Source organism: Escherichia sp. MOD1-EC4550 (assembly GCF_963876935.1).
Lineage (GTDB): Bacteria > Pseudomonadota > Gammaproteobacteria > Enterobacterales > Enterobacteriaceae > Escherichia > Escherichia coli_F.
In genome coordinates, this window is sequence record NZ_CAWNSE010000012.1 from 517,639 (window position 1) to 748,324 (window position 230,686).

The window sequence follows — 230,686 nt, forward strand, 5'->3', positions numbered from 1 at the left end:
AACGCAGATTGCATAAGTAATAACGCACCCATCAGCGCCGTCATAAAACGCAGCATAGTATTCCCTCAATAAATCGCCTGAAGTGGTAGCAGAGATGCAGGCGTAGCGATCCCTGCCCTGTCCTGTTGCAACGGGCCAGTATTTCATAGATTAATTTCCTACCACTATTGTTGAATTCCGAATTTCATCCTGTATGACAAAAGAATGGCTGTAGGGTGGGAAAAAAACACAAAGTAAACAATAATTGACGAATATAGCGCCACGCTGTTCGCAACCTAACCAAACAGTCACTTTCGAGCAATTTTCCTTGAAAAAGAGGTTGACGCTGCAAGGCTCTATACGCATAATGCGCCCCGCAACGCCGATAAGGTATCGCGAAAAAAAGATGGCTACGTAGCTCAGTTGGTTAGAGCACATCACTCATAATGATGGGGTCACAGGTTCGAATCCCGTCGTAGCCACCATCTTTTTTGCGGGAGTGGCGAAATTGGTAGACGCACCAGATTTAGGTTCTGGCGCCGCAAGGTGTGCGAGTTCAAGTCTCGCCTCCCGCACCATTCACCAGAAAGCGTTGTACGGATGGGGTATCGCCAAGCGGTAAGGCACCGGTTTTTGATACCGGCATTCCCTGGTTCGAATCCAGGTACCCCAGCCATCTTCTTCGAGTAAGCGGTTCACCGCCCGGTTATTGGGGTATCGCCAAGCGGTAAGGCACCGGTTTTTGATACCGGCATTCCCTGGTTCGAATCCAGGTACCCCAGCCATCGAAGAAACAATCTGGCTACGTAGCTCAGTTGGTTAGAGCACATCACTCATAATGATGGGGTCACAGGTTCGAATCCCGTCGTAGCCACCAAATTCTGAATGTGTCGAATGCGTTCGGCAAATTCACAAACCAATTTGTTGGGGTATCGCCAAGCGGTAAGGCACCGGATTCTGATTCCGGCATTCCGAGGTTCGAATCCTCGTACCCCAGCCAATTTATTCAAGACGCTTACCTTGTAAGTGCACCCAGTTGGGGTATCGCCAAGCGGTAAGGCACCGGATTCTGATTCCGGCATTCCGAGGTTCGAATCCTCGTACCCCAGCCACATTAAAAAAGCTCGCTTCGGCGAGCTTTTTGCTTTTCTGCGTATATTCAATGTCGAATGCGATGTTGACACGTCTTATCCTTCAAAGTCGGATGCGACGCTGACGCGTCTTATCCGACCTACGGTTGGCATGCATTCGGCAATGTTGTAAGGCTACAACCCTAACGCATATTTCAGCGCCTGACGTTTCAACACGCCAGCACGCTCCGCCGCCATCAAACCAAGATTACGCACAAAACGCAGCGGCGGCAGATTATTGCTGAATCCGGCATAAAACAGATCCATACCGCTCTGCATAATGAAGTTATCCGCCATGCGCCGCATCTGGTAACGCTTGAGGATCGGATAACTGGCCCACGCTTCGCCGTAGCTGCGGGCATTCACCAGAACGTCAATCAGCGCATCAACATCGCGATAACCAAGATTCACCCCCTGCCCCGCCAGCGGATGGATGGTATGCGCAGCATCGCCTACCAGCGCCAGCCCCGGCTGCACATACTGCAACGCATGGCGGCGCGTCAGCGGAAACGCACCTGCGGCAAGCGGCGTTACATAACCCAGACGTGACGGGAAATGCTTCGCGATTTCCGCCTGGAGCTGCGCCATATTCATATTCTGCAACTGGCGAATACGCGCCGGTGAGTCGTACCACACCAGCGATGCCCAGTTATCAAACAGCGGCAGAAACGCGCGCGGCCCGGCCGGAGTGAACTGCTGCCAGGTGCTGTCGCCGGGATCATTCTCGCACTGTACGCTAATCAACATACACGACTGCGCATACTGCCAGGCATGAACGCCAATTCCCGCCATTTGCCGCACCTGCGAATTTGCACCGTCAGCACCAATCACCAGCTTCGCCTGGATCACTTCGCCCCCCTTCAGTTCCAGTTCCTGAAGATCATTATGGCGATGCAGAGCAATCAGTGAGCCTGGCACACGTAACGTTACTTTCGGATGCGCTTCCAGCGCCTGCCACAGCGCCTGTTGCAGGACAGTGTTTTCCACCATATAGCCAAGCAACGGCAGCTTCAATTCGGCTGCATCAAACACCACATGCGCCGTTTCCCACTCCCACGTTTCCAGTCTGCGATAAGGATGGCAACGCATGGCCTGTACCGCGTCCCAGACGCCTAAACCTTTAAGCAATGATACCGAAGCCGCACTAATCGCCGAGATCCGCACATCCGGCTGGCTGTCAGCGACAAACGGCGCAGGTTCTGCGTGCTCGATTACCGTTACCGAAAATCCGTGCTGTGCCAGTCCCAGCGCCAGTGCGCCGCCGACCATTCCTCCGCCGACAATGGCAATTTCCGTTGGTTGATTTGTCATGGTCAATCATCCTGTTAGCAATATGCTTTAAGTTTACAGGATTTTTACCCCCAAGGGCTGATAACGCTCATACTGGTCACAACGGCAGCAAAGCATTACACTATGCGCCCTGCATTCCTGGCTACTATTTCGCAAGAGCAAGTCGATGACCAAAAAACTCCATATTAAAACCTGGGGCTGTCAGATGAACGAGTACGATTCATCGAAGATGGCCGATCTGCTGGATGCCACCCACGGCTATCAACTGACCGACGTGGCGGAAGAAGCGGATGTGCTGCTGCTGAACACCTGCTCAATCCGCGAGAAGGCTCAGGAAAAAGTCTTCCATCAGTTGGGTCGCTGGAAACTGTTAAAAGAGAAGAATCCAGACCTGATTATCGGCGTCGGCGGCTGCGTGGCATCGCAAGAAGGCGAGCACATTCGCCAGCGCGCCCACTATGTTGATATTATTTTTGGGCCGCAAACGCTGCACCGTCTGCCGGAGATGATCAACTCCGTACGCGGCGACCGCAGCCCGGTTGTAGATATCAGCTTCCCGGAAATCGAGAAGTTTGACCGTCTGCCGGAACCGCGTGCCGAAGGACCAACCGCGTTTGTCTCCATCATGGAAGGCTGCAATAAATATTGCACCTACTGTGTGGTGCCTTACACCCGTGGTGAAGAGGTAAGCCGTCCTTCCGACGATATTCTGTTTGAGATTGCCCAGCTAGCGGCTCAGGGCGTGCGTGAAGTCAACCTGCTCGGTCAGAACGTGAACGCCTGGCGTGGTGAGAACTACGACGGCACCACCGGATCGTTTGCCGATCTGCTGCGTCTGGTTGCGGCGATCGACGGGATCGATCGTATTCGCTTTACCACCAGCCATCCGATCGAATTCACCGACGATATCATCGAAGTGTACCGCGACACGCCGGAGCTGGTGAGCTTCCTGCATCTGCCGGTTCAGAGCGGTTCCGATCGCATTCTAAACCTGATGGGACGTACCCACACGGCGCTGGAGTACAAAGCGATCATCCGTAAATTGCGTGCGGCGCGTCCTGATATCCAGATCAGTTCTGACTTCATTGTCGGCTTCCCGGGCGAAACCACCGAAGACTTCGAAAAAACGATGAAGCTGATTGCCGACGTCAATTTCGACATGAGCTACAGCTTTATCTTCTCTGCACGTCCGGGTACACCAGCCGCCGATATGGTTGATGATGTTCCGGAAGAAGAGAAGAAGCAGCGTCTGTATATTCTGCAAGAGCGCATTAATCAGCAAGCGATGGCATGGAGCCGCCGTATGCTCGGCACCACCCAGCGTATTCTGGTAGAAGGTACATCGCGTAAGAGCATCATGGAGCTTTCCGGTCGTACTGAAAATAACCGCGTGGTTAACTTCGAAGGCACGCCGGATATGATCGGTAAATTCGTCGATGTAGAAATTACCGACGTCTACCCGAACTCTCTGCGTGGTAAAGTGGTGCGAACTGAAGATGAAATGGGTCTGCGCGTGGCAGAAACACCGGAATCGGTGATTGCCCGTACCCGCAAAGAAAACGACCTGGGCGTGGGTTATTATCAGCCGTAATTCTCAGGCCCGCCGCTCCGGTGGGCCTTGTTTTTTCTCTCTTTATCCCCATCTTTATCGCAATGCTTGCGCCTTTTTCCTGTGGCGTGAATAATTTCCTTATAGGCCGGTGAATGTTCAGCTTCCGGCGGCATACAGATAAGAGGAACGGTTTGAACATAGACACTCGCGAAATCACTCTGGAGCCAGCAGACAACGCACGTCTGTTGAGCCTGTGCGGCCCGTTTGATGACAACATCAAACAACTCGAACGCCGTCTCGGCATCGAAATCAATCGCCGCGATAATCATTTTAAACTGACCGGCCGTCCGATTTGCGTCACCGCTGCGGCAGACATTCTGCGTAGCCTGTATGTCGATACTGCCCCGATGCGCGGTCAGATTCAGGATATCGAGCCGGAACAGATCCACCTGGCGATTAAAGAAGCACGCGTGCTGGAACAAAGTGCGGAGAGCGTGCCGGAGTATGGCAAAGCGGTCAATATCAAGACCAAACGCGGTGTAATTAAACCGCGCACGCCAAACCAGGCGCAGTACATCGCCAATATTCTCGACCATGATATTACCTTCGGCGTTGGCCCGGCGGGTACGGGTAAAACCTACCTGGCGGTAGCGGCGGCAGTTGATGCCCTGGAACGTCAGGAAATCCGCCGTATTCTGCTGACTCGTCCGGCGGTAGAAGCCGGTGAGAAGCTGGGCTTCCTGCCTGGCGATTTAAGTCAGAAAGTGGACCCGTATCTGCGCCCGCTGTATGACGCGCTGTTTGAAATGCTGGGCTTTGAAAAAGTCGAGAAGCTGATTGAGCGCAACGTTATTGAAGTCGCACCACTGGCCTATATGCGTGGTCGTACGCTGAACGACGCGTTTATCATTCTCGATGAAAGCCAGAACACCACCATCGAACAGATGAAGATGTTCCTGACTCGTATCGGTTTTAACTCAAAAGCGGTTATTACCGGCGATGTCACGCAGATCGACTTACCGCGTAATACTAAATCAGGTTTACGTCACGCTATCGAAGTGTTAGCCGATGTCGAAGAGATCAGCTTTAACTTCTTCCACAGCGAAGACGTGGTTCGTCACCCGGTGGTAGCGCGTATCGTTAACGCTTATGAAGCCTGGGAAGAAGCCGAACAAAAACGAAAAGCGGCGCTGGCAGCAGAACGCAAGCGCGAAGAACAGGAACAAAAATGAGTCAGGTGATCCTCGATTTACAACTGGCATGTGAAGATAATTCCGGGTTACCGGAAGAGAGCCAGTTTCAGACATGGCTGAATGCGGTGATCCCGCAGTTTCAGGAAGAATCGGAAGTGACGATTCGCGTGGTCGATACCGCCGAAAGCCACAGTCTCAATCTGACCTATCGCGGTAAGGATAAGCCGACCAACGTGCTCTCCTTCCCGTTTGAAGTACCGCCTGGCATGGAGATGTCGCTGCTGGGCGATCTGGTTATCTGCCGACAGGTGGTTGAGAAGGAAGCACAGGAGCAAGGCAAACCACTGGAAGCGCACTGGGCGCATATGGTGGTGCACGGCAGTCTGCATTTGTTAGGTTACGATCACATCGAAGACGACGAAGCAGAAGAAATGGAAGCCCTCGAAACAGAGATTATGCTTGCTCTAGGCTATGAGGATCCGTACATTGCCGAGAAAGAATAATTTGCCAGGCATTTGACTGGCAGACGTCCCCGCCGTTGGTGATTAACGACGGCGTTTTGATTAACTAACATGAGAACCCATACGACGCCATGAGCGACGACAATTCACACAGTAGTGACACGATAAGCAACAAGAAGGGATTTTTCTCCCTGTTACTCAGCCAACTTTTCCACGGTGAACCGAAAAACCGTGACGAACTGCTGGCGCTGATCCGTGATTCCGGGCAGAACGACCTTATCGACGAAGATACGCGCGATATGCTCGAAGGGGTGATGGACATCGCAGACCAACGCGTTCGCGACATCATGATCCCCCGCTCCCAGATGATTACCCTGAAACGCAACCAGACGCTGGACGAATGCCTTGATGTCATCATCGAGTCCGCCCACTCACGTTTCCCGGTGATTAGCGAAGACAAAGATCACATTGAAGGGATTCTGATGGCGAAAGACTTGCTGCCGTTTATGCGCAGCGATGCTGAAGCCTTCAGCATGGACAAAGTGTTACGTCAGGCGGTTGTCGTTCCTGAAAGTAAGCGCGTAGACCGGATGCTGAAAGAGTTTCGCTCTCAGCGTTACCACATGGCGATCGTCATTGACGAATTCGGTGGGGTTTCCGGTCTGGTGACCATTGAAGATATCCTGGAACTGATTGTTGGTGAGATTGAAGACGAGTATGACGAAGAAGATGATATCGACTTCCGTCAGCTGAGTCGTCATACCTGGACCGTGCGCGCACTGGCTTCCATCGAAGATTTCAACGAAGCCTTCGGCACCCACTTTAGCGATGAAGAGGTCGACACTATCGGTGGTCTGGTGATGCAAGCGTTTGGGCATCTTCCGGCACGTGGCGAAACCATCGACATCGACGGTTACCAGTTCAAAGTGGCGATGGCCGACAGTCGGCGTATTATTCAGGTTCATGTCAAAATCCCGGATGACTCACCCCAGCCAAAGCTGGATGAATAAAACCGAAACTGGATAGATAACTACATGGCTTTTGCCTCATTAATTGAACGCCAGCGCATTCGCCTGCTGCTGGCGTTATTATTCGGTGCCTGCGGAACGCTGGCCTTCTCTCCTTACGATGTCTGGCCTGCGGCGATTATTTCGCTGATGGGGCTTCAGGCGCTGACCTTTAACCGCCGTCCACTCCAGTCTGCCGCTATTGGCTTTTGCTGGGGATTTGGCCTGTTTGGCAGCGGTATTAACTGGGTCTATGTCAGCATCGCGACCTTTGGCGGAATGCCTGGCCCGGTTAACATCTTCCTGGTGGTGCTGCTGGCGGCGTATTTGTCGCTGTATACCGGACTGTTTGCTGGCGTACTGTCGCGTCTGTGGCCGAAAACCACCTGGCTGCGCGTGGCGATTGCCGCCCCTGCTCTCTGGCAAGTGACCGAGTTTCTGCGCGGTTGGGTGCTGACTGGCTTCCCGTGGTTGCAGTTCGGCTATAGCCAGATTGACGGTCCGTTAAAAGGACTGGCACCGATAATGGGCGTGGAAGCCATTAACTTCCTGCTGATGATGGTAAGCGGCCTGCTGGCACTGGCGTTGGTCAAACGCAACTGGCGTCCGCTGGTGGTGGCCGTCGTGCTGTTTGCCCTTCCCTTCCCGCTACGTTACATCCAGTGGTTTACCCCGCAACCGGAGAAAACCATTCAGGTTTCGATGGTTCAGGGCGACATTCCGCAATCGCTGAAGTGGGATGAAGGCCAGCTTCTCAATACGCTGAAGATTTACTACAACGCAACGGCACCGCTGATGGGCAAATCATCGCTGATTATCTGGCCGGAGTCGGCGATAACCGATCTGGAAATTAATCAGCAACCGTTCCTCAAAGCTCTGGACGGTGAGTTGCGCGATAAAGGTAGCTCGCTGGTAACCGGGATTGTCGACGCGCGTCTCAATAAGCAGAACCGCTACGATACCTACAACACCATCATCACGCTGGGTAAAGGTGCACCGTACAGCTATGAATCGACCGATCGCTATAACAAAAACCATTTGGTGCCGTTTGGCGAGTTTGTCCCGCTGGAGTCGATTCTGCGTCCGTTAGCACCGTTCTTTGATCTGCCGATGTCGTCGTTCAGCCGTGGACCATATATCCAACCACCGCTGTCGGTAAATGGTATTGAGCTTACTGCGGCTATTTGCTACGAGATCATTCTCGGCGAGCAAGTGCGCGATAACTTCCGCCCGGATACCGACTATCTGCTGACTATCTCCAACGATGCGTGGTTTGGTAAGTCTATTGGCCCATGGCAGCACTTTCAGATGGCGCGAATGCGTGCGCTGGAGCTGGCGCGCCCGCTGCTGCGTAGCACCAACAACGGCATTACGGCGGTGATTGGCCCGCAGGGTGAGATTCAGGCGATGATCCCGCAATTCACCCGCGAAGTGTTAACCACTAATGTGACGCCGACCACCGGACTCACACCGTACGCACGTACCGGCAACTGGCCGCTGTGGGTGCTGACGGCACTGTTTGGTTTTGCCGCTGTGTTGATGAGTCTGCGTCAACGACGTAAATAATCCCTTCTTATCGTGCCGGAATACATCCCGTATTTCGGCACGCTCGCCGGATGTGGTATCAGTGCGTTATCCGGATGACAAAATTCCCCTATCCAACTTTGGCACATCTATTGCTTTGTTATACAAGGCAAAGCTTGAACCCGCGTCAGTACAACCCGGTTGCACCACAGCAATCCACCGGTAGCACCAAAAGAGTGCATTTTAAGAATTTTGCTTCGGAATGGTGCGGCGCATCTCGCAAAAACAAACAATAAAACATCAATATCTTTACATTTAGCCAAACTAAATGTTACCTAACAAACACAACACTGCACAATAAAGTTGCAGATGATAACAACACAAACACTCACAACGGGTATCCATGCGTTCTTAACGCAGAAGATAAAGGAGTTGGATATGCAATTACGTAAACCTGCCACAGCAATCCTGGCCCTGGCGCTTTCCGCAGGCCTGGCACAGGCAGATGACGCCGCCCCGGCAGCGGGCAGTACGCTGGACAAAATCGCCAAAAACGGTGTGATTGTCGTCGGTCACCGTGAATCTTCAGTACCTTTCTCTTATTACGACAATCAGCAAAAAGTGGTGGGTTACTCGCAGGATTACTCCAACGCCATTGTTGAAGCAGTGAAAAAGAAACTCAACAAACCGGACTTGCAGGTGAAACTGATTCCGATCACCTCACAAAACCGTATTCCACTGCTGCAAAACGGCACTTTCGATTTTGAATGTGGTTCAACCACCAACAACGTCGAACGCCAAAAACAGGCGGCTTTCTCTGACACTATTTTCGTGGTCGGTACGCGCCTGCTGACCAAAAAGGGCGGCGATATCAAAGATTTTGCCGACCTGAAAGGCAAAGCCGTAGTCGTTACTTCCGGCACTACCTCTGAAGTTTTGCTCAACAAACTGAATGAAGAGCAAAAAATGAATATGCGCATCATCAGCGCCAAAGATCACGGTGACTCTTTCCGCACCCTGGAAAGCGGTCGTGCCGTTGCCTTTATGATGGATGACGCTCTGTTAGCCGGTGAGCGAGCGAAAGCGAAGAAACCAGACAACTGGGAAATCGTCGGCAAGCCGCAGTCTCAGGAAGCCTACGGTTGCATGTTGCGTAAAGACGATCCGCAGTTCAAAAAGCTGATGGATGACACTATCGCTCAGGTGCAGACCTCCGGTGAAGCGGAAAAATGGTTTGATAAGTGGTTCAAAAATCCAATTCCGCCGAAAAACCTGAACATGAATTTCGAACTGTCGGACGAAATGAAAGCACTGTTCAAAGAACCGAATGACAAGGCACTGAACTAATTACAAGAACCAGGGGCGGAAATTCCAGCCCTCTCGATTGTTACGTAGCACGGACAGACTATACGCCTGATGGTCGTTCCCCATCAGGCCTGAAAACCGCAATACGCTGGGTAACAATCTTCGAGGGTAGCAGTTAACGCTGCTACCCTCTTTTTTCTGGAGTAGATTTATGTCTATAGACTGGAACTGGGGTATTTTTTTACAACAAGCCCCGTTCGGCAACACCACCTATCTTGGTTGGATCTGGAGTGGTTTTCAGGTGACGATCGCTTTGTCGATCTGCGCCTGGATTATCGCTTTCCTCGTCGGTTCATTTTTCGGCATTTTACGTACCGTTCCAAACCGTTTTCTCTCCGGTCTGGGTACGTTGTATGTCGAACTGTTCCGCAACGTGCCGTTGATTGTGCAATTCTTTACCTGGTATCTGGTTATCCCTGAACTGTTGCCGGAAAAAATCGGCATGTGGTTTAAGGCAGAACTAGACCCCAATATTCAGTTTTTCCTCTCCTCCATGCTCTGTCTGGGACTGTTTACTGCAGCTCGTGTTTGCGAACAAGTACGCGCCGCGATTCAGTCGCTGCCGCGTGGGCAAAAAAATGCCGCGCTGGCGATGGGTCTGACGCTACCGCAGGCTTACCGCTACGTACTGTTGCCTAACGCTTATCGCGTTATCGTCCCGCCAATGACCTCTGAGATGATGAACCTGGTGAAAAACTCCGCCATCGCCTCGACTATCGGTCTGGTGGATATGGCGGCGCAGGCCGGTAAATTGCTCGATTACTCAGCCCACGCCTGGGAGTCATTTACCGCCATTACGCTGGCGTATGTGTTGATTAACGCTTTTATCATGCTGGTGATGACGCTGGTTGAACGTAAAGTTCGCCTGCCCGGCAACATGGGGGGCAAATAATGTACGAGTTTGACTGGAGTTCCATTGTTCCTTCCCTGCCATATCTGCTCGACGGGCTGGTGATCACCCTGAAAATCACCATCACGGCGGTGGTCATTGGTATTTTGTGGGGTACGATGCTGGCAGTGATGCGCTTGTCCAGCTTTGCGCCGATTGCCTGGTTTGCCAAAGCCTACGTTAACGTGTTCCGTTCGATCCCGTTAGTCATGGTTTTGCTATGGTTTTACCTGATTGTGCCGGGTTTTCTGCAAAACGTGCTGGGATTATCGCCAAAAAATGATATCCGTTTAATTTCGGCGATGGTGGCGTTTTCGATGTTTGAAGCGGCCTACTATTCAGAGATTATCCGTGCCGGTATTCAAAGTATTTCCCGTGGGCAGTCGAGCGCCGCGCTGGCGTTGGGGATGACTCACTGGCAGTCGATGAAACTGATTATTCTGCCGCAGGCGTTCCGCGCGATGGTGCCGCTGCTGCTCACTCAGGGCATCGTACTGTTCCAGGATACCTCGCTGGTGTATGTGTTATCTCTGGCCGATTTCTTCCGTACCGCCTCAACCATTGGTGAGCGTGATGGTACGCAGGTCGAGATGATCCTGTTTGCCGGATTTGTTTATTTCGTTATTAGCCTTAGCGCATCGTTGTTGGTCAGCTACTTGAAAAGAAGGACAGCATAATGATTACCCTGAAAAATGTTTCAAAATGGTATGGTCACTTTCAGGTGCTGACCGACTGCTCAACCGAAGTGAAAAAAGGCGAAGTGGTGGTGGTTTGCGGCCCGTCTGGTTCCGGCAAATCAACTCTGATTAAAACCGTCAACGGCCTCGAACCGGTGCAGCAAGGTGAAATTACCGTCGATGGTATCGTGGTTAACGATAAGAAAACCGATCTGGCAAAGCTGCGTTCCCGCGTCGGGATGGTGTTCCAGCATTTCGAGCTGTTCCCCCATTTGTCGATTATTGAAAACCTGACCCTGGCGCAGGTGAAAGTGCTTAAACGCGATAAAGCCCCCGCTCGTGAAAAAGCATTGAAATTGCTGGAGCGCGTCGGGCTTTCCGCACATGCCAATAAGTTTCCGGCGCAGCTTTCCGGCGGTCAGCAACAGCGTGTGGCGATCGCTCGCGCATTGTGCATGGATCCTATCGCGATGCTGTTCGACGAACCGACATCGGCGCTGGATCCGGAGATGATCAACGAAGTGCTGGACGTGATGGTGGAACTGGCGAACGAAGGAATGACCATGATGGTGGTGACCCACGAAATGGGCTTTGCCCGTAAAGTGGCGAATCGGGTGATCTTTATGGACGAGGGTAAAATTGTCGAAGACTCGCCGAAAGACGCTTTCTTCGATGATCCGAAATCGGACCGCGCAAAAGACTTCCTCGCGAAAATCCTGCATTAATCACTCTGGCGCGCATACCCAAGTGCGCGCCATCTCACGCTTTATCGTTTCGCTCCTCGTATCTGTTACATCCTGGCGGTACCCTTGTCGCAAAGAAGCACACAACAAGGAGCAACAATGGCACTGCCAATTCTGTTAGATTGCGACCCAGGTCATGACGACGCTATCGCAATAGTTCTTGCCCTCGCCTCACCAGAGCTTGATGTCAAAGCAATTACGTCTTCCGCCGGAAACCAGACACCAGAAAAAACCTTACGCAATGTTCTGCGTATGCTGACCTTGCTTAATCGCACCGATATTCCGGTAGCAGGCGGCGCGGTAAAACCATTAATGCGTGATTTGATTATCGCGGACAATGTGCACGGCGAAAGCGGTCTCGACGGCCCTGCATTACCGGAACCGACGTTCGCACCGCAAAACTGTACGGCGGTGGAGCTGATGGCGAAAACGCTGCGTGAAAGTGCGGAACCTGTCACGATTGTTTCTACCGGACCGCAAACTAACGTTGCCTTGCTGCTCAATAGCCATCCGGAATTGCATAGCAAAATCGCCCGAATCGTGATTATGGGCGGCGCAATGGGGCTTGGTAACTGGACGCCAGCGGCAGAATTTAATATTTACGTTGACCCGGAAGCGGCAGAAATTGTCTTCCAGTCAGGGATCCCGGTGGTGATGGCCGGTCTGGATGTTACCCACAAAGCACAAATCCACGTTGAGGACACCGAGCGTTTCCGCACCATTGGTAACCCGGTTTCAACCATTGTTGCCGAACTGCTGGATTTCTTCCTCGAATATCACAAAGACGAAAAATGGGGCTTTGTGGGCGCACCGCTGCATGACCCATGCACCATCGCCTGGCTGTTGAAACCAGAGTTGTTTACCACTGTTGAGCGCTGGGTTGGCGTGGAAACACAGGGGAAATATACTCAGGGCATGACGGTTGTTGATTATTATTATCTGACAGGCAATAAACCGAATGCCACTGTAATGGTCGATATTGATCGTCAGGGCTTTGTTGATTTACTGGCTGAGCGTCTGAAATTTTACGCTTAACACACCACATTGATTAAGATCACCACGCTTTCACAGGGTGGTCTTAATCTGTTTATCTCTTTTTCTTTCAAGATATAAATGCAATGGATAATGCAGAACTCGCCATTGGTATCGATCTCGGCACTACCAATAGTTTAATTGCCGTCTGGAAAGACGGTGCCGCGCAATTAATTCCAAATAAGTTCGGTGAATATTTAACACCATCCATAATTAGCATGGATGAAAATAATCATATTTTAGTCGGAAAACCCGCTGTATCACGGCGCACTTCGCATCCGGATAAAACGGCAGCGTTATTTAAACGTGCAATGGGCAGTAATACCAACTGGCGGTTAGGCAGCGACACATTTAACGCGCCAGAACTGTCCTCTTTGGTCTTACGTTCATTAAAAGAAGATGCCGAAGAATTTCTGCAACGTCCGATTAAAGATGTGGTGATCTCCGTTCCGGCTTATTTCAGCGATGAACAACGCAAGCATACCCGTTTAGCAGCGGAGTTAGCCGGGTTAAATGCGGTACGCTTAATTAATGAACCCACTGCAGCTGCGATGGCATATGGCCTGCATACGCAACAAAATACCCGCTCGCTGGTTTTTGATCTCGGTGGCGGCACGTTTGACGTCACGGTGCTCGAATACGCCACGCCGGTGATTGAAGTTCACGCCTCCGCTGGCGACAACTTTCTTGGCGGCGAAGATTTTACTCATATGCTGGTGGATGAAGTTTTAAAACGCGCCGCAGTGGCTAAAAACATGCTCAACGAAAGTGAGCTGGCAGCCCTGTACACCAGCGTGGAAGCGGCAAAATGCAGCAATCAATTACCGCTGCAAATTAGCTGGCAGTATCAGGAAGAAACGCGTGAGTGCGAATTTTACGAGAACGAACTGGAAGATTTGTGGTTGCCGCTGCTCAATCGCTTGCGAGTGCCGATTGAACAGGCGTTGCGCGATGCACGTCTGAAGCCAAGTCAAATCGACAGTCTGGTGCTGGTTGGCGGCGCATCACAAATGCCGCTGGTGCAGCGAATCGCCGTGCGTCTGTTTGGCAAATTACCGTATCAAAGTTACGACCCGAGTACTATTGTCGCGCTGGGCGCAGCGATCCAGGCCGCCTGCCGCTTACGCAGCGAAGACATTGAAGAAGTGATCCTCACCGATATTTGCCCCTACTCCTTAGGTGTTGAAGTTAACCGCCAGGGCGTTTCCGGCATTTTCTCACCGATTATTGAACGAAACACCACTGTACCGGTGTCGCGTGTAGAAACTTACTCGACCATGCACCCGGAACAGGATTCAATTACGGTTAACGTCTATCAGGGAGAAAACCACAAAGTTAAAAATAACATTCTGGTAGAATCCTTCGATGTGCCGTTGAAGAAAACCGGTGCTTATCAGTCGATTGATATTCGCTTTAGTTATGATATCAACGGGTTGCTTGAAGTTGACGTGCTTCTGGAAGACGGCAGCGTTAAGTCCAGAGTCATTAACCACAGCCCGGTAACGTTAAGTACCCAGCAAATTGAAGAGAGTCGGGCACGGTTATCCGCATTAAAAATTTATCCGCGCGATATGCTCATCAACCGTACCTTTAAAGCCAAACTGGAAGAGTTATGGGCGCGGGCGCTGGGTGACGAGCGAGAAGAGATTGGCCGGGTAATCACCGATTTTGATGCGGCGCTGCAATCAAACGATATGGCCCGCGTCGATGAAGTTCGTCGACGGGCGAGCGATTATTTGGCCATTGAGATCCCTTAAACACGGCTGCCGGATGCGGCGTAAACGCTGCATCCGGCATCGGCGCAAAAAACACATCCTCAGCTAAACAACATCGCGATTTTTCCGAGAGCATAACCTATCACCAGCACCGTTAAGCTGATTTTGATAATGCTGGTAATGCTCTGTGGTTTTTCATCCTCATCATTTTTTTCTTCGTGGTTTTCAGGTGTTGGCTCATCGACATCTTCATCCTCCGGCTCGAGTTTCACTTTCGTCAACAGCATCCGCGTGATAATGGCCTCTAATGGATGAGCATCTCCACCTTCCAGCCTTGTATTAAGACGGGCCAGCATCTCTTGTTTCGGGAACGCTTCCAGCACAACCTGTTCCGCTACCCGATACAAATCCAGTAACGGTGAATCTTGTTCTGTCTCGCTACCGACTCTCGATTTCCACCATGCCCATGCTTTGCGCTTGAAGAATAACGACTCAATAAACGATTGACCTAACGGCGATAATTTTCCGCTATGTAAAATTTCCGCCCATAACAGCCGCGTCCGGGCGCTCTCGCCAGGAACATATTTCAACGGTTGACCTTGCGCATCTATCATGCTTCGCTCTTCGATAACCATCACTAATAACGCGAAATAATCCGGGCAATGACGCTTGCTCCACTGCAACAACAAATTATCAGCTTGTGTAGATGGGTAACTCTCCCGGTATGCGCAGAGATCGGCAAGCAGGCTTTCCCCCTCGCCACAGTACAACCGTTGCGCACACTGGTAATAACGGGCATCTTCGCTTTCTGGATTTTCTGCTTGCCACTGTTGGGCAACAGGAATAAGTTCCGCCATACCTGTTTTCACCGAGCTGTACCAGCGCAACAGTTTGCGATGTAACTTGACATCATCAGGAATGAACCACGGACCTTCCATTGCCATAAACGCAGTGACATAGTCAGGATGGTAACGGCAGCAGCGTTCCAGCGCGAAGTAATACTCAACAGTCTGGTTCTGCAACGCGACGGGATATTCCAGAAGGCTAAGGAAATCGAAACAATCACCAGCCTGAATGGCCTCAAGAAAAGCCTCCCTTTCTTCCTCATCCATTCCTTCGCTGTCATTAAACGAATGCCAGTTCAAACGCTCTGCCAGCAAAGAAGCACAATTTAATGAAAGATATCGCGCTTCTATAGCGACTGCACACAGCGGCCAGCGTAATTGATCGACATCCTCCATGTTCCAGGTATTTAATTGCTGAATAAATTTCTGCCAGGCGGAGGGCTGAAAACGATCACTTTCAGAATCCAGTAATGCCCTGAATGCACGTAGTATTTCATGTTCAGCGGCGGCATCTTTTTCTTCATCATCTGCTTCCGCGACAGGATTTACCGCCAGTCGCAGCGCCTCTTCATAGGCCTGGCGTAATGCTTTAAACCCCTGCGGATCGGTTTCGGGATGACACAACGGTAAGCGAGCAAGATAAGCCTGGCGGATAATGTCTATTTGCGTCGTGCTTTCAATTTCGAGGATTTGCCAACATGTTTTCATAGGTCGCTCACATCCTTAAGCGTTACCGGGCATTCAGGCTGGACAATTAATGGCTGCCAGGGAAGCGTGGCATAGAAACGATCGCTTCCCGCTGCCAACTCCTCGAACATCCGACTCCCGGCGTTATCGTATTTGTACAGGGTTAGCGCCTCGCGTAGCGAAGCGTTGTCTTCACACTGGGAAGATTGCCAGTAGAGACGTCCTAATGAATAGGCGGCAAAATAGTGAATCCAGCTGTGATAATAATGGTGAGCTCGTACATAAACGCGCGATTGCAGCCATAAACTCTCTTCTTCCGTCAGCCAATTGTTGAGCACACCGACCCGCGATAAAAACCCCATCCGCACATAATCCCAGGCTTTGATTCCCCCTTCCCCACAACACATAGCGGTTTGGGCAACGAATTGGGTATAAATCAACCCTCTCTCCGAGCCGCCAGCAATTAATGTTTTCCACTCTTCAGGGGAAGAGCGATGCCATGTCAGATATAAGCCAGCTAAATCATTGGCATGACCATCATCGGTCATCTGATAAATAGTCTGAATTAAATCATCACGATTATTTATTCCCCAGGATGATGAGAGATCGAATTCTTTTATCCCAGTATACATTTTTGGCGAGTCATGCGCTGGCTTGCAACCCTGATTAAGTATTTCCATGGGTGCAGAAAGCGCAAAAAGAAGATATTGTTCTTCCTTATTCATTTGTTAATAATCCCTTAAGTGCATTAACTGACTACTTTTTTATTATCGATGAGTATAAACTTGACGTTTTCAAAATAAAAGAAAATAGAAGCATTCATGCATGAATAAAAAATTAATATATATATTCGCAATATTTATAGTTGCGGCAATTACCTGTATTAGCCAACCCAACAAAACGACCCTGCGCGATAAAGCTATGGCGAATTATGTCTTTGATTATTTAAGCTCACCGGGCAGTCTTCCGTTTACCACGGCAGCAACAGAGCTTTCCGCCATTCATGGTCACTCAACGTCGCAATATAGACTTGGCGAATTTTATCTTCATGGTAGCGATGGTAAGCCTCTGGATTATACAAAGGCGAGATACTGGTATGAGCAATCAGCGGAACAGGAAAATCCACGCGCGCAAAGTCAACTGGGATGGATCTACCTGAAAGGTTTGGGAGTCAATCCCGATACCCGTAAAGCAATTCTCTGGTATAAGGAAGCAGCTGAACAAGGGCATGTTCATGCACAATACACGTTGGGTTTGATCTACAGAAACGGCACGGGCATTAGCACCAACAATTATGAAGCTCGCAAATGGTTAGAACTGGCGGCAGAGCAACATTATAAAAATGCGGAAAGATTACTTGCAGAGCTTCCCGCACATTAACGTCGACTGTCACCCGAACAGATGGAGTATTTTCCCTATCAAACCGGCAAAGATAAAAATGTAGAAAATAATTTTGATGACGCCCAGGCAGCCCGGCCCACCATCGTCAACGGGCATTGGCTGCAGTTGCGGCTCCGGCTCGACGGTTTGCTTCTCGGTAAAATTTGCCGCCTGAATTAATAATCGACGAATCATTAATGCTTCCAGTGGACAACGATCTTCTGCATCAAGGCGGGCGACGATCGGCATTAATGATTCTTCTGTCGGTTGGCTGGCCTGAACTAATTGTTTAGCAATTAAATATAATGGCCATAAGGGATGTTCTGTATCACGCGTGAGTGAGATTCGCGGCTTACGCCCTTTGTGCAAAACCATCTCAACCAGAGAACGCCCCAGCGCAGAGAGTTTCTCATCGCTGAGTATTTCGTATAATTGAAAGCGCGTACGCGCACTGTCGCCAGGAACATAAAGTAACGGTTTCCCCTGATCGTTAACCAGTTCACGTGCTTCAATCATCATCACGACTAACGGGTAATAATCGACCCGATGCTGACGGCACCATTGCAACATTAAAGCATCCGCCTGGGTGGAGGGATACTCGCGCCAGTAGTCACAAAGTTCTGCCAGCAGGCTTTCGCCTTCTCCACAATAGACGCGTTGCGCGTATTCATAATAACGCGCATCTTCATTATCAGGTTCAGCTTCCCGCCACGACCGGGCGTAATCCAGAAGTTCGGGGATATCCAGACGGCTTGTGCTATACCAGCGGAGTAAATTTATGTGCAGTTTTACATCATCGGGGATAATCACTGCGCGATGTTGCGATAAATATAATGTCAGCCATTCTGGATGCGATGACCAAATCCGAGCGAACATTTGGTAAAAATCAATGGTGTCATTTTGTACGGCAACGGGCAGATGCAGAATGGTCTGGAAGTTAAAAACATTCCCCTTCGCAATGGCATATAAAAAGGATTCCAGTTCTTCTTCGTCTATTTCCCCGACGTTTTCCTCCTGCAACCACCGCAATCTTTCTGCTAATAACACCACGCACTCGAAGGATAAATGGGCAGTGTTCATGGCTATTGTGCACAGAGACCAGCGTAATTCATCAATATCTTCCATCGAGCAATAATTTAATTGCTGAATGAATCGCTGCCAGGCAGAGGGCAGAAAACGTTCGCTATCAGAGGCGGGTAACGCACGAAAGGCGAGCAGAATTTCATGTTCTGCAACTTCATGTTCTTCTGGTTGCCAAACAGATTTAGCAGGCGACTGCGCAATCCGTAGCGCGTCCTCATACGCCTGACGAAGTTGTTTAAAACCCTGCGGTTCGGTTTCTGGATGAAAGGACGGTAACAGCGCCAGATAAGCGCGGCGGATAATATCGACGTCAGTCGTTTCCTCTATTTCGAGAATCTTCCAGCAATTTTTCATAGATCGCTCATATCCTTAAGCGTTTCCGGGCATGCAGAATAGTAAGCCAATGGTTGCCAGGACAAGGTAGGGTAATACGCATCATCACTGGCAAATAATTGATAAAACATATCATTGCCGGAATCGTCGTATTCTTTACGCGCTAAAAATTCACGTAATAACTGAAGATTATCATCTTCGGGAGACTGCCAATATTGCCGACCAAAGGTATAACCGGCAAAGTATTGCTGCCAGTTACTATAATAACGTAGCGCCCGTAGATGAATGCGCGACTGGATCCATAGACTTTCTTCTTCGCTCAACCAGTTATTAAGTACGCCCATTCGGCTTAAAAAACCCATCCGGACATAATCCCAGGCTTTGATTCCCCCTTCGCCACAGCATTCGGCGGTGCTGGCGACAAATTGCGCATAAGCCTGACCTTGCTCATTTAGTTCAGCAAGATAATCACGCCATTCACATGGAGAATAACGAAACCAGCGGTGATAAAGCCCTGCCAACCGAGCGGCATGACCGTTATCGATCATTCGGTGAATTGTACGCAGCAGGTCATCACGGTCATCAATTCCCCATGAGGAAGAAAGGTCAAAAAAGCATGTACCTAAATACATTTTGGGGGATGAATGCGAAGGTAAACAGCATTCATTGCGTATTTCCATCGGAGTGGAAAGTGCAAACAATATTTTTTGCGACTCCATGTCCATATAATTTATCCTTAAACATTCATTTAATGAATGTAAACTACATTGCGAGACTCAGTTATTTATACTTTTCTGACGCAACATAATACGCATAAAATAAGGCTTACGCAAAAATGGAATACATAAAAATATAATATGTTTTATCTACAACCATAAGGAAATGATAATGATTTTTACGTCAAGTTGCTGCGATAATTTATCAATAGATGAGATTATCGAACGTGCTGAAAAAGGCGATTGCGAGGCTCAATATATTGTTGGGTTTTATTATAATCGCGATAGCGCAATTGACTCTCCGGACGACGAAAAGGCCTTTTACTGGCTGAAGCTGGCCGCTGAGCAAGGTCATTGTGAAGCACAATATTCCTTAGGGCAAAAGTATACCGAGGATAAAAGCCGGCATAAAGATAATGGGCAAGCCATCTTTTGGCTGAAAAAAGCTGCCCTACAAGGCCATACTTTCGCTTCCAACGCCCTTGGCTGGATACTGGATCGTGGAGAAGACCCCAACTATAAAGAAGCGGTTGTCTGGTATCAGATAGCCGCGGAGAGCGGAATATCTTATGCGCAAAATAATCTTGGGTGGATGTACAGAAATGGCAAAGGAGTCGCACAAGACTATGCGCTGGCATTTTTCTGGTACAAACAAGCTGCATTGCAAGGCCATAGTTACGCACAAGACAATCTGGCCGATCTTTATGAAGACGGTAAAGGTGTTGCCCAAAACAAAGCTCTTGCCGCATTCTGGTATTTGAAAAGCGCACAGCAAGGTAATCGGCACGCTCAATTTCAAATTGCGTGGGATTATAACGCTGGCGAAGGGGTTGACCAGGACTATAAGCAAGCAATGTACTGGTATCTGAAGGCTGCCGCTCAGGAAAGCGTCGGCGCTTACGTTAACATCGGCTATATGTATAAACACGGTCAAGGCGTTGAGAAGGATTATCAGGCCGCCTTTGAATGGTTTACGAAAGCCGCTGAATGCGATAATGCCACTGCCTGGTATAACCTTGCCATTATGTATCATTACGGAGAAGGAAGACCTGTCGATCTCCGACAGGCTCTCGATCTGTATCGTAAAGTTCAGTCATCCGGTACCAGGGATGTCAGTCAAAAAATCCGTGAGATTGAAGATTTACTGTAGAGATAAAAACAAGGGCCGGGGAATTTTATTCGGCCCATATTCTCTTTATTGCTGTTTGAAATCGGACCATTAAGGCTCGAACGGGCGTCTCTGGAACTGATCATGACCACATTTCGGGCATAGCGTCAGCACTTCCGGTGTGTAGATTGGGAGATGGAAGTGACATTTCTCGCAGACCAGATTCCCCAGACCTACGACTTCCCCGCTGTGATAAACCCCGTGATGATTGAGGTCCTGGAAAACTTCGCGCCATTCAAGCTGCGTTTTATCGGTGATGTCTGCCAGTTCCTGCCACAAGCTTTCTTTAATCACCCGCATAAAGACGCTGTCAGACTCTTCTTTCAGGCTCTCTTCATAGCTCATGGCGAACTCTTCCAGGTCACGTCTGACAGCTCGCGTCAGCTCATCGACCTCGGTTCGCGTTAACTCCCCTGTTTTTATTACGCGCTCGCGCGCCTGTTCCACCAGTGCGTCGATATCACGTTCGCCATTACGCAGGCGTTCGCTCAGTGACGCGACCAGTTCACGGTAATATTGAGCAACCTTGTTCATCGTTTCATCTCCCGGGTCGTTAACTGACTATAATAATAGACGTTCTTTGTTCCTTGCTTTGCTATTACGCCCACAAACTCTGTAAATTAATGTATGAATAATCCGGGCATCATTTCAACGTCGAGTGCGTGAAAGGCTGTTTTGACGCGGACGTTTGGGCTATGCTATGCGGATCTGAAAAACCACCTCAGCGCTACATTTGTAGCCGTATTGAAAACAGGACCACTGGCTGCCATGCAAGAGCAATACCGCCCGGAAGAGATAGAATCCAAAGTACAGCTTCACTGGGATGAGAAGCGCACATTTGAAGTAACAGAAGACGAGAGCAAAGAGAAGTATTACTGCCTGTCTATGCTTCCCTATCCTTCTGGTCGACTACACATGGGCCACGTACGTAACTACACCATCGGTGACGTGATCGCCCGTTACCAGCGCATGCTGGGTAAAAACGTTCTGCAGCCGATCGGCTGGGACGCGTTTGGTCTGCCTGCGGAAGGCGCAGCGGTGAAAAATAACACCGCGCCAGCACCGTGGACGTACGACAACATCGCGTACATGAAAAACCAGCTCAAAATGCTGGGCTTTGGTTATGACTGGAGCCGCGAGCTGGCAACCTGTACGCCGGAATACTACCGTTGGGAACAGAAATTCTTCACCGAGCTGTATAAAAAAGGCCTGGTATATAAGAAGACTTCTGCGGTCAACTGGTGCCCGAACGACCAGACCGTACTGGCGAACGAACAGGTTATCGACGGCTGCTGCTGGCGCTGCGATACCAAAGTTGAGCGTAAAGAGATCCCGCAGTGGTTTATCAAAATCACCGCTTACGCTGACGAGCTGCTCAACGATCTGGATAAACTGGATCACTGGCCAGACACCGTTAAAACCATGCAGCGTAACTGGATCGGTCGTTCCGAAGGCGTAGAAATCACTTTCAACGTTAACGACTATGACAACACGCTGACCGTTTACACTACCCGCCCGGACACCTTTATGGGTTGTACCTACCTGGCGGTAGCGGCAGGTCATCCGCTGGCACAGAAAGCGGCGGAAAATAATCCTGAACTGGCCGCCTTTATTGACGAATGCCGTAACACCAAAGTTGCCGAAGCTGAAATGGCGACGATGGAGAAAAAAGGCGTCGATACTGGCTTTAAAGCGGTTCACCCATTAACGGGCGAAGAAATTCCGGTTTGGGCAGCAAACTTCGTATTGATGGAATACGGCACCGGCGCAGTCATGGCGGTTCCGGGTCACGACCAGCGCGACTACGAGTTTGCCTCTAAATACGGCCTGAACATCAAGCCGGTTATCCTGGCAGCTGACGGCTCTGAGCCAGATCTTTCTCAGCAAGCCCTGACTGAAAAAGGCGTGCTGTTCAACTCTGGCGAGTTCAACGGTCTTGACCATGAAGCGGCCTTCAACGCCATCGCCGATAAACTGACTGCGATGGGTGTTGGCGAGCGTAAAGTGAACTATCGCCTGCGCGACTGGGGTGTTTCCCGTCAACGTTACTGGGGCGCGCCGATTCCGATGGTGACGCTGGAAGACGGTACTGTAATGCCGACCCCGGACGACCAACTGCCGGTGATCCTGCCGGAAGATGTGGTGATGGACGGCATTACCAGCCCAATCAAAGCTGATCCTGAGTGGGCGAAAACCACCGTTAACGGTATGCCAGCGCTGCGTGAAACCGACACTTTCGACACCTTTATGGAGTCCTCCTGGTACTATGCGCGCTACACTTGCCCTGAGTACAAAGAAGGTATGCTGGATTCCGAAGCGGCCAACTACTGGCTGCCGGTGGATATCTATATTGGTGGTATCGAACACGCCATTATGCACCTGCTCTACTTCCGCTTCTTCCACAAACTGATGCGTGATGCAGGCATGGTGAACTCTGACGAACCAGCAAAACAGTTGCTGTGTCAGGGTATGGTGCTGGCAGATGCCTTCTACTATGTTGGCGAAAACGGCGAGCGTAACTGGGTTTCCCCAGTTGATGCTATCGTTGAACGTGACGAGAAAGGCCGTATCGTGAAAGCGAAAGACGCGGCAGGCCATGAACTGGTTTATACCGGCATGAGCAAAATGTCCAAGTCGAAGAACAACGGTATCGACCCACAGGTGATGGTTGAACGTTACGGCGCGGACACCGTTCGTCTGTTTATGATGTTTGCTTCTCCGGCGGATATGACTCTCGAATGGCAGGAGTCTGGCGTGGAAGGGGCTAACCGCTTCCTGAAACGTGTCTGGAAACTGGTTTACGAGCACACTGCAAAAGGTGATGTTGCAGCACTGAATGTCGACGCGTTGACTGAAGATCAGAAAGCACTGCGTCGCGATGTTCATAAAACTATCGCTAAAGTGACCGATGATATCGGCCGTCGTCAGACCTTCAACACCGCGATTGCGGCAATTATGGAGCTGATGAACAAACTGGCGAAAGCACCGACCGATGGCGAGCAGGATCGCGCCCTGATGCAGGAAGCGCTGCTGGCGGTAGTCCGTATGCTTAACCCGTTCACCCCGCACATCTGCTTCACGCTGTGGCAGGAACTGAAAGGCGAAGGCGATATCGACAACGCGCCGTGGCCGGTTGCTGACGAAAAAGCGATGGTGGAAGACTCCACCCTGGTGGTGGTGCAGGTTAACGGTAAAGTCCGTGCCAAAATCACTGTTCCGGTGGACGCAACGGAAGAACAGGTTCGCGAACGTGCTGGCCAGGAACATCTGGTAGCAAAATATCTTGATGGCGTTACCGTGCGTAAAGTGATTTACGTACCGGGTAAACTCCTCAATCTGGTCGTTGGCTAAGCGCGGGAGGAAGCGTGCGATATCTGGCAACATTGTTGTTATCTCTGGCGGTGTTAATCACCGCCGGGTGTGGCTGGCATCTGCGTGACACCACGCAGGTTCCTTCCACTATGAAGGTCATGATCCTGGACTCAGGCGATCCGAACGGGCCATTAAGCCGTGCGGTGCGTAACCAGTTACGTCTGAATGGTGTCGAGTTGCTTGATAAAGAAACCACGCGTAAGGACGTTCCATCCCTGCGTTTGGGTAAAGTGAGCATCGCGAAAGATACCGCATCGGTATTCCGTAACGGTCAAACAGCAGAGTATCAGATGATCATGACGGTCAATGCGACCGTGTTGATCCCCGGCCGTGACATCTACCCGATTAGCGCCAAAGTCTTCCGTTCGTTCTTCGATAACCCGCAAATGGCGTTAGCGAAAGATAACGAACAAGACATGATCGTAAAAGAGATGTACGACCGTGCTGCCGAACAGCTGATTCGTAAGCTGCCAAGCATCCGTGCTGCGGATATTCGTTCCGACGAAGAACAGACGTCGACCACAACGGATACCCCGGCAACACCTGCACGCGTCTCCACCACGCTGGGTAACTGATGATTCGGTTGTACCCAGAACAACTCCGCGCGCAGCTCAATGAAGGGCTGCGCGCGGCGTATCTTTTACTTGGTAACGATCCTCTGTTACTGCAGGAAAGCCAGGACGCTATTCGTCAGGTCGCTGCGGCACACGGATTCGAAGAACACCACACTTTTTCCATTGATCCCAACACAGACTGGAATGCGATATTTTCGTTATGCCAGGCCATGAGTCTGTTTGCCAGTCGACAAACGCTTTTGCTGTTGTTACCAGAAAACGGACCGAATGCGGCGATCAATGAACAACTTCTCACACTCACCGGACTTCTGCATGACGATCTGCTGTTGATCGTCCGCGGTAATAAATTAAGCAAAGCGCAAGAAAATGCTGCCTGGTTTACTGCTCTTGCGAATCGCAGCGTGCAGGTGACCTGTCAGACACCGGAGCAGACTCAGCTTCCCCGCTGGGTTGCTGCGCGCGCAAAACAGCTCAACTTAGAACTGGATGACGCTGCAATTCAGGTGCTCTGCTACTGTTATGAAGGTAACCTGCTGGCGCTGGCCCAGGCACTGGAGCGTTTATCGCTGCTCTGGCCAGACGGCAAACTGACATTACCGCGCGTTGAACAGGCGGTGAATGATGCCGCGCATTTCACCCCTTTTCATTGGGTTGATGCTTTGTTGATGGGAAAAAGTAAGCGCGCGTTGCATATTCTTCAGCAACTGCGTCTGGAAGGCAGCGAACCGGTTATTTTGTTGCGCACATTACAACGTGAACTGTTGTTACTGGTTAACCTGAAACGCCAGTCTGCCCATACGCCACTGCGTGCGTTGTTTGATAAGCATCGGGTATGGCAGAACCGCCGGGGCATGATGAGTGAGGCGTTAAATCGCTTAAGCCAGCCGCAGTTACGTCAGGCCGTGCAACTCCTGACACGAACGGAACTCACCCTCAAACAAGATTACGGTCAGTCAGTGTGGGCAGAGCTGGAAGGGTTATCTCTTCTGTTGTGCCATAAACCCCTGGCGGACGTATTTATCGACGGTTGATATGAAATCTTTACAGGCTCTGTTTGGTGGCACCTTTGATCCGGTGCACTATGGTCATCTTAAGCCCGTGGAAACGCTGGCGAACTTGATTGGTCTGACGCGAGTCACAATCATCCCTAATAATGTTCCTCCGCATCGTCCCCAGCCGGAAGCGAACAGCGTACAGCGTAAACACATGCTTGAACTGGCGATTGCCGACAAGCCATTATTTACTCTTGATGAACGCGAGTTAAAGCGCAATGCCCCCTCTTACACTGCGCAAACACTGAAAGAGTGGCGGCATGAACAAGGGCCGGACGTGCCGCTGGCATTTATTATTGGCCAGGATTCACTGCTCACCTTTCCAACCTGGTACGAATACGAAACGATACTCGACAATGCACATTTGATCGTCTGTCGGCGTCCAGGTTACCCACTTGAAATGGCGCAACCGCAATACCAGCAATGGCTGGAAGATCATTTGACACATAACCCGGAAGATCTTCACCTTCAGCCTGCCGGTAAAATTTATCTGGCTGAAACGCCGTGGTTTAACATCTCTGCGACCATCATCCGCGAACGTTTGCAAAACGGTGAATCGTGTGAGGATTTATTGCCGGAACCGGTACTGACTTACATTAACCAACAAGGCTTGTATCGCTGATACCTGTCGTTACGGAGGGCATGATGCGACTGTGGTTAATTCGTCATGGCGAAACGCAAGCGAATATCGATGGTCTGTACAGCGGTCATGCGCCCACGCCCCTGACCGCACGCGGTATTGAGCAAGCGCAAAATCTGCATACGCTGCTACATGATGTTTCCTTTGACCTGGTTTTATGCAGTGAACTGGAACGGGCACAGCATACCACGCGACTGGTTCTTAGTGACCGCCAGCTCCCCGTTCATATCATCCCTGAACTCAATGAAATGTTTTTTGGCGACTGGGAGATGCGACATCATCGCGACCTCATGCAAGAAGATGCCGAAAACTATAGCGCGTGGTGCAATGACTGGCAGCATGCTATCCCCACGAACGGTGAAGGATTTCAGGCATTTTCGCAACGTGTGGAACGGTTTATCGCAAGGCTTAGTGAATTTCAGCACTATCAGAATATTTTAGTCGTCAGCCATCAGGGTGTACTGAGTCTGTTAATCGCTCGTTTAATTGGCATGCCTGCCGAGGCTATGTGGCATTTTCGCGTTGACCAAGGGTGTTGGAGCGCCATTGATATCAACCAAAAATTCGCGACGCTACGCGTCCTCAATAGCCGTGCCATCGGGGTCGAGAATACATGACTTTTCTGTTTTTTTACGGGTAAGCCGCAACGACCATTGACAGCCCCGGGCAGGCTGATATTCTCCGCAGCCAGACTTTTTTCGCCAGACACGACTTTGTAGAAATTGTTTTACAAAAATGGCGATGCAATCTGCGGCGCGGGGTGGGATGATAGCCCACTTTCGAAAGCCGATTCGGCGACAATTGTCCCGAAATCGCCTCTGGTTCAGGTATACTGACAGACCATTTTTATCTATTTGATTCACCCAGGGGGAAAACTTGCAGGGTAAAGCACTCCAGGATTTTGTTATCGACAAAATTGATGACCTCAAAGGTCAGGACATCATCGCCTTAGACGTTCAGGGCAAATCCAGCATCACCGACTGCATGATCATCTGTACGGGTACGTCCAGCCGTCATGTTATGTCCATTGCTGACCACGTTGTGCAGGAGTCTCGCGCAGCGGGCCTGTTACCGCTCGGCGTAGAAGGTGAAAACAGCGCCGACTGGATTGTCGTGGATTTGGGCGATGTGATTGTCCATGTCATGCAGGAAGAGAGCCGTCGCCTGTATGAACTGGAAAAACTCTGGAGTTAATGCGTGAAGCTGCAACTTGTCGCCGTGGGAACGAAAATGCCGGACTGGGTACAAACCGGTTTTACCGAGTACCTGCGTCGTTTTCCGAAAGATATGCCCTTCGAGCTGATTGAAATTCCGGCCGGAAAACGCGGCAAGAATGCGGACATCAAGCGCATACTCGACAAAGAGGGTGAGCAGATGTTGGCGGCCGCAGGCAAAAACCGCATTGTCACCCTCGATATTCCAGGCAAGCCCTGGGATACGCCGCAGTTAGCCGCTGAGCTGGAACGCTGGAAACTGGATGGTCGCGACGTCAGTCTACTGATTGGCGGGCCTGAAGGGTTGTCGCCTGCCTGTAAAGCGGCGGCGGAGCAGAGCTGGTCGCTGTCGGCGCTTACCCTTCCCCATCCGCTGGTTCGCGTGCTGGTCGCAGAGAGTCTGTACCGGGCGTGGAGCATCACCACCAACCATCCTTATCACCGTGAGTGATAAGGGAGCTTTGAGTAGAAAACGCAGCGGATGAAACTACAGAACTCTTTTCGCGACTATACGGCAGAGTCCGCGCTGTTTGTGCGCCGGGCGCTGGTCGCCTTTTTGGGGATTTTGCTGCTGACCGGCGTGCTTATCGCCAACCTGTATAATCTGCAAATTGTTCGCTTTACCGATTACCAGACCCGATCTAATGAAAACCGCATTAAGCTGGTGCCTATCGCGCCCAGCCGCGGCATTATCTACGACCGTAACGGTATCCCTCTGGCACTTAACCGCACTATCTACCAGATAGAGATGATGCCGGAGAAAGTCGATAACGTGCAGCAAACGCTGGACGCTTTGCGCAGCGTGGTTGATCTGACCGATGACGATATTGCTGCATTCCGAAAAGAGCGCGCACGTTCACACCGTTTCACCTCCATTCCGGTGAAAACTAACCTGACTGAAGTACAAGTGGCACGCTTTGCCGTCAATCAGTACCGTTTTCCGGGTGTCGAAGTTAAAGGCTATAAGCGTCGTTACTATCCTTACGGTTCGGCGTTGACCCACGTCATCGGCTATGTGTCGAAAATCAACGATAAAGACGTCGAACGCCTGAATAATGACGGCAAACTGGCCAACTATGCGGCAACGCATGATATCGGTAAGCTGGGCATTGAGCGTTACTATGAAGACGTGCTGCACGGTCAGACAGGTTATGAAGAGGTTGAAGTTAACAACCGTGGGCGTGTTATCCGCCAGTTAAAAGAAGTCCCACCGCAAGCCGGTCACGATATTTACCTGACGCTGGATCTCAAACTCCAGCAATATATTGAAACGCTGCTGGCGGGTAGCCGCGCAGCTGTGGTAGTCACCGATCCGCGTACAGGTGGGGTGCTGGCGCTGGTTTCCACGCCTAGTTATGACCCAAACCTGTTTGTTGACGGTATCTCCAGCAAAGATTATTCCGCCTTGCTGAACGACCCGAATACACCGCTGGTGAACCGCGCCACACAGGGGGTTTATCCTCCCGCGTCTACAGTTAAACCCTATGTGGCGGTTTCGGCATTGAGCGCCGGAGTGATCACGCGCAATACGACGCTGTTTGACCCAGGCTGGTGGCAACTGCCAGGTTCAGAAAAACGTTATCGTGACTGGAAAAAATGGGGCCACGGGCGTCTGAATGTCACAAGATCGCTGGAAGAATCTGCGGATACCTTCTTCTATCAGGTGGCCTACGATATGGGGATCGATCGCCTCTCCGAATGGATGGGTAAATTCGGTTATGGTCATTACACCGGTATCGACCTGGCGGAAGAACGTTCCGGCAACATGCCTACCCGTGAATGGAAACAGAAACGCTTTAAAAAACCGTGGTATCAGGGTGACACCATTCCGGTTGGTATCGGTCAGGGTTACTGGACAGCGACCCCAATCCAGATGAGTAAGGCACTGATGATCCTGATTAATGACGGTATCGTGAAGGTTCCGCATTTGCTGATGAGCACCGCTGAAGACGGCAAACAGGTGCCATGGGTACAACCGCATGAACCGCCCGTCGGCGATATTCATTCCGGTTACTGGGAGCTGGCAAAAGACGGTATGTACGGTGTTGCTAACCGCCCTAACGGTACGGCGCATAAATACTTTGCCAGCGCACCGTACAAAATTGCAGCAAAATCCGGTACGGCTCAGGTCTTCGGCCTGAAAGCGAACGAAACCTATAATGCGCACAAAATTGCCGAGCGTTTACGTGACCACAAACTGATGACCGCCTTTGCGCCATACAACAATCCGCAAGTGGCTGTCGCCATGATTCTGGAGAACGGCGGTGCGGGTCCGGCGGTTGGTACGCTGATGCGCCAGATCCTCGACCACATTATGTTGGGTGATAACAACACCGATCTGCCTGCGGAAAATCCAGCGGTTGCCGCAGCGGAGGACCATTAATCATGACGGATAATCCGAATAAAAAAACATTCTGGGATAAAGTCCATCTCGATCCCACAATGCTGCTGATCTTACTGGCATTGCTGGTTTACAGCGCCCTGGTTATCTGGAGCGCCAGCGGTCAGGATATTGGCATGATGGAGCGTAAAATAGGCCAAATCGCGATGGGCCTGGTCATCATGGTGGTGATGGCGCAAATTCCTCCACGCGTTTATGAAGGCTGGGCCCCCTATCTCTATATCATCTGTATTATTTTGCTGGTGGCGGTAGATGCTTTCGGTGCCATCTCTAAAGGTGCTCAACGCTGGCTGGACCTCGGTATTGTTCGTTTTCAGCCGTCGGAAATTGCCAAAATAGCCGTACCATTGATGGTTGCGCGCTTTATCAACCGCGACGTTTGCCCGCCATCGTTGAAGAACACCGGCATCGCACTGGTGCTGATATTTATGCCCACATTGCTGGTGGCTGCGCAGCCTGACCTGGGGACATCAATCCTCGTTGCGCTTTCCGGTCTGTTTGTACTGTTCCTCTCTGGCCTTAGCTGGCGTCTGATTGGCGTCGCAGTAGTGCTGGTAGCGGCGTTCATTCCAATTCTGTGGTTCTTCCTGATGCATGATTACCAGCGCCAACGCGTAATGATGCTCCTGGACCCGGAATCAGACCCACTCGGCGCGGGCTATCACATTATTCAGTCTAAAATTGCTATTGGCTCCGGCGGATTACGCGGCAAAGGCTGGCTGCATGGCACTCAGTCACAGCTTGAATTTCTACCCGAACGCCATACCGACTTTATCTTCGCGGTACTGGCGGAAGAGCTGGGATTAGTGGGCATTTTGATTCTGCTCGCTCTCTACATTCTGCTGATCATGCGCGGGCTGTGGATAGCCGCCAGAGCGCAAACCACCTTTGGTCGCGTCATGGCTGGCGGCTTAATGCTGATATTATTCGTTTATGTCTTCGTAAATATTGGTATGGTAAGCGGTATTCTGCCGGTTGTAGGGGTTCCGCTCCCACTGGTCAGTTATGGAGGATCGGCGCTAATTGTGCTGATGGCTGGGTTCGGGATTGTAATGTCAATCCACACCCACAGGAAAATGTTGTCGAAAAGCGTGTAAGAGGTGCGCAATGCGTAAGCAGTGGCTCGGGATCTGCATCGCGGCAGGAATGCTCGCGGCATGTACAAGCGATGATGGTCAGCAACAGACGGTAAGTGTACCGCAGCCTGCGGTATGTAACGGCCCCATAGTTGAAATTAGCGGGGCGGACCCGCGTTTCGAACCACTGAACGCGACGGCAAATCAGGATTACCAGCGCGATGGTAAAAGCTACAAAATCGTGCAGGATCCGTCTCGATTTAGCCAGGCGGGACTGGCGGCAATCTATGATGCCGAACCAGGCAGTAACCTGACGGCCTCTGGCGAAGCTTTCGATCCGACACAGCTGACGGCGGCCCATCCAACGCTTCCGATCCCCAGCTACGCCAGAATCACTAACCTGGCTAACGGGCGAATGATCGTGGTGCGCATTAATGATCGCGGTCCTTATGGCAACGACCGCGTTATTTCGCTTTCTCGCGCAGCAGCTGACCGTCTTAACACGTCAAACAACACCAAAGTTCGTATCGATCCGATTATTGTCGCCCAGGATGGTTCGCTTTCTGGTCCTGGTATGGCTTGTACCACAGTCGCCAAACAGACTTACGCCCTGCCTGCACCTCCCGATTTAAGCGGCGGCGCAGGAACAAGTTCAGTGTCTGGCCCGCAGGGTGACATTCTTCCGGTCAGTAATTCGACGCTAAAAAGCGAAGATCCGACTGGCGCGCCGGTAACCAGCAGCGGTTTCCTCGGCGCACCAACGACCTTAGCGCCTGGTGTTCTGGAAGGCAGCGAACCAACGCCTGCACCACAGCCCGTTGTTACAGCTCCCTCGACAACGCCTGCAACCTCGCCTGCAATGGTGACACCGCAAGCCGCCTCGCAAAGCGCTAGCGGCAACTTTATGGTGCAAGTTGGGGCAGTAAGCGATCAGGCGCGTGCGCAACAGTACCAACAGCAACTGGGACAGAAGTTCGGCGTCCCCGGTCGCGTAACTCAAAATGGCGCGGTCTGGCGGATCCAGCTTGGCCCATTCGCCAGCAAAGCCGAAGCCAGTACCTTGCAGCAACGTTTGCAAACCGAAGCCCAATTGCAGTCATTTATTACCACCGCGCAGTAGCGTAAAGCAGGCATCTGATGTGTCAATTTCTGTAAATGACGTTAACAAAGTCACGCGGAAAGTCAGATGCCTGCCGGTAGTGCATTTGCTATAGTAGGGCACTTTTTTTAATTCCATCACGGATGTCGTAGTTCAGACCATGAATACCATTTTTTCCGCTCGTATCATGAAGCGCCTGGCGCTCACCACGGCTCTTTGCACAGCCTTTATCTCTGCTGCACATGCCGATGACCTGAATATCAAAACTATGATCCCGGGTGTACCGCAGATCGATGCGGAGTCCTACATCCTGATTGACTATAACTCGGGCAAAGTGCTCGCCGAACAGAACGCAGATGTCCGCCGCGATCCTGCCAGTCTGACCAAAATGATGACCAGTTACGTTATCGGCCAGGCAATGAAAGCCGGTAAATTTAAAGAAACTGATTTAGTCACTATCGGCAACGACGCATGGGCCACCGGTAACCCGGTGTTTAAAGGTTCTTCGCTGATGTTCCTCAAACCGGGCATGCAGGTTCCGGTTTCTCAGCTGATCCGCGGTATTAACCTGCAATCGGGTAACGATGCTTGCGTCGCCATGGCCGATTTTGCCGCTGGTAGCCAGGACGCTTTTGTTGGCTTGATGAACAGCTACGTTAACGCACTGGGCCTGAAAAACACTCACTTCCAGACCGTGCACGGTCTCGACGCTGACGGTCAGTACAGCTCCGCGCGAGATATGGCGCTGATCGGCCAGGCGTTGATCCGTGACGTACCGAATGAATACTCGATCTATAAAGAAAAAGAATTTACGTTTAACGGTATTCGCCAGCTGAACCGTAACGGCCTGTTATGGGATAACAGCCTGAATGTCGACGGCATCAAAACCGGACACACTGACAAAGCAGGTTACAACCTTGTTGCTTCTGCGACTGAAGGCCAGATGCGCTTGATCTCTGCGGTGATGGGCGGACGTACTTTTAAAGGCCGTGAAGCCGAAAGTAAAAAACTGCTAACCTGGGGCTTCCGTTTCTTCGAAACCGTTAACCCACTGAAAGTAGGTAAAGAGTTCGCCTCTGAACCGGTTTGGTTTGGTGATTCTGATCGCGCTTCGTTAGGTGTTGATAAAGACGTGTACCTGACCATTCCGCGTGGCCGCATGAAAGATCTGAAAGCCAGCTATGTGCTGAACAGCAGTGAATTGCATGCGCCGCTGCAAAAGAATCAGGTCGTCGGTACTATCAACTTCCAGCTTGATGGCAAAACGATCGAACAACGCCCGCTGGTTGTGCTGCAAGAAATCCCGGAAGGCAACTTCTTCGGCAAAATCATTGATTACATTAAATTAATGTTCCATCACTGGTTTGGTTAAAAATCGAACACTTGAAAGTGTAATTTCCGTCCCCATATACTAAGCATCAGTAAAAAACTCCCGCCTTCTGGCGGGAGTTGCTATTTAATTACGTTACGCCGGAGCTGACATGAAAACCAAACTTAACGAACTGCTTGAATTCCCTACTCCTTTTACTTACAAAGTTATGGGGCAGGCGTTACCTGAGCTGGTTGATCAGGTGGTTGAAGTGGTACAGCGCCATGCGCCAGGTGACTACACCCCAACGGTAAAACCAAGCAGCAAAGGCAACTACCACTCGGTATCTATCACTATCAACGCCACTCATATTGAGCAGGTTGAAACACTGTATGAAGAACTGGGCAAAATCGATATTGTCCGCATGGTTCTGTAACTCGCGTATTCTTTACCCGGCCCCTGGTCGGGTAACTCCCCTCTCCTCGCTGTGATATACTTTTCCCCCACTTTTACTCATTCTCCACGGAGATGCCGTTTTGTATCAGGATAAAATTCTTGTCCGCCAGCTCGGTCTTCAGCCTTACGAGCCAATCTCCCAGGCTATGCATGAATTCACCGATACCCGCGATGAAAGTACTCTTGATGAAATCTGGCTGGTCGAGCACTATCCGGTATTCACCCAAGGGCAGGCAGGAAAAGCGGAGCACATTTTAATGCCGGGCGATATTCCGGTGATCCAAAGCGATCGCGGTGGGCAGGTGACTTATCACGGGCCGGGGCAACAGGTGATGTATGTGTTGCTTAACCTGAAACGCCGTAAACTCGGTGTGCGTGAACTGGTGACCTTGCTCGAGCAAACAGTGGTGAATACCCTGGCTGAACTGGGTATAGAAGCACATCCTCGGGCTGACGCGCCTGGTGTCTATGTCGGGGAAAAGAAAATTTGCTCACTTGGCTTACGTATTCGGCGCGGTTGTTCATTCCACGGTCTGGCATTAAACGTCAATATGGATCTTTCGCCATTTTTACGTATTAATCCTTGTGGGTATGCCGGAATGGAAATGGCTAAAATATCACAATGGAAACCCGAAGCGACAACTAATAATATTGCACCGCGTTTGCTAGAAAATATTTTAGTGCTACTAAACAATCCCGACTTCGAATATATTACCGCTTAATTACATACATCAATGGCCCAATTTACACTGGGTCATTACTCATAATACCTGCTAATGCTTTACTTCTCCTTCGCGTTTGTATATTTTCTTTATCACTTGCAGAAATGCGATGCAATGCTTCGCTCCGTAACTCACCCCATTGATTAACTTATTGAAATAGTTGACTATGGTGAGCAAAAGCGTTCCATTCAAATTAGATATAAGATTATTGTAATTTTTTTAAATATTATTTTTCCATGAATAAAATTGGAGTAAGTGCGTGGATAGTAATAATCAAATTGAACCCTGTTTAAGCAGAAAGTCGTCAGAAGGTAAACCACAAATATTTACAACCTTACGAAATATTGATCTTAACCTTCTGACTATTTTTGAAGCTGTGTATGTGCATAAAGGGATCGTTAATGCAGCGAAAGTGCTTAATCTGACACCCTCGGCAATCAGTCAGTCTATTCAGAAACTGCGCGTTATATTCCCTGACCCATTGTTTATTCGCAAAGGCCAGGGCGTCACTCCTACTGCATTTGCAATGCATTTGCATGAGTATATCAGTCAGGGCCTTGAATCCATTCTCGGCGCGCTGGATATCGAAGGAACCTATGATAAGCAACGAACGATAACTATCGCGACCACCCCCTCGGTCGGAGCCCTGGTCCTTCCTGTCATCTATCGGGCGATTAAATCTCACTATCCGCAGCTTTTACTGCGCAACCCCCCCATCAGCGACGCGGAAAACCAACTCAGTCAGTTTCAAACCGATCTCATCATCGATAACATGTTTTGCACCAATCGTACGGTGCAACATCATGTTCTGTTCACCGACAATATGGTGTTAATTTGCCGCGAGGGAAATCCGCTACTCTCTTTAGAAGATGACAGAGAGACTATTGGCAACGCTGCGCATATACTCCTGTTACCGGAAGGGCAAAATTTCAGCGGTCTGCGGCAGAGAGTTCAAGAGATGTTTCCGGACCGGCAAATCAGTTTCACCAGCTACAACATTTTGACAATCGCTGCACTGGTTGCCAACAGTGACATGTTAGCGATTATTCCCAGCCGTTTTTATAACCTGTTTAGCCGTTGCTGGCCGCTGGAAAAACTGCCTTTTCCGTCCTTAAATGAGGAGCAAATAGATTTCTCTATCCACTACAACAAATTCAGCCTGCGTGATCCCATCCTGCACGGGGTAATAGATGTTATCCGTAATGCATTTTGAAAAAGTATTGTTACAGCCAGATCACAGCGAAGAACGAAAAAATGGCACAATCCAACAACAATTTTACATTTTCGCGACCGCTTTGGCTGCTTTCAGGTCCGTTTCAATGATATACTGCCAGTCGTTAATTCAAAAATAGTTGATAATTACAACAATCTATTGAATTGAAACGCTTTCCTTCGTAATTCGCAACTGGAACACGCACGCTATGAGTAAACCCATTGTGATGGAACGCGGTGTTAAATACCGCGATGCCGATAAGATGGCCCTTATCCCGGTTAAAAACGTGGCAACAGAGCGCGAAGCCCTGCTGCGCAAGCCGGAATGGATGAAAATCAAGCTTCCAGCGGACTCTACACGTATCCAGGGCATCAAAGCCGCAATGCGCAAAAATGGCCTGCATTCTGTCTGCGAGGAAGCCTCCTGCCCTAACCTGGCGGAATGCTTCAACCACGGCACAGCAACGTTTATGATCCTCGGCGCTATTTGTACCCGCCGTTGTCCGTTCTGTGACGTTGCTCACGGTCGCCCGGTAGCTCCGGATGCCAATGAACCAGTGAAACTGGCACAGACCATTGCCGATATGGCGCTGCGTTATGTGGTTATCACCTCCGTTGACCGTGATGACCTGCGCGATGGCGGTGCCCAGCACTTTGCGGATTGCATTACTGCCATTCGGGAAAAAAGCCCGCAAATCAAAATTGAAACTCTGGTGCCGGATTTCCGCGGTCGTATGGATCGTGCTCTGGATATTCTGACCGCCACACCACCAGATGTGTTCAACCATAACCTGGAAAACGTACCGCGTATTTACCGTCAGGTACGGCCTGGTGCAGATTACAACTGGTCGCTGAAGCTGCTGGAACGCTTTAAAGAAGCGCATCCGGAAATCCCGACCAAGTCTGGTCTGATGGTGGGTCTGGGTGAAACCAATGAAGAAATTATTGAGGTAATGCGCGACCTGCGCCGTCATGGTGTGACGATGCTAACGCTGGGGCAATATTTGCAGCCAAGCCGCCATCACCTGCCGGTTCAACGTTACGTTAGCCCGGATGAGTTCGACGAAATGAAAGCCGAAGCGCTGGCGATGGGCTTTACCCATGCTGCATGCGGTCCGTTTGTCCGCTCGTCTTACCACGCCGATTTGCAGGCGAAAGGGATGGAAGTTAAGTAATCCTGTAATAATTACTTACATCTGTCTGATAAAAAACCCGCTTTTTGAAGCGGGTTTTTTGTATCGAACAAGATATTGAGGGAGCGTCCTGCTCGCCACGTCACTCTTTATGAGAGAGCTTTTCAGCCTGAAGATCAACGTCTGCGCCTTTTTTCGCCGCAGCATCGTCATCATTCATCGCCTTCTTGAACCCTTTAATGGCCGCTCCAAGGTCTCCGCCCAGCGTACGTAACTTCTTAGTCCCAAACAGCAGAACGACCAGCGCCGCAACTACCAGCAGTTTGGTAATACTAATCTCACCCATAGATACCTTCTTGACATATAACCGGCAACAGAACGCGCCTTAAAAACCAGAGAATATTAACGGTCATTCGACGCGCGCACACAATAGCAATCTGTAACAAGGTGAATCAAGCGCCGCGTAAAAAAACATCATAATAATTGCGGCGGCGCAAAGCGACGGTTGTTTAAGACGGGCAGTTGCGCGCGGACCTGACGCACACGTTCGGGCGTCACTTCCGCCATAATGAGTGCAGGCATTTCTGACGCTGCCGCAATGGTGACGCCAAAGGGATCTATAATCCGGCTTTGCCCGATATTTTTGTTCCCGCACTCCCCCGCCGCCACCATATAACAGGTGGTATCCAGCGCACGAGCGGCAAGCAACGTTGACCACTGATGCTCTTTGAGCGGCCCGCGAACCCAGGCGGCAGGAAGTACCAGGATTTCAGCTCCCTGTAATGCCTGTGCCAGCGCCAGCTCTGGAAAGCGTAAGTCATAACAGGTCATCAGACCGACCTTCATCCCTTCCACCTCCAGTAACGGAGCTATTTCATTACCAGCATCAACATGGCGTGATTCCTGAATGGCAAATGCATCATAGAGATGCAGTTTGGCATAACGGGCGACGATGTTTCCTGCCTGTAGCGCCACCAGCATATTCCATGCGCGCCCCGGCGTTGAAGGAACATGAATCGTCAGAATTGTCGTCATCATGTTACGTTTACTTTCTCGCCGTAAACGTCCGAGGAATTCGCCTTCCAGCAGCTGTGCTGATTTAACCGATAGATCTGCATCATGATCATCACGCGCCAACAATGCTTCCGGCAGGACAAACAGCGAAACGTCGTTTTCCGCCGCCTGCGCCATCAACGAGGCACAAATCTCAGCGTTCTTTTCCCACACAGATGTAACAGCAAACTGTCCTGCGGCAACCAGCATTGCCACCTCCTCCTGTCAGAGTCGTAAAATTCGCCAACGGCGATTATTCGGCGTTACACTTATCACTCATACAAATCAAATAGCAGGATTTTGCAGTGTTACAACTTCTTTTAGCAGTTTTTATTGGCGGTGGTACGGGAAGCGTGGCGAGATGGCTGTTAAGTATGCGATTTAACCCGCTGCATCAGGCGATTCCGTTGGGGACGCTGGCTGCAAACCTGATTGGGGCATTCATCATAGGAATGGGATTCGCCTGGTTTAGCAGGATGACGAACATTGATCCAGTGTGGAAAGTATTAATCACCACCGGATTTTGTGGCGGTCTAACAACCTTCTCAACATTTTCGGCAGAAGTGGTGTTTTTGTTACAAGAGGGCCGCTTTGGCTGGGCATTACTGAACGTTTTCGTCAACCTTCTGGGGTCTTTTGCCATGACCGCACTGGCTTTCTGGCTGTTTTCGGCCTCAACCGCACACTAAAGACCAAAAAAAACCCGCTGATTAAGCGGGTTTTGAATTCTTGCTGACGTATCTTACAGAGCGATTACGTTTGCAGCAGAAGGGCCTTTGGCACCGTTAGTGATTTCGAACTCTACGCGCTGACCTTCAGCAAGAGTTTTAAAACCATTAGTCTGGATTGCAGAGAAGTGTACGAACACGTCTTTGCTGCCGTCTTCCGGAGTAATGAAACCGAATCCTTTGGACTCATTAAACCACTTAACGTTACCTTTAATCTTAGACATCAAAATTACCTTTACATGAAAAATAGACACAAATGCTGTGTCGGTTACCAGTACACCAATTGTGGTACGCTTTGTCCAGTGCAACTTTACTAAAAAGTGATAAAAGTCGCGTTATTTTTGATGTTAATTATTTTACTCATTGATTTTAAAGAAGTTACTAAAATTTCATTTGTCTCAAAACTGAAAGCGCATCCAGGCAAAGTACACATTGCCATTGTTATAGGTACCCGGAATGTAGGTCATCTGAAAAGTCACTGGACCATAACCCACAGAGGCCAATGGCAGTAGAACCGGGAGAGGGATGTAATTCCAGTTATCGCGTGCCGTTACGCCAGCGGTGAATCCCAGTCCTAAATGAAAATTTTCATCCGCCAGCGGTCGCCAGGTACTTTCCCATCCGTATCCGGCAATCGGTTCCCATTTGTTCCACGAGTCCTTAAATGCCATGGCATACAGGCCATGCCAGTTTCCTTTTTCATCCCAACGCGACTGACCAAAACCGCCACCCCACGGTCGCTCGTTATAACGATCGGTTTTTTCTTTGTCGTAAGCGAAACGTGCATGCCAGGTGATGGCAGGAATATATAAATCATAATGTTCAGGCTGTTGCCAGGTTTGTGTAATATTTTCTCCAAACGTTGTCATCCACTCATCTGCGTTAGCTAAAACTTTACCAACGCTGATTAACTGAATAAAAACAAAGGAAAATATAGCGACATATTTACTCACGTTCATTTGTGACCATAAAACATTTATCAAAAATCTACTACTAGCATAGCAAAACTACAATTAACATAACCTTAATAGACCCAACATGAAGAATAATCTGAATAGCTGCTCTATTTATTTCCGCTTGTTCAAGATAAATATTTCCGTGCATCGATTTAAGATGATACTTCGTTTTCTGCGATGGGAATAGTCATAAAAGAAAAAGCAAGTTGTTTCTGATAACAAAATGCAACCAAGAAAAAATTAACTTATTTTTTAATAAGATACAAAAAACATCTTAATGAAGAATATATTATATATTGTCAACCCACGCCCATTGCAGATTGTTTTTTGAGCACACAACCGCAGCTAACACCATTGCAATTAACAAATTTGCATCAATCCACCATCAATTTACACACATTATTATGTGATAATTGCCAAACGCTAAATATGCGTTTTGTTATCTATGTATAAAAACAGCAACTTCAATGTCTTAATGGCAGTTTTTCTTGATTTTAATCAGCATTCACCGCCAATTTATTGGGCATATTTTTTCCTTAAGTTTTAGGAATTTTTTATTATTTACTTTGGGGCCTGGAGACAGGAAAAATTATGCTGACATTCATTGAACTCCTTATTGGGGTTGTGGTTATTGTGGGTGTAGCTCGCTACATCATTAAAGGGTATTCCGCCACTGGCGTGTTATTTGTCGGTGGCCTGTTATTGCTGATTATTAGTGCCATTATGGGGCACAAAGTGTTACCGTCCAGCCAGGCTTCAACAGGCTACAGCGCCACGGATATCGTTGAATACGTTAAAATATTGCTAATGAGCCGCGGCGGCGACCTCGGCATGATGATTATGATGCTGTGTGGCTTTGCCGCTTACATGACCCATATCGGCGCGAATGATATGGTGGTCAAGCTGGCGTCAAAACCATTGCAGTATATTAACTCCCCTTACCTGTTGATGATTGCCGCCTATTTTGTCGCCTGTCTGATGTCTCTGGCCGTCTCTTCCGCAACCGGTCTGGGTGTTTTGCTGATGGCAACCCTGTTTCCGGTGATGGTGAACGTTGGTATCAGCCGTGGTGCAGCTGCTGCTATTTGTGCCTCCCCGGCGGCGATTATTCTCGCACCGACTTCAGGGGATGTGGTGCTGGCGGCGCAGGCTTCCGAAATGTCGCTGATTGATTTCGCCTTCAAAACGACGCTGCCTATCTCAATTGCTGCAATTATCGGCATGGCGATCGCCCACTTCTTCTGGCAACGTTATCTGGATAAAAAAGAGCACATCTCTCATGAAATGTTAGATGTCAGCGAAATCACCACCACTGCTCCTGCGTTTTATGCCATTTTGCCGTTCACGCCGATCATCGGAGTGCTGATTTTTGACGGCAAATGGGGGCCGCAATTACACATCATCACTATTCTGGTGATTTGTATGCTGATTGCCTCCATTCTGGAGTTCATCCGCAGCTTTAATACCCAGAAAGTGTTCTCGGGCCTGGAAGTGGCTTATCGCGGGATGGCAGATGCGTTTGCTAACGTGGTGATGCTGCTGGTTGCCGCTGGGGTATTCGCTCAGGGGCTTAGCACCATCGGCTTTATTCAAAGTCTGATTTCTATCGCCACTTCGTTTGGTTCGGCGAGTATCATCCTGATGCTGGTATTGGTGATCCTGACAATGCTGGCGGCAGTCACGACCGGTTCAGGCAATGCGCCGTTTTATGCGTTTGTTGAGATGATCCCGAAACTGGCGCACTCTTCCGGCATTAACCCGGCGTATTTGACTATCCCAATGCTGCAGGCGTCAAACCTCGGTCGTACCCTGTCACCCGTTTCTGGCGTAGTCGTTGCGGTTGCCGGGATGGCGAAAATCTCACCATTTGAAGTCGTAAAACGCACCTCGGTGCCGGTGCTTGTTGGGCTGGTGATTGTTATCGTTGCTACAGAGCTGATGGTGCCAGGAACGGCAGCCGCGGTCACAGGCAAGTAAATAGTCATGCCGGAGGCAAGCTTCCTCCGGCTTTATCATGTCACCCACTGTGGTATATGCGTTGCGGTCTGCCAACTTTGCCGTGAACAATTTCAGCAATAATCAGATGGCGGCTGGCGCAATATTCAAGATAACGTCTGGCAGTGGTGCGGCTGATAGTCAGTGCCTGCGCCACCGTTTCTGCCGTATGTTGCACACCAGGCTCTTTAAACAGTTTTCGCACCGCGTTTAGCGTCAAGGGGTCAATGCCGGTCGGCAGTTCGTCTTTGGGTTCACCGCGAGCATAGGCATTAAACATCTCATCGATTTGCTTCTGGCTGGCGCTATCAATACTTTCCAGCATATGTTTACGCTGGCGGAAACGGGTTAGCGTTTGCCCCAGCCGTTCATAGGCAATTGGCTTAATGAGATAATCAAATACACCACAACGTACGGCTTCAGACACCGTTTCCATATCACTGGCTGCAGTGGTAAACACCACGTCACCGGGATAATGCGCCTGCACCAGTTCATGCAGTAAATTAATCCCTCTACCGTCAGGAAGATAGTTATCGAGCAAGATTAGCCCCGGCTTAAAACGCTCGATCATCATTCGGGCCTGCGCCAGGTTTCCCGCCAGTAATATCTGACTGAATCCGGGAATGTGACGAATATATTCCGCATGCATCTCTGCCAGCGGCGTTTCGTCCTCAACGATCAATAGGGTTAATGGAGCTGTCATTAGGTTTCACTTTCGGAATATAGATTGAAAATAAGGTACCGCAGGGATCATTATCTTCGAGAGTGATAACACCACCGCAGCGCGTTACGTAGCTGGCAATCAAGTACAACCCAATGCCATGTTCGCCGGGCTCGTCAGCACGCGTACTGACACCCTGCTCAAATATTTTGTCTCGTAGAGACTCTGGAACGCCGCAGCCCTGATCGGCGACTTCAATCACCACATCATCGCCTTCATCGCTGAGGAATAATTCAACGATCTTGTTTCCTTCATCGCTACGCAGGCTGGCTTCGAAGGCGTTATCAAGTAAATTGCCAACAATGGCTGCAAACTCGGTGCTGTCCAGTCCTGGCGGCAGTTGCGAAAGCTGACTTCCGGGGACGATGACCATTTTTAGCCCCAGTTCGCGGGCGCGCTGCACTTTACCAAAAAGCAGCCCCGCCACCTGGCGATCGGCAAACGCCTCGCGCAGGCTATCAATAAGCTGTTGCTGGGCCTGAGACTCCCCCTGCACCATCGCCAACACGCGATCATACTCTTTCATCTGCAACAGACCATTGAGCGTCGACATCCAATTGAGATGCTCGTGTCGCAATGTGCGCAGGCTCTCGACGTATTGTTTAATTTGCGTCAGTTGTGCATTGAGGGTGGATATTTCGTCTTTACTACGAAAGCTGATAATGGCCCCCAGCAAATCATCACCAGAACGAATAGCTTCCCGGTTGGCAATAACGCTCAGACCGTTAAAGTTCGCCACCACATCCTGACGTTTTTCATCAATCTGTTCGGTAAAGAAATCGGCGGGCCTGACCACTTCAGCAATGGGTTTACCCAACCATTGCCGTCCGGGGGAACTCAGCCCCAGCATCTTTCTTGCGTTACGATTGATGGCGGTAATGTAACCGTGCGGATCCACCGCAATCAGCCCTTCATAAACCGAACTAAACAGCGCCTCTTGCTGACGGACCACGCGTGCGATTTGCTTTGGCTCCATGCCCATCATTTGCCGACGGATATGCGCGGCCAGGAACCACGACAGCAACATCAGAATCCCTAACAGCACGACAAACACGCCAGCCATCGGTAATAAAAACTCAGCCCGCCAGCTATCGATTTTACTCACCAGGTAGCCAATCGACACCACGCCGATGACTTTTCCATCGTCATCAAAGATTGGCGTTTTGGCACGCATCGCCATGCCAATTGACCCTTTCCCGGTGATAAAGTAGCTCTCCCCTTTCTCCAGCGCGCCCGGTTTGGTGAATTGCATAGGATAACCAATTTTCTCCGGATTAGGATGGTAAAGACGAATCGAGTGCCGATCGCCAATCACCACATAATCGAAATCAGTATCTCTTTGTAATTTGTCTGCGATGGTCGCCAGCCTCTTGTAGTCACGCGTTTTCACTGCGCTGATGATACTGTCATTAGAAGCAATAATTTTTGCCTGATTCATTGCCATGTCGCGCACATGAAGCGTTAAATAGTCCTCAAAACTGGCCGTAAAATATTGCGCCAGGGCTGCAATGACAAATATTGAGAACACCAGAATCAGCAAAAAGATACGCAGCGGAAATGCCAGTCTTTGGAAAAATGCAAACTGTTTATTCTCGTTAAGCTGCAACATTGTTTTCCTTGCGGGTTGTCCCGAGCCTTTTTGACGGATGTAATTAAAATGTTGAATCAAAATACATAGATATTAAATATAATCGTGGCAAATTTTATTCATTAAATCAATTAAATCACTTAAACCTGCGGGTCATTTCGTAATTACATTAATTAAAAAACTTAAAACCATTAAATAAATAAAAAACCACTAACTCTATGTGAAATAAATCAAAATTTCACGCTGCAATACTCCTTAGGATGTATAGCGAAAGGAGAAAAAGATATACCTCGATCGCCCCCCTTTCTCCCAAGTGAAAATAAAAGGTTATCAGTTTGCAACATCGAACAACATTCGTTGCAAATCGATAACAACATGCACCTTCAGGATACTATTTATTATGTTCGGCAATGATATTTTCACCCGTGTAAAACGTTCAGAAAATAAAAAAATGGCGGAAATCGTCCAATTCCTGCATGAAAATGATTTGAGCGTTGACACCACAGTCGAAGCATTTATTACCGTAACCCGCGATGAAAAGCTTATCGCGTGCGGTGGAATTGCCGGAAATATTATTAAATGCGTTGCTATCAGTGAATCCGTTCGCGGTGAAGGACTGGCGCTGACATTAGCCACTGAATTGATAAACCTCGCCTATGAGCGGCACAGCACGCATCTGTTTATTTATACCAAAACCGAATACGAGGCGCTGTTCCGCCAGTGCGGTTTTTCCACGCTGACCAGTGTACCCGGCGTGATGGTGCTGATGGAAAACAGCGCCACGCGACTGAAACGCTATGCCGAATCGCTGAAAAAATTTCGTCATCCAGGGAACAAGATTGGCTGCATTGTGATGAACGCCAATCCCTTTACGAATGGTCACCGTTATCTGATTCAACAGGCTGCAGCACAGTGCGACTGGTTGCATCTGTTTTTAGTTAAAGAAGATTCTTCACGCTTTCCCTATGAAGACCGGCTGGATCTGGTGTTAAAAGGCACCGCCGATATTCCACGCCTGACTGTGCATCGCGGCTCCGAATACATCATCTCCCGCGCTACGTTCCCTTGCTACTTCATTAAAGAACAGAGCGTCATTAACCATTGTTACACCGAAATTGATCTGAAGATTTTCCGTCAGTACCTCGCTCCCGCGCTGGGTGTAACTCACCGCTTTGTCGGTACTGAACCCTTTTGTCGCGTTACCGCCCAGTACAACCAGGATATGCGCTACTGGCTGGAAACGCCGACTATCTCCGCACCGCCCATCGAACTGGTTGAAATTGAGCGGCTGCGTTACCAGGAGATGCCGATATCCGCTTCCCGGGTACGTCAACTGCTGGCGAAAAACGATCTCACGGCTATCGCGCCGCTGGTCCCTGCAGTCACGCTGCATTATTTGCAGAACCTGCTTGAGCACTCCCGCCAGGACGCGGCAGCTCGTCAAAAGACCCCCGCATGAGAAACAGGTGAAAAATGAAAATAAACCAGCCCGCCGTTGCAGGCACCCTTGAGTCTGGGGATGTGATGATACGCATCGCCCCACTCGATACGCAGGATATCGACCTGCAAATCAACAGCAGCGTTGAAAAACAGTTTGGTGATGCCATTCGCACCACCATTCTGGACGTTCTCGCCCGCTACAACGTGCGCGGCGTACAGCTGAATGTCGATGACAAAGGCGCACTGGACTGCATTTTACGTGCACGACTGGAAGCCCTGCTGGCACGCGCCAGCGGTATCCCGGCTCTGCCATGGGAGGATTGCCAATGATTTCCGCTTCGCTGCAACAACGTAAAACTCGCACCCGCCGCAGCATGTTGTTTGTGCCTGGTGCCAATGCCGCGATGGTCAGCAACTCATTCATCTACCCGGCTGATGCCCTGATGTTTGACCTCGAAGACTCCGTAGCATTGCGTGAAAAAGACACCGCCCGCCGCATGGTTTACCACGCGCTGCAACATCCGCTGTATCGCGATATTGAAACCATTGTGCGTGTAAACGCGCTGGATTCCGAATGGGGTGTCAACGACCTGGAAGCCGTCGTTCGCGGTGGTGCGGACGTTGTGCGTCTGCCGAAAACCGATACCGCTCAGGATGTTCTGGATATCGAAAAAGAGATCCTGCGTATCGAAAAAGCCTGTGGTCGTGAACCCGGCAGTACCGGCTTGCTGGCGGCGATTGAATCTCCGCTGGGCATTACCCGCGCAGTGGAAATCGCTCACGCTTCCGAGCGTTTGATCGGTATCGCCCTCGGTGCAGAAGACTATGTGCGCAACCTGCGTACAGAACGCTCCCCGGAAGGAACTGAACTGCTGTTCGCTCGCTGCTCCATTTTGCAGGCCGCGCGATCTGCGGGTATTCAGGCGTTCGATACCGTCTATTCTGACGCAAACAACGAAGCCGGATTCCTGCAAGAAGCCGCCCACATCAAACAGCTGGGCTTTGACGGCAAATCGCTGATCAACCCGCGTCAGATTGATCTGCTGCACAACCTCTACGCACCGACCCAGAAAGAAGTGGATCACGCCCGCCGCGTCGTAGAAGCCGCTGAAGCCGCCGCTCGCGAAGGCCTCGGCGTGGTTTCCCTGAACGGCAAGATGGTGGACGGTCCGGTTATCGATCGCGCCCGTCTGGTGCTCTCCCGCGCAGAACTTTCCGGCATCCGCGAAGAATAAGGCAATCAAAATGACGCAGAAAATTGAACAATCTCAACGACAAGAACGGGTAGCGGCCTGGAATCGTCGCGCTGAATGCGATCTTGCCGCTTTCCAGAACTCGCCAAAGCAAACCTACCAGGCTGAAAAAGCGCGCGATCGCAAACTGTGCGCCAACCTGGAAGAAGCGATTCGTCGCTCTGGTTTACAGGACGGCATGACGGTTTCCTTCCATCACGCTTTCCGTGGCGGTGACCTGACCGTCAATATGGTGATGGACGTCATCGCGAAGATGGGCTTTAAAAACCTGACTCTGGCCTCCAGCTCCCTGAGTGATTGCCATGCGCCGCTGGTAGAACACATTCGCCAGGGCGTGGTTACCCGCATTTATACCTCTGGCCTGCGCGGTCCACTGGCGGAAGAAATCTCCCGTGGTCTGCTGGCGGAACCGGTGCAAATCCACTCTCACGGCGGACGTGTGCATCTGGTACAGAGCGGCGAACTGAATATCGATGTGGCTTTCCTCGGCGTCCCGTCCTGTGATGAATTCGGTAATGCCAACGGCTACACCGGTAAAGCCTGCTGCGGCTCCCTCGGCTATGCAATGGTTGATGCCGACAACGCAAAACAGGTCGTGATGCTTACCGAAGAACTGCTGCCTTATCCGCATAATCCGGCAAGCATTGAGCAAGATCAGGTTGATCTGATCGTCAAAGTCGATCGCGTTGGCGATGCTGCAAAAATCGGCGCTGGTGCTACCCGTATGACCACTAACCCGCGCGAACTGCTTATTGCCCGTAGCGCTGCGGATGTGATTGTCAACTCAGGCTACTTTAAAGAAGGTTTCTCCATGCAGACCGGCACCGGCGGCGCATCGCTGGCGGTAACCCGTTTCCTGGAAGACAAAATGCGTAGCCGCGATATTCGCGCCGACTTCGCCCTTGGCGGTATTACCGCAACGATGGTTGATCTGCACGAAAAAGGTCTGATCCGCAAACTGCTGGATGTACAGAGCTTTGACAGCCACGCTGCACAATCGCTGGCCCGTAACCCCAATCACATCGAAATCAGCGCCAACCAGTACGCTAACTGGGGTTCAAAAGGTGCATCGGTTGATCGTCTCGACGTGGTGGTACTGAGCGCGCTGGAAATTGACACCCAGTTCAACGTTAACGTGCTGACCGGCTCTGACGGCGTACTGCGTGGCGCTTCCGGTGGTCACTGCGATACCGCGATTGCCTCTGCACTTTCCATCATCGTCGCACCGCTGGTACGCGGTCGTATTCCGACTCTGGTGGATAACGTGCTGACCTGCATCACCCCGGGCTCCAGTGTCGATATTCTGGTCACAGACCACGGTATCGCAGTTAACCCGGCACGTCCGGAACTGGCAGAACGTCTGCAGGAAGCGGGGATCAAAGTGGTTTCTATTGAGTGGCTGCGTGAACGTGCGCGTCTGCTGACCGGTGAACCACAGCCGATTGAATTCACCGACCGCGTCGTTGCCGTTGTGCGTTACCGCGATGGCTCGGTGATCGATGTTGTGCATCAGGTGAAGGAATAAGCCATGCACCTGCTTCCTGAACTCGCCAGCCACCATGCGGTGTCAATTCCCGAGCTGCTCGTCAGCCGGGATGAAAGGCAAGCACGGCAACACGTCTGGCTCAAGCGCCATCCTGTTCCACTGGTCTCCTTTACCGTGGTTGCGCCTGGGCCGATTAAAGACAGCGAGGTCACACGCCGAATTTTTAATCATGGCGTGACAGCCTTGCGTGCCTTAGCCGCAAAACAGGGCTGGCAAATTCAGGAGCAGGCTGCACTGGTTTCCGCCAGCGGGCCGGAGGGCATGTTGAGCATTGCCGCCCCGGCTCGCGACCTCAAGCTCGCCACCATTGAGCTTGAACATAGTCATCCTCTCGGGCGGTTATGGGATATCGATGTCCTGACACCCGAAGGCGAAATTCTCTCCCGCCGCGACTATTCACTGCCGCCTCGCCGCTGCCTGTTGTGCGAGCAAAGCGCAGCTGTTTGCGCGCGTGGAAAAACCCATCAACTGACCGATTTACTCAACCGCATGGAGGCGCTGCTGAACGATGTCGATGCCTGCAACGTCAACTAAAACCACAAAGCTTGCGACGTCATTAATCGATGAGTACGCCCTGCTGGGCTGGCGCGCCATGCTGACTGAAGTCAATCTGTCACCGAAACCAGGCCTCGTGGATCGGATTAACTGCGGGGCGCACAAAGATATGGCGCTGGAAGATTTTCACCGCAGCGCGCTGGCGATTCAGGGCTGGTTACCCCGTTTCATTGAATTTGGTGCCTGTAGTGCTGAAATGGCACCAGAAGCGGTACTCCACGGATTACGCCCAATTGGTATGGCTTGCGAAGGTGATATGTTCCGCGCCACTGCGGGCGTAAACACGCATAAAGGCAGCATTTTTTCTTTAGGGCTACTGTGTGCGGCAATTGGCCGTTTGCTTCAACTCAACCAGTCGGTAACGCCAATAACCATTTGTGCGACGGCGGCAAGTTTCTGCCGTGGCCTGACCGATCGCGAACTGCGTACCAATAATTCACAACTGACGGCAGGTCAACGGTTGTACCAGCAACTTGGCCTTACCGGCGCGCGCGGCGAAGCCGAAGCAGGTTACCCACTGGTGATCAACCACGCCCTGCCGCATTACCTCACTCTGCTGGATCAGGGGTTAGATCCTGAACTGGCATTGCTCGATACCTTACTCCTACTGATGGCGATCAACGGCGATACCAACGTTGCATCGCGCGGTGGCGAGGGAGGCCTGCGCTGGCTACAGCGCAAGGCGCAAACATTATTGCAAAAAGGGGGCATCCGAACCCCCGCCGATCTCGATTATCTCCGGCAGTTCGACAGGGAGTGTATCGAACGAAATCTCAGTCCAGGCGGCAGTGCCGACCTGCTGATCCTTACCTGGTTTTTAGCACAGATTTAATTATTTAAGCACTTGATAAATTTGGAAATATTAATTTTCGGAGAACCCGTATGTCTTTAGCAAAAGATAATATATGGAAACTATTGGCCCCACTGGTGGTGATGGGCGTCATGTTTCTTATCCCTGTCCCCGACGGTATGCCACCGCAGGCATGGCATTACTTCGCTGTGTTTGTGGCAATGATTGTCGGCATGATCCTCGAGCCAATTCCGGCAACAGCGATCAGTTTTATTGCGGTTACTATTTGCGTTATTGGCAGTAATTACCTTCTCTTTGATGCCAAAGAATTAGCTGACCCAGCGTTTAATGCGCAAAAACAGGCGCTGAAATGGGGTCTGGCTGGTTTTTCCAGCACCACGGTATGGCTGGTATTTGGCGCATTTATTTTTGCATTAGGGTATGAAGTTTCCGGGTTAGGTCGTCGCATTGCCCTTTTCCTGGTGAAATTCATGGGCAAACGCACGCTGACGTTAGGTTATGCGATAGTCATTATCGACATTCTGCTGGCACCGTTTACACCGTCCAACACCGCGCGTACCGGGGGTACGGTTTTTCCGGTCATTAAAAACCTGCCGCCGCTGTTTAAATCATTCCCGAACGATCCGTCCGCGCGTCGTATTGGCGGCTATTTGATGTGGATGATGGTCATTAGTACCAGTCTGAGTTCGTCCATGTTTGTCACCGGTGCGGCACCAAACGTGCTGGGTCTGGAGTTCGTCAGCAAAATTGCCGGCATCCAGATTAGCTGGTTGCAGTGGTTCCTCTGCTTCCTGCCGGTTGGCGTTATCTTACTTATCATTGCGCCGTGGCTTTCCTACGTGCTTTACAAACCGGAAATCACACACAGTGAAGAAGTAGCAACCTGGGCGGGTGATGAACTAAAAACCATGGGTGCGCTGACACGCAGAGAGTGGACGCTGATTGGCCTTGTATTGCTCAGCTTAGGTTTGTGGGTATTTGGCAGTGAAGTCATTAATGCTACTGCGGTAGGTCTGCTGGCAGTTTCGCTAATGCTGGCCCTGCACGTTGTGCCGTGGAAAGACATTACCCGCTATAACAGCGCATGGAACACGCTGGTCAACCTGGCAACTTTGGTTGTGATGGCTAATGGCCTGACTCGTTCTGGCTTTATTGACTGGTTCGCCGGTACCATGAGTACGCACCTGGAAGGATTCTCACCAAACGCAACGGTGATTGTACTGGTTCTGGTGTTCTACTTTGCGCACTACCTGTTTGCCAGCCTGTCTGCGCACACCGCAACCATGCTGCCGGTTATTCTGGCCGTCGGTAAAGGTATTCCGGGCGTACCAATGGAACAACTGTGTATCCTGCTGGTGCTGTCTATCGGTATCATGGGCTGTCTGACGCCGTATGCAACCGGTCCTGGGGTGATTATTTACGGCTGCGGCTATGTGAAATCAAAAGATTACTGGCGACTTGGTGCAATCTTCGGGGTGATTTACATCTCTATGTTGCTGTTGGTTGGCTGGCCGATTCTCGCCATGTGGAACTAATACGTTCGCCAAACGCTGAATAAATCATCACGCCCGCCAGGTAAGCCCACCTGGCGGGCTTTTTTATGATTTAATAGATAGTATTCAGTGTATGTATGAGTTCCACACCCATTATGAAAGCATTCTGGCGTAACGCCGCGTTGCTCGCGGTTTCTCTGCTTCCCTTCTCTTCTGCCAACGCCGTGGCGTTGCAGGCAAAACAGTATGGCGATTTTGATCGCTATGTCCTGGCCCTCTCCTGGCAAACCGGATTTTGCCAGAGTCAACACGATCGAAATCGTAACGAACGAGATGAATGTCGCCTGCAAACCGAAACGACCAACAAAGCTGATTTTCTGACCGTACATGGTCTATGGCCAGGATTGCCTAAATCGGTTGCTGCCCGTGGTGTTGATGAACGCCGCTGGATGCGCTTCGGTTGCGCTACTCGCCCAATCCCGAATCTGCCAGAAGCACGCGCCAGCCGGATGTGTTCATCGCCGGAAACTGGGTTATCACTGGAAACGGCAGCTAAACTAAATGAAGTCATGCCGGGAGCTGGCGGTCGTTCCTGCCTGGAACGTTACGAATATGCCAAACACGGCGTCTGCTTTGGTTTTGATCCGGACGCTTACTTCGGCACGATGGTACGTCTGAATCAAGAAATTAAAGAGAGCGAAACCGGAAAATTTCTTGCGGATAACTACGGTAAAACAGTGAGCCGCCGTGATTTTGATGCCGCCTTTGCCAAAAGCTGGGGAAAAGAGAACGTGAAAGCCGTTAAGCTAACGTGCCAGGGTAACCCTGCGTATTTGACTGAAATTCAGATTTCAATCAAAGCTGACGCCATCAACGCTCCGCTTTCTGCAAACTCATTCTTGCCGCAACCACACCCAGGCAACTGTGGCAAAACCTTTGTGATTGATAAAGCGGGTTATTAATCATCTGATGTACAAAACACGCTAATTCGTCTTCCATAAACCATGACGATTAAGATTTATACATAATGCGCTGCATTGAGGAATTCCCTGAATGTGATGCAAATCACTTCAAAGAGTGAGCAACAGTCAGTATCATCATGTGAGTTAAACCCTCGCCGCCTGACGGTGAGGGTTTTCTTTTGGGTATGTTTATCTGCGACACTCGCAGTACCGACGACATGGAGTAAAAATGTCCAGACCAACTATCATCATTAACGACCTGGATGCCGAACGCATCGATATTCTGCTGGAGCAACCTGCCTATGCTGGTTTGCCAATCGCCGACGCGTTAAACGCAGAGTTGGATCGCGCCCAAATGTGTTCGCCAGAAGAGATGCCACACGACGTGGTGACAATGAACAGCCGGGTTAAATTCCGCAATCTTAGCGATGGCGAAGTGCGTGTGCGCACGCTGGTGTATCCGGCTAAAATGACTGACAGCAATACTCAGCTTTCTGTTATGGCTCCGGTAGGTGCCGCACTGCTGGGGCTGCGCGTTGGCGATTCCATTCACTGGGAACTTCCGGGCGGCGTTGCAACCCACCTTGAAGTGCTGGAACTCGAATACCAGCCAGAAGCTGCTGGCGACTACCTGCTTTAATCCCATCTGCACAAGCGACAACTCGCTTTGCCCAGAGGATGCACTCGCATCCTCTTTCCGCTCAAATATCAACCAGATTTATCATTTTGCTCTTAAGCACAGCATTCTAATCTGAACTGGTTATTCATCTGCGGAACCCCATATGAGCGAAGCTCTCAGTATCACTGCGTTTTATATATTCATAGCAGCTATTATTGTTGCTGCAGTGCTATACCTTGAACAACGCTGGTAGTACCTGGTTTTATTTATTTTCCAGATCAATCGCAAATTCAGATCGAATCAGCCTCGCAAATCATAGATTCATAATCAATAATGTGCTGTTATGTATACATGCAAAAACAAGGAGAGAATGCTTATGTACAAAACAATCATCATGCCAGTGGATGTTTTCGAAATGGAATTGAGCGACAAAGCTGTTCGCCACGCTGAATTCCTCGCCCAGGATGACGGAGTTATTCATCTACTTCACGTACTACCGGGGTCAGCCAGCCTGAGCCTGCACCGTTTTGCCGCTGATGTACGTCGTTTTGAAGAGCATCTGCAACATGAAGCAGAAGAACGTTTGCAAACGATGGTCAGCCACTTCACCATCGATCCTTCCCGCATTAAACAACATGTCCGTTTTGGTAGCGTGCGGGATGAAGTCAATGAGTTGGCAGAAGAACTGGGGGCTGATGTTGTCGTTATCGGTTCGCGCAACCCATCGATTTCGACCCATCTGTTAGGTTCTAACGCCTCAAGCGTTATCCGCCACGCCAATCTGCCGGTGCTGGTCGTTCGCTAATAGATAAAAGTATTTATGTCGCCCTGCCCGGAGCCATCCCGGCGGGGCTTTTTATTGCAATAAAAAAGCCGCCAGGTTTGACCCCGGCGGCTAAGCAATTGCAGGTGAATCTTACTTCTTCTTATGCAGTTTTGGTGCGAATCAGGTAGTCAAAAGCACTCAGAGAGGCTTTGGCACCTTCGCCAGTGGCGATGATGATCTGCTTGTACGGAACCGTCGTACAGTCACCCGCTGCGAACACGCCTTTGACGTTGGTTTCGCATTTCGCATCAATGATAATCTCGCCCATGCGGTTACGTTCGACTGCACCTTCGAGCCAGTTGGTGTTCGGCAGCAGACCAATCTGCACGAAAATACCGGCCAGTTCGATGTTGTGAATATCGCCGCTGACACGATCTCGATATTCCAGACCTACGACTTTGCTACCGTCGCCTTTCACTTCCGTGGTTTGCGCATTCAGAATAATGTCGACGTTTTTCAGGCTGCGCAGTTTGTCCTGCAGAACCTGGTCGGCTTTCATTTCTGGCGCAAATTCCAGCAGCGTTACGTGCTCAACGATACCCGCCAGGTCGATTGCCGCTTCCACGCCGGAGTTACCGCCGCCGATAACCGCTACGCGTTTACCTTTAAACAGCGGGCCGTCGCAGTGCGGGCAGTAGGTCACGCCTTTGGTGCGATACTGATCTTCGCCCGGAACGTTCATGTTGCGCCATTTTGCACCGGTCGCCACGATAATGCTGCGTGCTTTCAGTACCGCGCCAGAAGCTGTTTCAATCTGATGCAGGCCACCTTCAACCGCTGCCGGGATCAGTTTGCTGGCGCTCTGGCTGTCGATCACATCAACGTCGTATTCATCAACGTGAACTTTCAGCGCCCCTGCCAGCTTCTGCCCTTCAGTCTTCGGTACAGAAATGTAGTTTTCGATATCAACGGTATCGAGGATCTGACCACCAAAACGTTCGCCCATCAGACCAGTACGAATACCTTTACGTGCAGAGTAAATTGCTGCCGCTGCACCCGCCGGGCCGGAACCGACGATTAATACGTCATAAGCATCACGCTTGTTCAGCTCTTCTGCCGCACGTTTTTCCGCGCCAGTATCGATTTTGGCGACGATTTCGGAAATAGTCATGCGGCCCTGACCAAACTCTTTCCCATTTACGAACACTGCCGGAACGCCCATCACGTTGCGATCGGTGATTTCGTTCTGGAAGGTGCCGCCGTCAATTGCCGTATGCTTAATACGCGGGTTCAGTACGCTCATCAGGTTCAGCGCCTGCACCACGTCCGGGCAGTTGTGGCAAGAGAGCGAGTAATAGGTTTCGAATTCAAAATCACCGTCAATATGGCGAATCTGCTCCAGCAGAGACTGCGCTTCTTTCGACGGATGACCACCGGTCCACAACAACGCCAGTACCAGCGAGGTGAACTCGTGGCCCAGCGGGGAACCTGCAAAACGTGGCCCCTGGTTGGAACCTGGGTTAGTGATCAGGAAAGACGGCTTACGCACCGGCAAGCTGTTATCTTCTTTAAAGGTGACTTTGTCTGACAGTTCTGCGATTTCAGCCAACAGTTCCTTGATTTCTGCCGATTTAGCGCTGTCATCCAGCGTGGCAATTAACTCAACAGGCTTGGTCAATTTCTCAAGGTAAGCCTTGAGTTGAGTTTTCATATTTGTGTCGAGCATGTTTATCTCCTGGGCTTTAAACATCATCATGCAAGCGGCCTCTGCGGCTACCTGGATGCAGCTTGCATCATGGTGCGGGGAAGAAAATCGGGTGCCGCAGCACCCGAAGAATTAGGTGAATTTCCGAAGTATTTCACGCCAGAGCAAGGCGGCTAGCCTGTGAATCCCCGGGAGCTTACACAAGTAAGTGACCGGGGTGAGCGGGCGACGCCAACGCCGCTATGGCGTGAAAGACGAAGGAAATTTAGATTTTACCAACCAGGTCCAGGGATGGAGCCAGAGTTGCTTCACCTTCTTTCCATTTAGCCGGGCAAACTTCACCTGGGTGAGAAGCCACGTACTGTGCTGCTTTGATTTTACGCAGCAGGTCAGACGCATCACGGCCAATGCCTTCAGCGGTAACTTCGATTGCCTGGATGATACCCTGCGGGTCAACAACGAAGGTTGCACGATCAGCCAGACCTTCATCTTCACGCATGTTGTCGAAGTTACGGGTCAGGGCGCCAGTCGGGTCGCCGATCATCGCATATTTGATTTTAGCGATAGTTTCAGAGCTGCTGTGCCATGCTTTGTGGGTGAAGTGAGTATCGGTAGATACTGCGTATACATCTACGCCCAGTTTCTGCAGTTCTTCGTAGTGGTCAGCAACGTCACCCAGTTCGGTCGGGCATACGAAAGTAAAGTCAGCCGGGTAGAAGAAGAAGACGCTCCAGCGGCCTTCGGTATCTTTTTCGGTGATTTCGATGAATTCGCCGTTTTTGAATGCCTGGTTTTTAAAAGGTTTAATTTTGGTGTTAATCAAGGACATCTATACTTCCTCCGTGTTTTCGATGAGATGTAAGGTAACCAATTTTTGCCGATTCGGCTAATGCGTTTCCATTATCAAATCGATAAGTTTTACCTTACAACCGTCGTAAGACAACTTTGTGAACTTTGCACCGCCAGTGGCGATAAAAAGTAAAATGGGCCCCCTTTCCAGGTGACCGTGTAATCTGAACTACCCTTTGGTATCTTCAGCGCCTGCCTGCAGGCTGTGGTGTTGCCCTTACAAATGCAACAACGACATGGATTACAACACCCTCATAAACAAAGGGCAATCACCTGATCTAAGCTCTTACCTATGACAGTGATAGGTTATGCCTTTTACTCCATTTTTGCACTGACTGAAAAGGACAAATTAATGTTAAAAAAGATACTTTTACTGGCTCTGCTTCCTACAATCGCCTTTGCAGAGGAACTTCCTGCTCCGGTAAAAGCGATTGAAAAACAGGGCATTAAGATCATCAAAACGTTCGATGCCCCCGGCGGAATGAAAGGTTATCTCGGCAAGTATCAGGATATGGGCGTCACCATCTACCTGACTCCAGATGGTAAGCACGCTATCTCTGGTTACATGTACAACGAGAAAGGTGAAAACCTGAGTAACATGCTTATCGAAAAAGAAATTTATGCGCCAGCCGGACGCGAAATGTGGCAACGGATGGAACAATCGCACTGGCTCCTCGACGGTAAAAAAGACGCGCCAGTCATAGTCTACGTTTTCGCCGATCCGTTCTGCCCATATTGTAAACAGTTCTGGCAGCAGGCGCGCCCGTGGGTTGATTCTGGCAAAGTACAGTTGAGAACATTGTTGGTTGGGGTTATCAAACCAGAAAGTCCGGCCACAGCCGCGGCAATTCTGGCCTCTAAAGATCCCGCAAAAACCTGGCAAAAATATGAAGCCTCTGGCGGCAAACTTAAGCTAAATGTGCCTACAAACGTAAGTACAGAGCAAATGAAAGTGTTAAGCGACAACGAGAAACTCATGGACGATCTGGGGGCAAATGTCACACCGGCTATCTATTACATGAGTAAGGAAAATACGCTGCAACAGGCCGTGGGGTTGCCCGATCAGAAAACGCTTAATATCATTATGGAAAATAAATAGAAGATAATTCATGGGTGGTTGAAATACATCCTTGCTTTTCAACCATTCTAAAAACGCATGAATTGCTTCTTCCCCTCCAGACAACTGTGTTACTTTAGAAAAACTTAATCCAGAGTTAAGTAATAAAACATAACAAATATAAATAAAACAGTAGAATCATTGATTACAAGAATGATTTATGGACAAGATAATATAACGGAGTATGTTATGGCTAATCTTTATGATTTAAAAAAATTCGACCTCAATTTACTGGTCATATTTGAGTGCATTTATCAACACCTCAGCATTAGCAAAGCAGCAGAATCATTATATATAACGCCATCTGCCGTTAGTCAGTCGTTACAACGTTTACGCGCGCAATTTAATGACCCGTTATTCATCCGCTCAGGGAAAGGTATCGCGCCGACTACAACAGGGTTAAATCTGCATCACCATCTTGAGAAAAATCTCCGAGGCCTTGAACAAACGATCAATATCGTTAATAAGTCTGAGCTGAAGAAAAATTTTATTATCTACGGTCCTCAGCTTATTTCTTGTAGTAATAACAACATGCTAATCCGCTGTCTAAGACAAGATACTTCAATCGATATAGAATGCCATGACATACTGCTTTCAGCTGAAAACGCTGAAGAATTGTTAGTTCAACGCAAAGCTGACCTGGCAATTACACTGCAACCAGTAATTAGCCGCTCTGTCATCTGCATGCCGGTACATACTATTCGCAATTCTCTTATATGTAGCAACAAACATCCTCGTATTACCGATACCAGTAACTATGAACAAATTATCGCCGAAGAATTCACCTTGTTGATATCTAAATCAGCAGGGATTGACGAAATTCAAATGGACATAGATGAACGTTTTATGAACCGTAAAGTTTCATTTCGCAGTTCTTCTTTGTTGACGATAATTAATAGTATTTCTGTTACTGACTTATTGGGCATTGTGCCCACCGAACTGTACGATTTACATCGTGATTTTTTGAAGTTACAAGAGATAAAACTGGAACGACCACTTCCTACGGTTAAACTGTATATTTCCTATAACAAGGCTTCGTTGAACAATCTTGTCTTCTCACGATTCATAGATCGTTTAAATGATAGCTTCTGATTTATTACCACGGATAAATGTTATATTACGCATCAATTGATTCATTGTGTGAATATAAAATAATGTGCTCTATCTTGCTTCGTTTACCCTATAATTAGCGGATTCATCTCACAAGTCACCCAGTAACGTTCAGAGAGCGTTTTCAGATGTCTATTTATAAAATCCCTCTTCCGCTGAATATTTTAGAAGCTGCACAGGAACGTATTACCTGGACACTTAACACCTTGCCCCGTGTTTGCGTTTCTTTTTCGGGGGGTAAAGATTCCGGATTAATGCTGCATCTTACCGCCGAACTTGCCAGAAAATTAGGAAAAAAAATCTGCGTTTTGTTTATCGACTGGGAAGCACAGTTCTCTTGTACCATCGACTATGTACAGTCGTTACGCGAGTTGTATACCGACGTTATTGAAGAGTTTTACTGGGTAGCACTCCCACTCAAGACGCAAAATTCCCTTTCACAATACCAACCAGAATGGCAGTGCTGGGAATCTGATGTCGAATGGGTGCGTCAGCCCCCGCAAGAAGCGATAACCGATCCTGACTTTTTCTCCTTTTACCAGCCAGGCATGACCTTCGAACAATTTGTACGTGAGTTTGCCGAATGGTTTTCACAAAAACGTCCGGCGGCGATGATGATCGGCATCCGTGCGGATGAGTCCTACAACCGTTTTGTCGCCATCGCCAGTTTAAGTAAACAACGTTTTGCCGATGATAAGCCCTGGACCACAGCCGCACCAGGCGGTCACAGCTGGTACATTTACCCCATCTACGACTGGAAAGTAGCTGATATCTGGACCTGGTATGCTAATCATAAATCCCTATGTAACCCATTGTATAATATCATGTATCAGGCAGGCGTTCCCCTGCGTCATATGCGAATTTGCGAACCTTTTGGCCCGGAGCAACGGCAAGGATTATGGCTCTATCACGTTATCGAACCGGATCGCTGGGCTGCTATGTGCGCACGAGTTAGCGGGGTAAAAAGTGGCGGCATTTACGCCGGACATGACAATCATTTTTATGGTCATCGGAAAATCCTCAAACCAGAGCATTTAGACTGGCAAGAGTATGCATTATTGCTGCTTGATAGCATGCCGGAGAAAACGGCTGAGCATTACCGCAACAAAATTGCCATTTACTTGCATTGGTATCAGAAAAAAGGTGTCGAGGTGCCACAGACCCAGCACGGGGACATTGGCGCGAAAGATATCCCCTCCTGGCGGCGAATTTGCAAGGTGTTACTGAATAACGATTACTGGTGTCGGGCATTATCATTTAGCCCAACCAAAGCGAAGAATTATCAGCGTTATAACGAACGGATAAAAGTAAAACGTCAGGAGTGGGGAATACTATGCAACAACAATTAACGCAGGATTTAACCCAATTTCTCGCCAGCTTGCCGGAAGACGATCGCATCAAAGCGATTAACGAAATCCGCCTGGCGATCCATCAGGTTAGCCCCTTTCGTGAAGAGCCAGTAGATTGTGTTCTGTGGGTTAAAAACAGCCAACTTATGCCAAATGATTACAACCCAAACAATGTGGCACCGCCCGAGAAAAAACTGTTACAAAAATCCATTGAGATAGATGGTTTTACCCAACCTATTGTGGTCACGCACACAGATAAAAATGCTCTGGAAATCGTGGATGGCTTTCACCGTCATGAAATTGGTAAAGGCTCTAACACGTTAAAAATGCGATTAAAAGGATATTTACCGGTCACCTGTCTGGAAGGAACACGTAACGAACGCATCGCCGCGACTATTCGTCATAACCGCGCTCGTGGACGCCACCAAATCACAGCCATGTCAGAAATCGTTCGTGAACTCAGCCAGTTAGGATGGGACGACAATAAAATCGGCAAAGAGCTGGGTATGGACAGCGACGAAGTGTTGCGCCTGAAACAAATTAACGGCCTGCAAGAGTTATTTGCTGACCGTCAATATTCCCGCGCCTGGACAGTAAAATAATTACAGCTGGCGCAGGCGTTCAGCTGCCGCCAGCAACGTCGATTCCTTCTTGGCAAAACAGAGACGAATGAGCTTATGGGGGAAGGGATCGGCGCAAAATACCGACAGCGGGATCGCCGCCACGCCATGCTCCCGCGTCAGCCTCTGGCAAAACTCAACGTCATCCAGCGAAGAAACCGCGCTGTAATCCACCAGCAAAAAGTAAGTGCCTTCGCACGGTAAAATCTCCAGCCGACTCTCACTTAAGGCGTTCACCAGAATATCGCGCTTCTGGCGATAAAAGTCCGGTAACGCAAGATAGTGTTCAGGTTCTGCTCGCAGCATATCGGCAAGGGCCAGCTGCGCCGGGGTATTCACCGAAAAAGTCAGATACTGATGCACTTTGCGGATCTCGGCGCTGATGGGCGCAGGCGCAACGCAATAGCCCACTTTCCAGCCGGTCATATGATAGGTCTTGCCAAACGATGACACCGCCACCGCCCGCTCACGCAGTTGCGGATGCGCCAGCACACTGGCATGGCCCTGCTGTGAAAAGTTGATATGCTCGTAAACTTCATCGCTAATGACAAAAATCTCGTGCCCGGCAATTGCCTGCCACAAAGCGGAAAAATCAGTCTGCTGCCAGACAGTAGCACTGGGGTTATGCGGGGTGTTAAGGATCACCAGTCGGGTGCGCTCGCTTAACAATGCGGCAAATTCCTGCCAGTCCACGCGAAAATGCGGTGGTTGCAGTGCAATACGTTTCACTATTCCACCCGCAAGCGTGATGGCGGGGGCGTAACTGTCATAGCTGGGATCAAAGCAAATCACTTCATCGCCATTGCGCACCAATGCAGTAATCGCTGCGTACAGCGCTTCCGTCGCCCCTGCTGTTACGGTGATATCGCTGTCGGCATCTGGTTGATAGCCATACAGCCGTTCCGTTTTCTGAACAATCGCCTCGCGTAATGCCTGCACGCCGGTCATGGGTGCGTATTGGTTTGCTCCGTGGGCAACGTGGTACGCCAGCCGTTCCTGCAAATAGCGCGGACCATCAAAATCAGGAAAGCCTTGTGACAGGTTAATCGCCTGGTGTTGCTGCGCCAGTGCGCTCATCTGGGTGAAAATAGTGGTGCCAAGTTGTGGAAGTTTGCTTTGTGGAATCAGAGGGTTATTTGTCATTTTTATTGTGCCTGACAAAGTTGCGTGTTGAAGCCACTATAACACGATGCTAGTATTTGGCAATCAAGACGTTTAGATGTCTAAATAAAACAATAAGGACAACACAACATGCCTCACAATCCTATCCGCGTCGTCGTTGGCCCTGCTAACTACTTTTCTCATCCCGGCAGTCTCAATCACCTGCATGATTTTTTCACTGATGAACAACTTTCTCGCGCAGTGTGGATCTACGGTGAACGTGCACTTGCCGCGGCGCAAACCAAACTTCCATCGGCGTTTGAACTGCCAGGAGCAAAGCATATTTTGTTTCGCGGTCATTGCAGTGAAAGCAATGTGCAACAACTGGCGGCTGAGTCCGGTGACGATCGCAGCGTGGTGATTGGCGTCGGCGGCGGCGCACTGCTCGACACCGCGAAAGCCCTCGCCCGCCGTCTCGGTCTGCCGTTTGTTGCCGTTCCAACGATTGCCGCTACCTGCGCTGCCTGGACACCACTCTCTGTCTGGTACAACGATGCCGGACAGGCGCTACATTATGAGATTTTTGACGACGCCAATTTTATGGTGCTGGTGGAACCGGAGATAATCCTCAATGCGCCGCAAGAATATCTGCTGGCAGGAATCGGTGACACGCTGGCGAAATGGTATGAAGCGGTGGTGCTGGCTCCTCAGCCAGAAACGCTGCCGCTAACCGTACGGCTGGGAATCAATAATGCGCAGGTCATTCGCGACGTCTTGTTAAACAGTAGCGAACAGGCGCTTGCCGATCAGCAAAATCAGCAGTTAACGCAATCATTTTGCGATGTGGTCGATGCGATTATCGCCGGAGGCGGAATGGTCGGTGGTCTGGGCGATCGTTTTACTCGCGTTGCAGCAGCCCATGCCGTACATAACGGTCTGACCGTTTTGCCACAAACCGAGAAATTTCTCCACGGCACCAAAGTCGCTTACGGTATTCTGGTACAAAGCGCCTTGCTGGGTCAGGATGATGTGCTGGCGCAATTAACCGGGGCGTATCAGCGTTTTCATCTGCCGACCACGCTGGCGGAGCTGGAAGTGGATATCAATAATCAGGTGGAGATCGACAAAATGATTGCCCACACCCTACGTCCGGCGGAATCCATTCATTATCTGCCAGTCACGCTGACACCAGATACCTTGCGTGCAGCGTTCGAAAAAGTGGAATCGTTTAAAGCCTGACGTACAAATTTAGCAGCAGCGCGCGCCACCTTTTCCACCGTAGCGCGCGTCCTGCCGCTCCCGGAAAAACTCCTCGTAGGTCATCGGCGTTTGATCGGGATGGTTAACCCGCATATGTTCGACATAGTTGTCGTAATCAGGCATACCAATCATCAGCTTCGCCGCCTGACCTAAATATTTTCCGGCTTTTGCCAGTGAATCAAACATCAATACCTCCGGTAATCAGATTGTTGAGAGAGTGCATTAATAGCTATTAACGCACTCGGTCAGTCCCTCGCCCCACCGGTCTGAGGGTTAGGGTGAGGGGGAACCCTCGGCACTATGCCAACATTCCCCCTCACACTGACTTTAGTGCGCGCCTTTCGCCTGCGCCACGATCTCCTCGACATTTTCCGGCATTGGCTCATACGGCGTTTCTTTCGCCGTTGGCTTCGGCTCTTTCAATGCTGCCAGTGCCGTCTTAATCGAGAACAGCGCCAGAACCACCACGACCACCATAAAGAAGATGGTTAACCCGGCATCCAGACGGTTGTTGAACACCAGTTGCGCCAGTTGTGACTCAGTATACTGCGACGGAATATTGCCGCTGTCGATCATTGCCTGGAACTTGTTAGCAATCGCCAGGAAACCGACTTTCGCATCCGGGCTAAACGTTTTCTGCCAGCCTGCGGTCAGGGTACAAATCAGCAGCCAGGCCGTTGGTACCAGCGCCACCCAGGCGTAACGTTGACGTTTCATCTTGAACAACACCACGGCACAGAGCATCAGCGCCATCCCTGCCAGCATCTGGTTGGCAATACCAAACAGCGGCCACAGAGTGTTAATACCGCCCAGCGGATCGACCACACCCTGATGCAGAAAGTAACCCCACGCCAGCACGCACAGCGCCGTTGCCAGCAGGTTAGCAGGCAGTGAATCGGTCCGTTTCAGGCCCGGAGAAACCACGCCCAGCAGATCCTGCAACATAAAGCGCGCAGCACGCGTACCCGCATCCACCGCCGTCAGAATAAACAGTGCTTCAAACAGAATGGCGAAGTGATACCAGAACGCCACATCCATCATGCCACCCAGCGCGCCGTGCAGAATGTAGGCCATCCCCACCGCCAGGGTCGGCGCACCGCCCGCACGGGAAATGATCGACTGTTCACCCACTTCGCTGGCAATCTGATTTAACGTATCTGGCGTAATGCTAAAGCCCCAGCTACTCACTACCTGCGCAGCAGATGCCACTACATCCGCCGTCCCCGCCGGAGCCAGCACCGCCATCGGGCTGTTCATCGCGAAGTACACGCCCGGATCGATGATACAGGCAGAAACCAGTGCCATAATCGCCACGAAGGATTCCATCAACATCCCGCCGTAGCCGATAAAGCACGCCTGACCTTCGTTCGCCAGCATCTTCGGTGTGGTGCCGGAAGAGATCAGCGCATGGAAGCCAGAAACTGCGCCACAGGCGATAGTAATAAACAGGAACGGGAACAGATTACCGGTCCATACCGGGCCAGTGCCATCTACAAACTTGGTCAGCGCAGGCATGGTCAGCGTCGGACGCATAATCAAAATGCCTACCGCCAGACCGACGATAGTCCCGATTTTCAGGAAGGTAGAGAGGTAGTCACGCGGAGCCAGCAGCAACCACACCGGCAGAACCGCCGCCACAAAACCGTAACCCACCAGCATCCAGGTCAGCTGCACGCCGGTAAAGTCAAAGTACGGTGCCAAGGTCGGGCTTTCTGCCACCCAGCCGCCAGAGATAATGGCGAAAATAAGGAATACCAGGCCAATCACCGACACTTCCCCAATGCGGCCCGGACGCAGATAGCGCAGGTAAATCCCCATGAACAGCGCCAGCGGAATGGTGAACGCAACGGTATACGTTCCCCACGGGCTATGAGTCAGGGCTTTCACCACGATCATCGCCAGTACTGCAAGGATAATGACCATGATCATAAAGCAGGCCACCAGCGCAATCACCCCGGCGGTTGGCCCCATCTCTTCTTTAACCAGCTCGCCCAGCGAGCGACCGTCACGGCGCGTGGAAACAAACAGCACCATGAAATCCTGCACCGCACCGGCGAGAACCACCCCGGCAAGTAGCCAGATCATCCCCGGCAGGTAGCCCATTTGCGCCGCCAGTACCGGCCCCACCAACGGGCCTGCTCCGGCAATAGCCGCAAAATGGTGACCGAACAGCACTTTCTTGTCCGTCGGCACATAGTCCAGCCCGTCGTTATGGCGCACCGCTGGCGTCATACGCGTCGGGTCAACCGCCAATACATTTTTGGCAATATAAAGACCATAAAAACGGTAAGCGATCAGATAGATACAGACCGACGCCACCACAATCCACAGCGCGTTGATCTGTTCCCCACGATTTAAAGCAATGTATCCCAGAGCAAATGCTCCCATTACAGAGAGCACTGTCCAGACGAGGTATTTCCCTGATTTGTTCATAGTTGTTATCCGTGTGCGTGTCCATAGAGATGTTACATTTTGTTTCTATAACATCTTTGTGCAATTTAACAACACGGCAACCATGTAAATCGGAGTTGAAACCAATATTTAACTTAGCAATGTTAACTTGATCACTTCGTTAACTGAGTTTTCCTGCAATTTCATTTAATTCTGTCGGGTTCATCCCAAAACCGCCGTACCCAGCCGACAAGTACAGCAACGCCGCCCCTGTTCATCGAAAACAACGATTTCCCAGCTCTGATTTTGCCGCCCAAGATGCAGCGGCTGGCAGATGCCGCGTACCTTTCCCTCAGACACCGGGCGATGATGTGTGGCGTTAAGCTCCGTGCCCACCACGCACTGTCCGTCGCGAGTCATCATAAATCCGGCCATCGATCCCAGGGTTTCCGCCAGCGCCGCCGACGCGCCGCCATGCAGCAGGCCAAACGGCTGATGAGTACGAGTATCAACCGGCATTTCGGCTTCCAGCACATCATCGCCCAGACGGGTATACACAATTCCAAGATGCGCCACCATTGTGTTATCGCTGGTGGCGTTCAGTTCGTCGAGCGTTAAATGGCGTTTCCAGATCATGCTTATGCCCCCAGTGTTGAGCCGCCATCTACCACAATATCCTGTAGGGTGATATGGCTTGCGAGGTCAGAGGCGAGGAACAAAATCGTGTTGGCGATCTCTTGTGGACGGGCGATTTTCCCCAGCGGAATACCGAGTTTAAACTGCTCGCCAAAGCCGCGAATACGCTGCTCTTCGGCGTCATCACTCACCCACAGCGTGCGTTGCATATCGGTGTCGGTGGACCCCGGGGAAACCACATTACAGCGCACACCGCTACCCGCCAGTTCCAGCCCGACGCTCAACGCCAGGCTTTTCAGCGCCGCTTTCGACGCACCGTAAGCACTCATACCAATACGCGGCGTGTGTGCAGCGTCGGACGCCACAGTAACAATCGCCCCGCCCCGCTGACGGCGAAACTGGTTCATGGTCTGCTGGAACAAGTTAAATGCGCCACCGACGTTGACCGCAAAAGTCTGCTGCCAGTCCTCCTTGCTGAGCTGATCGGTCGCGCCCATGCGCAAAATTCCCGCCGCATTGACCAGCACGTCCAGTCGCTCCGTTTGCGCTAACAGTCGCTGACACACTTGCGCCACCTGCGCAGCGTCGGCTACATCCATTACTTCGGTCGCAAAGGGATATTGCTCCAGAGTGAACGCTTGATCAAAACCTGTAACTTTCGCTCCGGCCTCAACAAATGCCAGCGCCGTGGCGTAGCCAATACCTTTCCCCGCGCCGGTTACCCAGACATTTTTGCCGCTGAAATCCATCATTTCACCTCGCGGGAGAGTAGCTTCCACCAGGCATCGATGGTCGGATTTTTCGCCAGCATGACAAAATCGATATCGCCATGCACTTTGCGCCAGCGCGCCGCCAGCGCCATCATGCGCACCGAATCCAGACCGTAATCAATTAGGTTGTCGTCATCGAACGGTTCATCGGACTCGTCCAGCAACGGCAGGATCACCTCTCGCAGCGCCGCTTTAGTTGAAGGGATCGGTGCAGGTAATAGTTCTTCGGTCATCACCACCCGGCCAGAGCGCCCGGCTACATATTTCAGCGACATCAAATGCTCGTCACGACTGAAATCGGCCAGCGCATCCGCCACCATAAACGGTTTAATATCGCGCATAAATGCGTCGGTTGCGGTGGTCATACAGCCAATGTGGGCGTACACCCCGGTAATAATCAGCTGGTTACGTCCACTCTCTTTGAGCATTTGCTCCAGCGGAGAACGATGAAACGCGCTGTAACGCCACTTCACCAGCACCGTGTCGTCGGCATCTGGCGTCAGGCGATCCACCACCTTTTGCTGTTCCGGCGAACGGGTCAGGCCCGGCCCCCACATATCATTCAACAGCGCCCGATCTTCATCGCTCTGCTCTTTCGGCTGGGCGGTGTAATAAACCGGGATATTGTGCTGTTTGCAGTAGTCGCGTAGTGCCGCAATATTCGCGATCACCTGCTCCATCATCGGGCAGTTCTCGCCCCAGAAGCTAACAAAATAGTCCTGCATATCATGGATTAACAACGCGGCACGTTGCGGCTCAAAGGCCCAGTTGACTTTATTGTGCGGAATATCGTGAGACTCCGGCAGTGCGTAAGCCTGTAATTTTGGAATAGCCATCGTGTTCTCTCCTTCAGGCTGATGCGCGTGACGCCAGCCACTGACGTAATTGTTTTTTATCGACTTTCCCGACCGCCGTCAGCGGAAGTGAATCTACACACTCCACGCGATCCGGTAATTTAAATTCGGCAATACCCTGTTCACGCAGGAAACGACGCACCTGTACCGCACGCAGTGGTTCTTTTACCACCAGATAAGCACAGCTTTTTTCGCCCATCAGCTCATCTTCCATACTCACCAGGGCGGCGTAGATCACCGCCGGATGGCGCAGCAACAGGTTTTCGATCTCTTCGGCAGCGATCTTCTCGCCGCCACGGTTGATCTGATCTTTCTCGCGCCCCTGCACGGTGATGTACCCCTCTGGATCAATAGAGATCAGATCGCCGGAACAGTAAAAACCGTTGGCATCAAAGGCGCTGGCATTGTGCTGTGGACTTTTGTAATAGCCGCGGAAGGTGTACGGCCCGCGCGTCATCAGGCGTCCAACTTCCCCTTGCGGCAGTGGATTTCCGTCAGCATCGGCAACCCACACTTCATCATCCGGACACATTGGATAGCCCTGGGTATGGATAATTTTTTCCGCGCTATCATCAAGACGGGTGTAGTTCACCAGCCCTTCCGCCATGCCGAATACCTGCTGTAACTGGCAGCCAATCTCTGCGGGAATACGCGCCGCAAGCGTGGCAGAAAGACGTGCGCCACCGACCTGTAACAGTTTCAGCGAGGCAAGCTGCGCCCGGCTTTCGCCTTCAGCCAGTGCCTGCAACCACAGGCTGACTGCTGGCGGCACCAGCGCGGTGACGTTCACCTGATGTTTTTCAATCAATGGGAAACAAAGCGTGGCGCTGGGGTCGGCAGCCAGAACGACCGTGCCGCCAGCGAGAAATACCCCCAACGATCCCGGCGAACTCATGGCGTAGTTATGAGCCGCCGGGATCGCGCACAGGTAGCGCGTCTGTTGCGTGAACTGACAAATCTCGACGCTACGACGCACGCTGTAGTAGTAGTCGTTATGAGTGCGCGGGATCAGTTTCGGTGTGCCGGTGGTGCCGCCGGAAAGCTGGAAATAGGCCACTTCATCAGCAGGAGATGGCGTGGCAGTAAAATCCTCAGCCGGATGGTTAATCGCATCCTGCAAGTTATGCTCACCGCTGTCGTTCAGCAGTTGCACCACGCGAATGGAAGAATGCTCTGCAACAAATGTGTTGAGGAAATCATCCCCGCTAAATAGCGCATGTTGGCGATCGGCAATCAGTAACACCGGTTTAATCTGGCTGGCGTATGCGTTCATTTCACTACGCTGATGACTGAACAGCGCCAGCACCGGTGCAACGCCCAGTTTTAACAGCGCAAAAAAGGTAATATACAATTCAGCGACGTTACCCAGTTGTACCAGTGCGGTTTCACCGGGTTTAATGCCCTGACGACGCAAGCTACAGGCGAGATTATCCGCCGCCTGATTCAGTTCCCGGTAACTCAACTGACGCTCGCCGTCGATGACCGCGATGCTGTCGCTTGCGGCATGACGGGTCAGAATGTCGGTCAGCGGCAAATCCTGCCAGTAGCCTTTTTCCCGATAGCGACGGGCAAACTCTTCCGGCCAGCGGGTGAATGGAATGCTCATCCTCGCTCCTTAATGCAATCCAAAAACGTTCAACATGGTAGAAAGTTTGACGCCCGTTTCGCGCCATTCACCCAACGGTGAGGACGCAGGCACAATCCCCGCTCCGGCAAACAGACGCACCTGATTTTCCCGCAGCTTCGCGCAGCGGATGGTCACCACCCACTCGCCGTTACCTTCGCTGTCACACCAACCGACAATGCCGCCAAACAGTTCGCGGTCGAACGGTTCCAGCTCAGCAATCACCTGGGTCGCGGCCTGATGCGGGAAACCGCTCAGCGCGGGGGTCGGATGCAGCAGACAGGCCAGAGTCAATGCGTTTTCTTGCGAATTCGCTTTGCCTTCAAAGGGTGTTGCGAGATGCCACAGCGTCGGCGTGGTGATCAATTGTGGGGAGGATGGAACGTGTAACTCACTACTGCGTTCGCGCAGTACCTCTTTCATCGCCTGAGTGACAAGTTCATGTTCATGGCGATCTTTTTCTGACGCCAGCAGACGATTACCCGCTTCGCGATCAAGCACGTCATCCGGCTGACGACGCGCGGAACCGGCTAACGGAATCGAGCTAAAACGCTCGCCGTCTTTACGCAGCAGCAGTTCCGGGCTGGCTCCCAGCAGGACGCCACCATCAGCTAACGGCACATGGAAGTTGTAACTAACCGGGTTTTGCGCAATCAACCGTTCCAGCAATACGCCACTATCAATGGCGGCGTCAGTGGTGATATCAATCAACCGTGACAACACCACTTTGTCGACTTGCGGCGTGGCGGTAAGTGCGGCGGCGCGGGCAACCATCTGTTCAAACGTAGTTTGTTCCGGAATTGCCTGACGTTCCACCACGTTCAGCGACTGGCTGCGGGTGAAACGGCGGGCTGAAGTCTGTTTTTCCTGCCGGGAGAACGACTGCCAGGATTCGGGAATATACAGCGACGAAGGCTGACGTGGATCGAAGGGAATCGCCCCAACCATCACCGGATTTTTAATGCCCTGCGCTTTGGCATCGGTAAACAGCGCGGCGAGTTTTTGCTGGAAGGGACTGTCGGGCGAATCCCCGTTCACAGCCGGTTCATCGAAGCGGGCGAAACATCCTGACGTCGTAAAACTGCGGTACGGCGACATAAAGAAAAAGCGATTGGGCGCAAGTGTTGCCATGGTCTGCTGTACTTCCTCAGCCAGTGACGTATCCATATCATCCTCCACAAAATGATAAAGGCTTTAATAATGATTATCATTTATATTTTCGGTCGCTAACCTAAAAGCAAACGAGCACTATGTCAACTCTTGAGGTAACGCAATCTGCAAGTCGGGGTTGCATCTGCTTGTGGTTACAATGAAAATGAGAAGCATTAACTTCATTAATAACAGGAAGCTGATTTGTGAGACTCGCCCCGCTCTACCGCAACGCCCTTCTTTTAACCGGACTTTTGCTTTCAGGAATATCCGCAGTTCAGGCTGCCGACTGGCCGCGTCAGATTACTGACAGTCGTGGTACTCATACCCTGGAAAGCCAGCCGCAGCGTATTGTTTCCACCAGCGTCACCCTGACCGGCTCACTGCTGGCGATTGATGCACCAGTGATCGCCAGCGGCGCGACCACGCCGAATAACCGCGTAGCGGATGACCAGGGTTTTTTACGCCAGTGGAGCAAGGTAGCGAAAGAACGCAAACTGCAACGTCTCTATATCGGCGAACCGAACGCCGAAGCAGTAGCGGCACAAATGCCAGATCTGATTTTAATTAGCGCGACCGGCGGCGATTCAGCGCTGGCGCTATACGATCAGCTTTCCACTATCGCACCAACGTTAATCATCAATTACGACGATAAAAGCTGGCAGTCGCTGTTAACGCAACTTGGCGAAATTACCGGGCATGAGAAACAAGCGGCAGAGCGGATTGCACAGTTTGATAAGCAACTGACGGCGGCGAAAGAGCAAATCAAATTACCGCCGCAGCCGGTCACTGCCATTGTCTATACCGCCGCCGCGCACAGTGCCAATCTCTGGACAGCTGAATCAGCACAAGGGCAGATGCTGGAACAACTCGGCTTTACGCTGGCCAGGTTACCCGCAGGCTTAAACGCCAGCCAAAGCCAGGGCAAACGCCATGACATCATTCAGCTTGGTGGGGAAAATCTGGCGGCAGGGTTAAATGGCGAGTCGCTATTCCTGTTCGCCGGTGATCAGAAAGACGCCGATGCGATTTATGCCAATCCACTGCTCGCGCACCTGCCTGCTGTACAAAACAAGCAGGTTTATGCGCTGGGAACCGAGACGTTCCGACTGGATTACTACAGCGCCATGCAAGTGCTGGATCGGCTTAAGGCGCTGTTCTAAGCATTAACTGTCAGACGCTGTCACCTGCGGCGGCGTCTGGCGAAAACGACGCAACTCTACCAGTACCAGCAACAACAACACGCCGATAATCAACAAACCAAAACCACTCGCGCTTGCGGAGGCCACCGGCGTCATCATCGCTCCCAGACCGCCCAACAGCGCTGCGCCTATAGCATCGCCCGTCACGTTTTGTGCCGTCCACAAACCGTTAATCCGCCCTAACATCGCTTCCGGGGTTTGCGTTTGCAGCATTGTGTATTGCAGCAACGAACTAACCGCGCTCAACCAGCCGAACAGCGCCAGACAAACCACGCCTAAAATCCACATCGGCATCAGGCCAAACAAACCAATGGCGAGGAACGATCCCAGCGTGGAGAGCAGCATCAATAACCCTGGTCGCGCGCTATGTGCCAGCTTCCCGCTGGTTAACGCGCCAATAGCTGCACCGAGCGGGATCGCCGCATAGAGAAAACCAATCTGTGCCGCCGACATCTGCCAGTTGTCAGCCAGCGCCGGATACAGTACCCGTACCGCGCTCGCCATCGTCAATAATCCCCCCAGCAACGCAATCCCTCCCACCAGCGGGCTGGCGAGCAGAAAACGAAATCCTGCCAGTAATGATTTCAACGGATGCTCACGCGGTTGCGGTGGCGGAGGTAGCGCCGGAAGGCTTAACAATGGCAGCAAGGTAATAAACGTGCCCGCCGCCGCCAGCCCGTAGTTCCAGGCCACACCGCCAGTCGCCAGCAATAAACCGCCAATCATAGGCGAAATCACCGACCCCAGACGCACGGTCAACATGGTGATAGCCCCGGCCTGCATTAAGTTTTCACGCCCTACCAGTGCAGGTGTCGCCGCCAGTAGCGCCGTAACGCCAAGCGATGCGAAAAAACCATCCCATAATCCGAGTAAATAGATTGCCAGCAAAGACGGCTCCGGCAGTAACGCGTTCAGGCACAGACCAATGAAGCCAATGCCACAGGTGCCACGCGCCAGCAAAATCACTTTTTTGCGCTCATAGCGATCCGCCAGCACACCGCCGACCATCAAGCCGACAAACATCGCCCCGCCGGTCAGCGTCACCGAAAGCCCCACCTGCCAGGTAGAATGCGTCATCATCTGGATCTGCACCGGCACCGCGACGCCGAGCAAACCCAGAGAAACAATAGAGATAAAACGAGCGAGGAATACTGCGCGAAACGCCGGGTGCGTTTTCAACAGGCTGAGGTTAAGCAGCCAGGATTGTTTATTCATTACAATGCCTTGCCATCAAATATTTTAAATACCTATTCTTAGGCTGCACATGCTAACATATCCAAATAAGATCGATAACGATAATTAATTTCATTATCATGGAAGTTCGTATGTCTGGTTCTGTTGCCGTGACACGCGCCATTGCCGTGCCCGGATTGCTGTTATTACTGATTATCGCGACGGCATTAAGCCTGCTCATTGGAGCAAAATCACTCCCCGCTTCCGTAGTGCTGGAGGCCCTCTCCGGCACCTGCCAGAGCGCCGACTGCACCATCGTGCTCGACGCGCGACTGCCGCGTACCCTTGCCGGTTTACTGGCAGGCGGCGCGCTTGGCCTTGCCGGGGCGTTAATGCAAACCCTCACCCGAAACCCACTTGCCGACCCCGGCTTGCTTGGCGTGAACGCCGGAGCCAGCTTTGCCATTGTGCTGGGCGCGGCGCTGTTTGGTTACTCATCCGCGCAGGAACAACTGGCGATGGCCTTCGCCGGTGCGCTGGTGGCCTCGTTGATTGTTGCCTTTACTGGCAGCCAGGGCGGTGGGCAGTTAAGTCCGGTGCGTTTAACTCTGGCGGGCGTGGCGCTGGCGGCAGTGCTGGAAGGGCTGACCAGCGGAATCGCCCTGCTTAATCCCGACGTCTACGATCAACTGCGTTTCTGGCAAGCCGGTTCGCTGGATATTCGTAATTTACACACCTTAAAAGTGGTGCTGATCCCTGTGGTGATCGCCGGAGCAACTGCGCTATTACTGAGCCGCGCACTGAACAGTTTAAGCCTCGGCAGTGACACCGCGACGGCGCTGGGCAGTCGCGTAGCACGCACGCAGTTGATTGGCCTACTGGCGATTACCGTGCTTTGTGGTAGTGCGACGGCGGTAGTTGGCCCGATTGCTTTTATTGGCCTGATGATGCCGCACATGGCACGTTGGTTGGTTGGAGCCGATCATCGCTGGTCGCTGCCCGTCACGCTGCTCGCCACACCTGCCCTGCTGCTGTTTGCCGATATTATCGGGCGGGTGATTGTTCCCGGCGAACTGCGCGTTTCTGTAGTCAGTGCCTTTATTGGCGCACCAGTGCTGATCTTCCTTGTACGACGTAAAACGCGAGGTGGCGCATGATTTACGTCTCTCGTCGATTAATTATCACCTGTCTGCTGTTGCTAATAGCTTGTGTGATGGCAAGCGTGTGGGGATTACGCAGCGGTGCCGTCACGCTGGAAACCTCTCAGGTATTTGCCGCGCTGATGGGTGACGCACCGCGCAGTATGACAATGGTGGTCACCGAATGGCGTTTACCGCGGGTACTAATGGCACTGTTGATTGGTGCGGCACTGGGCGTCAGCGGCGCGATTTTTCAGTCGTTGATGCGTAACCCACTCGGCAGCCCTGACGTAATGGGCTTTAACACCGGAGCGTGGAGCGGCGTGCTGGTGGCGATGGTGCTGTTTGGTCAGGACCTGACGGCTATCGCGCTGGCAGCAATGGCGGGCGGCATTATCACTTCGCTGCTGGTCTGGCTGCTTGCCTGGCGTAACGGTATCGACACCTTTCGGTTGATTATTATCGGCATCGGCGTTCGCGCCATGCTGGTGGCCTTTAATACCTGGCTGTTGCTGAAAGCGTCTTTAGAAACGGCGTTAACAGCGGGTTTGTGGAATGCAGGATCGCTCAATGGCCTGACGTGGGCAAAAACCTCGCCTTCCGCGCCCATCATCATATTGATGCTAATTGCCGCCGCCTTGCTGGTAAGGCGGATGCGCTTGTTGGAGATGGGCGATGACACCGCGTGTGCGTTAGGCGTCAGCGTCGAACGTTCGCGGCTATTAATGATGCTTGTGGCAGTAGTGCTTACCGCTGCGGCAACGGCGCTTGCCGGGCCGATTTCCTTTATTGCTTTAGTCGCACCACACATTGCCCGCCGTATCAGCGGCACCGCTCGCTGGGGTCTAACCCAGGCAGCGCTGTGCGGTGCGCTGTTACTGCTGGCAGCCGATCTCTGTGCTCAACAACTGTTTATGCCGTATCAACTTCCGGTTGGCGTCGTTACCGTCAGCCTCGGCGGTATTTACCTTATCGTCTTGTTAATTCAGGAGTCTCGCAAAAAATGACCGAATCAGTAGCCCGTTTGCGCGGCGAACAGTTAACCCTCGGATATGGCAAATATACCGTTGCGGAAAATCTGACTGTAGAAATTCCTGATGGTCACTTCACGGCAATTATCGGGCCAAATGGCTGCGGTAAATCCACGTTACTGCGTACCTTAAGCCGCCTGATGACGCCTGCTCACGGGCATGTCTGGCTGGATGGCGAGCACATTCAACATTACGCCAGTAAAGAGGTCGCACGCCGGATTGGTTTACTGGCGCAAAACGCCACCACGCCGGGAGATATCACCGTGCAGGAGTTAGTAGCGCGCGGGCGTTACCCGCATCAACCGCTGTTTACCCGCTGGCGTAAAGAAGATGAAGAAGCGGTAACGAAAGCGATGCAGGCCACAGGAATAACTCATCTGGCAAATCAAAGCGTTGATACCCTCTCCGGTGGGCAACGCCAGCGAGCATGGATAGCAATGGTGCTGGCCCAGGAAACGGCAATTATGCTACTCGACGAACCCACCACCTGGCTGGATATCAGTCATCAGATTGATTTGCTGGAATTGTTAAGCGAACTGAACCGCGAGAAAGGCTATACCCTGGCGGCGGTACTGCACGATCTTAATCAGGCCTGTCGGTACGCTAGCCATTTGATTGCATTACGTGAAGGGAAAATTGTCGCTCAAGGAGCACCAAAAGAGATAGTCACTGCTGAACTGATTGAGCATATTTATGGTTTGCGTTGCATGATCATTGACGATCCGGTAGCCGGAACTCCGCTTGTGGTGCCGCTCGGACGAACGGCACCTTCAACCGCGAAGATTTAAACTAAGTGGTCTGCCATCATGGCATCCTGTTTTCTGGATGCCATGGCATGGCGCAACAGCACGCTACCACAAGCCACCATACCGCCGATCAACGCAGAAAGGATCACGATAATCGCCTTACCCGGACCATCTTTTTTTACCGGTAATGACGGACGCAACTGATATTTAAACGGCGTAAAATTCACATCGTTGACATTTGTTTTTGTTAATTGCTCGACGAGATACTGACGATTACGTAATTCACCATTCAGCTCCGCAACGTCAGTGACCGCTTTTTCAATTTCCAGTTTACGTTCAATACCGTCTGCGCCGAGAGAAATAGAAAAGTCGGGGTCATCTTTAACTGCCTGACCATTGCTATAAACGGGCTTTTTAATTCCTGCCGCGTTGGCAATGTCGAGTGAATAATTGAGGCGCTGAATGTTTGCATCAAGTTGGTTTTTCGTTTTAATGCGATCCTGAGCCAGTTTTTCTTTTTCAAACTGGGTTTTGATTTCCAGTTTATTACGGACGTTTTCTAGCGACTCTTTCACCACCAACGCAGAGATATAATCGATATACCCGCTCAAAACGGTCTGCGCCTCTTCACTGGTTGGCGCGGTGAAACTTAGCGTCCAGGAGGCATACAGTGACGGTTCATCTTTTTTCTTACTGGCATTGTCATCAACCGCTTTCATTTTTTCGCTCAATGCGACGATAGCGCGATGCAAATCCAGTTCGTCGATTTTCGCCTCTTTTAATTGGTCCATCACATAAGGTGATGAGCGCAGGTACTCTTCCAGTAAGCTAACCGACTGAAACTTCTTGATAAACAGGTTAAATGCTTCTGTACGATCAATTTTGATATCCAGATCCAGCACACGAAGCTTAGTGAATGTTTTCTCAAGCGCCTGCCACTGAACAGGTTCTGGAGGCGTGACAACCGCCGCGCTGGTCCATTTTTGCGGCAGGATGAAAGAGATCAGTAAACCTGCGCAGGCAAACGCAAAAACGACCGCCATGACCGTTTTTTTTGCTCGCCATAAAACGCCGATTAGATTAAGTAAATCAATTTCATTATTACTGGGCGACGCCAGAGGATACTCGGGAAAATGAGCGTCACTTCCCTGTTTAATATTCATTGATGACATGGGGTATAACCTGAAAATGAGTCCAATAGGGGGAAATCTCCACGGCGCTCACTTTACCAGTTGGTGAGAATTATCCGAAGCTGAAGTTTGTAAATTCCTCTCACTGAATGCAACATTCACTCTATTTCAGAGAAATATCCGTTAAATTGATAAATTAAATAAATAATAAACCCATAATCATTTATTGTAATTATGGGTTTATAGATAATATAAATTTACTTATTTAGCGCTGCACGAATAATTGGCCCTATTTTTTCAAACGCCATCGGCGAGATAATATCCACATGTGCGCAATCCTGACGATAGATATCCAGCTCCGCAATCCATGGTGCCCAGGCCCGTTCGGGAGTCATCCCCTCCTGAAGCGTGCGTTCGGCAACAAACAGCGTCGCTTTTCCATCAAACGGAACACTATGGGCAGTGGTCAACAAGCGCACTGCATCAGCGTAGTTGCCTTCAATGGTGGTAAACAGCTCCGTTGAAGTATTTCCCTGCTGTGCCGCCAGGAAAGCTTCACGTTCGCGGTTAATCTCCGCCAACACTTCCGGGTCCAGACCATTAGCTTCTTTTTCCTGCCAGTTCTGCGTTTCTGGCGGCCAGGTATCCAGCAAGCCAAGAAATGCCACCTGTTCGCCACGCGCACGCAGCCGTGCCGCAATCCCCTGCGCCAGCGTACCGCCCAGCGAATACCCCAGCAGGTAATAAGGGCCGTGCGGTTGTTGTTCAAGTAACGTTGCCAGATGCGCTTCGCAGACTTCATCCAGGTTTGCCGCCGTCTGCATGGGGCCATGAGGGCGCGGAGACTGGATGCCAATAATCGACCATTGAGGATCGAGATAACGCGAGAGCACGCTAAACTGCCAGGCAAAACCAGATGCTGGATGGAAACAAAACAGCGTCGGGCCATTACCTTCACGCAACGGCAGGATGGTTTCAAATCCCATGCGCTGGGTGCTGTCTTCTTCACCATCAATAACCGTTGCCAGTTTGGCAACGGTTGACGCGACCATCACCTGCCCCGGCGTCACCTGACGGGCAAACTGTCGACTGAGTTGTGCTGCCAGTTTCATTGCCAGTAGCGAATGACCGCCAAGCGCGAAGAAATCAGCGTCAGCATCCTGCACGTCACAACCCAGCAATGACGAGAACGCCGCGGCGATCATCGTTTCACTGCCCACTTTCGGCGCACGCCCCGGCACTTGTGCCTTCAGTTCCGGCAACGGTAAGGCTTTGCGATCCAGCTTACCGTTGGCGCTAAGTGGTAACTGTGGCAGTTGCAGCAGAACCACGGGCACCATATGCGGAGGCAATTTTTCGCGCAGCTGCGCCTGCAATGCGCTGGTATCCAGCGGCAGGCCCGATTGCGACACCAGATAGCCCACCAGTTGACGCGCATCCCCCCCGGTGGCTGCCGCCTGATTAATCACACAAGCGTGGGTAACTGCTTGCTCGACATCCGGCAGCGCCTGCATCACACGATCGATTTCGCCCAGTTCAATCCGCTGACCACGAATTTTTAGCTGATCATCACTACGCCCAAGATACTCCACCGCGCCGTTATCCAGCCAGCGGGCAACATCTCCGGTACGGTACATGCGTTCACCTGGCGCGAAAGGATCGGCAATAAAGCGGCTGGCTGTCAGATCGGGTCGTCCAAGATACCCCTGCGCCAGTTGAATACCGGTGAGATAGAGATCGCCTGCCACACCCGGCGGCACCGGATGCATCATCGCATCGAGAATGCGCAGGCCCGTGTTCCACACCGGGTAGCCAATCGGAACACTGCTGCCGCGTACCGCTGCAAGTTCAGCACCAAAGGCTGGATACCAGCTCACATCCACCGCTGCTTCCGTCGGGCCATAAAGATTATGTAACGGCGCGCCGGTTAACTGCTGCCATTCGCGACATAAATCGGCTGGTAAGGCTTCTCCGCTACAGAAAACCTGTTTCAACGTCGCGCAACTCTGGCGAGCGGTTTCCGGCGTCAACGAAGCAACAAACGCCGCCAGCATCGACGGCACAAAATGCGTGGTCGTTACGCCATATTCAGCAAAGAATTGCTGCATAGCGAGCGGATCGCGGTGCGCTTCCGGTTCAGCCATCACCAGTTTCGCCCCAGCAATAAACGGCCAGAAAAACTCCCACACCGAGACATCAAAACTGCACGGCGTTTTTTGGGCAACGACATCTTCGCCTGTGAGCGGGTAGTGATTTTGCATCCATAACAGGCGGTTAACGATAGCCGTCTGCCCGACCATCACCCCTTTCGGCCTGCCGGTGGAACCGGAGGTAAAGATGATATAAGCCGTGTGGCGCGGTTGTGAAAGTTGCAGCGGCGCACTGCCCTGCGGTGTAAGCGGGGCGTTATAGCAAAGACTGGTTAAATTGGGGATATCGCTAAAGCGCGGCAGTTGATCATCGGTGGTGATTAACAGTGACGGACGCGCATCTTCCAGCATCATTTTCAGGCGATCGTCCGGATAGCCCGTATCCAGCGGTAGCCAGGCCGCACCTGCTTCAACTATCGCATGTAGCGCCATAGTCAAAAAGACCGAGCGCGGTAGTGCCACCGCTACGCTGTCGCCAGGTTTAACGCCGCGCTCACGCAGCAGATTCGCCAGCGCCACCACCTGCTCGCGCATTTCCCGATAACTGAACTGGTAACGCACATCTGCCAGTGCCGGAGCATCCGGCGTTTTTGCCGCCTGTTCTGCCACCAGCGCGCTCAGTGTGGTTTCTGGAATCTCAACCTGAGTGGCGTTGATCTGCGCCAGCTGTGCATACTCTTCTGGCAGCATAATATCGACATCGCCGCACAACCGCGCCGGATCCGCGGCAAACTGCGCCGTTAGCATTTTCAGCCGTTCAGCATGCTTGATTAACGTTGGCTCATCGTAACGCTGTTTATTGGCGAGGATCTCAATACTCAAATCACCGTTTTCATCCGGGAAAAGGGCCAGTTCAAGGTCATTAACCGGACCGGTTGCCAGGGTATGGGTTTGCGCCTGTACCCCCGGAATATCTAACTGATAATCAAATACTTTAATATTGAGCACCGGACCGAACAGCGGTTCCTCTCCCGCCGCGCGCCCGCTGTCACGGACAATTTGTTCGGCATCGTAACGTTGATGACGACGCATTTTTTTCAGTTGTGCCGCTAGTCGTGCTGCCAGTTGCGGCAATGTTTCTTGTGCCTCAATGTGAATACCCAACGGCAACACGTTGAGCACGGGTCCGGTAGCCGTCAGCGCCGCTGAGCCCAGTCGACGCATAAAGATAAATCCGGCGGCGTAGTCCATGCGGTTGCACAATCGCCCCAGCCACAAAGCCGCCAGCGCAAGGGCTATATCGGTACGTTGTACACCTGAAAGTTGCGTAGCCAACTGGCGGAATTCCCCGTCGTTAAATTCCAGTTTCAGACGCAAAATATCTGCCGAGGCGCTGCGCCCTGGTAAAGGGGCCGGAGAAAGTGACGCGGGCGGTGGTAGTTGACGACGCTGTTCCGCCCAGAATGCCGCATCACGCTGCCAGGCTTCGCTTTCGCGGTACTGCTGGTACTCTTCCACTACATCAGCGAAAGGCGTAAACGGCGAAGCAGGCGTTGGTTCGCCACACCCCCATGCACAGTAAATGTTGGCGATCTGGCGGGTAATGACCGGGAAACTGAAGCCATCGACCAGCAAATGGTGGTAACGCTGATACCAGTACCAGCGGCTATCTGCCACCTGTATCAGTTGATGAAAAACCAGAGGTTTACCGCTATCGACGCGCAGATCTTGTTGCAAATCCGCCTGCATTAATGCCTGCGCAGTACCGTGCGGATCAATGTTGGTTCGCAAATCGATAATTTCTGGCAGTTCGAACGTCAGCGCATCATCGACCCATTGCCAGACTTCGCCGTTATCTTCCGTAAAACGCATCCGCAGCGTATCTGCTTGCGCTAATCCGGCAACCACCGCGCGAGCCAGTAATGGCGCATCAACATCTCCGGTTAACTCAACGTAATGCGCCACGCTCCAGGCGGAGGGTAAATCCGACAGTTTTTCTGCCATCCAGATGCCGGGCTGTGCGGCAACTAAAGGTAAATGCTGGCTCATTGCACCTCCTGCTGCTGGATGAAATTCGCCGGTGTCAGAGTACGCCAGTGGGCGTCCAGCCACTGCTGGCAGGACGCCTGTGACTGCGGCTGACACACAACATCCCAGCCTGCCGGTAAGGCGCACTGTTGCGGCCACAGACTGAATTGCCCCTGCGCATTGCGTAAAATGTAAAACACGCCCTGCGGATCATCGAAGGGATTACTGAATGCCATATTCAACTCCTGTCATGGAAAAGTGGTTGCCAGAGGTCGATTAGCCCCTGCATCAAGCCACCGCGCCAACAAAGCGCATCATGTCCGCCGTCAACCTGACGCCAGAAAATGGATTCTTTTAGGGGGACTAATTGCGCATACAGCGCCTGATTGGCCCGCATGATCATCGGCTCGCGAATACCCGCTTCCAGCACAATGCGCAGACCTTCGGCGCTAACTTCACCAGCTTTGAGCTGTTCAAGTAACACGCCCTCTTGCTGCCCGCCCCGATGCGGCCACCAGTACGATCCCGACTGGCTTAATACACAGCCAAAGCGTTCAGGCCAGTGCAGTCCGGCATACAGCGCGGAAAGTCCACCAAAACTCTGCCCTGCGACCACGGTGCGATCGGCGTGATCGCTAAAGGGGGCGATAGTTTTCACCTGGGGTAATAACTCTTGCTGTACTGCCAGCCAGAAATCCGCATTACACGGCAGTTCGTGGGCACGTTGCGTGGTGTCGATAGCGTCGATCAACACGTACACGGCGGGAGGAAGTTGCTGACGATGGGTCAACGAAGTCAGCACAGGCCAGACGGGCATACTCTGCGCCCAAAATTCGCCATCAAGTAAAACTGCCAGCGGACGTTCTTCTGCTGTTGCATCGCCGGTGGTAAAAATCCATACACGGCGTGAATTTTTCAACCGTTCACTTTTCCAGATAATTTCTTTGGCAGGCGTTTCTGGCGCTTGCGGACAATCCCATCCTGGTTGCAGGGGCGCTTGCGGCATTTCGAGTGCAGAAACAGCGTGCCCTCGCCCGCCTTTCCAGCTTTGTGGATTTAGCGGATCGGCTATCGCCTGGGGTAATAGTTTTCGCCAGCCTTCGCGCAATTCGAGGCGATCAGGTGATGGTGCAGAAAAAATGTCATCACGTTCGGTAGGAATAAAACAGTAGCTGCCGCGCCAGTTGGCATTGAGTTGTGTCGTCCACTGCCAGACATCGGTCCCTGCAATTCGCTGCATCGACTGGGGCTGGCTGTTCTGATGGTGATCGGTCACGCCAGTGATATAGACCCATACGCGCTTTATCGTCGAGTGGTCTTCAGAACCTTGTGGATCACGCCACCAGAAAGTGACCTGATACATTTCGTCATTCAGACGCTGACATTCCGGGCCATGTTTCGACTGCCACCAGCTCTCACTTCCTACTTTTAACGCCGTCACACCATAACCCCATGTTTACTGTGCAATTTTTCATTGATTGCAGAAATATATTGATAATATTATTGATAACTATTTGCATTTGCAATAGCGTAATGGCGCGCCGTGGGAAGCGCGGACATTAATTAACCAACTGCACTGCGTGTCTTTCAGGATCAAAGGTTTTCGCGGTAGCGGGATGCGTCGTGTTGATGACGACCATGCCCGACAGTTGCAATTCGTGGCAAAAATGCAGGAATAAAACAATGAACAAGAAGATTCATTCCCTGGCCTTGTTGGTCAATCTGGGGATTTATGGGGTAGCACAGGCACAAGAGCCAACCGATACTCCTGTTTCACATGACGATACTATTGTCGTTACCGCCGCCGAGCAGAACTTGCAGGCGCCTGGCGTTTCGACCATCACCGCAGATGAAATCCGCAAAAACCCGGTTGCCCGCGATGTATCGGAGATCATTCGTACCATGCCTGGCGTTAACCTGACCGGTAACTCCACCAGTGGTCAGCGTGGTAATAACCGCCAGATTGATATTCGCGGCATGGGTCCGGAAAACACGCTGATTTTGATTGACGGTAAGCCTGTCAGCAGCCGTAACTCGGTGCGTCAGGGCTGGCGTGGCGAGCGTGATACCCGTGGTGATACCTCCTGGGTGCCGCCTGAAATGATTGAACGTATTGAAGTTCTGCGTGGTCCGGCAGCTGCGCGTTATGGCAACGGCGCGGCGGGCGGCGTGGTTAACATCATTACCAAAAAAGGCAGCGGCGAGTGGCACGGCTCCTGGGATGCTTATTTCAATGCGCCAGAGCATAAAGAGGAAGGTGCCACCAAACGCACCAATTTCAGCTTGACCGGTCCGCTGGGCGACGAATTCAGCTTCCGTTTATATGGCAACCTCGACAAAACTCAGGCTGATGCGTGGGATATTAACCAGGGCCATCAGTCAGCGCGTGCCGGAACGTATGCCACGACGTTACCAGCCGGGCGCGAAGGGGTGATCAACAAAGATATCAATGGCGTGGTGCGTTGGGACTTCGCCCCTATGCAATCACTCGAACTTGAAGCGGGCTACAGCCGCCAGGGTAACCTGTATGCAGGTGATACCCAAAACACCAACTCCGATTCCTATACGCGCTCGAAATATGGCGATGAAACCAACCGCCTGTATCGCCAGAACTACTCGCTGACCTGGAACGGTGGCTGGGATAACGGCGTGACCACCAGCAACTGGGTGCAGTACGAACACACCCGTAACTCGCGTATTCCGGAAGGCCTGGCGGGCGGCACCGAAGGGAAATTTAACGAAAAAGCGACACAAGATTTCGTCGATATCGATCTTGATGACGTGATGTTGCACAGCGAAGTTAACCTGCCGATTGATTTCCTCGTTAACCAGACGCTGACGCTGGGGACTGAGTGGAATCAGCAGCGGATGAAGGACTTAAGTTCCAACACCCAGGCGCTGACCGGAACGAATACCGGCGGTGCTATTGATGGTGTGAGTGCCACCGACCGTAGCCCATATTCAAAGGCAGAAATTTTCTCGCTATTTGCCGAAAACAACATGGAGCTGACTGACAGCACCATCGTAACGCCGGGGCTGCGTTTCGATCATCACAGCATTGTCGGCAATAACTGGAGTCCGGCGCTGAATATATCGCAAGGTTTAGGCGATGACTTCACGCTGAAAATGGGCATCGCCCGTGCTTATAAAGCGCCGAGCCTGTACCAGACTAACCCGAACTACATTCTCTACAGTAAAGGTCAGGGCTGCTATGCCAGCGCGGGCGGCTGCTATTTGCAAGGTAATGATGACCTGAAAGCGGAAACCAGCATCAACAAAGAGATTGGTCTGGAGTTCAAACGCGACGGCTGGCTGGCGGGTGTCACCTGGTTCCGTAACGATTATCGCAATAAGATTGAAGCGGGCTATGTGGCTGTAGGGCAAAACGCAGTCGGCACCGATCTCTATCAGTGGGATAACGTGCCGAAAGCGGTGGTTGAAGGTCTGGAAGGATCGTTAAATGTGCCGGTTAGCGAAACGGTGATGTGGACCAATAACATCACTTATATGCTGAAGAGTGAAAACAAAACTACGGGCGACCGTTTATCGATCATCCCGGAATATACGTTGAACTCAACGCTGAGCTGGCAGGCACGGGAAGATTTGTCGATGCAAACGACCTTCACCTGGTACGGCAAGCAGCAGCCGAAGAAGTACAACTATAAAGGCCAGCCAGCGGTTGGACCGGAAACCAAAGAAATTAGCCCTTACAGCATTGTTGGCCTGAGCGCGACCTGGGATGTGACGAAGAATGTCAGTCTGACCGGCGGCGTGGACAACCTGTTCGACAAGCGTTTGTGGCGTGCGGGTAATGCCCAGACCACGGGCGATTTGGCAGGAGCCAACTATATCGCGGGTGCCGGCGCGTATACCTATAACGAGCCGGGACGTACGTGGTATATGAGCGTAAACACTCACTTCTGATGCTAACGTCAGATTGTTGACAAAGTGCGCGTCGTTCATGCCGGATGCGGCGTGAACGCCTTATCCGGCCTACAAAAATCTTGCCAATTCAATATATTGCAGGATAGTGTAGGCCTGATAAGCGTAGCGCATCAGGCAGTTTTGCGTTTGTCATCAGTCTCTAATATGGTCGACATGAAAACTACGCATACCTCCCTCCCCTTTGCCGGACATACGCTGCATTTTGTTGAGTTCGATCCAGCAAGTTTTCACGAACAGGATTTACTCTGGCTGCCGCACTACGCTCAACTGCAACACACTGGACAGAAACGCAAAACAGAGCATTTAGCCGGACGGATCGCTGCTGTTTATGCCTTGCGGGAATGTGGCCTTAAATGTGTGCCCGCAATCGGCGATCTACGCCAACCTGTGTGGCCTGCGGGGGTATTTGGCAGTATCAGCCACTGCGGGACTACGGCATTGGCAGTGGTATCTCGTCAACCGATTGGCATTGATATCGAAGAGATTTTCTCTGTACAAACCGCAAGAGAATTGACAGACAACATTATTACACCAGCAGAACACGAACGACTCGCAGAATGCGGTTTAACCTTTTCTCTGGCGCTGACACTGGCATTTTCCGCCAAAGAGAGCGCATTTAAGGCAAGCAAGATACAGGCCGCTCAAGGTTTTCTGGATTATCAGATAATTAGCTGGAATAAACAGCAGATCATCATTCGACTAGAGGATGAGCAGTTTGCTGTGCACTGGCAGATAAAAGAAAAAATAGTCATAACGCTGTGCCAACACGATTAATTGACAACATCTGGTACGATTCGCCCGCAGCCATCACTGACCACGGGCGAAAGTGTAAAGCAGGTGCCTTACCATCCTGACCTGACAACCGGATATGCGGGGATTACTCCCCGCACAACGGCTACTTCTTCGGTTCGTAAGCGAGAACAGCCCTGAACTCAATATTACGTTCCTTTACGGTGAACTCACACAGCGAGTCGCCGACAAGAAGCGTAAATCCCAGCACCGTTAAACACAGCACTATGACTGCCACAAGGGCATATTTCGTCAGCATGTTTATATTGCCTCCATGCGAAGAAGGGACTACCATCCAAATTGTCTGGTTTGGAGTGGCGGCCCCAGGGTTGACAGAAATATCTCCTGGGGCTTCATCTTTCCAGACCTCAGAGTTAACCTGAAACCGGAAAGCTTCAGGCACCCGCCGTTATCTTACCCTTCCTTAGCAAAATGGCTGTTTATTTATACAGTAAATCCTGTTCCGGACTTTTCATTGGTATTATCGCCCATGCCAGTTAAACGAAATCGCCCGCAGCCATTGCTGACCGCGGGCGAAAATGTAAAGCAGGTGCCTTACCATCCTGACCTGACAACCGGATATGCGGGGATTACTCCCCGCACAACGGCTACTTCTTCGGTTCGTAAGCGAGAACAGCCCTGAACTCAATATTATGTTCCTTTACGGTGAACTCACACAGCGAGTCGCCGACCAGAAGCGTAAATCCCAGCACTGTCAAACACAGCACTATGACCGCCACAAGGGCATATTTCGTCAGCATGTTTATATTGCCTCCATGCGAAGAAGGGACTACCATCCGAGTTGTTGAGGTTCGGAGTGGCAGCCCCAGGGTTGATAGAAATATCTCCTGGGGCTTCATCTTTCCAGACCTCAGAGTTAACCTGAAACCGGAAAGCTTCAGGCACCCGCCGTTATCTTACCCTTCCTTAGCAAAATGGCTGTTTATTTATACAGTGAGTCCTGTTTCGGACTTCTGTTGGCAAAACTGATCATTGCCCTTAAAACGACATCGCCCGCAGCCATCACTGACCGCGGGCGAAAGTGTAAAGCAGGTGCCTTACCATCCTGACCTGACAACCGGATATGCGGGGATTACTCCCCGCACAACGGCTACTTCTTCGGTTCGTAAGCGAGAACAGCCCTGAACTCAATATTACGTTCCTTTACGGTGAACTCACACAGCGAGTCTCCGACCAGAAGCGTAAATCCCAGCGCCGTCAAACACAGCACTATGACTGCCACAAGGGCATATTTCGTCAGCATGTTTATATTGCCTCCATGCGAAGAAGGGACTACCATCCAAATTGTTCGGGTTTGGAGTGGCAGCCCCAGGGTTGATAGAAATATCTCCTGGGGCTTCATCTTTCCAGACCTCAGAGTAAACCTGAAACCGGAAAGCTTCAGGCACCCGCAGTCATCTTACCCTTCCTTAGCAAAATAGCTGTTTATTTATACAGTTGGTCTTATTTCGGACTTCTCACTACGCATTAGATCAACCGAAACTAAGCCAGTTTTTCCTTCGCCCCTCAATCATCAAAATTCTCCGCCGCCAGCCAGCTCTGCCATAACCTGGCACATTGCAAAAGTAGCCAAACTTCTTCAGTCACAATCAGTTCACCATCACCAAAAAAAAGAAACATTCCAGAACTTCCGCATCTCCCCCGGCCGCTCCCACTTCTATACTGAAATGAAAACGCCAACATAAGAGAAACCTATGCCAATACCCGATTTTCAAGTCTCTGAACCTTTTACCCTCGGTATTGAACTGGAAATGCAGGTGGTTAATCCGCCGGGCTATGACTTAAGCCAGGACTCTTCAACGCTGATTGACGCGGTTAAAAATCAGATCACTGCCGGGGAAGTAAAGCACGATATCACCGAAAGCATGCTGGAGCTGGCGACGGATGTTTGCCGTGATATCAACCAGGCTGCCGGGCAATTTTCAGCGATGCAGAAAGTCGTATTGCAGGCAGCCGCAGACCATCATCTGGAAATTTGCGGCGGGGGCACGCACCCGTTTCAGAAATGGCAGCGTCAGGAGGTATGCGATAACGAACGCTATCAACGAACGCTGGAAAACTTTGGTTATCTCATTCAGCAGGCGACCGTTTTTGGTCAGCATGTCCATGTTGGCTGCGCCAGTGGCGATGACGCCATTTATTTGCTGCACGGCTTGTCGCGGTTTGTGCCGCACTTTATCGCCCTTTCTGCCGCATCGCCGTATATGCAGGGAACGGATACACGCTTTGCTTCCTCAAGACCGAATATTTTTTCCGCCTTTCCCGACAATGGCCCAATGCCGTGGGTCAGTAACTGGCAACAATTTGAAGCCCTGTTTCGTTGTCTGAGTTACACCACGATGATCGACAGCATTAAAGATCTGCACTGGGATATTCGCCCCAGCCCCCATTTTGGCACGGTGGAAGTTCGGGTGATGGATACCCCATTAACTCTTAGCCACGCGGTAAATATGGCGGGATTAATTCAGGCCACCGCCCACTGGTTACTGACGGAACGCCCGTTCAAACATCAGGAGAAAGATTACCTGCTGTATAAATTCAACCGCTTCCAGGCTTGCCGTTATGGGCTGGAAGGTGCCATTACCGATCCGCACACTGGCGATCGTCGGCCACTAACGGAAGACACCTTGCGTTTACTGGAAAAAATCGCCCCTTCGGCACATAAAATGGGTGCATCGAGCGCGATTGAGGCCCTGCATCGCCAGGTCGTCAGCGGTCTGAATGAATCGCAGCTGATGCGTGATTTCGTCGCCGATGGCGGCTCGCTGATTGGACTGGTGAAAAAGCATTGTGAGATTTGGGCCGGAGAATAAGTCGGGAATTGCCTTACAGAAGAATATCCCTGACAATGGTGTTTTAACTTACATTTAACAATGTTATGAAACACCCTTTAGAAACCTTAACCACCGCAGCAGGTATTTTGCTGATGGCTTTCCTCTCTTGCCTGCTGCTGCCCGCCCCCGCACTGGGGCTGACGCTGGCACAAAAACTGGTGACCATGTTCCATCTGATGGATCTTAGCCAGCTTTACACTTTATTGTTTTGCCTGTGGTTTTTAGTGCTGGGCGCAATTGAGTATTTTGTTCTGCGCTTTATCTGGCGACGCTGGTTCTCGCTGGCGGATTAAACGTCGATTATCACCGTACTTCACGGCATACTTTGCTTATTCTCCTTCGCCTAAAGGAACGTTTATGGATAAGCAATCATTGCACGAAACGGCGAAACGCCTGGCCCTTGAGTTACCCTTTGTCGAGCTTTGCTGGCCTTTTGGCCCGGAGTTCGATGTCTTTAAAGTTGGCGGCAAGATTTTTTTGCTGTCGTCGGAGCTGCGCGGCGTCCCCTTTATCAATTTGAAGTCCGATCCACAAAAATCCCTGTTAAATCAGCAGATATACCCGAGCATTAAGCCAGGGTATCACATGAATAAGAAGCACTGGATTTCAGTGTATCCAGGCGATGAGATCTCCGAAGCGTTACTGCGCGATCTTATCGATGATTCATGGAATTTAGTGGTTGATGGCTTATCTAAACGCGATCAAAAAAGAGTGCGCCCAGAGTAAAAGCGAAAATCTATAGCGCATTTTTCTCGCTTACCATTTCTCGTTGAACCTTGTAATCTGCTGGCACCCCAAATTACATACACATGGAGTCTTTATGGATATCATTTCTGTCGCCTTAAAGCGTCATTCCACTAAGGCATTTGATGCCAGCAAAAAACTTACCCCGGAACAGGCCGAGCAGATCAAAACTCTTCTGCAATACAGCCCATCCAGCACCAACTCCCAGCCGTGGCATTTTATTGTTGCCAGCACGGAAGAAGGCAAAGCGCGTGTTGCCAAATCCGCCGCCGATAATTACGTGTTCAACGAGCGCAAAATGCTTGATGCCTCGCACGTCGTGGTGTTCTGCGCGAAAACCGCGATGGACGATGCCTGGCTGAAACAGGTTGTTGACCAGGAAGATGCCGATGGCCGCTTTGCCACGCCGGAAGCGAAAGCCGCGAACGATAAAGGTCGCAAATTCTTCGCCGATATGCACCGTAAAGATCTGCAAGATGATGCTGAGTGGATGGCAAAACAGGTTTATCTCAACGTCGGTAACTTCCTGCTGGGCGTTGCGGCGCTGGGTCTGGACGCGGTACCCATCGAAGGTTTTGATGCCGCAATCCTCGATGAAGAATTCGGTTTGAAAGAGAAAGGCTACACCAGCCTGGTGGTTGTTCCGGTAGGTCATCACAGCGTCGAAGATTTTAACGCTACGCTGCCGAAATCCCGTCTGCCGCAAAACATCACCATAACTGAAGTGTAATTCTCCTTTGCCGGGCATCCGCCCGGCTATTTCCCCTCAGATTATCCTGATTTGCATAACCCTGTTTCAGCCGTCATCATAGGCTACTGTTGTATAAAGGAGACGTTATGCAGGATTTAATATCCCAGGTTGAAGATTTAGCGGGTATTGAGTTTGATCACACCACCTCGATGGTGATGATTTTCGGTATTATTTTTCTGACTGCCGTTGTAGTGCATATTATTTTGCACTGGGTAGTACTACGGACCTTCGAAAAACGTGCCATCGCCAGTTCACGGCTATGGTTGCAAATCATTACCCAGAATAAACTCTTCCACCGTTTAGCTTTCACCTTGCAGGGGATTATCGTCAATATTCAGGCGGTATTCTGGCTGCAAAAAGGCACCGAAGCGGCTGATATTCTGACCACCTGCGCGCAGTTGTGGATCATGATGTATGCACTGCTTTCAGTCTTCTCGTTGCTGGATGTTATTTTGAATCTGGCGCAGAAATTCCCGGCGGCGTCTCAGTTACCGCTGAAAGGGATATTTCAGGGGATTAAACTGATCGGCGCGATTCTGGTCGGCATTTTGATGATCTCGCTGCTGATTGGTCAATCGCCAGCGATTCTGATCAGCGGTCTTGGTGCAATGGCTGCCGTGCTGATGTTGGTATTTAAAGATCCGATTCTTGGTCTGGTGGCAGGTATTCAGCTTTCCGCGAACGATATGCTGAAACTGGGCGACTGGCTGGAGATGCCGAAATACGGCGCGGATGGCGCAGTGATCGATATTGGGTTAACCACCGTCAAAGTGCGTAACTGGGACAATACCATTACCACTATTCCCACCTGGTCTCTGGTTTCTGACTCCTTTAAAAACTGGAGCGGGATGTCAGCATCCGGCGGGCGACGTATTAAACGCAGTATCAGCATTGATGTCACCAGTATTCATTTTCTTGATGAAGACGAAATGCAACGTCTGAATAAAGCGCATTTGTTAAAACCTTATTTAACCAGCCGCCATCAGGAAATTAATGAGTGGAATCGCCAGCAAGGTTCTACAGAGTCGGTATTAAACCTGCGTCGAATGACCAATATTGGAACCTTTCGCGCCTATCTGAACGAATATCTACGTAACCATCCGCGGATTCGTAAAGATATGACCTTAATGGTGCGCCAACTGGCACCGGGAGATAATGGTTTACCGCTTGAGATCTATGCGTTTACCAACACCGTGGTGTGGCTGGAATATGAAAGTATTCAGGCTGATATTTTCGACCACATATTTGCGATTGTCGAAGAGTTTGGTCTACGGCTTCATCAGTCGCCAACCGGCAATGATATTCGCTCCCTGGCAGGTGCATTTAAGCAGTAATTAAAAAATCCGCTCTCATCGAATGGATGAGAGCGGATTCAGATGGTTGACTTCGTTTTGTCGGATGCGGCGTGAACGCCTTATCCGACTTACAGAATCGTTACAAATTGTAGGCCCGATAAGCTTGCGCATCGGGCAAATCAGCCTCACATCAGCTTAATTCGCTTTTCTACGCAATGTTTTAAACGCCACAAACAGGAATACAATCCACACCGGCAGCAAAATTGCCGACAAGCGCATATCATCCAACGTGCACATCAGCAGCAAAATCATGCCGAGGAAGGCAATGCAGAGATAGTTGCCGAACGGATAGAGCAGCGCTTTAAACTGTGTTTCTCGTCCCTGACGTCGCATCGCCGCGCGAAAACGCAGATGCGCCAGACAGATCATAATCCAGTTCAACAGCAACGTTGCCACCACCAGCGCCATCAGCAGACCAAACGCTTTTTGCGGCAGCAGATAGTTGATCAACACCACCAGCGAAGTGATAGCCCCGGAAAGCATCAGCGAGTTAATCGGCACGCCGCGACGGCTGACGCGAGTCAAAAATTTCGGTGCATTACCCTGCACAGAAAGACCAAACAGCATCCGGCTGTTGGAGTAAACCCCACTGTTGTATACCGATAATGATGCTACCAGAATGACGAAGTTCAGCGCAGAAGCCACCACATTGCTGTCAAGATTATGAAAAATCATCACAAACGGGCTACTGTTAGATTTCACTTCCACCCACGGGTAGAGTGCCAGTAATACCACCAGCGAACCGATATAAAACAGCAGAATGCGATACACCACCTGATTTACCGCTTTTGGAATGCTTTTTTCCGGATCGCGCGCTTCAGCCGCAGTAATCCCAATCAGTTCCAGCCCGCCGAAGGAAAACATGATCACCGCCAGGGACAAAATCAGCCCATTCCAGCCCGTGGCGAAGAAACCACCATAGCGCCAAAGGTTGTCGATACTGGCTTTCTCACCGCCGTGACCAGAAAACAGCAGCCACAGGCCAAAGCCGATCATGCCGATAATTGCCAGCACTTTAATCAGCGCAAACCAGAACTCAGTTTCGCCATATAAGCGCACGTTCACCAGGTTAACAGCGTTGATGATAATAAAGAAGGCGGCAGCCCAGATCCAGGTGGGAACATCCGGGAACCAGTACTGCATATAGATGCCCGCAGCGGTCAGCTCAGCCATCCCCACCAGTACGAACATCACCCAGTAGTTCCAGCCTGAGAGAAAGCCCGCAAACGGTCCCCAGTATTTATAGGCAAAGTGGGCAAACGAACCGGATACCGGCTCCTCAACCACCATCTCGCCAAGCTGGCGCATAATCAGGAAAGCAATGATCCCAGCGACGCCGTAGCCCAACAATACAGCCGGACCTGCCATCTGAATCGCCGGGCCAATGCCAAGAAACAGACCAGTACCAATAGCGCCACCCAGCGCAATCAGTTGAATATGACGGTTATGTAATCCGCGATGAAGCGTCGGCTCTTTATTCGACGCAGTATCTTCCGATACGGTTGACGCGTTTTTCACGCCTTTCCCCTGTGTGTCTTTTTTGTTGAGGGGCACCTTTTAACATTTAGTGCCCATCGTCGCAAGACACAATCCACACGGTTAAACCGGGTATCTTGCTTTTATTTCAGTACCCGATGTCGGTGCAGCCACATCAGCTTATACGCCGCCGGGATAATAAACAGCGACAGCAAAGGCGCGGTGATCATGCCGCCAATCATCGGCGCGGCAATCCGGCTCATCACCTCTGATCCTGCCCCCGTTCCCCACAGAATCGGCAGCAGACCCGCGATAATCACCGCCACCGTCATCGCTTTCGGGCGCACGCGCAGTACCGCGCCGTGATATAACGCTTCATCCAGCTTCTGCTCGCTGAATGTTTGCGGATTATCCAGGGATGGATCTGCCTCTATGGCGTGACGTAAATACATCAGCATCACCACGCCAAATTCGGCGGCGACCCCGGCAAGGGCAATAAAGCCGGTGCCCGTCGCCACAGAAAGATGAAAGCCCATCCACCACAGCAACCAGATGCCGCCCACCAGCGCAAACGGTACGCTACTGATAATCAGCAACGCTTCGCCCACCCGACGGAACGCCAGATACAACAGCACGAAGATGATCATCAACGTCATCGGCACCATGAGTTTCAGCTTGTGGTTGGCACGCTCCAGCAACTCGAACTGCCCGGAGAATGCCACGCTGGTGCCCGGTTTTAACTGCACTTTCTCGGCAATCGCTTTTTGCAAATCGTGAACCACCGACACCATGTCACGATCGCGGGCATCGATATAAATCCAGCTCGTCGGGCGCGCATTCTCGGTTTTCAGCATCGACGGTCCAGTGGAGACTTTAACGTCGGCCACATCCGCCAGGGTGATTTGCTGCTTCATCGGCGTCAGGATCGGTAGCTGGCGCAGCGCCTGTGGGCTATCGCGCCAGCTTTGCGGATAACGCAGATTAATTGGATAACGGGCAATCCCTTCCACCGTTTCACCAACCATCGCCCCGCCCACCGCAGATGTCACAAACAACTGCACATCCGCCACCGTCATACCGTAACGGGCGGCTTTTTCACGGTTGATCTCAACGTTGATATAGCGCCCACCTTCCAGACGTTCAGCAAGGGCTGAAGCCACGCCTGGCACCGTTCGCGCCACTTCTTCAATTTGCTCCGCCATCGCGTCGATATCCGCCAGCACAGTGCCGGAAACTTTAATGCCGATAGGGCTTTTAATGCCGGTCGAGAGCATATCGATACGGTTACGGATTGGCGGCACCCACAGATTCGCCAGCCCCGGCAGACGCACGGTGTTGTCCAGTTCCTCAATGATTTTGTCCATCGTCATGCCTGGCCGCCACTGATCCTGTGGCTTAAGCTGGATGGTCGTTTCTACCATCTCCAGCGGTGCGGAGTCGGTGGCGGTTTCCGCTTTCCCGGTTTTGCCAAACACCCGCGCCACTTCCGGCACGCTCATAATCAGCTTGTCGGTTTTTTGCAGCATACTCGCCGCCTCTGCTGCGGAAATCCCCGGCAGCGTCGATGGCATATACAACAAGTCGCCTTCATTAATCTGCGGTAAAAATTCTCCGCCAACTTTATTGAGCGGCCAGAGAACCGTCAGCACCGAAAGCGCCGCCACCAACAGCGTGGTTTTCGGCCAGTGCAGTACTTTCAGCAACAGCGGATGATAAACACGAATCAAAAAGCGATTGAGCGGATTACTGCTTTCTGGTGGAATTTTGCCACGGATCCAGTAGCCCATCAGGATCGGGATCACTACGATCGCCAGCAGCGCCGCGCCCGCCATCGCATACGTTTTGGTGAACGCCAGCGGGCCAAACAGACGCCCTTCCTGTCCTTCCAGAGTAAAGATCGGGATAAACGACAACGTGATAATCAGCAAGCTGATAAACAGCGCCGGCCCCACTTCAACAGATGCATCGGTGATCACCTGCCAGCGCGTTTTATTATCCAGCGTGGCGTCAGGATGCTGGTGCTGCCACTCTTCCAGCCGTTTATGCGCATTCTCGATCATGACGATAGCGGCATCGACCATCGCCCCGACGGCAATCGCAATACCGCCCAGCGACATAATATTGGCATTCAGCCCCTGGAAGTGCATGATAATAAAAGCAATACACAACCCCAGCGGCAACGAAATAATCGCCACCAGCGCCGAGCGCACATGCCAGAGAAACAGCGCACAGACTACCGCCACTACAATAAACTCTTCCAGCAACTTGCCGCTGAGGTTGTCGATGGCGCGGTCAATAAGCTGGCTGCGATCGTATGTTGTAACTATCTCCACGCCTTCCGGCAGACTGCTTTTCAGCGTTTCCAGTTTGTCCTTCACGGCGGCGATCACTTCACGGGCGTTTTTGCCGGAACGCAGGATCACCACCCCACCAGCCACTTCTCCTTCGCCATTCAGTTCGGCAATGCCCCGGCGCATTTCCGGGCCAACCTGGACCTTCGCAACATCACGCAGATAAACGGGCACGCCATTTTCACTGGCTTTTAAAACGATGTGATTGAAGTCGTCGAGCGTTTGCAGATAGCCGCTGGCGCGCACCATATATTCCGCTTCCGCCAGTTCGATCGACGAACCACCCGCTTCCTGGTTTGAAGCATCCAGCGCGCTTTTTACTTCGGCGAGACTGATGCCATATTGCGCCAGGCGCTGAGGATCGATAACCACCTGATACTCTTTCACCACACCGCCCACCGACGCCACTTCCGCAACGTCAGGGATGGTTTTTAGCTCATATTTGAGAAACCAGTCCTGCAATGAGCGTAAATCGGCCAGATCGTGCTTACCGCTGCGATCCACCAGTGCATATTCATAGATCCAGCCAACACCCGTGGCATCTGGCCCCAGCTCGGCGCTGACTCCCGCAGGCAGCTTACCCTGTACCTGGTTGAGGTACTCCAGCACCCGCGAGCGCGCCCAGTACGGATCGGTGCCATCTTCGAAAATGACATATACATAAGAGTCGCCAAACTGCGAGAAACCGCGCACAGTCTTCGCGCCAGGTACCGACAACATGGTGGTGGTTAGCGGATAAGTCACCTGATTTTCAACGATTTGCGGTGCCTGACCGGGATAGCTGGTTTTAATAATCACCTGCACATCGGAGAGATCCGGCAGCGCATCCACTGGCGTGTTAATGATAGTCCAGGTGCCCCAGATACTCAGAAACAACGCGCCCATCAGCACCAGAAAACGGTTCGCCACCGAGCGACGAATAATCCATTCAATCATTGGTTATTCCCTCAATGCGCATGGGTAGCACTTTCAGAGCGCATCCGCTCCAGTGCGCCAGAAATATTGGCTTCAGAATCAATCAGGAACAGGCCGCTGGAAACCACCTTTTCACCTTCCGCCAGTCCAGAACGTAGCGCGGTGACGCCTTGCGACGACTGGAAAACAGCAACGCGTTTCGGTACAAAGCGCCCGTCGGCATCAACGGTAATCACCCGCTGTTCGTTACCAGTATCAATCAGCGCCTGTGACGGAATGAGCAGCATCGGTTCGCTGGCGGTGTTGAGTTGCAACCAGGCGTTCATTCCCGGTTTTAGCGCCTCGTCGGCGTTGTCGACCTCCAGACGCAGTTGCAGCGTGCGGGTCGCAGCATCCACGCCGGGTAGAAGGGTCCATTTGCGGATGCTGAGCGTTTTATCCGGTCGCGCCGGAACGGTGAGCGTAAACTGCGAGGCATCTTTCACCAGCCAGGCGATGGACTCCGGGATCGCTGCAGTGACCCACACCGGGTCCATACCCTGAATTTTCGCGACCACGTTATCTTTGGCGATATTCATTCCCGCGCGCAGATCAAACGCGGTGATCACGCCATCAATGGGCGCTTTGAGCGTAAAGCGAGTCTGGATTTTTTGCGTGGCGATCAGGCGGCGAATATCGGCCTCCGGCATTCCCGCCAGCCGCAGGCGTTCAAGAATACCGTCGGTCTGGGTCGCCGTCCCGCCGGTTTCACGCAGCAGTAAATACTCACTCTGCGCCTCCACCCAGTCGGGAATGGTCAGGTCGAGAAGCGGTGTGCCCTTTTGCACTTTATCGCCCACGGTGAGCGGATACACCTTGTCGATAAACCCGGCGGCGCGGGCCTGCACAATGGCAAACTGATACTCGTTGTAACTGACATTCGCTGGGAAACTCTGGGCAAAAGTCAGCGGCCCGCGCGTGACGGTCGCCGTTTTCACCCCCAGATTTTGCGTCTGGGTCGGGTCAATGCGCACACCAGACGCAGAACTCTCTTCATCGGCATATTTCGGCACCAGATCCATATCCATAAACGGCGATTTACCTGGTTTATCGAACCGCGTATTGGGATACATCGGGTCGTACCAGAATAATATTTTACGTTCTGCGGTCGGCGTTTTTTCTGCGGGCGGTTCAGCCTTTGCAAACCAGGTAAAACCTGCCGCAGAAATAATACCGCCCGCGATCATGCTGCCGATAATAAGCGCGATTTTTTTCATCTCATTAAACCTGGGTTACTGGCTGACTTTAATATCCTGTAATAAAGAAAGGTTGCCCTGCTGGACAAAATTAAACGCTACTTTGTCGCCAGTTTTAATTTCACTCATTTTCGTCTGCGGGGTGATGGTAAAGCGCATGGTCATCTCCGGCCAGTTCACGGCAGCAATCGGATCGTGATGGATGGTGATTTTTTTGCTTTCCAGATCAACACCTTTTACCACACCGGTGGCGCTAATAACCTGTGGTTGTGCTTCGCTCATGGTTTCATGGTGATGTTCGTTAGCCTGGGCATTAAAGCCAATAACAGTAAACAGACTGAACATTACGACTTGCAGTGCTTTTTTCATTATTCTCTCCTGGAGTTAAAAATTATTGCTGCCAACCGCCACCCAGGGCGGTATATAAGGAAACTTCGTTAACCTGACGGGCATAATTCAGGTCGAGTAAAGTTTGTCGGGTTGCAAATAAGGAACGCTCGGCATCCAGCACTTCCAGATAACTTACCGCGCCGTGCTGATATAATGCCCGCGCCCGTTGCAGGGTAATTTGCAGCGACGCCAGATAACGCTGCTGGGCGCTGATTTGATCGTTCAGGCTTTGACGTAATGCAAGCGCATCTGCCACTTCTTTAAAGGCGTTCTGAATTTTCTGTTCATAATTCACCACCGACTGCTGCTGGCGAATTTCGGCGATATCCAGATTGGCCTGGTTGCGTCCGGCATTAAAAATGGGGATCTCAATTTTGGGAATAAAATTCCACATCCCGCTGCTGGCGTTAAATAATGATGACAGATCGCTGCTGGCGGTTGATATTCCACTGGTCAGGCTTATAGACGGGAAAAATGCCGCACGCGCAGCACCAATATTGGCATTAGCCGCCATTAACGCGTGTTCAGCTTCCATAATATCCGGGCGCTGCAACAAGATTTGCGACGACAAGCCCGCCGGTAATTTAACGCTTTGCAGGCTGTCGCTGTTTACTGTCTGCGCTTGCGGCAGCTTGCCGTAGTTTCCCAATAACAGTTGCAATGCATTATTCGCCTGCGCCAGTTCCCCCTGACGTTTAGCGATATCACTGCGGGTACTTTCTATCACCCCGCGAGCCTGTTCCAGCGCCAGAACATTGCTGCTACCAGTCAACAGTTGTTTTTCGACAAACGCATATGACTGCTGATAATTACGCAGCGTTTCTTCGGCTATTTGTAATTGCGCATAAGCCAGTTGCTGATTGAAATAGCTTTGCGCGACATTAGAAACCAGCAGAATATGCACCGCACGCTGAGCTTCCTCAGTGGCTAAATAATTTTGTCGCTCTGCTTCGCTCATGTTCTTTAAGCGACCGAAAAAATCGAGATCAAAGCTGACGTTAAGGCCAGTCGAGAACTCCCGCGTCGTGGCTGAATCGCCTTTAAGATTGCCGCTCCAGCTGCCGCTGCCCTCGCCATTGAGCTGTGGGTAGCGGTCGGCATCGGTCAGACGATATTGCGCCCGTGCCTCCTGCACTTTCAGCGTCGCCATGCGCAAATCCCGGTTATTCACCAGCGCCTCGCTAATCAGCGTCTTCACCTGATTATCAACAAAAAAGGTGCGCCAGCCCGCGTTCTGGTAGTTATCTACCGCGTTAACCAGGCCGTTCTGGCTGAGTGAGAACTGCTGCGGCACGGGCATTGCCGGACGCTGATATTCCGGTGTCAGAGAACAACCGGTTAACGCAAGGGCCACACAAAATGGCAGAAGTTTACAAGGAAACATAGGCACATAATTTCTGGTGATTTTATGCCGCCAACTTTACTCGCCAGGCTCTGATTTTCCGGTGACAGGAAAATGACAAAATTGTCATTTTGCCAATAAGCGATTGCCATCTGATCCCGCTACTCTAGAATTGCCCGGGCAACATGCGGAGGAAATATGAAACTGTTGATTGTCGAAGATGAAAAGAAAACCGGCGAATACTTAACCAAAGGGTTAACCGAGGCCGGTTTTGTGGTTGATTTGGCCGATAACGGGCTGAATGGATACCATCTGGCGATGACAGGTGATTATGACCTGATAATCCTCGATATTATGCTGCCGGACGTGAACGGCTGGGATATCGTGCGCATGTTGCGTTCCGCCAATAAAGGGATGCCGATTCTGTTGCTTACCGCGCTTGGCACCATTGAACATCGCGTCAAGGGGCTGGAGCTGGGAGCGGATGACTATCTGGTGAAGCCGTTCGCTTTTGCTGAACTGCTGGCGCGGGTGCGCACTCTACTGCGTCGCGGGGCGGCGGTGATTATCGAAAGTCAGTTTCAGGTTGCCGACCTGATGGTCGATCTCGTTAGCCGCAAAGTCACCCGCAGCGGCACGCGCATCACTTTGACCAGTAAAGAATTTACCCTGCTGGAATTTTTCCTCCGTCATCAGGGCGAAGTGCTGCCCCGCTCGCTTATCGCCTCGCAGGTATGGGACATGAATTTTGACAGCGATACTAACGCTATTGATGTGGCGGTGAAGCGACTGCGCGGCAAAATCGACAACGACTTTGAGCCGAAGCTGATTCAAACCGTGCGCGGCGTGGGTTACATGCTTGAGGTGCCGGATGGCCAGTAAGCCGTTTCAGCGCCCGTTTTCGCTGGCAACCCGCCTGACCTTTTTTATCAGCCTTGCCACCATTGCAGCGTTTTTCGTCTTTGCCTGGATCATGATCCACTCGGTAAAAGTGCATTTTGCCGAGCAGGATATTAATGATTTAAAAGAGATTAGCGCCACATTCAGGCGTGTTCTTAATCATCCCGAAGAGACACAAGCCCGACGCTTAATGACGCTGGAAGATATCGTCAGTGGTTATTCCAACGTGTTGATTTCTCTGGCAGATAGCCACGATAAAACGGTGTATCACTCCCCCGGTGCGCCGGATATCCGCGAGTTTGCACGTGATGCCATACCCGATAAAGACGCTCGGAGCGGCGAGGTGTATCTCCTTTCCGGCCCGACAATGATGATGCCAGGCCACGGTCACGGGCATATGGAACACAGCAACTGGCGGATGATTAACTTGCCGGTTGGCCCGTTGGTGGACGGCAAACCGATTTATACGCTCTACATCGCGCTGTCTATCGATTTTCATCTTCATTACATTAATGATTTGATGAATAAACTTATTATGACCGCATCGATCATCAGCATCCTGATCGTCTTTATCGTGCTGTTGGCGGTACATAAAGGCCACGCGCCAATTCGCAGCGTCAGCCGTCAAATCCAGAACATTACCTCGAAAGATCTCGACGTTCGCCTCGATCCACAGACCGTGCCCATTGAGCTGGAACAACTGGTGCTGTCGTTCAACCATATGATCGAGCGTATCGAGGATGTCTTTAACCGCCAGTCCAATTTCTCAGCGGATATCGCCCACGAAATTCGCACGCCGATTACGAATCTCATAACGCAAACGGAAATCGCCCTCAGCCAGTCGCGCAGCCAGAAGGAGCTGGAAGATGTGCTCTACTCTAATCTCGAAGAGCTGACGCGAATGGCGAAAATGGTCAGCGATATGCTGTTTCTCGCTCAGGCCGATAACAACCAGTTAATCCCCGAAAAGAAAATGCTCAACCTGGCGGATGAAGTTGGCAAAGTGTTCGATTTTTTCGAGGCGTTAGCGGAAGATCGCGGCGTAGCACTACGGTTTGTTGGCGACAAATGTCAGGTTGCGGGCGATCCGCTGATGCTGCGCCGGGCGCTAAGCAACCTGCTTTCTAACGCCCTGCGTTATACGCCGCCCGGAGAGGCAATTGTAGTGCGCTGCCAGACGGTCGATCACCAGGTGCAAGTTACCGTCGAAAACCCCGGTACGCCCATTGCGCCCGAGCACTTACCGCGTTTGTTTGACCGTTTCTACCGCGTTGATCCTTCCCGCCAGCGAAAAGGTGAAGGTAGCGGCATTGGGCTGGCGATAGTGAAATCGATTGTTGTCGCGCATAAAGGCACGGTTGCGGTAACGTCAGATGCGCGGGGGACAAGGTTTGTTATCGGGCTACCGGAGAGGGAGTGATTGGTCAGATAATGCAGTGGATGTTAATTGAATTGAGAATTAGCTATTTCGTCACGAGAAAAAGCGTAAAATCCGTTTCGTGCAGATGGTGAGTTTTATCAGGGTATGGCGGTAGCGCAACTGCCTTCGGATAATATATGTGATATGAATACATACCCCTAACAACTTCACTAACTAAATACTTAGTTTAGTTATATTAATTTGCATAATACAAACTCATCACCACGATATGTCATATATTTATAGTCAGCAATCTGGATATATTATTATATAAATGCCATATGGAAATAAAAATTATTATTTAATTCAATATGTAAATTTTACTCTTAACTATTTTCGCAGGATAAACCAGCCTCTATGAATATGACTAAAAAAGAAGCATTAGCATTCCTTGCTCTAAATCAACCTATGCCTAATGATTATGACATCACTCAGGAACTTATCGATAAATATGACGACGTAAGGCTTTATTTTTGTGCAAATCCTGCTGAAGAGGCCATACCGTTATTTTTACAATCCTTTGGGGAAGGTGATGGCTTAGGAGTATATCAGTTGGTCGAAGATTTTTTGTTTAAATGTGATAAAAATATTGTAGTGTCCAATATAGCCAGCATACTGGAAAATCCTCTGACAATAAAAAGTGTCCGATATTGGTGTACATTATTGGCAATGGCTTTCCCGGATAACATCTTAATTAAAGGATTAAATATTTCTCTACATTCTGATGATAAGGATACTCGAGACATGGCTATGTTAAGTTTAAGGATGATTACAGAAGAATGTATATAATTTAGGTTGTACTCCTCCTTTAACTTAAAAAATACTTACCGTGAGTTATTATATACAGCCAGTATAAAGAATTGTTTCAATGCACATATCTGATATCAAAAACAGCATACTATCTATGCCGACCATAATAAGCTATCCGCAAGAAATAGCCCTAATCAAGGCGTTAATGAAACAACCAAATCACATATTAATAAAAAACAAAGAACACATTAAACTTATTATATATACCTTAGAGTTATCTCATTCTGACTCTGGAATTTTTGAATTTACCAGGGATGATGAATTTATTTTCCTGATGTTTAGAGATTGGCTAGTAGAAGTAAATATCAGATTGGATCTAAACCTTAACTCTTCTGTCATAGATACTTTCGGATTAACTTGTTATGACATCAATAATATGATGAGTAAATAAAATAATTCAACTTGCTCATATACATGCAGACTGTGTTTTACCTACTGATATAATATCAGCATTAGATAAGATGGTTGTCTGCCACAAAACAATAAACATTTCAATCCACTCTGCATAAAAACATTACCGCTATGACAAAAATAGAAGAAAAGCTACTTATTTTAAAAGCAAACAAATTTATACAGCATCTTGATGGAATTGATTTTTTTAATTTATATCTATTAAACAGAATTTCCCCACAAGTGAGAAAAGAGATTCAACAGGCATATGCAATAGGCTCTACTAACAATAGAACCTATTTACCTCATCCGGTGGATATAAACCTTTTAATGCGTTATTTAATAACATTATCAAGTACAGATAAAATTTTTAGTTGCTGGCTTATCTATGAAGGTAAAGTAAAAATAGTTATAAATGGGAATAATTTCACGTCATTTGTGCAGAGTATTTTCAGAGAACAGGGAACCTATGATTTAACGTTATTTTTTGACATAACTCGTAGAGTAATAGTAGTCTGTGATAATGAGTATGACATTGATATTTACACCACCACCTATTAAATGCATTGTTTTAGTTAACCAGGAAATGATGCAATGAAAACACAATTCAAGAGCATAATAACCATGCAATCAACCAATAGAGAATCCCCTTATAAATTTGCGAACAAGCTACTGATTGGCCTGTTAGCATGCATGCTATACAGAATAATTATCATCACAATTACAACTATTTATACCTATATTACTGTTCCTCATAAAGTACACACATCAACAAATATTTATATATTTTTTTCTTTCTTATTTATATCATTGATATTTTTTATCGTCACCTTCACCTCCAGTAAAAAGTTGGCAATTATAATTGCAACGCTATCGACATTATTATTAGGAGTCGAAACCTTTAATGCAGGACTGCCATATCGCGCTTTATCAATGATGTTATCAGCCATGCTTTCATATTATTTTATATTTTGTGTAATTTTAAAGAAAAAGAAAACTCTAAACATAAAAACGTCCTGAAGGTTGCGTGCGCAATTTTGTACGTTTTTTATCTTTTTTATGAGCACATATTTTTCAGGAATTTCTCTTTGATTGTTTTTTTCTTTGTTATTTTAACGTTCATTATTTCCCGGTTGAATATTAAACTTAATTAATCTAAAGAGAAATGAAGTTAGCCTTCCTGTACCCACAGCAACGCCGTCTTTTTGTTCAGCACGGGGAAAATGTTCTCCCCTGCTCACCTCCTCCAGGCACTTCCACAACATGATGACCTGATCGGTTGCCGCCTATCCTCCTCACTATGACCTTCACCTCCGCGCTTTTGCCTACATCCTGCACAATCGGCAACTTTTATAACCAGTGTAAAAATAACGTGCCGCAATAATCCTACCTATTAATGATAAAAAGCTGTCACAATTCATAAAAAACTTTAATATACGCCACCCTAAACATAACCAGCGTTAATGTAAGGTTTTTGTGTGGACTGGCTTCTTGATGTTTTTGCAACCTGGCTATATGGCTTAAAAGTAATCGCGATAACGTTAGCGGTCATCATGTTCATCAGCGGGCTGGACGATTTTTTTATTGATGTCGTCTACTGGGTACGCCGCATTAAACGCAAGTTGAGTGTTTATCGCCGCTACCCGCGAATGAGTTACCGCGAACTGTATAAACCAGATGAAAAACCGTTAGCGATTATGGTTCCGGCGTGGAATGAAACGGGCGTCATCGGCAATATGGCCGAGCTGGCGGCGACCACGCTCGACTATGAAAACTATCATATCTTTGTTGGCACCTACCCCAACGACCCCGATACTCAACGTGATGTTGACGAAGTGTGCGCTCGCTTCCCGAATGTGCATAAGGTAGTCTGCGCGCGTCCTGGCCCCACCAGTAAAGCCGACTGCCTGAACAATGTGCTGGACGCTATCACGCAGTTTGAACGTAGCGCCAATTTCGCTTTTGCTGGTTTTATTCTGCATGACGCCGAAGACGTAATTTCACCGATGGAATTGCGTCTGTTCAACTATCTGGTCGAGCGTAAAGATCTGATTCAGATCCCGGTATACCCATTCGAACGCGAATGGACGCACTTCACCAGCATGACTTACATTGATGAGTTTTCAGAACTGCATGGCAAAGATGTTCCGGTGCGTGAAGCCCTCGCCGGACAGGTGCCCAGCGCAGGCGTCGGTACTTGTTTCAGCCGCCGCGCCGTGACCGCACTGTTAGCTGACGGTGACGGTATTGCTTTCGACGTGCAGAGTCTTACTGAAGATTACGACATTGGTTTCCGCCTGAAAGAAAAAGGTATGACGGAAATTTTTGTCCGTTTTCCGGTGGTGGACGAAGCCAAAGAACGCGAGCAGCGTAAATTTTTACAGCACGCGCGGACGTCAAACATGATCTGCGTGCGCGAATATTTCCCCGATACCTTTTCGACGGCGGTTCGACAAAAATCTCGCTGGATCATCGGCATTGTTTTCCAGGGCTTTAAAACCCATAAATGGACCTCCAGCCTGACGCTGAACTACTTTCTCTGGCGCGACCGCAAAGGGGCAATCAGTAACTTTGTCAGCTTCCTCGCGATGCTGGTGATGATCCAGCTTTTGCTGTTACTGGCGTATGAAAGTTTGTGGCCCGATGCCTGGCATTTCCTTTCTATTTTCAGCGGCAGCGCATGGTTAATGACCCTGCTGTGGCTAAACTTTGGTTTGATGGTTAACCGCATCGTGCAGCGGGTGATTTTTGTCACTGGCTACTACGGTCTGACGCAGGGGCTGCTATCTGTCCTGCGTCTTTTCTGGGGCAACCTGATTAACTTCATGGCCAACTGGCGCGCGTTAAAACAGGTACTTCAACACGGCGATCCACGTCGCGTCGCGTGGGATAAAACAACGCATGACTTCCCCAGCGTCACTGGCGATACCCGCTCGTTGCGCCCGTTAGGTCAAATTCTGCTGGAAAATCAGGTCATCACTGAAGAACAACTCGATACAGCACTGCGTAATCGCGTCGAAGGTCTACGTCTGGGCGGTTCAATGCTGATGCAGGGGCTGATTAGCGCCGAGCAACTGGCACAGGCGCTGGCAGAGCAAAACGGCGTGGCGTGGGAATCTATCGATGCCTGGCAGATCCCTTCTTCGCTGATTGCCGCGATGCCGGCCTCCGTGGCGCTGCATTATGCGGTGCTACCGCTGCGTCTGGAAAATGATGAGTTAATTGTCGGCAGTGAAGATGGTATTGACCCGGTTTCGCTGGCAGCCCTGACGCGTAAAGTCGGACGCAAAGTGCGTTACGTCATTGTTCTGCGGGGACAAATTGTCACGGGGTTACGTCACTGGTATGCACGCCGACGCGGTCACGATCCGCGGGCAATGTTGTACAATGCGGTTCAGCATCAGTGGCTCACGGAACAGCAGGCCGGTGAAATCTGGCGGCAATATGTGCCGCATCAGTTCCTGTTCGCCGAAATACTGACCACGCTCGGTCATATTAATCGTTCAGCAATTAACGTGTTGTTATTGCGCCATGAACGCAGTTCTCTGCCGCTCGGCAAGTTTTTGGTCACCGAAGGCGTTATCAGCCAGGAAACGTTGGATCGCGTCCTGACAATTCAACGCGAATTACAAGTTTCGATGCAATCACTATTACTCAAAGCAGGTTTAAACACAGAACAGGTTGCGCAACTGGAGTCCGAAAATGAAGGAGAATAACCTTAATCGCGTCATCGGATGGTCTGGTTTACTGCTGACGTCTTTATTGAGTACCAGCGCACTCGCAGACAATATCGGCACCAGCGCAGAAGAGCTGGGGCTGAGCGATTATCGCCATTTTGTTATTTATCCCCGTCTCGATAAGGCGCTGAAGGCACAGAAAAATAACGACGAAGCAACCGCCATCCGCGAATTTGAATATATACACCAGCAGGTGCCGGGTAATATTCCGCTGACTTTATACCTTGCGGAAGCCTATCGCCATTTTGGTCATGATGACCGGGCGCGGCTGTTGCTTGAGGATCAACTGAAACGTCACCCAGGAGATGCCCGACTTGAGCGCAGTCTGGCGGCTATTCCAGTTGAAGTGAAAAGCGTTACGACTGTTGAAGAACTGCTTGCCCAGCAAAAAGCGTGCGACGCTGCGCCGACCCTGCGTTGTCGCAGTGAAGTCGGGCAGAATGCCCTGCGGCTGGCACAATTACCTGTCGCCAGAGCGCAACTGAACGATGCGACGTTTGCTGCATCGACGGAAGGAAAAACGCTGCGAACCGATCTGCTGCAACGGGCAATCTACCTCAAGCAGTGGTCGCTGGCAGAAACGTTGTTCAGTGAATCACGGCAACAAAATACATTAAACGCAGCTGAGCGCCGTCAGTGGTTTGATGTTCTGCTCGCAGGCCAGCTGGATGATCGGATCCTGGCGCTGCAATCAGAGGGGATCTTCACCGATCCACAGTCGTACATTACTTACGCGACCGCGCTGGCTTATCGTGGCGAGAAAGCACGCCTCCAGCATTATCTCATTGAAAATAAGCCGCTGTTTACCACGGACGCACAAGAGAAAAGTTGGCTCTATCTGTTATCTAAATACAGCGCCAACCCCGTTCAGGCGTTGGCGAATTATACGGTACAGTTTGCCGATAACCGCCAGTATGTTGTTGGCGCGACGCTACCGGTGCTGTTAAAAGAAGGTCAGTACGACGCAGCGCAAAAACTGCTCGCCACCCTCCCCGCCAATGAAATGCTTGAGGAGCGTTATACCGTCAGCGTGGCGACTCATAACAAGGCTGAAGCTCTGCGTCTGGCACGATTGCTGTATCAGCAAGAACCGACAAATCTTACCCGCCAGGATCAACTGACCTGGCAACTGATGCAGAACGAGCAGTCACGCGAAGCTGCCGATTTATTGCTGCAACGCTATCCTTTCCAGGGCAATGCGCGTGTCAGCCAGACTTTAATGGCGCGACTGGCGTCTCTGCTGGAAAGTCATCCTTACCTGGCAACTCCGGCGAAGGTGGCGATTTTATCGAAACCCTTACCGCTGGCGGAGCAACGTCAGTGGCAAAGTCAGTTGCCGGGTATTGCAGATAATTGCCCGGCAATAGTTCGCTTGCTGGGCGATATGTCGCCTTCCTACGATGCCGCCGCCTGGAACCGTCTGGCAAAGTGTTATCGGGACACGCTACCCGGTGTGGCGTTGTATGCATGGCTTCAGGCCGAACAACGGCAACCGAACGCCTGGCAACATCGTGCGGTAGCCTATCAGGCGTATCAGGTTGAGGATTACGCCACCGCACTGGCGGCCTGGCAGAAAATCAGTCTTCACGACATGAGCAATGAGGATCTGCTTGCTGCTGCCAATACCGCCCAGGCGGCAGGAAATGGTGCGGCTCGCGATCGCTGGCTTCAGCAGGCAGAACAACGTGGGCTGGGAAACAATGCCCTCTACTGGTGGCTGCATGCGCAACGTTACATTCCTGGTCAGCCGGAACTCGCACTGAACGATCTCACGCGCTCAATCAATATTGCGCCTTCTGCCAACGCTTACGTTGCGCGGGCGACAATTTATCGCCAACGTCATAATGTCCCGGCGGCGGTGAGTGATTTGCGCGCCGCTCTGGAACTGGAACCGAATAATAGCAACACCCAGGCAGCGCTCGGTTACGCCTTGTGGGATAGCGGTGATATCGCACAGTCGCGGGAAATGCTCGAACAGGCGCATAAAGGGCTACCGGACGATCCGGCACTTATCCGACAACTGGCCTACGTGAACCAGCGTCTGGATGATATGCCTGCGACGCAGCACTACGCCCGTCTGGTGATTGATGACATTGATAATCAGGCGCTGATAACCCCACTGACCCCAGAGCAAAATCAGCAACGCTTCAATTTCCGCCGTCTGCATGAGGAGGTCGGTCGCCGCTGGACGTTCAGTTTCGATTCTTCTATCGGCTTGCGTTCCGGCGCAATGAGTACCGCTAACAATAATGTCGGCGGCGCAGCGCCAGGGAAAAGCTATCGTAGCTACGGGCAACTGGAAGCCGAGTACCGCATCGGACGCAATATGCTGCTGGAAGGCGACCTGCTCTCGGTTTACAGCCGTGTATTTGCCGATACCGGAGAAAACGGGGTGATGATGCCGGTGAAAAATCCGATGTCCGGCACCGGTCTGCGCTGGAAGCCGCTGCGCGATCAGATCTTTTTCCTCGCCGTCGAACAGCAATTGCCGCTGAACGGACAAAACGGCGCATCCGATACCATGCTGCGCGCCAGCGCCTCATTCTTTAATGGCGGCAAATACAGCGACGAATGGCACCCGAACGGTTCAGGCTGGTTTGCCCAAAACCTGTACCTCGATGCGGCGCAATATGTCCGCCAGGATATTCAGGCGTGGACGGCAGATTATCGCTTAAGCTGGCATCAGAAGGTGGCGAACGGACAGACTATTGAGCCTTACGCTCACGTTCAGGACAACGGTTATCGTGATAAAGGCACTCAGGGCGCGCAGCTTGGCGGTGTCGGGGTCCGCTGGAATATCTGGACCGGCGAGACGCACTACGACGCCTGGCCGCACAAAGTCAGTCTCGGCGTCGAATATCAACATACCTTTAAGGCGATTAATCAACGTAACGGAGAGCGCAACAACGCGTTTCTCACCATTGGAGTGCACTGGTAAATGCGTAAGTTCATTTTCGTATTGCTGACACTGCTTTTGGTCAGCCCTTTTTCCTTTGCGATGAAAGGTATTATCTGGCAACCACAAAACCGTGATAGTCAGGTTACCGATACCCAGTGGCAGGGGCTGATGAGTCAGTTACGTTTGCAAGGCTTCGATACCCTGGTTTTGCAATGGACCCGTTACGGCGATGCATTCACCCAGCCAGAACAGCGCGCGTTATTGTTTAAGCGTGCCGCAGCTGCGCAACAGGCTGGCCTGAAGCTGATTGTCGGGCTGAATGCCGATCCGGAATTTTTTATGCACCAGAAACAGTCATCCGCGGCGCTGGAAAGCTATCTTAATCGCCTGCTGGCTGCCGATCTCCAGCAAGCCAGATTATGGAGCGCCGCGCCTGGCGTAACGCCGGATGGCTGGTACATCAGCGCGGAAATTGACGACCTGAACTGGCGCAGCGAAGCCGCCCGTCAACCTTTGCTGACATGGTTAAACAACGCGCAGCGGTTGATTAGCGATGTTTCAGCAAAACCGGTTTATATCAGTAGTTTTTTCGCCGGAAACATGTCGCCCGATGGCTATCGCCAACTGCTGGAACACGTTAAAGCAACCGGCGTTAATGTCTGGGTACAGGATGGCAGCGGCGTGGATAAACTTACTGCTGAACAGCGTGAACGTTATCTACAGGCCAGCGCCGATTGCCAAAGCTCCGCCCCAGCAAGCGGCATTGTTTATGAACTGTTTGTCGCCGGCAAAGGCAAAACCTTTACAGCGAAACCGAAACCGGATGCAGAGATCGCCTCGCTGTTAGCGAAACGTTCCTCTTGCGGTAAAGACACGCTCTATTTCTCTCTGCGCTATTTGCCCGTCGCGCACGGCATTCTCGAGTATTAAATCTCCTCCAGGTAAGTCGGGTACGACCTGGCTTACCTCTTTCGCTCTCGTCAGAATTCCATCAAGATTAATTGCTAAAAAGCGTGCTAAAGAAAGAAGATCGTTATCGGCGAACGGGCCGATCACTCATGCAGGAAGCATAGATCCTTTGAGCGGAGTTTCTGATATCTGAGGAGTGCGAAATGCAATTGAGCAGCAGTGAACCTTGCGTGGTGATCCTGACCGAAAAAGAGGTAGAGGTAAGCGTCAATAACCATGCTACGTTTACCCTTCCGAAAAACTACCTGGCCGCCTTCGCGTGCAACAATAACGTCATTGAACTCTCAACGTTAAATCACGTATTAATCACCCACATCAACCGTAACATCATCAACGATTATCTGTTGTTTTTAAATAAGAACTTAACCTGTGTAAAGCCCTGGTCGCGGCTGGCAACCCCGGTTATTGCTTGTCATAGCCGTACACCGGAAGTGTTCCGGCTAGCCGCCAACCACAGCAAGCAGCAACCCAGCAAACCCTGCGAAGCGGAGTTGACGCGCGCATTGCTTTTTACCGTATTGTCTAACTTTCTTGAGCAATCGCGGTTTATTGCCCTACTGATGTATATCTTACGCAGCAGCGTCCGCGACAGCGTCTCCCGCATTATTCAAAGCGATATTCAGCATTACTGGAATCTGCGAATTGTCGCCAGTTCGCTATGTTTAAGCCCCAGCCTGCTCAAAAAGAAATTAAAAAACGAAAATACCAGCTATAGCCAGATTGTCACAGAGTGTCGTATGCGTTACGCCGTACAGATGTTATTGATGGATAACAAAAATATCACTCAGGTAGCGCAATTGTGTGGCTATAGCAGCACGTCGTACTTTATCTCTGTTTTTAAGGCGTTTTACGGCCTGACACCGTTGAATTATCTCGCCAAACAGCGACAAAAAGTGATGTGGTGAAGGGCAAAGCGGAAACAGATAAGACTGGCATAAATGAAGAAGAAATGGCGCGCCCTGCAGGATTCGAACCTGCGGCCCACGACTTAGAAGGTCGTTGCTCTATCCAACTGAGCTAAGGGCGCGTTGATACCGCAATGCGGTGTAATCGCGTGAATTATACGGTCAACCCTTGCTGAGTCAATGGCTTTTGATCTGGTTGCTGAACAAGTGAACGACCACGTCTGATTTTCTGATTTATTTCGCTATAGCGGCAAACAAACGCACCCCGCTGCGCATCTGAATCAAGAAAACCCGTATTTTCATGTATCAAAGTACAATTTCCAGCCCTAACGGAAAATTGTCCTACCCTGTGAGACTGGTAACTATGAAACCAACGTCGGTGATCATTATGGATACCCATCCTATCATCAGAATGTCCATTGAAGTTCTGTTGCAAAAAAACAGTGAATTGCAGATTGTCCTGAAAACGGATGATTACCGCATAACCATCGATTATCTCCGAACCCGTCCTGTTGATTTAATCATTATGGATATAGACTTGCCCGGTACAGACGGTTTTACCTTCCTGAAAAGAATCAAACAAATCCAGAGTACGGTGAAGGTATTATTTTTATCATCAAAATCAGAATGCTTTTATGCGGGCAGAGCGATACAAGCGGGTGCTAACGGTTTTGTCAGTAAATGCAATGATCAGAATGATATTTTTCATGCCGTTCAGATGATTCTCTCTGGATACACTTTTTTCCCCAGTGAAACGCTCAACTATATAAAAAGTAATAAATGCAGCACCAATAATTCAACAGCTACTGTGCTATCTAATCGTGAAGTGACTATATTACGCTATCTGGTTAGCGGATTATCTAATAAAGAAATTGCCGACAAACTATTACTTAGCAATAAAACAATTAGTGCGCATAAATCTAATATTTATGGCAAACTCGGTTTGCATTCAATTGTAGAACTTATCGACTACGCCAAATTATATGAATTAATATAATATTAATTATAATTGATCATAAATATCGCATCCGCTTTCGCCACACCTGGTTGGACACCGCTGGCTAACGCTCGATAATTGGCAAAAAAGTTTAGCGTTACATTGCCATTTGCATCTACCTCCTCAGTCGGGCTCGCCTCGCCCAGCGCAAGCCGGGAGCGATCGCTCTTGCGTAATTCGATGGCGACGGTTTGTGCCATTGCGGGATCGTCCAGGGCCAGCAGGTTGGCATCGGATGCCGGCGTTCCCGTAAATAAAATCGCGACTGATCCCGGAGGACATCCTTCCAGGCGCAGACTAAAAGGAACAAGTGCCGTGGTATCGCCAGCGGCCAGCAATTGTGTCGTGGGCCATCTTCCTAAATCTACCGTCTTATCAACATCCGCTGTATTTACGGTACAGGAGAAATCAACAACGTTACCGTGCAAATTGATATTAATCGTTCCTAAAGGGTCCGTGGCCCATACGCTGGAACTCCACAGTAACCCGCAGAAACAGCTAAAGATTACTCTTCTCATTCTCCGTACCTCATTGATAATCGACGCGTAAATACCCCAGCGCGCTAAACGGTCCTTCGGCAGGTTTTTGACCAGTAATACTGATAGGCCAGGCGCGAAGTGTGACATTGGCTGCCGCAGCTGCATCCAGACGGAAAGGAATAACGCTATTGAGATCGTTAGGCGTGATTGGCGTATCGTTCTGATCGGCGACAATAAAACCTAAATCCTGATTATCCGAAACCATCGCCTGACCAGAAACGGCACTGGCTTCCAGACGCATTGTTAAATAAGCCTGCACAGCAACATTCGTACATTTGATCGCAATATTCTTGGTTTGCGGCATGACACCATTAGGTCGATTCCCCGGCCCTGCCGCACTAAATAACGATGCACCGATATCACCAAAATCAAATTCAACAATTTGCCCGGCATTTAATTCGCAGTTTTGCGGTACTTCAACCCGGCCACCAAAACTAATGGTATAAACAGGTGTAACCAACGGATCGTAAGGCGTTGATGTCACATACACGGTAAACATCACCTGTCTGGGGATCTCCACCATGTTAATAAAAGGACGAATAACCTTTAAACGAAATATCAAACGAGAATCCATCACCCCGAACGGAAGGTTTTGCGAAACGTTAGGATCTGTTCCCATACGGATATAATTTTGCGGGGGAAACTGAATATCCATCACGCTATCAACCAGACTCATCGCACCTAATAGATAATCATTTAATTGCATATATTTATAATTATCGATAGTTTCCTGAACAACAAAGTTGGTGACATAACTACGGTATGTATAATTCACCAGCGTGCCGGGTGGGCAAATTGCTGACACACCTACCCAGCCGGATTTTTCCGGTAAAACAACAATCTGACCTGGCTGGTTATTGGTGCTATTAAAGACATTTGAGAGATCATAGTGTTCATCTTCTGCTACGCCAGTACTATTTGCACAAACAGTAGCCCAGGATATGTTTGTTAACCACAAACATGCCATTGCCAATAATGACCTGCAGATTATCTTCATTGATAATTTCCTTTATGAGCCAGGATGTGTGCAAACTGCCGAAATAACAGTGACGGCTTGCTGTAAGCTTTGCTTCGGCAATACATAGTGCGCAATGCAGCGTGAGTTCGCGCCGTCTCCCCACTGAACCAGTAATTCACCAGACAATGGCGCACCACTTAAATAAACTTGCCCGTCATCACCCACCATACTGGTTATTCCGGTACTGTTTTCCCGTACCAGTGATCCAAACGGCACCGGTTTTCCGCCCTGGGTAACGGTAATGAGCGCCCGCACGCCTATGCGGGTATCAAAATTGGCACGAACCAACGCGCCTTGCGTCGGCACAACGCTGCTAATATTTTTTTCAACATCGATGGAATTCCCCATCGTATTGGTATCAAGCGCGATACGGTTATACCGATAAACCGTGGCATACGGCATCACCGCATAGCCGCGCCAGTCGGTTAAAATTCCAGTTTGATTTTCAATGCGTACACCGCCTGCGCCAGGCGCTTTAATCAAAACATTGGTATCCCCTAAAGGCTGGCTCAGCGTTATACCATTTTCATGCCCGACCACACCGCCAGACAGCTGCCAGTTAACGTCATGTTGATCGCGGTCGTAGTTATACCCGACCCCCAGCGTACCGTAAGCGGCCTGCCAGTTTGCCGTGGCGCTGCCCGTGTACCCATTATTCGAGGTATCGCCCTGGCTTACGTGATAACTCAGGTTGTGGCCTTCCAGTAAGGTCCCACCAACGCCTGCCAGCCAGCTATTTTGCCCGTTGCTGTTACGGTTGGCGTTAAAGGAGGCATAAGCGCGATCGAGCGCATTTTCCCGGGTGTAGCGACGTTTGGTCAGAACATTGAAAGGCACTGAAACATTAAGTCCGACAATACGTTCGTTATCGGGGATCCCTACAGATTCATTCCACGAAAATGAGAGTGAATAACTGATGCCAACCCAGCTGCTGGTATACCCCACCTGATACCAGGTATCTGAATCCGAAGTATTCCAGTATTTTTGATGGGTACCAGAAATATAAAGCGAGCCAAAGTCATTAAGTGATTGTGAAATATTTAACTGCAAACGGTCTTTACGACTAAAGCGTAAATTGTGGTAATTCACGATTATCGGTTCATCGCGATGCTCACCGTCATAATCGTAATCATATTCGTACCCCTCCATTCGACGATACGCAACATCATCAAGGGTATAAAAACCTTGTGTCGAATAGCGGTAACCCATTAACTGAAAATTGGTGCCGAAAGTGTTCATTGATTTCGCATAGAGGAAGCGAATGGAATCCCCCTCATGACGACTGTCGTCGGCTAACTGACTGCGCGCATGCGTTACATCCAGCGACACTGCGCCCCAGTTCCCGAGGTTGCGCCCCAGCCCTAACAAAAAGGCGGTGTAATTTGCAGATAATTGCGTCCCGCCGTAGGCAGTAAATTCCTGTGGTAAACCGCCGAGTGCCGTGCCCTGAAAAAAGAAAGGCGACGATTGCTGACTATTACCGCTACGAAAATCGCCCGCCGTCAGGTCAAATTTGAAACGCCCTTCGCGTTGTAAAATTGGCACTGTTGAATACGGAATAGTGTAATTCTGCTGATTACCATCGCGCTCGTCGATGGTGACGTCCAGATCGCCATTTGAAGATGTCGGGTGCAAATCTGTAATTTCGAAAGCGCCGGGGGAAACATAGCTTTGATAGATAATAAAACCATTTTGCCGAATCGTTAGCTGGGCCGCCGTACGGGCAATCCCACGTACCGTTGGGGCAAACCCTTGCTGGCTATCTGGATACATATTATCAGAAGAATAAAGCCGTACACCGCGAAATCCGACGCCATCGAAAATATCACTCCCTGTATTACCGTCTCCCATTACCAGTTCACTTTTCAACGGAATAATGGCGCGCTGTACCCAGGTGCCAATATTATTCCACTGTTCTGAATGATATCCATTTCCGCGAAAATAGTTCCAGGAACCATTGTTGCGTAAACGCCACGGGCCAATATTAATCCCACTGAGTTCACTAAAAAAATAGCTATCGTTACCATTACCTCTGTTACCGGTGAAATTATAATTCAGGAGTAAAGCAGGAATACCTTCATCCCACTCTTCAGGCGGAATGTAACCGTGAGCGCTACTCAACAACGCTATCTGAGGAATAGTGATGTTCAGGCGCATCGCTGCAAAATCAAAGTTAATTGTGGCATCAGGTACAGCTTTCAGTAAATTAATGCATTTATTATTTTGCTGCTGGGCTAACTCGGGGAATGCACTGCTATTAAGGCCAATTCGTTCAAGGAGTGCCTGGTTAAAACAAGGCATTAACCCACCTGATTTATCACCTGTATTTACTGTCGTCGATTCAAATACGATATCCTGTGAACCAATGAACTCATCATTACGCCAGAGATCCACCCGATACACACCCGCAGGTTGATGATTACCTCTCTCAAAGCGCGATAAATCAGCAACGGATGTGCCATTCTCTAATAAAAATGCCGGGTTGAAATAACTTTCCGCATAGCTTAAAAAGGTGGGTAAAATGGCAAGAGATGAATAACAAATTCCGGCCAGACACCAGGTATACCTCTGCGGAATATCCGTAATAGTGGGTATTTTCATAATTAGCTCTGATATTGTCAGATGATTCGGTTAGTTTAAGTTCACTTCTCTGACTGGGGTTACTGAACCATAATCATTAACGGTCTGAAATTTCAGCTTTCCCTGTACTCCTGAGGGTAAGGGAATTTGTGAATTAACTCTGGGTGCAGCCATAGCATTTCCCAACTTTTGACTGCCCACTTGCAAGTTAACCAGGGTGACATAAAAAGGTGATGGATTATGAATATTGATATAGTTACCGGATCGCGAAAACTTGAGTGTGTCCGGCGCTTCTGCGGGTAATTCTTGTAGTTGAATTGGACGGAGAAATAACTTCATGCGCGATAAAATCGCCAGTTGCAAAACATTCCTGCCGTTCAATGCATTTTTATCTACCGAAGGGATCGTCTTAACATTCATCCAGAACAAAGACTCACGATCTGCCGCCAGCGGTGGACCGGTGTAAATAATACGCAAGGTATTTTCGCTTTTGGGTTCACTAACAAACAGTGGCGGTGTAATGATGAATGACTTTTCTTTTACACCGCTACTGTTTTCAATCCACGAATTGACCAGAAAGCGCTCATTGGTATGGCTATTTCTAATCCATACCGCAGTCTGTTTAGCATCAGCGGGATAAATAATACGCGTGGCACCTAATGCGATCCCTCCGGCAGCATGGGCGCTGGCCGAAATGATTAAATGAAATATAATGAGCATCAATAACTTTATTTTAGTCATCATAGTTAATACGCCTTGTGTATTCCTGACGGCAAAAATAAGAAATATAAAGAAATGATTGCTTTGGTTTCTTACAACACATCATTCCCTTTTCATTTAATAAAGCGGCATGATACAAAGTGAACATGATTTCGATTTACATTGCCACCATACCGCTTCAGACAACCGGTACATTACTTTGTTATAAGACGTGATATATAATTCAAAACAACGTTGTTTTGATTATTCGTATCTCATAATAAAAGTCGCGTCAGCATTTGCTTGCCCTGCTGATGCACTTGTACCGGTGCCTTTATAACGTGCAGAAAAATGAAGAACGTTGGTCCCGGGGATCAAGTTCTGGTTGGTTGAGAAGCTATTCCCATCAGGTTTGAGAATTGCGGATGTATTATCAAGTATTTCAATACCGACACCCGTTGCTGTTGTTGTATTGGTACTGGATGCAATGGCCAATAAATTATCATTGATTGCATCCGCCTGACCAGAAAATGCAACGGCAGCATTAGCGGCAACAACAGGATCGCAGTCGTTCAACTGTATAGTGAATGGAATTAATGCAGAGGTATTACCAACAGCATTGAAAATATCGGTACGATATTGACCGAGTGTGACAACCTGGTCTGCCGAGTCAGTATTCACTGAACAGGCAGCATTCACCAGTTCGCCTTCAAAGTGAATTGTACCGCCATCTACAACGGCAGCATAACTACCCGTAGCGGCGAATAGTGCGGCAGCCAGCGCAGACGAAATAAATCTTAATTTCATATATATTCCTTCAATCTCATTTATCGACTCCACATCCGTATATAACCGATTACTTTATTTAAGACACTGATAGTAGTAAAATTCCTTTTTATCCTCTAAGAATGTCTTAATTGAAAATATGCACTCTATTCTAAAAAATAGAGAGCCCCGTTAGATGAATATTTCCGCGCAAAATATATTCAACACAAATATAGACCTGAAGCGGTAAATTACCAGGCTGAAAATTCTTTTTATATTGTCAGGTATTTCTTAAATTATCTTAATCCTTAGACAAGGAAATAAATCAGTTCCAGATTTACAACGTCATCATGGACGAAAAATGAAGCTTTCAATCTCAGCGACGGTGCGCCTCACCTTCGCAAGAGGTCGCTTCACGCGATAAATCTGAAACGAAAACTGACAGCACGCCCCGCTTCTGACAAAATAGGCGCATCCCCTTCGACCTACGTAACAGATGGAATCCTCTCTCTGATGGCAGCAAAGATTATTGACGGTAAAACGATTGCGCAGCAGGTGCGCTCTGAAGTTGCTCAAAAAGTTCAGGCACGTATTGCAGCTGGACTGCGGGCACCAGGACTGGCCGTAGTACTGGTGGGTAGCAACCCTGCATCGCAAATTTATGTCGCAAGCAAACGCAAAGCTTGTGAAGAAGTCGGGTTCGTCTCCCGTTCTTATGACCTCCCGGAAACCACCAGCGAAGCGGAGCTGCTGGAGCTTATCGATGCGCTGAATGCCGACAACACCATTGATGGCATTCTGGTCCAACTGCCGTTACCGGCGGGTATTGATAACGTCAAAGTGCTGGAACGAATTCACCCGGACAAAGACGTTGACGGTTTCCATCCTTATAACGTCGGTCGTCTGTGCCAGCGCGCGCCGCGTCTACGTCCTTGCACCCCGCGTGGTATCGTCACACTGCTTGAGCGATACAACATTGATACCTTCGGTCTTAACGCCGTGGTGATTGGCGCATCGAATATCGTCGGTCGCCCAATGAGCATGGAACTGCTGCTCGCAGGTTGCACCACCACCGTGACTCACCGCTTCACTAAAAATCTGCGTCATCACGTAGAAAATGCCGATCTACTGATCGTTGCCGTCGGTAAACCGGGCTTTATTCCTGGTGACTGGATCAAAGAAGGCGCGATTGTGATTGATGTTGGCATCAACCGTCTGGAAAATGGCAAAGTTGTGGGCGACGTGGTGTTTGAAGACGCGGCTAAACGCGCCTCATACATTACGCCTGTTCCGGGCGGCGTTGGCCCGATGACGGTTGCCACGCTGATCGAAAACACGCTACAGGCGTGCGTTGAATATCATGATCCACAGGGTGAGTAACATGGCGACATTTTCTTTAGGTAAACATCCGCACGTTGAGCTGTGCGACTTGCTGAAACTGGAAGGCTGGAGCGAAAGCGGCGCGCAGGCGAAAATCGCGATTGCCGAAGGCCAGGTGAAAGTCGACGGCGCGATTGAAACGCACAAACGCTGCAAAATCGTCGCCGGTCAGACAGTGAGTTTTGCAGGTCACAGCGTACAGGTTGTTGCCTGATCCCTTTTCCGGCCTGTATCAACAGGCCGGTTCTCTTTTCAGACTTTTGCCCTCTACGCCCCGTTCATCCATGCTGATAGCATCGACATTTTGCCGAAGCGACCATCATGCCAACCGTTATTACGCACGCCGCCGTTCCCCTTTGCATTGGTTTAGGGTTGGGTTCGAAAGTCATCCCTCCGCGCCTGTTATTTGCCGGAATCATCCTGGCGATGCTGCCCGATGTCGACGTATTGTCGTTTAAATTTGGCGTTGCTTACGGCAATGTTTTTGGTCATCGCGGGTTTACCCATTCGCTGGTGTTTGCGTTTGTTGTCCCGCTGTTATGTGTGCTGATTGGACGTCGATGGTTCAGGGCTGGGCTGATTTGCTGCTGGCTGTTTTTAACCGTTTCGTTGCTATCGCACAGCTTGCTGGATTCGGTAACCACTGGCGGTAAAGGCGTTGGCTGGCTGTGGCCGTGGTCAGATGAACGCTTTTTCGCTCCCTGGCAGGTGATTAAAGTCGCGCCGTTTGCATTGTCTCGTTACACCACGCCGTACGGGCATCAGGTGATTATTTCTGAATTGATGTGGGTGTGGTTGCCGGGGATGCTACTGATGGGAATGTTGTGGTGGCGCAGACGATAACCGGATGCGAAAACTCGCATCCGGCAATAGCGCAATTACTTACGACGCCAGGTGGTCCCTTGCGGGCCATCTTCCAGCACGATCCCCATCTCGTTAAGACGGTCACGCGCCGCATCTGCCGCCACCCAGTCTTTCGCTTTACGGGCATCCAGACGCTGTTGAATTAAGGCTTCAATCTCAGCCACTTCGCTGTCGTCTGCCTGCGCGCCGCTTTGTAGGAATGCTTCTGGTTCTTGCTCCAGCAGGCCCAGCACGGCAGAAAGTTTACGCAGATGAGACGCCATTGCGTTCGCCGCTGCCATATCTTCTGCTTTCAGACGGTTCACTTCACGCGCCATATCAAACAGCACGGAATAGGCTTCCGGGGTGTTGAAATCGTCGTCCATCGCTTCAATAAAGCGCGCTTCAAACGCTTCGCCACCGGCAGGCGCAACGGTTTTATCTGTGCCGCGCAGCGCAGTGTAGAGGCGCTCCAGCGCTGCACGCGCCTGCTTCAGGTTCTCTTCGCTGTAGTTCAGCTGGCTGCGATAGTGGCCCGACATCAGGAAGTAACGCACGGTTTCCGCGTCGTAGTATTTCAGCACATCACGCACGGTAAAGAAGTTACCCAGCGATTTGGACATCTTCTCTCGGTCAACCATTACCATCCCCGAGTGCATCCAGTAGTTCACATACTGACCATCATGGGCACAGGTGGACTGAGCGATTTCGTTTTCGTGGTGTGGGAACATCAGGTCTGAACCACCGCCGTGGATATCAAAGTGGTTACCCAACTGCTTGCAGTTCATTGCCGAACATTCAATGTGCCAGCCTGGACGGCCTGCGCCCCACGGAGACGGCCAGCTCGGTTCGCCCTCTTTCGACATCTTCCACAGAACGAAGTCCATCGGGTTGCGTTTGTCGTCGACCACGTCAACGCGCGCGCCTGCCTGCAGCTGGTCGAGATCCTGACGCGACAGCACGCCATAGGTCGGATCGGTCGGTACGTCGAACATCACGTCGCCGTTGTCCGCCACATAAGCGTGACCTTTGGCGATCAGTTGTTCAGTGAGTTCAATAATTTCTGCGATATGGTGCGTCGCGCGCGGCTCCATATCCGGGCGCAGAATGTTCAAAGCATCAAAATCTTTGTGCATTTCGGCGATCATGCGATCCACCAGCGCCACAAAGCTTTCGCCATTTTCATTGGCGCGTTTGATGATTTTGTCGTCGATATCAGTAATGTTGCGCACATACTTCAGCTTATAGCCGAGGAAACGCAGATAGCGCGCAACCACGTCAAAGGCAACAAAGGTACGCCCGTGACCGATATGACAGAGATCGTAAACGGTGATTCCACACACGTACATGCCGACTTCCCCGGCGTGAATAGGCTTAAATTCCTCTTTTTGGCGTGTCAGAGTATTGAAGATTTTTAGCATCGAAGATTCCGTTTAGACATGTGTGGGTAATTGAGTTGCGTATAATACCCATATTTCCCGCGCGAATCAGCATACATTGCGTGATGATCCGATCGTGCGGTTATGCTATAACACCACCCTATATATGACCCGAATCGGGTTGAAGCACCAATCAAACGGAACAGGATGCAAAAATGGTTACTTTCCACACCAATCACGGCGATATTGTCATCAAAACTTTTGACGATAAAGCACCTGAAACAGTTAAAAACTTCCTGGACTACTGCCGCGAAGGTTTTTACAACAACACCATTTTCCACCGTGTTATCAACGGCTTTATGATTCAGGGCGGCGGTTTTGAGCCAGGCATGAAGCAAAAAGCCACCAAAGAACCGATCAAAAACGAAGCCAACAACGGTCTGAAAAACACCCGCGGTACGCTGGCAATGGCCCGTACTCAGGCACCGCACTCTGCAACTGCACAGTTCTTCATCAACGTGGTTGATAACGACTTCCTGAACTTCTCTGGCGAAAGCCTGCAAGGTTGGGGTTACTGCGTGTTTGCTGAAGTGGTTGAAGGCATGGACGTGGTTGACAAAATCAAAGGTGTAGCAACCGGTCGTAGCGGTATGCACCAGGACGTGCCAAAAGAAGACGTTATCATTGAAAGCGTGACCGTTAGCGAGTAATCGTGGCGACACTCTTTATTGCAGATCTTCATCTCTGCGTGGAAGAACCGGCGATCACCGCCGGTTTTCTGCGTTTTTTAGCGGGGGAAGCCCGCAAGGCCGACGCACTGTATATTCTTGGCGATCTGTTTGAAGCATGGATTGGCGATGACGATCCCAACCCACTCCATCGCCAGATGGCCGCAGCGATCAAAGCGGTATCCGATTCCGGCGTTCCCTGTTATTTCATTCATGGCAACCGTGATTTTCTGCTTGGCAAACGCTTTGCCCGTGAGAGTGGCATGACGTTATTGCCGGAAGAAAAAGTGCTCGAGCTTTATGGTCGTCGGGTGTTGATTATGCATGGCGACACGCTGTGCACCGATGACATCGGTTATCAGGCATTTCGCGCCAAAGTCCACAAGCCGTGGCTGCAAACGCTATTCCTCGCCCTGCCGTTGTTTGTGCGTAAACGCATTGCCGCGCGAATGCGCGCGAACAGCAAAGAAGCCAACAGCAGTAAATCGCTGGCGATCATGGACGTTAACCAAAACGCGGTGGTCAGTGCGATGGAAAAACATCAGGTGCAATGGTTGATTCACGGGCATACCCATCGCCCGGCGATCCATGAACTTATCGCCAATCAGCAACCTGCTTTCCGCGTCGTGCTGGGTGCCTGGCATACCGAAGGTTCAATGGTGAAAGTCACGGCGGATGACGTTGAGCTGATTCATTTTCCGTTTTAAATACCCGCAACTTTGCTGATTTCACAGCCACGCAACCGTTTTCCTTGCTCTCTTTCCGTGCTATTCTCTGTGCCCTCTAAAGCCGAGAGTTGTGCACCACAGGAGTTTTAAGACGCATGTCTTCCCGCAATAATCCGGCGCGTGTCGCCATCGTGATGGGGTCCAAAAGCGACTGGGCTACCATGCAGTTCGCCGCCGAAATCTTCGAAATCCTGAATGTCCCGCACCACGTTGAAGTGGTTTCTGCTCACCGCACCCCCGATAAACTGTTCAGCTTCGCCGAAAGTGCCGAAGAGAACGGTTATCAGGTGATTATTGCGGGCGCAGGCGGCGCAGCGCACCTGCCGGGCATGATTGCCGCCAAAACGCTGGTGCCAGTGCTGGGTGTGCCAGTACAGAGCGCCGCACTGAGCGGTGTCGATAGCCTCTACTCCATCGTACAAATGCCGCGCGGCATTCCGGTGGGTACGCTGGCGATTGGTAAAGCTGGCGCGGCAAACGCGGCGTTACTGGCAGCACAAATTCTTGCGACTCATGATAAAGAACTGCACCAGCGTCTGAATGACTGGCGCAAAGCACAAACTGATGAAGTGCTGGAAAACCCGGACCCGCGAGGTGCGGCATGAAACAGGTTTGCGTCCTCGGTAACGGGCAGTTAGGCCGTATGTTGCGCCAGGCAGGCGAACCGTTAGGCATTGCTGTCTGGCCGGTCGGGCTGGACGCTGAACCGGCGGCGGTGCCCTTTCAACAAAGCGTGATTACCGCTGAGATCGAACGCTGGCCGGAAACCGCATTAACGCGCGAGTTGGCACGCCATCCGGCCTTTGTGAACCGCGATGTGTTCCCAATTATTGCCGACCGTCTGACTCAGAAGCAGCTTTTCGACAAGCTTCACCTGCCGACCGCACCGTGGCAGTTACTTGCCGATCGCAGTGAGTGGCCTGCGGTGTTTGATCGTTTAGGTGAACTGGCGATTGTTAAGCGTCGTATTGGTGGCTATGACGGTCGCGGTCAATGGCGTTTACGCGCCGATGAAACCGCACAGTTACCGGCTGAATGCTACGGCGAATGTATTGTCGAGCAGGGCATTAACTTCTCTGGCGAAGTATCGCTGGTTGGCGCGCGCGGCTTTGATGGCAGCACTGTGTTTTATCCGCTGACACATAACCTGCATCAGGACGGTATTTTGCGCACCAGCGTCGCTTTCCCGCAGGCCAACGCACAGCAGCAGGCGCAGGCCGAAGAGATGCTGTCGGCGATTATGCAGGAGCTGGGCTATGTTGGCGTGATGGCGATGGAGTGTTTTGTCACGCCGCAAGGTCTGCTGATCAACGAACTGGCTCCGCGTGTACATAACAGTGGTCACTGGACGCAAAACGGTGCCAGCATCAGCCAGTTTGAGCTGCATCTGCGGGCAATTACCGATCTGCCGTTACCGCAACCGGTGGTCAATAGCCCGTCAGTGATGATCAACCTGATTGGTAGCGATGTGAACTATGACTGGCTGAAACTGCCGCTGGTGCATCTGCACTGGTACGACAAAGAAGTGCGTCCGGGCCGTAAAGTGGGGCATCTGAATTTGACCGACAGCGACACATCGCGTCTGACCGCGACGCTGGAAGCCTTAATCCCGCTGCTGCCGCCGGAGTATGCCAGCGGCGTGATGTGGGCGCAGAGTAAGTTCAGTTAACCTGGTACTCATATTCCTGCCGGATGCGGCGTGAACGCCTTATCCGGCCTACTAATCCGGTACCCATTGTAGGCCTGATAAGACGCGTCAAGCGTCGCATCAGGCATGGTGCGCCGATTACCGGATGCGGCGTGAACGCCTTATCCGACTACCAATCCGGTACCCATTGTAGGCCTGATAAGACGCGTCAAGCGTCACATCAGGCATGGTGCGCCATATGCTGGATGCTCCCATCACGACAGCGAAATACAGGTCCCCGCTTCGCCCGCCAGCGTCTCTTCAATCCGCGATAACGCCCCAATCCACGCAGGTTTACCACGGCTTCTGACATAGCCACTTACCGCCGTCACCTTCGGTCCCATCGCCCCATCGGCTTTGGCAAATGGCGCTAACTCATCCGGTGTGGCATGGCGAATGGCGCGTTGCTGCGGCGTTCCCCAGTTTTCATATACCGCATCAGCATCGGTGAGGATCACCAGTCCATCGGCATTAATCTGCTCGGCAAGCAGCGCCGCGGCGAGATCTTTATCAATCACTGCTTCACTCCCTGCCCCGTCTTTCGTCACCGGAACACCGCCGCCGCCACTGCAAATCACCACATGCCCCTCTTTGAGCAACAACTCGATGGCTTCACTGTCGAGAATTTTACGCGGTTGCGGAGACGCCACCACCCGGCGTAAATATTTACCATCACGTTTCATCTGCCAGCCATAAGCCGCTTCCAGTGCCTCTTGTTCTTCTGGCTGATAAACCGGACCGATAAACTTCTCTGGCTGCAAAAACGCCGGATCATCAGGCGAAACTTCAATGCGCGTCAGCACCGTCGTGACAGGCGGCATCTGCGGCTGTGCGCTCAAGCTCTGCGCCAGCATATAGCCAATCATCCCCTGACTTTCCGCCACCAGCACATCCAGTGGATACGGTTCGACCTCTTTCCACGCCAGATTTTGTAACGCCAACAACCCCACCTGCGGCCCGTTGCCGTGAACAATCGCCAGTCGATAAGCACGCGCCAGGCGCGCCAGTGCGGGTACAGCACTGGCAATGTTGCGATATTGATTTTCTGCCGTCAGCGCTTCACCGCGCTGGAGTAAGGCATTGCCCCCAAGAGCTACAACCAGTGTTTTCATGGTGTTCCTTGTAATAATTGTTGACCAAGCCAGAACCCCAGCAGCGTATCTGCCCCTGACGTATGCCCCAGCGCCAGCAGCGAATCAATCGCAACAGCGGTACGTTTCGGGCAACTCAGAGCATGAACAAAGTGCAGGAGTGGCGAGGCGAAATATCCTTGCGCGGCGTAACGCAAATAATTAACGCTCACCGCTGTGGTAACGAGTTGAAGATTGTCGGAACAGGCAAAAAACGGGCGACCGGAGCGCGCATCTAAAGCGCCATAATACCAGGCCGCCAGCAGCATTCCCGTTAGCGTATCATCATGACTTGGCGTTAATCCCGGCCCTTTACCCAGCCAGTGCCGCCAGTCGGTCTTAACGCCATTGAGCGCGGCCTGAAAACAGTGACGAAACTGGCGTAATTCAGCAGGCAGCGGATCGCCTGCTGCCAACGCCAGCGGCCCGAAAAGCCCGGTTTCCTCCGCGCGTTGCATCCATGCCGCTGCAAGCGGTTGAGGATGCGCAGGCGGCGTAATACGCAGCAAACAATAACGCTGTGGCTGTTTAACCGTGAAACGCCCGAGGCGAATCCCTTGAGCCACAACCTGCGGTCGTTCATTGCCGCATAATCCACCGCATAACGCATCGAATTGCGCGCGGCGAAGCACCCATCCTCCGGGGCCGAAACCACTACCCTGACGATGCAGCGTTAACAATTCACCGCTTTCCGTCATCAGGTTAATCGCCCGCCGCCACACGCCCGCTAACCGCCAGGACTGGCGATAATTCGGTGCACTACGGCTGGCAAGCAGAGGATGGATGATCGTCATTGCGCGTTCCTCAACCAATCCCCATGCTTTCAGCCAGAGCTTCCAGCGCCTGTTCAAAGCACGCCAGCGGTGCCCGCACAGTGCCTGCACCAATCTGCCCGATCCCCGCCTCTTTATGGGCGATACCCGTATTGATGAGTGGTGTAATGCCGGTTTCTACCACGCGACGAATATCCAGCCCCAGACACGCGCCCTGGAAATCCCAGCCAGGGATCTGCAACTGCATATTGCGCTCAAGAAAGATTTCTGCCATCTCTTCAGATACAGCTCTGGCTGCTTCCATACCACCTGCACCGACAAAGCGTGTTACGCCAGGGGCGGCGATCATTGCCGCACCACCGATACCAAAGGTTTCGGTAATCGCGCTATCGCCCATATCCGGGTTCGCCTGCTCCTGCGAGAAGCCGGTGAAAAACAGACCTTGCGGAGTGTTAACTGGCGCAGTAAACCAGCGCTCGCCCAGCCCACTTACCCGAATCCCGAACATATTGCCGTTGCGGGTCATAGCCGTGACGATGCTGCCCGCGCGGATCATCGCACCAGCATCCATCGCCGCCTTGCAGTAAGCCATCGCGAGGTTAAGGAAGAACTGATCGGTCACGCTGAGGAAATCCATCACTTCCGCAATGTGCTGTTTATCATGATCGAGGCGAGCAATTTGTGGGGCCAGCGCACGCATTAACAGTGCTGAGGAAGCAATATTGCGTTGATGAAACTCATCGCCCATCGTAATGCCCTGCGCCATCATCGCCGTGAGATCGATACCGCGCTCCATGCGCCCCAGCGCCGCGCTTAATACCGGCATTAACACATCACGCATCCAGCGATGGCGAGTCAGGACATCTTCGCCGTAAGCGCCAAAACGCATCACTTTACCGATACCTTCATTGAGGTTGCAGTACGCCCGGTTACCGTCGGTCACGTTCTCGACCACCAGCATCGGCATACTGGCAGAAGTAATGCCGCCCATTGGCCCGACAGCATTCACATGGTGACAAGGAATGAAGTTCACTTCCCCCTGCTCCACCATTGCCAGTGCCTGCGCTTCATCTTTCGCCCAGCCTTCAAACAGACATGCGCCCACACATGCCCCTTTCATGGGCCCGGTCATCTCCTGCCAGCGCATTGGCGGCCCGGCGTGAAGCAGTGTTTTACCCGGGTGTAGTTCGCTGATAAGTGAAGAAGCCGGTTGCACATCCAGCCAGTGTGGACGAGCGCGACGAATTTGTTCGATAACCGCAGCATTGGCTTGCGCCACTGATGTAAACATGGGAACCCCTTATTGCAAACGTTCTAATAAACGAGCCAGTTTTTTATTGCCGCCAGCGGCTGGTGACCATTGGTAATGCACAACCGGTTTGCTGGCGCTTTGTAGTTCCAGCGCAAAGCTGCGTAATCCGATGTTAATCACGGCGACGTTTTCCAGTAGTGACGGTGTGTGTTGCTGTGCGGCAGGCGAGAGCGGATGAATTAACGCCGCCGCCAGCAAGGTGGCTTCCGGCAGCGAACTCACTACCGCGATCCCTGCATCTTCCAGCATGGCGATTTGCTGCGAGCGGCATTGCGGGTCACGTTCAGTGCCTGTCACCGTGGCAATGGCATACAGTGGTTGATTGTCTGGACGCGCGGCACAGGCTTTTTGCCAGGCGCTTACCAGCGAGGCTGCAGGATCGGTGGTCGCACCGAAGCCAATCACCACATCAAGCAGCAATACGCGCACTTGCGGTTTAGCTCCGAGATCGGCAATTAACTGGTTGCGTAAGGTTGGGTCGATCATCGGATGGGGACGCCCGACGGTGTAGAAATCATCGCCGAGGTCAATAATCTGGTGACCATCGGCGTCGAGCATCATGCCGTGATGATGGGTATCGTCGGCTACCACGCCAAGATGCGCGGCAAGTAATCCCGCCGCTTCGGCGGCTAACGTACCGCCGGTATACAAGCCGCAAATAAGTCCGCTGCTGACAGGTGCTATTGCGTTACGTCGCGCCGTAACGCGTGAAAGCAGGCAAGCCAGGCGTGCAGCCTCATCCAGCGAGGAGGCAAACCAGACATTCTCGTCGCGGGCCACCGCCGGGATATAACCTAAAAACAGCGCCACCGTTGGTTTGCCGGTTGCTTTCATGGCATTAACAATTTTCAGACGCACAGCTTCGGCAGGCGGTTTTGAAACAAACGCCAGCACTTCGCTTTTCTCATATACACTGAGCATTTCCAGCGCCGTTAGCGCACTGATGCCGCCCACGTCACGGCTGAGGTCGCGCCCGCCAAGACCAATCGCGTGAGTAATTCCCTCACCTGCCAGTGCAATCTGCGAACACAGTTCCTGAATCCCGGTACCGGAAGCGCCAATGACGCCAATGTTGCCTTCCGGCATCACGTTAGCAAAAGCCAGCGGCGTGGCGGCAATCATCGATGTACCGCAGTCCGGCCCCATCACCAGCAAACCTTTTTCCCGCGCGCGGGTTTTAAGTTGGATTTCATCTTCCAGCGTGACGTTATCGGAGAACATCATCACGTTGAGGTTGCGATCCAGCGCCTGGTTCGCCAGTTCCGCCGCATACTCGCCAGCCACTGAAATCAGCGCCAGATTGGCATTGGGTAATTTCTGACTGGCACTGTCCCAGCGACGTACCTGCGTCAACGCCTGGCTGCTGCCTGTACCCTGTGCCAGTTGTTTTAGCGCCTCTTCAAGCTGCCGCATAATCGCCTGCGCGATCCCTGCATCCGCCGCTTCGCTACGAATCGCCACGCAAATATCGTTCGGCGTGGCGTGATTAAAATCGTCATGCCAGAAACCTGTAGTCTCTAATAACGCTTTATTGGCGGGCGTACCCATCATTACGGAAACATCATCAACATTTTCTGATTCGCTGAGTTTTCGTGAAATAATCATTAAACTGACCGAATCCTGAAAACACCCTTTTTTAATAAAGGCGTGGATCATAACAACTCCTTAAAAATTGCACCCATGGCAATTGCACGAGCAGTGTTAATGTGGCGATTACGGTATCGATGACAACGAGTAAATAAGGTGATGAATATCACACAGACATTATTAACAAAAGAATTCAAATAACCGCCAGACTATTACGCGTTATTTTTTAATAAGCATAGTTGTTTTAAAAACCAGGTTAAAAGCGAGCGGATTATCAAATAAATTCTAACTATATTTTTTTGCCTGTCTGGATCACATAATCCAGATATTTTCCCTGTATGTTAATTGCAGTCATGCTTCACACCGTCGTTAAAAAGGAAGACAGATGAAAATCAGTCGGGAAACACTCCACCAGCTAATCGAGAATAAACTCTGTCAGGCTGGGTTAAAACGTGAGCACGCTGCAACCGTGGCTGAAGTATTGGTTTACGCTGATGCCAGAGGGATCCACTCTCATGGCGCGGTGCGCGTAGAATACTACGCAGAGCGCATATCAAAAGGCGGCACCAACCGCGAACCAGCGTTTCGTCTTGAAGAAACCGGACCGTGCTCGGCAATTTTACATGCTGACAATGCCGCCGGACAGGTCGCGGCGAAAATGGGTATGGAACATGCCATCAAAACCGCCCAACAACATGGCGTGGCGGTGGTCGGCATCAGCCGGATGGGTCACAGCGGCGCAATCTCTTATTTTGTGCAGCAGGCAGCCCGCGCCGGATTGATTGGCATTTCGATGTGTCAGTCCGATCCAATGGTGGTGCCGTTTGGCGGCGCGGAAATTTACTACGGCACTAACCCGCTGGCCTTTGCCGCGCCGGGAGAAAGCGACGAAATTCTTACCTTTGATATGGCGACTACTGTGCAAGCCTGGGGGAAAGTGCTCGATGCACGCTCGCGCAATATGTCTATACCCGATACCTGGGCGGTCGATAAAAACGGTGCACCAACAACCGATCCCTTCGCGGTTAACGCCCTGCTCCCGGCTGCCGGACCGAAAGGTTATGGCCTGATGATGATGATCGACGTCCTCTCAGGCGTCTTACTCGGCTTACCGTTCGGGCGTCAGGTCAGTTCGATGTATGACGATTTACACGCCGGACGTAATTTGGGGCAATTACATGTAGTTATTAATCCGAACTTTTTCTCCTCCAGCGAATTATTCCGTCAACATCTTAGCCAGACCATGCGCGAATTAAATGCCATTACCCCCGCGCCCGGTTTTAACCAGGTTTATTATCCCGGACAGGATCAGGATATTAAGCAACGCAAAGCCGACGTCGAAGGCATCGAAATTGTTGATGATATTTACCAATATTTAATTTCCGACGCGCTTTATAACACGTCATACGAAACGAAAAATCCCTTTGCGCAATAATTGTTGAGACAGGACTTTCTTATGATTACACATTTCCGTCAAGCCATAGAAGAAACGCTGCCCTGGCTTTCCTCTTTTGGCGCTGACCCAACGGGTGGAATGACCCGTTTACTTTATTCGCCGGAGTGGCTGGAAACCCAGCAGCAATTTAAAAAAAGAATGGCAGCAAGTGGGCTGGAAACACGTTTCGATGAAGTGGGGAATTTATACGGCCGCCTGAACGGCAGCGAATACCCCCAGGAAGTGATTCTGAGCGGTTCGCATATTGATACCGTGGTTAACGGCGGTAACCTCGACGGACAATTCGGCGCACTGGCGGCGTGGCTGGCGATTGACTGGCTGAAAACGCAATACGGCGCGCCGCTGCGAACGGTCGAAGTGGTGGCAATGGCGGAAGAAGAAGGCAGCCGCTTCCCGTATGTCTTCTGGGGCAGTAAAAATATCTTTGGGCTGGCGAATCCTGACGACGTGCGGAATATCTGTGATGCCAAAGGAAATAGTTTTGTCGATGCAATGAAGGCTTGCGGATTTACTCTGCCGAACGCCCCACTAACTCCGCGTCAGGATATTAAAGCCTTTGTCGAACTGCATATCGAACAGGGTTGTGTGCTGGAAAGTAATGGTCAGTCAATTGGCGTGGTGAATGCGATTGTCGGGCAACGTCGCTACACGGTGACGCTGAACGGCGAATCAAACCATGCAGGCACCACGCCGATGGGTTATCGTCGTGATACGGTTTACGCTTTCAGTCGCATTTGCCATCAGTCAGTTGAGAAAGCGAAAAAGATGGGCGACCCGCTGGTGCTGACCTTTGGTAAGGTGGAGCCGCGCCCGAATACGGTGAATGTGGTGCCGGGTAAAACCACGTTCACCATTGATTGTCGTCATACCGACACTGCCATGTTGCGCGATTTTACCCAACAGTTAGAAAACGACATGCGGGCGATTTGCGATGAAATGGACATTGGTATTGATATCGATTTATGGATGGACGAAGAACCCGTGCCGATGAACAAGGAGCTTGTCGCCACCCTGACAGAATTGTGTGAAAGCGAAAAACTGAATTATCGGGTAATGCACAGTGGTGCCGGGCACGACGCGCAAATTTTCGCACCTCGCGTGCCGACCTGCATGATTTTCATTCCCAGCATCAACGGGATCAGCCATAACCCGGCGGAACGCACCAATATTACCGACCTTGCCGAAGGGGTCAAAACGTTGGCACTCATGCTTTATCAACTTGCCTGGCAGAAATAAGGAGTTATAAATGGGATATTTAAATAACGTCACCGGTTACCGCGATGATTTACTGGCTAACCGTGCGATTGTTAAACACGGTAATTTCGCGCTGCTAACCCCGGACGGTCTGGTAAAAAATATTATTCCGGGCTTTGAAAATTGTGACGCGACAATCCTCTCCACGCCAAAGCTGGGGGCCTCTTTTGTTGATTATCTGGTCACACTGCATCAAAACGGCGGCAACAAACAGGGCTTCGGTGGTGAAGGAATTGAAACGTTCCTGTATGTGATCTCTGGAAATATCACTGCCAAAGCCGAAGGGAAAACATTTACCTTAAGTGAAGGTGGCTATCTTTATTGCCCGCCGGGTTCCTTAATGACGTTTGTTAATGCTCAGGCCGAAGACAGCCAAATATTCTTGTATAAGCGCCGCTATGTTCCGGTAGAAGGCCATGCGCCGTGGCTGGTTTCTGGCAATGCCAGCGAACTGGAACGCATTCACTATGAAGGTATGGACGATGTGATCTTGCTGGACTTCCTGCCCAAAGAGTTAGGCTTTGATATGAACATGCATATCCTCTCTTTTGCGCCAGGTGCCAGCCACGGTTATATCGAAACACACGTTCAGGAACACGGTGCCTATATTCTTTCCGGTCAGGGGGTTTATAACCTCGACAATAACTGGATCCCGGTGAAAAAAGGCGATTACATCTTTATGGGCGCTTATTCTTTACAGGCTGGTTATGGCGTAGGGCGTGGTGAAGCGTTCAGCTATATATACTCGAAAGATTGCAACCGTGATGTTGAGATTTAAGTCATACCACTCGCCTGATTATTTTTAGCTATGTTGGATTTTGCCACGGTTTATACCGTGGCTTTTTTGTAGTCAATTCAGGTAAAAAAAGATGCGATATAAATCGCATCCGCTTTAAAGGTAAGAGTCAGTTTTTAATTCCCTGACCTATTTTAATGGCGCAGGCAATATTTCGCGCACTGTTGAAGAGATTGGTTTCACCGCTGGCGAGCACTTCGGCTAAAGGTGCCAGACGTGGCAAAATGCTGAATACCGCGTCAATGCCGTACTGGTGCACCACTTCCACGCCATCACCCAATACGCCAGCAATCCCAATCACCGGTACATTAAACTGCTTCGCCACCGATGCCACACCCAGCGGCGCTTTACCGCCTGCCGTTTGCGAGTCGATGCGCCCTTCCCCGGTGATCACCAGTGCCGCGCCCTGTACCGCCTGTTGCAGATTAACGGCTCGCAGGACAATCTCAATACCCGGTTTGATCTCAGCGTTCAGAAATACCGCTGCGGCAATTCCCATGCCTCCGGCAGCACCGCCGCCCGCCATCTGGCAGACGTTGATTTCGGTTAGCTGTTGTAAAACACGGGCGTAATTTTGCAGCCCCTGTTCCAGCTCTTCGACCATTTCTGGCGTTGCCCCTTTTTGCGGGCCAAACACCGCCGCCGCGCCGCGTGCCCCTACCAACGGATTATCTACATCGCACGCTACTTCAATATGGCAGTTCGCCAGACGCGGATCGCACTCCTCCATCTCAATGCTTGCCACGCGCGCTAAATTGCCGCCGTTAGCCACCAGCACCTGACCGTCGGCATCGAGAAAACGCACACCGAGCGCCTGCGCCATGCCCATACCGCCGTCGACCGTCGCGCTACCACCAATGCCGAGAATAATATGGCGAATATCGTTATCCAGCGCATGGCGAATTAACTCCCCCGTACCAAAACTGGAGGCCAGCAACGGATTACGCTTTTCAGATTCGACCAGCATCAGGCCACTTGCCGCCGCCATCTCAATCACCGCCGTTTTCCCGTCGCCGGTAAGGCCATAAAAAGCATTCACTTTTTCGCCCATCGGTCCACAGACTTCAAGTGTCACGATTTTGCCGCCCGTCGCGGCGACCATCGCCTCCACCGTCCCTTCGCCGCCATCCGCTATCGGCAAACAGATATAGTGCGCATCGGGAAATATGGTCGAAAACCCGGCTTTAATTGCCTGACAACATTTTTCTGCACTTAAGCTCTCTTTAAACGAGTCTGGCGCAATGACAATCTTCATTATCAATCCTTTTTCAACAAATTATTCGATGCGTTCCCACGGAATAAGATTATCCATAAGAACAGCCAGTAAAATTCCGACCAGTAAGCCGTTACTGAGCAGAGGACGAAGCGTTAATGGAAGGTCTTGCAGATACACAGGCGGTAATGCCATTAAAAATATGCCGACAAATAACGGCAATGCGAGTCGATAAATATTGCGAGCGGTAAACGTGATTTGCTGGCTAAACACCAGCGCGGAAAAGAGTAAAGGCAGATAAGAAACCAGCATGACCGCGCTACTCACTGGTAAGGGGATACTGCAAAACAGTCGCGTGAGTGCCGGAACCAGTGCCACCAGCAGGCAAATAACGCTGCCATAAATAAACGAACGCCGCGTGTAATCGCCAGTCTGGGTTAATAAACCAATGGATGAAACAAACGGTGAAAATGGAATTACCGCCAGCGGCACGGTTATCAGCGTCATAAATCCGGTCGCCACAAAGCTGCGACGATAACGCGTATTCCCCGCGCCCTGTTGCGGATAAAAAACATCCGTGCCACGAATCGCACCGTAGGTATTGCTGATATTTACCAGACCTGTAATCACCGCCGTCAGAATAATCCCCGGCAACAAAGCACCGCCACTGCCAAGCGGGAACCACTGCCAGTGCAACTCACCGGAAAGCGAGTGCGAAGAAGGAAAGCAAAAGTACCACAACAACCAGCCGGTTATCGTACCAACCAGTAAGCCGTAACGGGCAAAACGTTGCGGCAGAAAAATAATCATTGCCAGTACCAGGCACATCACCGCGACCGAGAGCGCGAACGGCGGTAACTGAATTTTAAAATTCGGGTCGGCTATGCCAAACGGCAGGCCGAGCATACCTTTGAAAAAGATAGTGGTCAGCTGCGCGCCCAGCATCAACATAAACAAGACCATCACAGACGGCGTAAATAACCGCGCCAGGCGATGACCTAATCCGCTAAAACCAATCAACATCGTCAGCACGCCAGAAATCGCAATCCCCACCGCCAGACTGGTAGCGATATCGTTGATCGGGGTCCCGCGCGATGCTTCGCCAAGGGTGATAGTAAGGATGGTTCCCCACCACAGGCCACCCGGCCCTTCCATAATAGCGCGACGATGACCGCAGAACGCCTGAGCGAAGCAGGCCAGTGCGGTAGCAAGAAAAGCATATTGCGTGAGCGTAAGCAGGCTACTTTGCGGCAACTGAAAAGCAGAAAGTAGCGTAGGAGGAACCACAACCGTGTTGCAAAAAATAAAGAAAAACCACTGAAATCCTGATAACAGGCTTTCGCGGCTGACTGCAAAATTGAACATAAACACACCTTAACCGGAGAATGCCCGCCGCAAGGACGGGCATTGCAGGGGCCAGATTACTGCTGATGTTTAAGGATAAATTGACCTTTCGGCGCAACAGGGAAGCCCTGTTCGATGTCGTAAATCACATCACCACGTAAGATGGTTTTCGTGATACGCGCGCCAATGGTACGGCCAACATACGGGCTGACTTTGTGGCGATATTCCAGATCGTCATTGGTAAGAACATAGCTGCTATTCGGCTGAATGAAGACGAAGTCGGCATCTTTTCCTGGGGCGATCCGGCCTTTTTGCTGCAGACCGAAAATATCTGCTGCGTTAGTTGCCATTAATTTGCCGAACATCGGCAGAGACATACCACGTTTCTGTACTGCTTCATCGAACATCACGTCCATGCAGCTTTGCAGACCGGCGATACCGCCCCATGCTTTCATGATGTTGCCTGCTTTCATTTCCGGCGGGCATGGAGAGTGGTCGGAAACCAGGCAGTCGATTTCACCATTAAACAGTTTTTCCCACATGCCTTTCTGGTTTTCCAGATCGCGGATCGGTGGTGAACACTTCGCCAGAGTACCGATTTCTTCGAACTGATCGGTATCCAGTACAAAGTAATGCGGGCAGGATTCACAGGTAACGTCCTGGCCTTCCTGACGCGCACGAGTCACCTCTTCAACACCTTCCGGGCTGCTGATGTGGCAAACGTGCAGACGGCAACCGGCGACTTTCGCCAGGTACAGTACGCGGCGAATCGCTTCCACTTCGGTAAACACCGGACGCGAAGCCACATAGTCATGAGCGGTTACGCGACCTTCGCGCTTCGCTTCTTCGCCCAGTTCGTCACAGATCAGCGCATTTTCGCAGTGCACCAGCACTGGCTGACCCAGTTCGCCCAGCTTCTGTGCGCCTTTGAAAAACTGCCAGTCGTTTACGTCACGGAAGTCGTTGTCGATACCGCGATCGCCACAGGTTGCAACGAAGCATTTGAAGCCGACAACGCCCACTTCATCCAGCTCATGCAGACGGTCGATGTTGTAAGACACCAGGCCACCGAGTTGCGCCGCATCGATAGTCAGCTTGCCTTTAGCGGCATCAAACTTCAGTTCAATCGATGCGCGGTCAACCGTTGCAGGCAGCTGGTTGAGCGGCATTTCGATCATGGTGGTGATACCCCCTTTTGCCGCTGCGCGAGTACCCGTTTCATAACCTTCCCAGTGGCTACGACCCGGTTCAGAAATATGGGTGTGCGCATCAACCATGCCTGGCGAAACCACCAGACCAGACGCATCCATAACTTCTTTTGCATCGCCCAGATCCTGACCGATAGCAGCAATTTTTCCACCTTTAACGGCGATATCTACAACGCGAGCTTCGTTTTCTAAAATAACGGTGCCGTTTTTAATGATTAAATCAAAAGACATAACAAACTCCTTGTAAAATACAGATTGGTTTTTTAACTCAATGTTCAATATCGGGATTAATTAACCTGTGACTTTTTGTTCTCCTGTTTTTTCTGCTGCAGTACGTTTCTTTAATAAGGCGTAGGCCGCAAAGGCGACAATAACGCCGACAAACCATGAAACGCGTGATAACGGTTCCATAAAGGGAATAAACTTACCGCCAAGAGATAAAATAACGGCGACCAGAGTTACTGAGAACGCGGTGAGGTTAAAGCCGTTATCGTAATATTTATAATCGCCTGCTGCGGTGTACAGCTCATCAAGATTAATTTGCCCACGCATCACCACAAAATAATGCGCCATCATCACACCAATGACCGGACCAAGCATTCCGCCGATAATATCGAGGAACAGATAAATACTGTCCTGATTTTCCATTAATTTCCACGGGCAGATCAGCAGGCTGATAATACTGGCAATCAGTACGCCGTTTTTATAGGTCAGTTTCGTCGGTGCAATAGCGGCAATCTGATAACCAGCCGGAATAATATTACCGGTGGCGTTAGTGGAGATAGTCGTCATCAGAATAACCAGTACCGCAAAGAACGAGGCAAACAGGCTATCCCAACGCTGTACAATATCCAGCACGTTCCAGGTGTCAGCGCCGTAGTGAATACTGGCTCCGGCAATAATACATACCCCGGCGACCGCAAACAGAATATAGGCCACAACTAAACCCAGCGTTTGCCCCAGCGCTTGCTCACGAAACGAGTGGGCGTTTTGCGTAAAGTCGGATGCGCTCACCGCCGGTGCCGCCCAGACCGCAACTACCGCGTTAATCACCACCAGGAACAGGAAACCACCGTTTTCTGCTTTCTGAATACCGCTCGGAATGTAGTCAAAGATTGGACCGATCCCGACCAGCGAAATCGCCCAAATCGCCATACCGCCGAAAACGATATAGATACACGGATTAAGAATAGCGGTGAATTTATTTAAAACTTTGCCACCACCGAAACCGATTCCGACGTTCACCAGCCAGAAGAGTAAGAAAGTGATTAAGCCCGGTAGAGAAAGCCCTAACAGGGTAAAATCACCACCGAGAGTTAAAAATCCCGGCCAGATTTTGCCAATCAGGATCAAGCAGGCCAGCGATCCGGCGTAACATTGCAGGCCAAACCACATAATGGCAGCAATCCCGCCTCTTAATAATCCGGGAAACAGTGCACCACGTACGCCATAAGAAGCACGCAGGATCATGGCAAATGGTACGCCGTATTTACTGCCCGCAGCACCGTTTAATACCATTACCGCGGCAATGAAAAAGGCGCTAAGAATAATGGCCAGCATAATACTAAAGGTAGACAAGCCGAGAATAAAAAAGCCGCCGACCATCACATAATTGGGAACGTTATGAACCGAACCCATCCATAAGGTAAAATAGTTAAATGTTTTCCAGGTCCGCTGGCTTTGCGTTTTCGGCAATAGATCTTCGCTATAGCCGCGTTGCTGGAATAGTTTTCTCTGATGTTCCATAAATCCCTCTTAATTTCACGTATCGAATAACGTCTTTTTAATCTAGCTATGAGGAACAAATAAAATAAAAATATTATTTTTAATACTGAAGCAACATCTTTGGCTGCTTTCTTTTTTTAATATTGCTGGCCGATTCATTTTCTGATATCGGCCATTTTTATTGCGGGTATCAGGCCAGTTTATGGTTAGCCATTAATTCCAGCGCCTGCACTAACGCAGAGTGATCCAACTGGCTGCCACCGTTTGCCGCACAGGTATTAAATAACTCCTGGCAGGTCGCGGTGTTTGGCAGGTTCAGCGCCAGTGCTTTCGCACTTTGCAGTGCCAGGTTGAGATCTTTCTGGTGCAGCGCAATTTTGAAACCTGGATTAAAGGTGCGTTTAATCATGCGCTCACCGTGAACTTCCAGAATACGTGAGGAAGCAAAGCCGCCCATCAGCGCCTGCCGCACCCGTACCGGATCCGCTCCGGCTTTTGAAGCAAACAGCAAGGCTTCAGAAACCGCTTCAATATTGAGCGCCACGATAATCTGATTTGCCACTTTGCAGGTCTGGCCGTCGCCGTTACCGCCCACGAGGGTGATATTTTTACCGAGCAATTCAAACAGCGGTTTAACACGTTCAAATACCGCTTCGTCGCCGCCAACCATAATCGACAACGTCCCTTCACGCGCGCCGATTTCACCGCCGGAGACGGGCGCATCGAGATAATCGCCGTCCAGTTCATTCACCTGACGAGCGAAACGCTTAGTTTCAATCGGGGAAATGGAGCTCATATCAACAATGGTTTTGCCCTTCAGCGAGGCTTTGGTACAACCATTTTCACCAAACAGAACTTCTTCAACCTGTGGCGTATCCGGCACCATAATAAAAATGATGTCCGATGCTTCCGTTACCTGGCGCGCAGTTTCAACACTGACGGCACCCAGTGACAGTAATTCATCAACAACCGGACCAATGGTTGTGACATGCAGTTGATGACCGGCACGCGCCAGATTAATGGCCATCGGTGTACCCATAATGCCTAAGCCAATAAATCCCAGTTTCATAATTAACCTCTTTTAAATTTCGCTTTTCCTGAATTCAGACAACACGATCCCCTGCCAACTTAGCGGCCTAAAAAAGCATTGCCTGAACAGCGTTACGTTTTAACGGTACGGATCCATCCAGTGTAAACCGGCTTCCGTGGTGGTTTGGGGTTTATATTCACACCCAACCCAACCGTTGTAGTCAGAATTTTCAATTACCGTAAAGAGATACTCATAATTAATTTCTCCGGTTCCCGGTTCGCCGCGATGCGGATTATCGGCAATTTGCAGGTGACCAATTTTATCGGCCCATTGAGTCATAGTGTTGGTTAATTCACCTTCCATCCGCTGCATGTGATAAATGTCATACTGAATTTTCAAATTGCAGCAACCAACATCATCAATCAATTTCAGCGCTTGTTGAGTTCCGGTGAGATAGAAACCAGGAATATCGAAATGGTTAATAGGTTCAATCAGTAATAAAATATCTTCTTTTATCAACATATTCGCGGCATAACGCAGGTTTCCTACAAGCGTTGCGTGAATCTGCTCTCGGCTGAAACCTGCTGGCGTTTTACCGACCAGACAGTTGATTTTTTTATTTCCCAGCGCACGAGCATAACGAATCGCTGCCGCTACGCCATCACGAAACTCTTCTTCACGGCCAGGAATACAGGCAATACCGCGCTCCCCCGCCGCCCAGTCACCCGCCGGTAAATTGTGCAGAGTATGTTCGAGTTTATTACTCGCCAGCACCTGTTTTAATTCTTCAATGTCGTAGTCATAAGGAAACATAAATTCAACGCCGCGAAAACCACACTGCGCTGCTTTCTCAAAACGGGCGAGAAAATCATATTCACCAAATAACATCGATAAATTCGCAGAGAAACGTAACATTATTTATCTCCCTTATTCATAGTGCATGAAGCAGGTTTCAGTCGGTGCATCCACTGCGTTATCGGCGATATCTTCAAATTCCATGACATTATCCAGTTCGCTGCCCATCGAAATATTGGTCACACGTTCGAGAATAACTTCCACAACTACCGGAACACGGTATTGATTCATTAATGCTTTCGCCTGTTCAAATGCCGGAGCAATATCTTCCGGTTTGAAAACACGAATCGCTTTACAACCTAAACCTTCCGCTACTTTTACGTGGTCTACGCCGTAACCGTTCACTTCGCTGGAGTTAATATTTTCGAATGCGAGCTGTACGCAGTAATCCATATCAAAGGCGCGTTGCGACTGACGAATCAGACCCAGATAGGCGTTATTCACCAGCACATGGATGTACGGAATGTTGAACTGTGCGCCAACGGCTAATTCTTCAATCAGGAACTGGAAGTCGAAGTCACCGGAAATCGCCACCACATTGCGCTCTGGATCAGCGGCACACACGCCCAGCGCTGCCGGAATGGTCCAGCCCAACGGGCCTGCCTGCCCACAGTTGATCCAGTGGCGGTCTTTAAAGACATGCAGCATTTGTGCCGCAGCGATTTGTGACAGACCAATGGTGGTGACATAACAAACATCGCGACCAAAGGCTTTGTTCATCTCTTCATACACGCGCTGCGGTTTCACCGGCACATTGTCGAAGTGGGTTTTGCGCAGCAAAGTGCGTTTGCGCTGCTGGCAGTCGGCGACCCATTCTTTACGACACGGCAGACGACCCGCTTTTTGCATCTCCTGCGCCACTTCAACCAGTAAAGTCAGGGCAGCTTTAGCATCAGAGACAATCCCCAGATCCGGGCACAGCACGCGGCCAATTTGCGTCGGCTCAATATCGATATGGACGATTTTGCGCCCTTCGGTGTATTTCTCTACCGAACCGGTATGACGGTTGGCGAAACGGTTACCGATACCAAACACCATATCGGACGCCAGCAACGTTGCGTTACCGTAACGATGCGCGGTTTGCAGACCCACCATCCCGGCCATCAGTTCATGATCGTCCGGGATACAGCCCCAGCCCATCAGCGTTGGGATCACCGGAACGCTGGTCAGTTCAGCAAACTGTTGTAACAGTGCAGCTGCGTCAGCATTGATGACCCCGCCCCCGGCAACAATCACCGGACGTTCAGCCTGGATTAACATTTCGACCGCTTTTTCAATCTGCATACGGCTGGCAGCAGGTTTATAGACCGGCAGCGGTTCGTACATGTCAGGATCAAACTCGATTTCCGCCACCTGAACGTCGAACGGTAAATCCACCAGTACCGGACCCGGACGACCAGAACGCATCAGGTGAAATGCCTGTTGCAGCACACGAGGCACCAGTGCCGCTTCACGTACTGTAACCGCCATTTTACTTACCGGCTTGGCGATAGCTTCGATATCAACAGCCTGGAAATCTTCTTTATGCAGACGAGCACGCGGTGCCTGACCAGTGATGCACAAAATAGGAATGGAATCAGCAGAAGCGGAATAGAGCGCGGTGATCATGTCCGTGCCCGCAGGACCGGAAGTCCCCAGACATACGCCGATATTCCCTGCCGTTGCGCGGGTATAACCTTCCGCCATGTGCGAAGCACCTTCCACATGACGCGCCAGAATGTGACGAATACCGCCGTGCTTACGCATCGCTGAGTAGAACGGATTGATTGCAGCTCCCGGAACGCCGAAGGCGGTGGTGATACCTTCTTTCTCCAGCACATACATTGCCGCGTCAACGGCTCTCATTTTTGCCATTTTATTCCTACCTCTATTAATTGGAAAAATTTTCCAACTTTCAAATTTTGTCAAAAAAACCCGCTCCGCAGAGCGGGATGCGACAGACACTATGGATGTGCTTTCAGTCCCAACGCCGTGCTGATATCGCGGGCGGTGTCTCTGACCAGCTCACCCTGACTGACAAAACGATCTTCTGTCAGTCTTGATGAAGGCCCGGAGATGGAGATAGCGGCAACAACGCTACCTACATCATCGTAAATTGCTGAAGCTATGCAATTCAGACCTACAACATGCTCTTCTTTATCTACGGTATAGCCCAGTTCACGCGCTTGTTCCAGGTCCTTCAGCAAGGTGGGCATATCCACAAGCGTAGTTGGCGTAAACTGCTGCAAACCGGTTTGCAAGATGATGCTCATCAACTCCTCTTCCGCCAGCGGATAAAGCAGCGCCTTGCCCGCACCGGAAGCATGCAGCGGCAGACGACTGCCCAGTGGCGCACACATCCTGACCATCGATTTACACTCTAACTGACCAATTAATACTGCTTCATTGCCGTTACGGATCGCGACATTGACCGTTTCGCCGGAAAGTAACATCAGGCGGCGCATAAACGGCCCGGCGACGGAGAGGACATCGCGGTTATGGATGTACGCCGCACCGACGTTAAAGACACCTAATCCTATATGCCACCAGCCTAACTGACTGTCCTGATAGACAAAATCCGCTGCCTGTAAAACCTTCAACAAGCGAAAGGTCGTGGAGAGCGGCAAATCCAGATTGAGAGAAATATCGCTAACCGACGAACTTCCCCCACTTTTTTCCAGATATTGCAGAATCGCAATTCCCCGCTCTAACGCCTGTGCGCCCTTCTGTGCCACAGGCTCCGCCTGTCCTGGCCTGCCGCGCCGTCTAACTTCCGTCATACCTACGTTAACTCCGACCTACAAGTGAGCATAAACAATGAACAATTAGTTTATCTTATGCAAGTCGGTTACAGGCGTCACGCAAAACAGAGTTCCTGTTCAGGAATACTTTCAACATCACAGTTGTCACTGCCGCCGCGATCGATGGTCAGAAAATCGGTGACGCGCTGCCAGGCGAAAAGTGGGTGATGCCAGACGTTACGATGGTAATTCACTCCCTGTTCACCGTTGGTAATAAACGCCCGCAGGGTTGACAGGTCTGGTTTGTCGTCACCTAACGCCACGACCACCACAAACACTTCCCCTTTCATCGGAATAAAGGCCTGAGTGCCCAGCGGATGACGTTCGAGTTCGTGAATGGTCAGCGGCAGATTCGCCGGTTGCGCGCGGTTAATGCTAATAAGCGTACGGTCTTGCTCAAGAATCTCAACCAGCGCCAAATCGTGGTAACGCTCCACCAGGCCATTGTTAATATGGAAAAAATCCCGTTGCTGCGTTTCGATTACGTCGCCATAAGCACTAAAGGCTTCCTGACTTAACGGTAATACCTGAAGTTTCATCTTTTTGTCCTTGTAACATAATTCCGTTCAACCACCGCCGACCGGTCAATGTGGTTCAATAACAGGCAATCTAAAACCTTAAGAGAACAACATCAATACAAAAGTTGGAATATTTTTCCAAAACTAGATTTAGTCCACAAATCACACAGGGTTATCATGTAAAAATACTGATAAATCAGAGGATAAGAAAATCACGCAACTTGCGGATTTAAAAGGGGATACCTGAAGATGTTCGATCCAGAAACCTTGCGGACTTTCATTGCGGTTGCTGAAACAGGAAGTTTTTCAAAAGCGGCAGAACGATTATGTAAAACCACGGCGACGATCAGTTATCGCATTAAACTTCTGGAAGAGAATACCGGAGTGGCGCTGTTTTTCCGCACGACTCGCAGCGTGACGTTGACAGCGGCTGGCGAGCATCTACTTTCTCAGGCCAGAGACTGGCTGAGCTGGCTGGAAAGTATGCCCAGCGAGCTGCAACAGGTGAATGATGGCGTGGAACGCCAGGTGAATATTGTCATCAACAACCTGCTCTACAACCCCCAGGCCGTCGCCCAGCTGCTGGCGTGGCTGAATGAACGTTACCCCTTTACCCAGTTTCACATCTCCCGACAAATCTATATGGGCGTCTGGGACTCGCTATTGTACGAAGGTTTTTCACTGGCTATCGGCGTCACGGGAACCGAGGCGCTGGCAAATACCTTTAGTCTTGATCCCTTAGGATCGGTGCAATGGCGCTTTGTCATGGCGGCGGATCATCCGCTGGCGAAAGTTGAAGAGCCGCTAACAGAAGCGCAGTTGCGGCGCTTTCCGGCGGTTAATATTGAAGACAGCGCCCGCACCTTAACCAAGCGCGTCGCCTGGCGTTTGCCGGGGCAAAAAGAGATTATTGTTCCCGATATGGAAACGAAAATCGCCGCCCATCTGGCGGGCGTTGGCATTGGTTTTTTGCCAAAATCACTTTGCCAGTCAATGATCGATAATCAACAATTGATCTGCCGGGTAATCCCAACGATGCGCCCTCCTTCGCCATTGAGTCTGGCATGGCGCAAATTTGGCAGTGGCAAAGCGGTAGAAGATATTGTGACCTTGTTTACTCAGCGCAGGCCGGAAATCAGCGGATTTTTAGAAATTTTCGGCAACCCACGCAGTTAAAAATCAAGTTTCCTTGCGCGTTGGCGCGTAAAATAGCGTGCAAGCTGATTTGAGGTTCACTTTTAACTATGCAAGAGAGACACACGGAACAGGACTATCGTGCCCTGCTGATTGCTGATACGCCCATTATTGATGTTCGCGCCCCCATCGAGTTTGAGCAAGGCGCAATGCCCGCCGCTATCAACCTGCCGTTAATGAATAACGATGAACGCGCCGCCGTTGGCACCTGCTACAAACAGCAAGGGTCAGACGCGGCGCTGGCGCTGGGGCATAAACTGGTGGCGGGTGAAATTCGTCAGCAGCGCATGGACGCCTGGCGGGCTGCGTGCCTGCAAAACCCGCAAGGTATTCTCTGCTGCGCCCGTGGCGGTCAACGTTCGCACATTGTGCAACGCTGGCTGCATGAAGCGGGGATTGATTATCCGCTGGTGGAAGGCGGTTATAAGGCACTGCGCCAGACGGCGATTCAGGCAACTATTGAACTGTCACACAAACCGATAGTGCTGATTGGCGGTTGTACCGGCAGCGGCAAAACGCTGTTAGTGCAACAGCAACCGAACGGTGTTGATCTGGAAGGGCTGGCGCGTCACCGCGGCTCTGCTTTTGGTCGCACGTTACAACCACAACTTAGCCAGGCGAGTTTTGAAAACCTGCTGGCTGCCGAAATGCTAAAAACCGACGCCCGTCAGGAGCTGCACCTGTGGGTGCTGGAAGACGAAAGCCGGATGATCGGTTCGAATCACCTGCCGGAATGCCTGCGCGAACGCATGACGCAGGCGGCGATTGCAGTGGTAGAAGATCCGTTTGAGATCCGTCTTGAACGCCTGAACGAAGAGTATTTCTTGCGTATGCATCATGATTTTACCCATGCGTACGGCGACGAACAGGGCTGGCAGGAGTATTGCGAATACCTGCATCACGGACTTTCGGCGATTAAGCGTCGGCTGGGGCTACAACGCTATAACGAACTGGCTGCAAGGCTGGATGCGGCGCTGACAACGCAACTCGCAACCGGTAGCACCGACGGTCATTTGGCCTGGCTGGTGCCGTTACTTGAAGAATATTACGACCCGATGTATCGCTATCAGCTTGAGAAAAAAGCGGAAAAAGTTGTCTTTCGCGGTGAGTGGGCGGAAGTGGCGGAGTGGGTGAAGTCGCGGTAATAGGCGGTATTCTGTGCACGCTGTTCATGCCGGATGCGGCGTGAACGCCTTATCCGGCCTACGGTTAAGTGCAGTTTTGTAGGCCTGATAAGACGCGCCAGCGTCGCATCAGGCAATCTAACACCTGTCATCACCCCGCAAACTGCCTGAACAGCGCCTTACCCTTAACCAGTCGCGCGCCCAGCCAGCCGCCGCAAAGCGACAGCAGCAGCGCACCGCTGCACGGCAGCACAATCCACAATCGCCAGTCTGGCTCCCACGGGAAATCAAACACTTTCGCCTGCAACACTGCCAGTGCCGTTTCCGCACCAATTGCGGCCACCAGGCCGGATACAAACCCGAGCATGGCGAACTCACACCACAATGTCGTGCGCAGCAGTTTTTTGCCCGCACCGAGAGTGCGCCACACCACCAGCTCCTGATGACGCTGACGCATTCCCACCTGCACCTGTGCCAGCAACAGCAACATACCGCAGGCGGTGACCAGCACCACCATCACTTCCAGCGCCCGGCTTACCTGCTCCAGCACCTGACTGACCTGTTTTAAAATCGCACCAATATCTAACAGGCTAATGGTCGGGAACTGGCGGTTGAGTTGCGTCAACATGCCGTTGCCGTTCTCCCAGCGAAAACTGGTAAGCCAGCTCTGCGGCTGCCCATCCAGCGCCCCTTCAGGAAAAATAAAATAGAAATTAGGCCGGAGACTTTCCCAGTCCACTTTGCGCAGGCTGGTCACTTTAGCGCGGAACTCCTGGGTATCGCCCATAAAGGTGACGGTATCGCCGAGGGCAACATTTAAGCGTTTCGCCAGCCCCTCTTCCATCGACACTTCATCCGCTTTTGGCGGCCAGTTACCGTCGACAATCGGATTATGATCGGGCCGCGTATTTTGCCAGGTAAGATTGAGTTCGCGATTGAGCGCCTCATCTTCATTGCCTTCTGTCGGCTTATCGTTAATCGCCGTCAACCGCGCCCGCACTACCGGATAAAACGATTCCGGGACTATTTGATGTTCCGCGAGGAACGCTTTTAGCGGCGTAACCTGTTCTGTGGCGATGTTGATTAAAAAGTAGTTCGGGCTTTCTGGCGGTAGCTGCTGTTGCCAGCGGTCGAGCAGATCGCCACGCAACACCAGCAACAGTGCCAGCAGCATAAAGGAGAGCGAAAATGCCGAAAGCTGGCTTAACGTTGACCACGGCTGACGTAACAGGCGGCTAACCGCCAGGCGCAGAGGTAGCGATTTCAGCGTCATGCGGCGAAGTACATTCAGCAGCATCCAGCCCAGCACACCGCACAGCAAAGCCAGTACTACCGCGCCCGCCAGCACCGCCCAGAGCAGCATACTGCCGCCCATTAATCCGGCGAGCAGCAGCACAACCACCACACTGACAATCGGCAGATAAAACTTGAGCGGCCAGACGTTCGCGACCACATCATTACGCAATACGCGTAAAGGCTGTGTTGCCAGCAACAAGCGGTACGGTCGTAGCCCCACCAGCAGCGAGATGACCGTCATGGTGCCAAGCGCCCACAGCCATGGCCAGAGGCTGGCAGGCGGTAGTGCGGCAGGCAGAACGGGCTTGAGCAGCACCATCAACACGTTTTCGAACAACAGGCCTATCGCCCCGCCGGTAACGGCTGAAAGCGCCAGCACCATCAGCCACTGACCGACGATTAGCTTACGCAGTTGCGCTCGCCCAGCCCCCAGCGTTTTGAGGATCGCCACCAGATCGTAGCGACTACGACAGTAATGATTCATCGCCACCGCCACCGCTGCCACTGCCAGCAGCAAGGTCAGAAGCGCCGAAAGCAGCAGAAACTGTTGCGAGCGTTCCATCGATCGCCCCAGCGCGCCTTCGTCCTGTTCCAGACCGTACCAGCGTTGTTCGGGTTTAAGCTGAGGTAACAACCATTTCTCATAGCCGTCGAGCTGGTTCTCGCTGCCGCCGAATTTATAGCGCCAGGTGACCCGACTCCCCGGCTGCACGGCTCCGGTTTTATCAACATCCGCCAGATTCATCATCAGACGCGGAGCCATCTGGAAGGGGTTAAAACCGGAATCCGGTTCCTGAATCACTTCTCCGGCAATCCGCAAGGTGGCATCGCCCACGTCAATGGTGTCGCCTGTTTTCAGGTTAAGCAGTGCCATCAGGCGTGGGGCCAGCAATACGCTGCCCGCCTGCGGTTTCAGGCCAGGGGGATTGGTTTGCAGATCGCCATACATCGGGTAGATATCATCCACCGCTTTAACATTCGCCAGCTGCGGCGTATCGCCCGCAAAAGTCATCGTGGCGAAAGTCAGCTGCTTGCCGACTTTCAGGCCGCGCTTTTGCGCTTCCTCCAGCCACGCTTGCGGCACTTCGCGCGAACTGCGCAACGCCCGATCGCCCGCCATAAACTCACGGCTTTGCTGGCTTAAGCCCTTCTCCATGCGATCGCTGATATTGCCCAGCGCCAGCACGCAGGCCACCGCCAGGCTTAGCGCCAGCCAGACAATTAATAGCGACGGCGAGCGCCATTCGCGCCAGAACCAACGTGCAATCATGCTTCCTCCTGCAACTGCCCGTTAACCAGTCGTAAGCAGCGGTCGCAACGTGCAGCCAGTTGCAGGTCGTGAGTCACCATAATCAACGTGGTGCCATGCTCACGGTTGAGGGAAAACAGCAGGTCGGCAATTTTATCGCCCGTCTGGCGGTCAAGGTTACCGGTGGGTTCGTCGGCAAACAGCACATCAGGCCGACCATTAAAAGCTCGCGCCAGCGCCACACGTTGCTGTTCGCCGCCGGAAAGCTGTGCCGGAAGATGATCAAGACGTTTACCCAGCCCTAACTGTTCGAGCAACGCTTTCGCCCCGTTACGACTTTCCACGCTACTTTCACCGCGCAGCAGCGCCGGAAGCTCGACGTTTTCCAGCGCGTTAAGGGTAGGAATTAACATAAATGACTGAAAAACAAAACCTACGTGCTTCGCGCGTAACTTTGCCCGCGCTTCTTCGTCCATATTATGTAGCGGTTGTCCCACCAGACTTACTTCGCCACTGCTGCCGTCATCCAGCCCGGCGAGGATCGCCAGCAAGGTTGACTTACCCGATCCCGACTCGCCCACCAGCGCGATGGTCTCGCCACGTTTGACAACCAGCTCAACTCCGGTGAGGATGGAGAGTTCATGCTCCCCCTGACCGACGGACTTCTTAAGATGATGAACTTCAACAATGTTTTCCGCTGGCATTTGCCCTTCCTGTTCCTGGTCCTGTTAACCTTCCGTGCCGCCGCAGCGGACACGTTATTGATTCTGGGTGATAGCCTGAGCGCCGGGTATCGAATGTCTGCCAGCGCGGCCTGGCCTGCCTTGTTGAATGATAAGTGGCAGAGTAAAACGTCGGTAGTCAATGCCAGCATCAGCGGCGACACCTCGCAACAAGGGCTGGCGCGCCTTCCGGCTCTGCTGAAACAGCATCAGCCGCGCTGGGTGCTGGTTGAACTGGGCGGCAATGACGGTTTGCGTGGTTTTCAGCCACAACAAACCGAGCAAACGCTGCGCCAGATTTTGCAGGATGTCAAAGCCGCCAACGCTGAACCATTGTTAATGCAAATACGTCTGCCTGCAAACTATGGTCGCCGTTATAATGAAGCCTTTAGCGCCATTTACCCCAAACTCGCCAAAGAGTTTGATGTTCCGCTGCTGCCCTTTTTTATGGAAGAGGTCTACCTCAAGCCACAATGGATGCAGGATGACGGTATTCATCCCAACCGCGACGCCCAGCCGTTTATTGCCGACTGGATGGCGAAGCAGTTGCAGCCTTTAGTAAATCATGACTCATAAAGCAACGGAGATCCTGACAGGTAAAGTTATGCAAAAATCGGTCTTAATTACCGGATGTTCCAGTGGTATTGGCCTGGAAAGCGCGCTCGAATTAAAACGCCAGGGTTTTCATGTGCTGGCAGGTTGCCGGAAACCGGATGATGTTGAGCGCATGAACAATATGGGATTCACCGGCGTGTTGATCGATCTGGATTCGCCAGAATGTGTTGATCGCGCAGCCGACGAAGTGATCGCTCTGACCGATAATTGTCTGTATGGGATCTTTAACAATGCCGGATTCGGCATGTATGGCCCCCTTTCCACCATCAGCCGCGCGCAGATGGAACAGCAGTTTTCTGCCAACTTTTTCGGCGCACACCAGCTCACCATGCGCCTGTTACCCGCTATGTTACCGCACGGTGAAGGGCGTATTGTGATGACCTCATCGGTGATGGGATTAATCTCCACACCGGGTCGAGGCGCTTACGCGGCCAGTAAATATGCGCTGGAGGCGTGGTCAGACGCACTGCGCATGGAGCTGCGCCACAGCGGAATTAAAGTCAGCCTGATCGAACCTGGTCCCATTCGTACTCGCTTCACCGACAACGTCAACCAGACACAAAGCGATAAACCGGTCGAAAATCCCGGCATCGCCGCCCGCTTTACGTTGGGGCCGGAAGCGGTGGTCGACAAAGTGCGCCATGCTTTTATTAGCGAGAAACCGAAGATGCGCTATCCGGTAACGCTGGTGACCTGGGCGGTAATGGTGCTCAAGCGCCTGCTGCCGGGGCGCGTGATGGACAAAATATTGCAGGGGTGAGTTGAAGCGCGCGCTTAAGCCCCCATGTCAAAGAAAATATCGACAACAGAGAGCGACTCCATGTCCGTAGAAAATATTGTCAACATTAACGAATCTAACCTGCAACAGGTTCTTGAACAGTCGATGACCACACCGGTGCTGTTCTATTTTTGGTCTGAACGTAGCCAGCACTGTTTGCAGTTAACCCCAATTCTGGAAAGCCTCGCGGCGCAGTACAACGGGCAATTTATTCTGGCGAAGCTGGACTGCGACGCGGAGCAGATGATTGCCGCCCAGTTTGGTCTGCGCGCGATTCCGACCGTGTATCTGTTCCAGAACGGGCAACCGGTAGACGGCTTCCAGGGGCCGCAACCGGAAGAGGCGATCCGCGCCCTGCTGGATAAAGTGCTGCCGCGCGAAGAAGAACTGAAAGCGCAGCAGGCGATGCAGCTGATGCAGGAAGGTAATTACACCGACGCCCTGCCATTGCTGAAAGACGCCTGGCAGTTGTCGAATCAAAACGGGGAGATCGGCCTGCTGCTGGCAGAAACGCTGATTGCGCTGAACCGTTCTGAAGATGCAGAAGCCGTGCTGAAAACCATTCCGTTGCAGGATCAGGACACCCGCTACCAGGGGCTGGTGGCGCAAATTGAACTGCTGAAGCAGGCGGCTGATACGCCGGAAATTCAACAGTTGCAACAGCAGGTGGCAGAGAATCCAGAAGATGCCGCCCTGGCGACGCAACTGGCACTGCAACTGCATCAGGTTGGGCGTAATGAAGAGGCGCTGGAGTTGCTGTTTGGGCATCTGCGTAAAGATCTCACCGCCGCAGACGGTCAGACACGTAAAACGTTCCAGGAGATCCTTGCTGCGCTGGGTACGGGTGATGCACTGGCGTCGAAGTATCGCCGCCAACTGTATGCGTTGTTGTATTGATATTTCGTTGAACAGCAGATGAACCACAACGCCGGATGCGATGCTGCGCATCCGGCATTGCATCATTTCTTCTTCAATTGCGTCACCACCAACTGGTGGCGCGAATTATAAAACTTACGATAGGTTAAATAGCAGGCAATAATGGTCGACAGGCTGGCGGTTGAGAGCAGCATAAAGGTCACCATAATCTGATATTTAATCGCCTTCACCGGATCAATCCCGGCAAATATCAGCCCGGACATCATTCCCGGTAAACTCACTAAGCCAACCGTTTTTGCTGAATCGACCGTCGGAATTAAAGCCGCGCGAATACTGTCGCGAATCAATATCGCTGAAGCCTGTTTCGGCGTCGCGCCAAGACTCAGTTTCTCCTGAATCTGTTGCTGTTCGCTAATGACCCGTTGCCCTAAATTGTTGTAACACAGCCCTACCGCCACCATCGCGTTACCGGCAATCATCCCGGCAATAGGAATCACCTGCATCGGGATAAATTCAATCGACCCTGAGAGAATCAGCACCGCCAGGGTAATTCCCGCCCCGACCGTAATGGCAATAAACGATGAGATAAAAGCTTTAGCAATATATTTACTGCGTTTTTGCGCATTCCACGCCGCATTAAAGCAGATAAATAACACCATCAATAATGTCAGGCTGGCATCATCCACGCTGAAAATATACTTCAGCACATAGCCGACAATAATCAGCTGAATTATCGCGCGCCCGACACTCCAGAGAATATCTTTCTCCAGCGCCAGTTTTTCTTTATGGCTAATTAAGATTGCCACCACCACCAGCATTAATGCCAGTGCTAATGATTCGTTAGTAATATTATGCGAGTTCATAGCGTGCTTCCTGCATTTCTCCGGCATGCGGTTGCAGTGTAATCACTTTATCCGCATGATTAATTTCGTCTTTATCGTGTGTCACCCACAGCACGGCAATATTTTGCTCGCGCACATAACGGTGGATCATCTCATTAACGTTATGTTTATTACTTTCATCCAGTGCACTGGTGATTTCATCCAGCAATAATACCTTTGGCATAAATTGCAGGTTACGAATCAATGAGATGCGTTGTTTTTCACCACCAGATAGCTCGGCGATATTCTTTGTCAAAATGCTGTCCGGCAAAGCGAAGCGTTCGAGAAAATCGAGAAAAATGGCTGGGTCAGGCTGCTGGTTACGGATCTGCCAGGGAAAGATCAGATTATCGTATACCGTATCGCCAAACAGCGTCGGCGTCTGGGCGCAGTAAGATACTTGCTGGCGGTAGATTTCTGGCTTGAGTGTACTGACATCCTCACCTTCAAACAGCAACGTTCCGCTGGTTGGGCTGATTAATGAAGCAACAATTTTCAGCAGCGTACTTTTGCCACAACCGGAAGGGCCGGTAATTAACTTAAATTCGCCAGCACGTAGCGAAAAATTGATGTTATTAAGAATCTTCGTATCACCCGCCAGATATCCTACGTTTTGTAGCTGAAGCAAAGGACTATTTTCCTGCATCGCTGTTCCCTTTTTCTGATTTTTACTAAAAACAGTTTATCCTTCGCAGGAATAAGGGGGAACTCTCTTTCAGTAATCAGGTATAATTTGTTTAATCAAGCAGCAATTTTGCTGATTATGGACGGTACAACAGGAGGTTTTTCCGATGCTTATCTTTATCCCGATTCTCATTTTTGTCGCGCTGGTCATTGTTGGCGCGGGCGTCAAAATCGTGCCGCAGGGCTATCAGTGGACAGTAGAACGTTTTGGTCGCTATACCAAAACGTTACAGCCGGGGCTCAGTCTGGTCGTGCCGTTTATGGATCGCATTGGTCGTAAGATCAATATGATGGAGCAAGTGCTCGATATCCCTTCTCAGGAAGTTATCTCGAAAGATAACGCCAACGTTACGATCGACGCGGTCTGTTTTATTCAGGTAATTGATGCCCCGCGCGCGGCTTATGAAGTCAGCAATCTGGAGCTGGCGATCATCAATCTGACCATGACTAACATCCGTACCGTACTGGGTTCAATGGAACTTGACGAAATGCTCTCCCAGCGCGACAGCATCAACTCACGCCTGCTGCGTATTGTCGATGAGGCCACCAACCCGTGGGGGATTAAAGTCACCCGTATTGAAATTCGCGACGTGCGCCCACCGGCAGAGCTTATCTCTTCGATGAACGCGCAGATGAAAGCGGAACGTACCAAACGCGCTTACATCCTTGAAGCGGAAGGGATCCGTCAGGCGGAAATCCTCAAAGCCGAAGGTGAAAAACAGTCGCAAATCCTGAAAGCGGAAGGTGAACGTCAGTCGGCATTCTTACAGGCCGAAGCGCGTGAACGTTCTGCCGAAGCGGAAGCCCGCGCCACCAAAATGGTGTCTGAAGCCATCGCCTCCGGTGATATTCAGGCGGTGAACTACTTCGTAGCGCAGAAATACACCGAAGCGTTACAACAGATCGGTTCGTCCAGTAACAGCAAAGTAGTGATGATGCCATTAGAGGCCAGCAGCCTGATGGGGTCGATTGCCGGGATTGCTGAACTGGTGAAAGACAGCGCCAACAAGCGGACTCAGCCATGATGGCGTTAATGGTCGTTCACCCACATATTTTCTGGCTCAGTCTCGGCGGGTTGCTGCTGGCTGCCGAAATGCTGGGCGGCAATGGTTATCTGTTGTGGAGCGGCGTGGCAGCGGTGATTACCGGCCTGGTGGTCTGGCTGGTGCCGCTGGGTTGGGAGTGGCAAGGGGTAATGTTTGCCGTCCTGACGCTGCTCGCTGCCTGGCTGTGGTGGAAATGGTTGTCGCGGCGGGTGCGCGAACAAAAGCACAGCGACAGTCATTTAAACCAGCGCGGGCAGCAGCTTATTGGCCGACGTTTTGTGCTGGAATCTCCGCTGGTCAACGGGCGCGGTCATATGCGCGTCGGTGACAGTTCATGGCCTGTCAGCGCCAGCGAGGATCTCGGCGCAGGTACGCATGTTGAGGTGATTGCGATAGAAGGGATAACGCTGATTATCCGTGCGGTCATCGCCTGATGCGTCTTATCATACCTGGAAATCTGTACCAAAACCCATGCCGGATAAGGCGCTCGCGCCGCATCCGGCATGTGGCCCTCGACATGGGGGTTAATTGAATTTTCGGCTAAGGAGTGGCCATGCTTTTTCCCTTTCGAAAACCTGAAGTACGTCTGCTGAAAAATAACGCTGCGGGCGTCATTTTTTCGGTGAAGTCAGGTAAAGGATTTCTGCGTCAATGTGTGATTTACGATCCGCACCCTTATGGGCTTATCCGTTCGCTCTGCTGGCAGGATGTCCCGTTAATACGTTTCTGGTCCGAGGCTGGCTGCCCCACCTGTGCGGAATTTGTCTACAGCGGTTTTGCGGATGATGAACAGGGAGCCGCCCGGTTTTTGTCTGCTCTCGAAAACTGGAATCGCCCATGGTCTGGCATGACTGACGCTTTTGCCGCGCTGACACCGCTGTTCTCATGCCTGGCTGATGGCTATTATCTGCTGGAAGATCGTGAACTTTACCCGACGGATGGCAACGGGCATTTCTTTTGGGCGGCAACGGACCATAGCGCCAGTAATCCGGCAACCGTTGCCGTCTGGGATCCTGAATATTGCTATTTCAGTGGCACCGCCCCCTGCTTTCTTCTACCCGGACAGCCGCCATCACATTTTAATCCTGAGCGTGCGACGTTTTATCGCGATAAACCGGACGCCCGCGCTCTGGCCTGGTATCTCACTGATTCCTATCTCTGCGTTCTGCTCGACGGGCACCATAAGGCCACTGCCGCCGCGCTGGAAGGGCGACCGCTCAAAACACTGGTACTCAGCACGGCAACCCGTTTTAATGATGAGCAACAAACACTGGTATTTCCGGGCGGAGAATGTCTGCACAAAACAGAGCTACTGTGCCACGTTCCCAAACTCACTGAGTGGAAAACATTACCGCCCGGCGCATGGGAGAGTTTCGGCCCTGATAAGCACATCAGCCTATCCGAAACCTGGTCAGAAGAGTTGCAGAAGAGCGTCAGCCGTTACCCTTCACTGGATCAAGCCTTGCAAATTGTTGAGGCCGGGAATTTGAGCGAAGCTCGTATTAAGCGCATGATCCAACAAGGTTTGGAGGGGGATGAAAAGGCTGATGTTATTTTGCAGGCACTGTTTTCCACATACTCGCCGCTTTTTGTTGACTTTGCTCGATTCGTTATCAGCCATCCGGCATACGCCATTTATCGCCCTCTCACCTTCCGGTTGATGGCGCAAAACCGAACGCCGCAAGCAGATGCCTTTTTTCTGGATTTTGCCATCAACGATGACGGCGAACGTCCGGAGTTGACGAAAATAATGGACGACTATTTCCGTATGCCTTAATTACCCCGCCCGATGATGACAGCAGCCGGAGAGATTTTCGATAATCGGGCAGTCGGCGCTGTCATCGCCAGGGCAGGCATTCGCCAGCGCCAGTAGCTGGTCGCGCATGGATTGCAGCTCCTCAATGTGTCGTTCGATCTCCGCCACTTTCTCCAGGGTGCGCCGTTTTACATCGGCGCTGTGACGCTGCGGGTCGTTAAACAGATTCACCAGTTCGCCGCTCTCTTCCAGGTTAAAGCCCACCTGGCGCGCCTGGCGCAGTAAGGTCAGTTCGTTGAGATGCTGCTGCGTGTAGGTTCGATAACCATTTTCGCTGCGCATCGGCGGCGTCACCAGCCCCTTCTCTTCATAAAAGCGAATGGCTTTGCTGGTCAGGCCGGTAATTTTTGCTACATCGCTAATGTTCATCGTTCGCGCAACGCCTCCTGTGCTTTGTTAAAGGGTTTCAACAGATAATCCAGCACGCTTTTTTTGCCGGTGCGGATATCGACCGTCGCCACCATGCCGGGAAATATCGGAAACTGCTGTTTGCTTTTATTTTCCAGATGGTTGCTGAAAGTGCGAATGTACACCCGATAGTAATAAACATCGCGCCGCACTTCATCCTGCACGGTGTCTGGTGATATCACCGCCACTTCCCCCGGCAGGCCGCCGTAGATGGAGTAATCGTAAGCGGTTATTTTCACCAGCGATTTTTGCCCCGGATGGATAAACGCCACATCGCGGGGGGAGATTTTTGCCTCGATCAACAGTTGCTCATCCAGCGGCACGATAGTCATAAGTTTACCACCGGGGGCGATGACGCCGCCAACCGTGGTGACGTCAATGTCCTGAACAATGCCTCGCACCGGCGCAGTAAAGTTGAGCCGGGTGAGAGAATCTTCCCGCCCGCGGATCACCGAACGCTGGGTTTCCACTTCCGCATTGGCTTTCGCTAACTCTTCCCGCGCCTGTACGTAGTATTGCGTACGCACGTCGCTAAGTTTGTTTTCCAGTTCATTGGCCTGGCGTTGCAGGCGCAGCACTTCAACGCTGCTCGCCGCCCCCTGTTTCACCAGCGGCTGGGTCATCGCCAGTTCGCGGTTGACCAGGCTGATCCCCTGCGTCAGCCCGGTGGTGGCTTTGTTCAACCCGTCGCGGCGAGTGTTATATAACGCCGTTTCCGACTCGATAAGTTCGGGGAATTTATTCAGTTCGTCAGGAAAGACCAGCGGTTTATTGCTCACTTCTGCCCGCAGCCGCGCCGAGGTTGCCAGCGCCGCATACAGCCGCGACATCGCTTCCTGGACGTCGGATTCCGTTTTGGTGCGGTTAAGCTGCGCCAGCGGCTGCCCCTGTTCGACAATATCGCCAACCTTCACGTCGAGATGATACAAAATCCCGCCTTCCAGCGACTGCACCACCTGTTCGCGCCCGGAAGGTTCTACCGTGCCGCTGCCGGTGGTGACTTCATCAAGCTGGAAGTACCACGCCCAGCCGAGAAAACAGAGCAGCATCACAGCGGTAACGCGCACCGCCAGCGCCGAACGTGGCAGGCGGGGTTCAGTCAGGCCACGGTTGTATTGCAGTTGTCCGTTCATGCGGCAGACCCCTTATTCTTCTCCTGCAACACCACGCGTCGCGTCGTGGGTTCGCCCTGTTCACGCAAAATGGTCTCTTTCGCGCCGTCCATCACAATCCGCCCCTGATCCATCACAATTATCCTGTCCACCAGTTGCAGCATTGCCGTGCGGTGAGTAGCGATGACCAGCGTGCGATGCCCAATCCACTGTTTTAGTTGTTCAATTAAATACGCTTCCGCCATTTCATCCAGCGAGGCACTGGGTTCATCGAGCAGGACGATGTTGGGTTGAGAGATGAGGAGCCGCGCCAGCAGCAGCGTTTGCCGCTGACCGCCCGAAAGACCAAATCCCCCTTCCTGAATCATGTAGTTAAGGCCGTTTTTCTGCTTCTGCACAAACGGCAGCGCTCCGCTGAGAGTCAACGCGCGTTCGATATCTTCATCGCTGGCTTCTGGCATCCCCATGGTGAGGTTTTCCCGCAACGAACCGAAGAACAGTCGCCCGGTCTGGCTGAGCAGCCCCATGTCGCGGCGCAGATCCGCCGGATCAAGCTGCCCGATGCTGATGTTATCCAGCAACACCTGCCCCTGCTGGGCGATACGCATTCCGGCGAGCATTTGCAGTAGCGTTGATTTACCCGCGCCGTTGCGCCCGAGAATGGCGATTTTCTCTCCGGCCTGAATGTTGAGTTTGCCGATCGCCACATCGGCAATCTTCTCTTCTTCGTCGTAATAAAACACCGCGTTGCTGAACTGATAATTGCCGTGCAGCACTGCTTTATGCACCAGTTTGCCGTGCTCCGGCTGATCCACCGGGCGCTTCATCAGTTCATCGAGGCCATTACGCGCCACCTTCGCCTGCTGCCAGCGCGAGAGCACGCCGGATATCTGCGACAGCGGCGCGATGGTGCGCGAAGCCAGAATCGTCGTCCCCACCAGCGCGCCGGTGGTCATGTCGCCGCTCATCACCATAAAGCAGCCCACCAACAGCACCACCACATAGACGATGGATTGCACTTCCTGCGTCCAGGTGAGCAGTAGCCCGGTGAGAAAACGTTGCTTCATGCTGATAGATGACGCCACGTCGTTGGTGTGATTCCACTGATTCTGGAAACGCTGTTCAGCACGCAGCAGTTTAATATCTTCAATCGACTGCACGGCCTCGACAAGCGTAGCGTTGCGCACTGCCGATTCGCGCATCCCTTCGTTCGCCAGCCGCGCCAGCGGGCGTTGCACCAGCAGGCCGGGGATCACCAGCAACGGCAGCGCCAGCAAAACAACCAGCACCAGCCAGCCGCCGATCATCCACAGAATAAAAACAAACAGCAGGAAGAATGGCAGATCCGCTACCGCGCCAATGGTGGTGGAGGTGATCAGCTCCCGCACCGATTCCAGTTCGCGGATCTGTGAGATAAACGATCCGGTGGATTTCGATCGCACGTTATTTTTCAGCCGTAATGCGTGACCAAACACGCGATCCGAAATACGCAGATCTGCCCGCTTACCAATCACATCGGAAAGGTGCGTGCGCACCATTCGCATACAGAACTCAAACAGGATCGCCATCATCACCCCGGCGAACAGCACCCATAGCGTCGGGTAGGACTGCGCCGGAACAACGCGGTCGTAAACCTGCATCGAGAAAATCATCGCCGCCAGCGCCAGCACGTTCGCCACCAGCGAGGCCAGCATAATATCGCCATAGCGCCGCCAGTCTTTTAGCGAAAGATTCCAGAACCAGTTCGCCTGATACGGGCGAATGTAGTCATCCACCCGCGCATCGGGAATGGCGCTGAGCGGTCGTAGCAGCGCCAGTTCAACGATTTTGTCTTCTATATCCGTGACGTTTAATGTGGTTTCCAGCCCTTCGTCACCGCTGAACTGAACGCTGATATTGTCGTGATTGTCGCGGCGGGTGATCACGCCAATCTGTTGATTATCAAACACCGCGATCAGCGGCAGCCGCCAGGGGTTAAGCGAATCAGCGGAAAACTCCACCAGCCGCAGCCCCATTCCCAGTTGCCGCGCCATATCGGTGAGCAACTCTTCCCGCTTGCTGTCGCGCTCCCAGTTGACGGTCGCGCGCACGTTCTCCTGGGAAAAATCGAGGCGGTAATAACGTGCCACGGCGATCATCGCCTCCAGCCAGGCTTCCACGGACTGGGCATTTTTTTTCATTCTCTACACCACCATCAACTGATGATTCGCCAGTAAAGTGGCGAGGTCGGTATGCACGCCCGTCAGCGTGACCACGTTAGTTGTCGCAAAGCCGCCGCCCGTGCCGTCACGGTCGATCTGCACGATGGTGTCGCTGCCGCTCTGGGTGACTTTGACAAAATCACCGATGTTCCCGGCCTGCGAATCCAGCGTCGCCACACCGTTGACATAGCTGGCTTTGCCGTTTCCGGTGTAGCCGCTGCCCTGTAACAGTTCACGAATATCAATGCGATCGGTGTCGGCGGTGCCTTCCCAGGTGCCTACCGTAAAGCCATTCACCACGTCCGAACCGTTGCCCCCGGTGGCGTCACTGGCGTTAAGCAGTTTATAGAGCAAGGTGTCATGGCCGCCGTTGCCGATGTTGAGCGTGTCGTTGCCGCCGCGCCCTTCCAGTTGGTTATCGCCGCTGCTGCCGGTCAGAGTGTCATTAAAATTCGAGCCGGAAATCCCTTCGATATTGGTAAATGTCGAGGTATTAAAACCGGTGGCCTGGGCGGTGGTGACGCTTAAGTTAGCGGTCACGCCCACCGTTGAGAGACGGAAATCGACCACGTCCATGCCGCCGTTCGCCAGCCAGGTTCCTGTGCCGGAGCTGTACACCCAGCCGCCGGAACCGTCGTAGATGTCGGTGCCTGCGGTGGCGAAGAAGGTGTCGTTATAGCCAGTGCCGACAAACTTGCCGTTGTTGCTCGCCGTACCTGCTTCAGCACTGAGGTCGTAAGCGTGAGTAGCATCGGTGGCCTGTAAGCCGCCCCAGCTGGTATTCACCGTCTGGTCGATATTGCTGGCGGTAGTGCCGGTGGATTTGATCAGCAGCGCGTTGTAGGTTTCTCCCGCGTTAAGTCCGTAGAAGTTGACCAGCGCCGAGGTGTCGTTAACGCCCATCCCCGACTGCGGGTTGATGATTTGTGTGGCAACCAGCACGCCCGCCGAGTTGTACAGCTTCACGGTATTGCCGTAATAGACGTTAATACCGTTAGGATCGGTGATACGCAGGTGCAGCGAGGTGCCGTAGCTCACCGTGTTGGTGTTTCGGATCAGGAACACGCTGCCCGACTGTTTGGTTACCAGCACATCCACCGCGCCATCCCAGTCGTAATCCATTGCCGCCACGCCGCTGGTGGTGCCGCTCTGGCTGCCGCCGAGGGCCGATTGTGTCCAGTTACTGGCGTTGCTGACGTTAGTATAAAGATACGACTGTCCGGTCTGGGCGATACGGGCGATATCCATTAACCCGTCATGATCCCAGTCGACGGCCAGGCTGAATTGACTGGCGTAGGTGGTTGCCGTCGCGCCGACCGCCACCGGGCTACCCAGCACGCCGTTGGTGTTGAATAACAGCGAACCGTAGTTAGCTCTTCCCTGGCTGGCGGGCAGGAAGAGATCCATATCGCCGTCACCATCGAAATCGGCCCATGTCATGGAAACGGATGTCGAGTTTCCCCCCGAGCCAGGACTACTGAGGAAAGTATTGACGGTGTTTTGTCCCCAGACGAAGGTGCCATTGCCCTGACTTATCAACGATGAGAGGGTGAAGTTGTTGTTCAGGTTGAAAGTGTGCTGAGCCAGATCAATTCTGCCGTCATTATTAAGATCGACACCGGAACCTTCGTTGAGTGACAGATAACCTGTCACCGCCCCACCGACCGTAGCACTCCCCCCGTTATTAGCAGTGGTCGAGTTGCCTGTCAGGGTGCCGGCGTTGTTCCACAGGAAAGTGTTGGAGTCCGGCCCCCCGGCGTCGCCAATCCAGAAATCAAGATAACCGTCGCCCTCTTTATCAAACGCCACAATCGAGCCATACCACGTCAGGGTGCCAACGTTCACCTGGATGGCGCTGGAAAACGTACCATCGCCGTTATTAGTAAAGCCGTTGATATACCCCGTGCCGTAGTCATCACGGGTAATAAACAGATCGCCCGTACCGTTACGGTTGTAATCGGCGATGGAGCTGGTGGCATAGTTGTTGCCACTTTGCACCAGCGTCAGGGCGGTTTTCGACCAGGTGAGCGGATCGGTGGATCGCATAATTTGCTGGTTGGCCAGCACTGTCCACATCCCGTGTGTGTCGAGGCCGTAGGTCAGCCCCCATGCGGTGGATTTGCTGGCGGTGGTCCAGGTCGGTGTGTAATCAATCGCTGCGTTAACCGTTACCGTACCAGTGCTGACGTTAGCGGTGTTACCGTTACCCGCCGAGCTTTTCACCTGCGCGGTGACGTTATAGGCGGTCGCAGACGCCGCCAGCGCGTCGGTATCCGGCAGTTGCACATACCAGGTGTTGTGCGCCGGATCGACCACCACCGCACCGCCCGGCTGCGAAGTGTAGGTTTTGCCGTTGATCACCACTTCAACATACTGCCCGCTGGCGAGTGCCGCCGTGATTACGCCGCTGATAATCGGCGTGGTATCGCGCGTGGTTTGATTGGTGATTTGCGCAAGCGTCGTCGGAATTGAGGTATCGACCGTCAGAACAAAATCGCTGGAGGAGGTGATATTCCCCGCCAGATCCACCACTCGTGCGCTGTAGGTATAGGCACCGCTGACCAGACCACTGTCGCTGTAAGTCCAGTTCAGCGCGCCGACCATCGTTACCGCACCTAACAGCAGACCGTTACGGTAAAGGTAAACGACTTCACCGCTGGCAAGCGGCGCAGAGAGCACGCCGTTGAGCAACGGCGTGGTGTCGTCGGTGGCCTGCGAATTGCTAAACGTCCCCTGCCGCTGCCCGACATCATCGGTATACGACACAATGGTCGGCGTGGCGGTGGGGTTAATCGTATCGACCACCACCGTTTTCGATACCACCGGGCCTGTATTTCCCGCCAGATCCAGCGCCCGTACCTGATAAACGTAGCTGTCGTCGGTCAGCGTGCGGCTGTCAGTGTAAGTCCACTGCGTACCGTTGGTGGTGAGCGTGGTCCAGGTCGCGCCGCCATCGAGGCTAATCTGCGCCACTTCGCCGCTGGCAAGCCCCGCCCCCAGCGAACCGGTCAGCGTGAGCGTGGTATCGCTGGTGATAAAGTCGGTGGCCGAACTCCCCGTATCGGTGCTGATGCTGGCGATGGTGAGCACCTGCGCCGGGTTAACGGTGTCAATCTGCGCCGACTGGCTGCCGGTTGCGCCAACGTTGCCCGCTAAATCAACCACCCGCACCTGCCAGGTGTTGGTGCCGTTGGTCAGCGTACGCCCGTCCACATATGTCCAGTTCAGACCGTCTGCGGCAACGGTCACGTTCACCCAGGTTGCGCCGTTGTCGGTACTGATTTGCGCGAACTCATTAGCGCCGAGCGCCGCGCCCAGCACGCCGCGCACGGTAAGCGTGGTGTCGCTGGTAATAAAATCGCTGCTGCTGGCTCCGGTGTCATCGCTGATACCGGTAATAGTGATGCTTTTCGCCGCTTCCGGGCTGATGGTGTCGACCACCACGTTTTGCGTCGCGGTCTGCCCGACATTCCCCGCCAGATCCACCACCCGCACCGTGTAATTCCATGTACCGTCGGTGAGCGTGCGACCATCGGCATAGCTCCAGCTGGTGCCGATAACAGTTAAGGTGGCCCAGGTAACGCCACCATCAAGGCTGATTTGCGCCCGTTCATCTGCCGCCAGCGCTGCGCCGAGCGTGCCACGCACGGTCAGCGTAGTGTCACGGGTCACAAAATCGCTGCTGCTTAACCCGGTGTCATCGCTGATGCCCGCAATGACGATGGTTTTGCTCGCCAGCGGCGCGGTGGTGTCCACGGTGACTATCTGGCTGGCGGTCGCGCCGATATTTCCGGCGGTGTCGATCACCCGTACCTGATAGTTGTAGTTACCGTCGGTCAGCGTGCGCCCGTCAAGATAAGTCCAGGTTAATCCATTTACCGCCAGATTCTGCCAGGTGGTGCCGCCATCGATACTGATTTGCGCGGACTCACCAGCAGAGAGCGCCGCGCCGAGCGTACCACTCACCGCAAGCGTCGTGTCGCTGGTGACAAAATCATTAGTAATCAGACCTGTATCGGTGGTGATCGCGCTAATGGCGATGGTTTTCACCGCGGGATCTGGCGCAGTAGTGTCGATCACCACATTCTGGCTATCAGTCGCCCCGACGTTGCCCGCCGCATCAATCACCCGCACCTGATAGAGATAGTTACCATCGGTCAGCGTGCGGCTGTCGTTATAGCGCCAGGTCGTGCCAGTAACGGTAAGCGTGCTCCAGGTTACACCGCCGTCGATACTGATTTGCGCCGTCTCGTTACTGGCAAGCGCGGCGGTGAGTGAGCCGTTGACCACCACCGGGCTGACGCTGGTGATAAAGTCGCTGGCGCTAAGGCCAGTGTCGACTTGCAGGGAATCGATATTAATGCCCATCGCCGGGGCGCTGAGATCGACAGTAATGGTGTGATTGCTGCTGCCGGTGTTGCCAATGGCGTTGCTCACCGAGGCATTAATCACATAGGCATTGCCGTCCGCCAGCGCGGTGACATCGGCGCTGCCGAGGGTGTAGCTCCAGCTACCGCCCGTCTGTACCGTGGTGGTGTAGGTTTTGCCGTTTAAGGTCAGGGTCAGCGTCTGCCCGACTGGGGCGGTGGTGGTGCCGCTGATCACCAAAGACGCGCCGTGTTCCGCCGCGTTCACTACATCATCGCCCGCAAAGGTGTTGATGGTGACGGTTGGCACGTCGCCATTGAGGGTCACGCCACGGCTGGCGCTGCCGGGGTTTCCGGCCTGATCGCTGACCGTCGCGCTGATGGTGTAGCTGCCGTCGCTTAATCCGGAAAACTGCTGCGCCGGAATAAACACCGACCAGCTTCCGCCGCTGCCAACCGTTGCGGTCCAGGTTTGCCCGTTAAAGGTAACAGTGACCGTCTGACCCACTTCAGCGGTGGTGGTGCCGCTGATGGTCTGCCCGGCAAGCTGCTCGGCGTTGTTGATAATATCGTCACCCGCAACGGTGGCGATGGTGACCGTCGGCGCAACGGTGTCAACAGTCAGGGCGTGCGTGGTTTGACCGGGGTTACCGGCGCGATCGTTCACGCTGGCGGTAATGGTCTGCGCGCCTTGCCCGAGTGCTGCCAGATCCGCCGCAGGCACGTTCAGCGCCCAGGTGCCATTGGCGGCAACCGTAGCGGTATAGGTTTTGCCGCCAAAGGTGACAGTGACCGTCTGCCCCACTTCCGCGCTGGTCGAGCCATTAAGGGTTAACGGCTGCTGCTGTTCGGCGGCGTTGAGTCGATCGTCCGTTGAAACCGTGTTTATGCTGATAACCGGCGCGGTGAGATCTACCGCCACGCTGCGCGAGGCCGTGGCGCTGTTTCCTGCGCTGTCCTGGGCGGAGGCGCTAACCGTGTAGCTGGTGCCATCCGCCAGTGCCGCAACATCCGCCGCAGGCACGTTCACGCTCCAGCTCCCGTTGCTCTGAATGGTGGCGCTGTAGCCTTTGCCGTTAAGCAACACGGTCACCACTGTACCTGCGGCAAAGTTCGTTCCGGTGCCGCTCAGGGTCAGCGCACTGCCCGCTTCGGCGGCGTTAATAATATTATCGCCGCTGATGGTGCTGACCGAGAGCGACACTGCCGCCGTGTTTACCTGTACGTTGTGCGTCTGGGTGCTGCTGTTGCCTGCGCTGTCGGTGATGGTGGCGCTGATGGTTACCGTGCCGTCCGCAAGGCCGGAAATCACGCTGGCAGGCACGCCAACGCTCCAGTTGCCGCTGGCATCGGTGCTGGTGACATACTGCTGCCCGGCGATGGTCACCACCAGGCGGTCACCCGCCACCGCGCCCGTGGCGGTGCCGCTGATAATCTGCGCCTGAGCGTGTTCGACGTTGTTAATCACGTCATCGCCTGCCACGGTGTTGAAGCTGATGACGGGCGCGGTGGTATCGACGGTGACGCCTTTGCTGGCGCTGCCAGGGTTACCCGCCAGATCGCTGACCGTGGCAGTCAGGGTGTAGCCGTTATTGGCAAGTGCGGTTAAGTCACTGGCAGGCAGCGTTAAGCTCCAGCTGCCGTCTGCCTGCACCGTGGTCTGGTAGTTAGTGCCGTTTAGCGTGACGGTGAGCGTTTGCCCGGTTTCCGCCGTGCTGGTGCCGGAAACCGTTACGCCCGCCGCCGCTTCGCTGGCGTTGATGATGTTATCGCTGGCAATGGTGTTGATGGTCACCGTTGGCGCGGCGCTATCGACGCTGTATTCATGCGTTGCCGTGGCGCTGTTGCCGTTGACGTTAGTCACCCGCACCTGGGCGCTGGCATCGCCGTCACGCAGAGCCGCCAAATCCGCAGTCGGAACGGTGGTGCTCCAGCTACCGTTTGCCGCCACCGTGGTGGTGTAGGTTTTGCCGCCAAAGGTAATAGTAACGGTTTGCCCCGCTTCGACGCCGGACGTGCTGCCGGAAAGCGTTAGCGCCGCGCCTTTTTCGGCGGCGTTAATCACATCATCAGGGGTAATAGCGTTAATGCTGATGGCAACGGTAGTGAGATCAACGGTCAGCGGATGGGTAATGCTGGTTTGCGTTCCGGCACTGTTCGCGCCGCTAACGGTAATATTCAGCATTCCCGCAGGCCAGTTACTGACATCCGCCGCCGGAACGCCGACGCTCCAGGTGCCGTTCGCCAACACCGTGGCGGCATAAGTTTGGTTATTTATCACCACGGTCAGCGCCGTGCCTGCCGTAAAGCCGGAGCTGCTCCCGGTAATCACCTGCGCCTGAGCGTGTTCGATGATATTGACCACATCATCGCCTGCGACGGTATCCACCCGCAGACCGGGCAGACTGGCATCGATGGTGATATCACGCATGCCGCTGCCGGTGTTGCCAACGGCGTTGGTCACCGAGGCATTAACCGTTAATTCACCGTTACCTAACGCCTGCCAGTCGGCGGCAGGTACGCTCACATTCCAGCTTAAATCAGCCTGCACGGTGGCGGTGTAAGTTTTACCGCCCAGTTCAACGGTGACGGTGCTGCCCGCCGCCGCACCGGTTACCTGGCCGCTGATGGTTTGCGCGCTGCCCGCCTCTGAAGCGTTGATAATATCGTCCGTCGCCACCGGATTGATGGTGACGCCCGGCAGCGCGGTATTGACCTGTACGTTATGGCTGGCGGTGCTGCTGTTGCCCTGAGCGTTGGTAACGCTCGCCGTGACGCTGTAGGTGGCTTCGCCAAGCGCACTGACCGCCGAGGCAGGCACGGTGACGCTCCAGTTGCCGGAGGCATCGGTGGTGGCGCTGTAGTTTTGTCCGTTCAGGGTGACGGTGATCGCCGTGCCCGCAGGCTGATCGCTGGTGCCGGAAAGCGCCAGATTCGATCCTTTTTCCGTCGCGTTGATCACGTCATCGCCCGCGATGGTGTTGATGCTAATCGCTGGCGCGGTGAGGTTAACAGTGACGGTTCGGCTGGCGTCGTCGCTGTTGCCCGCCCTATCGCTAACGCTGGCGGTGATGCTCTGTGCGCCGCTACCGAGCGCCGTAACATCCGCCGTCGGTACGCCAACGCTCCAGTTACCGGAGGCATCCAGCGTCGTGGTATACGTTTTGCCATTGAGCACAACGCTCACCACATCGCCCGCTTCCCCGCCCGTACTGGTACCGGAGATCACCAGCGCCTGGGCGTGTTCGGCGTCGTTAAGGATGTCATCGCCCGCCACGGTGTTAATGGTGAGAACCGGCGCGGTGGTGTCTATCGCCAGATTATGGCTGGCGCTGCCGGGGTTGCCCGCTTTGTCGTTGACCGTGGCGCTGACGGTGTAATTGCTTGCGGTGAGCGCGACCAGGGCTGAAGTGGGAACGCTGACGCTCCAGCTGCCGTCCGCCTGTACATTACCGGTGTAAGTTGCGCCGTTAAGGGTGACGGTGACCGTCTGCCCGGTTTCGGCGGTGCTGGTGCCGCTGATGGTGAGCGGGTTTCCCGCCTCCGTGGCGTTAAGGATGTCATCGCTGGCGATGGTGTTTATGGTAAGCGTCGGTGCGCTGGCATCGACGCTATACGCATGAGTTGCCGACGCGTTGTTGCCGCTCGCACTGCTGACACTGGCCTGCACGGTCGCCGCGCCGTCTGGCAAGGTTGCCAGATCTGACGCTGGAACGTTCACGCTCCAGCTACCGTTGGCGGCGACGCTGGCGGTGTAGGTTTTGCCGCCAAAAGTGACGGTAACGGTTTGCCCACTTTCAATTCCGCTGGTGCTGCCAGAAAGGGTCAGATTGGTGCCTTTTTCGGCGGCGTTAATCACGTCGTCGCTGGCAACGGTGTTGATGCTGATTGCCACAGCCGTTAAATCGACGGTGAACGGATGGCTGACGCTGACCGGGTTTCCGGCGCTGCTCTGGCCTGTCACTTCAACGGTTAACGGCCCCGCAGGCCATGCACTGACGCTTGCTGCTGGAATGCCGACGCTCCAGCTCCCGTCTGCCTGTACCGTGGCAGCATAGGCCACACCGTTGATGGTGACCGTCAGCGCGGCGCCTGCATTCAGGCCGCTACTGCCGCCAGTGATTATCAGCGCCTGCCCATGTTCGATGCTGTTGACGATATCATCGCCCGCGACGGTATCCACGCGCAGACCTGGCAGGTTGGCGTCAATGGTGATATCTCGCGTGCCGCTGCCCGTATTGCCATTCGCGTTCGTCACCGAGGCGTTAATGGTCAAATCGCCATTTCCCAGTGCCTGGAGATCGGCTGCCGGAACGCTGACGCTCCAGCTTAAATCGGCCTGAACTTGTGCAGTATAAGTATTGCCACCCAGCGTCACGGTGACTGTATCGCCTGCGGCGGCGCGGGTCACCACCCCGCTGATGGTTTGATCGCCCCCGGCTTCGGCGGCGTTGATAATATCGTCGTCCGCCACGGTATTGATGGTGACGCCTGGCAGGCCGCTGTCGACCAGTAAATTCGCCTGGCTGCTGGCGGTGTTGCCTGCCGCACTGGTGGCACTGGCGCTGATGGTATAGTTAGCCTGACCTAAGGCCGCCAGATCGCTCACCGGCACGGTTAAGGTCCAGTTGCCTGCTGCGTCGGTGGTAGCGTTGTAGTTATGACCGTTGAGCGTGACGGTAACCTGTGCGCCGGTCGCCAGCCCCGTACTGCTACCGCTGATGGTCAACGGCTGGCCTTTTTCATCGGCGTTCAGGACGTTATCGCTGCTGATGGCGTTAAAGGTAATGGTCGGCAGCCCGGTATTGACCGTCACCTGATGGGTGGCGCTGCCGCTGTTTCCGGCGGCGTCAGTGACGCTGGCGTTAATGGTCACCGTGCCGTTTGTCAGTGCCGAAACAACGCTTGCCGGGACACCGACGCTCCAGTTGCCGCTGGCATCCAACACGGTGGTGAAGGTATTTGAGCCGATAGTCACCGTCACGGTGCTACCGGTTGCCGCCCCCGTGGCAGAGCCACTGATGATCTGCGCCTGGGCGTGTTCCGTCGCATTGATCACATCATCGCCTGCCACCGTGTTGATGGTGACGACCGGAACGGAAGTATCCACCGTCAGGTTGTGGTTAACCGAGGTCGGGTTTCCGGCCTTGTCGCTCACCGCCGCGCTGACGGTGTAGTTGCTGGCGGTCAGGGCGCTTAAGTCGGCTGGCGGTACGCTGATACTCCAGCTGCCGTCCGTTTGTACCGTGCCAGTATAGTTTGCGCCATTGAGCGTGACGGTCACCGTCTGCCCGGCTTCCGCCGTGCTGCTGCCGGTGATGGTCAGCGCCGCACCCGCTTCGGCGGCGTTAAGAATATCGTCGCCCGCAATGGTGTTAATGGTCACCGTTGGCGCGGTGGCATCGACGCTGTAAGCGTGGGTAGTGGTGGCACTGTTGCCGTTAACGTTGCTGACGCTGGCCTGCGCGCTGGCATCACCATCACGCAGGGCTGCCATATCCGCCGCCGGAACCGTGGTGCTCCAGGAACCATTCGCCGCGACACTTGCAGTATAGGTTTTACCGCCAAAGGTCACGGTGACCGTTTGACCAGCCTCCACGCCGGAAGTGCTGCCAGAGAGCGTTAACGCCGCGCCTTTTTCGGCGGCGTTAATCACATCATCGGCGGTAATGGCGTTGATGCTGACAGCCACCGCCGAGAGATCGACAGTCACCGGATGCGTAACGCTGACCGGGTTTCCGGCTGTAGTGCTGCCGCTCGCCGTAATCGTCACCGCCCCCGCAGGCCAGGCGCTGACATCCACCGCCGGAACGCCGACGCTCCAGGTGCCATCGGCCAGCACTGCCGCAACATAGGTTTGCCCGTTAATGGTCAGCGTGACATTGCTACCCACCGCCAGCCCAGAGCTGCTGCCGGTAATCACCAGCGCCTGACCGTGCTCGATAATGTTGACCACATCATCGCCCGCCACGGTATCGACCCGCAGACCGGGGAGATTCGCGTCTATGGTGATTTCGCGCGTGCCGTTACCGGTATTGCCTACGCTGTTCGTTACCGAAGCCGAAATGGTCAGCTCTCCGTTGCCCAACGCCTGTAACGCCGAAGCCGGAACATCGACACTCCAGCTTAAGTCTGCCTGTACCGTAGCGGTGTAAGTCGCCCCACCGAGCGTCACGGTCACCGTATCGCCCGCCACGGCCCTCGTGACCTGCCCGCTGATAGTTTGAGTTGCCCCCGCTTCGGCGGCGTTAATAATATCGTCCGTTGCCACAACGTTAATGGTGACGCCCGGTAGCGCGGTATTAACCTGCACGTTATGGCTGGTGGAACCGCTATTGCCATCAACATCGGTTGCGGCGGCGGTAACGGTATAAGTCGCTTCACCGAGCGTACCAACCGCAGACGCCGGAACGGTCACGCTCCAGTTCCCGGAAGCATCGGCAGTGGTGGTGTAATTTTGCCCGTTGAGCGTAACAGTTACCTGCGTGCCCGCAGGCTGGTTGCTGGTGCCGGAAATCGACAGATCCGCGCCTTTCTCCGTGGCGTTGATGATGTCATCGACGGCGATGGTGTTAATGGCGAGTATCGGTGCACCGAGCGCCACGCTGACAGTGTGCGAGGCCGTGCCGCTGTTGCCTGCGGAGTCGGTGACCGTGGCGGTAATGGTTACATCGCCCTGGGCCAGTGCGGAAATCACGCTGGCAGGCACACCGATGCTCCAGTTGCCGTTGGCGTCCAGCACGGTGGTGTAGGTGGTCGTGCCAATCGTCACGGAAACCGTGTTACCCGTCGTCGCGCCCGTTGCCGAGCCGCTGATAATCTGCGCCTGAGCATGTTCCGTGGCGTTAATGATGTCATCGCCCGCTACCGTGTTAATGGTGACGACCGGAGCGGCAAGATCCACCGTCAGGTTATGCGTTGCCGAGGTTGGGTTGCCCGCTTTGTCGCTGACCGCCGCGCTCACCGTATAGGGGCTGGCGGTAAGGTCGGCTAAATCGCCAGTTGGTACGCTGACGCTCCAGCTCCCGTCTGCCTGCACGTTGCCGCTGTAATTGACGCCGTTTAGCGTCACGGTCACTGTCTGCCCGGCTTCTGCGGTGCTGGTGCCGCTGATGGTCAGCGCCGATCCCGCTTCGGCGGCATTAAGAATATCGTCGCTGGCGATGGTGTTGATAGTAACGGAGGGCGCGGTGGCATCGACGCTATAAACATGCGTTGCCTGGGCGTTGTTACCCGCGACGTTGCTGACGCTGGCCTGGATGTTTGCTGCGCCATCCGGCAAGGTTGCGAGATCGGCGGCTGGGATCGTCAGCCCCCAGGTATTATCCGCGGCAACCGTGGTGGTGTAGCTTTTGCCACCGAAAATAACGGTAATAGTCTGCCCCGCTTCCACATCTGAGGTGGTGCCGGAAAGCTGCAAATCAGTGCCTTTCTCGGCGGCGTTTATCACATCGTCAGTGGAAAGGGTGTTGATGGTAATCGCCACGGCAGCGAGATCGACCGTGACCGGATGGCTAATGCTGGTTGTGGTTCCTGCGGTATTGGTGCCAGAGACGGCAATATTGACCGTCCCCGCAGGCCAGTTTGTGACATCTGCCGACGGAACGCCGACGCTCCAGGTGCCATCGGCGAGTACCGTTGCGCCGTAGGTGACGTTGTTGATGACTACCGTCAACGCCGCGCCCGCCGCCAGTCCGCTACTGCTACCGGTGACCACCAGCGCCTGAGTGTGCTCAATGCTGTTAATCACATCATCGCCTGCCACGGTATCAACCCGCAGGCCTGGCAGATTGGCGTCTATCACGATGTCGTGCGTTGCGGTGCCAGTATTATTTGCGGAATTGGTCACCGAGGCGCTGATGGTCAGTTCACCGTTACCCAGCGCCTGCAAATCTGCCGCAGGCACGCTGACGCTCCAGCTTAAATCTGGCTGCACGGTGGCGGTGTATTGATTGCCACCAATAGTGACAATCACCGTATTCCCCGCAACCGCCGTCCCCGTAACCAGACCGCTGAGGGTCTGGTTAACGGCGATTTCAGCGGCGTTAATAATGTCATCGCCCGCCACGGTATTAATAATCACCCCAGGCAGGAGCGAGTCGACATTCACCGTATGGGTGGTACTACCGCTGTTGCCCGCGCTGTCGGTGGCGCTGGCGCTAATCGAATAAATCGCCTCGCCCAATGCGCCGACCGCCGAAGCCGGCACGGTAACGCTCCAGTTGCCGGAGCCGTCGGTGGTGGCGCTGTACGCCAGGCCGTTCAACATCACGGTGACCGTAGTGCCTGCCGCCAGGCCGCTGGAGACGCCGCTGATGATCAGATCCTGGGTTTTCTCCGCATTATTAATAATGTCATCACCGGAGACAGTGTTAATGGTCAGCGTCGGGCCACTGAGATCAACGGTCACATCGTGAGTCGTGCTGTCGCTGTTGCCCGCGCGATCGCTCAGGCTGGCGGTGATGGTCTGGCTACCGGTTGCCAGCGCCGTGACATCCGCTGCCGGAATGCCGACGCTCCAGTTACCGGAAGCGTCCAGCGTGGTGGTGTAGTTTTTACCGTTCAGCGTGACGGTCACCACATCGCCTGCCGCCGCGCCCGTACTGGTTCCGCTCACCACCAGCGCCTGCCCGTGTTCGATGGCGTTGATAATGTCATCGCCCGCGACGGTGTTAATGGTGAGATCCGGCGCGGTAACGTCCACCGCCAGTGCATGATCCGCGCTTGCCGGGTTGCCCGCTTTGTCGCTCACCGTGGCGGTCACGGTATAACTGCTGGCGGTTAATCCGCTTAAATCTGTCGCCGGAACGTCCACACTCCAGGTGCCATCGGCCTGGACGGTAGTCTGGTACGTGTTGTTATTGAGCGTGACAGTCAGCGTCTGCCCGGCCTGCGCCGTGGTGGTGCCGCTGATGGTTATCCCCGCGCCCGCTTCACTCACGTTGAGAATATCGTCGCTGGCGATGGTGTTGATGGTCACAAGCGGCGCGGTGGCATCGACGCTGTACGCGCGATCGGCCTGGGCGCTGTTGCCGTTAATGTTGCTGACACTCGCCTGCACGTTGCCCGCGCCGTCCGGCAACGCAGCGAGATCGGTAGGCGGCACATTCACCGTCCAGCTACCGTTGGCTTCCACAGTGGTGGTGTAATTTTTGCCGCCAAAGGTGACGGTCGCCGTCTGCCCGGCTTCTACACCGCTGGTACTGCCGCTCACCACCAGCGTTTCGCCTTTTTCGACGGCATTGATCACATCATCGCCGGAGAGAGTGTTAATGGTTATGGCGACCGCCGCCAGATCGACGGTAACCGGATGGGTAATGGTGGAGGTTGTTCCGGCGCTGTTGGTGCCGCTTACCGTGATATCCACCGTACCCGCAGGCCAGTTGCTGACGTCTGCCGCCGGAACGCCGAGGTTCCATGTACCGTCAGCTAACACCGTGGCAGCGTAAGTGACGTTGTTAATCACGACCGTTAATGCCGTTCCTGCCGTCAGCCCGGTGCTGCTACCTGTTATCACCAGCGCCTGATTGTGCTCAATGCTGTTAATAACATCATCGCCCGCTACGGTATCGACCCGCAAACCAGGCAGATTGGCATCGATGGTGATATCGCGCGAGCCGCTGCCGCTGTTGCCCACGACGTTGGTGACCGAGGCGTTAACTGTCAGGTCGCCGTTACCAAGCGCCTGAATATCCGCCGCCGGAACGCTGACACTCCAGCTTAAATTAGCCTGCACCGTAGCGGTGTAGGTGTTGCCGCCCAGCGTGACGGTGACCGTATCGCCCGCCGCCGCGCCCGTCACCTGCCCGCTGATGGTTTGCGCACTGCCCGCTTCGGCGGCATTAATAATGTCATCGGTTGCCACTGCGTTAATGGTAACGCCAGGTAAGGCGCTGTTGACCAGCACATTATGGCTGGCGGAATTACTGTTGCCTGCCGTGTCGGTAACGCTCGCCGTTACCGTGTAGTTGGCTTCACCCAACGTGCTAGCTGCCGAGGCTGGCACCGTGGCGCTCCAGTTGCCACTGCTATCGGTGGTAGCGGTGTAATTTTGCCCGTTCAGCGTCACCGTTATTGTGGTGCCTGCGGGCTGATTACTGGTGCCGGTGATTTGCAGATCCGCGCCTTTTTCTGTGGCGTTAATCACGTCATCGCTGGCGATAGTGTTGATGCCAATGGTTGGCGCGGTGAGATTTACGGTGACCGTGCGGCTGGCATCATCGCTATTGCCTGCCGTATCGGTAATTGCCGCAGTGATGGTTTGCGGGCCGCTGCCCAGCGCAGTGACGTCTGCTGCCGGAACGCCGACGCTCCAGTTGCCGGAGGCGTCCAGCGTGGTAGTGTAGGTTTTACTGTTTAACGTGATGGTGATGACATCGCCCGCTTCCCCGCCAGTGCTGGAACCGGAGATCACCAGCGCCTGTCCGTGTTCGGCGGCATTAATGATGTCATCGCCGGAGACGGTGTTAATGGTTAAAACTGGCACGGTGAGATCCACCGCCAGGCCGTGAGTGGCGGTCGCCGGGTTACCCGCTTTGTCGCTTACCGAGGCGCTGACCGTGTACGGGCTGGCGGTCAGATTGCTGAGATCTGTTGTCGGCACGCTGACGCTCCAGCTACCGCCCGCCTGAACGGTGCCGATGTAAGCCACACCATTAAGCGTGACGGTTACCGTTTGCCCCGCTTCGGCGGTGCTGGTGCCGCTGATGGTTAACGGATTGCCCGCCTCAACGGCGTTAAGAATATCGTCGGTGGCGATGGTGTTAATGGCAAGCGTCGGTGCCGTGGCATCGACGCTATAGGCGTGGGTTGCCGAAGCCGTGTTGCCGTTAATATTGCTGACACTGGCCTGTACCGTGGCGTCGCCGTCACGTAACGCGCTGAGATCGGCGGTGGGTACAGTAGTTGTCCAGCTACCATCGCCCGCTACGGTAGCGATATAGGTTTTGCCGCCAAAGGTGACGGTGACGGTTTGCCCCGCTTCCACGCCGGAAGTGCTGCCGGAAAGGGTTAAATCTGCCCCTTTTTCGGCGGCGTTAATCACATCATCGCCGGAAACGGTGTTAATGGAGATCGCCACCGCCGCCAGATCGACGGTGACCGGATGGGTGATGGTGACCGGGTTTCCTGCGCTAGTGGCACCTGAAACCGTGATATTCACCGTCCCCGCAGGCCAGTTGCCCACATCTGCTGCCGGAACGCCAAGGCTCCATGTGCCATCGGCTAATACTGTTGCGCCATAGGTGACGTTATTGATCACCACCGTCAGCGCCGCGCCCGCCGCCAGCCCGCTGCCGCTACCGGTTATCACCAGTGCCTGAGCGTGCTCGATGCTGTTAACCACATCATCGCCCGCCACGGTATCAACGCGCAGACCTGGCAGATTGGCATCGATAGTGATATCGCGCGAGCCGCTGCCCGTGTTGCCAACGCCATTGGTGACCGAGGCGTTAACTGTCAGGTCGCCGTTGCCCAGCGCCTGAATATCCGCCGCTGGAACGTCCACACTCCAGCTTAAATTAGCCTGCACCGTAGCGGTGTAGGTGTTGCCGCCCAGCGTGACGGTGACCGTATCGCCCGCCGCCGCGCCCGTCACCTGGCCGCTGATGGTCTGCGCCACGCCCGATTCCGCCGCGTTAATAATATCGTCGGTCGCCACCGGATTAATGGTGACACCCGGCAGCGCGGTATTCACCTGCACGTTATGGCTGGCGGAATTGCTATTGCCCGCGCTGTCGGTGACGTTCGCCGTCACCGTGTAACTGGCTTCGCCCAGCGCACCGACGGCAGAGGCTGGCACCGTGGTGCTCCAGTTGCCTGCGGCGTCCGTCGTGGCGGAGTAATTTTGCCCGTTAAGCGTCACCGTAATTGTGGTGCCTGTTGGCTGATTACTGGTGCCGGAAATTTGCAGATCCGCGCCTTTTTCGATGGCGTTAATTATGTCATCGCTGGCAATGGGGTTGATGCCAATGGTCGGCGCGGTAAGGTTAACGGTGACCGTGTGCGTCTCGTTGTCGCTGTTGCCAGCCACATCGGTAACGGTCGCCGTCACGGTTTGCGGGCCGCTGCCCAGCGCAGAGACATCAGCCGCCGGAACGCCGACGCTCCAGTTGCCGGAAGCATCCAGCGTCGTGGTGTAGGTTTTACTGTTTAGCGTGACGCTGACGACATCGCCCGCTTCTCCGCCGGTGCTGGAACCGGAAATCACCAGCGCCTGCCCGTGTTCGGCGGCGTTAATAATATCATCGCCCGCAATGGTGTTAATGGTCAGTACCGGAACGGTGAGATCCACTGCCAGATTATGCGTGGTGCTCGCCGGGTTGCCCGCTTTGTCATTGACCGTGGCGGTCAGGGTGTGGCTGCCATCCGTCAATGCCTCAAGGTCTGCCGCCGGAATAGTAATACTCCAGCTGCCGTCGGCCTGTACCGTTGCCTGATAGGTCTGCACGGTCGGGCTATTGAGCGTTACCGTAACAATCTGCCCCGCTTCAGCGGTGGTGGTGCCGCTCACCGTCACGCCCGTATCGGCTTCGCTGGCGTTAACGATATTGTCGCTGGCAACGGTATTGATAATGATGGTCGGCGCACTGCTGTCGACGCTGTAGTTATGCACCGCCGAGGCGCTATTGCCGTTGATATTGCTGACGCTGGCCTGCGCGGAAGCGCTGCCATCGGTTAATAACGCTAAATCGGCAGCGGGAACGGTGGCGCTCCAGCTACCATCGCTCGCCACACTGGCAGTGTAATTTTTCCCGCCAAAGTTGACGGTGACGGTTTGTCCTGGCTCTACATTAGTGGTGGTGCCGGAAAGAGTTAAATTAGCGCCTTTTTCTGCGGCGTTAATCACGTCGTCCGTGGCGATGGTGTTGATGGTGATCGCCGCCGGCGTGAGATCGACCGTTACCGGATGCGTAATGCTTATCGGATTTCCGGCGCTACTTTCCCCGGACACGGTAACTGTCACTGTTCCCGCAGGCCAGGCGCTAACCTGCGCCGCCGTGACGCCCACGCTCCAGCCACCATCGGCCTGCACCGCAGTGGTGTATTCCACATTGTTAATCGTAACGGTAAGCGGCGTGCCTTCAGCCAGCCCCGAGCTGCTGCCGGTGACCACCAGCGCCTGCCCGTGTTCGATGATATTGACCACATCATCGCCCGCTACTGTATCGACCCGCAGACCGGGCAGATTGGCGTCAATGGTGATATCCCGCGTGCCGCTGCCGGTGTTGCCGTTTTGATTGGTGACCGAGGCGCTCACCGTTAAATCGCCATTACCCAGCACCTGAATATCTGCCGCCGGAACGCTCACGCTCCAGCTTAAACCGGCCTGCACGGTGGTGCTGTAAGTATTACCGCCCAGCGTAACGGTTACCGTGTCGCCAACGGCGGCTCCAGTCACCTGCCCGCTGATGGTTTGCGCAGCACCCGCTTCGGCGGCGTTAATAATATCGTCGGTTGCCACCGGGTTAATGGTCACGCCGGGCAGCGCGCTGTCGACCAGCACGTTATGGCTGGCGGTGTTGCTGTTGCCGATATTACTCGTCACCGCCGCCGTTACCGTATAGTTGGCCTGGCCCAGTGCGGTTACCGCCGATGCCGGAACGGTGACGCTCCAGTTGCCGGAGGTGTCGGTTGTAGTGGTGTAATTTTGCCCGTTCAGCGTCACGGTGATGGTGGTATTAACAGGCTGATCGCTGGTGCCGGTGATCTGGAGATCGGCTCCTTTTTCGCTGGCGTTGATCACATCATCGCCCGCGATAGTGTTAATGCCAATCACCGGCGCGGCGGTATCAACCGTGACGGTCAGTGACTGGCTACCCGTATTTCCGGCGCGATCAGTCACTGAAACGTTGATCGGATAACTGCCGTCCACCAGTCCGCTGACAACGGAGGCCGGAACGCCCAGACTCCAGTTGCCGGAAGCATCCACCACCGTGGTGTAATCCACATCATTCAGCGTAACGGTGACAATATCGCCCGCCTGCGCGCCGGTGACCGTGCCGCTGATGATTTGCGCCTGGGTATGTTCCGGCGTGTTAATGACGTTATCGGTTGCCACCGGATTAATGGTCACCACCGGCGGCGTGGCATCGACCAGCGCCACCCGTGAGACGCTGGTCAGGTTACCCGCGACATCGTTCACGCTGGCTGTCACCGTGGCGTTGCCGTCAGCCAGTGCGCCAACGTTGGCGGCGGGAACGGTCACGCTCCAGGTGCCATCTGACTGCACGACGCCCTGATAGGTCTGCCCATTAAGCGTGACGGTCACCGTCTGCCCCGGCTGAGCGTCGGTGGTGCCCGTGATTTGCAGATCCTGACCACTTTCGGCGGCGTTGATGATGTTATCAGCCGTCAGCGAGTCGATGCTTAAGGCCGGGGCCTGGCTGTCGACGGTAATGGTGCGGGAGGTGTTGCCGGTATTGCCGCTGAGATCCGTCACTGAAGCGGTAATCGCCACCGCACCGTCAGGCAGATTTCCCATCGCGGCGGCAGGTACCGTCAGACTCCAGGAGCCATCGGCCTGTACGGTAGTGGTAAAACTCTGTCCAGCCAGGGTTACTGTGACGGTTTGTCCTGTCTCGGCCTGTTGAGTGCTACCGGTAAGGGTCAGTGGCGCACCTTTTTCTGCGCCACTGATAATGTCATCGCCGGAGACGGTGTTAATGGTGATCAACGGAGAAACACCGACCAGCGTGATTGCTCGAGACGCCGCGCCGGTATTTCCTGCAGCATCTGTCACGGTGACGAAAATCGTATTGGCTCCGCGATCCAGCGTGCGGGTTACCGCCGGGTCCAGTGCCACATTCCAGCTGCCATCTGCCAGCACGATGCCCGTCAGGACATGAGTGCCCAATTTCACCGTTACCGTACCGCCTGGAGAAGCACCGCTGACTTGTCCGGAGATGATCTGCGCGACGGCCTGCTCGGCATTATTAAGAATATCGTCGCCCGCCACGGTGTTAACGCTGACCACGGGTGCTGAGGTGTCTACCGTGAAATTCGCGCTGTTGCTGGTGGTGTTCCCTGCCCGATCGCTGACACTGGCATTGACAGCGTAGTTCCCCTCCGCCAGTGCCTGGACCTCCATGGCAGGCAGCGTCACTTGCCAGGTTCCGTCGCTACCGACGGTTGCTGAATGGCTTTTCCCGTTGACGGTCAGGGTTACTGTTTGCCCCGCTTCTGCATTCGAAGTGCCGCTCAGTACCAGCGCGGCGTTATGTTCCGCAGCACTGACGATGTTGTCCTGAGCGATGGTGTTGATAGCAAGTGTTGGCGGCTGGGTATCGACCGTTAGCAGCTGCGCGCCAGTGACCGTATTGCCCGTGGCATCTTTCCCACTGACCAGCACCGCCTGATTCCCTTCGCCTAACGCCTGCGCATCGGCGGTCGGCACCTGCACGCTCCATCCACCGTTAGCACCTACGCTGGTGGTGTAGGTTTTGCCGTTTAGCGTGACGGTGAGTTCCGTTCCCTGCGCCAGGTTGCTCGTAGTGCCAGAAAGGGTAAACCCGGCGGCCTGTTCGCTGGCGTTAATGATGTTATCGCCTGCGGTGGTGGCGAGCTGTACGGCGGCCTGACTATTGTCGATGGTTAACGTTATCGACCCGGCGTTGGTAATGGTGCTCCCAACAATTTGCACCACCGACCAGGTGTGTTCGCCCGCACTTTGCGTAGGCAAATCGACGCTCCAGCGTCCATCGCTACCGACCTGGGTACTGGCGATGGTGTCACCATTGCTGTCTTTAATCTGGATGGTCGCCCCCACCTGTCCGCTGCCGCTAAAGGTTGGCGTAGTGTCATCGGTGATATCGTTGGCGGAAAGAATACCGCGTTGATCGCCCTGGTTATCGGTTACCAAAAACGATGGCGTGGCGTTGCCAGGCTCGGCAGGTGGCGGAGGGTTATTAACCACTTCCGTTTTTGAATCGTCGTCGCCACCGCTTGCCAGTAATGCGCCAAGCGCGCCACCGCCTACCGCAGCACCCGCCAGCCATCCCCACGGGAAGGCGCTGGTCTGAGCGACGGTATCAAGATACGGCGCAATACTTTCAATCGCGGTAGTCTGGGCGCTCAGTTCAACGGGCGCTAAGCCACCGGCGGCGGTATCGGCAAAGGTGACATGTGTCAGCTGTTGACCATCGGCAAACACCAGTTGAGATTGTTCGCTGGTATTTGCCGCTTGCAGGAAATAACCGTTGCAGCGGATCACCGTGCCGTCTTGCATATAGATCAACAGGTCATTTCCGTCACGGACATAACGCACAACAGCAGATGCCTGAGCATGAACCTGCACCACGGAGGGCTCATAAATGACAACCGTAACGTCGCCAGGATTAATCAGCGTTTGTTTGACGGATGTTTTTCGCGAAATAACATCAATAATCAGGCTCATAATGGCATTCCTGATAAATGGCGCATATCCTTAGCGAGTCCATTTATCTAAATAAGACAAAGGTAATCACTTAACAACGATGCATACCTGATATTAATAATGGCAGGATTATTTTAAGTCGGGTAAGTCGTTGTATAAGCCCTGTTTAATTCCCGCTAATGGAATAAGGTTATTAACCGCAGCGGCATAATTCACTGCGGCGACCCAGCCATCATAATTGGCATTTATTTCAGCCGATTGCGCCTGAAAGACATCTTGCTCGACGGTTAATAGATCATTCAGGCTGCGTTTGCCCAATTTATATTCATTTTGGTACACATCTCGCGTTTTGTGCGCACTTTCAGATTGTGCTAAACCGGCTTCTTCGCGACCCCGTGCGCCGGTCCAGTTCGCATATGCCACAGACGCTCGTTGCAGCACATCCAGTTTTGCCTGTTCGACCTGAGAGGCAGAGATTTTTTGTTGCCCTTCAGCCTGTTGCACCTGGGCTGAAACCGCGCCGCCCTGATACAGCGGCGCGTTAACGTTTAGTTGTAACTGGTCGTCCCAGTACGAGCGGTCGCTGGTCTGGTAGCGCGTTTTGCCGCCCTGAATACTGAGCGTCGGCCAGTATTGCGATTTGGTTTTCTCCACGCCGTACTGGGCAGACTGGCGTAAGTTTTCTGCCGCAAGCACCAGCGGGATGGACTGGTAATCAATATTTTTCAACGATACCGGCTGCTCGGCTAATTCAGCAGGTGGCGCGGCTATCGCCTCCGGCTGTACGCCAGTGAGCACCGCCAGTTGCGCTTTGGCGCTCGCCATCTGCGCCTGATATTGCTCCAGCGTCGAGCGCATTCCCGCTATACGCGTCTGGGCCTGCAATTCATCTGACGATGAGTTCAGACCAGCGTTAGCGCGCAGCGCCGCCATGTTGTAGACGTTTTCCAGCGAGTGGATATTGCGTTGAGCCGCATCGCACAACGCCTGATAACGACTGACCTCCATATAGGCAGTCGCCGTTTTTTCGGCAACATCGGTTAAAGTTGCCATCAATTTAAAGCGGTAGCTGTCACGAGCGGCGGTTTGCAGTTTGATATCGTTATCTGTTTTACCGAAGTCATACACCAGCTGTGTCAGGGTTATGCCATACGAAACGTTGTTATCAAGCCTGCCGCTGGAGTCCGTTTGCCGTGACGGCCCCGCGTTGCTGGTTAATCCAACGTGTGGATACCAGGCACTTTTGGCTTCATCAATTTGCGCTTCGCCAATACCTATCTGCGCCGCCTGTTGAGTGACGTCGGGATTTCGCGCAAAGGCGCGTAATATACTTTCCTGTAAAGATAATCGAGCAATTGGCGTTACCGCAGGGGCGTTCGCCCATTGTGGCAGCGGTGCAGCAATTGCTGCTTTTCCCATTACCATAAAACTTATTAAAAAAATAAGTCCATTATTTTTACGGTTTTTAAACTGGAATCGCGCCATAGATAAGTCACTTCCTTCCAGGTCATTATTTTAACTGGTTTTTATAACCAGTCTCATTTTATTAAGAAGGGTAATAACTTGTGCACCTCTTTTGTCGAACATTGAGATTGGAAAAGAAATGCAGTTAAAAAGCTTATACGTTATTTATTTAGAATACACTACGACTTTTAGATTACCATCATACGCATTAAGAATAATCCACAGCAATAAGTGATTAGCATCACAGATTTATCGCGTATATATCATTTTTTTGTGACTTATTTATTAAAGGAATAAGAAAGGAAATTTGAATTAAAGACAAAGGCGCAGTACAGAAAGTACTGCGCCCAGAGAGGTTTTATACGGCTTTATTGCGCTTCATGACCATTGCCACAATAAGGCTGAGTAAGAGTGCGCCAATAATCCATATCAACGCACGGCTGCCCTGGGACCACAGGCTGTAGATAAAGCCAACGATCACCAACAACATAACCAACGTACCAACGATAAGAATCGGCAACGAGGCGTGAATATCATGACGCAGGCGGATCGCCACCACAAACACCGCCAGATAGCAGATCAAAAAGGTGGCGCTGGCAACGCTGGCGAGTGAGCCTAAATTCAGCGCCGCCGTCATCAGCATAATCAACACCACGACGATGATGTTACCCCAGGTACTCTGCCGCCACAGAGGTTTATTCATTAGCTTCGGCAGTTCGCGTTCGCTTCCCATGTTGTCCATGATGTTAAACACGGCGAACAGGTTCGCGTTGATGGCTGAAGCCGTCGCCAGTAAAGCACCGATGACAACGATCACATATCCCACATGCCCGAGGAGCGGAGAAGCAGCCTGCGCTACGGCGGTATCGGCATATTTTTCTAACTCTAATGCCGATACATCGCTAAGCAGTACCAGCGCCAGCGAGATATAAAGCAACGTGGTAACGCCAATCGCCACCAGAAACGCCCGTGGCATAATGACCGCCGGATCTTTCACTTTATCCGCCGCGTTCGCCATCATGCCAAAGCCCGCATAGGCAAGGAAGGTTATCCCGATACAGGAGAAGAACGCACCGGAGCTGGGAGGCGCAGAGACGGAAATATGCGCCGGTTGTAGCGACCAGACACCGGCAATAATCAGCAATAACAGGATCATCATTTTAATGCCGACGAGGATCACTTCCAGCCGTCCTACCGCATGGTTGCTTAAGGAGTTGAATAGCGTCATCACCGCAATGATCCCCAACGCGTAGAGCAGAATAAGGTGCTCCTCCTGGCTGCCTTCATGCAAAAACTGCACGGCATAAGCGCCAAAAGCACGGGCGACCATGGCGATGCTTACCGCCAGCGTCAACAGGTACAGTAACGAGAGCGCCAGCGAAAAGACGCCGTTGCCTAATCCGCGACGAAAGAAGTCGATAATACCGCCATTGCTGGGATAGCTCGCCCCCAGACGCGCATAGGCATAACCAGAAAACATCGCCACAATACCACCAAAAGCAAAGGCGACCCAGGTCGAGGCTTCCATTAGCAACGCAGCCTGCCCCAGCAGCGCGAAGATCCCCGCCCCCACCATTGCCCCAATGCCAATGGAAACGACGTTCCATAGACCGAGGGGTTTGTTACCGTTATTACCTTCCGTGTTCATCATGATCAGCCCTTAAACACGTTATAGCCGAGTTGCTTAGCGACCGATGCCACCATTTTTTGACCGCGAACACTATTGCCTTCTTCGTCCAGCGGTGGTGAGAACGCGGCAATTCCCATCACACCAGGAACGACCGCCAGAATACCGCCACCTACACCGCTTTTGCCCGGTAAACCAACGCGATATGCCCAGTCACCGGAGCGACCATACAGCCCTTCCATCATCATTTCGGCCAGAATGTACGGCACATTGTCGGCCTGAAGAACGCGTTTATGCGTCAGCGGATTCACTCCGCCCGCCGCCAGCGTCGCGCCAAGCGTTGCCAGTTCAATAGTATTGATGAGCGTGGAGCACTGACGGGTGTACACGTCACAGGCTTCCATTGCATCACAATAGAGATATCCGGCGGAGTACAGCAGCCAGGCAATGGCCCGGTTATGGAAGTTGGTTGTTTGTTCCGACTGGTTGACTTCATCAGAGAGCGCTACCTGCTCACCAGCCAGTTGTTGTTGGATATGTAAAATTCGCTGCCAGCGTTGTTCGGCATTTTCAGCGTTAATCAGGCTGGTGGTGGCAATAGCGCCAGCATTTACCAGTGGCGAAAGCGGTTTGCCGCCATGCAACTCTAAGGCGATAACCGAGTTAAAGGGCAATCCGGTCGGGTCAGCGCCAATTTTGTCCTGTACCGCCTGCGGGCCGACATCTTCTAACGCGAGGGCTAACGTACAGACTTTTGAGATGGATTCCAGCGCAAAGCGGTAATCACTGTCACCCGCGCTAAAGACTTTACCATCGCAGGTCACGATAGCCACTGCCGCCAGTTGACTGGGCACATTCGCCAGAAAGGGAATGTAATCGGCATTTTGTCCGCCGTTAAGTGAGTGAAATTGGGTGTAAGCCTGATCCACTGCCTGCTGTAATGTGTTTGCATCTAACATCTTTTGTTAACTCCTTTTTATAGATGCGGGAGGGGATTCCTCACCCCGGTGCCGATTTTCAGGCATCCTGATTTAACTTAGCACCCGCGACTTAACTACAGGAAAACAAAGAGATAAATATCTAATCCTGATGCAAATTGAGCCGATTTTTTAATCTTTACGGACTTTTACCCGCCTGGTTTATTAATTTCTTGACCTTCCCCTTGCTGGAAGGTTTAACCTTTAACACAGTCAGTCAACACTGTCTTAAAGGAGTACGTTATGTCACAAACTATCGACCTGACCCTGGACGGCCTGTCCTGCGGTCACTGCGTTAAACGCGTGAAAGAAAGTCTCGAACAGCGCCCGGATGTTGAGCAGGCGGATGTGTCTATCACTGAAGCGCACGTTACCGGTACTGCCAGTGCAGAACAGCTGATCGAAACCATCAAACAAGCGGGTTATGACGCATCTGTAAGCCACCCAAAGGCTAAACCGCTGGCGGAGTCATCAATCCCGTCGGAAGCACTGACAGCGGTTTCTGAGGCGCTTCCGGCAGCAAACGCCGATGACGATGACAGTCAGCAGTTGCTGCTGAGCGGCATGAGCTGCGCCAGCTGTGTTACCCGCGTACAAAATGCGCTGCAAAGCGTACCGGGCGTCACTCAGGCACGGGTAAACCTGGCGGAGCGTACTGCGCTGGTGATGGGCAGTGCCTCCCCACAAGATTTAGTGCAGGCGGTGGAAAAAGCGGGCTACGGCGCGGAAGCGATTGAAGATGACGCTAAACGCCGCGAGCGCCAGCAGGAAACCGCCGTCGCTACCATGAAGCGCTTCCGCTGGCAGGCAATTGTCGCTCTGGCGGTAGGTATCCCGGTGATGGTCTGGGGGATGATCGGCGATAACATGATGGTCACCGCCGACAACCGCAGTCTGTGGTTAGTTATCGGCCTGATAACGCTGGCGGTAATGGTTTTCGCCGGCGGGCATTTTTACCGTAGCGCATGGAAAAGCCTGCTGAACGGTGCGGCGACAATGGATACGCTGGTGGCGCTGGGTACTGGCGTGGCGTGGCTCTATTCAATGAGCGTCAACCTGTGGCCGCAGTGGTTCCCGATGGAAGCGCGACATCTTTATTACGAAGCCAGTGCGATGATTATCGGTCTGATTAATCTCGGTCATATGCTGGAAGCGCGCGCACGTCAGCGTTCTTCAAAGGCGCTGGAAAAGTTACTCGATTTAACCCCGCCGACGGCGCGCCTGGTCACTGACGAAGGTGAAAGAAGCGTGCCGCTGGCAGATGTTCAGCCTGGTATGTTACTACGCCTGACGACCGGCGATCGCGTACCGGTAGATGGTGAAATTACCCAGGGCGAAGCGTGGCTGGATGAAGCAATGCTGACGGGCGAACCTATCCCACAGCAAAAAGGCGAAGGCGATAGCGTTCATGCAGGTACCGTGGTGCAGGACGGTAGCGTGCTGTTTCGTGCCAGTGCGGTTGGCAGCCATACTACGCTGTCACGGATCATTCGTATGGTGCGCCAGGCCCAGAGCAGTAAACCGGAAATCGGCCAGTTGGCGGATAAAATCTCTGCCGTATTTGTGCCGGTAGTGGTGGTGATTGCGCTGGTCAGTGCGGCAGTCTGGTACTTCTTTGGTCCGGCACCGCAAATTGTTTATACCCTGGTGATTGCCACCACGGTACTGATTATCGCCTGCCCGTGTGCGCTGGGGCTGGCAACGCCAATGTCGATTATTTCCGGCGTCGGGCGTGCGGCTGAATTTGGTGTGCTGGTGCGGGACGCCGACGCGCTGCAGCGCGCCAGTACGCTCGATACCGTAGTGTTCGATAAAACTGGGACACTGACGGAAGGGAAGCCGCAGGTTGTCGCAGTGAAAACATTTGCTGATGTTGACGAAGCGCAGGCGCTGCGTCTGGCGGCGGCACTGGAACAAGGTTCCAGCCATCCGCTGGCACGAGCGATCCTCGATAAAGCAGGCGATATGCAACTGCCGCAGGTCAACAGCTTCCGTACATTGCGTGGGCTGGGCGTGAGCGGTGAAGCAGAAGGTCATGCGTTATTGCTGGGTAATCAGGCGTTGTTAAATGACCAGCAAGTCGATACTAAAGCGATTGAAGCAGATATTTCAGCTCAGGCATCGCAAGGGGCAACGCCTGTGCTGCTGGCGATTGACGGGAAAGCGGTGGCCCTGCTGGCGGTGCGCGATCCGTTGCGTAACGATAGCGTGGCGGCACTGCAACGTCTGCATAAAGCGGGATATCGTCTGGTGATGCTAACCGGGGATAACCCGACCACCGCCAATGCGATCGCCAAAGAAGCAGGGATTGATGAGGTGATAGCCGGGGTGCTGCCAGACGGTAAAGCCGAAGCGATCAAACGTCTGCAAAGTGAAGGACGTCAGGTGGCAATGGTGGGTGACGGCATTAACGACGCGCCAGCACTGGCCCAGGCGGATGTCGGTATTGCGATGGGGGGCGGCAGCGATGTTGCCATTGAAACCGCGGCGATTACCCTGATGCGCCATAGCCTGATGGGTGTTGCGGATGCGCTCGCAATTTCCCGCGCAACGCTGCGCAACATGAAGCAGAACCTGCTCGGTGCGTTTATCTACAACAGCATTGGTATTCCGGTCGCCGCCGGTATTTTGTGGCCGTTCACTGGAACCCTGCTTAACCCGGTGGTTGCCGGAGCGGCAATGGCGCTCTCGTCGATCACCGTAGTGAGTAACGCCAACCGCTTGCTTCGGTTTAAACCGAAAGAGTGAGTACGTCATTGCCGGATGCGGCATAAACGCCTTATCCGGCCTACGATTCAGGCACAGGGTTGTAGGCCTGATAAGACGCGTAAGCGTCGCATCAGGCAATGGTGCTCGGATGCCGGATGCGGCGTGAACGCCTTATCCGGCATCCGAGATGAAGCGATTTTTTGGCCTTACGCGACCTTTTTGCACGTTTTTCCCGGCGTGCCAAATATTTAATCCGTCCCAACTCCATTTGCGCCATCCCTCCCCGCGCGCTAGCATGATATTTCACAAAGGGAGGTCGTATGGATCTGTTGTACCGGGTAAAAACGCTTTGGGCCGCGCTGCGCGGCAATCATTACACCTGGCCTGCTATCGATATCTCTCTTCCCGGCAATCGCCATTTTCATCTGATTGGCAGTATTCATATGGGCAGCCACGATATGGCTCCCCTGCCCACCCGTTTGCTCAAAAAGCTCAAAAACGCCGATGCGCTGATCGTCGAGGCGGATGTTTCCACCAGCGATACGCCTTTTGCCAATTTGCCTGCCTGCGAGGCGCTGGAAGAGCGCATTAGCGAGGAGCAACTCCAAAACCTGCAGCACATTAGCCAGGAGATGGGCATTTCTCCGTCGCTCTTTTCTACCCAACCGCTGTGGCAAATCGCGATGGTTCTTCAGGCGACGCAGGCACAAAAACTGGGGCTGCGGGCAGAATACGGTATCGATTACCAGCTATTGCAGGCGGCGAAGCAACAACATAAACCCGTGATTGAACTGGAAGGGGCAGAAAACCAGATTGCCATGTTGCTCCAGCTCCCTGACAAAGGACTGGCGCTGCTGGACGATACGCTGACCCACTGGCACACCAATGCACGGTTGCTACAACAAATGATGAGCTGGTGGCTGAATACGCCGCCGCAAAATAATGAAATAACGCTGCCTAATACGTTCAGTCAGTCGCTGTACGATGTGTTGATGCATCAGCGAAATCTCGCCTGGCGGGACAAATTACGCGCTATGCCGCCGGGGCGCTATGTGGTCGCGGTCGGTGCACTACACCTGTATGGAGAAGGGAATTTGCCACAAATGTTGCGCTAAAAAAATGGCCAATATCGCTATTGGCCCGTCAAAGAGGAATTTCATTTTTTTATTATTATGCCGTCACTTTAAGCGACGGTGTAACTCGATTGTCGCTCAATCTCACCATCCTGCCAATACTCTTAGGCAAGATGACTCTTTTTTTTGGACCGCCATCAGGCGTATGCTTGCTTCGTTTTTTTGTTTAAGGCAGGAAAATTACCATGACACCCGCAGTTAAATTACTCGAAAAAAACAAGATTTCGTTTCAAATCCATACCTACGAGCACGATCCGGCTGAAACCAATTTTGGCGATGAAGTCGTCAAAAAATTAGGTTTGAATCCGGATCAGGTCTACAAAACGCTGCTGGTCGCAGTGAATGGTGATATGAAACATCTGGCAGTGGCCGTTACGCCGGTCGCAGGTCAACTGGATCTTAAAAAAGTAGCAAAGGCGTTGGGAGCCAAGAAAGTTGAGATGGCCGATCCGATGGTTGCGCAGCGTTCGACGGGGTATCTGGTTGGGGGGATTAGCCCACTGGGGCAGAAAAAACGCCTGCCGACGATTATCGACGCCCCCGCGCAAGAGTTTGCCACTATTTTTGTTTCTGGCGGCAAGCGCGGGCTGGACATCGAACTGGCGGCAAGCGCCCTGGCGAAGATCCTCGATGCCAAATTTGCTGATATCGCTCGTCGCGATTAAGCATTGTGCCGGATGCGAACATCCGGCACTTTCGGATTACTGCCAGCTCACCTCACCTTTCGGTTCATAGACACTCACATCCAGCGGCGAGTTTTTCTGGATATACGCTTTCAGCACTTCAGCATCAATAAAGCCGGTATTCACATAGCCCGGTTTGTTATCCAGACGCGGATAGCCATCACCGCCGGTAGCATTGAAGTTTAATGTCGCCATACGGTAAGTTTTTGCCGGATCGACCGGTTCGCCTTTGATTTTCAGGTCGTTCAGTTTGCCGTCTTTCGCCACAAAGCTAACGTTGGCAAATTGCGGATAGGCACCAGAATCAGGCTTCATTTGTGCGACAGCGGTCAGGTAATCAATCACCTCTTTCCCGCTCATGTCGGCATACACCACCACATTGCCGAATGGCTGCACTTTCAGCACATTTTTATAGCTGATATCACCTGCTTCGATAGAATCACGAATTCCGCCTCCGCTCATCACCGCAAAGTCGGCACCAGTGCGATCCATTTGTGCTGCCAGAATCAACCGCCCCATATTGGTCTGTACAAAACGCACTTTGCTGCGGTCGCCTTCCAGACGACCATTGGTTTCGCCTATTTTCACTTCCAGCTGCGCTTTGCCTTTGTTCTGGAACGGTGATAACAGCGAAATCATTTGCTGGTTTTCGGCGATTTCAGGGGTGTAAAGCACACGCTCGCTTTTCCCGTCTTCCCAGGTCACTTTCTTCTTCAGGTTTACCGGAATCAACTGGTAGTTGACCATTTTCATTTCGCCGTTGCGAAACTCAAAGTCGGCCCGACCAACGTACTTGCCCCACTCATGCGCCTGTACAATCCAGATGCCATTTTGTTGATCCGGTTTGCATGGCGTACCAGGAACGTAATCGACCTGTTTTTTATTTTCTGCCGCCATACAGACTGGATCTTGCGAGTGACCTCCGACGATCATCGCCAGCGATCCGGCAGGCAGCGCGCGTGCCATCTCCACATCGCCCGGTGCATTAGAGCCGTGCTCACCATTGTCGTAATGCCCCATATGGGTTGCCGCGATAATAATGTCTGGCTTTTCTGTCTGTTGCAGCTCCTGAATCACCAGCTTCGCTTCATCAGCGGGCTTACGAAATTCGATATCAGTGAAGTATTCCGGGTTACCAATTTTGGCTGTGTCATCGGTTGTCAGCCCAATAACGGCAATTTTCAGATCCTGACGCTTAAACAACGCCCATGGTTTAAACAGGCGCTCACCAGTGCTTTTTTGGTAGATATTGGCGGAAAGCAACGGGAACTTAGCCCACTTTTCCTGCTGGCGTAATACGGTGAGCGGGTTATCAAATTCATGATTACCGATCGCCATCGCATCATAGCCCACCAGATTCATACCGCGAAAATCAGGTTCGGCATCCTGTAAGTCGGACTCGGGCACGCCAGTATTAATGTCGCCACCGGAAAGTAGCAGCACGCTACCACCTTCAGCCGCAACCTCTTTGCGAATACCGTCCACCAGCGTTTTTTGCGCCGCAAGACCATATTCGCCATATTCATTACGCCAGAAATGACCATGATGATCATTGGTATGCAGAACTGTAATTTTGTAGGTTTTATCCTGCTCATAAGCCAGAGCAGTTTCACTCGCCAGTGTAAATGTGGTTAACAGTGCTAACGCCACGCCCCGCTGCAATAATTTCATACTTCTCTCCCTGATCAGATTTCAACGTGTTGAAAAATAGTATGACGCGACATCATAGACAAGTCTGCGTCCGGTGAAGATAAATCTGCATCCAGATTAGAAATTCTGTATTCAGCGTTGAGACTTCCTTCAGGCGGCGCATACAGGTATGTTAGTCGGGTAATAATCACAAATAAGATCATTCTTTACATCGCAACCCTGAAAAAGTGACTTTCCTATGGCAATGAGTGAACAAACCCAGCCAGTGGCTGGCGCTGCTGCGTCAACGACCAAGGCCCGAACATCGTTTGGTATTTTAGGTGCTATCAGCCTCTCACATCTGCTGAACGACATGATCCAATCGCTGATTCTGGCGATTTATCCCCTGCTTCAGTCAGAATTTTCTCTGACATTTATGCAAATTGGCATGATAACCCTCACCTTCCAACTCGCCTCTTCACTATTGCAACCTGTGGTCGGCTACTGGACGGATAAATATCCGATGCCGTGGTCGTTGCCGATTGGCATGTGCTTTACCTTAAGCGGTCTGGTGCTGCTGGCGCTGGCGGGCAGTTTTGGCGCAGTTCTGCTGGCGGCGGCGTTGGTCGGCACTGGTTCGTCGGTCTTTCACCCGGAATCCTCACGCGTGGCCCGAATGGCGTCTGGTGGCCGTCATGGTCTGGCGCAATCTATCTTCCAGGTCGGCGGAAACTTTGGCAGTTCACTTGGTCCCTTGCTGGCGGCGGTAATTATCGCACCTTATGGCAAAGGTAACGTGGCGTGGTTTGTACTGGCTGCTCTGTTAGCTATCGTGGTGCTGGCGCAAATCAGCCGTTGGTACTCTGCACAGCACCGAATGAATAAGGGCAAACCCAAAGCAACGATTATCAATCCACTGCCGCGCAACAAAGTGGTACTGGCGGTCAGCATTCTGTTAATCCTGATTTTCTCGAAATATTTCTATATGGCGAGCATCAGTAGCTATTACACCTTTTATCTGATGCAAAAATTCGGATTATCTATCCAGAATGCCCAACTTCATCTGTTTGCCTTCTTGTTTGCCGTTGCGGCAGGTACGGTGATTGGCGGGCCTGTGGGGGATAAAATTGGGCGGAAATATGTGATTTGGGGCTCTATCCTCGGCGTTGCGCCGTTTACGCTGATTTTACCCTACGCCACCCTGCACTGGACGGGGGTTTTGACGGTGATTATTGGATTTATCCTCGCTTCGGCATTCTCTGCCATTCTGGTCTACGCTCAGGAGCTGCTTCCGGGACGTATCGGTATGGTTTCTGGACTCTTTTTCGGTTTTGCTTTCGGCATGGGAGGTCTGGGAGCGGCAGTTCTGGGGCTTATCGCCGACCATACCAGCATCGAGTTAGTCTATAAAATCTGTGCTTTCCTGCCACTATTGGGGATGTTGACCATATTCCTGCCTGATAACCGGCATAAAGACTGATTTCATTGCAGCCAAAGGCAAACTTTGGCTGCATCGTTTTACAGTCGCCATAAGCCTTTCCTCTGTTAAACCGCCTTCTGTTTTCCGATCCGTGCTTTTTTTACCGCTAATTCCATTTTTCTGCAAAATTCAACAATTATTCATAAACATCATCAATGAAATTGTCATAAACTATTACCTGTAATTTTGGTTTTCCCGGCCAAAAATGGACAATAACCACCAGGAAAAGGAGACGGAATGCATCACGCCACCCCGCTTATCACCACCATTGTTGGCGGCCTTGTGCTCGCCTTTATCCTCGGCATGCTGGCCAATAAACTACGTATTTCTCCTCTGGTGGGATATCTGTTAGCGGGTGTGCTGGCAGGACCATTCACTCCTGGCTTTGTTGCCGATACCAAGCTTGCGCCGGAACTGGCGGAGCTGGGCGTTATTCTGCTGATGTTCGGCGTCGGTTTGCACTTTTCGCTGAAGGATTTGATGGCGGTAAAGGCCATCGCCATTCCCGGCGCGATCGCCCAGATAGCCGTGGCGACGCTGCTGGGTATGGCGCTCTCCGCCGTGCTGGGCTGGTCGTTAATGACCGGTATCGTGTTCGGTTTATGTCTTTCCACCGCCAGTACCGTGGTGTTACTGCGCGCACTTGAAGAACGGCAATTAATAGACAGCCAGCGTGGGCAAATCGCCATCGGTTGGTTGATTGTGGAAGACCTGGTCATGGTTCTGACGCTGGTATTGCTGCCCGCAGTAGCAGGAATGATGGAACAGGGTGATGTGGGCTTTGCGACGCTGGCCGTTGATATGGGAATCACCATTGGCAAGGTGATCGCATTTATCGCCATTATGATGCTGGTAGGTCGCCGTCTGGTGCCGTGGATTATGGCACGCAGCGCGGCAACCGGTTCCCGCGAGCTATTTACCCTGTCGGTGCTGGCGCTGGCGTTAGGGATTGCTTTTGGCGCGGTGGAACTGTTTGACGTCTCCTTTGCGCTGGGCGCGTTCTTCGCCGGGATGGTACTGAACGAGTCTGAACTGAGTCACCGTGCTGCCCACGATACGCTGCCATTGCGCGACGCGTTTGCGGTGCTGTTTTTTGTCTCCGTCGGAATGCTGTTTGATCCGTTAATTCTGATTCAGCAACCACTGGCGGTGCTAGCGACGCTGGCGATTATTCTGTTTGGTAAGTCATTAGCCGCGTTTTTCCTGGTGCGACTGTTTGGTCACTCTCAACGTACGGCATTAACTATCGCCGCCAGCCTGGCGCAAATTGGTGAGTTCGCGTTTATCCTGGCGGGGCTGGGGATGGCGCTGGATCTGTTGCCGCAGGCCGGGCAGAACCTGGTGCTGGCAGGGGCAATTCTGTCGATTATGCTTAACCCGGTGCTGTTCGCGCTGCTGGAGAAATATCTGGCGAAGACCGAAACGCTGGAAGAGCAGACGCTGGAAGAAGCTATCGAAGAGGAGAAGCAGATTCCGGTGGATATCTGCAACCATGCGCTGCTGGTAGGTTATGGTCGTGTGGGTAGCCTGCTGGGGGAGAAATTGCTCGCGTCTGATATTCCTTTAGTGGTGATTGAGACGTCACGTACTCGCGTCGATGAACTGCGCGAGCGCGGGGTCCGGGCGGTATTGGGCAACGCGGCGAATGAAGAAATTATGCAACTAGCGCATCTGGAATGCGCAAAATGGCTGATCCTGACGATTCCCAATGGTTACGAAGCAGGCGAGATTGTGGCGTCTGCTCGCGCGAAAAACCCGGATATTGAGATTATCGCCCGCGCCCATTATGACGACGAGGTAGCATATATTACCGAGCGCGGGGCGAATCAGGTGGTAATGGGCGAGCGTGAAATCGCCCGCACTATGCTGGAACTGCTGGAAACGCCACCGGCGGGTGAAGTGGTGACGGGGTAAACATTGATTCCATTGCCGGATGCGATGCTGGCGCATCTTATCCGGCCTACAGGTGCCACCTTCCGAAGGTCGGATAAGGCGTTTATGTCGCATCCGACTGTCATTGCCGGATGCGATGTTGACACATCTTATCCAGCCTACAGGTGCCATCTTTCGTAGGTCGGATAAGGCGTTTATGCCGCATCCGACTGTCATCAGTCCGATAACTTAACGATCCCAGTAAGACTCTTCCAGACTGTCTTCACGCTCCGGTAAGCCGCGCGTTAAACGAGGTGAATGCTGGTTCAGTACTTGATAGCTCACACGGTTAGCATATTTACACACCTGCGCTAACGATGAATAAGTTAACCAGGTGAATTTATGTTTGCTGGAGTTTGGTACGTTGCTACGGTGATAACTGTTAGCAGTAATGTCATGCAACAACGCTGCCAGTGCGCCATCCCCCGCTCCGTTAGTGTTCATGATTTTTTCCGGCCCGCCCATGTACGGCGCAATGTGCGAATAGACACGCAACGGATTCTGACAATCCTTGTGGCGCATGGCGCGGCTAAACTCATACTGGTTAAATTCCGCGATAGCGCCCGGCAGCAGCGGATGCTGGGTTTTGCGTTTCGCTTCGTCTTCAGTAAAGCCCGCCATATACAAGCCGATTGGCCCGGCAGTGCATAGCACCAGATCAACCCAGTCCAGCGCCTTGTCAGATGCCAACAACGGATCACTCTCTCCGGTCAACGCTTCCGCTTCATCTTCGTTCATCGCAAGGATAGAGACGTGATCTTTGAGGAATTGCTGCCACCACTGCGGATTCTCGGCAATGACAAACTTGGTACCCAGTGTCAGTACCACCGGTACGTTATATTTCTTCGCATACTCAATGGCTTTCATGGTTGCTTCCGGCATGGGTTCACCCGGCTTGCAACGCACCAGATAAGAAGTGAGAACCAGTGCCGAGGCTCCGGCAATCACATCTTCCGGAATACTTTCAGCCCGCAGCTGGTTCATGTGGCCAGGGCTGATAGCAAAGGTACGTTCCCCGGACTCGCCAATCAGCGTAAAGCAACGACCAATCGGGCCATCCACGCCTTGTAGATAGTTAAGATCGGTACGGCTGGAGGTGTTACATAGGTAACGATAGGCATAGCTGCCAATTTCAATATTGCTGCACATGACGCCCAGCAGCACCGAACGGTCGTCCGCGAGCACCGAGTAGTTGTGCATGGTGTTACCAATAGTGCCACCCGCAAATTGATGGGTAATCAGGTTTTTCTGTTTCAGCTCCTGATAAAGTGCTTCGGCAACATCATCCTCAATCACCAGTGAATGCCCGGCGCTTAATCCATAACGCTCAATGAACTCATCATCCACTTTCGCTTCAATATCGACCAGCGTTTGATCGATACCCACTACCCAGGCAGCGCTGGTTTCGTTTTCTGGCTGGAATTGCTGAAGCAGCGGATCGCGTGCGTTTACGGGAAAATAATGTTTGGATTTACGTTTGCCGGGAAATTTCATGGTTGTTTTTACGGGTGGTTAACTGAGCGGCGAATGTTAACACAATCTGACGGGAGCGCGCGAGACGCAGCCAGTTTCAATATCAGCAGGCGGGATCGCATTTTCATGGCAGTGGTTCCTTACAATGACGTAATTTGAAAGGAGTTTTTGCATGAAGCCGGAAAACAAATTACCCGTTCTGGACCTTATTTCTGCTGAAATGAAGACCGTTGTGAATACTCTTCAGCCGGATTTACCGCCCTGGCCCGCAACGGGAACGATTGCAGAGCAACGTCAGTATTACACGCTTGAACGCCGATTCTGGAATGCTGGCGCTCCAGAAATGGCAACCAGCGCTTACATGGTTCCCACACCTTATGGTCAGGTCGAGACTCGCCTCTACTCACCCAAAAGTCACAGCCCGGCGACACTATTTTATCTGCATGGTGGTGGTTTTATTCTCGGCAATCTTGATACCCACGATCGGATTATGCGACTGCTGGCAAATTACACCCAATGTACAGTGATTGGTATTGCTTACACTCTTTCGCCAGAAGCACGTTTTCCGCAGGCAATAGAGGAAATTGTGGCTGCCTGTTGCCACTTCCACCAGCAGGCAGAGGATTATCAAATCAATATGTCCCGCATTGGTTTTGCCGGTGATTCCGCAGGTGCCATGCTGGCGCTCGCCAGTGCGTTGTGGTTACGTGATAAACAGATAGATTGCGGTGAAGTTGCGGGCGTTTTGCTGTGGTATGGGCTTTACGGATTACGGGATTCCGTGACTCGTCGTCTGTTGGGCGGTGTCTGGGATGGCTTAACGCAACAGGATTTACAGATGTATGAAGAGGCGTATTTAAGCCACGACGCTGACCGCGAGTCGCCGTATTACTGCCTGTTTAATAATGATCTCACTCGTGAGGTTCCGCCCTGTTTTATTGCCGGAGCGGAGTTCGATCCGCTGCTGGATGACAGCCGTCTGCTTTACCAGACGTTAGCGGCGCATCAGCAGCCCTGTGAGTTCAAACTCTACCCAGGCACGCTGCACGCCTTTTTGCATTATTCACGGATGATGAAAACCGCCGACGATGCTCTTCGCGACGGCGCTCAGTTCTTTACCGCTCAGCTTTAGCGATACGCAGCAACAAGATTAGCCATCATTTCGATATGTTCCGGTGTGGCATTAAGCGCCGGAATATATTCGTATTTTTTCCCGCCCGCACCGAGGAAGACCTCACGGTTTTGCTCGGCAATCTCTTCCAGCGTCTCCAGACAATCTGCAGCAAAGCCCGGGCACATCACCTGAATATGACCTACGCCTTTTTCTCCGAGCATTTTCAGCGTTTCGTCGGTATAAGGCATCAGCCAGGGTTCCCGCCCAAAGCGCGACTGAAAGGTCATCATCACTTTTTCCGGTGCCATCCCCAGTACGGAAGCCAGTTCGCGAGTCGTTGTGCGACAACGTTGCGGGTAATCATCGCCTTCATCGGCATAACGCTGGGGAATACCGTGATAAGAGAGCAGCAGTAGATCCGGTTCGCCATGTTTGGCAAAAGAAGCACGTACGCTGTTCGCCAGTGCATTAATGTAATCGTGGTTATCGGCGTAATCACGAATAAACGATATCCCCGGAATGCTACGTTTGCGCGCCAGAATGCGTGCCAGTTCATCCCATACCGCACCGACCGTTGAACAGGAGTATTGCGGATAAAGCGGCAGCACCACGATATGATCTACATGTTCTGCCAGTAGTTCATCTACGGCGCTTTCCAGTGATGGCGAGCCGTAGCTCATTCCCAGCGCCACGGGCGTCTCCGGTAAACGTTGTGCCAGCGCCTGCTGTTGCTGGCGACTGTAAACCATCAGCGGCGAGCCGCCTTCCATCCAGACCGAGGCGTACAGCTTAGCTACGCGCGGTGAGCGCAGCGGCAAAATTACGCCGCGCAGCAACGGCCACCACAACAGCCGTGAGGTATCAACCACGCGTCTGTCGCTTAAAAATTGTTTCAGGTAGCGTTTTACCGCTTCAGGTGTGGGGGCATCGGGCGTACCCAGGTTTGCCAGCAGAATACCGGTTTTAGTTTGACGCATTACCGCCTCTTATCGATTCAACTTGTTGATAATTGTAGCGGAAAAGTGAAGAAGAAGAACTAATTGCTGCAAGAGGTATTGCCTGAGGAGAATGAGCAGACCTGCCCGAAAGCAGATCTGCTGCGGCTTGATTAGCCGAGGATTTTTTCCAGATCAGCGCGAACTTCAGCAACCGGTTTGGTGCCGTCAACTTTCGCGTATTTGGTGTTACCCGCTTCCGCTTCTTTGGAGTAGTAGCCGATCAGCGGCGCAGTCATCTGATGGTATTCAACCAGACGTTTACGCACGGTTTCTTCCTGATCGTCTTTACGGGTAGTCAGTTCTTCACCGGTAACGTCGTCTTTGCCTTCTACTTTCGGCGGATTGAATTTAACGTGATATACACGACCAGACGGCGCGTGAACGCGGCGGCCTACGATACGGTCAACAATCAGTTCGTCCGGTACGTCGAATTCCAGAACGTAATCAACGTTGATGCCCGCTTCTTTCATCGCGTCTGCCTGCGGAATGGTACGCGGGAAGCCATCCAACAGGAAACCATTACGGCAGTCTTCCTGAGCAATACGCTCTTTAACCAGCGCGATCACCAGCTCGTCGGTGACCAGTTTGCCAGCATCCATAATGTCTTTTGCTTGTTTACCCAGCTCGGAGCCAGATTTGACCGCAGCACGCAGCATATCGCCAGTGGAGATTTGCGGAATACCATATTTCTCCATGATGAACTGAGCCTGAGTCCCTTTCCCCGCGCCCGGAGCGCCAAGCAGAATGATACGCATTGCGAAAATCCCCTTAAAATGTGTCGAATTTTTTGAAAAAGCGATAAACGATACCACCATCAGGCGATTGCCTCAAGAAAGGCACCTGAGGCTGAAACGGTTAATGGCGAGATAATTTGCGGAAAGGACAGATGATGAAAAGAAAAATGCCGGATGACACGAGGGTCATCCGGCATTACATCAGGAAACCAGCAGCTGGTTCATACGGCGAATAAACAGGTTCGGATCTTCCAGCGTACCGCGCTCTGCCAGCAGCGCCTGATCCAGCAGCAGTTCTACCCACTCGCTGAACTTCGCTTCATCTTCAGTATCTGCCGCACGTTTCACCAGTACGTGATCCGGGTTCAGTTCGAAGATGTATTTCACTTCTGGTACTTTCTGGCCCGCCGCAGCGAACAGTTTCGCCATCTGGGTGCTCATTTCGTCCGCGTCGGTCGAAACGATCGCTGGCGTATCGGTCAGACGGTGAGTCAGACGGACATCTTTCACGCGCTCGCCGAGCAGGGCTTTCACACGGTCGATGAACGGAGTCAGTGCTTTCTCCGCTTCTTTCGCGCTCTCATCAACTTCGTCAGCCAGTTTTTCCAGCGACTCGTCAACTTTAGACACAGACTGGAACGGTTTACCGTCGAACTCAGTCAGATAGTTCATCATCCACTCATCGATGCGGTCGGAAAGCAGCAGAACTTCGATGCCTTTCTTACGCAGCAGTTCCAGGTGCGGGCTGCTCTTCGCTGCCGCATAGCTGTCTGCGGTGATGTAGTAGATTTTCTCCTGCCCTTCTTTCATGCGGGAAACGTAGTCTTCCAGAGACACGGTCTGCGCAGAAGAATCGGTATGGGTAGAAGCAAAACGCAGCAGTTTGGCGATCGCTTCCTGGTTAGCGAAATCTTCCGCCGGACCTTCTTTCAGCACCAGGCCAAACTGTTGCCAGAAGGTCTGGTATTTTTCCGCGTCGTCTTTCGCCAGTTTTTCCAGCATTTGCAGCACACGCTTGGTCAGCGCATTGCGCAGGTTACGCGTTACCGTGCTGTCCTGGAGGATTTCACGGGAAACGTTCAGCGGCAGATCGCTGGAGTCAATCAGACCACGCACGAAGCGCAGATAGTTCGGCATGAACTGTTCTGCGTCGTCCATAATGAACACACGCTGAACATACAGTTTCAGGCCGTGCTTATGATCGCGGTTCCACATATCCCACGGTGCCTGCGACGGGATGTACAGCAGGCTGGTGTACTCCTGCTTACCTTCGACACGGTTGTGGCTCCAGGTCAGCGGATCGTTAAAGTCGTGAGCGATGTGTTTGTAGAACTCTTTGTACTCTTCATCGGTAATTTCCGACTTGTTACGGGTCCACAGCGCCTGCGCTTTGTTGATTTTCTCCCAGGAGATAACGGTTTCGCCGTCTTTCTCTTCGCGTTTTTCGATCTCTACCGGCAGCGCGATATGGTCGGAGTATTTGCTGATGATGGAACGCACGCGCCAGTCATCGAGGAACTCGTCTTCGCCTTCACGCAGATGCAGGGTGATTTCAGTACCACGATCTTCTTTGGTGATGTCGGCAACGGTATATTCACCTTCGCCAGCCGATTCCCAGAAGACGCCGTTTTCTGGTTTTTCGCCTGCCGCGCGAGTACGCACGGTCACTTTGTCGGCCACGATAAACGCAGAGTAGAAACCAACACCAAACTGACCGATCAGTTGGCTGTCTTTCGCCTGGTCAGAACCCAGGGATTCGAGGAATGATTTGGTGCCGGATTTAGCGATAGTCCCCAGATGGTCAATCACTTCGTCGCGGGTCATCCCCACGCCGTTATCGGAGATGGTCAGCGTACGCTTGTCTTTATCGAAAGAGACACGAACGCGCAGTTCGCCATCACCTTCGTACAGGTCCGGGTTAGAGAGCGCGCGGAAACGCAGCTTGTCCGCCGCATCGGAGGCGTTAGAGATAAGCTCACGCAGGAAGATTTCTTTATTGGAATAGAGAGAATGGATCATCAGGTGCAGAAGCTGTTTCACTTCTGACTGAAAACCACGAGTTTCTTGTCCTTTCATGTAGGTCTACCTCAATAATGCCATTTTAAGGTTAAAAACAGGATGAGGGAGAGATGGGGACAAGGGAGAATAATTTCAAGCGAGAGCAGGTGATCCTGCTCTCGTTTGCTTAAAAACGAATCTTATGACGCCCGGCAAGGGAGTGTGACAGCGTGGTGCCATCGACCATTTCCAGCTCGCCGCCAACCGGTACGCCATGAGCGATTCGGCTGGCTTCCACGTCATATTGCGCGCAAAGCTCGGCAATGTAGTTAGCGGTAGCTTCACCTTCAACCGTGGGGTTGGTGGCGAGGATCACTTCAGTGATTTTTTCCTCTGCCAGACGCTGTTCCAGACGATCAAGGCCGATATCATCCGGACCGATGCCGTCCAGCGGTGACAGATGTCCCATCAACACAAAATAACGACCTGAAAACTGCCCCGTCTGCTCAATGGCGTAAATGTCCGCCGGACTCTCCACCACGCAGATTTGACCGTTTTCCTGACGACGCGGATTCGAACAGATGTTACAGACTTCCTGTTCGGTGAAGGTGCGGCAATCGGCGCAGTGGCCGATTTCCGACATCGCCCGGGTGAGCGCCTGCGCCAGACGCATCCCGCCGCTACGATCGCGCTGAAGCAGCGTGAACGCCATACGCTGCGCCGACTTCGGGCCAACGCCCGGCAGACAGCGCAGTGCTTCCATAAGCTGTGTTAACAGCGGGCTGGTTTGCATCAGAACGGCATCTTAAAGCCAGGCGGCAGCTGCATTCCGGAGGATACAGAGGCCATTTTTTCTTTCTGCGTTTCTTCGATACGACGTGCCGCGTCGTTGAATGCTGCAGCCACCAGGTCTTCCAGCATCTCTTTGTCGTCTTCCAGCAGGCTCGGGTCGATCTCTACGCGACGGCAGTTGTGTGCACCGTTGATGGTCACTTTTACCAGACCTGCGCCAGATTCGCCGGTCACTTCCAGCTGCGCGATCTCTTCCTGCATTTTCTGCATTTTTTCTTGCATCTGCTGGGCTTGCTTCATCAGGTTACCCAGACCGCCTTTACCAAACATAGGTTTCTCTCTCAATCACGTTAAGGATGACGAACGTAAGCTGTGCTTACGATCAAATGGGGCGGATACTTTCTTCATCCAGCTCCGCATCGAAGAATCGACGCAGGGTCTGAATATTATTATCCGCAATAATGGACTCGCGCGCCTGCGCAAGTTTTTCTTCGTATATCGCCTGACGCCACTCCAGCGGCGTACGCACCGCGGGATTATCATCTTCAACGATAGTCAGTTCAACCGTTGAACCTTTTAACGTGCTCAACGCTTCAGCCAGTTTTTGCTGTGCACCGCGGTTGTTTAAATGCCGCTGAGAGGAGCGCAAATGCAGACATACTGCGTTGTCGCTCTCCTCTTTCCAGGCATTTAACGCCACCTGTTCGACCAGTTTTGGTAGCGAAAGTTGGCTCACCTGTGCCGCCCAAGGATCGCGGTCAATGGCTTCTGCCGCCAGCTTTGCCGCCAGTTCCGGCGTTTTTTCATGTTCCAGCGCTTTTTTCAGCGCCTTCGGCGTGGCGACCACTTCTTTTTGCTGCATCACTGGAGTGGTCGCCTTCCAGCGATACGCTTCTTTTTTGGCTGGTGCTTTTTCCAGCGCCGATGGCACCGGACGCGCCTGAACGCGATCGGTGACCGAAGCCAGTCTTTCCAGCGCAGCGTTATTCACCGGCCGCGCGCGGGTAGCGGCTGCCGGTTCACTCTTTTTTGCTTTGGTTGCTCCCTGTGCGCGCTGCAGTTGTTGGCGCGCCGCCAGCACCTGGCTGGTGGTTTCTGAGAGCGGTACAGTCGGTGCCTGCTGCGGAGCTGATTGCGGTTGCGGCGGCACCTGGGTTGGCGTCATTACTGCCGTTGGCGCGACGGGCGCAAAAGACTGGCGTGGCACTTCTGGCTCAGGCAGCGGCATACGCGGATGAAACGCCAGTGCGCGCAACAGCGTCATCTCAACGCCCATGCGGCGGTCCGGCGCATACGGTAATTCTTTGCGACCAATCAACAGCGTTTGATAGTAAAGCTGAATATCCGTCGGCGGTATGGTGCGCGCCAGTTCACGCATCCGCAGCTCGATGGCGGCCATGTCGTTGCCCAGCGCAGCAGGGGAAAGTTGCACCATTGCAATGCGGTGCAACAGGCCGAGCATTTCTACCAGCAACGCTTCCCACTCAATACCACGAGCGGCGGCTTCATTAATCAGCGACATTACACGCTCGCCGTTGGCTTCAACCATCGCTTCAACCAGCGACAGCGCCTGATCGTCGTCAAGCGTACCCAGCATCGCACTGACCGCCTGGGTTGAAACCAGGCCGTCACCGCTGGCAATTGCCTGGTCGGTTAAACTTAAGGCATCTCGCAAGCTGCCTTCAGCGGCGCGCGCCAGCAGTTGCAGCGCCCGCGGCTCGTGAGCGATATGTTCTTCGTTGAGGATGTGCTCAAGCTGATGGCGAATTTGCTCGACATCCAGCGCCTTGAGATGAAATTGCAGGCAGCGTGACAAAATCGTCACCGGCAATTTCTGCGGATCGGTCGTCGCCAGCAGAAACTTGACGTGCTCCGGCGGTTCTTCAAGGGTTTTTAACAGTGCGTTAAAGCTGTGGCGCGACAGCATATGCACTTCGTCGATCAGATAAACTTTAAAACGACCACGCGCTGGCGCGTACTGGACGTTATCCAGCAGGTCGCGGGTATCTTCGACTTTGGTGCGCGAGGCGGCGTCGATTTCAATCAGATCGACAAAGCGCCCCTGCTCGATTTCACGACAGTTATCGCACACGCCGCACGGCGTCGCGGTAATGCCGGTTTCGCAGTTTAGCCCCTTCGCCAGCAGTCGGGCGATAGAGGTTTTTCCGACGCCACGGGTGCCGGAAAAAAGATAAGCATGATGAATACGCCCTAACGACAAGCCGTTCGCCAGTGCGGTCAGCACATGTTCCTGGCCGACGACGTCAGCAAAGGTTTGTGGGCGCCATTTTCGGGCTAAGACCTGATAACTCATTGGCAGGCTCTGAAACGCTGGAAGGTGGATTCACGAAGGGGTAATGCTAACACAGCCCCGTCAGAACGGCGAGGCTGAATGCACATCTTGTGCTGCCCGTAGCGTGAGCAGCGCAAGACTGACGATAATTAATGGCCCGGGAACGGAACAAGGCTGTAGCTGGTAATGCCCTGTTTTTCGAGACGCTGTTCGCCGCCGAGATCGAACAGGTTGATAATGAACGCAGCATCAGCCACTTCACCACCCAGACGACGGATCAGTTTAACGGTCGCTTCGATAGTGCCGCCGGTTGCCAGCAGGTCGTCCACCACCAGAACTTTGTCGCCCGGTTTGATGGCATCAACGTGGATTTCCAGCTGATCGGTGCCGTATTCCAGATCGTAAGTTTCACTGATGGTTTCACGCGGCAGTTTGCCCGGTTTACGGACCGGTACAAAGCCAACGCCCAGACCCAGAGCTACCGGAGCGCCAAACAAGAAGCCGCGCGCTTCGGTGCCGACAACTTTGGTAATACCCGCATTTTTGTAACGCTCAACCAGTAAGTCGATGCTGAGAGCGTAAGCTTTCGGGTCTTCCAGTAAGCTGGTGACATCGCGGAAAAGAATGCCGGGTTTTGGGTAGTCCTGAATGCTTTTGATGCTATTTTTGAGATACTCAAGCTGCTGTGCAGTCGCGGTCATAAGTGTATGCCTGCTTGTTACGGTGGTACTCACGGCGCGTCTTAAACGTATCAAAAGTAACAATTGTTTAACCTTTGACCGCCTGCGCCTGTGCTCGAAAACGCCAGAATGTACTGGCTGTACGCAATAATTGCAACTGCGATTGTTGTGCTTCAGTGCTTTTCTTGCTTTTCATCAATCACAGGAATTCGCCACATATAGAAAAGCAAACAGGCGAGAATAACCAGCAACATGATGCGTACCCATGGCATCTGGACGAACCACAGAGAAATGGCAAACGTGAGCAAAATAAGCAAAATCGCGCGCGGTTTGACGCCGCGCGGCATCGCATGATGTTTCTGCCAGAAACGTAGATAGCTACCAAACCATGAGCGGTAAAGCAACCAGGCGTGAAAGCGCGGGGAAGAACGGGCAAAGCACCAGGCCGCCAGCAGGATAAACGGCGTCGTCGGTAATACCGGTAATACCACGCCCAGCGTACCCAGCACTACCGCCAGCCAGCCAATGATGATTAAAATGATTCGTTGCATATTGAGTGTTGTCAGCTTACAGAGTGGCTACTTTAGCATAACAATTATCATTTTCATTGAGGTCTTATCGTGAAAACCACCCTGCTGCTGGAAAAACTGGAAGGGCAGCTCGCCACGCTGCGTCAGCGTTGTGCCCCGGTAGCGCAATTTGCCACGCTAAGCGCCCGTTTTGACAGGCACCTTTTTCAGACCCGTGCGACAACGCTACAGGCGTGCCTGGAAGAAGCGGGAGATAATTTGTCCGCGCTTCGCCATGCAGTTGAGCAACAGCAACTGCCGCAAGTGGCATGGCTGGCGGAACATCTGGCGACGCAACTGGAAGCCATAGCGCGAGAAGCCTCCGCCTGGTCACTGCGCGAGTGGGACAGTGCGCCACCGAAAATTGCCCGCTGGCAGCGTAAACGTATTCAGCATCAGGATTTTGAGCGGCGGCTACGTGAGATGGTAGCCGAACGTCGAGCCCGCCTGGCGCGGGTGACCGATCTCGTGGAACAGCAAACGCTGCATCGTGAAGTCGAAGCCTATGAAGCGCGCCTGGCACGCTGCCGCCATGCGCTGGAAAAAATCGAAAACAGGTTAGCGCGTTTAACCCGCTAGCAATGGAGAGAGTATGTCACTGGAAAATGCCCCTGACGATGTCAAACTGGCTGTCGATTTGATTGTGCTGCTGGAAGAAAATCAGATCCCAGCGCGCACCGTGCTGCGCGCGCTGGATATTGTAAAACGCGATTATGAAAAGAAATTAACGCGCGATGATGAGGCGGAAAAGTGAGAAATAAATGGGGCCGCTAAATGTCCCCTAAGATTGCGGGTAAACGCAAAACTGCCTGATGCGCTACGCTTATCAGGCCTACACCGCTCCTGCAATATATTGAATTCTTGCGGTTTCGTAGGCCGGATAAGGCGGTCACGCCGCATCCGGCATGAACAACGCGCACTTTGTCAGTAATCTCGGGGCAACTAAATGTCGCCCCCTTTCGTTATTACCCTACCGCTGACGTTGGATCGTCGCCTTTGTAGTCGCGTTTCACTTCCGTCACTTCATCGCCCTTCTCGTTGTGCAGATGCACTTCAAGCTGGTTAAAGGCAATGTTGATGTCGTTTTCACGGCACAGCTGATCAATAGTACGGTTCAGCTCATCGACAGTACGACTGCGGTCACGCAGTTCACGCACGTACAGGCGCAGCTCGTGATCCAACGTGCTGGCACCAAACGCCGTAAAGAAGACTTCCGGCATGGGTTCGTGCATCACCCTTGGGTGCTCAGTCGCCGCCTTCAGCAACACTTTACGCACTTTTTCCAGATCGGAGCCATAGGCCACGCCCAGGCGGATCACCAGACGCGTGGTGGTGTCGGTTAACGACCAGTTGATCAGACGCTCGGTAACAAACGCTTTGTTCGGGATGATCACTTCTTTGCGATCGAAATCGGTAATCGTTGTCGCACGAATACGGATCTTACTGACCGTCCCAGAGTAGGTACCAATGGTTACCGTGTCGCCAATGCGCACCGGACGTTCGAACAGGATAATCAAACCGGAGACGAAGTTACCGAAGATCTCTTGTAAACCAAAACCAAGACCTACGGATAATGCCGCCGCCAGCCACTGGAGTTTATCCCACGAGACGCCCAGCGATCCGAACACCGTCATCGCACCAACGGCAATGATGATGTAGTTAAGGATGGTAGTAATGGCATACGACGCGCCCTGGCGCATATTCAGTCGCGAGAGCACCAATACTTCCAGCAAACCAGGCAGGTTGCGAATCAACGCCCAGGCTACCATTGAGGCGATAATCGCAAACAACAGACTGCCCATGGTGACGTTTTTCACCACCGCAGCGCCAGCTTCAGTGCCGTTGTAATGCCAGAGCGTGATGCTGTCGAGATAGCTGAACACGGTGATCAAATCTGACCAAATTGCCCAGAACATGACACCGAACAGCGCAAACATCAGCAACATAGTAATACGCAGCGTCTGTTGGTTAACCTGCTCCAGTGCAATGGTTGGTTCTTCCGGCGGTTCGGCACCTTCTGCGCCCTCTTTCACCAGATTCTGTCGACGCGCCAGCGCACGACGCCAGGCGATACGCCGCGCCGCTACGCTTAAGCCGCGCAATACCGTCTGGTACAGCAGGTTCCAGATAATCACCAGATACACGGTTTCAATCCAACGTCCGGAGAGGCGCAGTGTGGTGTAGAAATAACCCGTGGCGGTCAGCACCATCAACGCAATCGGGATTATCGACAGTATGGTAATGGTGACAAGTCGCATGGTGTGCGACTCTTTATCACGCCAGCTTTCGCGGCACATTGGCCATACCAGGAAGGCAATCAGCAGCAGGTTGAAGAAAATCATCGCCTGCCCCAACACATCATCCATCAGATGCAGCGGGGAAAGTTCTGCCACCACAGACCAGAAATGAATTGGCAGCAACGCGAGACTGATGCGGACAATTTGCCGACGCCAGTGGCTGGTCTGCTGTTCCGGCATGCCAAAGTGACGCACGGCAACACCGTTTTTCTCCAGTACCTTCCAGCACAGGCCAAACACCAGCCAGAAAATCGCCAGTTTTTTACAGAACGACCACAGCAGTTCGCTGATGTTGAGCTGCATGGTTAGCAGAATCAGACCAACCGCAAGAATAATCAGACATACCGGCAGTGCGCGAATCAGGTCGATAAGGATCGCTTTTGGTGTGTTGAGCTGGCTGTCGTTACGCAGGGAACCCACAGCGGAAGCCAGTTTTTGTTGATACGCTTTCAGCCATCCCAAACGCCAGTGGATCAGCCCGGCAATTAATAGCAGTGGCAAACCAGCGAGGAAAGCGATAAAGACGGCAGGCCAGGCTTTTTCCCAGTTTACCGTGATCTTCATCGACTTAAATTCATCTTTCAGCGTTTGTGGGAACGCTTTGATCCAGTCCCAGTCCATTGGACGGTTACTGTTCACCCAAAAGATTTGCTGAGTCAGGATCGATTTCAGGTTTTTCGACACGCTCATTAACTGCTGCTGGTTGATTTGCAGGTTAATGGCCATCATCAACTGGTTACCCAACTGTTTATTAAGCTGATCCAGCAGTTCGCGACGCATATCCACAACCTGGAGTAATGCGTCATGAACTTCACTGTTAACTTCGTTGGCGTGGCCTTCTTCCAGCTTGTTAACGAACGCATCACTCTGGAAGAGCGCATCACGCTGCTGGTTGACTTCAAACTGTTCGAGACGCAAATCCGCGATGCGGTTGGTCATGTTTTCCAGTTCATCCGCCGAGGGCAGCGTTTGTTGTTGCTGGTAAAGGATACGAGACAACAGCAGACTGCCCTTCAGGACGGCAATCTGCTCCTTAATATTTCGTTCCGATTGCAGCGCCCGCTCAAGCCAGTTTTTGACTTTAATGTTTTGCTGCATTAGCTGATTACCGTTTTCAGTCGCGGTAATCAGACGCTGACTCAACTGCTGGTTAATTTCCAGTTCCTGTTTCACCAGAGGATTAGCCTGAATACGTGCAGCTTCATCCGGAGAGACGGCTTCCTGCGCCGTTTTTTCGGTTAAGGTCAGGCGCTTACTGTTTACCGCTTCTTGCAACAGTTGCAACTGGTGTTCCAGACGAGCACTGTTCGCCGTCACGTAATCACGCTGCTTTTGCAAGGTATCCTGTAAGACGGTGTTCCCTTCCAGGCTTTTTCGCTGCTGGTCAATCTCAGCATTCAGCAAAACCTGCTGGGCCTGCATCAACACTTTCTGGCTGGGACGTAAGGCAGTATCGCCAACATCAGTGCCATCCAGGCGGCTGCGAATTTGTTGCAGCTGCTGCGAAGCGTTATACATCGCATTTTGCACGCGTTCGGGCTGCGTCTGTAACGAAACCAGCTGGCTGTTATAAGACGCCAGATCGTTTTGTGCGTTTTGCAAATCGTCCAGCGCCTGGGCAACGCGAGTTTCCAGCTGGCGCAACGAAAGCGTGCTTAGAATTTTGCGCGTTTCTTCGTCGTTATCGACATCGCTAAGTGCTGTTAACGCCGCGGTCGCCTGACGCATTTTTTCCGGCGCTTCAGCGACTTTTTGCCGTAGCTGAACTGTCTCTTCTTTTATGCGATCGATTTTATCGAGGGTGGCTAATGTATCTGTCAGATCCTGCTGCACCAGTTTGTCCTGAGCAGAAAGATCTTTTTGTTTATTGAATGAGTCAAGTTGTGCCTGCAGGTCCGCTTTTGTCGGCAGATCACCATTCGATGGCGCCCGCGCAAACGCCGCATTCTGGCATAACAAGACCAAAACAAAAGCAATGAATGCTGAAAAAACAAAATGCCGTGATCGTTTGTAATACTGGAACATAGTCATGATGAATGAAGGTTTCTGAACCTGAAGAACGACCTGAAAAAGTCAAACCGCAAGAATATCACGACGCAATGAACCAGAATAGCAACGGCGAAAATGTCCAGGAAAAATCCTGGAGTCAGATTCAGGGTTATTCGTTAGTGGCAGGATTACGAAGCGTGGGGCACAGGAGATACATCTCCAGTAAGATGGCGACGTAATCGCGGGCTTCTTTTTTAAGATCAAAAGATTGCGGGGCAAAGAGCCAGTTTTCCATCAGGCCGGAAATATAGCCGCGCATAATAATTGCTGCGCGACGCGTCATTAAATCCGCAGGCAACATTTTCGCTTCAATACAATGTTTTAACGTTTGTTCTATACGGTCATAACTTTCCAGACAGAGATTACGTTGTGCCTGTTGCACAACAGCCATTTCTCCGACAAATTCGCATTTGTGGAATATAATCTCCATCAATAATCGACGCCGTTCTTCTGTCACCGTGGATTCAAGAACATGAATTAATATCTCTCTTAATACTGAGAGTGGATCGCCAGGGAATTTTGCCTGATACTCAAGCTCTAGTTCACCAATATTGGATTCTGACAGTTCCCAGATCTCACTGAACAAATCCGACTTGTCTTTAAAATGCCAGTAGATTGCACCGCGCGTAACGCCAGCTGCTTTTGCAATCTCGCCCAGCGAGGTGGATGATACCCCCTGCTGTGAGAAAAGACGTAGAGCCACATCGAGGATGTGTTGGCGCGTTTCTTGCGCTTCTTGTTTGGTTTTTCGTGCCATATGTTCGTGAATTTACAGGCGTTAGATTTACATACATTTGTGAATGTATGTACCATAGCACGACGATAATATAAACGCAGCAATGGGTTTATTAACTTTTGACCATTGACCAATTTGAAATCGGACACTCGAGGTTTACATATGAACAAAAACAGAGGGTTTACGCCTCTGGCGGTCGTTCTGATGCTCTCAGGCAGCTTAGCCCTAACAGGATGTGACGACAAACAGGCCCAACAAGGTGGCCAGCAGATGCCCGCCGTTGGCGTAGTTACAGTCAAAACTGAACCTCTGCAGATCACAACCGAGCTTCCGGGTCGCACCAGTGCCTACCGGATCGCAGAAGTTCGTCCTCAAGTTAGCGGGATTATCCTGAAGCGTAATTTCAAAGAAGGTAGCGACATCGAAGCAGGTGTCTCTCTCTATCAGATTGATCCTGCGACCTATCAGGCGACATACGACAGTGCGAAAGGCGATTTAGCGAAAGCCCAGGCTGCAGCCAATATCGCGCAATTGACGGTGAATCGTTATCAGAAACTGCTGGGTACGCAGTACATCAGTAAGCAAGAGTACGATCAGGCTCTGGCTGATGCGCAACAGGCGAATGCCGCGGTAACTGCGGCGAAAGCTGCCGTTGAAACTGCGCGTATCAATCTGGCTTACACCAAAGTCACCTCTCCAATTAGCGGCCGCATTGGTAAGTCAAACGTGACGGAAGGTGCCCTGGTGCAAAACGGTCAGGCGACTGCGCTGGCAACCGTGCAGCAACTTGATCCGATCTACGTTGATGTGACTCAGTCCAGCAACGACTTCCTGCGCCTGAAACAGGAACTGGCAAATGGCACGCTGAAACAAGAGAACGGCAAAGCCAAAGTGTCGCTGATCACCAGTGACGGCATTAAGTTCCCACAGGACGGTACGCTGGAGTTCTCTGACGTTACTGTCGATCAGACCACCGGGTCTATCACCCTACGCGCTATCTTCCCGAACCCGGATCACACTCTGCTGCCGGGTATGTTCGTGCGCGCACGTCTGGAAGAAGGGCTTAATCCAAACGCCATTTTAGTCCCGCAACAGGGTGTAACCCGTACGCCGCGTGGCGATGCTACCGTACTGGTGGTAGGCGCGGATGACAAAGTGGAAACCCGTCCGATCGTTGCAAGCCAGGCTATTGGCGATAAGTGGCTGGTGACAGAAGGTCTGAAAGCAGGCGATCGCGTAGTAATAAGTGGGCTGCAGAAAGTGCGTCCTGGTGTCCAGGTAAAAGCACAAGAAGTTACCGCTGATAATAACCAGCAAGCCGCAAGCGGTACTCAGCCTGAACAGTCCAAGTCTTAACTTAAACAGGAGCCGTTAAGACATGCCTAATTTCTTTATCGATCGCCCGATTTTTGCGTGGGTGATCGCCATCATCATCATGTTGGCAGGGGGGCTGGCGATCCTCAAACTGCCGGTGGCGCAATATCCTACGATTGCTCCGCCGGCAGTAACGATCTCCGCCTCCTACCCCGGCGCTGATGCGAAAACAGTGCAGGACACGGTGACGCAGGTTATCGAACAGAATATGAATGGTATCGATAACCTGATGTACATGTCCTCTAACAGTGACTCCACGGGTACCGTGCAGATCACCCTGACCTTTGAGTCTGGTACTGATGCGGATATCGCGCAGGTTCAGGTGCAGAACAAACTGCAGCTGGCAATGCCGTTGCTGCCGCAAGAAGTACAGCAGCAAGGGGTGAGCGTTGAGAAATCGTCCAGTAGCTTCCTGATGGTTGTCGGCGTTATCAACACCGATGGCACCATGACGCAGGAGGATATCTCCGACTACGTGGCGGCGAATATGAAAGACGCCATCAGCCGTACGTCGGGCGTGGGTGACGTTCAGCTGTTCGGTTCTCAGTACGCGATGCGTATCTGGATGAACCCGAATGAACTGAACAAATACCAGCTAACGCCGGTTGATGTCATTACCGCCATCAAAGCGCAGAACGCCCAGGTTGCGGCGGGTCAGCTCGGTGGTACGCCGCCGGTGAAAGGCCAACAGCTTAACGCCTCTATTATTGCTCAGACGCGTCTGACCTCTACTGAAGAGTTCGGCAAAATCCTGCTGAAAGTGAATCAGGATGGTTCCCGCGTGCTGCTGCGTGATGTGGCGAAAATTGAGCTGGGTGGTGAGAACTACGACATCATCGCAGAGTTTAACGGCCAACCGGCTTCCGGTCTGGGGATCAAGCTGGCAACCGGCGCGAACGCGCTGGATACCGCTGCGGCAATCCGTGCTGAACTGGCGAAGATGGAACCGTTCTTCCCGTCAGGTCTGAAAATTGTTTACCCGTACGACACCACGCCGTTCGTGAAAATCTCTATTCACGAAGTGGTTAAAACGCTGGTCGAAGCGATCATCCTCGTTTTCCTGGTTATGTATCTGTTCTTGCAGAACTTCCGCGCGACGTTGATTCCGACCATTGCCGTACCGGTGGTATTGCTGGGGACCTTTGCCGTCCTTGCCGCCTTTGGCTTCTCGATAAACACGCTAACAATGTTCGGGATGGTGCTCGCCATCGGCCTGTTGGTGGATGACGCCATCGTTGTGGTAGAAAACGTTGAGCGTGTGATGGCGGAAGAAGGTTTGCCGCCAAAAGAAGCCACCCGTAAGTCGATGGGGCAGATTCAGGGCGCTCTGGTCGGTATCGCGATGGTGCTGTCGGCGGTGTTCGTACCGATGGCCTTTTTCGGTGGTTCTACTGGTGCTATCTATCGTCAGTTCTCCATTACCATTGTTTCAGCAATGGCGCTGTCGGTACTGGTGGCGTTGATTCTGACTCCGGCTCTTTGTGCCACCATGCTGAAACCAATTGCCAAAGGCGATCACGGGGAAGGCAAAAAAGGCTTCTTCGGCTGGTTTAACCGCATGTTCGAGAAGAGCACGCACCACTACACCGACAGCGTAGGCGGTATTCTGCGCAGTACGGGGCGTTACCTGGTGCTGTATCTAATCATCGTGGTCGGCATGGCCTATCTGTTTGTGCGTCTGCCAAGCTCCTTCTTGCCAGATGAGGACCAGGGCGTATTTATGACCATGGTTCAGCTGCCAGCAGGTGCAACGCAGGAACGTACGCAGAAAGTGCTCAATGAGGTAACGCATTACTATCTGACCAAAGAAAAGAACAACGTTGAGTCGGTGTTCGCCGTTAACGGCTTCGGCTTTGCGGGACGTGGTCAGAATACCGGTATTGCGTTCGTTTCCTTGAAGGACTGGGCCGATCGTCCGGGCGAAGAAAACAAAGTTGAAGCGATTACCATGCGTGCAACACGCGCATTCTCGCAAATCAAAGATGCGATGGTGTTCGCCTTTAACCTGCCTGCAATCGTGGAACTGGGTACTGCAACCGGCTTTGACTTTGAGCTGATTGACCAGGCTGGCCTTGGTCACGAAAAACTGACTCAGGCACGTAACCAGCTCCTTGCAGAAGCAGCGAAGCACCCTGATATGCTGACCAGCGTACGTCCAAACGGTCTGGAAGATACACCGCAGTTTAAGATTGATATCGACCAGGAAAAAGCGCAGGCGCTGGGTGTTTCTATCAACGACATTAACACCACTCTGGGCGCTGCATGGGGCGGTAGTTATGTGAACGACTTTATCGACCGCGGTCGTGTGAAGAAAGTTTACGTCATGTCAGAAGCGAAATACCGTATGCTGCCGGATGATATCGGCGACTGGTATGTTCGTGCTGCTGATGGTCAGATGGTACCGTTCTCGGCGTTCTCCTCTTCTCGTTGGGAGTACGGCTCTCCGCGTCTGGAACGATACAACGGCCTGCCATCCATGGAAATCTTAGGCCAGGCAGCACCGGGTAAAAGTACCGGTGAAGCAATGGAGCTGATGGAACAACTGGCGAGTAAACTGCCTACCGGTGTTGGCTATGACTGGACGGGGATGTCCTATCAGGAACGTCTCTCCGGCAACCAGGCACCTTCACTGTACGCGATTTCGTTGATTGTCGTGTTCCTGTGTCTGGCGGCGCTGTACGAGAGCTGGTCGATTCCGTTCTCCGTTATGCTGGTCGTTCCGCTGGGGGTTATCGGTGCCTTGCTGGCAGCCACCTTCCGTGGCCTGACCAATGACGTGTACTTCCAGGTAGGCCTGCTCACAACCATTGGGTTGTCGGCGAAGAACGCGATACTTATCGTCGAATTCGCCAAAGACTTGATGGATAAAGAAGGTAAAGGTCTGATTGAAGCGACGCTTGATGCGGTGCGGATGCGTTTACGTCCGATCCTGATGACCTCGCTGGCGTTTATCCTCGGCGTTATGCCGCTGGTTATCAGTACTGGTGCTGGTTCCGGCGCGCAGAACGCAGTAGGTACCGGTGTAATGGGCGGGATGGTGACTGCAACGGTACTGGCAATCTTCTTCGTTCCGGTATTCTTTGTGGTGGTTCGCCGCCGCTTTAGCCGCAAGAATGAAGATATCGAGCACAGCCATACTGTCGATCATCATTGATACAACGTGTAATCACTAAGGCCGCGCAAGCGGCCTTTTTTAGATGCATAACCTACGAGTTGAATGGGGAACTGAACAATCAACTCAGAATCTCATATGAAAACCAGTATTAACTTCGCATAAAATTCATAAAAAATACTGATTGTTAGTTAATTTATATTAAGTAGCGCTAATAGATTTAATAATCCATAATCATTTAGAGGCTTTTCTTAATTATTTGCGGTAATTCTTTATTCATTCATCGGTTATTACGACATATTCAGAGCATTCCTGGTATTAGTGTGACCAATTTCATCTGGCGATAATCTTGAAATGTTATGAACAGTTCGAGCAAACTGCTTTTACCTGCAGCGGGTTGGTGCTAGTATGAAAAAGTGAGTCCTATCCCGCTTCCTTCCTATTTGTAATTTTTCGTAATAATGCGATGAAAACCTGCAAAGAGTGGCTTATAGTTAAGCTAACAAACGAGAGGGCAAGTCCAGGTCAGTAAGTTTTTTCCATCCCGAAAGGTGTCCGTTAGTTCAACCGCTAAGAAGGGGACGCGTTATGGATGAATACTCACCCAAAAGACATGATATCGCACAGCTTAAGTTTCTCTGTGAAACCCTGTATCATGATTGCCTTGCAAACCTTGAAGAAAGCAACCATGGCTGGGTTAACGACCCAACCTCGGCGATCAACCTCCAGTTGAATGAACTGATTGAGCATATTGCGACCTTCGCACTTAATTACAAAATTAAGTATAATGAAGACAATAAGCTCATTGAGCAGATCGACGAATATCTGGATGACACCTTTATGTTGTTCAGTAGTTATGGTATTAATATGCAGGATCTTCAAAAATGGCGGAAGTCAGGTAATCGACTATTCCGTTGTTTTGTCAATGCGACGAAAGAGAATCCTGCGAGTTTATCTTGTTAGAATTATTACAACCATGGGTAGAAGTATGTCCGAAAAACCTTTAACGAAAACCGATTATTTAATGCGTTTGCGTCGTTGCCAGACAATTGACACGCTGGAGCGTGTTATCGAGAAAAATAAATACGAATTATCAGATAATGAACTGGCGGTATTTTACTCAGCCGCAGATCACCGCCTCGCCGAATTGACTATGAATAAACTGTACGACAAGATCCCTTCCTCAGTATGGAAATTTATTCGCTAATAAATAATTGGCTTTCGGAGCTATAACCAGCTGTTTATTAAGAATTTTATACTTTATCGCCATGAAGGCGCACCCTATGTGATCTTCATCACACAGACGTAATGGGAACGTTCTCTTCACTGACTTTTCGTCTTACTGTGTTGCCGCATTTTCAGCAACCGGAGGTCAGTAATGAGCACAGAAAAAGAAAAGATGATTGCTGGTGAGTTGTATCGCTCGGCAGATGAGACGTTATCTCGCGATCGCCTGCGCGCTCGTCAGCTTATTCACCGATACAATCATTCCCTGGCGGAAGAGCACACATTACGCCAGCAAATTCTCGCTGATTTATTCGGTCAGGTGACAGAGGCTTATATTGAGCCAACGTTTCGCTGTGACTATGGCTATAACATTTTTCTCGGCAATAATTTTTTCGCCAACTTCGATTGCGTGATGCTTGATGTCTGCCCTATTCGCATCGGTGATAACTGTATGTTAGCGCCAGGTGTTCATATCTACACGGCAACACATCCCATCGACCCTGTAGCACGTAATAGCGGTGTTGAACTGGGGAAACCCGTCACCATCGGTAATAACGTCTGGATTGGCGGACGCGCAGTCATTAACCCTGGTGTGACCATTGGTGATAACGTCGTGGTAGCCTCAGGTGCAGTTGTCACAAAAGATGTCCCGGACAATGTTGTCGTGGGCGGTAATCCAGCCAGAATCATTAAAAAATTGTAACCTGTTTTTCGCAACTGTTATGCAAAATCGTGGCAAATCTGTTACTTTCCCTCTACTATTCCCACGTTAAAATAGGGTGTTCCCTGGAAAGTTGCAGATACCACGAAGGCAAACGATGACCGAAATACAACGCCTGCTGACCGAAACGATTGAGTCTCTGAATACCCGCGAAAAACGCGACAACAAACCCCGCTTTAGTATCAGTTTTATCCGTAAACATCCGGGGCTGTTTATCGGTATGTACGTTGCTTTTTTTGCCACCCTGGCGGTGATGTTGCAGTCCGAAACGCTGTCAGGCTCTGTCTGGCTACTGGTTGTATTATTTATCCTGCTTAATGGTTTCTTCTTTTTCGATGTCTACCCACGCTACCGCTATGAAGATATCGACGTGCTGGATTTCCGCGTTTGCTATAACGGCGAATGGTACAACACGCGCTTTGTACCTGCCGCGCTGGTTGAAGCCATCTTGAACTCTCCGCGTGTCGCGGATGTTCATAAAGAACAACTGCAAAAAATGATCGTCCGTAAAGGTGAACTGTCTTTTTACGATATTTTTACCCTCGCTCGCGCCGAATCAACATCTTAAGTTAGGGTTACATACCAGGCGTAAAGCTCTACGCCTGGTCAAATGACAACGATCGTTTCCACCCATCGCTTCATGAAATACCAGCTCTACCTCCTTATCTCCTGCCAGCCTTTTTCCACAATCAGATATACTTTCCCTACACTGTGTTAATAAGGATATGCTGGTGAGAACACGACATCTGGTCAGCCTGATTTCGGGAGTACTGATTCTTTCAGTATTACTGCCTGTCGGCTTAAGCATCTGGCTGGCCCATCAGCAAGTACAAACATCGTTTATTGAAGAGCTGAATACCTATTCCTCCCGCGTCGCTATTCGGGCCAATAAGGTGGCGATACAAGGGAAAGATGCTCTGCAGGAGCTGGAAAGGTGGCAAGGTGCGGCCTGTAGCGCAGCCCATCTCATGAAAATGCGTCGGGTATCTTATAGTTATCGCTATATTCAGGAAGTGGTCTATATCGATAACAACGTTCCCCAGTGTTCGTCTCTGGAGCATGAAAGCCCACCCGATGCCTTCCCCGAGCCAGGTAAAATTTCGAAAGATGGTTATCGGGTCTGGTTAACATCGCATAACGATTTAGGCATTATCCGTTACATGGTCGCTATAGGAACGGCACATTATGTCGTCATGATCGACCCCGCTTCCTTTATTGATGTCATTCCCTATAGCTCATGGCAAATTGATGCCGCCATTATTGGCAATGCCCATAATGTTGTCATAACCAGCAGCGATGAAATTGCTCAGGGAATTATTACCAGGCTACAAAAAACACCCGGTGAGCATATCGAAAATAATGGAATTATTTACGATATCCAGCCCTTCCCGGAGATGAATATTTCGATCATCACCTGGGCTTCAACGAAAATGTTGCAGAAAGGCTGGCATCGGCAAGTCTTTATTTGGTTACCGCTCGGGTTGGTGATTGGCCTGCTGGCAGCGATGTTTGTGCTGCGTATTTTGCGCCGTATCCAGTCACCGCATCATCGGCTGCAGGATGCTATCGAAAATCGTGATATTTGCGTGCACTATCAGCCGATTGTCTCCTTAGCCAATGGCAAAATTGTCGGTGCTGAGGCACTGGCGCGCTGGCCGCAGACAGACGGTAGTTGGTTGTCACCAGATAGTTTTATTCCGCTGGCACAGCAAACGGGGCTTTCTGAGCCGTTGACGCTACTGATTATAAAAAGTGTCTTTGAAGATATGGGCGACTGGCTGCGTCAGCATCCGCAGCAGCATATTTCGATCAATCTTGAATCCACCGTACTCACCTCGGAAAAAATCCCGCAATTGCTGCGTGAAATGATCAATCACTATCAGGTTAATCCCAGACAGATCGCGCTTGAACTCACTGAACGCGAGTTTGCCGATCCGAAAACCAGCGCCCCGATAATTTCTCGCTACCGGGAGGCGGGCCATGAAATTTATCTCGATGATTTTGGTACGGGGTATTCAAGTTTAAGCTATTTACAGGATCTGGATGTCGACATTCTGAAGATCGATAAATCTTTCGTTGATGCGCTGGAATATAAAAATGTCACGCCACATATCATCGAAATGGCAAAAACACTGAAACTGAAAATGGTAGCGGAGGGAATCGAAACCAGTAAACAAGAAGAGTGGCTACGCCAGCATGGCGTGCACTACGGCCAGGGCTGGCTCTACAGCAAGGCATTACCGAAAGAGGATTTCTTACACTGGGCCGAGCAACATTTGTGAATTTTTGGGCTGACGGCACGCCGCACAGCCCGTCACGCTACCTATTCGTCGATGATTGACTCGAATCCGCCATAGATCATTCGCTTGCCATCAAACGGCATGGACTCGCCGAACTCCTTCATCCGTGGGTCCGACATCATCTTTTGATTAGCAGCGTCGCGGACCTCTTTTGAAGGGTATTCAATCCAGCTAAAGACAACCTCTTCATTCTCTTCCGCTTTCACCGCCATACGAAAATCGGTCACTTTGCCATCCGGTACATCGCTGGCCCAGCATTCGACAATACGAAGCGCGCCAAACTCTTTAAACAATGGCGCGGCCTTAGCGGCCATTTCCCGATAGGCATCCTTTTTATCGGCAGGAACGGCAACCACAAAACCATCAACATACTTCATCAGACATACCTCCGAAGCGTACTGCGCAGCCAGACAATTCTTGCGACGTCAGTTGTGGTTAAAGTTTAGCCATGTTGGGATTTTTTGACGAAACGGGGGGAGGCAGAAATGGGTGGGGGCCCTGCCAGCTACATCCCGGCACACGCGTCATCTGCCTTGGCTGCTTCCTTCCGGACCTGACCTGGTAAACAGAGTAGCGTTGCGGGAGAACCAACAGAGCCCCCATTGAGAGCGTTGAGAACCAACGCGCAGGCGCATTATCACTGCTGCCCCGGCTAATTGCAACCCATTGCGTGCCAGATGCTGGTTTCTTGCGCAATGCGGCTTCACTCGGGCGTTTTTCCAGATTATGCTGAAAAATTACCTCAGGAAGAAAAGATGGAAAAAGAAGATTCATTTCCCCAACGCGTCTGGCAAATCGTAGCCGCTATTCCCGAAGGCTATGTCACCACTTACGGTGATGTGGCGAAACTGGCGGGATCGCCCCGCGCCGCGCGCCAGGTGGGTGGTGTGTTAAAGCGTCTCCCGGAAGGCAGCACCTTGCCCTGGCATCGGGTGGTTAATCGCCACGGCACCATTTCGCTAACCGGACCGGATTTACAGCGTCAGCGACAGGCATTACTGGCAGAAGGTGTGATGGTGTCAGGAAGAGGGCAAATCGACTTGCAGCGTTATCGCTGGAACTACTAACCCTCTCCGGGCGGAGAGGGTTAACTTCGCTTAATATTGCGTAGGAGCCGGAACTGCCGAAGACGGATTCACCTGGGTTGGTGAGGTCGAAGGTACGGTAGTCGTTGCGCCACCGCTGGCCTGAACCGGCACGGCGGTTTGCTGCACCGGCACTAATGTCAGGTCCGCTTTGGTCCCGCCCTGGTTGATCACCGGCTGAACGGTATCGGTGATAAATACCAGTTTGTCATTCACGGTAATCGCCGCACTCAACAGAATACGCGCGTTCGGCTGAACGTCTGCCGGGTTAAATGGCAGAACAAAGCTGAATGGTGACTGTTTACCTTCAGTACGCACCGCTTTTTGCGCCAGCACTTTTGACGGTGCATCGGCTAATGATGCGTCAGAAAGTGTCACGGTCAGCACGGCATCAGGCGGCAGTGCGACTTTCTGACGGATCCAGACGGTACCGGAAACATTCGGTTGCTGGATAGCAGGTTGCTGTGTTGCTGAAATAGACGTATTTGCAGCCGGTGCTGGCGTCTGAATATCCGCGCTTTTATCTGCGCAAGCCGCCAACGCAATCGCAACCGCTAAACCACTGGCCATGTGCACGAGTTTCATTTACTTCTCCTTATTATCAATGCACCAGCGGGCTAACTTTCCTCGCCGGAAGAGTGGTTAACAAAATAGTAACGTCAACAAGTGTGGCACACATCACGCATTTCTGCCTGTAATTGGCTAGTAATTCAGACTATTGCACCCATCGGACCAGTGGCAAATTTGCGTTATACTCAACTCACTTTGGCTTGCTGCGGCAGCTTTGTTACTGGAGAGTTATATGAGTCAGGCGCTAAAAAATTTACTGACATTGTTAAATCTGGAAAAAATTGAGGAAGGACTCTTTCGCGGCCAGAGTGAAGATTTAGGTTTACGTCAGGTGTTTGGCGGCCAGGTCGTGGGTCAGGCCTTGTATGCTGCAAAAGAGACCGTCCCTGAAGAGCGGCTGGTACATTCGTTTCACAGCTACTTTCTTCGCCCAGGCGACAGTAAGAAGCCGATTATTTATGATGTCGAAACGTTGCGTGACGGTAACAGCTTCAGCGCCCGCCGGGTTGCTGCTATTCAAAACGGTAAACCGATTTTCTATATGACAGCCTCTTTCCAGGCTCCGGAAGCGGGTTTCGAACATCAAAAAGCTATGCCACCCGCACCCGCACCTGATGGCCTGCCTTCAGAAACGCAAATCGCCCAATCGCTGGCGCACCTGCTGCCGCCAGTGCTGAAAGATAAATTCATCTGCGATCGTCCGCTGGAAGTCCGTCCGGTGGAGTTTCATAACCCACTGAAAGGGCATGTCGCAGAACCGCATCGTCAGGTATGGATCCGCGCAAATGGTAGCGTGCCGGATGATCTGCGCGTTCATCAGTATCTGCTCGGTTACGCTTCTGATCTTAACTTCCTGCCGGTAGCTTTACAGCCGCACGGCATCGGTTTTCTCGAACCAGGGATTCAGATAGCGACCATCGACCATTCCATGTGGTTCCATCGCCCGTTTAATTTGAATGAATGGCTGCTGTATAGCGTGGAGAGCACCTCGGCGTCCAGCGCACGCGGCTTTGTGCGCGGTGAGTTTTATACCCAGGACGGCGTGCTGGTTGCCTCGACCGTTCAGGAAGGGGTAATGCGTAATCACAATTAAAAAAAACAGCCGGAGGTGAAAACCGTCCGGCTGTTTTTTGCAGTGCTTATTACGCGTTATAGGCATTTTCGCCGTGGCTGTTGACGTCCAACCCTTCTCGCTCCTGTTCTTCCGGTACACGCAGACCAACCGTCAGATCCGCCAGTTTGTAGCCGATAAAAGCCACCACACCAGACCAGACAATCGTAATGGCGATGCTTTCCAGCTGTACCAGCAGCTGATGCCCCATCGTCACACCTTCAGCGAAGCCCACGCCGCCCAGCGAGCTGGCGGCAAAAATCCCGGTCATGATACAGCCGACAATGCCACAAACGCCGTGCACACCGAAAACATCGCAGGGATCATCCACCCGCAGCAAGCGTTTGAGCATGGTAACGCCCCACAAGCCCGCCAGACCAGCGACTACGCCGATAATCAACGCGCCGCCAACACCAATGTAGCCACAGGCTGGCGTCACGCCGACCAGACCGGCAATCGCGCCAGAACACGCTCCCAGCAGTGAAGGCTTACCGCGCAGCGCCCATTCACCGAAGATCCAGCCAAGAATTGCCGCCGCCGTTGCGACCACAGTGTTCACAAATGCCAGTGCTGCAATTTCATTCGCCGTGCCCGCTGACCCGGCATTAAAGCCAAACCAACCGATATAGAGAATGGCAGTACCGGTAAAGACCATCGGCAGGTTGTGCGGTTTAAACGCCTCTTTGCCGAAGCCCACGCGTTTGCCAATTAGATATGCGCCCACCAGACCAGCAATTGCGGCGTTAATGTGCACCACCGTGCCACCCGCAAAATCCAGCGCACCGTGAGAAGCCAGCAAACCACCGCCCCAGACCATATGCGCAATCGGAATGTAAGAAAGCGTCAGCCATACCACCACGAAAATCAGCACAGCTGAGAAGCGGATCCGTTCCGCCAGCGCCCCGACGATCAAGCCGACGGTAATGCAGGCAAACGATCCCTGAAACGCCACGTGGATATACTGATAAATGCTGCCCATCACCGCCGTCAGTTCGATGTTTTTCAGCATCAACCAGTTAATGTTGCCAAAGAAGTTGTTGCCCTCACCAAACGCCAGCGAGTAACCGTAAACCACCCAGAGAATACAGACCAGTGCAAACGTCACCGTCACCTGCGTCAGCATCGACAGCACGTTTTTGCCGCGAATTAACCCACCGTAAAACAGGGCAATCCCTGGAATAGTCATAAACAGCACCAGCGCAGTACAAATCATCATAAACGCATTGTCGGCTTTATCGGCCACCGCAGGTGCAGCCATTACCAGTCCCGGCAGCATCGCCAGTGAAGCAAGCCCAGTTTTTATCGTCGCTATCTTCATTTTTCGTTCCTGTTGCTGTGTGCCAGAGATTACAGCGCCGCTTCGTCGGCTTCGCCGGTACGAATACGAATGACGCGTTGCAATTCAGCGACGAAGATTTTGCCGTCGCCAATTTTTCCGGTGTAAGCCGCCTTGCTGACGATATCGATCACTTCATCGAGTTGGTCATCAGCAATCGCCACATCAATTTTTACTTTTGGCAGAAAGTTGACGCTGTATTCCGCCCCCCGGTACAGCTCGGCATGCCCTTTCTGACGCCCGAAACCTTTCACTTCGGTGACGGTCAGGCCCTGAATACCAATGGAAGATAACGCTTCACGAACGTCTTCCAGCTTGAATGGTTTGATTATCACGGTCACCAGCTTCATAGATCCCCTCCGGTCAGAATTCGGTAATGGTTCTGCTACACGAATAAGGTATTGCAAGCGGTGTGCCAGAAATGAAAAACGAGAAAGAGAGCAGGAAGTTAAGAAGATTGAAAACAAAAACGCACTATGACAGTGCACAGTGCGTTACATTTTTGCACCAACGATGAAATATTGCGCTATTCAGGCGCTCAATGACTCCTCTTCACGCACGCTGGCTGCCAGCTCTTCGCCCGCAAGTTGCAGTTGATACATCTGCCAGTAGCGCCCCTGGGCGGCCAGCAGTTGCTGGTGAGTCCCCTGTTCCACAGCCTGACCACGATGAAGCACCAGAATGGTGTCAGCATCAACAATGGTCGATAAGCGGTGAGCAATCACCACAAGCGTAGTGTGTTCACGCACCGCCGCCAGTGCGTGTTGAATCGCCTGTTCAGTACCGGAGTCAATGCTGGCGGTGGCTTCATCGAGGATCAGGATTTGCGGTGTCTCCACCAGCACGCGCGCCAGTGCCAGCAGTTGCTTTTGCCCAACCGAGAGATTATTCCCCTGCTCGCCCAGCGGCGTATAAATACCATCACTCATGCTGCGCGCCAGCTCCGCCAGTTGCACGGTTTCCAGCGCCTGCCAGACACGTTCTTCGGAGATATCACGTCCCAGCGTCACGTTGGCGAGGAAGGTATCCGCCAGCACTACCGGATCTTGCTGCACCATTGCCACGCCCTGGCGCAGCGCGCTGTGACTTAGCGAACTTAATGGACGACCATCAAGGCGAATATCACCTTCCGTTAGCGGGTAATAGCCCATCAATAAACTGGCGAGGGTACTTTTACCACTGCCGGTATGCCCCACCAGCGCCACAAAGTTGCGCGAAGGCACCGAGAGATTAATGTTCTTCAGTACCAGATTGTCATCGCGATAAGCAAATGACACGTTATCGACTTCAATGTTGCCGCTCTGTAAGGGGCGATCATCATTGCCATATTGCTGGCGCGGTCCGTCCATCAGCTCAAACACGCGCTCACCAGCAACAACAGCCTGTTGCAGCATCGCCTGTTGCGTGGTCAGTTCGATTAAGGGTTCGTTAAGCCGCCCAAGATAGCTGATAAACGCATACAGTACGCCCACTTCAATGGTACCGCTGGCGGAGAAGCCAAACAGCATCAACAAGCCACAAAGAATGAGCGATGAAAACAGACTCAGCAGCGGACGCAGCAGAAAACCGTCGAGGCGCAGGGTTTGCATCCTCGCCATATAGTGTGAACGACTGGCCTCACCCATACGTTCGCCAAATCGCGCCTGCTGACGGAACTGCTGGATGACGCTCATGCCATTGATGATTTCGTTAAAGCCGTCGTTGATATCTGCCAGATAGGCGCGCACACGACGGACAATCGGCGTGCTGTAACGCTGGTATATCACCATTACCACCAGCACCACCGGGAAAATCATTATCGCTACCAGCGCCATTCGCCAGTCGAGACTAAACATCGCCACCAGCATCGCACCCACCAGGGCGGCGCTACGCAGGACCGTTGCCACTACGGTAACGTAGAGGTCGCGGATCACTTCAGTATCATTGGTAACGCGGGAAATCACCTGCCCGACCGGCTGAGTATCAAACTCACTCAACGGTTGGCGTAACGCAGCATCCATCACGTCGGTACGCAACTGTTGTACCACGCCAACCGCCGCCCGATTAAACAGCAGCGACTGCGCGTAATGTAGCCCGGCGGCAAACAGTTGTAGCCCAACATACGCCGCAGCCAGCCCGGCAACCACTTTCAACGGCAGGTTATTTTTCGCCACCATATTGTCGATAAAATAGCTGATAAGCAGCGGCCCGCTGACTTCTGCCGCCGCCGCAACCCACATCATCAGGACCGCAATCCCCAACGGTTTACGCCACGGCGAACCGTACGCTAACAGGCGCTTGAGAGTCGGCCACAGTTGGCTAAAACTACGCATCGATGGCCTCCTCGCGAATTTCCGGAGCGTCGTCGAGCGCCGCCTCCAGTTGTTGATAGCGATACATATCGCGATACCAGCCGCTTTGTTGTGCCAGCACATCATGATTGCCACGCTGGGCGATATGTCCGTGCTGCATCACAATAATTTCACTGGCTTCCGTCAGTGCAGAAAGGCGATGGGCACTGATGATTACCGTTCTTCCCTGCCCCCACTGGCGCAGGTTATGCAGGATCTGGTGCTCTGTGCGTCCGTCCACCGCCGAAAGCGCATCATCCAGAATAAGGATTTCCGCATTCACCAGTAACGCACGAGCAATGGAAATACGCTGTTTTTGCCCGCCAGAAAGCATCACGCCGCGCTCGCCCACTTCTGTGTCGTAACCTTGCGGTAGACGCAAAATATCGTCATGTACGCTGGCTAACCGCGCGACATGCTCAATCTCTTGTTGGGTGGCATTCGGGCAACCCAACGCGATGTTATTCGCCACGGTGTCGGAAAAAAGGAATGGCGTCTGGCTGACCACCGCCAGGCGGCTACGCCAGCTATCGAGTTGTAACTTCGTCAGAGGAATATCATGAAAGCGAATATCCCCCTCGCTGACGTCGAAATGACGCTGAATGAGCGACAACAGGGTACTTTTGCCGGAACCAGTCGGCCCGCAGATACCCAGCATCTGACCGGGTTTCAGGGCGAAATTGACGTTTTCCAGCGCAGGATGGTCAGTCTGCGGATACATAAACTGGCGAATATTTACATCCAGTTCACCACGACCTTCTGGCACGGGTTCGCTACCATCGTTCACCACCGGCGCTTCCGCCAGCATCGCGCGAATACGGCTGTACGCAGCACTACCACGCTCCACTATGTTAAACATCCATGCCAGCGCCAGCATCGGCCAAATCATCAGACCTAAATACATCATAAAACTGGTGAGCTGGCCCAGCGTTAAACTGCCCTGCACCACCATCCAACTACCGCCGCCAATCGCCAGCAAGTTCGCCATACCAATCGCGATATAGATGGTCGGGTCGAAACGAGCATCAATACGCGCCACACGCATGTTTTTCTTACCGGTGTCTTCAGCATCTGCAGCAAATAGCGCAGACTGGCGATCTTCCAGACCAAAGGCTTTGATCATGCGGATACTGGTGAGGCTTTCTTGAGTTCGGTCATTAAGACTGGAAAACGCCGCCTGCGCCAACTTAAAACGTTCATGTAAGGCATCGCCGTTGCGCTTAATCATGATCGCCATCACTGGCATCGGCAACAGGGCAAATAAGGTCAACTGCCAGCTAATTTGCGTAGACATCATAATCAACACAGCGCAGCCCATCACCAGTGAATCCACCAGCGTCAGCACCCCTTCTCCGGCGGCAAACACGACCCGATCGACGTCATTGGTCGCACGAGCCATGAGGTCCCCCGTGCGATGACGCAGGTAAAACTCAGGATGCTGCCGGCTTAGCTGACGGTAATAATCTTCGCGCAGTTCTACCGCCAGTTGGTAAGACGCGCCAAACAGCAATACACGCCAGACGTAACGCAGGAGATAAACCACAACGGCAATCAGCACCATGGTGGCGATCCACATCAGGATCTGCCCGGTAGTAAAGTGTTGTTCTGTCACGCCATCGACAACAATACCAACCACTTTTGGTGGAACCAGTTGCAGCATCGCGATAATGACAAGCAAGGCAACAGCCCCGAGATAGCGACGCCATTCCCGACGGAAATACCAGCTTAATTGAGCAAATAATCGCACGCGTTGTGTCCTGACCTGATTCTGGATATTTATTCGATGGGTAAAGAAGTGGTGTATTTAATCTGTTCCATCGCGAAGCTGGAAGTGACGTCCGACAGCCCCGGCACGCTGTTTACCAGACGCTTATAAAACTCGTCGTAGCGTTTCATGTCGGCAACCTGGACGCGCATCAGATAATCGTATTCCCCGGCCATGCGCCAGAACCCCAGCACTTCTGGCATTTCAGTAACCACCGTCACAAAGCGGCAATACCATTCGCTGCTGTGATGTTGCGTTTTTATCAGCACAAAGGCGGTCAGACCGAGGCCAATTTTTTCCGGGTCCAACAGGGCGACTTTGCCGATAAGGATACCGTCATCCTCCAACCGTTTCAGTCGCTTCCAGCAAGGCGTGGTTGTCAGATTAACGGCTTCAGCCAATGCCTGCAAAGAGAGGGTGCAATCCTGCTGTAGTAAGGCCAGCAGCTTACGGTCAATTTTATCTAACATAACCCTTCCACAGAGAATTTTTTTCTCTTTTAATTCTATTTTAAAGGTGAAATCGCGACAATTTATTCTGTGCGGTTTAAACATCACGGCACAAAATGACAAATTCAACGCAAAAAAAACCGGGCAATTGCCCGGTGCTGGAAGGGATCTCGTTATTCGGGGGAATAAGGTAGATGTGGATAGTCCAGCCAGTGCGTCAAATAGTGAGAGACCGCCTGATTTCGGCAATGTCCAATCACCGGTAAATGAGGGAGCTCCGCGCGCAGTTGCGGCATCGCATTGCCCATAATAAAGCCGCTACCGACGCTGCCTAACATTTCGCGATCGTTCATCGCATCACCAAAGGCCATGCAATCGCGCAACGATAAACCTAAATGTTGGGTCAGCACCGTCAATGCAGCGCCTTTATTGCAGCCCACCGGGAGCACTTCGAGGCAATCCGTCGCGGAAAAACACAAATGTGCACGCTCGCCTAATGCTTCGTGTAGTTGGATCTGCAAGCGTGTAAGATCGTCGTGATCGCCACAGAAGCAGATCTTGGTGACGCGATTGAGTGGCATTTTTTTAACATCGATTATCTGATAACGAAAACCGCTATAGACAAATGCCTGCAACAACGCAGGGATCTCTTTTCCGGTAAACCAACCATCGTCATTGAAAATATGCATGCTAGCTCGGGTATCCCATTGCTGATACAGCACCAGCTCTGCCACATCCGCAGGTAAATCATCACGATGTAAAAGTTCACCTTCCAGAGAATGCACGCGCGTTCCGTTGCCGGTAATCAAATACGCATCCAGCGATAGCGCCCCGAGAATATGCTGCATCTCCAGCGCATGACGACCTGTGGCGAAAGTGAGGGTAATGTCGCGTTCACGCAGTCGTGCCAAAGTAGAGAGTGTTTTCTCACCTAAATGATGGTCAGGCATCAATAAAGTGCCGTCCATATCAAATGCTGCCAGACGAGCCATTTCTTTCTCCACTCTGTGACACGGTTAATAGTGATTGAGTATCACCTGATATATACGGAAGTAATAGTGAATAGTTAAATAATATTGTTCCGGGTTTATATGCGACTGCTCAACCGTCTTAACCAGTATCAACGTCTGTGGCAACCTTCCGCCGGAAAGCCGCAAACCGTCACCGTCAGCGAACTGGCCGAACGCTGTTTTTGCAGCGAACGCCATGTTCGTACGCTGTTACGCCAGGCACAGGAGGCGGGATGGCTGGAGTGGCAGGCGCAGTCAGGACGCGGAAAGCGCGGTCAACTACGCTTTCTGGTCACGCCAGAATCGCTACGCAATGCGATGATGGAACAGGCGCTGGAAACCGGAAAGCAGCAAGATGTGCTGGAGCTGGCGCAACTGGCCCCAGGTGAGCTGCGCACTCTGTTACAGCCGTTTATGGGCGGACAATGGCAAAACGATACGCCCACGTTGCGTATTCCCTACTATCGCCCGCTCGAACCGCTACAACCGGGCTTTTTGCCCGGCCGTGCCGAGCAGCATCTCGCCGGACAGATATTTTCCGGCCTGACCCGCTTCGATAATAATACCCAGCGCCCGATTGGCGATTTAGCGCATCACTGGGAAACCTCTGCTGACGGGTTACGCTGGGATTTTTATCTTCGCTCAACCCTACACTGGCATAACGGCGATGCAGTAAAAGCCTCACACTTACACCAGCGGTTATTGATGCTGTTACAACTGCCAGCACTGGATCTATTATTTATTAGCGTGAAGCGTATTGAAGTCACCCATCCGCAGTGTCTGACCTTCTTTTTACATCGCCCCGATTACTGGCTTGCGCACCGGCTGGCGAGCTACTGCAGCCATCTGGCGCATCCGCAATTCCCCCTGATCGGCACTGGTCCTTTTCGCTTAACACAATTCACAGCGGAACTGGTGCGCCTGGAGAGCCATGATTATTACCATTTGCGTCATCCGCTGCTTAAAGCGGTTGAGTACTGGATAACTCCGCCGCTTTTCGAAAAAGATTTGGGAACCAGTTGTCGGCATCCCGTGCAAATCACCATCGGCAAACCGGAGGAGCTGCAACGCGTCAGCCAGGTCAGTAGCGGCATCAGTTTAGGTTTTTGCTATTTAACGTTGCGCAAAAGTCCCCGACTGTCCCTCTGGCAGGCGCGAAAAGTGATCTCCATTATTCATCAATCCGGTTTATTACAAACGTTAGAAGTCGGAGAAAACCTGATCACCGCCAGTCATGCATTACTGCCTGGCTGGACTATTCCACAATGGCAAGTACCGGATGAAGTCAAACTACCGGAAACCTTGACGCTGGTTTATCACCTACCGATAGAACTTCATACCATGGCAGAACGCCTACAGGCGACACTGGCCGCGGAAGGCTGTGAACTTACAATTATTTTTCATAACGCAAAAAACTGGGACGACACGACCCTACTGGCACACGCAGACCTCATGATGGGCGACAGGTTAATTGGCGAAGCGCCGGAATATACCCTGGAGCAATGGCTGCGATGCGATCCACTGTGGCCACATGTTTTCGAGGCTCCAGCATATGCACATTTGCAATCGACACTGGACGCGGTGCAAGTAATGCCTGATGAGGAAAACCGATTTAATGCCCTGAAAGCGGTTTTTAGCCAGTTAATGGCAGATGCGACGCTGACGCCGCTGTTCAACTATCACTATCGCATTAGCGCCCCTCCCGGCGTGAACGGTGTGCGACTGACACCGCGCGGCTGGTTTGAATTTACCGAAGCCTGGCTTCCCGCGCCGTCGCAATGAAGAGCTGGTCCGGGTTAATCGCAGGCGTTACCATAACGCTTTTATTGTTCAAGCAGGATTATCTATGAAACGTGCTGTCGTTGTGTTCAGTGGAGGCCAGGATTCCACCACCTGTCTGGTGCAGGCATTACAACAATATGATGAAGTCCATTGCGTGACGTTCGATTACGGTCAGCGGCATCGCGCAGAAATCGACGTGGCACGCGAACTGGCGCTGAAACTGGGAGCACGCGCGCATAAGGTTCTTGATGTAACGCTGCTCAACGAGCTGGCGGTCAGCAGCCTGACGCGTGACAGCATTCCGGTGCCTGATTATGAACCTGAAGCCGATGGCATCCCGAATACGTTTGTCCCAGGGCGTAATATTTTGTTCCTGACACTGGCGGCAATATATGCGTATCAGGTAAAAGCAGAAGCCGTAATTACCGGCGTCTGCGAAACGGATTTCTCCGGTTACCCGGATTGCCGCGATGAGTTTGTGAAAGCACTAAACCATGCCGTCAGTTTAGGCATGGCGAAAGATATTCGTTTTGAAACGCCGCTGATGTGGATTGATAAAGCGGAAACCTGGGCGCTGGCTGATTATTACGGCAAGCTGGATTTAGTCCGTAACGAAACGTTGACCTGCTATAACGGCATTAAAGGCGACGGTTGCGGTCATTGTGCGGCGTGTAATTTACGCTCCAACGGTTTGCATCATTATCTGGCCGATAAACCGACGGTGATGGCAGCGATGAAGCAGAAAACCGGGTTGAAGTAATTATTCCGGGTGTCGCCGGATGCGGCTTGAGCATCCGGCACCACAAAACGTTTACTTAACCATCTGCTCCAGCTTTTCGCGCAATTCCCCTTCCAGAGCTAATGCTTTCTGCGTTTTAAGATCAATACAAACAAACGTAATAAGCGCATCCGCGACCACCTGCCCTTCCGGCTCCAGTGTAATGACCTGGCTTAAGATGCCGCTTTTACCGTTTAATTGCTGCAACTGACTGGTAATGGTTAACAGGTCGCTTAATACCGCCGGGCGACGATAGTTAATATTGATATTGACCACGACGAAGGCGATGTTATGGGCCGTCATCCACTGAAAACTGTCGCTATTTTCCAACCCATCCCAGCGGGCTTCTTCGAGAAACTCAAGGTAGCGGGCGTTGTTTACGTGCTGGTAAACGTCGAGATGATATCCACGAACTTTGATTTGTGTTTGCATAGCGCAATAACCTTACGTTGTTGTTATAAGAACTGTTATAAGTGCAGAGGTCATAACTGGTATGACCTCTTCAGTCTGGCAAAAATTTGCCACTATGCAAATTA

The 230,686-nt window shown here is 52.1% G+C and carries 191 protein-coding genes, 8 tRNA genes, 1 other RNA gene, 2 pseudogenes and 1 other annotated feature (1 of these 203 cut by a window edge); of the genes and pseudogenes, 112 read left to right on the plus strand and 90 right to left on the minus strand.

Annotation, left to right across the window (positions count from 1 at the left end):
- Positions 1-56 carry the start of a hypothetical protein gene (locus tag AACU19_RS09795; RefSeq protein WP_000943486.1) on the minus strand. It extends 382 nt beyond the left edge of the window, so the window shows 56 of its 438 coding nt (coding positions 1-56); the start codon lies at positions 54-56; its stop codon lies off the left edge, out of view.
- 331 nt (positions 57-387) lie between these two features.
- On the opposite strand from AACU19_RS09795, the gene AACU19_RS09800 reads away from it, so the two are divergent.
- The 7 genes from AACU19_RS09800 (at position 388) to AACU19_RS09830 (ending at position 1,091) form a co-directional block, all read left to right on the plus strand.
- Positions 388-464, plus strand: a tRNA-Met gene (locus AACU19_RS09800).
- A gap of 8 nt (positions 465-472) precedes the next feature.
- A tRNA-Leu gene (locus tag AACU19_RS09805) sits at positions 473-557 on the plus strand.
- A 23-nt stretch (positions 558-580) separates the two neighbouring features.
- Positions 581-655 (plus strand) — tRNA-Gln (locus AACU19_RS09810).
- A gap of 34 nt (positions 656-689) precedes the next feature.
- Positions 690-764 (plus strand) — tRNA-Gln (locus AACU19_RS09815).
- Positions 765-779: 15 nt separating this feature from the next.
- Positions 780-856 (plus strand) — tRNA-Met (locus AACU19_RS09820).
- Positions 857-904: 48 nt separating this feature from the next.
- Positions 905-979, plus strand: a tRNA-Gln gene (locus AACU19_RS09825).
- Between the two features lie 37 nt (positions 980-1,016).
- A tRNA-Gln gene (locus tag AACU19_RS09830) sits at positions 1,017-1,091 on the plus strand.
- Between the two features lie 153 nt (positions 1,092-1,244).
- Here the strand turns inward: AACU19_RS09830 and ubiF are convergent.
- Positions 1,245-2,420 (minus strand): 3-demethoxyubiquinol 3-hydroxylase, encoded by a 1,176-nt coding sequence (gene ubiF, locus AACU19_RS09835; RefSeq protein ID WP_105278168.1) that lies wholly within the window; start codon positions 2,418-2,420, stop codon positions 1,245-1,247.
- A gap of 145 nt (positions 2,421-2,565) precedes the next feature.
- On the opposite strand from ubiF, the gene miaB reads away from it, so the two are divergent.
- The 11 genes from miaB (at position 2,566) to hscC (ending at position 14,599) form a co-directional block, all read left to right on the plus strand.
- Positions 2,566-3,990 carry a tRNA (N6-isopentenyl adenosine(37)-C2)-methylthiotransferase MiaB gene (gene miaB, locus AACU19_RS09840; RefSeq protein ID WP_000162740.1) on the plus strand — a complete coding sequence of 475 codons (1,425 nt, stop codon included), beginning with the start codon at positions 2,566-2,568 and terminating at the stop codon, positions 3,988-3,990.
- A 152-nt stretch (positions 3,991-4,142) separates the two neighbouring features.
- A complete protein-coding gene (locus tag AACU19_RS09845; RefSeq protein WP_001018040.1) occupies positions 4,143-5,183 on the plus strand; it encodes a PhoH family protein in 1,041 nt (346 codons plus the stop codon).
- On the plus strand, positions 5,180-5,647 hold the full coding sequence (ybeY, locus tag AACU19_RS09850; RefSeq protein ID WP_000084469.1) for an rRNA maturation RNase YbeY: 468 nt from the start codon (positions 5,180-5,182) through the stop codon (positions 5,645-5,647). The genes AACU19_RS09845 and ybeY overlap by 4 nt, the downstream gene beginning before the upstream one ends.
- Positions 5,648-5,736: 89 nt before the next feature.
- Positions 5,737-6,615, plus strand: a complete 879-nt coding sequence (gene corC / locus AACU19_RS09855) for a CNNM family magnesium/cobalt transport protein CorC (protein WP_001278605.1) — start codon at positions 5,737-5,739, stop codon at positions 6,613-6,615.
- Between the two features lie 24 nt (positions 6,616-6,639).
- Entirely contained in the window at positions 6,640-8,178 is a 1,539-nt protein-coding gene (gene lnt, locus AACU19_RS09860) for an apolipoprotein N-acyltransferase (RefSeq protein WP_032183626.1), read from the plus strand.
- A gap of 396 nt (positions 8,179-8,574) precedes the next feature.
- Positions 8,575-9,483: a glutamate/aspartate ABC transporter substrate-binding protein GltI gene (gene gltI, locus AACU19_RS09865; RefSeq protein ID WP_001177085.1), complete on the plus strand. Its 909-nt coding sequence runs from the start codon at positions 8,575-8,577 to the stop codon at positions 9,481-9,483.
- 169 nt (positions 9,484-9,652) lie between these two features.
- Positions 9,653-10,393: a glutamate/aspartate ABC transporter permease GltJ gene (gltJ, locus tag AACU19_RS09870; RefSeq protein WP_000020941.1), complete on the plus strand. Its 741-nt coding sequence runs from the start codon at positions 9,653-9,655 to the stop codon at positions 10,391-10,393.
- Positions 10,393-11,067, plus strand: a complete 675-nt coding sequence (gltK, locus tag AACU19_RS09875) for a glutamate/aspartate ABC transporter permease GltK (RefSeq protein ID WP_000272807.1) — start codon at positions 10,393-10,395, stop codon at positions 11,065-11,067. The genes gltJ and gltK overlap by 1 nt, the downstream gene beginning before the upstream one ends.
- Positions 11,067-11,792: a glutamate/aspartate ABC transporter ATP-binding protein GltL gene (gltL, locus tag AACU19_RS09880; protein WP_000631384.1), complete on the plus strand. Its 726-nt coding sequence runs from the start codon at positions 11,067-11,069 to the stop codon at positions 11,790-11,792. Before gltK ends, gltL begins: the two co-directional genes overlap by 1 nt.
- A gap of 117 nt (positions 11,793-11,909) precedes the next feature.
- The gene (rihA, locus tag AACU19_RS09885) at positions 11,910-12,845 is read left to right on the plus strand and encodes a pyrimidine-specific ribonucleoside hydrolase RihA (RefSeq protein ID WP_105278169.1); all 936 of its coding nucleotides are present in this window, start codon (positions 11,910-11,912) and stop codon (positions 12,843-12,845) included.
- 83 nt (positions 12,846-12,928) lie between these two features.
- A complete protein-coding gene (gene hscC / locus AACU19_RS09890; RefSeq protein WP_105278170.1) occupies positions 12,929-14,599 on the plus strand; it encodes a molecular chaperone HscC in 1,671 nt (556 codons plus the stop codon).
- A 59-nt stretch (positions 14,600-14,658) separates the two neighbouring features.
- On the opposite strand, the gene djlC is transcribed toward hscC, so the two are convergent.
- Positions 14,659-16,110, minus strand: coding sequence for a co-chaperone DjlC (gene djlC / locus AACU19_RS09895; protein ID WP_105278171.1), 1,452 nt, complete (start codon positions 16,108-16,110; stop codon positions 14,659-14,661).
- Positions 16,107-16,814 carry a DUF1266 domain-containing protein gene (locus AACU19_RS09900; RefSeq protein WP_032183623.1) on the minus strand — a complete coding sequence of 236 codons (708 nt, stop codon included), beginning with the start codon at positions 16,812-16,814 and terminating at the stop codon, positions 16,107-16,109. Before AACU19_RS09900 ends, djlC begins: the two co-directional genes overlap by 4 nt.
- Positions 16,815-16,914: 100 nt before the next feature.
- On the opposite strand from AACU19_RS09900, the gene AACU19_RS09905 reads away from it, so the two are divergent.
- On the plus strand, positions 16,915-17,469 hold the full coding sequence (locus tag AACU19_RS09905) for a tetratricopeptide repeat protein (protein WP_105268407.1): 555 nt from the start codon (positions 16,915-16,917) through the stop codon (positions 17,467-17,469).
- 9 nt (positions 17,470-17,478) lie between these two features.
- Here AACU19_RS09905 and AACU19_RS09910 read toward each other — a convergent pair whose 3' ends face one another.
- Both AACU19_RS09910 and AACU19_RS09915 read right to left on the minus strand, forming a co-directional pair.
- Positions 17,479-18,906, minus strand: coding sequence for a J domain-containing protein (locus AACU19_RS09910; protein ID WP_105278172.1), 1,428 nt, complete (start codon positions 18,904-18,906; stop codon positions 17,479-17,481).
- Positions 18,903-19,610: a DUF1266 domain-containing protein gene (locus AACU19_RS09915; protein WP_103253831.1), complete on the minus strand. Its 708-nt coding sequence runs from the start codon at positions 19,608-19,610 to the stop codon at positions 18,903-18,905. The genes AACU19_RS09910 and AACU19_RS09915 overlap by 4 nt, the downstream gene beginning before the upstream one ends.
- A 163-nt stretch (positions 19,611-19,773) precedes the next feature.
- On the opposite strand from AACU19_RS09915, the gene ybeQ reads away from it, so the two are divergent.
- Positions 19,774-20,751 (plus strand): Sel1 family TPR-like repeat protein YbeQ, encoded by a 978-nt coding sequence (ybeQ, locus tag AACU19_RS09920; protein WP_105278173.1) that lies wholly within the window; start codon positions 19,774-19,776, stop codon positions 20,749-20,751.
- A gap of 69 nt (positions 20,752-20,820) precedes the next feature.
- Here ybeQ and AACU19_RS09925 read toward each other — a convergent pair whose 3' ends face one another.
- Positions 20,821-21,303: a zinc ribbon-containing protein gene (locus AACU19_RS09925; RefSeq protein WP_001044880.1), complete on the minus strand. Its 483-nt coding sequence runs from the start codon at positions 21,301-21,303 to the stop codon at positions 20,821-20,823.
- A gap of 234 nt (positions 21,304-21,537) precedes the next feature.
- On the opposite strand from AACU19_RS09925, the gene leuS reads away from it, so the two are divergent.
- The 15 genes from leuS (at position 21,538) to lipA (ending at position 37,072) form a co-directional block, all read left to right on the plus strand.
- Positions 21,538-24,120 (plus strand): leucine--tRNA ligase, encoded by a 2,583-nt coding sequence (leuS, locus tag AACU19_RS09930; RefSeq protein ID WP_001157890.1) that lies wholly within the window; start codon positions 21,538-21,540, stop codon positions 24,118-24,120.
- Between the two features lie 14 nt (positions 24,121-24,134).
- Complete coding sequence (gene lptE, locus AACU19_RS09935; protein WP_001269673.1) at positions 24,135-24,716, plus strand: LPS assembly lipoprotein LptE; 582 nt, start codon at positions 24,135-24,137, stop codon at positions 24,714-24,716.
- A complete protein-coding gene (gene holA, locus AACU19_RS09940; protein WP_105278174.1) occupies positions 24,716-25,747 on the plus strand; it encodes a DNA polymerase III subunit delta in 1,032 nt (343 codons plus the stop codon). The genes lptE and holA overlap by 1 nt, the downstream gene beginning before the upstream one ends.
- A gap of 1 nt (position 25,748) precedes the next feature.
- Complete coding sequence (gene nadD, locus AACU19_RS09945) at positions 25,749-26,390, plus strand: nicotinate-nucleotide adenylyltransferase (RefSeq protein WP_000838883.1); 642 nt, start codon at positions 25,749-25,751, stop codon at positions 26,388-26,390.
- A 23-nt stretch (positions 26,391-26,413) separates the two neighbouring features.
- Entirely contained in the window at positions 26,414-27,025 is a 612-nt protein-coding gene (locus AACU19_RS09950; protein ID WP_105278175.1) for an adenosylcobalamin/alpha-ribazole phosphatase, read from the plus strand.
- Positions 27,026-27,284: 259 nt separating this feature from the next.
- Entirely contained in the window at positions 27,285-27,602 is a 318-nt protein-coding gene (gene rsfS, locus AACU19_RS09955; RefSeq protein ID WP_001161664.1) for a ribosome silencing factor, read from the plus strand.
- 3 nt (positions 27,603-27,605) lie between these two features.
- A complete protein-coding gene (gene rlmH / locus AACU19_RS09960) occupies positions 27,606-28,073 on the plus strand; it encodes a 23S rRNA (pseudouridine(1915)-N(3))-methyltransferase RlmH (RefSeq protein ID WP_000776104.1) in 468 nt (155 codons plus the stop codon).
- 30 nt (positions 28,074-28,103) lie between these two features.
- A complete protein-coding gene (gene mrdA / locus AACU19_RS09965) occupies positions 28,104-30,005 on the plus strand; it encodes a peptidoglycan DD-transpeptidase MrdA (RefSeq protein ID WP_000776191.1) in 1,902 nt (633 codons plus the stop codon).
- 2 nt (positions 30,006-30,007) lie between these two features.
- Positions 30,008-31,120, plus strand: a complete 1,113-nt coding sequence (gene mrdB, locus AACU19_RS09970) for a peptidoglycan glycosyltransferase MrdB (RefSeq protein WP_000131719.1) — start codon at positions 30,008-30,010, stop codon at positions 31,118-31,120.
- 10 nt (positions 31,121-31,130) lie between these two features.
- A complete protein-coding gene (gene rlpA, locus AACU19_RS09975) occupies positions 31,131-32,219 on the plus strand; it encodes an endolytic peptidoglycan transglycosylase RlpA (RefSeq protein ID WP_001231428.1) in 1,089 nt (362 codons plus the stop codon).
- Between the two features lie 139 nt (positions 32,220-32,358).
- Positions 32,359-33,570: a D-alanyl-D-alanine carboxypeptidase DacA gene (gene dacA / locus AACU19_RS09980; protein WP_001092082.1), complete on the plus strand. Its 1,212-nt coding sequence runs from the start codon at positions 32,359-32,361 to the stop codon at positions 33,568-33,570.
- A gap of 109 nt (positions 33,571-33,679) precedes the next feature.
- A complete protein-coding gene (gene ybeD, locus AACU19_RS09985; protein WP_000850550.1) occupies positions 33,680-33,943 on the plus strand; it encodes a DUF493 family protein YbeD in 264 nt (87 codons plus the stop codon).
- A 100-nt stretch (positions 33,944-34,043) separates the two neighbouring features.
- Positions 34,044-34,685, plus strand: a complete 642-nt coding sequence (lipB, locus tag AACU19_RS09990; RefSeq protein WP_000284041.1) for a lipoyl(octanoyl) transferase LipB — start codon at positions 34,044-34,046, stop codon at positions 34,683-34,685.
- A gap of 259 nt (positions 34,686-34,944) precedes the next feature.
- Complete coding sequence (locus AACU19_RS09995; protein WP_000378040.1) at positions 34,945-35,898, plus strand: YbeF family transcriptional regulator; 954 nt, start codon at positions 34,945-34,947, stop codon at positions 35,896-35,898.
- Positions 35,899-36,106: 208 nt separating this feature from the next.
- Positions 36,107-37,072: a lipoyl synthase gene (gene lipA / locus AACU19_RS10000; RefSeq protein ID WP_000042632.1), complete on the plus strand. Its 966-nt coding sequence runs from the start codon at positions 36,107-36,109 to the stop codon at positions 37,070-37,072.
- Between the two features lie 100 nt (positions 37,073-37,172).
- Here lipA and tatE read toward each other — a convergent pair whose 3' ends face one another.
- Together tatE and AACU19_RS10010 are read right to left on the minus strand one after the other, a co-directional pair.
- Positions 37,173-37,376 carry a twin-arginine translocase subunit TatE gene (tatE, locus tag AACU19_RS10005; protein ID WP_000503931.1) on the minus strand — a complete coding sequence of 68 codons (204 nt, stop codon included), beginning with the start codon at positions 37,374-37,376 and terminating at the stop codon, positions 37,173-37,175.
- 128 nt (positions 37,377-37,504) lie between these two features.
- Positions 37,505-38,293, minus strand: coding sequence for a deaminated glutathione amidase (locus AACU19_RS10010; RefSeq protein ID WP_105278176.1), 789 nt, complete (start codon positions 38,291-38,293; stop codon positions 37,505-37,507).
- Positions 38,294-38,388: 95 nt separating this feature from the next.
- Here AACU19_RS10010 and crcB point away from each other — a divergent pair, with 95 nt between their 5' ends.
- Positions 38,389-38,772, plus strand: coding sequence for a fluoride efflux transporter CrcB (crcB, locus tag AACU19_RS10015; RefSeq protein WP_000939738.1), 384 nt, complete (start codon positions 38,389-38,391; stop codon positions 38,770-38,772).
- A 53-nt stretch (positions 38,773-38,825) separates the two neighbouring features.
- Here the strand turns inward: crcB and cspE are convergent, their stop codons facing one another.
- Both cspE and pagP read right to left on the minus strand, forming a co-directional pair.
- The gene (gene cspE / locus AACU19_RS10020; protein ID WP_000034825.1) at positions 38,826-39,035 is read right to left on the minus strand and encodes a transcription antiterminator/RNA stability regulator CspE; all 210 of its coding nucleotides are present in this window, start codon (positions 39,033-39,035) and stop codon (positions 38,826-38,828) included.
- A gap of 174 nt (positions 39,036-39,209) precedes the next feature.
- Positions 39,210-39,770: a lipid IV(A) palmitoyltransferase PagP gene (pagP, locus tag AACU19_RS10025; protein ID WP_001601868.1), complete on the minus strand. Its 561-nt coding sequence runs from the start codon at positions 39,768-39,770 to the stop codon at positions 39,210-39,212.
- A 588-nt stretch (positions 39,771-40,358) separates the two neighbouring features.
- On the opposite strand from pagP, the gene dcuC reads away from it, so the two are divergent.
- The gene (dcuC, locus tag AACU19_RS10030) at positions 40,359-41,744 is read left to right on the plus strand and encodes an anaerobic C4-dicarboxylate transporter DcuC (RefSeq protein ID WP_000955057.1); all 1,386 of its coding nucleotides are present in this window, start codon (positions 40,359-40,361) and stop codon (positions 41,742-41,744) included.
- A 40-nt stretch (positions 41,745-41,784) separates the two neighbouring features.
- Here dcuC and dpiA read toward each other — a convergent pair whose 3' ends face one another.
- Together dpiA and dpiB are read right to left on the minus strand one after the other, a co-directional pair.
- A complete protein-coding gene (gene dpiA / locus AACU19_RS10035) occupies positions 41,785-42,465 on the minus strand; it encodes a two-component response regulator DpiA (RefSeq protein WP_000126500.1) in 681 nt (226 codons plus the stop codon).
- A complete protein-coding gene (dpiB, locus tag AACU19_RS10040) occupies positions 42,434-44,092 on the minus strand; it encodes a sensor histidine kinase DpiB (RefSeq protein WP_001305557.1) in 1,659 nt (552 codons plus the stop codon). The genes dpiA and dpiB overlap by 32 nt, the downstream gene beginning before the upstream one ends.
- A gap of 379 nt (positions 44,093-44,471) precedes the next feature.
- Here dpiB and citC point away from each other — a divergent pair, with 379 nt between their 5' ends.
- The 11 genes from citC (at position 44,472) to uspG (ending at position 53,555) form a co-directional block, all read left to right on the plus strand.
- Positions 44,472-45,530, plus strand: a complete 1,059-nt coding sequence (citC, locus tag AACU19_RS10045) for a [citrate (pro-3S)-lyase] ligase (RefSeq protein WP_105278177.1) — start codon at positions 44,472-44,474, stop codon at positions 45,528-45,530.
- A 14-nt stretch (positions 45,531-45,544) separates the two neighbouring features.
- Positions 45,545-45,841: a citrate lyase acyl carrier protein gene (citD, locus tag AACU19_RS10050; RefSeq protein WP_000700703.1), complete on the plus strand. Its 297-nt coding sequence runs from the start codon at positions 45,545-45,547 to the stop codon at positions 45,839-45,841.
- Entirely contained in the window at positions 45,838-46,746 is a 909-nt protein-coding gene (citE, locus tag AACU19_RS10055; RefSeq protein WP_000622357.1) for a citrate (pro-3S)-lyase subunit beta, read from the plus strand. The genes citD and citE overlap by 4 nt, the downstream gene beginning before the upstream one ends.
- A gap of 10 nt (positions 46,747-46,756) precedes the next feature.
- Positions 46,757-48,289, plus strand: coding sequence for a citrate lyase subunit alpha (gene citF, locus AACU19_RS10060; protein ID WP_000192245.1), 1,533 nt, complete (start codon positions 46,757-46,759; stop codon positions 48,287-48,289).
- A 3-nt stretch (positions 48,290-48,292) separates the two neighbouring features.
- Positions 48,293-48,844 carry a citrate lyase holo-[acyl-carrier protein] synthase gene (citX, locus tag AACU19_RS10065; RefSeq protein WP_000550422.1) on the plus strand — a complete coding sequence of 184 codons (552 nt, stop codon included), beginning with the start codon at positions 48,293-48,295 and terminating at the stop codon, positions 48,842-48,844.
- Entirely contained in the window at positions 48,819-49,697 is an 879-nt protein-coding gene (gene citG, locus AACU19_RS10070; RefSeq protein WP_000062467.1) for a triphosphoribosyl-dephospho-CoA synthase CitG, read from the plus strand. The genes citX and citG overlap by 26 nt, the downstream gene beginning before the upstream one ends.
- Before the next feature lie 50 nt (positions 49,698-49,747).
- A complete protein-coding gene (citT, locus tag AACU19_RS10075) occupies positions 49,748-51,211 on the plus strand; it encodes a citrate/succinate antiporter CitT (protein WP_000050323.1) in 1,464 nt (487 codons plus the stop codon).
- A 113-nt stretch (positions 51,212-51,324) separates the two neighbouring features.
- Positions 51,325-52,131 carry a ribonuclease I gene (gene rna / locus AACU19_RS10080; RefSeq protein WP_105278178.1) on the plus strand — a complete coding sequence of 269 codons (807 nt, stop codon included), beginning with the start codon at positions 51,325-51,327 and terminating at the stop codon, positions 52,129-52,131.
- Positions 52,132-52,360: 229 nt separating this feature from the next.
- A complete protein-coding gene (gene rnk / locus AACU19_RS10085; RefSeq protein WP_000089731.1) occupies positions 52,361-52,771 on the plus strand; it encodes a nucleoside diphosphate kinase regulator in 411 nt (136 codons plus the stop codon).
- 142 nt (positions 52,772-52,913) lie between these two features.
- Complete coding sequence (gene yldA / locus AACU19_RS23720; protein ID WP_349813939.1) at positions 52,914-53,003, plus strand: small membrane protein YldA; 90 nt, start codon at positions 52,914-52,916, stop codon at positions 53,001-53,003.
- 123 nt (positions 53,004-53,126) lie between these two features.
- The gene (uspG, locus tag AACU19_RS10090; protein WP_000278505.1) at positions 53,127-53,555 is read left to right on the plus strand and encodes a universal stress protein UspG; all 429 of its coding nucleotides are present in this window, start codon (positions 53,127-53,129) and stop codon (positions 53,553-53,555) included.
- A gap of 121 nt (positions 53,556-53,676) precedes the next feature.
- On the opposite strand, the gene ahpF is transcribed toward uspG, so the two are convergent.
- Together ahpF and ahpC are read right to left on the minus strand one after the other, a co-directional pair.
- Positions 53,677-55,242, minus strand: a complete 1,566-nt coding sequence (ahpF, locus tag AACU19_RS10095) for an alkyl hydroperoxide reductase subunit F (protein WP_032183601.1) — start codon at positions 55,240-55,242, stop codon at positions 53,677-53,679.
- A gap of 244 nt (positions 55,243-55,486) precedes the next feature.
- Complete coding sequence (gene ahpC / locus AACU19_RS10100) at positions 55,487-56,050, minus strand: alkyl hydroperoxide reductase subunit C (RefSeq protein WP_000052796.1); 564 nt, start codon at positions 56,048-56,050, stop codon at positions 55,487-55,489.
- A 372-nt stretch (positions 56,051-56,422) separates the two neighbouring features.
- On the opposite strand from ahpC, the gene dsbG reads away from it, so the two are divergent.
- From dsbG to AACU19_RS10120, 4 genes are all read left to right on the plus strand, one after another.
- Entirely contained in the window at positions 56,423-57,169 is a 747-nt protein-coding gene (gene dsbG / locus AACU19_RS10105; protein ID WP_105278179.1) for a thiol:disulfide interchange protein DsbG, read from the plus strand.
- 207 nt (positions 57,170-57,376) lie between these two features.
- Positions 57,377-58,279 carry a DNA-binding transcriptional repressor CitR gene (citR, locus tag AACU19_RS10110; protein ID WP_024212087.1) on the plus strand — a complete coding sequence of 301 codons (903 nt, stop codon included), beginning with the start codon at positions 57,377-57,379 and terminating at the stop codon, positions 58,277-58,279.
- Positions 58,280-58,425: 146 nt separating this feature from the next.
- Entirely contained in the window at positions 58,426-59,646 is a 1,221-nt protein-coding gene (locus tag AACU19_RS10115) for a phosphoadenosine phosphosulfate reductase (protein ID WP_032183599.1), read from the plus strand.
- Positions 59,619-60,248 carry an IbrB-like domain-containing protein gene (locus tag AACU19_RS10120; protein ID WP_000528558.1) on the plus strand — a complete coding sequence of 210 codons (630 nt, stop codon included), beginning with the start codon at positions 59,619-59,621 and terminating at the stop codon, positions 60,246-60,248. The genes AACU19_RS10115 and AACU19_RS10120 overlap by 28 nt, the downstream gene beginning before the upstream one ends.
- Here the strand turns inward: AACU19_RS10120 and ybdL are convergent, their stop codons facing one another.
- The gene (ybdL, locus tag AACU19_RS10125) at positions 60,249-61,409 is read right to left on the minus strand and encodes a methionine-oxo-acid transaminase (protein WP_105278180.1); all 1,161 of its coding nucleotides are present in this window, start codon (positions 61,407-61,409) and stop codon (positions 60,249-60,251) included.
- Between the two features lie 108 nt (positions 61,410-61,517).
- Between ybdL and hcxA the strand changes: the two genes are divergently transcribed.
- Positions 61,518-62,606: a hydroxycarboxylate dehydrogenase HcxA gene (gene hcxA / locus AACU19_RS10130; protein ID WP_105278181.1), complete on the plus strand. Its 1,089-nt coding sequence runs from the start codon at positions 61,518-61,520 to the stop codon at positions 62,604-62,606.
- 9 nt (positions 62,607-62,615) lie between these two features.
- Here hcxA and AACU19_RS10135 read toward each other — a convergent pair whose 3' ends face one another.
- From AACU19_RS10135 to entC, 7 genes are all read right to left on the minus strand, one after another.
- Positions 62,616-62,813 (minus strand): YbdD/YjiX family protein, encoded by a 198-nt coding sequence (locus AACU19_RS10135; protein WP_000460431.1) that lies wholly within the window; start codon positions 62,811-62,813, stop codon positions 62,616-62,618.
- 141 nt (positions 62,814-62,954) lie between these two features.
- Positions 62,955-65,060: a pyruvate/proton symporter CstA gene (gene cstA / locus AACU19_RS10140; RefSeq protein WP_105278182.1), complete on the minus strand. Its 2,106-nt coding sequence runs from the start codon at positions 65,058-65,060 to the stop codon at positions 62,955-62,957.
- 180 nt (positions 65,061-65,240) lie between these two features.
- Positions 65,241-65,654 (minus strand): proofreading thioesterase EntH, encoded by a 414-nt coding sequence (gene entH, locus AACU19_RS10145; RefSeq protein ID WP_000637946.1) that lies wholly within the window; start codon positions 65,652-65,654, stop codon positions 65,241-65,243.
- Positions 65,655-65,656: 2 nt separating this feature from the next.
- The gene (gene entA / locus AACU19_RS10150; protein WP_000347644.1) at positions 65,657-66,403 is read right to left on the minus strand and encodes a 2,3-dihydro-2,3-dihydroxybenzoate dehydrogenase EntA; all 747 of its coding nucleotides are present in this window, start codon (positions 66,401-66,403) and stop codon (positions 65,657-65,659) included.
- Positions 66,403-67,260 carry an enterobactin biosynthesis bifunctional isochorismatase/aryl carrier protein EntB gene (entB, locus tag AACU19_RS10155; RefSeq protein WP_001007114.1) on the minus strand — a complete coding sequence of 286 codons (858 nt, stop codon included), beginning with the start codon at positions 67,258-67,260 and terminating at the stop codon, positions 66,403-66,405. The genes entA and entB overlap by 1 nt, the downstream gene beginning before the upstream one ends.
- A gap of 13 nt (positions 67,261-67,273) precedes the next feature.
- On the minus strand, positions 67,274-68,884 hold the full coding sequence (gene entE / locus AACU19_RS10160; protein WP_000026822.1) for a (2,3-dihydroxybenzoyl)adenylate synthase EntE: 1,611 nt from the start codon (positions 68,882-68,884) through the stop codon (positions 67,274-67,276).
- 9 nt (positions 68,885-68,893) lie between these two features.
- Positions 68,894-70,069 carry an isochorismate synthase EntC gene (gene entC / locus AACU19_RS10165; protein WP_024212089.1) on the minus strand — a complete coding sequence of 392 codons (1,176 nt, stop codon included), beginning with the start codon at positions 70,067-70,069 and terminating at the stop codon, positions 68,894-68,896.
- A gap of 188 nt (positions 70,070-70,257) precedes the next feature.
- Between entC and fepB the strand changes: the two genes are divergently transcribed.
- Positions 70,258-71,214: a Fe2+-enterobactin ABC transporter substrate-binding protein gene (gene fepB / locus AACU19_RS10170; protein ID WP_001234337.1), complete on the plus strand. Its 957-nt coding sequence runs from the start codon at positions 70,258-70,260 to the stop codon at positions 71,212-71,214.
- Between the two features lie 3 nt (positions 71,215-71,217).
- On the opposite strand, the gene entS is transcribed toward fepB, so the two are convergent.
- Positions 71,218-72,468 carry an enterobactin transporter EntS gene (gene entS, locus AACU19_RS10175; protein WP_001041789.1) on the minus strand — a complete coding sequence of 417 codons (1,251 nt, stop codon included), beginning with the start codon at positions 72,466-72,468 and terminating at the stop codon, positions 71,218-71,220.
- Between the two features lie 110 nt (positions 72,469-72,578).
- On the opposite strand from entS, the gene fepD reads away from it, so the two are divergent.
- Genes fepD through fepC form a run of 3 tightly spaced genes read left to right on the plus strand, consistent with a single transcriptional unit; the run spans position 72,579 to position 75,384 of the window.
- Entirely contained in the window at positions 72,579-73,583 is a 1,005-nt protein-coding gene (gene fepD / locus AACU19_RS10180) for a Fe(3+)-siderophore ABC transporter permease (protein WP_024212090.1), read from the plus strand.
- Complete coding sequence (gene fepG / locus AACU19_RS10185; protein WP_000640941.1) at positions 73,580-74,572, plus strand: iron-enterobactin ABC transporter permease; 993 nt, start codon at positions 73,580-73,582, stop codon at positions 74,570-74,572. Before fepD ends, fepG begins: the two co-directional genes overlap by 4 nt.
- The gene (gene fepC / locus AACU19_RS10190) at positions 74,569-75,384 is read left to right on the plus strand and encodes an iron-enterobactin ABC transporter ATP-binding protein (protein WP_000140649.1); all 816 of its coding nucleotides are present in this window, start codon (positions 74,569-74,571) and stop codon (positions 75,382-75,384) included. The genes fepG and fepC overlap by 4 nt, the downstream gene beginning before the upstream one ends.
- Here fepC and wzz(fepE) read toward each other — a convergent pair.
- From wzz(fepE) to fes, 4 genes are all read right to left on the minus strand, one after another.
- Positions 75,381-76,514 carry an LPS O-antigen length regulator Wzz(fepE) gene (gene wzz(fepE) / locus AACU19_RS10195; RefSeq protein WP_105278183.1) on the minus strand — a complete coding sequence of 378 codons (1,134 nt, stop codon included), beginning with the start codon at positions 76,512-76,514 and terminating at the stop codon, positions 75,381-75,383. The genes fepC and wzz(fepE) overlap by 4 nt on opposite strands.
- Before the next feature lie 215 nt (positions 76,515-76,729).
- Complete coding sequence (entF, locus tag AACU19_RS10200) at positions 76,730-80,611, minus strand: enterobactin non-ribosomal peptide synthetase EntF (RefSeq protein ID WP_105278184.1); 3,882 nt, start codon at positions 80,609-80,611, stop codon at positions 76,730-76,732.
- Entirely contained in the window at positions 80,608-80,826 is a 219-nt protein-coding gene (locus tag AACU19_RS10205; RefSeq protein WP_105278185.1) for an MbtH family protein, read from the minus strand. The genes entF and AACU19_RS10205 overlap by 4 nt, the downstream gene beginning before the upstream one ends.
- A 2-nt stretch (positions 80,827-80,828) precedes the next feature.
- Positions 80,829-82,031, minus strand: coding sequence for an enterochelin esterase (fes, locus tag AACU19_RS10210; protein ID WP_105278186.1), 1,203 nt, complete (start codon positions 82,029-82,031; stop codon positions 80,829-80,831).
- Between the two features lie 242 nt (positions 82,032-82,273).
- On the opposite strand from fes, the gene fepA reads away from it, so the two are divergent.
- Both fepA and entD read left to right on the plus strand, forming a co-directional pair.
- Positions 82,274-84,514: a siderophore enterobactin receptor FepA gene (gene fepA, locus AACU19_RS10215; protein ID WP_001034928.1), complete on the plus strand. Its 2,241-nt coding sequence runs from the start codon at positions 82,274-82,276 to the stop codon at positions 84,512-84,514.
- Between the two features lie 174 nt (positions 84,515-84,688).
- The gene (gene entD, locus AACU19_RS10225; protein ID WP_105278276.1) at positions 84,689-85,309 is read left to right on the plus strand and encodes an enterobactin synthase subunit EntD; all 621 of its coding nucleotides are present in this window, start codon (positions 84,689-84,691) and stop codon (positions 85,307-85,309) included.
- A gap of 121 nt (positions 85,310-85,430) precedes the next feature.
- Here entD and hokE (AACU19_RS10230) read toward each other — a convergent pair whose 3' ends face one another.
- Positions 85,431-85,583 (minus strand): type I toxin-antitoxin system toxin HokE, encoded by a 153-nt coding sequence (gene hokE, locus AACU19_RS10230; RefSeq protein ID WP_000956467.1) that lies wholly within the window; start codon positions 85,581-85,583, stop codon positions 85,431-85,433.
- Here hokE (AACU19_RS10230) and AACU19_RS10235 point away from each other — a divergent pair.
- Positions 85,552-85,825 (plus strand): annotated as a pseudogene (locus tag AACU19_RS10235) (hypothetical protein). The gene hokE (AACU19_RS10230) and the pseudogene AACU19_RS10235 overlap by 32 nt on opposite strands.
- 107 nt (positions 85,826-85,932) lie before the next feature.
- Here AACU19_RS10235 and hokE (AACU19_RS10240) read toward each other — a convergent pair.
- Both hokE (AACU19_RS10240) and hokE (AACU19_RS10245) read right to left on the minus strand, forming a co-directional pair.
- Positions 85,933-86,085, minus strand: coding sequence for a type I toxin-antitoxin system toxin HokE (hokE, locus tag AACU19_RS10240; protein ID WP_000956464.1), 153 nt, complete (start codon positions 86,083-86,085; stop codon positions 85,933-85,935).
- Positions 86,086-86,435: 350 nt separating this feature from the next.
- A complete protein-coding gene (gene hokE / locus AACU19_RS10245; RefSeq protein WP_123057624.1) occupies positions 86,436-86,588 on the minus strand; it encodes a type I toxin-antitoxin system toxin HokE in 153 nt (50 codons plus the stop codon).
- On the opposite strand from hokE (AACU19_RS10245), the pseudogene AACU19_RS10250 reads away from it, so the two are divergent.
- The 6 genes and pseudogenes from AACU19_RS10250 to ybdG all read left to right on the plus strand — a co-directional run bounded on the left by AACU19_RS10250 (position 86,557) and on the right by ybdG (position 91,008).
- Positions 86,557-86,816: pseudogene (locus tag AACU19_RS10250) on the plus strand (hypothetical protein). The gene hokE (AACU19_RS10245) and the pseudogene AACU19_RS10250 overlap by 32 nt on opposite strands.
- A 223-nt stretch (positions 86,817-87,039) precedes the next feature.
- Positions 87,040-88,158 (plus strand): YbdK family carboxylate-amine ligase, encoded by a 1,119-nt coding sequence (locus AACU19_RS10255; RefSeq protein WP_105278189.1) that lies wholly within the window; start codon positions 87,040-87,042, stop codon positions 88,156-88,158.
- 65 nt (positions 88,159-88,223) lie between these two features.
- A complete protein-coding gene (locus AACU19_RS10260; RefSeq protein ID WP_000682518.1) occupies positions 88,224-88,472 on the plus strand; it encodes a DUF1158 domain-containing protein in 249 nt (82 codons plus the stop codon).
- Between the two features lie 64 nt (positions 88,473-88,536).
- Positions 88,537-88,905 (plus strand): MmcQ/YjbR family DNA-binding protein, encoded by a 369-nt coding sequence (locus tag AACU19_RS10265; protein WP_046076561.1) that lies wholly within the window; start codon positions 88,537-88,539, stop codon positions 88,903-88,905.
- 94 nt (positions 88,906-88,999) lie between these two features.
- A complete protein-coding gene (gene nfsB, locus AACU19_RS10270; RefSeq protein ID WP_088541950.1) occupies positions 89,000-89,653 on the plus strand; it encodes an oxygen-insensitive NAD(P)H nitroreductase in 654 nt (217 codons plus the stop codon).
- Positions 89,654-89,760: 107 nt separating this feature from the next.
- A complete protein-coding gene (gene ybdG / locus AACU19_RS10275) occupies positions 89,761-91,008 on the plus strand; it encodes a mechanosensitive ion channel YbdG (RefSeq protein ID WP_001153126.1) in 1,248 nt (415 codons plus the stop codon).
- A gap of 156 nt (positions 91,009-91,164) precedes the next feature.
- Here ybdG and pheP read toward each other — a convergent pair whose 3' ends face one another.
- The 5 genes from pheP to cusC all read right to left on the minus strand — a co-directional run bounded on the left by pheP (position 91,165) and on the right by cusC (position 98,780).
- Complete coding sequence (pheP, locus tag AACU19_RS10280; RefSeq protein WP_105278190.1) at positions 91,165-92,547, minus strand: phenylalanine transporter; 1,383 nt, start codon at positions 92,545-92,547, stop codon at positions 91,165-91,167.
- 101 nt (positions 92,548-92,648) lie between these two features.
- Positions 92,649-95,792: a Cu(+)/Ag(+) efflux RND transporter permease subunit CusA gene (cusA, locus tag AACU19_RS10285; protein WP_105278191.1), complete on the minus strand. Its 3,144-nt coding sequence runs from the start codon at positions 95,790-95,792 to the stop codon at positions 92,649-92,651.
- Between the two features lie 11 nt (positions 95,793-95,803).
- On the minus strand, positions 95,804-97,027 hold the full coding sequence (cusB, locus tag AACU19_RS10290; RefSeq protein ID WP_105278192.1) for a Cu(+)/Ag(+) efflux RND transporter periplasmic adaptor subunit CusB: 1,224 nt from the start codon (positions 97,025-97,027) through the stop codon (positions 95,804-95,806).
- A 15-nt stretch (positions 97,028-97,042) separates the two neighbouring features.
- Positions 97,043-97,375: a Cu(+)/Ag(+) efflux RND transporter periplasmic metallochaperone CusF gene (gene cusF / locus AACU19_RS10295; RefSeq protein WP_032183576.1), complete on the minus strand. Its 333-nt coding sequence runs from the start codon at positions 97,373-97,375 to the stop codon at positions 97,043-97,045.
- A gap of 22 nt (positions 97,376-97,397) precedes the next feature.
- The gene (cusC, locus tag AACU19_RS10300) at positions 97,398-98,780 is read right to left on the minus strand and encodes a Cu(+)/Ag(+) efflux RND transporter outer membrane channel CusC (protein ID WP_105278193.1); all 1,383 of its coding nucleotides are present in this window, start codon (positions 98,778-98,780) and stop codon (positions 97,398-97,400) included.
- A gap of 156 nt (positions 98,781-98,936) precedes the next feature.
- On the opposite strand from cusC, the gene cusR reads away from it, so the two are divergent.
- From cusR to AACU19_RS10320, 4 genes are all read left to right on the plus strand, one after another.
- On the plus strand, positions 98,937-99,620 hold the full coding sequence (gene cusR, locus AACU19_RS10305) for a copper response regulator transcription factor CusR (RefSeq protein ID WP_000770953.1): 684 nt from the start codon (positions 98,937-98,939) through the stop codon (positions 99,618-99,620).
- A complete protein-coding gene (gene cusS / locus AACU19_RS10310) occupies positions 99,610-101,058 on the plus strand; it encodes a Cu(+)/Ag(+) sensor histidine kinase CusS (RefSeq protein ID WP_105278195.1) in 1,449 nt (482 codons plus the stop codon). The genes cusR and cusS overlap by 11 nt, the downstream gene beginning before the upstream one ends.
- A gap of 357 nt (positions 101,059-101,415) precedes the next feature.
- Positions 101,416-101,847, plus strand: a complete 432-nt coding sequence (locus AACU19_RS10315; RefSeq protein ID WP_077760028.1) for a hypothetical protein — start codon at positions 101,416-101,418, stop codon at positions 101,845-101,847.
- Between the two features lie 543 nt (positions 101,848-102,390).
- Entirely contained in the window at positions 102,391-102,819 is a 429-nt protein-coding gene (locus tag AACU19_RS10320; RefSeq protein WP_105278196.1) for a hypothetical protein, read from the plus strand.
- Positions 102,820-103,037: 218 nt separating this feature from the next.
- Here the strand turns inward: AACU19_RS10320 and AACU19_RS10325 are convergent, their stop codons facing one another.
- On the minus strand, positions 103,038-103,208 hold the full coding sequence (locus AACU19_RS10325) for a hypothetical protein (protein ID WP_077760027.1): 171 nt from the start codon (positions 103,206-103,208) through the stop codon (positions 103,038-103,040).
- Between the two features lie 528 nt (positions 103,209-103,736).
- Between AACU19_RS10325 and nfrB the strand changes: the two genes are divergently transcribed.
- The 4 genes from nfrB to envY all read left to right on the plus strand — a co-directional run bounded on the left by nfrB (position 103,737) and on the right by envY (position 110,768).
- Complete coding sequence (gene nfrB / locus AACU19_RS10330; RefSeq protein ID WP_105277237.1) at positions 103,737-105,974, plus strand: cyclic di-3',5'-guanylate-activated glycosyltransferase NfrB; 2,238 nt, start codon at positions 103,737-103,739, stop codon at positions 105,972-105,974.
- The gene (nfrA, locus tag AACU19_RS10335; RefSeq protein ID WP_105278197.1) at positions 105,961-108,933 is read left to right on the plus strand and encodes a bacteriophage adsorption protein NfrA; all 2,973 of its coding nucleotides are present in this window, start codon (positions 105,961-105,963) and stop codon (positions 108,931-108,933) included. Before nfrB ends, nfrA begins: the two co-directional genes overlap by 14 nt.
- Entirely contained in the window at positions 108,934-109,824 is an 891-nt protein-coding gene (locus AACU19_RS10340; RefSeq protein WP_001224567.1) for a DUF4434 family protein, read from the plus strand.
- A gap of 182 nt (positions 109,825-110,006) precedes the next feature.
- The gene (envY, locus tag AACU19_RS10345) at positions 110,007-110,768 is read left to right on the plus strand and encodes a DNA-binding transcriptional regulator EnvY (protein WP_105278198.1); all 762 of its coding nucleotides are present in this window, start codon (positions 110,007-110,009) and stop codon (positions 110,766-110,768) included.
- Positions 110,769-110,813: 45 nt separating this feature from the next.
- On the opposite strand, the gene AACU19_RS10350 is transcribed toward envY, so the two are convergent.
- A tRNA-Arg gene (locus AACU19_RS10350) sits at positions 110,814-110,890 on the minus strand.
- A 242-nt stretch (positions 110,891-111,132) separates the two neighbouring features.
- Here AACU19_RS10350 and fimZ point away from each other — a divergent pair.
- Positions 111,133-111,765 carry a fimbria biosynthesis transcriptional regulator FimZ gene (fimZ, locus tag AACU19_RS10355; protein ID WP_000805420.1) on the plus strand — a complete coding sequence of 211 codons (633 nt, stop codon included), beginning with the start codon at positions 111,133-111,135 and terminating at the stop codon, positions 111,763-111,765.
- Between the two features lie 2 nt (positions 111,766-111,767).
- On the opposite strand, the gene sfmF is transcribed toward fimZ, so the two are convergent.
- From sfmF to fimA, 5 genes are all read right to left on the minus strand, one after another.
- A complete protein-coding gene (sfmF, locus tag AACU19_RS10360) occupies positions 111,768-112,283 on the minus strand; it encodes a fimbria assembly protein (RefSeq protein ID WP_105278199.1) in 516 nt (171 codons plus the stop codon).
- A gap of 10 nt (positions 112,284-112,293) precedes the next feature.
- Positions 112,294-113,301 (minus strand): type 1 fimbria D-mannose specific adhesin FimH, encoded by a 1,008-nt coding sequence (gene fimH / locus AACU19_RS10365; RefSeq protein ID WP_105278200.1) that lies wholly within the window; start codon positions 113,299-113,301, stop codon positions 112,294-112,296.
- Between the two features lie 12 nt (positions 113,302-113,313).
- A complete protein-coding gene (locus AACU19_RS10370; RefSeq protein WP_105278201.1) occupies positions 113,314-115,923 on the minus strand; it encodes a fimbrial biogenesis usher protein in 2,610 nt (869 codons plus the stop codon).
- A 30-nt stretch (positions 115,924-115,953) separates the two neighbouring features.
- Positions 115,954-116,646 carry a type 1 fimbria chaperone FimC gene (fimC, locus tag AACU19_RS10375; protein ID WP_105278202.1) on the minus strand — a complete coding sequence of 231 codons (693 nt, stop codon included), beginning with the start codon at positions 116,644-116,646 and terminating at the stop codon, positions 115,954-115,956.
- A gap of 219 nt (positions 116,647-116,865) precedes the next feature.
- On the minus strand, positions 116,866-117,408 hold the full coding sequence (gene fimA / locus AACU19_RS10380; RefSeq protein WP_000776555.1) for a type 1 fimbrial major subunit FimA: 543 nt from the start codon (positions 117,406-117,408) through the stop codon (positions 116,866-116,868).
- Between the two features lie 471 nt (positions 117,409-117,879).
- On the opposite strand from fimA, the gene folD reads away from it, so the two are divergent.
- The 3 genes from folD to AACU19_RS10395 all read left to right on the plus strand — a co-directional run bounded on the left by folD (position 117,880) and on the right by AACU19_RS10395 (position 119,589).
- On the plus strand, positions 117,880-118,746 hold the full coding sequence (gene folD, locus AACU19_RS10385; RefSeq protein WP_000729155.1) for a bifunctional methylenetetrahydrofolate dehydrogenase/methenyltetrahydrofolate cyclohydrolase FolD: 867 nt from the start codon (positions 117,880-117,882) through the stop codon (positions 118,744-118,746).
- 1 nt (position 118,747) lies between these two features.
- Positions 118,748-118,960 (plus strand): ribosome-associated protein YbcJ, encoded by a 213-nt coding sequence (gene ybcJ, locus AACU19_RS10390; RefSeq protein ID WP_105278203.1) that lies wholly within the window; start codon positions 118,748-118,750, stop codon positions 118,958-118,960.
- Between the two features lie 107 nt (positions 118,961-119,067).
- On the plus strand, positions 119,068-119,589 hold the full coding sequence (locus AACU19_RS10395) for a metal-dependent hydrolase (RefSeq protein WP_105278204.1): 522 nt from the start codon (positions 119,068-119,070) through the stop codon (positions 119,587-119,589).
- 35 nt (positions 119,590-119,624) lie between these two features.
- Here the strand turns inward: AACU19_RS10395 and cysS are convergent, their stop codons facing one another.
- The gene (gene cysS, locus AACU19_RS10400; protein ID WP_052906480.1) at positions 119,625-121,010 is read right to left on the minus strand and encodes a cysteine--tRNA ligase; all 1,386 of its coding nucleotides are present in this window, start codon (positions 121,008-121,010) and stop codon (positions 119,625-119,627) included.
- A gap of 173 nt (positions 121,011-121,183) precedes the next feature.
- Between cysS and ppiB the strand changes: the two genes are divergently transcribed.
- The 4 genes from ppiB (at position 121,184) to purK (ending at position 124,093) form a co-directional block, all read left to right on the plus strand.
- Positions 121,184-121,678: a peptidylprolyl isomerase B gene (ppiB, locus tag AACU19_RS10405; RefSeq protein WP_000256002.1), complete on the plus strand. Its 495-nt coding sequence runs from the start codon at positions 121,184-121,186 to the stop codon at positions 121,676-121,678.
- Between the two features lie 2 nt (positions 121,679-121,680).
- A complete protein-coding gene (lpxH, locus tag AACU19_RS10410; protein ID WP_000212256.1) occupies positions 121,681-122,403 on the plus strand; it encodes a UDP-2,3-diacylglucosamine diphosphatase in 723 nt (240 codons plus the stop codon).
- A gap of 116 nt (positions 122,404-122,519) precedes the next feature.
- Positions 122,520-123,029 (plus strand): 5-(carboxyamino)imidazole ribonucleotide mutase, encoded by a 510-nt coding sequence (gene purE / locus AACU19_RS10415; protein ID WP_001295318.1) that lies wholly within the window; start codon positions 122,520-122,522, stop codon positions 123,027-123,029.
- Positions 123,026-124,093 carry a 5-(carboxyamino)imidazole ribonucleotide synthase gene (gene purK, locus AACU19_RS10420; protein WP_105278205.1) on the plus strand — a complete coding sequence of 356 codons (1,068 nt, stop codon included), beginning with the start codon at positions 123,026-123,028 and terminating at the stop codon, positions 124,091-124,093. The genes purE and purK overlap by 4 nt, the downstream gene beginning before the upstream one ends.
- 233 nt (positions 124,094-124,326) lie before the next feature.
- Here the strand turns inward: purK and AACU19_RS10425 are convergent, their stop codons facing one another.
- The 4 genes from AACU19_RS10425 to AACU19_RS10440 are packed head-to-tail and all read right to left on the minus strand — an operon-like array spanning position 124,327 to position 128,982.
- On the minus strand, positions 124,327-125,223 hold the full coding sequence (locus tag AACU19_RS10425; protein WP_105278206.1) for a carbamate kinase: 897 nt from the start codon (positions 125,221-125,223) through the stop codon (positions 124,327-124,329).
- Complete coding sequence (locus tag AACU19_RS10430; protein WP_105278207.1) at positions 125,220-126,035, minus strand: DUF2877 domain-containing protein; 816 nt, start codon at positions 126,033-126,035, stop codon at positions 125,220-125,222. The genes AACU19_RS10425 and AACU19_RS10430 overlap by 4 nt, the downstream gene beginning before the upstream one ends.
- Positions 126,036-126,045: 10 nt before the next feature.
- Positions 126,046-127,305 (minus strand): YlbE family protein, encoded by a 1,260-nt coding sequence (locus AACU19_RS10435; protein ID WP_105278208.1) that lies wholly within the window; start codon positions 127,303-127,305, stop codon positions 126,046-126,048.
- A 9-nt stretch (positions 127,306-127,314) separates the two neighbouring features.
- A complete protein-coding gene (locus AACU19_RS10440; RefSeq protein WP_105278209.1) occupies positions 127,315-128,982 on the minus strand; it encodes an acyl-CoA synthetase FdrA in 1,668 nt (555 codons plus the stop codon).
- A 316-nt stretch (positions 128,983-129,298) separates the two neighbouring features.
- On the opposite strand from AACU19_RS10440, the gene allD reads away from it, so the two are divergent.
- Genes allD through allE form a run of 3 tightly spaced genes read left to right on the plus strand, consistent with a single transcriptional unit; the run spans position 129,299 to position 132,401 of the window.
- On the plus strand, positions 129,299-130,348 hold the full coding sequence (allD, locus tag AACU19_RS10445; RefSeq protein WP_105278210.1) for an ureidoglycolate dehydrogenase: 1,050 nt from the start codon (positions 129,299-129,301) through the stop codon (positions 130,346-130,348).
- Positions 130,349-130,369: 21 nt separating this feature from the next.
- Positions 130,370-131,605, plus strand: coding sequence for an allantoate deiminase (gene allC, locus AACU19_RS10450; protein WP_105278211.1), 1,236 nt, complete (start codon positions 130,370-130,372; stop codon positions 131,603-131,605).
- A gap of 10 nt (positions 131,606-131,615) precedes the next feature.
- Positions 131,616-132,401, plus strand: a complete 786-nt coding sequence (gene allE, locus AACU19_RS10455) for a (S)-ureidoglycine aminohydrolase (RefSeq protein ID WP_105278212.1) — start codon at positions 131,616-131,618, stop codon at positions 132,399-132,401.
- A 127-nt stretch (positions 132,402-132,528) separates the two neighbouring features.
- On the opposite strand, the gene glxK is transcribed toward allE, so the two are convergent.
- The 9 genes from glxK to allA all read right to left on the minus strand — a co-directional run bounded on the left by glxK (position 132,529) and on the right by allA (position 143,113).
- Entirely contained in the window at positions 132,529-133,674 is a 1,146-nt protein-coding gene (gene glxK, locus AACU19_RS10460) for a glycerate 3-kinase (RefSeq protein WP_105278213.1), read from the minus strand.
- Between the two features lie 21 nt (positions 133,675-133,695).
- Complete coding sequence (locus tag AACU19_RS10465; RefSeq protein ID WP_032302608.1) at positions 133,696-134,997, minus strand: uracil/xanthine transporter; 1,302 nt, start codon at positions 134,995-134,997, stop codon at positions 133,696-133,698.
- 56 nt (positions 134,998-135,053) lie between these two features.
- On the minus strand, positions 135,054-136,415 hold the full coding sequence (gene allB, locus AACU19_RS10470) for an allantoinase AllB (protein WP_000006897.1): 1,362 nt from the start codon (positions 136,413-136,415) through the stop codon (positions 135,054-135,056).
- A 60-nt stretch (positions 136,416-136,475) separates the two neighbouring features.
- The gene (locus AACU19_RS10475; RefSeq protein WP_105278214.1) at positions 136,476-137,930 is read right to left on the minus strand and encodes an allantoin transporter; all 1,455 of its coding nucleotides are present in this window, start codon (positions 137,928-137,930) and stop codon (positions 136,476-136,478) included.
- Positions 137,931-138,099: 169 nt separating this feature from the next.
- Complete coding sequence (gene glxR / locus AACU19_RS10480; RefSeq protein WP_105278215.1) at positions 138,100-138,978, minus strand: 2-hydroxy-3-oxopropionate reductase; 879 nt, start codon at positions 138,976-138,978, stop codon at positions 138,100-138,102.
- A gap of 99 nt (positions 138,979-139,077) precedes the next feature.
- Positions 139,078-139,854 carry a hydroxypyruvate isomerase gene (gene hyi / locus AACU19_RS10485; protein ID WP_105278216.1) on the minus strand — a complete coding sequence of 259 codons (777 nt, stop codon included), beginning with the start codon at positions 139,852-139,854 and terminating at the stop codon, positions 139,078-139,080.
- 12 nt (positions 139,855-139,866) lie between these two features.
- Positions 139,867-141,648, minus strand: coding sequence for a glyoxylate carboligase (gene gcl / locus AACU19_RS10490; protein WP_024212034.1), 1,782 nt, complete (start codon positions 141,646-141,648; stop codon positions 139,867-139,869).
- Positions 141,649-141,737: 89 nt separating this feature from the next.
- Positions 141,738-142,553 carry an HTH-type transcriptional repressor AllR gene (gene allR, locus AACU19_RS10495; RefSeq protein WP_000141275.1) on the minus strand — a complete coding sequence of 272 codons (816 nt, stop codon included), beginning with the start codon at positions 142,551-142,553 and terminating at the stop codon, positions 141,738-141,740.
- 77 nt (positions 142,554-142,630) lie between these two features.
- Positions 142,631-143,113, minus strand: coding sequence for an ureidoglycolate lyase (gene allA, locus AACU19_RS10500; RefSeq protein WP_000776388.1), 483 nt, complete (start codon positions 143,111-143,113; stop codon positions 142,631-142,633).
- A 228-nt stretch (positions 143,114-143,341) separates the two neighbouring features.
- On the opposite strand from allA, the gene allS reads away from it, so the two are divergent.
- Together allS and mnmH are read left to right on the plus strand one after the other, a co-directional pair.
- Entirely contained in the window at positions 143,342-144,268 is a 927-nt protein-coding gene (gene allS / locus AACU19_RS10505; RefSeq protein ID WP_000460134.1) for an HTH-type transcriptional activator AllS, read from the plus strand.
- A 68-nt stretch (positions 144,269-144,336) separates the two neighbouring features.
- A complete protein-coding gene (mnmH, locus tag AACU19_RS10510) occupies positions 144,337-145,431 on the plus strand; it encodes a tRNA 2-selenouridine(34) synthase MnmH (RefSeq protein ID WP_032302601.1) in 1,095 nt (364 codons plus the stop codon).
- A gap of 130 nt (positions 145,432-145,561) precedes the next feature.
- Here mnmH and ybbP read toward each other — a convergent pair whose 3' ends face one another.
- Both ybbP and ybbA read right to left on the minus strand, forming a co-directional pair.
- A complete protein-coding gene (ybbP, locus tag AACU19_RS10515) occupies positions 145,562-147,976 on the minus strand; it encodes a putative ABC transporter permease subunit YbbP (RefSeq protein ID WP_105278217.1) in 2,415 nt (804 codons plus the stop codon).
- Positions 147,973-148,659, minus strand: coding sequence for a putative ABC transporter ATP-binding protein YbbA (gene ybbA, locus AACU19_RS10520; RefSeq protein WP_001110581.1), 687 nt, complete (start codon positions 148,657-148,659; stop codon positions 147,973-147,975). Before ybbA ends, ybbP begins: the two co-directional genes overlap by 4 nt.
- On the opposite strand from ybbA, the gene tesA reads away from it, so the two are divergent.
- Genes tesA through cnoX form a run of 3 tightly spaced genes read left to right on the plus strand, consistent with a single transcriptional unit; the run spans position 148,630 to position 150,967 of the window.
- A complete protein-coding gene (gene tesA, locus AACU19_RS10525) occupies positions 148,630-149,253 on the plus strand; it encodes a multifunctional acyl-CoA thioesterase I/protease I/lysophospholipase L1 (RefSeq protein ID WP_001295836.1) in 624 nt (207 codons plus the stop codon). The two genes, ybbA and tesA, sit on opposite strands and share 30 nt — an antisense overlap.
- Positions 149,243-150,052, plus strand: coding sequence for an NADP(+)-dependent aldehyde reductase (gene ybbO, locus AACU19_RS10530; RefSeq protein WP_077760024.1), 810 nt, complete (start codon positions 149,243-149,245; stop codon positions 150,050-150,052). The genes tesA and ybbO overlap by 11 nt, the downstream gene beginning before the upstream one ends.
- 60 nt (positions 150,053-150,112) lie before the next feature.
- Entirely contained in the window at positions 150,113-150,967 is an 855-nt protein-coding gene (cnoX, locus tag AACU19_RS10535) for a chaperedoxin (RefSeq protein WP_001295322.1), read from the plus strand.
- A 62-nt stretch (positions 150,968-151,029) separates the two neighbouring features.
- Here cnoX and fetB read toward each other — a convergent pair whose 3' ends face one another.
- Together fetB and fetA are read right to left on the minus strand one after the other, a co-directional pair.
- On the minus strand, positions 151,030-151,809 hold the full coding sequence (fetB, locus tag AACU19_RS10540) for an iron efflux ABC transporter permease subunit FetB (protein WP_001295323.1): 780 nt from the start codon (positions 151,807-151,809) through the stop codon (positions 151,030-151,032).
- Positions 151,796-152,473, minus strand: coding sequence for an iron efflux ABC transporter ATP-binding subunit FetA (fetA, locus tag AACU19_RS10545; RefSeq protein WP_001157551.1), 678 nt, complete (start codon positions 152,471-152,473; stop codon positions 151,796-151,798). Before fetA ends, fetB begins: the two co-directional genes overlap by 14 nt.
- 145 nt (positions 152,474-152,618) lie before the next feature.
- On the opposite strand from fetA, the gene AACU19_RS10550 reads away from it, so the two are divergent.
- From AACU19_RS10550 to AACU19_RS10560, 3 genes are all read left to right on the plus strand, one after another.
- Positions 152,619-153,536 carry an SPFH domain-containing protein gene (locus AACU19_RS10550; RefSeq protein WP_000904502.1) on the plus strand — a complete coding sequence of 306 codons (918 nt, stop codon included), beginning with the start codon at positions 152,619-152,621 and terminating at the stop codon, positions 153,534-153,536.
- The gene (locus AACU19_RS10555; protein ID WP_096857031.1) at positions 153,533-153,991 is read left to right on the plus strand and encodes an NfeD family protein; all 459 of its coding nucleotides are present in this window, start codon (positions 153,533-153,535) and stop codon (positions 153,989-153,991) included. The genes AACU19_RS10550 and AACU19_RS10555 overlap by 4 nt, the downstream gene beginning before the upstream one ends.
- Positions 153,992-154,110: 119 nt before the next feature.
- On the plus strand, positions 154,111-155,334 hold the full coding sequence (locus AACU19_RS10560; RefSeq protein WP_039021120.1) for a hypothetical protein: 1,224 nt from the start codon (positions 154,111-154,113) through the stop codon (positions 155,332-155,334).
- Here AACU19_RS10560 and cueR read toward each other — a convergent pair whose 3' ends face one another.
- The 7 genes from cueR to glsA form a co-directional block, all read right to left on the minus strand.
- Positions 155,335-155,742 (minus strand): Cu(I)-responsive transcriptional regulator, encoded by a 408-nt coding sequence (gene cueR / locus AACU19_RS10565; protein ID WP_001026747.1) that lies wholly within the window; start codon positions 155,740-155,742, stop codon positions 155,335-155,337.
- Positions 155,739-156,914 (minus strand): HlyD family type I secretion periplasmic adaptor subunit, encoded by a 1,176-nt coding sequence (locus AACU19_RS10570; protein WP_001014327.1) that lies wholly within the window; start codon positions 156,912-156,914, stop codon positions 155,739-155,741. Before AACU19_RS10570 ends, cueR begins: the two co-directional genes overlap by 4 nt.
- Positions 156,911-159,073, minus strand: a complete 2,163-nt coding sequence (locus tag AACU19_RS10575) for a type I secretion system permease/ATPase (protein ID WP_105278218.1) — start codon at positions 159,071-159,073, stop codon at positions 156,911-156,913. The genes AACU19_RS10570 and AACU19_RS10575 overlap by 4 nt, the downstream gene beginning before the upstream one ends.
- A 3-nt stretch (positions 159,074-159,076) precedes the next feature.
- On the minus strand, positions 159,077-179,854 hold the full coding sequence (siiEA, locus tag AACU19_RS10580; protein WP_105278219.1) for a BapA-related adhesin SiiEA: 20,778 nt from the start codon (positions 179,852-179,854) through the stop codon (positions 159,077-159,079).
- Between the two features lie 108 nt (positions 179,855-179,962).
- The gene (locus AACU19_RS10585) at positions 179,963-181,318 is read right to left on the minus strand and encodes a TolC family outer membrane protein (protein ID WP_105278220.1); all 1,356 of its coding nucleotides are present in this window, start codon (positions 181,316-181,318) and stop codon (positions 179,963-179,965) included.
- A 337-nt stretch (positions 181,319-181,655) separates the two neighbouring features.
- The gene (locus tag AACU19_RS10590; RefSeq protein WP_000982159.1) at positions 181,656-182,948 is read right to left on the minus strand and encodes an APC family permease; all 1,293 of its coding nucleotides are present in this window, start codon (positions 182,946-182,948) and stop codon (positions 181,656-181,658) included.
- 2 nt (positions 182,949-182,950) lie between these two features.
- Positions 182,951-183,883 carry a glutaminase A gene (glsA, locus tag AACU19_RS10595; protein ID WP_000883053.1) on the minus strand — a complete coding sequence of 311 codons (933 nt, stop codon included), beginning with the start codon at positions 183,881-183,883 and terminating at the stop codon, positions 182,951-182,953.
- Positions 183,884-184,144: 261 nt separating this feature from the next.
- Here glsA and copA point away from each other — a divergent pair, with 261 nt between their 5' ends.
- The 3 genes from copA (at position 184,145) to ybaK (ending at position 188,408) form a co-directional block, all read left to right on the plus strand.
- Positions 184,145-186,649 carry a copper-exporting P-type ATPase CopA gene (gene copA / locus AACU19_RS10600; RefSeq protein ID WP_105278221.1) on the plus strand — a complete coding sequence of 835 codons (2,505 nt, stop codon included), beginning with the start codon at positions 184,145-184,147 and terminating at the stop codon, positions 186,647-186,649.
- Positions 186,650-186,930: 281 nt separating this feature from the next.
- The gene (locus tag AACU19_RS10605; protein ID WP_096880457.1) at positions 186,931-187,725 is read left to right on the plus strand and encodes a TraB/GumN family protein; all 795 of its coding nucleotides are present in this window, start codon (positions 186,931-186,933) and stop codon (positions 187,723-187,725) included.
- A 203-nt stretch (positions 187,726-187,928) separates the two neighbouring features.
- Positions 187,929-188,408, plus strand: coding sequence for a Cys-tRNA(Pro)/Cys-tRNA(Cys) deacylase YbaK (gene ybaK, locus AACU19_RS10610; RefSeq protein WP_105278222.1), 480 nt, complete (start codon positions 187,929-187,931; stop codon positions 188,406-188,408).
- Positions 188,409-188,444: 36 nt separating this feature from the next.
- Here ybaK and ushA read toward each other — a convergent pair whose 3' ends face one another.
- Complete coding sequence (gene ushA, locus AACU19_RS10615) at positions 188,445-190,097, minus strand: bifunctional UDP-sugar hydrolase/5'-nucleotidase (protein WP_105278223.1); 1,653 nt, start codon at positions 190,095-190,097, stop codon at positions 188,445-188,447.
- Positions 190,098-190,314: 217 nt separating this feature from the next.
- On the opposite strand from ushA, the gene fsr reads away from it, so the two are divergent.
- Together fsr and ybaL are read left to right on the plus strand one after the other, a co-directional pair.
- Positions 190,315-191,535, plus strand: coding sequence for a fosmidomycin MFS transporter (gene fsr / locus AACU19_RS10620; RefSeq protein ID WP_001251636.1), 1,221 nt, complete (start codon positions 190,315-190,317; stop codon positions 191,533-191,535).
- 237 nt (positions 191,536-191,772) lie between these two features.
- The gene (gene ybaL / locus AACU19_RS10625; protein ID WP_000546224.1) at positions 191,773-193,449 is read left to right on the plus strand and encodes a YbaL family putative K(+) efflux transporter; all 1,677 of its coding nucleotides are present in this window, start codon (positions 191,773-191,775) and stop codon (positions 193,447-193,449) included.
- A gap of 207 nt (positions 193,450-193,656) precedes the next feature.
- Here ybaL and gsk read toward each other — a convergent pair whose 3' ends face one another.
- Positions 193,657-194,961, minus strand: coding sequence for an inosine/guanosine kinase (gsk, locus tag AACU19_RS10630; protein WP_000671574.1), 1,305 nt, complete (start codon positions 194,959-194,961; stop codon positions 193,657-193,659).
- 151 nt (positions 194,962-195,112) lie between these two features.
- On the opposite strand from gsk, the gene aes reads away from it, so the two are divergent.
- Positions 195,113-196,072 (plus strand): acetyl esterase, encoded by a 960-nt coding sequence (aes, locus tag AACU19_RS10635; protein WP_105278224.1) that lies wholly within the window; start codon positions 195,113-195,115, stop codon positions 196,070-196,072.
- Here the strand turns inward: aes and hemH are convergent.
- From hemH to AACU19_RS10675, 8 genes are all read right to left on the minus strand, one after another.
- The gene (hemH, locus tag AACU19_RS10640) at positions 196,069-197,031 is read right to left on the minus strand and encodes a ferrochelatase (RefSeq protein WP_001250118.1); all 963 of its coding nucleotides are present in this window, start codon (positions 197,029-197,031) and stop codon (positions 196,069-196,071) included. The two genes, aes and hemH, sit on opposite strands and share 4 nt — an antisense overlap.
- Positions 197,032-197,162: 131 nt before the next feature.
- Positions 197,163-197,807, minus strand: coding sequence for an adenylate kinase (adk, locus tag AACU19_RS10645; protein WP_001220233.1), 645 nt, complete (start codon positions 197,805-197,807; stop codon positions 197,163-197,165).
- 180 nt (positions 197,808-197,987) lie between these two features.
- A complete protein-coding gene (gene htpG / locus AACU19_RS10650) occupies positions 197,988-199,862 on the minus strand; it encodes a molecular chaperone HtpG (RefSeq protein ID WP_000678201.1) in 1,875 nt (624 codons plus the stop codon).
- 109 nt (positions 199,863-199,971) lie between these two features.
- Complete coding sequence (gene recR, locus AACU19_RS10655) at positions 199,972-200,577, minus strand: recombination mediator RecR (RefSeq protein WP_001195025.1); 606 nt, start codon at positions 200,575-200,577, stop codon at positions 199,972-199,974.
- The gene (locus tag AACU19_RS10660) at positions 200,577-200,906 is read right to left on the minus strand and encodes a YbaB/EbfC family nucleoid-associated protein (protein ID WP_000467098.1); all 330 of its coding nucleotides are present in this window, start codon (positions 200,904-200,906) and stop codon (positions 200,577-200,579) included. Before AACU19_RS10660 ends, recR begins: the two co-directional genes overlap by 1 nt.
- 52 nt (positions 200,907-200,958) lie before the next feature.
- Positions 200,959-202,890 carry a DNA polymerase III subunit gamma/tau gene (gene dnaX / locus AACU19_RS10665; protein WP_105278225.1) on the minus strand — a complete coding sequence of 644 codons (1,932 nt, stop codon included), beginning with the start codon at positions 202,888-202,890 and terminating at the stop codon, positions 200,959-200,961.
- Positions 201,562-201,626, minus strand: a sequence feature (DnaX frameshifting element). It overlaps the preceding gene by 65 nt.
- Positions 202,891-203,018: 128 nt before the next feature.
- Entirely contained in the window at positions 203,019-203,570 is a 552-nt protein-coding gene (gene apt / locus AACU19_RS10670; protein ID WP_000127356.1) for an adenine phosphoribosyltransferase, read from the minus strand.
- A 152-nt stretch (positions 203,571-203,722) separates the two neighbouring features.
- Positions 203,723-204,100, minus strand: a complete 378-nt coding sequence (locus AACU19_RS10675) for a DUF454 family protein (RefSeq protein ID WP_001188905.1) — start codon at positions 204,098-204,100, stop codon at positions 203,723-203,725.
- 69 nt (positions 204,101-204,169) lie between these two features.
- On the opposite strand from AACU19_RS10675, the gene priC reads away from it, so the two are divergent.
- Entirely contained in the window at positions 204,170-204,697 is a 528-nt protein-coding gene (gene priC, locus AACU19_RS10680; RefSeq protein WP_105278226.1) for a primosomal replication protein N'', read from the plus strand.
- A 13-nt stretch (positions 204,698-204,710) separates the two neighbouring features.
- A complete protein-coding gene (gene rsmS, locus AACU19_RS10685) occupies positions 204,711-204,872 on the plus strand; it encodes a pleiotropic regulatory protein RsmS (RefSeq protein ID WP_000051146.1) in 162 nt (53 codons plus the stop codon).
- A 211-nt stretch (positions 204,873-205,083) separates the two neighbouring features.
- On the opposite strand, the gene mscK is transcribed toward rsmS, so the two are convergent.
- Together mscK and acrR are read right to left on the minus strand one after the other, a co-directional pair.
- Positions 205,084-208,446, minus strand: a complete 3,363-nt coding sequence (gene mscK, locus AACU19_RS10690; protein WP_105278227.1) for a mechanosensitive channel MscK — start codon at positions 208,444-208,446, stop codon at positions 205,084-205,086.
- Between the two features lie 127 nt (positions 208,447-208,573).
- Positions 208,574-209,221 carry a multidrug efflux transporter transcriptional repressor AcrR gene (acrR, locus tag AACU19_RS10695; protein ID WP_000101737.1) on the minus strand — a complete coding sequence of 216 codons (648 nt, stop codon included), beginning with the start codon at positions 209,219-209,221 and terminating at the stop codon, positions 208,574-208,576.
- 141 nt (positions 209,222-209,362) lie between these two features.
- Between acrR and acrA the strand changes: the two genes are divergently transcribed.
- From acrA to pdeB, 7 genes are all read left to right on the plus strand, one after another.
- Complete coding sequence (acrA, locus tag AACU19_RS10700; protein ID WP_001353399.1) at positions 209,363-210,556, plus strand: multidrug efflux RND transporter periplasmic adaptor subunit AcrA; 1,194 nt, start codon at positions 209,363-209,365, stop codon at positions 210,554-210,556.
- A gap of 22 nt (positions 210,557-210,578) precedes the next feature.
- The gene (gene acrB / locus AACU19_RS10705; protein WP_001132492.1) at positions 210,579-213,728 is read left to right on the plus strand and encodes an efflux RND transporter permease AcrB; all 3,150 of its coding nucleotides are present in this window, start codon (positions 210,579-210,581) and stop codon (positions 213,726-213,728) included.
- A gap of 546 nt (positions 213,729-214,274) precedes the next feature.
- Positions 214,275-214,649 (plus strand): Hha toxicity modulator TomB, encoded by a 375-nt coding sequence (gene tomB / locus AACU19_RS10710; protein ID WP_000344800.1) that lies wholly within the window; start codon positions 214,275-214,277, stop codon positions 214,647-214,649.
- 25 nt (positions 214,650-214,674) lie between these two features.
- Entirely contained in the window at positions 214,675-214,893 is a 219-nt protein-coding gene (locus tag AACU19_RS10715) for an HHA domain-containing protein (RefSeq protein WP_001291435.1), read from the plus strand.
- 171 nt (positions 214,894-215,064) lie between these two features.
- Complete coding sequence (gene maa, locus AACU19_RS10720; protein WP_032302582.1) at positions 215,065-215,616, plus strand: maltose O-acetyltransferase; 552 nt, start codon at positions 215,065-215,067, stop codon at positions 215,614-215,616.
- A gap of 115 nt (positions 215,617-215,731) precedes the next feature.
- Positions 215,732-216,202: a YlaC family protein gene (locus AACU19_RS10725; RefSeq protein ID WP_000136192.1), complete on the plus strand. Its 471-nt coding sequence runs from the start codon at positions 215,732-215,734 to the stop codon at positions 216,200-216,202.
- Positions 216,203-216,365: 163 nt separating this feature from the next.
- A complete protein-coding gene (gene pdeB, locus AACU19_RS10730; protein ID WP_105278277.1) occupies positions 216,366-217,916 on the plus strand; it encodes a cyclic-guanylate-specific phosphodiesterase PdeB in 1,551 nt (516 codons plus the stop codon).
- A 41-nt stretch (positions 217,917-217,957) separates the two neighbouring features.
- Here the strand turns inward: pdeB and AACU19_RS10735 are convergent, their stop codons facing one another.
- Together AACU19_RS10735 and ffs are read right to left on the minus strand one after the other, a co-directional pair.
- On the minus strand, positions 217,958-218,311 hold the full coding sequence (locus AACU19_RS10735; protein ID WP_000878140.1) for a DUF1428 domain-containing protein: 354 nt from the start codon (positions 218,309-218,311) through the stop codon (positions 217,958-217,960).
- Between the two features lie 119 nt (positions 218,312-218,430).
- An RNA gene (gene ffs, locus AACU19_RS10740) (signal recognition particle sRNA small type) lies at positions 218,431-218,527 on the minus strand.
- A gap of 162 nt (positions 218,528-218,689) precedes the next feature.
- On the opposite strand from ffs, the gene AACU19_RS10745 reads away from it, so the two are divergent.
- Positions 218,690-219,001: an MGMT family protein gene (locus tag AACU19_RS10745; protein WP_000409907.1), complete on the plus strand. Its 312-nt coding sequence runs from the start codon at positions 218,690-218,692 to the stop codon at positions 218,999-219,001.
- A 30-nt stretch (positions 219,002-219,031) separates the two neighbouring features.
- Here the strand turns inward: AACU19_RS10745 and AACU19_RS10750 are convergent, their stop codons facing one another.
- Entirely contained in the window at positions 219,032-219,604 is a 573-nt protein-coding gene (locus tag AACU19_RS10750) for a YbaY family lipoprotein (RefSeq protein ID WP_000779831.1), read from the minus strand.
- 217 nt (positions 219,605-219,821) lie between these two features.
- On the opposite strand from AACU19_RS10750, the gene tesB reads away from it, so the two are divergent.
- Complete coding sequence (gene tesB, locus AACU19_RS10755; protein WP_001353401.1) at positions 219,822-220,682, plus strand: acyl-CoA thioesterase II; 861 nt, start codon at positions 219,822-219,824, stop codon at positions 220,680-220,682.
- Positions 220,683-220,731: 49 nt separating this feature from the next.
- On the opposite strand, the gene amtB is transcribed toward tesB, so the two are convergent.
- The 6 genes from amtB to cof all read right to left on the minus strand — a co-directional run bounded on the left by amtB (position 220,732) and on the right by cof (position 227,572).
- Positions 220,732-222,018, minus strand: a complete 1,287-nt coding sequence (gene amtB, locus AACU19_RS10760) for an ammonium transporter AmtB (RefSeq protein ID WP_000685029.1) — start codon at positions 222,016-222,018, stop codon at positions 220,732-220,734.
- A 29-nt stretch (positions 222,019-222,047) separates the two neighbouring features.
- Entirely contained in the window at positions 222,048-222,386 is a 339-nt protein-coding gene (glnK, locus tag AACU19_RS10765) for a P-II family nitrogen regulator (RefSeq protein WP_000780338.1), read from the minus strand.
- Between the two features lie 180 nt (positions 222,387-222,566).
- A complete protein-coding gene (locus AACU19_RS10770) occupies positions 222,567-224,348 on the minus strand; it encodes a SmdB family multidrug efflux ABC transporter permease/ATP-binding protein (RefSeq protein WP_105278229.1) in 1,782 nt (593 codons plus the stop codon).
- Complete coding sequence (locus tag AACU19_RS10775; RefSeq protein ID WP_032183483.1) at positions 224,341-226,113, minus strand: SmdA family multidrug ABC transporter permease/ATP-binding protein; 1,773 nt, start codon at positions 226,111-226,113, stop codon at positions 224,341-224,343. Before AACU19_RS10775 ends, AACU19_RS10770 begins: the two co-directional genes overlap by 8 nt.
- Positions 226,114-226,142: 29 nt before the next feature.
- Positions 226,143-226,601: a DNA-binding transcriptional regulator DecR gene (gene decR, locus AACU19_RS10780; protein WP_000884589.1), complete on the minus strand. Its 459-nt coding sequence runs from the start codon at positions 226,599-226,601 to the stop codon at positions 226,143-226,145.
- A 152-nt stretch (positions 226,602-226,753) separates the two neighbouring features.
- Positions 226,754-227,572, minus strand: a complete 819-nt coding sequence (cof, locus tag AACU19_RS10785; protein ID WP_105277202.1) for an HMP-PP phosphatase — start codon at positions 227,570-227,572, stop codon at positions 226,754-226,756.
- 99 nt (positions 227,573-227,671) lie between these two features.
- Between cof and AACU19_RS10790 the strand changes: the two genes are divergently transcribed.
- Together AACU19_RS10790 and queC are read left to right on the plus strand one after the other, a co-directional pair.
- Positions 227,672-229,372 carry an SgrR family transcriptional regulator gene (locus tag AACU19_RS10790; RefSeq protein ID WP_105278230.1) on the plus strand — a complete coding sequence of 567 codons (1,701 nt, stop codon included), beginning with the start codon at positions 227,672-227,674 and terminating at the stop codon, positions 229,370-229,372.
- A gap of 64 nt (positions 229,373-229,436) precedes the next feature.
- Positions 229,437-230,132, plus strand: a complete 696-nt coding sequence (gene queC, locus AACU19_RS10795; RefSeq protein WP_000817234.1) for a 7-cyano-7-deazaguanine synthase QueC — start codon at positions 229,437-229,439, stop codon at positions 230,130-230,132.
- A gap of 51 nt (positions 230,133-230,183) precedes the next feature.
- Here the strand turns inward: queC and fadM are convergent, their stop codons facing one another.
- The gene (gene fadM, locus AACU19_RS10800; RefSeq protein WP_001194534.1) at positions 230,184-230,582 is read right to left on the minus strand and encodes a long-chain acyl-CoA thioesterase FadM; all 399 of its coding nucleotides are present in this window, start codon (positions 230,580-230,582) and stop codon (positions 230,184-230,186) included.
- Positions 230,583-230,686: the final 104 nt, after the last annotated feature.

Bases quoted from the DNA above. Each gene is read 5' to 3' on its own strand.
- ybaK (WP_105278222.1), top strand. From the start codon at position 187,929: ATGACACCCGCAGTTAAATTACTCGAAAAAAACAAGATTTCGTTTCAA.
- AACU19_RS10135 (WP_000460431.1), bottom strand. From the start codon at position 62,813: ATGTTTGATTCACTGGCAAAAGCCGGAAAATATTTAGGTCAGGCGGCG.
- ybcJ (WP_105278203.1), top strand. From the start codon at position 118,748: ATGGCGACATTTTCTTTAGGTAAACATCCGCACGTTGAGCTGTGCGAC.
- acrA (WP_001353399.1), top strand. From the start codon at position 209,363: ATGAACAAAAACAGAGGGTTTACGCCTCTGGCGGTCGTTCTGATGCTC.
- htpG (WP_000678201.1), bottom strand. From the start codon at position 199,862: ATGAAAGGACAAGAAACTCGTGGTTTTCAGTCAGAAGTGAAACAGCTT.
- glxK (WP_105278213.1), bottom strand. From the start codon at position 133,674: ATGAAGATTGTCATTGCGCCAGACTCGTTTAAAGAGAGCTTAAGTGCA.
- hcxA (WP_105278181.1), top strand. From the start codon at position 61,518: ATGCCTCACAATCCTATCCGCGTCGTCGTTGGCCCTGCTAACTACTTT.
- cusB (WP_105278192.1), bottom strand. From the start codon at position 97,027: ATGAAAAAAATCGCGCTTATTATCGGCAGCATGATCGCGGGCGGTATT.
- cusA (WP_105278191.1), bottom strand. From the start codon at position 95,792: ATGATTGAATGGATTATTCGTCGCTCGGTGGCGAACCGTTTTCTGGTG.
- fepC (WP_000140649.1), top strand. From the start codon at position 74,569: ATGACCGAATCAGTAGCCCGTTTGCGCGGCGAACAGTTAACCCTCGGA.
- AACU19_RS10430 (WP_105278207.1), bottom strand. From the start codon at position 126,035: ATGACGATCATCCATCCTCTGCTTGCCAGCCGTAGTGCACCGAATTAT.
- nfrA (WP_105278197.1), top strand. From the start codon at position 105,961: ATGAAGGAGAATAACCTTAATCGCGTCATCGGATGGTCTGGTTTACTG.
- fimH (WP_105278200.1), bottom strand. From the start codon at position 113,301: ATGAAGATAATCTGCAGGTCATTATTGGCAATGGCATGTTTGTGGTTA.
- decR (WP_000884589.1), bottom strand. From the start codon at position 226,601: ATGTTAGATAAAATTGACCGTAAGCTGCTGGCCTTACTACAGCAGGAT.
- ybeQ (WP_105278173.1), top strand. From the start codon at position 19,774: ATGATTTTTACGTCAAGTTGCTGCGATAATTTATCAATAGATGAGATT.
- cusF (WP_032183576.1), bottom strand. From the start codon at position 97,375: ATGAAAAAAGCACTGCAAGTCGTAATGTTCAGTCTGTTTACTGTTATT.
- dpiB (WP_001305557.1), bottom strand. From the start codon at position 44,092: ATGTTGCAGCTTAACGAGAATAAACAGTTTGCATTTTTCCAAAGACTG.
- nadD (WP_000838883.1), top strand. From the start codon at position 25,749: ATGAAATCTTTACAGGCTCTGTTTGGTGGCACCTTTGATCCGGTGCAC.
- entS (WP_001041789.1), bottom strand. From the start codon at position 72,468: ATGAATAAACAATCCTGGCTGCTTAACCTCAGCCTGTTGAAAACGCAC.
- ahpF (WP_032183601.1), bottom strand. From the start codon at position 55,242: ATGCTCGACACAAATATGAAAACTCAACTCAAGGCTTACCTTGAGAAA.
- AACU19_RS10315 (WP_077760028.1), top strand. From the start codon at position 101,416: ATGAATATGACTAAAAAAGAAGCATTAGCATTCCTTGCTCTAAATCAA.
- fsr (WP_001251636.1), top strand. From the start codon at position 190,315: ATGGCAATGAGTGAACAAACCCAGCCAGTGGCTGGCGCTGCTGCGTCA.
- ybdL (WP_105278180.1), bottom strand. From the start codon at position 61,409: ATGACAAATAACCCTCTGATTCCACAAAGCAAACTTCCACAACTTGGC.
- ybbA (WP_001110581.1), bottom strand. From the start codon at position 148,659: ATGCCAGCGGAAAACATTGTTGAAGTTCATCATCTTAAGAAGTCCGTC.
- entD (WP_105278276.1), top strand. From the start codon at position 84,689: ATGAAAACTACGCATACCTCCCTCCCCTTTGCCGGACATACGCTGCAT.
- entH (WP_000637946.1), bottom strand. From the start codon at position 65,654: ATGATCTGGAAACGCCATTTAACGCTCGACGAACTGAACGCCACCAGC.
- AACU19_RS10660 (WP_000467098.1), bottom strand. From the start codon at position 200,906: ATGTTTGGTAAAGGCGGTCTGGGTAACCTGATGAAGCAAGCCCAGCAG.
- acrB (WP_001132492.1), top strand. From the start codon at position 210,579: ATGCCTAATTTCTTTATCGATCGCCCGATTTTTGCGTGGGTGATCGCC.
- entA (WP_000347644.1), bottom strand. From the start codon at position 66,403: ATGGATTTCAGCGGCAAAAATGTCTGGGTAACCGGCGCGGGGAAAGGT.
- allD (WP_105278210.1), top strand. From the start codon at position 129,299: ATGAAAATCAGTCGGGAAACACTCCACCAGCTAATCGAGAATAAACTC.
- cusR (WP_000770953.1), top strand. From the start codon at position 98,937: ATGAAACTGTTGATTGTCGAAGATGAAAAGAAAACCGGCGAATACTTA.
- ahpC (WP_000052796.1), bottom strand. From the start codon at position 56,050: ATGTCCTTGATTAACACCAAAATTAAACCTTTTAAAAACCAGGCATTC.
- AACU19_RS10395 (WP_105278204.1), top strand. From the start codon at position 119,068: ATGCCAACCGTTATTACGCACGCCGCCGTTCCCCTTTGCATTGGTTTA.
- AACU19_RS10340 (WP_001224567.1), top strand. From the start codon at position 108,934: ATGCGTAAGTTCATTTTCGTATTGCTGACACTGCTTTTGGTCAGCCCT.
- cueR (WP_001026747.1), bottom strand. From the start codon at position 155,742: ATGAACATTAGCGATGTAGCAAAAATTACCGGCCTGACCAGCAAAGCC.
- citE (WP_000622357.1), top strand. From the start codon at position 45,838: ATGATTTCCGCTTCGCTGCAACAACGTAAAACTCGCACCCGCCGCAGC.
- acrR (WP_000101737.1), bottom strand. From the start codon at position 209,221: ATGGCACGAAAAACCAAACAAGAAGCGCAAGAAACGCGCCAACACATC.
- AACU19_RS10320 (WP_105278196.1), top strand. From the start codon at position 102,391: ATGACAAAAATAGAAGAAAAGCTACTTATTTTAAAAGCAAACAAATTT.
- dcuC (WP_000955057.1), top strand. From the start codon at position 40,359: ATGCTGACATTCATTGAACTCCTTATTGGGGTTGTGGTTATTGTGGGT.
- gcl (WP_024212034.1), bottom strand. From the start codon at position 141,648: ATGGCAAAAATGAGAGCCGTTGACGCGGCAATGTATGTGCTGGAGAAA.
- glxR (WP_105278215.1), bottom strand. From the start codon at position 138,978: ATGAAACTGGGATTTATTGGCTTAGGCATTATGGGTACACCGATGGCC.
- mrdB (WP_000131719.1), top strand. From the start codon at position 30,008: ATGACGGATAATCCGAATAAAAAAACATTCTGGGATAAAGTCCATCTC.
- djlC (WP_105278171.1), bottom strand. From the start codon at position 16,110: ATGAAAACATGTTGGCAAATCCTCGAAATTGAAAGCACGACGCAAATA.
- corC (WP_001278605.1), top strand. From the start codon at position 5,737: ATGAGCGACGACAATTCACACAGTAGTGACACGATAAGCAACAAGAAG.
- allE (WP_105278212.1), top strand. From the start codon at position 131,616: ATGGGATATTTAAATAACGTCACCGGTTACCGCGATGATTTACTGGCT.
- aes (WP_105278224.1), top strand. From the start codon at position 195,113: ATGAAGCCGGAAAACAAATTACCCGTTCTGGACCTTATTTCTGCTGAA.
- ybdG (WP_001153126.1), top strand. From the start codon at position 89,761: ATGCAGGATTTAATATCCCAGGTTGAAGATTTAGCGGGTATTGAGTTT.
- AACU19_RS10590 (WP_000982159.1), bottom strand. From the start codon at position 182,948: ATGATGAACACGGAAGGTAATAACGGTAACAAACCCCTCGGTCTATGG.
- fetA (WP_001157551.1), bottom strand. From the start codon at position 152,473: ATGCAGGAAAATAGTCCTTTGCTTCAGCTACAAAACGTAGGATATCTG.
- citR (WP_024212087.1), top strand. From the start codon at position 57,377: ATGGCTAATCTTTATGATTTAAAAAAATTCGACCTCAATTTACTGGTC.
- holA (WP_105278174.1), top strand. From the start codon at position 24,716: ATGATTCGGTTGTACCCAGAACAACTCCGCGCGCAGCTCAATGAAGGG.
- sfmF (WP_105278199.1), bottom strand. From the start codon at position 112,283: ATGAGAAGAGTAATCTTTAGCTGTTTCTGCGGGTTACTGTGGAGTTCC.
- AACU19_RS10260 (WP_000682518.1), top strand. From the start codon at position 88,224: ATGAAACACCCTTTAGAAACCTTAACCACCGCAGCAGGTATTTTGCTG.
- citD (WP_000700703.1), top strand. From the start codon at position 45,545: ATGAAAATAAACCAGCCCGCCGTTGCAGGCACCCTTGAGTCTGGGGAT.
- amtB (WP_000685029.1), bottom strand. From the start codon at position 222,018: ATGAAGATAGCGACGATAAAAACTGGGCTTGCTTCACTGGCGATGCTG.
- AACU19_RS09900 (WP_032183623.1), bottom strand. From the start codon at position 16,814: ATGAATAAGGAAGAACAATATCTTCTTTTTGCGCTTTCTGCACCCATG.
- cnoX (WP_001295322.1), top strand. From the start codon at position 150,113: ATGTCCGTAGAAAATATTGTCAACATTAACGAATCTAACCTGCAACAG.
- adk (WP_001220233.1), bottom strand. From the start codon at position 197,807: ATGCGTATCATTCTGCTTGGCGCTCCGGGCGCGGGGAAAGGGACTCAG.
- AACU19_RS10770 (WP_105278229.1), bottom strand. From the start codon at position 224,348: ATGCGTAGTTTTAGCCAACTGTGGCCGACTCTCAAGCGCCTGTTAGCG.
- rihA (WP_105278169.1), top strand. From the start codon at position 11,910: ATGGCACTGCCAATTCTGTTAGATTGCGACCCAGGTCATGACGACGCT.
- entF (WP_105278184.1), bottom strand. From the start codon at position 80,611: ATGAGCCAGCATTTACCTTTAGTTGCCGCACAGCCCGGCATCTGGATG.
- AACU19_RS10265 (WP_046076561.1), top strand. From the start codon at position 88,537: ATGGATAAGCAATCATTGCACGAAACGGCGAAACGCCTGGCCCTTGAG.
- fadM (WP_001194534.1), bottom strand. From the start codon at position 230,582: ATGCAAACACAAATCAAAGTTCGTGGATATCATCTCGACGTTTACCAG.
- apt (WP_000127356.1), bottom strand. From the start codon at position 203,570: ATGACCGCGACTGCACAGCAGCTTGAGTATCTCAAAAATAGCATCAAA.
- AACU19_RS10440 (WP_105278209.1), bottom strand. From the start codon at position 128,982: ATGATCCACGCCTTTATTAAAAAAGGGTGTTTTCAGGATTCGGTCAGT.
- entC (WP_024212089.1), bottom strand. From the start codon at position 70,069: ATGGATACGTCACTGGCTGAGGAAGTACAGCAGACCATGGCAACACTT.
- lipA (WP_000042632.1), top strand. From the start codon at position 36,107: ATGAGTAAACCCATTGTGATGGAACGCGGTGTTAAATACCGCGATGCC.
- mrdA (WP_000776191.1), top strand. From the start codon at position 28,104: ATGAAACTACAGAACTCTTTTCGCGACTATACGGCAGAGTCCGCGCTG.
- AACU19_RS10010 (WP_105278176.1), bottom strand. From the start codon at position 38,293: ATGCTGGTTGCCGCAGGACAGTTTGCTGTTACATCTGTGTGGGAAAAG.
- pagP (WP_001601868.1), bottom strand. From the start codon at position 39,770: ATGAACGTGAGTAAATATGTCGCTATATTTTCCTTTGTTTTTATTCAG.
- hokE (WP_123057624.1), bottom strand. From the start codon at position 86,588: ATGCTGACGAAATATGCCCTTGTGGCAGTCATAGTGCTGTGTTTGACG.
- AACU19_RS09910 (WP_105278172.1), bottom strand. From the start codon at position 18,906: ATGAAAAATTGCTGGAAGATTCTCGAAATAGAGGAAACGACTGACGTC.
- purE (WP_001295318.1), top strand. From the start codon at position 122,520: ATGTCTTCCCGCAATAATCCGGCGCGTGTCGCCATCGTGATGGGGTCC.
- fimC (WP_105278202.1), bottom strand. From the start codon at position 116,646: ATGATGACTAAAATAAAGTTATTGATGCTCATTATATTTCATTTAATC.
- mnmH (WP_032302601.1), top strand. From the start codon at position 144,337: ATGCAAGAGAGACACACGGAACAGGACTATCGTGCCCTGCTGATTGCT.
- gsk (WP_000671574.1), bottom strand. From the start codon at position 194,961: ATGAAATTTCCCGGCAAACGTAAATCCAAACATTATTTTCCCGTAAAC.
- allR (WP_000141275.1), bottom strand. From the start codon at position 142,553: ATGACGGAAGTTAGACGGCGCGGCAGGCCAGGACAGGCGGAGCCTGTG.
- AACU19_RS10550 (WP_000904502.1), top strand. From the start codon at position 152,619: ATGCTTATCTTTATCCCGATTCTCATTTTTGTCGCGCTGGTCATTGTT.
- gltK (WP_000272807.1), top strand. From the start codon at position 10,393: ATGTACGAGTTTGACTGGAGTTCCATTGTTCCTTCCCTGCCATATCTG.
- folD (WP_000729155.1), top strand. From the start codon at position 117,880: ATGGCAGCAAAGATTATTGACGGTAAAACGATTGCGCAGCAGGTGCGC.
- ybaL (WP_000546224.1), top strand. From the start codon at position 191,773: ATGCATCACGCCACCCCGCTTATCACCACCATTGTTGGCGGCCTTGTG.
- AACU19_RS09950 (WP_105278175.1), top strand. From the start codon at position 26,414: ATGCGACTGTGGTTAATTCGTCATGGCGAAACGCAAGCGAATATCGAT.
- allC (WP_105278211.1), top strand. From the start codon at position 130,370: ATGATTACACATTTCCGTCAAGCCATAGAAGAAACGCTGCCCTGGCTT.
- AACU19_RS09905 (WP_105268407.1), top strand. From the start codon at position 16,915: ATGAATAAAAAATTAATATATATATTCGCAATATTTATAGTTGCGGCA.
- hokE (WP_000956464.1), bottom strand. From the start codon at position 86,085: ATGCTGACGAAATATGCCCTTGTGGCGGTCATAGTGCTGTGTTTGACA.
- tomB (WP_000344800.1), top strand. From the start codon at position 214,275: ATGGATGAATACTCACCCAAAAGACATGATATCGCACAGCTTAAGTTT.
- hyi (WP_105278216.1), bottom strand. From the start codon at position 139,854: ATGTTACGTTTCTCTGCGAATTTATCGATGTTATTTGGTGAATATGAT.
- dpiA (WP_000126500.1), bottom strand. From the start codon at position 42,465: ATGACAGCTCCATTAACCCTATTGATCGTTGAGGACGAAACGCCGCTG.
- AACU19_RS10715 (WP_001291435.1), top strand. From the start codon at position 214,675: ATGTCCGAAAAACCTTTAACGAAAACCGATTATTTAATGCGTTTGCGT.
- cusS (WP_105278195.1), top strand. From the start codon at position 99,610: ATGGCCAGTAAGCCGTTTCAGCGCCCGTTTTCGCTGGCAACCCGCCTG.
- AACU19_RS10115 (WP_032183599.1), top strand. From the start codon at position 58,426: ATGTCTATTTATAAAATCCCTCTTCCGCTGAATATTTTAGAAGCTGCA.
- yldA (WP_349813939.1), top strand. From the start codon at position 52,914: ATGAGCGAAGCTCTCAGTATCACTGCGTTTTATATATTCATAGCAGCT.
- AACU19_RS10465 (WP_032302608.1), bottom strand. From the start codon at position 134,997: ATGTTCAATTTTGCAGTCAGCCGCGAAAGCCTGTTATCAGGATTTCAG.
- purK (WP_105278205.1), top strand. From the start codon at position 123,026: ATGAAACAGGTTTGCGTCCTCGGTAACGGGCAGTTAGGCCGTATGTTG.
- tesB (WP_001353401.1), top strand. From the start codon at position 219,822: ATGAGTCAGGCGCTAAAAAATTTACTGACATTGTTAAATCTGGAAAAA.
- rlpA (WP_001231428.1), top strand. From the start codon at position 31,131: ATGCGTAAGCAGTGGCTCGGGATCTGCATCGCGGCAGGAATGCTCGCG.
- miaB (WP_000162740.1), top strand. From the start codon at position 2,566: ATGACCAAAAAACTCCATATTAAAACCTGGGGCTGTCAGATGAACGAG.
- dsbG (WP_105278179.1), top strand. From the start codon at position 56,423: ATGTTAAAAAAGATACTTTTACTGGCTCTGCTTCCTACAATCGCCTTT.
- allA (WP_000776388.1), bottom strand. From the start codon at position 143,113: ATGAAACTTCAGGTATTACCGTTAAGTCAGGAAGCCTTTAGTGCTTAT.
- cof (WP_105277202.1), bottom strand. From the start codon at position 227,572: ATGGCTCGTCTGGCAGCATTTGATATGGACGGCACTTTATTGATGCCT.
- AACU19_RS10585 (WP_105278220.1), bottom strand. From the start codon at position 181,318: ATGGCGCGATTCCAGTTTAAAAACCGTAAAAATAATGGACTTATTTTT.
- AACU19_RS10675 (WP_001188905.1), bottom strand. From the start codon at position 204,100: ATGCAACGAATCATTTTAATCATCATTGGCTGGCTGGCGGTAGTGCTG.
- fimA (WP_000776555.1), bottom strand. From the start codon at position 117,408: ATGAAATTAAGATTTATTTCGTCTGCGCTGGCTGCCGCACTATTCGCC.
- citT (WP_000050323.1), top strand. From the start codon at position 49,748: ATGTCTTTAGCAAAAGATAATATATGGAAACTATTGGCCCCACTGGTG.
- AACU19_RS10790 (WP_105278230.1), top strand. From the start codon at position 227,672: ATGCGACTGCTCAACCGTCTTAACCAGTATCAACGTCTGTGGCAACCT.
- tesA (WP_001295836.1), top strand. From the start codon at position 148,630: ATGAACTTCAACAATGTTTTCCGCTGGCATTTGCCCTTCCTGTTCCTG.
- AACU19_RS10725 (WP_000136192.1), top strand. From the start codon at position 215,732: ATGACCGAAATACAACGCCTGCTGACCGAAACGATTGAGTCTCTGAAT.
- recR (WP_001195025.1), bottom strand. From the start codon at position 200,577: ATGCAAACCAGCCCGCTGTTAACACAGCTTATGGAAGCACTGCGCTGT.
- AACU19_RS09925 (WP_001044880.1), bottom strand. From the start codon at position 21,303: ATGAACAAGGTTGCTCAATATTACCGTGAACTGGTCGCGTCACTGAGC.
- AACU19_RS10370 (WP_105278201.1), bottom strand. From the start codon at position 115,923: ATGAAAATACCCACTATTACGGATATTCCGCAGAGGTATACCTGGTGT.
- ybbP (WP_105278217.1), bottom strand. From the start codon at position 147,976: ATGATTGCACGTTGGTTCTGGCGCGAATGGCGCTCGCCGTCGCTATTA.
- AACU19_RS10555 (WP_096857031.1), top strand. From the start codon at position 153,533: ATGATGGCGTTAATGGTCGTTCACCCACATATTTTCTGGCTCAGTCTC.
- entB (WP_001007114.1), bottom strand. From the start codon at position 67,260: ATGGCTATTCCAAAATTACAGGCTTACGCACTGCCGGAGTCTCACGAT.
- ybeY (WP_000084469.1), top strand. From the start codon at position 5,180: ATGAGTCAGGTGATCCTCGATTTACAACTGGCATGTGAAGATAATTCC.
- gltL (WP_000631384.1), top strand. From the start codon at position 11,067: ATGATTACCCTGAAAAATGTTTCAAAATGGTATGGTCACTTTCAGGTG.
- mscK (WP_105278227.1), bottom strand. From the start codon at position 208,446: ATGACTATGTTCCAGTATTACAAACGATCACGGCATTTTGTTTTTTCA.
- dacA (WP_001092082.1), top strand. From the start codon at position 32,359: ATGAATACCATTTTTTCCGCTCGTATCATGAAGCGCCTGGCGCTCACC.
- lnt (WP_032183626.1), top strand. From the start codon at position 6,640: ATGGCTTTTGCCTCATTAATTGAACGCCAGCGCATTCGCCTGCTGCTG.
- fimZ (WP_000805420.1), top strand. From the start codon at position 111,133: ATGAAACCAACGTCGGTGATCATTATGGATACCCATCCTATCATCAGA.
- fetB (WP_001295323.1), bottom strand. From the start codon at position 151,809: ATGAACTCGCATAATATTACTAACGAATCATTAGCACTGGCATTAATG.
- uspG (WP_000278505.1), top strand. From the start codon at position 53,127: ATGTACAAAACAATCATCATGCCAGTGGATGTTTTCGAAATGGAATTG.
- cspE (WP_000034825.1), bottom strand. From the start codon at position 39,035: ATGTCTAAGATTAAAGGTAACGTTAAGTGGTTTAATGAGTCCAAAGGA.
- queC (WP_000817234.1), top strand. From the start codon at position 229,437: ATGAAACGTGCTGTCGTTGTGTTCAGTGGAGGCCAGGATTCCACCACC.
- AACU19_RS10435 (WP_105278208.1), bottom strand. From the start codon at position 127,305: ATGTTTACATCAGTGGCGCAAGCCAATGCTGCGGTTATCGAACAAATT.
- fepG (WP_000640941.1), top strand. From the start codon at position 73,580: ATGATTTACGTCTCTCGTCGATTAATTATCACCTGTCTGCTGTTGCTA.
- gltJ (WP_000020941.1), top strand. From the start codon at position 9,653: ATGTCTATAGACTGGAACTGGGGTATTTTTTTACAACAAGCCCCGTTC.
- AACU19_RS10575 (WP_105278218.1), bottom strand. From the start codon at position 159,073: ATGAAAAAAAATGCCCAGTCCGTGGAAGCCTGGCTGGAGGCGATGATC.
- ybeD (WP_000850550.1), top strand. From the start codon at position 33,680: ATGAAAACCAAACTTAACGAACTGCTTGAATTCCCTACTCCTTTTACT.
- AACU19_RS10570 (WP_001014327.1), bottom strand. From the start codon at position 156,914: ATGAACGGACAACTGCAATACAACCGTGGCCTGACTGAACCCCGCCTG.
- siiEA (WP_105278219.1), bottom strand. From the start codon at position 179,854: ATGAGCCTGATTATTGATGTTATTTCGCGAAAAACATCCGTCAAACAA.
- AACU19_RS10255 (WP_105278189.1), top strand. From the start codon at position 87,040: ATGCCAATACCCGATTTTCAAGTCTCTGAACCTTTTACCCTCGGTATT.
- AACU19_RS10475 (WP_105278214.1), bottom strand. From the start codon at position 137,930: ATGGAACATCAGAGAAAACTATTCCAGCAACGCGGCTATAGCGAAGAT.
- copA (WP_105278221.1), top strand. From the start codon at position 184,145: ATGTCACAAACTATCGACCTGACCCTGGACGGCCTGTCCTGCGGTCAC.
- cusC (WP_105278193.1), bottom strand. From the start codon at position 98,780: ATGTTTCCTTGTAAACTTCTGCCATTTTGTGTGGCCCTTGCGTTAACC.
- tatE (WP_000503931.1), bottom strand. From the start codon at position 37,376: ATGGGTGAGATTAGTATTACCAAACTGCTGGTAGTTGCGGCGCTGGTC.
- AACU19_RS10425 (WP_105278206.1), bottom strand. From the start codon at position 125,223: ATGAAAACACTGGTTGTAGCTCTTGGGGGCAATGCCTTACTCCAGCGC.
- rsmS (WP_000051146.1), top strand. From the start codon at position 204,711: ATGTCACTGGAAAATGCCCCTGACGATGTCAAACTGGCTGTCGATTTG.
- AACU19_RS10205 (WP_105278185.1), bottom strand. From the start codon at position 80,826: ATGGCATTCAGTAATCCCTTCGATGATCCGCAGGGCGTGTTTTACATT.
- glsA (WP_000883053.1), bottom strand. From the start codon at position 183,883: ATGTTAGATGCAAACACATTACAGCAGGCAGTGGATCAGGCTTACACC.
- gltI (WP_001177085.1), top strand. From the start codon at position 8,575: ATGCAATTACGTAAACCTGCCACAGCAATCCTGGCCCTGGCGCTTTCC.
- allS (WP_000460134.1), top strand. From the start codon at position 143,342: ATGTTCGATCCAGAAACCTTGCGGACTTTCATTGCGGTTGCTGAAACA.
- nfsB (WP_088541950.1), top strand. From the start codon at position 89,000: ATGGATATCATTTCTGTCGCCTTAAAGCGTCATTCCACTAAGGCATTT.
- AACU19_RS09915 (WP_103253831.1), bottom strand. From the start codon at position 19,610: ATGGACATGGAGTCGCAAAAAATATTGTTTGCACTTTCCACTCCGATG.
- citC (WP_105278177.1), top strand. From the start codon at position 44,472: ATGTTCGGCAATGATATTTTCACCCGTGTAAAACGTTCAGAAAATAAA.
- AACU19_RS10745 (WP_000409907.1), top strand. From the start codon at position 218,690: ATGGAAAAAGAAGATTCATTTCCCCAACGCGTCTGGCAAATCGTAGCC.
- citF (WP_000192245.1), top strand. From the start codon at position 46,757: ATGACGCAGAAAATTGAACAATCTCAACGACAAGAACGGGTAGCGGCC.
- rna (WP_105278178.1), top strand. From the start codon at position 51,325: ATGAAAGCATTCTGGCGTAACGCCGCGTTGCTCGCGGTTTCTCTGCTT.
- cstA (WP_105278182.1), bottom strand. From the start codon at position 65,060: ATGAACAAATCAGGGAAATACCTCGTCTGGACAGTGCTCTCTGTAATG.
- hscC (WP_105278170.1), top strand. From the start codon at position 12,929: ATGGATAATGCAGAACTCGCCATTGGTATCGATCTCGGCACTACCAAT.
- AACU19_RS10605 (WP_096880457.1), top strand. From the start codon at position 186,931: ATGGATCTGTTGTACCGGGTAAAAACGCTTTGGGCCGCGCTGCGCGGC.
- ubiF (WP_105278168.1), bottom strand. From the start codon at position 2,420: ATGACAAATCAACCAACGGAAATTGCCATTGTCGGCGGAGGAATGGTC.
- allB (WP_000006897.1), bottom strand. From the start codon at position 136,415: ATGTCTTTTGATTTAATCATTAAAAACGGCACCGTTATTTTAGAAAAC.
- maa (WP_032302582.1), top strand. From the start codon at position 215,065: ATGAGCACAGAAAAAGAAAAGATGATTGCTGGTGAGTTGTATCGCTCG.
- hokE (WP_000956467.1), bottom strand. From the start codon at position 85,583: ATGCTGACGAAATATGCCCTTGTGGCAGTCATAGTGCTGTGTTTAACG.
- AACU19_RS10750 (WP_000779831.1), bottom strand. From the start codon at position 219,604: ATGAAACTCGTGCACATGGCCAGTGGTTTAGCGGTTGCGATTGCGTTG.
- rnk (WP_000089731.1), top strand. From the start codon at position 52,361: ATGTCCAGACCAACTATCATCATTAACGACCTGGATGCCGAACGCATC.
- citX (WP_000550422.1), top strand. From the start codon at position 48,293: ATGCACCTGCTTCCTGAACTCGCCAGCCACCATGCGGTGTCAATTCCC.
- glnK (WP_000780338.1), bottom strand. From the start codon at position 222,386: ATGAAGCTGGTGACCGTGATAATCAAACCATTCAAGCTGGAAGACGTT.
- hemH (WP_001250118.1), bottom strand. From the start codon at position 197,031: ATGCGTCAAACTAAAACCGGTATTCTGCTGGCAAACCTGGGTACGCCC.
- citG (WP_000062467.1), top strand. From the start codon at position 48,819: ATGTCGATGCCTGCAACGTCAACTAAAACCACAAAGCTTGCGACGTCA.
- fepA (WP_001034928.1), top strand. From the start codon at position 82,274: ATGAACAAGAAGATTCATTCCCTGGCCTTGTTGGTCAATCTGGGGATT.
- fepD (WP_024212090.1), top strand. From the start codon at position 72,579: ATGTCTGGTTCTGTTGCCGTGACACGCGCCATTGCCGTGCCCGGATTG.
- ppiB (WP_000256002.1), top strand. From the start codon at position 121,184: ATGGTTACTTTCCACACCAATCACGGCGATATTGTCATCAAAACTTTT.
- AACU19_RS10560 (WP_039021120.1), top strand. From the start codon at position 154,111: ATGCTTTTTCCCTTTCGAAAACCTGAAGTACGTCTGCTGAAAAATAAC.
- ybbO (WP_077760024.1), top strand. From the start codon at position 149,243: ATGACTCATAAAGCAACGGAGATCCTGACAGGTAAAGTTATGCAAAAA.
- AACU19_RS10735 (WP_000878140.1), bottom strand. From the start codon at position 218,311: ATGAAGTATGTTGATGGTTTTGTGGTTGCCGTTCCTGCCGATAAAAAG.
- entE (WP_000026822.1), bottom strand. From the start codon at position 68,884: ATGAGCATTCCATTCACCCGCTGGCCGGAAGAGTTTGCCCGTCGCTAT.
- leuS (WP_001157890.1), top strand. From the start codon at position 21,538: ATGCAAGAGCAATACCGCCCGGAAGAGATAGAATCCAAAGTACAGCTT.
- envY (WP_105278198.1), top strand. From the start codon at position 110,007: ATGCAATTGAGCAGCAGTGAACCTTGCGTGGTGATCCTGACCGAAAAA.
- ushA (WP_105278223.1), bottom strand. From the start codon at position 190,097: ATGAAATTATTGCAGCGGGGCGTGGCGTTAGCACTGTTAACCACATTT.
- dnaX (WP_105278225.1), bottom strand. From the start codon at position 202,890: ATGAGTTATCAGGTCTTAGCCCGAAAATGGCGCCCACAAACCTTTGCT.
- AACU19_RS10325 (WP_077760027.1), bottom strand. From the start codon at position 103,208: ATGGCTGATAACATCATTGATAAAGCGCGATATGGCAGTCCTGCATTA.
- cysS (WP_052906480.1), bottom strand. From the start codon at position 121,010: ATGCTAAAAATCTTCAATACTCTGACACGCCAAAAAGAGGAATTTAAG.